Source organism: Streptomyces sp. NPDC004111, assembly GCF_042874215.1.
Classification (GTDB): domain Bacteria; phylum Actinomycetota; class Actinomycetes; order Streptomycetales; family Streptomycetaceae; genus Streptomyces.
Map to the genome: position 1 here is coordinate 1 of NZ_JBIAMU010000001.1, position 229,407 is coordinate 229,407.

At 70.1% G+C, this 229,407-nt stretch carries 189 protein-coding genes, 16 pseudogenes and 1 riboswitch (1 of these 206 only partly in view); of the genes and pseudogenes, 98 read left to right on the forward strand and 107 right to left on the reverse strand.

Annotated features, from left to right (window positions below; translation table 11 throughout):
* A pseudogene (locus ACFYVL_RS00005) lies at positions 1–101 on the reverse strand (antibiotic acetyltransferase); the annotation flags it as partial.
* Positions 102–425: 324 nt separating this feature from the next.
* Here ACFYVL_RS00005 and ACFYVL_RS00010 point away from each other — a divergent pair.
* Positions 426–1,004, forward strand: a complete 579-nt coding sequence (locus tag ACFYVL_RS00010; protein WP_389240073.1) for a TetR/AcrR family transcriptional regulator — start codon at positions 426–428, stop codon at positions 1,002–1,004.
* 1 nt (position 1,005) lies between these two features.
* Here ACFYVL_RS00010 and ACFYVL_RS00015 read toward each other — a convergent pair whose 3' ends face one another.
* From ACFYVL_RS00015 to ACFYVL_RS00025, 3 genes are all read right to left on the reverse strand, one after another.
* On the reverse strand, positions 1,006–1,236 hold the full coding sequence (locus ACFYVL_RS00015) for a hypothetical protein (protein WP_389240075.1): 231 nt from the start codon (positions 1,234–1,236) through the stop codon (positions 1,006–1,008).
* A 70-nt stretch (positions 1,237–1,306) separates the two neighbouring features.
* Positions 1,307–1,741 carry a hypothetical protein gene (locus tag ACFYVL_RS00020; protein ID WP_389240077.1) on the reverse strand — a complete coding sequence of 145 codons (435 nt, stop codon included), beginning with the start codon at positions 1,739–1,741 and terminating at the stop codon, positions 1,307–1,309.
* A 118-nt stretch (positions 1,742–1,859) separates the two neighbouring features.
* Positions 1,860–4,649 carry a BTAD domain-containing putative transcriptional regulator gene (locus ACFYVL_RS00025; RefSeq protein WP_389240079.1) on the reverse strand — a complete coding sequence of 930 codons (2,790 nt, stop codon included), beginning with the start codon at positions 4,647–4,649 and terminating at the stop codon, positions 1,860–1,862.
* 568 nt (positions 4,650–5,217) lie between these two features.
* Between ACFYVL_RS00025 and ACFYVL_RS00030 the strand changes: the two genes are divergently transcribed.
* From ACFYVL_RS00030 to ACFYVL_RS00045, 4 genes and pseudogenes are all read left to right on the forward strand, one after another.
* The gene (locus ACFYVL_RS00030) at positions 5,218–6,249 is read left to right on the forward strand and encodes a bacteriocin fulvocin C-related protein (protein WP_389240080.1); all 1,032 of its coding nucleotides are present in this window, start codon (positions 5,218–5,220) and stop codon (positions 6,247–6,249) included.
* A gap of 440 nt (positions 6,250–6,689) precedes the next feature.
* Positions 6,690–7,412 carry a hypothetical protein gene (locus ACFYVL_RS00035; protein ID WP_389240082.1) on the forward strand — a complete coding sequence of 241 codons (723 nt, stop codon included), beginning with the start codon at positions 6,690–6,692 and terminating at the stop codon, positions 7,410–7,412.
* Positions 7,413–7,456: 44 nt separating this feature from the next.
* A complete protein-coding gene (locus tag ACFYVL_RS00040) occupies positions 7,457–7,864 on the forward strand; it encodes a hypothetical protein (RefSeq protein WP_389240084.1) in 408 nt (135 codons plus the stop codon).
* Between the two features lie 108 nt (positions 7,865–7,972).
* Positions 7,973–8,311 (forward strand): annotated as a pseudogene (locus tag ACFYVL_RS00045) (transposase family protein); the annotation flags it as partial.
* Between the two features lie 101 nt (positions 8,312–8,412).
* Here ACFYVL_RS00045 and ACFYVL_RS00050 read toward each other — a convergent pair.
* Complete coding sequence (locus ACFYVL_RS00050; RefSeq protein WP_389240086.1) at positions 8,413–9,831, reverse strand: short-chain fatty acyl-CoA regulator family protein; 1,419 nt, start codon at positions 9,829–9,831, stop codon at positions 8,413–8,415.
* 372 nt (positions 9,832–10,203) lie between these two features.
* Here ACFYVL_RS00050 and aceA point away from each other — a divergent pair, with 372 nt between their 5' ends.
* The 4 genes and pseudogenes from aceA to ACFYVL_RS00070 form a co-directional block, all read left to right on the forward strand.
* Positions 10,204–11,496 (forward strand): isocitrate lyase, encoded by a 1,293-nt coding sequence (gene aceA / locus ACFYVL_RS00055; RefSeq protein WP_389240088.1) that lies wholly within the window; start codon positions 10,204–10,206, stop codon positions 11,494–11,496.
* A 164-nt stretch (positions 11,497–11,660) separates the two neighbouring features.
* On the forward strand, positions 11,661–13,259 hold the full coding sequence (aceB, locus tag ACFYVL_RS00060) for a malate synthase A (RefSeq protein ID WP_389240090.1): 1,599 nt from the start codon (positions 11,661–11,663) through the stop codon (positions 13,257–13,259).
* Entirely contained in the window at positions 13,256–14,125 is an 870-nt protein-coding gene (locus ACFYVL_RS00065) for a 3-hydroxybutyryl-CoA dehydrogenase (RefSeq protein ID WP_389240093.1), read from the forward strand. Before aceB ends, ACFYVL_RS00065 begins: the two co-directional genes overlap by 4 nt.
* Before the next feature lie 216 nt (positions 14,126–14,341).
* Positions 14,342–14,494: riboswitch (cobalamin riboswitch) on the forward strand.
* A gap of 593 nt (positions 14,495–15,087) precedes the next feature.
* Positions 15,088–15,426: pseudogene (locus tag ACFYVL_RS00070) on the forward strand (tRNA 4-thiouridine(8) synthase ThiI); the annotation flags it as partial.
* A gap of 174 nt (positions 15,427–15,600) precedes the next feature.
* On the opposite strand, the gene folP reads toward ACFYVL_RS00070, so the two are convergent.
* Positions 15,601–16,503, reverse strand: coding sequence for a dihydropteroate synthase (gene folP / locus ACFYVL_RS00075; protein WP_389240095.1), 903 nt, complete (start codon positions 16,501–16,503; stop codon positions 15,601–15,603).
* Between the two features lie 130 nt (positions 16,504–16,633).
* Between folP and metF the strand changes: the two genes are divergently transcribed.
* Entirely contained in the window at positions 16,634–17,545 is a 912-nt protein-coding gene (gene metF / locus ACFYVL_RS00080) for a methylenetetrahydrofolate reductase [NAD(P)H] (protein ID WP_389240096.1), read from the forward strand.
* A 219-nt stretch (positions 17,546–17,764) separates the two neighbouring features.
* On the opposite strand, the gene ACFYVL_RS00085 is transcribed toward metF, so the two are convergent.
* Genes ACFYVL_RS00085 through ACFYVL_RS00095 form a run of 3 tightly spaced genes read right to left on the reverse strand, consistent with a single transcriptional unit; the run spans position 17,765 to position 21,374 of the window.
* Entirely contained in the window at positions 17,765–18,910 is a 1,146-nt protein-coding gene (locus ACFYVL_RS00085; RefSeq protein ID WP_389240098.1) for a bifunctional 2-methylcitrate synthase/citrate synthase, read from the reverse strand.
* A 35-nt stretch (positions 18,911–18,945) separates the two neighbouring features.
* Positions 18,946–19,851, reverse strand: a complete 906-nt coding sequence (gene prpB / locus ACFYVL_RS00090) for a methylisocitrate lyase (protein ID WP_389240100.1) — start codon at positions 19,849–19,851, stop codon at positions 18,946–18,948.
* Positions 19,851–21,374: an MmgE/PrpD family protein gene (locus ACFYVL_RS00095; protein ID WP_389240101.1), complete on the reverse strand. Its 1,524-nt coding sequence runs from the start codon at positions 21,372–21,374 to the stop codon at positions 19,851–19,853. Before ACFYVL_RS00095 ends, prpB begins: the two co-directional genes overlap by 1 nt.
* A gap of 280 nt (positions 21,375–21,654) precedes the next feature.
* On the opposite strand from ACFYVL_RS00095, the gene ACFYVL_RS00100 reads away from it, so the two are divergent.
* On the forward strand, positions 21,655–23,094 hold the full coding sequence (locus tag ACFYVL_RS00100; RefSeq protein ID WP_389240103.1) for a short-chain fatty acyl-CoA regulator family protein: 1,440 nt from the start codon (positions 21,655–21,657) through the stop codon (positions 23,092–23,094).
* A 154-nt stretch (positions 23,095–23,248) separates the two neighbouring features.
* Here ACFYVL_RS00100 and alaS read toward each other — a convergent pair whose 3' ends face one another.
* The 4 genes from alaS to ACFYVL_RS00120 form a co-directional block, all read right to left on the reverse strand.
* On the reverse strand, positions 23,249–25,906 hold the full coding sequence (gene alaS, locus ACFYVL_RS00105) for an alanine--tRNA ligase (RefSeq protein WP_389240105.1): 2,658 nt from the start codon (positions 25,904–25,906) through the stop codon (positions 23,249–23,251).
* Positions 25,907–25,938: 32 nt separating this feature from the next.
* Complete coding sequence (locus ACFYVL_RS00110; RefSeq protein WP_389240107.1) at positions 25,939–26,511, reverse strand: GNAT family N-acetyltransferase; 573 nt, start codon at positions 26,509–26,511, stop codon at positions 25,939–25,941.
* Positions 26,508–27,566 carry a tRNA (adenosine(37)-N6)-threonylcarbamoyltransferase complex transferase subunit TsaD gene (gene tsaD / locus ACFYVL_RS00115; RefSeq protein ID WP_389241283.1) on the reverse strand — a complete coding sequence of 353 codons (1,059 nt, stop codon included), beginning with the start codon at positions 27,564–27,566 and terminating at the stop codon, positions 26,508–26,510. The genes ACFYVL_RS00110 and tsaD overlap by 4 nt, the downstream gene beginning before the upstream one ends.
* A 213-nt stretch (positions 27,567–27,779) precedes the next feature.
* The gene (locus tag ACFYVL_RS00120) at positions 27,780–27,938 is read right to left on the reverse strand and encodes a hypothetical protein (protein WP_389240108.1); all 159 of its coding nucleotides are present in this window, start codon (positions 27,936–27,938) and stop codon (positions 27,780–27,782) included.
* A gap of 360 nt (positions 27,939–28,298) precedes the next feature.
* On the opposite strand from ACFYVL_RS00120, the gene ACFYVL_RS00125 reads away from it, so the two are divergent.
* The 6 genes from ACFYVL_RS00125 to ACFYVL_RS00150 all read left to right on the forward strand — a co-directional run bounded on the left by ACFYVL_RS00125 (position 28,299) and on the right by ACFYVL_RS00150 (position 33,643).
* Positions 28,299–29,159: an alpha/beta fold hydrolase gene (locus tag ACFYVL_RS00125; protein WP_389241284.1), complete on the forward strand. Its 861-nt coding sequence runs from the start codon at positions 28,299–28,301 to the stop codon at positions 29,157–29,159.
* A gap of 44 nt (positions 29,160–29,203) precedes the next feature.
* Complete coding sequence (locus ACFYVL_RS00130; protein ID WP_389240110.1) at positions 29,204–29,362, forward strand: hypothetical protein; 159 nt, start codon at positions 29,204–29,206, stop codon at positions 29,360–29,362.
* Positions 29,363–29,409: 47 nt separating this feature from the next.
* Positions 29,410–30,051 carry a response regulator gene (locus ACFYVL_RS00135; protein WP_389240111.1) on the forward strand — a complete coding sequence of 214 codons (642 nt, stop codon included), beginning with the start codon at positions 29,410–29,412 and terminating at the stop codon, positions 30,049–30,051.
* 120 nt (positions 30,052–30,171) lie between these two features.
* Complete coding sequence (locus ACFYVL_RS00140; RefSeq protein WP_389240113.1) at positions 30,172–30,969, forward strand: ABC transporter ATP-binding protein; 798 nt, start codon at positions 30,172–30,174, stop codon at positions 30,967–30,969.
* A complete protein-coding gene (locus ACFYVL_RS00145) occupies positions 30,963–32,300 on the forward strand; it encodes an FtsX-like permease family protein (RefSeq protein ID WP_389240115.1) in 1,338 nt (445 codons plus the stop codon). The genes ACFYVL_RS00140 and ACFYVL_RS00145 overlap by 7 nt, the downstream gene beginning before the upstream one ends.
* Positions 32,297–33,643 (forward strand): sensor histidine kinase, encoded by a 1,347-nt coding sequence (locus ACFYVL_RS00150; RefSeq protein ID WP_389240117.1) that lies wholly within the window; start codon positions 32,297–32,299, stop codon positions 33,641–33,643. The genes ACFYVL_RS00145 and ACFYVL_RS00150 overlap by 4 nt, the downstream gene beginning before the upstream one ends.
* 159 nt (positions 33,644–33,802) lie before the next feature.
* Here the strand turns inward: ACFYVL_RS00150 and ACFYVL_RS00155 are convergent, their stop codons facing one another.
* Entirely contained in the window at positions 33,803–34,609 is an 807-nt protein-coding gene (locus ACFYVL_RS00155; RefSeq protein WP_389240118.1) for a DUF6415 family natural product biosynthesis protein, read from the reverse strand.
* Between the two features lie 975 nt (positions 34,610–35,584).
* Between ACFYVL_RS00155 and ACFYVL_RS00160 the strand changes: the two genes are divergently transcribed.
* Complete coding sequence (locus ACFYVL_RS00160; protein WP_389240121.1) at positions 35,585–36,082, forward strand: hypothetical protein; 498 nt, start codon at positions 35,585–35,587, stop codon at positions 36,080–36,082.
* A gap of 235 nt (positions 36,083–36,317) precedes the next feature.
* Here ACFYVL_RS00160 and ACFYVL_RS00165 read toward each other — a convergent pair.
* From ACFYVL_RS00165 to ACFYVL_RS00175, 3 genes and pseudogenes are all read right to left on the reverse strand, one after another.
* A pseudogene (locus tag ACFYVL_RS00165) lies at positions 36,318–37,541 on the reverse strand (IS1380 family transposase); the annotation flags it as partial.
* 111 nt (positions 37,542–37,652) lie between these two features.
* Positions 37,653–38,225, reverse strand: coding sequence for an NIPSNAP family protein (locus ACFYVL_RS00170; RefSeq protein ID WP_389240123.1), 573 nt, complete (start codon positions 38,223–38,225; stop codon positions 37,653–37,655).
* Positions 38,226–39,191: 966 nt separating this feature from the next.
* Positions 39,192–39,641: a DUF6415 family natural product biosynthesis protein gene (locus tag ACFYVL_RS00175; protein ID WP_389240125.1), complete on the reverse strand. Its 450-nt coding sequence runs from the start codon at positions 39,639–39,641 to the stop codon at positions 39,192–39,194.
* A gap of 949 nt (positions 39,642–40,590) precedes the next feature.
* On the opposite strand from ACFYVL_RS00175, the gene ACFYVL_RS00180 reads away from it, so the two are divergent.
* The 3 genes from ACFYVL_RS00180 (at position 40,591) to ACFYVL_RS00190 (ending at position 43,383) form a co-directional block, all read left to right on the forward strand.
* Positions 40,591–41,328, forward strand: a complete 738-nt coding sequence (locus tag ACFYVL_RS00180; RefSeq protein WP_389240126.1) for an ANTAR domain-containing protein — start codon at positions 40,591–40,593, stop codon at positions 41,326–41,328.
* 1 nt (position 41,329) lies between these two features.
* Positions 41,330–42,076 (forward strand): GAF domain-containing protein, encoded by a 747-nt coding sequence (locus ACFYVL_RS00185; protein WP_389240128.1) that lies wholly within the window; start codon positions 41,330–41,332, stop codon positions 42,074–42,076.
* A gap of 839 nt (positions 42,077–42,915) precedes the next feature.
* Positions 42,916–43,383 carry a hypothetical protein gene (locus tag ACFYVL_RS00190; RefSeq protein ID WP_389241325.1) on the forward strand — a complete coding sequence of 156 codons (468 nt, stop codon included), beginning with the start codon at positions 42,916–42,918 and terminating at the stop codon, positions 43,381–43,383.
* A 72-nt stretch (positions 43,384–43,455) separates the two neighbouring features.
* On the opposite strand, the pseudogene ACFYVL_RS00195 reads toward ACFYVL_RS00190, so the two are convergent.
* The 3 genes and pseudogenes from ACFYVL_RS00195 to ACFYVL_RS00205 all read right to left on the reverse strand — a co-directional run.
* Positions 43,456–43,651, reverse strand: a pseudogene (locus tag ACFYVL_RS00195) (IS701 family transposase); the annotation flags it as partial.
* Positions 43,652–44,078: 427 nt separating this feature from the next.
* Complete coding sequence (locus tag ACFYVL_RS00200) at positions 44,079–44,633, reverse strand: hypothetical protein (protein WP_389240131.1); 555 nt, start codon at positions 44,631–44,633, stop codon at positions 44,079–44,081.
* A gap of 395 nt (positions 44,634–45,028) precedes the next feature.
* Entirely contained in the window at positions 45,029–45,676 is a 648-nt protein-coding gene (locus tag ACFYVL_RS00205; RefSeq protein WP_389240132.1) for a DUF6518 family protein, read from the reverse strand.
* Positions 45,677–45,901: 225 nt separating this feature from the next.
* Between ACFYVL_RS00205 and ACFYVL_RS00210 the strand changes: the two genes are divergently transcribed.
* Positions 45,902–46,045, forward strand: coding sequence for a hypothetical protein (locus tag ACFYVL_RS00210; RefSeq protein ID WP_389240134.1), 144 nt, complete (start codon positions 45,902–45,904; stop codon positions 46,043–46,045).
* 659 nt (positions 46,046–46,704) lie between these two features.
* On the opposite strand, the gene ACFYVL_RS00215 is transcribed toward ACFYVL_RS00210, so the two are convergent.
* The 3 genes from ACFYVL_RS00215 to ACFYVL_RS00225 all read right to left on the reverse strand — a co-directional run bounded on the left by ACFYVL_RS00215 (position 46,705) and on the right by ACFYVL_RS00225 (position 48,329).
* Complete coding sequence (locus ACFYVL_RS00215; RefSeq protein WP_389240137.1) at positions 46,705–46,971, reverse strand: VWA domain-containing protein; 267 nt, start codon at positions 46,969–46,971, stop codon at positions 46,705–46,707.
* Entirely contained in the window at positions 46,932–47,537 is a 606-nt protein-coding gene (locus ACFYVL_RS00220; protein ID WP_389240138.1) for a dihydrofolate reductase family protein, read from the reverse strand. The genes ACFYVL_RS00215 and ACFYVL_RS00220 overlap by 40 nt, the downstream gene beginning before the upstream one ends.
* A 72-nt stretch (positions 47,538–47,609) precedes the next feature.
* A complete protein-coding gene (locus ACFYVL_RS00225; protein ID WP_389240141.1) occupies positions 47,610–48,329 on the reverse strand; it encodes a DUF998 domain-containing protein in 720 nt (239 codons plus the stop codon).
* A 168-nt stretch (positions 48,330–48,497) separates the two neighbouring features.
* Here ACFYVL_RS00225 and ACFYVL_RS00230 point away from each other — a divergent pair, with 168 nt between their 5' ends.
* From ACFYVL_RS00230 to ACFYVL_RS00250, 5 genes are all read left to right on the forward strand, one after another.
* Entirely contained in the window at positions 48,498–48,827 is a 330-nt protein-coding gene (locus ACFYVL_RS00230; protein ID WP_389240143.1) for a YciI family protein, read from the forward strand.
* Positions 48,824–50,905, forward strand: a complete 2,082-nt coding sequence (locus ACFYVL_RS00235; RefSeq protein WP_389240145.1) for a DUF6596 domain-containing protein — start codon at positions 48,824–48,826, stop codon at positions 50,903–50,905. Before ACFYVL_RS00230 ends, ACFYVL_RS00235 begins: the two co-directional genes overlap by 4 nt.
* A gap of 392 nt (positions 50,906–51,297) precedes the next feature.
* Positions 51,298–52,983, forward strand: a complete 1,686-nt coding sequence (locus ACFYVL_RS00240) for an acetolactate synthase large subunit (RefSeq protein ID WP_389240146.1) — start codon at positions 51,298–51,300, stop codon at positions 52,981–52,983.
* 154 nt (positions 52,984–53,137) lie between these two features.
* On the forward strand, positions 53,138–54,652 hold the full coding sequence (locus tag ACFYVL_RS00245) for a glutamate synthase-related protein (RefSeq protein ID WP_389240147.1): 1,515 nt from the start codon (positions 53,138–53,140) through the stop codon (positions 54,650–54,652).
* A gap of 99 nt (positions 54,653–54,751) precedes the next feature.
* Positions 54,752–55,027, forward strand: coding sequence for a hypothetical protein (locus tag ACFYVL_RS00250; RefSeq protein ID WP_389241326.1), 276 nt, complete (start codon positions 54,752–54,754; stop codon positions 55,025–55,027).
* A gap of 148 nt (positions 55,028–55,175) precedes the next feature.
* Here ACFYVL_RS00250 and ACFYVL_RS00255 read toward each other — a convergent pair whose 3' ends face one another.
* Positions 55,176–55,751 carry a CGNR zinc finger domain-containing protein gene (locus ACFYVL_RS00255; protein ID WP_389240148.1) on the reverse strand — a complete coding sequence of 192 codons (576 nt, stop codon included), beginning with the start codon at positions 55,749–55,751 and terminating at the stop codon, positions 55,176–55,178.
* Between the two features lie 1,018 nt (positions 55,752–56,769).
* Between ACFYVL_RS00255 and ACFYVL_RS00260 the strand changes: the two genes are divergently transcribed.
* Both ACFYVL_RS00260 and ACFYVL_RS00265 read left to right on the forward strand, forming a co-directional pair.
* On the forward strand, positions 56,770–58,083 hold the full coding sequence (locus ACFYVL_RS00260; RefSeq protein WP_389240150.1) for an MFS transporter: 1,314 nt from the start codon (positions 56,770–56,772) through the stop codon (positions 58,081–58,083).
* Between the two features lie 971 nt (positions 58,084–59,054).
* Positions 59,055–59,549: a hypothetical protein gene (locus ACFYVL_RS00265; RefSeq protein WP_389240152.1), complete on the forward strand. Its 495-nt coding sequence runs from the start codon at positions 59,055–59,057 to the stop codon at positions 59,547–59,549.
* Positions 59,550–61,455: 1,906 nt separating this feature from the next.
* Here the strand turns inward: ACFYVL_RS00265 and ACFYVL_RS00270 are convergent.
* Together ACFYVL_RS00270 and ACFYVL_RS00275 are read right to left on the reverse strand one after the other, a co-directional pair.
* Positions 61,456–63,015: a sensor histidine kinase gene (locus ACFYVL_RS00270; protein ID WP_389240154.1), complete on the reverse strand. Its 1,560-nt coding sequence runs from the start codon at positions 63,013–63,015 to the stop codon at positions 61,456–61,458.
* Positions 63,012–63,695, reverse strand: coding sequence for a response regulator transcription factor (locus ACFYVL_RS00275; RefSeq protein WP_389240156.1), 684 nt, complete (start codon positions 63,693–63,695; stop codon positions 63,012–63,014). The genes ACFYVL_RS00270 and ACFYVL_RS00275 overlap by 4 nt, the downstream gene beginning before the upstream one ends.
* Before the next feature lie 347 nt (positions 63,696–64,042).
* On the opposite strand from ACFYVL_RS00275, the gene ACFYVL_RS00280 reads away from it, so the two are divergent.
* Positions 64,043–64,636, forward strand: coding sequence for a PepSY domain-containing protein (locus ACFYVL_RS00280; RefSeq protein ID WP_389240158.1), 594 nt, complete (start codon positions 64,043–64,045; stop codon positions 64,634–64,636).
* Positions 64,637–65,144: 508 nt separating this feature from the next.
* Here the strand turns inward: ACFYVL_RS00280 and ACFYVL_RS00285 are convergent.
* Positions 65,145–65,543 (reverse strand): annotated as a pseudogene (locus ACFYVL_RS00285) (DUF6415 family natural product biosynthesis protein); the annotation flags it as partial.
* Between ACFYVL_RS00285 and ACFYVL_RS00290 the strand changes: the two are divergent.
* Positions 65,455–65,637 (forward strand): annotated as a pseudogene (locus tag ACFYVL_RS00290) (ANTAR domain-containing protein); the annotation flags it as partial. The pseudogenes ACFYVL_RS00285 and ACFYVL_RS00290 overlap by 89 nt on opposite strands.
* 264 nt (positions 65,638–65,901) lie before the next feature.
* Here ACFYVL_RS00290 and ACFYVL_RS00295 read toward each other — a convergent pair.
* Positions 65,902–66,468 carry a VOC family protein gene (locus ACFYVL_RS00295; protein ID WP_389240160.1) on the reverse strand — a complete coding sequence of 189 codons (567 nt, stop codon included), beginning with the start codon at positions 66,466–66,468 and terminating at the stop codon, positions 65,902–65,904.
* 307 nt (positions 66,469–66,775) lie between these two features.
* Between ACFYVL_RS00295 and ACFYVL_RS00300 the strand changes: the two genes are divergently transcribed.
* Positions 66,776–67,321, forward strand: coding sequence for a transposase (locus ACFYVL_RS00300; RefSeq protein WP_389241285.1), 546 nt, complete (start codon positions 66,776–66,778; stop codon positions 67,319–67,321).
* Here ACFYVL_RS00300 and ACFYVL_RS00305 read toward each other — a convergent pair.
* Together ACFYVL_RS00305 and ACFYVL_RS00310 are read right to left on the reverse strand one after the other, a co-directional pair.
* Positions 67,318–67,701 carry a hypothetical protein gene (locus ACFYVL_RS00305; RefSeq protein WP_389240162.1) on the reverse strand — a complete coding sequence of 128 codons (384 nt, stop codon included), beginning with the start codon at positions 67,699–67,701 and terminating at the stop codon, positions 67,318–67,320. The genes ACFYVL_RS00300 and ACFYVL_RS00305 overlap by 4 nt on opposite strands.
* Before the next feature lie 225 nt (positions 67,702–67,926).
* Positions 67,927–68,142 (reverse strand): annotated as a pseudogene (locus ACFYVL_RS00310) (transposase); the annotation flags it as partial.
* Positions 68,143–68,853: 711 nt separating this feature from the next.
* Here ACFYVL_RS00310 and ACFYVL_RS00315 point away from each other — a divergent pair.
* From ACFYVL_RS00315 to ACFYVL_RS00330, 4 genes and pseudogenes are all read left to right on the forward strand, one after another.
* Positions 68,854–69,489 carry a TetR/AcrR family transcriptional regulator gene (locus ACFYVL_RS00315; RefSeq protein ID WP_389240164.1) on the forward strand — a complete coding sequence of 212 codons (636 nt, stop codon included), beginning with the start codon at positions 68,854–68,856 and terminating at the stop codon, positions 69,487–69,489.
* 154 nt (positions 69,490–69,643) lie between these two features.
* Complete coding sequence (locus ACFYVL_RS00320; protein ID WP_389240166.1) at positions 69,644–70,126, forward strand: nitroreductase family deazaflavin-dependent oxidoreductase; 483 nt, start codon at positions 69,644–69,646, stop codon at positions 70,124–70,126.
* An 880-nt stretch (positions 70,127–71,006) separates the two neighbouring features.
* A complete protein-coding gene (locus ACFYVL_RS00325; RefSeq protein ID WP_389240168.1) occupies positions 71,007–72,017 on the forward strand; it encodes an aldo/keto reductase in 1,011 nt (336 codons plus the stop codon).
* Between the two features lie 135 nt (positions 72,018–72,152).
* Positions 72,153–72,930: pseudogene (locus ACFYVL_RS00330) on the forward strand (transposase family protein).
* 579 nt (positions 72,931–73,509) lie between these two features.
* Here the strand turns inward: ACFYVL_RS00330 and ACFYVL_RS00335 are convergent.
* Both ACFYVL_RS00335 and ACFYVL_RS00340 read right to left on the reverse strand, forming a co-directional pair.
* Complete coding sequence (locus tag ACFYVL_RS00335; RefSeq protein ID WP_389240170.1) at positions 73,510–74,667, reverse strand: serine hydrolase domain-containing protein; 1,158 nt, start codon at positions 74,665–74,667, stop codon at positions 73,510–73,512.
* Positions 74,668–75,582: 915 nt separating this feature from the next.
* Positions 75,583–77,208, reverse strand: a complete 1,626-nt coding sequence (locus ACFYVL_RS00340; protein ID WP_389240171.1) for a thiamine pyrophosphate-binding protein — start codon at positions 77,206–77,208, stop codon at positions 75,583–75,585.
* Positions 77,209–77,476: 268 nt separating this feature from the next.
* Here ACFYVL_RS00340 and ACFYVL_RS00345 point away from each other — a divergent pair.
* Positions 77,477–77,566 (forward strand): annotated as a pseudogene (locus ACFYVL_RS00345) (SGNH/GDSL hydrolase family protein); the annotation flags it as partial.
* Between the two features lie 68 nt (positions 77,567–77,634).
* Here the strand turns inward: ACFYVL_RS00345 and ACFYVL_RS00350 are convergent.
* The 10 genes and pseudogenes from ACFYVL_RS00350 to ACFYVL_RS00395 all read right to left on the reverse strand — a co-directional run.
* Positions 77,635–78,102 carry a cupin domain-containing protein gene (locus ACFYVL_RS00350; RefSeq protein ID WP_389240173.1) on the reverse strand — a complete coding sequence of 156 codons (468 nt, stop codon included), beginning with the start codon at positions 78,100–78,102 and terminating at the stop codon, positions 77,635–77,637.
* Between the two features lie 83 nt (positions 78,103–78,185).
* Positions 78,186–79,022 carry a helix-turn-helix domain-containing protein gene (locus ACFYVL_RS00355; RefSeq protein ID WP_389240175.1) on the reverse strand — a complete coding sequence of 279 codons (837 nt, stop codon included), beginning with the start codon at positions 79,020–79,022 and terminating at the stop codon, positions 78,186–78,188.
* Between the two features lie 795 nt (positions 79,023–79,817).
* Positions 79,818–80,939, reverse strand: a complete 1,122-nt coding sequence (locus tag ACFYVL_RS00360; protein WP_389240177.1) for an aKG-HExxH-type peptide beta-hydroxylase — start codon at positions 80,937–80,939, stop codon at positions 79,818–79,820.
* Entirely contained in the window at positions 80,936–82,093 is a 1,158-nt protein-coding gene (locus ACFYVL_RS00365; protein WP_389240179.1) for an aKG-HExxH-type peptide beta-hydroxylase, read from the reverse strand. The genes ACFYVL_RS00360 and ACFYVL_RS00365 overlap by 4 nt, the downstream gene beginning before the upstream one ends.
* An 87-nt stretch (positions 82,094–82,180) precedes the next feature.
* Positions 82,181–83,374: a radical SAM protein gene (locus ACFYVL_RS00370; RefSeq protein ID WP_389240181.1), complete on the reverse strand. Its 1,194-nt coding sequence runs from the start codon at positions 83,372–83,374 to the stop codon at positions 82,181–82,183.
* Between the two features lie 3 nt (positions 83,375–83,377).
* Positions 83,378–83,524, reverse strand: coding sequence for a hypothetical protein (locus tag ACFYVL_RS00375; RefSeq protein ID WP_389240183.1), 147 nt, complete (start codon positions 83,522–83,524; stop codon positions 83,378–83,380).
* Between the two features lie 965 nt (positions 83,525–84,489).
* Complete coding sequence (locus tag ACFYVL_RS00380; RefSeq protein ID WP_389240185.1) at positions 84,490–85,506, reverse strand: serine/threonine-protein kinase; 1,017 nt, start codon at positions 85,504–85,506, stop codon at positions 84,490–84,492.
* The gene (locus tag ACFYVL_RS00385; RefSeq protein WP_389240187.1) at positions 85,410–85,880 is read right to left on the reverse strand and encodes a protein kinase; all 471 of its coding nucleotides are present in this window, start codon (positions 85,878–85,880) and stop codon (positions 85,410–85,412) included. Before ACFYVL_RS00385 ends, ACFYVL_RS00380 begins: the two co-directional genes overlap by 97 nt.
* A gap of 404 nt (positions 85,881–86,284) precedes the next feature.
* Positions 86,285–87,001 (reverse strand): hypothetical protein, encoded by a 717-nt coding sequence (locus ACFYVL_RS00390; protein WP_389240189.1) that lies wholly within the window; start codon positions 86,999–87,001, stop codon positions 86,285–86,287.
* Positions 87,002–87,275: 274 nt separating this feature from the next.
* A pseudogene (locus ACFYVL_RS00395) lies at positions 87,276–87,362 on the reverse strand (GNAT family N-acetyltransferase); the annotation flags it as partial.
* On the opposite strand from ACFYVL_RS00395, the gene ACFYVL_RS00400 reads away from it, so the two are divergent.
* Positions 87,324–88,298, forward strand: coding sequence for an AraC family transcriptional regulator (locus tag ACFYVL_RS00400; protein WP_389240192.1), 975 nt, complete (start codon positions 87,324–87,326; stop codon positions 88,296–88,298). The pseudogene ACFYVL_RS00395 and the gene ACFYVL_RS00400 sit on opposite strands and share 39 nt — an antisense overlap.
* Before the next feature lie 138 nt (positions 88,299–88,436).
* Here ACFYVL_RS00400 and ACFYVL_RS00405 read toward each other — a convergent pair whose 3' ends face one another.
* Entirely contained in the window at positions 88,437–89,237 is an 801-nt protein-coding gene (locus ACFYVL_RS00405) for an NADPH-dependent F420 reductase (RefSeq protein ID WP_389240194.1), read from the reverse strand.
* Positions 89,238–89,417: 180 nt separating this feature from the next.
* On the opposite strand from ACFYVL_RS00405, the gene ACFYVL_RS00410 reads away from it, so the two are divergent.
* Together ACFYVL_RS00410 and ACFYVL_RS00415 are read left to right on the forward strand one after the other, a co-directional pair.
* Positions 89,418–90,269, forward strand: coding sequence for a helix-turn-helix transcriptional regulator (locus ACFYVL_RS00410; RefSeq protein ID WP_389240196.1), 852 nt, complete (start codon positions 89,418–89,420; stop codon positions 90,267–90,269).
* 209 nt (positions 90,270–90,478) lie between these two features.
* A pseudogene (locus tag ACFYVL_RS00415) lies at positions 90,479–91,785 on the forward strand (IS110 family transposase).
* 361 nt (positions 91,786–92,146) lie between these two features.
* Here ACFYVL_RS00415 and ACFYVL_RS00420 read toward each other — a convergent pair.
* Complete coding sequence (locus ACFYVL_RS00420; protein ID WP_389240198.1) at positions 92,147–93,490, reverse strand: right-handed parallel beta-helix repeat-containing protein; 1,344 nt, start codon at positions 93,488–93,490, stop codon at positions 92,147–92,149.
* 102 nt (positions 93,491–93,592) lie between these two features.
* A complete protein-coding gene (locus ACFYVL_RS00425) occupies positions 93,593–94,213 on the reverse strand; it encodes an RICIN domain-containing protein (RefSeq protein ID WP_389240200.1) in 621 nt (206 codons plus the stop codon).
* A 262-nt stretch (positions 94,214–94,475) separates the two neighbouring features.
* Between ACFYVL_RS00425 and ACFYVL_RS00430 the strand changes: the two genes are divergently transcribed.
* The gene (locus tag ACFYVL_RS00430; RefSeq protein ID WP_389240202.1) at positions 94,476–97,355 is read left to right on the forward strand and encodes a BTAD domain-containing putative transcriptional regulator; all 2,880 of its coding nucleotides are present in this window, start codon (positions 94,476–94,478) and stop codon (positions 97,353–97,355) included.
* Positions 97,356–97,421: 66 nt separating this feature from the next.
* Here the strand turns inward: ACFYVL_RS00430 and ACFYVL_RS00435 are convergent, their stop codons facing one another.
* Entirely contained in the window at positions 97,422–97,973 is a 552-nt protein-coding gene (locus ACFYVL_RS00435; protein WP_389240203.1) for a peptidoglycan-binding protein, read from the reverse strand.
* Positions 97,974–98,729: 756 nt separating this feature from the next.
* On the opposite strand from ACFYVL_RS00435, the gene ACFYVL_RS00440 reads away from it, so the two are divergent.
* From ACFYVL_RS00440 to ACFYVL_RS00465, 6 genes are all read left to right on the forward strand, one after another.
* Entirely contained in the window at positions 98,730–99,227 is a 498-nt protein-coding gene (locus ACFYVL_RS00440) for a MarR family winged helix-turn-helix transcriptional regulator (RefSeq protein WP_389240205.1), read from the forward strand.
* A gap of 422 nt (positions 99,228–99,649) precedes the next feature.
* Positions 99,650–100,522, forward strand: a complete 873-nt coding sequence (locus ACFYVL_RS00445; protein WP_389240207.1) for an SMI1/KNR4 family protein — start codon at positions 99,650–99,652, stop codon at positions 100,520–100,522.
* A 496-nt stretch (positions 100,523–101,018) separates the two neighbouring features.
* Positions 101,019–102,353 (forward strand): hypothetical protein, encoded by a 1,335-nt coding sequence (locus tag ACFYVL_RS00450; RefSeq protein WP_389240209.1) that lies wholly within the window; start codon positions 101,019–101,021, stop codon positions 102,351–102,353.
* A 6-nt stretch (positions 102,354–102,359) separates the two neighbouring features.
* Positions 102,360–103,514: a caspase family protein gene (locus ACFYVL_RS00455; RefSeq protein WP_389240211.1), complete on the forward strand. Its 1,155-nt coding sequence runs from the start codon at positions 102,360–102,362 to the stop codon at positions 103,512–103,514.
* A 2,552-nt stretch (positions 103,515–106,066) separates the two neighbouring features.
* Complete coding sequence (locus tag ACFYVL_RS00460; RefSeq protein WP_389241286.1) at positions 106,067–107,818, forward strand: glycosyltransferase family 2 protein; 1,752 nt, start codon at positions 106,067–106,069, stop codon at positions 107,816–107,818.
* Positions 107,819–108,292: 474 nt separating this feature from the next.
* Positions 108,293–108,808 carry a hypothetical protein gene (locus ACFYVL_RS00465; RefSeq protein ID WP_389240213.1) on the forward strand — a complete coding sequence of 172 codons (516 nt, stop codon included), beginning with the start codon at positions 108,293–108,295 and terminating at the stop codon, positions 108,806–108,808.
* Here the strand turns inward: ACFYVL_RS00465 and ACFYVL_RS00470 are convergent.
* Positions 108,802–109,250 (reverse strand): annotated as a pseudogene (locus ACFYVL_RS00470) (transposase). The gene ACFYVL_RS00465 and the pseudogene ACFYVL_RS00470 sit on opposite strands and share 7 nt — an antisense overlap.
* A 564-nt stretch (positions 109,251–109,814) precedes the next feature.
* On the opposite strand from ACFYVL_RS00470, the gene ACFYVL_RS00475 reads away from it, so the two are divergent.
* A complete protein-coding gene (locus ACFYVL_RS00475; RefSeq protein ID WP_389240215.1) occupies positions 109,815–110,210 on the forward strand; it encodes a hypothetical protein in 396 nt (131 codons plus the stop codon).
* Between the two features lie 798 nt (positions 110,211–111,008).
* Here ACFYVL_RS00475 and ACFYVL_RS00480 read toward each other — a convergent pair.
* Positions 111,009–111,812 (reverse strand): alpha/beta fold hydrolase, encoded by an 804-nt coding sequence (locus ACFYVL_RS00480; RefSeq protein WP_389240217.1) that lies wholly within the window; start codon positions 111,810–111,812, stop codon positions 111,009–111,011.
* A 124-nt stretch (positions 111,813–111,936) separates the two neighbouring features.
* On the opposite strand from ACFYVL_RS00480, the gene ACFYVL_RS00485 reads away from it, so the two are divergent.
* Positions 111,937–112,563 (forward strand): TetR/AcrR family transcriptional regulator, encoded by a 627-nt coding sequence (locus ACFYVL_RS00485; RefSeq protein ID WP_389240220.1) that lies wholly within the window; start codon positions 111,937–111,939, stop codon positions 112,561–112,563.
* 459 nt (positions 112,564–113,022) lie between these two features.
* On the opposite strand, the gene ACFYVL_RS00490 is transcribed toward ACFYVL_RS00485, so the two are convergent.
* The gene (locus ACFYVL_RS00490; protein ID WP_389240222.1) at positions 113,023–113,718 is read right to left on the reverse strand and encodes a GAF domain-containing protein; all 696 of its coding nucleotides are present in this window, start codon (positions 113,716–113,718) and stop codon (positions 113,023–113,025) included.
* A 415-nt stretch (positions 113,719–114,133) separates the two neighbouring features.
* Between ACFYVL_RS00490 and ACFYVL_RS00495 the strand changes: the two genes are divergently transcribed.
* Positions 114,134–114,526 (forward strand): STAS domain-containing protein, encoded by a 393-nt coding sequence (locus ACFYVL_RS00495; protein ID WP_389241287.1) that lies wholly within the window; start codon positions 114,134–114,136, stop codon positions 114,524–114,526.
* 295 nt (positions 114,527–114,821) lie between these two features.
* On the opposite strand, the gene ACFYVL_RS00500 is transcribed toward ACFYVL_RS00495, so the two are convergent.
* Both ACFYVL_RS00500 and ACFYVL_RS00505 read right to left on the reverse strand, forming a co-directional pair.
* Positions 114,822–114,962, reverse strand: a complete 141-nt coding sequence (locus tag ACFYVL_RS00500; RefSeq protein WP_389240224.1) for a DUF6506 family protein — start codon at positions 114,960–114,962, stop codon at positions 114,822–114,824.
* On the reverse strand, positions 114,953–115,162 hold the full coding sequence (locus tag ACFYVL_RS00505) for a hypothetical protein (protein ID WP_389240226.1): 210 nt from the start codon (positions 115,160–115,162) through the stop codon (positions 114,953–114,955). The genes ACFYVL_RS00500 and ACFYVL_RS00505 overlap by 10 nt, the downstream gene beginning before the upstream one ends.
* 1,281 nt (positions 115,163–116,443) lie before the next feature.
* Here ACFYVL_RS00505 and ACFYVL_RS00510 point away from each other — a divergent pair.
* The 5 genes from ACFYVL_RS00510 (at position 116,444) to ACFYVL_RS00530 (ending at position 120,835) form a co-directional block, all read left to right on the forward strand.
* Entirely contained in the window at positions 116,444–118,048 is a 1,605-nt protein-coding gene (locus ACFYVL_RS00510; RefSeq protein WP_389240228.1) for a molybdopterin-dependent oxidoreductase, read from the forward strand.
* Positions 118,049–118,176: 128 nt separating this feature from the next.
* Positions 118,177–118,827: a fasciclin domain-containing protein gene (locus ACFYVL_RS00515; RefSeq protein WP_389240230.1), complete on the forward strand. Its 651-nt coding sequence runs from the start codon at positions 118,177–118,179 to the stop codon at positions 118,825–118,827.
* A 643-nt stretch (positions 118,828–119,470) separates the two neighbouring features.
* The gene (locus ACFYVL_RS00520; RefSeq protein WP_389240232.1) at positions 119,471–119,668 is read left to right on the forward strand and encodes a hypothetical protein; all 198 of its coding nucleotides are present in this window, start codon (positions 119,471–119,473) and stop codon (positions 119,666–119,668) included.
* A gap of 309 nt (positions 119,669–119,977) precedes the next feature.
* Positions 119,978–120,409 (forward strand): ATP-binding protein, encoded by a 432-nt coding sequence (locus ACFYVL_RS00525; protein WP_389240234.1) that lies wholly within the window; start codon positions 119,978–119,980, stop codon positions 120,407–120,409.
* An 81-nt stretch (positions 120,410–120,490) separates the two neighbouring features.
* Complete coding sequence (locus tag ACFYVL_RS00530; RefSeq protein WP_389240236.1) at positions 120,491–120,835, forward strand: STAS domain-containing protein; 345 nt, start codon at positions 120,491–120,493, stop codon at positions 120,833–120,835.
* Positions 120,836–120,837: 2 nt separating this feature from the next.
* Here the strand turns inward: ACFYVL_RS00530 and ACFYVL_RS00535 are convergent.
* From ACFYVL_RS00535 to ACFYVL_RS00555, 5 genes and pseudogenes are all read right to left on the reverse strand, one after another.
* Positions 120,838–121,005: pseudogene (locus ACFYVL_RS00535) on the reverse strand (WhiB family transcriptional regulator); the annotation flags it as partial.
* 390 nt (positions 121,006–121,395) lie between these two features.
* On the reverse strand, positions 121,396–121,611 hold the full coding sequence (locus ACFYVL_RS00540) for a hypothetical protein (protein ID WP_389240238.1): 216 nt from the start codon (positions 121,609–121,611) through the stop codon (positions 121,396–121,398).
* A 48-nt stretch (positions 121,612–121,659) separates the two neighbouring features.
* The gene (locus tag ACFYVL_RS00545) at positions 121,660–122,226 is read right to left on the reverse strand and encodes a hypothetical protein (RefSeq protein WP_389240240.1); all 567 of its coding nucleotides are present in this window, start codon (positions 122,224–122,226) and stop codon (positions 121,660–121,662) included.
* A gap of 110 nt (positions 122,227–122,336) precedes the next feature.
* Positions 122,337–122,753, reverse strand: coding sequence for an ANTAR domain-containing protein (locus ACFYVL_RS00550; RefSeq protein WP_389240242.1), 417 nt, complete (start codon positions 122,751–122,753; stop codon positions 122,337–122,339).
* Positions 122,754–122,986: 233 nt separating this feature from the next.
* Positions 122,987–123,118 carry a hypothetical protein gene (locus ACFYVL_RS00555; protein ID WP_389240244.1) on the reverse strand — a complete coding sequence of 44 codons (132 nt, stop codon included), beginning with the start codon at positions 123,116–123,118 and terminating at the stop codon, positions 122,987–122,989.
* 490 nt (positions 123,119–123,608) lie between these two features.
* Here ACFYVL_RS00555 and ACFYVL_RS00560 point away from each other — a divergent pair, with 490 nt between their 5' ends.
* Together ACFYVL_RS00560 and ACFYVL_RS00565 are read left to right on the forward strand one after the other, a co-directional pair.
* Complete coding sequence (locus ACFYVL_RS00560; protein ID WP_389240246.1) at positions 123,609–124,031, forward strand: response regulator transcription factor; 423 nt, start codon at positions 123,609–123,611, stop codon at positions 124,029–124,031.
* A gap of 35 nt (positions 124,032–124,066) precedes the next feature.
* Positions 124,067–124,390, forward strand: a complete 324-nt coding sequence (locus ACFYVL_RS00565) for an STAS domain-containing protein (RefSeq protein WP_389240248.1) — start codon at positions 124,067–124,069, stop codon at positions 124,388–124,390.
* 988 nt (positions 124,391–125,378) lie between these two features.
* On the opposite strand, the gene ACFYVL_RS00570 is transcribed toward ACFYVL_RS00565, so the two are convergent.
* The 3 genes from ACFYVL_RS00570 to ACFYVL_RS00580 all read right to left on the reverse strand — a co-directional run bounded on the left by ACFYVL_RS00570 (position 125,379) and on the right by ACFYVL_RS00580 (position 127,053).
* Positions 125,379–125,936: a DinB family protein gene (locus ACFYVL_RS00570; protein WP_389240250.1), complete on the reverse strand. Its 558-nt coding sequence runs from the start codon at positions 125,934–125,936 to the stop codon at positions 125,379–125,381.
* A 150-nt stretch (positions 125,937–126,086) separates the two neighbouring features.
* The gene (locus ACFYVL_RS00575) at positions 126,087–126,398 is read right to left on the reverse strand and encodes a WhiB family transcriptional regulator (RefSeq protein WP_389240252.1); all 312 of its coding nucleotides are present in this window, start codon (positions 126,396–126,398) and stop codon (positions 126,087–126,089) included.
* A gap of 163 nt (positions 126,399–126,561) precedes the next feature.
* Positions 126,562–127,053 (reverse strand): dirigent protein, encoded by a 492-nt coding sequence (locus ACFYVL_RS00580; protein ID WP_389240254.1) that lies wholly within the window; start codon positions 127,051–127,053, stop codon positions 126,562–126,564.
* A 371-nt stretch (positions 127,054–127,424) separates the two neighbouring features.
* On the opposite strand from ACFYVL_RS00580, the gene ACFYVL_RS00585 reads away from it, so the two are divergent.
* The 3 genes from ACFYVL_RS00585 (at position 127,425) to ACFYVL_RS00595 (ending at position 130,846) form a co-directional block, all read left to right on the forward strand.
* Complete coding sequence (locus tag ACFYVL_RS00585; protein ID WP_389240256.1) at positions 127,425–128,207, forward strand: VOC family protein; 783 nt, start codon at positions 127,425–127,427, stop codon at positions 128,205–128,207.
* 415 nt (positions 128,208–128,622) lie between these two features.
* On the forward strand, positions 128,623–129,456 hold the full coding sequence (locus ACFYVL_RS00590; RefSeq protein WP_389240259.1) for an aldo/keto reductase: 834 nt from the start codon (positions 128,623–128,625) through the stop codon (positions 129,454–129,456).
* 811 nt (positions 129,457–130,267) lie between these two features.
* A complete protein-coding gene (locus ACFYVL_RS00595; RefSeq protein WP_389240261.1) occupies positions 130,268–130,846 on the forward strand; it encodes a hypothetical protein in 579 nt (192 codons plus the stop codon).
* Positions 130,847–130,955: 109 nt separating this feature from the next.
* Here the strand turns inward: ACFYVL_RS00595 and ACFYVL_RS00600 are convergent, their stop codons facing one another.
* The 4 genes from ACFYVL_RS00600 to ACFYVL_RS00615 all read right to left on the reverse strand — a co-directional run bounded on the left by ACFYVL_RS00600 (position 130,956) and on the right by ACFYVL_RS00615 (position 134,881).
* Positions 130,956–131,459 (reverse strand): DUF1877 domain-containing protein, encoded by a 504-nt coding sequence (locus ACFYVL_RS00600; RefSeq protein WP_389240263.1) that lies wholly within the window; start codon positions 131,457–131,459, stop codon positions 130,956–130,958.
* 263 nt (positions 131,460–131,722) lie between these two features.
* Positions 131,723–132,433, reverse strand: a complete 711-nt coding sequence (locus ACFYVL_RS00605) for a GAF and ANTAR domain-containing protein (protein ID WP_389240265.1) — start codon at positions 132,431–132,433, stop codon at positions 131,723–131,725.
* A gap of 71 nt (positions 132,434–132,504) precedes the next feature.
* The gene (locus ACFYVL_RS00610; RefSeq protein ID WP_389240267.1) at positions 132,505–133,245 is read right to left on the reverse strand and encodes an ANTAR domain-containing protein; all 741 of its coding nucleotides are present in this window, start codon (positions 133,243–133,245) and stop codon (positions 132,505–132,507) included.
* A gap of 352 nt (positions 133,246–133,597) precedes the next feature.
* Positions 133,598–134,881, reverse strand: a complete 1,284-nt coding sequence (locus ACFYVL_RS00615) for a PAS domain-containing protein (protein WP_389240268.1) — start codon at positions 134,879–134,881, stop codon at positions 133,598–133,600.
* Positions 134,882–135,780: 899 nt separating this feature from the next.
* Between ACFYVL_RS00615 and ACFYVL_RS00620 the strand changes: the two genes are divergently transcribed.
* Positions 135,781–135,906 carry a hypothetical protein gene (locus ACFYVL_RS00620; protein ID WP_389240270.1) on the forward strand — a complete coding sequence of 42 codons (126 nt, stop codon included), beginning with the start codon at positions 135,781–135,783 and terminating at the stop codon, positions 135,904–135,906.
* Positions 135,907–135,954: 48 nt separating this feature from the next.
* On the opposite strand, the gene ACFYVL_RS00625 is transcribed toward ACFYVL_RS00620, so the two are convergent.
* The 4 genes from ACFYVL_RS00625 to ACFYVL_RS00640 all read right to left on the reverse strand — a co-directional run bounded on the left by ACFYVL_RS00625 (position 135,955) and on the right by ACFYVL_RS00640 (position 141,862).
* Positions 135,955–136,203: a CstA-like transporter-associated (seleno)protein gene (locus ACFYVL_RS00625; RefSeq protein ID WP_389240272.1), complete on the reverse strand. Its 249-nt coding sequence runs from the start codon at positions 136,201–136,203 to the stop codon at positions 135,955–135,957.
* 207 nt (positions 136,204–136,410) lie between these two features.
* Positions 136,411–138,657: a carbon starvation CstA family protein gene (locus ACFYVL_RS00630; RefSeq protein ID WP_389240273.1), complete on the reverse strand. Its 2,247-nt coding sequence runs from the start codon at positions 138,655–138,657 to the stop codon at positions 136,411–136,413.
* 444 nt (positions 138,658–139,101) lie between these two features.
* The gene (locus tag ACFYVL_RS00635) at positions 139,102–140,598 is read right to left on the reverse strand and encodes an MFS transporter (protein WP_389240274.1); all 1,497 of its coding nucleotides are present in this window, start codon (positions 140,596–140,598) and stop codon (positions 139,102–139,104) included.
* Positions 140,599–140,986: 388 nt separating this feature from the next.
* The gene (locus ACFYVL_RS00640) at positions 140,987–141,862 is read right to left on the reverse strand and encodes a methyltransferase domain-containing protein (protein WP_389240275.1); all 876 of its coding nucleotides are present in this window, start codon (positions 141,860–141,862) and stop codon (positions 140,987–140,989) included.
* Here ACFYVL_RS00640 and ACFYVL_RS00645 point away from each other — a divergent pair.
* Positions 141,861–143,378: a PLP-dependent aminotransferase family protein gene (locus tag ACFYVL_RS00645; RefSeq protein ID WP_389241288.1), complete on the forward strand. Its 1,518-nt coding sequence runs from the start codon at positions 141,861–141,863 to the stop codon at positions 143,376–143,378. The two genes, ACFYVL_RS00640 and ACFYVL_RS00645, sit on opposite strands and share 2 nt — an antisense overlap.
* A gap of 207 nt (positions 143,379–143,585) precedes the next feature.
* Here the strand turns inward: ACFYVL_RS00645 and ACFYVL_RS00650 are convergent, their stop codons facing one another.
* Entirely contained in the window at positions 143,586–144,488 is a 903-nt protein-coding gene (locus ACFYVL_RS00650) for an RNA polymerase sigma-70 factor (protein ID WP_389240277.1), read from the reverse strand.
* Positions 144,489–144,663: 175 nt separating this feature from the next.
* On the opposite strand from ACFYVL_RS00650, the gene ACFYVL_RS00655 reads away from it, so the two are divergent.
* Positions 144,664–145,149 (forward strand): carboxymuconolactone decarboxylase family protein, encoded by a 486-nt coding sequence (locus tag ACFYVL_RS00655; RefSeq protein WP_389240278.1) that lies wholly within the window; start codon positions 144,664–144,666, stop codon positions 145,147–145,149.
* Between the two features lie 230 nt (positions 145,150–145,379).
* On the opposite strand, the gene ACFYVL_RS00660 is transcribed toward ACFYVL_RS00655, so the two are convergent.
* A complete protein-coding gene (locus ACFYVL_RS00660; RefSeq protein WP_389240280.1) occupies positions 145,380–146,810 on the reverse strand; it encodes a lamin tail domain-containing protein in 1,431 nt (476 codons plus the stop codon).
* A 373-nt stretch (positions 146,811–147,183) separates the two neighbouring features.
* Between ACFYVL_RS00660 and ACFYVL_RS00665 the strand changes: the two genes are divergently transcribed.
* Complete coding sequence (locus ACFYVL_RS00665) at positions 147,184–147,357, forward strand: CsbD family protein (protein WP_389240281.1); 174 nt, start codon at positions 147,184–147,186, stop codon at positions 147,355–147,357.
* 363 nt (positions 147,358–147,720) lie between these two features.
* On the opposite strand, the gene ACFYVL_RS00670 is transcribed toward ACFYVL_RS00665, so the two are convergent.
* The 5 genes from ACFYVL_RS00670 to ACFYVL_RS00690 form a co-directional block, all read right to left on the reverse strand.
* Positions 147,721–148,629 (reverse strand): sucrase ferredoxin, encoded by a 909-nt coding sequence (locus tag ACFYVL_RS00670; protein WP_389240283.1) that lies wholly within the window; start codon positions 148,627–148,629, stop codon positions 147,721–147,723.
* Between the two features lie 8 nt (positions 148,630–148,637).
* Positions 148,638–149,843 (reverse strand): cupin domain-containing protein, encoded by a 1,206-nt coding sequence (locus ACFYVL_RS00675; protein ID WP_389240284.1) that lies wholly within the window; start codon positions 149,841–149,843, stop codon positions 148,638–148,640.
* Positions 149,840–150,223: a BatC protein gene (locus tag ACFYVL_RS00680; protein ID WP_389240285.1), complete on the reverse strand. Its 384-nt coding sequence runs from the start codon at positions 150,221–150,223 to the stop codon at positions 149,840–149,842. Before ACFYVL_RS00680 ends, ACFYVL_RS00675 begins: the two co-directional genes overlap by 4 nt.
* A gap of 642 nt (positions 150,224–150,865) precedes the next feature.
* Positions 150,866–151,300, reverse strand: coding sequence for a hypothetical protein (locus ACFYVL_RS00685; RefSeq protein ID WP_389240286.1), 435 nt, complete (start codon positions 151,298–151,300; stop codon positions 150,866–150,868).
* Between the two features lie 11 nt (positions 151,301–151,311).
* On the reverse strand, positions 151,312–151,641 hold the full coding sequence (locus tag ACFYVL_RS00690; protein ID WP_389240288.1) for a hypothetical protein: 330 nt from the start codon (positions 151,639–151,641) through the stop codon (positions 151,312–151,314).
* 814 nt (positions 151,642–152,455) lie between these two features.
* On the opposite strand from ACFYVL_RS00690, the gene ACFYVL_RS00695 reads away from it, so the two are divergent.
* Positions 152,456–153,538 (forward strand): aromatic acid exporter family protein, encoded by a 1,083-nt coding sequence (locus ACFYVL_RS00695; RefSeq protein WP_389240290.1) that lies wholly within the window; start codon positions 152,456–152,458, stop codon positions 153,536–153,538.
* A 173-nt stretch (positions 153,539–153,711) separates the two neighbouring features.
* The gene (locus tag ACFYVL_RS00700; RefSeq protein ID WP_389240291.1) at positions 153,712–153,867 is read left to right on the forward strand and encodes a DUF6131 family protein; all 156 of its coding nucleotides are present in this window, start codon (positions 153,712–153,714) and stop codon (positions 153,865–153,867) included.
* A 585-nt stretch (positions 153,868–154,452) separates the two neighbouring features.
* Here the strand turns inward: ACFYVL_RS00700 and ACFYVL_RS00705 are convergent.
* Positions 154,453–155,100, reverse strand: coding sequence for a M23 family metallopeptidase (locus tag ACFYVL_RS00705; RefSeq protein ID WP_389240293.1), 648 nt, complete (start codon positions 155,098–155,100; stop codon positions 154,453–154,455).
* 319 nt (positions 155,101–155,419) lie between these two features.
* Between ACFYVL_RS00705 and ACFYVL_RS00710 the strand changes: the two genes are divergently transcribed.
* Entirely contained in the window at positions 155,420–155,917 is a 498-nt protein-coding gene (locus tag ACFYVL_RS00710) for a transposase (RefSeq protein WP_389240294.1), read from the forward strand.
* Here ACFYVL_RS00710 and ACFYVL_RS00715 read toward each other — a convergent pair.
* Both ACFYVL_RS00715 and ACFYVL_RS00720 read right to left on the reverse strand, forming a co-directional pair.
* Complete coding sequence (locus tag ACFYVL_RS00715; RefSeq protein WP_389240296.1) at positions 155,911–156,579, reverse strand: response regulator; 669 nt, start codon at positions 156,577–156,579, stop codon at positions 155,911–155,913. The genes ACFYVL_RS00710 and ACFYVL_RS00715 overlap by 7 nt on opposite strands.
* 33 nt (positions 156,580–156,612) lie before the next feature.
* Positions 156,613–157,785, reverse strand: a complete 1,173-nt coding sequence (locus ACFYVL_RS00720) for a histidine kinase (RefSeq protein ID WP_389240297.1) — start codon at positions 157,783–157,785, stop codon at positions 156,613–156,615.
* A gap of 195 nt (positions 157,786–157,980) precedes the next feature.
* Here ACFYVL_RS00720 and ACFYVL_RS00725 point away from each other — a divergent pair, with 195 nt between their 5' ends.
* Genes ACFYVL_RS00725 through ACFYVL_RS00735 form a run of 3 tightly spaced genes read left to right on the forward strand, consistent with a single transcriptional unit; the run spans position 157,981 to position 160,847 of the window.
* A complete protein-coding gene (locus ACFYVL_RS00725; protein WP_389240299.1) occupies positions 157,981–158,673 on the forward strand; it encodes an ABC transporter ATP-binding protein in 693 nt (230 codons plus the stop codon).
* Complete coding sequence (locus tag ACFYVL_RS00730) at positions 158,670–160,073, forward strand: FtsX-like permease family protein (RefSeq protein ID WP_389240301.1); 1,404 nt, start codon at positions 158,670–158,672, stop codon at positions 160,071–160,073. The genes ACFYVL_RS00725 and ACFYVL_RS00730 overlap by 4 nt, the downstream gene beginning before the upstream one ends.
* A 54-nt stretch (positions 160,074–160,127) precedes the next feature.
* The gene (locus ACFYVL_RS00735) at positions 160,128–160,847 is read left to right on the forward strand and encodes a DUF4097 family beta strand repeat-containing protein (RefSeq protein ID WP_389240303.1); all 720 of its coding nucleotides are present in this window, start codon (positions 160,128–160,130) and stop codon (positions 160,845–160,847) included.
* Between the two features lie 125 nt (positions 160,848–160,972).
* Here the strand turns inward: ACFYVL_RS00735 and ACFYVL_RS00740 are convergent, their stop codons facing one another.
* A complete protein-coding gene (locus tag ACFYVL_RS00740) occupies positions 160,973–161,455 on the reverse strand; it encodes an SRPBCC family protein (protein ID WP_389240304.1) in 483 nt (160 codons plus the stop codon).
* Between the two features lie 63 nt (positions 161,456–161,518).
* Here ACFYVL_RS00740 and ACFYVL_RS00745 point away from each other — a divergent pair, with 63 nt between their 5' ends.
* On the forward strand, positions 161,519–162,148 hold the full coding sequence (locus ACFYVL_RS00745) for a TetR/AcrR family transcriptional regulator (protein WP_389240306.1): 630 nt from the start codon (positions 161,519–161,521) through the stop codon (positions 162,146–162,148).
* A 524-nt stretch (positions 162,149–162,672) separates the two neighbouring features.
* Positions 162,673–164,031 carry a pyridoxal phosphate-dependent decarboxylase family protein gene (locus ACFYVL_RS00750; protein WP_389240308.1) on the forward strand — a complete coding sequence of 453 codons (1,359 nt, stop codon included), beginning with the start codon at positions 162,673–162,675 and terminating at the stop codon, positions 164,029–164,031.
* A gap of 201 nt (positions 164,032–164,232) precedes the next feature.
* Here ACFYVL_RS00750 and ACFYVL_RS00755 read toward each other — a convergent pair whose 3' ends face one another.
* The 6 genes from ACFYVL_RS00755 to ACFYVL_RS00780 form a co-directional block, all read right to left on the reverse strand.
* Positions 164,233–164,997 (reverse strand): maleylpyruvate isomerase family mycothiol-dependent enzyme, encoded by a 765-nt coding sequence (locus tag ACFYVL_RS00755; RefSeq protein WP_389240310.1) that lies wholly within the window; start codon positions 164,995–164,997, stop codon positions 164,233–164,235.
* 306 nt (positions 164,998–165,303) lie between these two features.
* On the reverse strand, positions 165,304–166,023 hold the full coding sequence (locus ACFYVL_RS00760; RefSeq protein WP_389240312.1) for a hypothetical protein: 720 nt from the start codon (positions 166,021–166,023) through the stop codon (positions 165,304–165,306).
* Positions 166,020–167,534 (reverse strand): ATP-binding protein, encoded by a 1,515-nt coding sequence (locus ACFYVL_RS00765; RefSeq protein WP_389240314.1) that lies wholly within the window; start codon positions 167,532–167,534, stop codon positions 166,020–166,022. Before ACFYVL_RS00765 ends, ACFYVL_RS00760 begins: the two co-directional genes overlap by 4 nt.
* Positions 167,531–168,214: a response regulator gene (locus ACFYVL_RS00770; RefSeq protein WP_389240316.1), complete on the reverse strand. Its 684-nt coding sequence runs from the start codon at positions 168,212–168,214 to the stop codon at positions 167,531–167,533. The genes ACFYVL_RS00765 and ACFYVL_RS00770 overlap by 4 nt, the downstream gene beginning before the upstream one ends.
* A gap of 39 nt (positions 168,215–168,253) precedes the next feature.
* On the reverse strand, positions 168,254–170,026 hold the full coding sequence (murJ, locus tag ACFYVL_RS00775) for a murein biosynthesis integral membrane protein MurJ (protein WP_389240318.1): 1,773 nt from the start codon (positions 170,024–170,026) through the stop codon (positions 168,254–168,256).
* A complete protein-coding gene (locus tag ACFYVL_RS00780; protein WP_389240320.1) occupies positions 169,951–171,153 on the reverse strand; it encodes a lipid II:glycine glycyltransferase FemX in 1,203 nt (400 codons plus the stop codon). Before ACFYVL_RS00780 ends, murJ begins: the two co-directional genes overlap by 76 nt.
* Positions 171,154–171,386: 233 nt before the next feature.
* Here ACFYVL_RS00780 and ACFYVL_RS00785 point away from each other — a divergent pair, with 233 nt between their 5' ends.
* Positions 171,387–172,592 carry an Ig-like domain-containing protein gene (locus ACFYVL_RS00785; RefSeq protein ID WP_389240322.1) on the forward strand — a complete coding sequence of 402 codons (1,206 nt, stop codon included), beginning with the start codon at positions 171,387–171,389 and terminating at the stop codon, positions 172,590–172,592.
* A 262-nt stretch (positions 172,593–172,854) separates the two neighbouring features.
* On the opposite strand, the gene ACFYVL_RS00790 is transcribed toward ACFYVL_RS00785, so the two are convergent.
* The 4 genes from ACFYVL_RS00790 to ACFYVL_RS00805 form a co-directional block, all read right to left on the reverse strand.
* On the reverse strand, positions 172,855–173,664 hold the full coding sequence (locus tag ACFYVL_RS00790; RefSeq protein ID WP_389240324.1) for an endonuclease I family protein: 810 nt from the start codon (positions 173,662–173,664) through the stop codon (positions 172,855–172,857).
* A gap of 395 nt (positions 173,665–174,059) precedes the next feature.
* A complete protein-coding gene (locus ACFYVL_RS00795; protein ID WP_389241289.1) occupies positions 174,060–174,362 on the reverse strand; it encodes a DUF4260 family protein in 303 nt (100 codons plus the stop codon).
* Between the two features lie 112 nt (positions 174,363–174,474).
* Positions 174,475–174,633 (reverse strand): hypothetical protein, encoded by a 159-nt coding sequence (locus ACFYVL_RS00800; RefSeq protein WP_389240326.1) that lies wholly within the window; start codon positions 174,631–174,633, stop codon positions 174,475–174,477.
* Positions 174,630–175,178, reverse strand: a complete 549-nt coding sequence (locus ACFYVL_RS00805; protein WP_389240327.1) for a TetR/AcrR family transcriptional regulator — start codon at positions 175,176–175,178, stop codon at positions 174,630–174,632. The genes ACFYVL_RS00800 and ACFYVL_RS00805 overlap by 4 nt, the downstream gene beginning before the upstream one ends.
* A 691-nt stretch (positions 175,179–175,869) precedes the next feature.
* On the opposite strand from ACFYVL_RS00805, the gene ACFYVL_RS00810 reads away from it, so the two are divergent.
* From ACFYVL_RS00810 to ACFYVL_RS00820, 3 genes are all read left to right on the forward strand, one after another.
* Positions 175,870–177,930: an ATP-binding protein gene (locus tag ACFYVL_RS00810; protein ID WP_389240329.1), complete on the forward strand. Its 2,061-nt coding sequence runs from the start codon at positions 175,870–175,872 to the stop codon at positions 177,928–177,930.
* A 591-nt stretch (positions 177,931–178,521) separates the two neighbouring features.
* Entirely contained in the window at positions 178,522–178,938 is a 417-nt protein-coding gene (locus tag ACFYVL_RS00815; protein WP_389240331.1) for a tyrosinase cofactor, read from the forward strand.
* Positions 178,939–178,954: 16 nt separating this feature from the next.
* Positions 178,955–179,779: a tyrosinase family protein gene (locus ACFYVL_RS00820; protein ID WP_389240333.1), complete on the forward strand. Its 825-nt coding sequence runs from the start codon at positions 178,955–178,957 to the stop codon at positions 179,777–179,779.
* Positions 179,780–179,789: 10 nt separating this feature from the next.
* On the opposite strand, the gene ACFYVL_RS00825 is transcribed toward ACFYVL_RS00820, so the two are convergent.
* Complete coding sequence (locus tag ACFYVL_RS00825; protein WP_389240335.1) at positions 179,790–180,614, reverse strand: alpha/beta fold hydrolase; 825 nt, start codon at positions 180,612–180,614, stop codon at positions 179,790–179,792.
* A 50-nt stretch (positions 180,615–180,664) separates the two neighbouring features.
* The gene (locus tag ACFYVL_RS00830) at positions 180,665–181,285 is read right to left on the reverse strand and encodes a TetR/AcrR family transcriptional regulator (protein ID WP_389240337.1); all 621 of its coding nucleotides are present in this window, start codon (positions 181,283–181,285) and stop codon (positions 180,665–180,667) included.
* 121 nt (positions 181,286–181,406) lie between these two features.
* On the opposite strand from ACFYVL_RS00830, the gene ACFYVL_RS00835 reads away from it, so the two are divergent.
* On the forward strand, positions 181,407–182,078 hold the full coding sequence (locus ACFYVL_RS00835; RefSeq protein WP_389240339.1) for a DUF998 domain-containing protein: 672 nt from the start codon (positions 181,407–181,409) through the stop codon (positions 182,076–182,078).
* Positions 182,079–182,157: 79 nt separating this feature from the next.
* Positions 182,158–182,370, forward strand: coding sequence for a DUF4287 domain-containing protein (locus tag ACFYVL_RS00840; protein ID WP_389240341.1), 213 nt, complete (start codon positions 182,158–182,160; stop codon positions 182,368–182,370).
* A gap of 246 nt (positions 182,371–182,616) precedes the next feature.
* Here ACFYVL_RS00840 and ACFYVL_RS00845 read toward each other — a convergent pair whose 3' ends face one another.
* On the reverse strand, positions 182,617–183,117 hold the full coding sequence (locus ACFYVL_RS00845) for a hypothetical protein (protein ID WP_389240342.1): 501 nt from the start codon (positions 183,115–183,117) through the stop codon (positions 182,617–182,619).
* 554 nt (positions 183,118–183,671) lie between these two features.
* On the opposite strand from ACFYVL_RS00845, the gene galE reads away from it, so the two are divergent.
* The 4 genes from galE (at position 183,672) to ACFYVL_RS00865 (ending at position 189,482) form a co-directional block, all read left to right on the forward strand.
* A complete protein-coding gene (galE, locus tag ACFYVL_RS00850) occupies positions 183,672–184,667 on the forward strand; it encodes a UDP-glucose 4-epimerase GalE (RefSeq protein WP_389240344.1) in 996 nt (331 codons plus the stop codon).
* A gap of 248 nt (positions 184,668–184,915) precedes the next feature.
* On the forward strand, positions 184,916–185,173 hold the full coding sequence (locus ACFYVL_RS00855; protein WP_389240346.1) for a hypothetical protein: 258 nt from the start codon (positions 184,916–184,918) through the stop codon (positions 185,171–185,173).
* Between the two features lie 211 nt (positions 185,174–185,384).
* Positions 185,385–186,680, forward strand: coding sequence for a GNAT family N-acetyltransferase (locus ACFYVL_RS00860; protein ID WP_389240348.1), 1,296 nt, complete (start codon positions 185,385–185,387; stop codon positions 186,678–186,680).
* A gap of 516 nt (positions 186,681–187,196) precedes the next feature.
* Positions 187,197–189,482, forward strand: a complete 2,286-nt coding sequence (locus ACFYVL_RS00865) for a PP2C family protein-serine/threonine phosphatase (protein WP_389240349.1) — start codon at positions 187,197–187,199, stop codon at positions 189,480–189,482.
* Positions 189,483–189,826: 344 nt separating this feature from the next.
* On the opposite strand, the gene ACFYVL_RS00870 is transcribed toward ACFYVL_RS00865, so the two are convergent.
* Positions 189,827–190,642 (reverse strand): NAD(P)H-binding protein, encoded by an 816-nt coding sequence (locus tag ACFYVL_RS00870; RefSeq protein ID WP_389240351.1) that lies wholly within the window; start codon positions 190,640–190,642, stop codon positions 189,827–189,829.
* Positions 190,643–190,729: 87 nt separating this feature from the next.
* Between ACFYVL_RS00870 and ACFYVL_RS00875 the strand changes: the two genes are divergently transcribed.
* Positions 190,730–191,152, forward strand: a complete 423-nt coding sequence (locus ACFYVL_RS00875; protein ID WP_389240353.1) for a winged helix-turn-helix transcriptional regulator — start codon at positions 190,730–190,732, stop codon at positions 191,150–191,152.
* Between the two features lie 212 nt (positions 191,153–191,364).
* Here the strand turns inward: ACFYVL_RS00875 and ACFYVL_RS00880 are convergent, their stop codons facing one another.
* On the reverse strand, positions 191,365–191,880 hold the full coding sequence (locus ACFYVL_RS00880; protein ID WP_389240355.1) for a hypothetical protein: 516 nt from the start codon (positions 191,878–191,880) through the stop codon (positions 191,365–191,367).
* A 239-nt stretch (positions 191,881–192,119) separates the two neighbouring features.
* On the opposite strand from ACFYVL_RS00880, the gene atpF reads away from it, so the two are divergent.
* A complete protein-coding gene (gene atpF / locus ACFYVL_RS00885) occupies positions 192,120–192,641 on the forward strand; it encodes a F0F1 ATP synthase subunit B (protein ID WP_389240357.1) in 522 nt (173 codons plus the stop codon).
* A gap of 273 nt (positions 192,642–192,914) precedes the next feature.
* Here the strand turns inward: atpF and ACFYVL_RS00890 are convergent.
* From ACFYVL_RS00890 to ACFYVL_RS00915, 6 genes and pseudogenes are all read right to left on the reverse strand, one after another.
* Positions 192,915–193,016: pseudogene (locus tag ACFYVL_RS00890) on the reverse strand (IS5/IS1182 family transposase); the annotation flags it as partial.
* Positions 193,017–193,030: 14 nt separating this feature from the next.
* On the reverse strand, positions 193,031–193,882 hold the full coding sequence (locus tag ACFYVL_RS00895) for a methyltransferase domain-containing protein (RefSeq protein WP_389240359.1): 852 nt from the start codon (positions 193,880–193,882) through the stop codon (positions 193,031–193,033).
* Positions 193,883–194,209: 327 nt separating this feature from the next.
* Positions 194,210–194,812 (reverse strand): annotated as a pseudogene (locus ACFYVL_RS00900) (TetR family transcriptional regulator).
* On the reverse strand, positions 194,769–196,523 hold the full coding sequence (locus ACFYVL_RS00905; RefSeq protein WP_389240360.1) for an amidase: 1,755 nt from the start codon (positions 196,521–196,523) through the stop codon (positions 194,769–194,771). The pseudogene ACFYVL_RS00900 and the gene ACFYVL_RS00905 overlap by 44 nt, the downstream one beginning before the upstream one ends.
* 484 nt (positions 196,524–197,007) lie before the next feature.
* On the reverse strand, positions 197,008–197,856 hold the full coding sequence (locus tag ACFYVL_RS00910; protein ID WP_389240362.1) for an SDR family oxidoreductase: 849 nt from the start codon (positions 197,854–197,856) through the stop codon (positions 197,008–197,010).
* A 142-nt stretch (positions 197,857–197,998) separates the two neighbouring features.
* On the reverse strand, positions 197,999–198,463 hold the full coding sequence (locus ACFYVL_RS00915; RefSeq protein ID WP_389240364.1) for a MarR family winged helix-turn-helix transcriptional regulator: 465 nt from the start codon (positions 198,461–198,463) through the stop codon (positions 197,999–198,001).
* 481 nt (positions 198,464–198,944) lie between these two features.
* On the opposite strand from ACFYVL_RS00915, the gene ACFYVL_RS00920 reads away from it, so the two are divergent.
* The 6 genes from ACFYVL_RS00920 (at position 198,945) to ACFYVL_RS00945 (ending at position 211,053) form a co-directional block, all read left to right on the forward strand.
* Positions 198,945–200,858 carry an amino acid adenylation domain-containing protein gene (locus ACFYVL_RS00920; RefSeq protein WP_389240366.1) on the forward strand — a complete coding sequence of 638 codons (1,914 nt, stop codon included), beginning with the start codon at positions 198,945–198,947 and terminating at the stop codon, positions 200,856–200,858.
* Between the two features lie 66 nt (positions 200,859–200,924).
* Positions 200,925–205,574, forward strand: coding sequence for an amino acid adenylation domain-containing protein (locus tag ACFYVL_RS00925; protein WP_389240368.1), 4,650 nt, complete (start codon positions 200,925–200,927; stop codon positions 205,572–205,574).
* Between the two features lie 86 nt (positions 205,575–205,660).
* Positions 205,661–206,878, forward strand: a complete 1,218-nt coding sequence (locus ACFYVL_RS00930; protein ID WP_389240370.1) for a 3-deoxy-7-phosphoheptulonate synthase — start codon at positions 205,661–205,663, stop codon at positions 206,876–206,878.
* Positions 206,875–208,869 (forward strand): chorismate-binding protein, encoded by a 1,995-nt coding sequence (locus tag ACFYVL_RS00935; RefSeq protein ID WP_389240372.1) that lies wholly within the window; start codon positions 206,875–206,877, stop codon positions 208,867–208,869. Before ACFYVL_RS00930 ends, ACFYVL_RS00935 begins: the two co-directional genes overlap by 4 nt.
* On the forward strand, positions 208,862–209,464 hold the full coding sequence (locus tag ACFYVL_RS00940; protein ID WP_389240374.1) for a flavin reductase family protein: 603 nt from the start codon (positions 208,862–208,864) through the stop codon (positions 209,462–209,464). Before ACFYVL_RS00935 ends, ACFYVL_RS00940 begins: the two co-directional genes overlap by 8 nt.
* 95 nt (positions 209,465–209,559) lie before the next feature.
* Positions 209,560–211,053 (forward strand): 4-hydroxyphenylacetate 3-hydroxylase family protein, encoded by a 1,494-nt coding sequence (locus ACFYVL_RS00945; RefSeq protein WP_389241290.1) that lies wholly within the window; start codon positions 209,560–209,562, stop codon positions 211,051–211,053.
* A gap of 75 nt (positions 211,054–211,128) precedes the next feature.
* On the opposite strand, the gene ACFYVL_RS00950 is transcribed toward ACFYVL_RS00945, so the two are convergent.
* Positions 211,129–211,833: an O-methyltransferase gene (locus tag ACFYVL_RS00950; protein WP_389240376.1), complete on the reverse strand. Its 705-nt coding sequence runs from the start codon at positions 211,831–211,833 to the stop codon at positions 211,129–211,131.
* Positions 211,834–212,027: 194 nt separating this feature from the next.
* Between ACFYVL_RS00950 and ACFYVL_RS00955 the strand changes: the two genes are divergently transcribed.
* The 7 genes from ACFYVL_RS00955 (at position 212,028) to ACFYVL_RS00985 (ending at position 219,928) form a co-directional block, all read left to right on the forward strand.
* On the forward strand, positions 212,028–212,531 hold the full coding sequence (locus ACFYVL_RS00955; protein WP_389240378.1) for a VOC family protein: 504 nt from the start codon (positions 212,028–212,030) through the stop codon (positions 212,529–212,531).
* The gene (locus ACFYVL_RS00960) at positions 212,528–213,484 is read left to right on the forward strand and encodes a hypothetical protein (RefSeq protein WP_389240380.1); all 957 of its coding nucleotides are present in this window, start codon (positions 212,528–212,530) and stop codon (positions 213,482–213,484) included. The genes ACFYVL_RS00955 and ACFYVL_RS00960 overlap by 4 nt, the downstream gene beginning before the upstream one ends.
* Before the next feature lie 81 nt (positions 213,485–213,565).
* Positions 213,566–214,537: an LLM class flavin-dependent oxidoreductase gene (locus ACFYVL_RS00965; protein WP_389240381.1), complete on the forward strand. Its 972-nt coding sequence runs from the start codon at positions 213,566–213,568 to the stop codon at positions 214,535–214,537.
* Complete coding sequence (locus ACFYVL_RS00970) at positions 214,534–215,397, forward strand: PhzF family phenazine biosynthesis protein (RefSeq protein ID WP_389240383.1); 864 nt, start codon at positions 214,534–214,536, stop codon at positions 215,395–215,397. Before ACFYVL_RS00965 ends, ACFYVL_RS00970 begins: the two co-directional genes overlap by 4 nt.
* Positions 215,398–215,447: 50 nt before the next feature.
* Positions 215,448–217,241 (forward strand): gamma-glutamyltransferase family protein, encoded by a 1,794-nt coding sequence (locus tag ACFYVL_RS00975; protein ID WP_389240385.1) that lies wholly within the window; start codon positions 215,448–215,450, stop codon positions 217,239–217,241.
* Positions 217,242–217,304: 63 nt separating this feature from the next.
* A complete protein-coding gene (locus ACFYVL_RS00980) occupies positions 217,305–219,608 on the forward strand; it encodes an ATP-binding cassette domain-containing protein (protein WP_389240387.1) in 2,304 nt (767 codons plus the stop codon).
* Between the two features lie 119 nt (positions 219,609–219,727).
* Complete coding sequence (locus ACFYVL_RS00985) at positions 219,728–219,928, forward strand: 2-hydroxymuconate tautomerase (protein WP_389240389.1); 201 nt, start codon at positions 219,728–219,730, stop codon at positions 219,926–219,928.
* A gap of 32 nt (positions 219,929–219,960) precedes the next feature.
* Here ACFYVL_RS00985 and ACFYVL_RS00990 read toward each other — a convergent pair whose 3' ends face one another.
* Positions 219,961–221,145: an FAD-dependent monooxygenase gene (locus ACFYVL_RS00990; RefSeq protein ID WP_389240390.1), complete on the reverse strand. Its 1,185-nt coding sequence runs from the start codon at positions 221,143–221,145 to the stop codon at positions 219,961–219,963.
* 220 nt (positions 221,146–221,365) lie between these two features.
* Here ACFYVL_RS00990 and ACFYVL_RS00995 point away from each other — a divergent pair, with 220 nt between their 5' ends.
* On the forward strand, positions 221,366–223,303 hold the full coding sequence (locus ACFYVL_RS00995; protein ID WP_389240392.1) for a chorismate-binding protein: 1,938 nt from the start codon (positions 221,366–221,368) through the stop codon (positions 223,301–223,303).
* Positions 223,304–223,392: 89 nt separating this feature from the next.
* Here ACFYVL_RS00995 and ACFYVL_RS01000 read toward each other — a convergent pair whose 3' ends face one another.
* From ACFYVL_RS01000 to ACFYVL_RS01025, 6 genes are all read right to left on the reverse strand, one after another.
* A complete protein-coding gene (locus ACFYVL_RS01000) occupies positions 223,393–224,841 on the reverse strand; it encodes a flavin monoamine oxidase family protein (RefSeq protein ID WP_389240394.1) in 1,449 nt (482 codons plus the stop codon).
* A 322-nt stretch (positions 224,842–225,163) separates the two neighbouring features.
* Positions 225,164–225,913, reverse strand: a complete 750-nt coding sequence (locus tag ACFYVL_RS01005; protein WP_389240396.1) for a maleylpyruvate isomerase family mycothiol-dependent enzyme — start codon at positions 225,911–225,913, stop codon at positions 225,164–225,166.
* A 93-nt stretch (positions 225,914–226,006) separates the two neighbouring features.
* Entirely contained in the window at positions 226,007–226,405 is a 399-nt protein-coding gene (locus tag ACFYVL_RS01010; RefSeq protein WP_389240398.1) for a helix-turn-helix domain-containing protein, read from the reverse strand.
* 525 nt (positions 226,406–226,930) lie between these two features.
* Positions 226,931–227,527 (reverse strand): NADPH-dependent F420 reductase, encoded by a 597-nt coding sequence (locus ACFYVL_RS01015; protein ID WP_389240400.1) that lies wholly within the window; start codon positions 227,525–227,527, stop codon positions 226,931–226,933.
* A gap of 41 nt (positions 227,528–227,568) precedes the next feature.
* Positions 227,569–228,402 (reverse strand): inositol monophosphatase family protein, encoded by an 834-nt coding sequence (locus ACFYVL_RS01020; RefSeq protein ID WP_389240402.1) that lies wholly within the window; start codon positions 228,400–228,402, stop codon positions 227,569–227,571.
* Positions 228,403–228,881: 479 nt separating this feature from the next.
* On the reverse strand, positions 228,882–229,407 hold the 3' portion of the coding sequence (locus ACFYVL_RS01025) for a LysR family transcriptional regulator (protein ID WP_389240404.1). Its footprint extends 395 nt past the window's final position; the window shows 526 of its 921 coding nt (coding positions 396–921); its start codon lies beyond the right edge, outside the window — the gene reads right to left on this strand; the stop codon is at positions 228,882–228,884.

Genomic DNA, 229,407 nt, shown 5'->3' on the forward strand with positions numbered 1-229,407 from the left:
CCGACCTCGATCAGCGGGGACTCCACCAGCGGCTTGAGCTGCACCACGCGCGGGTGGTCGGGCATCGGGTGCAGCACGGTCGGGTCGGCGGGAACGGGCATGGCGGATGTCCTCACGTGCGTCAGCGGTCAGTGGGCAGAAACTTCGCCCGGGTCGTTCACCTGCACTGGCTCGCGCCTCCGTTCTTGCCGCTGCGGAACAGGTGACGCGCGCCAGGGCACGCAGTTGCTTGGCCGGCATCAGGCCCGCAGGTCCCGCAGGTCCCGCAGGTCCCGCAGGTCCCGCACCCACCGTGATCAGGACGGTGTTCCCACACCGGCCATCTGAAGGCACGGCACGTGCCGTGCCGATGCCGAGTAGCGTGCCGGGGCCGCCGGTTCCTGTCAAGCACGGCACGTGCTGTGCCGTTCAGTTACCGTGGGAGCATGACCACCCCCCGGCGCAGCGGCCCCGACCTGACCCAGGCCATCATGCGAACCACGCTGGAACTGGGACAGGAACTCGGCTACGCCAGACTCAGCATCGAAGCGATCGCCGCCCGGGCCGGCGTCGGCAAGCACACCGTCTACCGGCGGTGGCCCTCCAAGGGCGCCCTGATGCTCGACTCACTGCTGTCGCTCAGTGAGTCCGCCCTGGACTACCCCGACACGGGTGATGTCATCGCGGACCTGCGCCGACAGATCTACGAAGCCGTCGACCTCCTGGCCGGAGCGCCCTTCAGCCCTCTCTTCCGAGCCCTGGTCGGGGAGGCCCAGCACGACCCCGGTGTCGCCACTGCCCTCAACGAGCGGTTCATCGCCCCCCAGGCGGCCAAGACCGCCGCCCGCCTGAAGACCGCACGCGCGCAGGGCCAGTTGTCGCCGGACTTCGACCTGGACCTGGCGATGGCGATCCTCTCCGGTCCGCTGTACTTCCGACTGCTGATCACCCAGGAACCACTGACCCGCGACTACGTCGACCGACTCCTCGACACCCTCTTCGCCGGAATGGGGCCACGCCCCTGACTCAGAGGCGCCGCAACTGCGACGTGTTGGCGGCAACGCTGTGCAGCGTCGGCCTGGAAGTGCACGTCGCGGACCCGCGAGAAGTGGCCTCCCGACCGGTACGACTGTTGCCCTCTATCACCGCCAACACCCAGTTCGTGCTTTCGGTCGCCGCCTTCGGCTTGCAGACCTGGACCGCTCCGCCGGAGGCCGAACGACTGACGGCCGGGCTGATGCCTACGGTGTCGAACACGGGCGGTGCCTCCTTCTGGGCACAGACCGCGGGCGCCAACAACAGCCCGCCCCGGGCCGCAGATCGACCATCACCACTGTCGTCTTCGTCGTCCCGCAACGGGGTTACCGGCCTCATCCCCACGTACGGACGGTCCGGGCCGGCACAAAAGCCCCGGGTTGTGCGAACAGCAGGGCCCGTCACGCGACCCGCTCTCACGGGTCCGAGCGTCGATGAGTTGCTGGTAATCCGGCGCCAGCGCCTCAGCGACGAGGCCTTCCCGCCACACCGGCACCACCGAGCCGCGCACCGCACCCACCGCCTGCGCCAGTCCCTCGCCGACCACCACGACCGGTGGCACGCCCTGGCCTCCGCACGGTTCCGCCAGGACCTCGGCCACCGTCTCGCGGGTGATCACGAACCGCTCCCACACAGCCTCTGCCTCCCGCAGCTCGGACTGAAGGGCATCCACCCGCTGCCGAGCGTCACGTTCACGCCCCTCCAACAGCCTCATCACCGATGTCATCCGGCACCTCCGCCGAAGAGACGACACGGCATCCCGTCCCTGCCACCGAAACACCGACGCCATCCCTGACTAGGACTAGCGAAAACACACCCATCACGCTCGGAAGGACAACGGCTTCTCAGTCCAGACGCCCGGTCAGGGACCCGAGCCTCTGCTGGAGGCTCGCTATGGTGGCGCGTTGCTGGGCCCGGCTCAGGTCGAGGGCTTTGGTCCAGGCGAGCCGGGCCTGCTCGTACTCGTGGAGGGCCTTGTGCACGTCACCCATGTCCCTGAGCACAGCGACTTCCTGTCGGCTGTCGCCCGCGCCCCGGAAGAGCCCGAGTGCCGCCCGGTAATGGGTCAGGGCCGCTTCGTGCCGACCGGTCCGGTGCGCGATGTAGCCGAGACTGTCCCGGACGATGGCCGCTCCGTGGTGGTCATCGTGCCGGTCGACGAGTGCCAGGGCCTGTGTGCAGTGTTCCTGCGCTCGCGCGAAGTCGCCGAGATGGGCCTGGCACCATCCCATGGCATTCAGCACGTGGCCCCGGGTCAGTGTGTCGTCGTCGATCAGAGAGAGAGCTCTCTCCAGATGTGTCAGCGCTTCCGCGTGGCATCCCTGCTGTTCCCAGGCGATCGCCAGGCTGCGGTGGGTACGCATTCGGCCGTCGACGTCCTCGAGCTGCTCGAACAGTTCGAGTGCGCGGGTGAGTTCGGTGACCGCCGCACTGTGGTCGCCGGCGTAGGCGAGGGCTTGCCCGGCGCGCTGGTGTGCCAGCCCACGGATCTCGGGAACGGCGATCCGGTCAGCGGCGGCGAGGGCGCTGCGCCAGCTGGCCACGTTTTCCCGGCTTGCCCCCTGCCGCTGGAGGAAAGGGTCGAGCGCATAGGCCAGTTGCCAGACCACGGCGTGCCGGCACTGAGTGAGGGCAGCCGCTTGCGCCGAGATGAGGCAGGCCCGTTCGGCCCGCATCCATGCCTGTGCCGCCGCAGAGTCCGTCGGCGAGTCGGGGACGCATCCCGGCGGAAGGCTCGGGAGGCTGACGGTAGCGCGGTGTGGGTGCAGGAGTGCCGCTGCGGTATGGGAGGTGTGCACGTAGAAGCCGAACAGGCGGTCCAGCGCCGCGTTCCGGGCTTCCTCGGACAGGTCCTGAGCGCCACATTCTGCGGCATAGAGATGGATCAGGTCGTGCATGCGGTAGCGGTCCTGGCGGTGACGGCTGACGAGGCTCGCGCTCTCCAGCCTCCGAAGGACCACGCGGGCGTCCGCGAGGGGCAATGCGATCAGGCTCGCGGCGGCGAGCAGGCTGATGTCAGGTCCCGGTATGAGTCCCAGCAGTGCCAAGGCGTGGGCGTTGCCGCTGTCCAGGGCGCGGTACGAGGTCTCCAGGACCGCTCTGAGGCCGATGGTCGGCTCGCCGCTCTCCAGCGCGTCGAGTCGGGACAAGGCTTCGCTCAGTTCCGCGGCCAGAGCCGCAAGCGGGCGGTCCGACTGGCCCGCAGCGCGGGCGGCAGCGATACCGAGAGCGAGGGGAAGCCCCGCGCAGTGGTCCAGCAGAGACTCCACAGCCTCTGGTTCGGCGTCCACGGCGCGGGGCCCGAGTCTGTGCGCCAGCAGCTGGCGTGCCTCCTCGCGGGAAAGCATGTCAAGCGGCAGGGCGCCGGCGCCGTTCTCGACGGTCAGCCCCGCAAGCCGGTGACGGCTGGTTACCAGCACGGTGCAGGCATGCCCACCTGGCAGAAGGGGCGTCACGTGCGCCGTGTCGCGGGCGTTGTCCAGGATGATCAGCAGCCGTCGGTCGGCCACAAGTGACCGGTACAGCCCGGCGCAGGCGTTCTCGTCGTACGGGATCTCCTGCGCGGGTACGCCGAGGGATTCGAGGAACCCGCGTAGCGCCGTTTGAGGTGCCAGCGCCAGCTCGACGGGGTCGTAGCCTCGTAGGTTGACGTAGAGCTGTCCGTCAGGGAAGCGCTCCAGATGCTGGTGGGCCCACTGCAGAGCGAGCCACGACTTGCCGACTCCGGCCATTCCAGCGATCACCCTGACATCCGGCGCCGCGCCGTCGACACGGCCTTCCCCTACATCGAGAAGCCTCAGTGCGTCGCCCCGGCCCACGAACCCCGAGGGACAGGCGGGGAGTTGGCGCGGTGTGCGGCGTTCGGGCGCAGCGGCCGGAGGTGCGGCGAGGGCGTCGTCGAAGCTGAGGATCCGCTGATGGAGCTCCTGCAGCTGGGGACCGGGGTCGACTCCCAGCCGCTCCACGAGCCGTTGCCGTAACTGCCCGTAGGCGGTGACGGCTGCGGCCGGCTGTCCGGTCCGGTACAGGGCCAGCATGTGCAGGTGGGCCACCTGTTCGTCGAGGGGCTGCTCGGCGGCGAGCGCAGTGAGGGGCTGGACGAGGTCGACGTGCCGACCCCGGTTCAGCAGCAGTTCGTAGTGATCCAGCCGAGCCCGCTGGTGTTCCTCCGCAAGCGTGAGACGGTACGCGTCGAGCCAGGGAGAGCGCAGCCCGGCGAACGGCTCGCCCTGCCAAAGCGCCAACGCCCGGCCGTACGATGCCTCGGCCTCCCGAGGGTCGTTCGCACCGCGCGCCTGCTCGACCAAGGAGCGGAAACGGAACAGATCGACGGCCGTGCTGTCGGTCCGCAGCACATACCCCGCGGGCGTCCGCACGATGTCCCACCGCTCCGCGTCGCCCGGATCCGAGCGCAAGGCGCGCAGCCGCGACAAGTAGCTGTAGAGCGAGGCCATCGCACGTGCCGGGACGTTGTCCCCCCATACCCGCGTCAGGAGCGTCTGCGCAGACACGGGCCGGTTGACGTCGATGAGAAGCAGCGCCAGGACGCAGCGCTGGCGCGGTGATCCGGGGGCGACGTCGGCCCCGCGGGAGCGGATGGTCACATCGCCGAGAAGGGTGAATCCGATACTCATGCCGGTCCTTCGTCTCGCGCGGTCTCGCCAGGCCCAGGCCGGCCGTCACGGTTGTCCGCCCGACACCGGTCTGGTTACCCCTGCAAGAAACTTTCAAGCTCCTTGCAGGGTGCGCACCGAACACTTGCGGTGACCAGCACGTGCCGCAGGTGGAAGGACCACATCGTGCCCCATCACGACGTACTGCTTCGCGGACTGCCCGGCGTCACCGCCGCCGCAGCCCTCCTGGCGGCCGGAGCAGGGGCGCCACGGCCGACACCGCACCAGCCTCCCACTCAGCCCGCACCGACGAAGGCGTTCGGCGCGCAGGCCTCGCCGGGTCGCTCCCTGGTGGACGGCGCCCGCATCCACCTCAGCCCAACACCAGTTCCACAACGGTCGGTTACGGCCAGGGAAGCCACGAAGTCACCGTCCACTGCCGCCGCGTCGAGGCGGGCCAGGAGTGGGTCCACCACACCGACGACACCTCGCACGTGACCGGCTGGGGCCGGTACGACGTCATCGTCCCGTGCTGCGCCGCCGGCGACTGCTGACCGTCCCTCACTCAGAAGTCAGAAGGAGTTCACGGATGGAAAACACCCGGGAGGACACCACTTCCCGTTGGCTGCTCGCCTTCGACGCCTCGTGCGGGGCGTGTCGGAAAGTCGCCGCGACGGTCGAACGGGCCTCGGGACAGCACCTTGAGGTCGTTCCGCTGGACCGGCCGGACGTCGCCGAGTGGCGGGCGGCGGCCCTGGGCCCGGACGCACCCTGGGTTCCTACGCTGCTGCGAGCACGGGGCACCGCGGCGCGGGCCTGGACCGGGGCCAGGATGAGCCTGCCGCTGGCCCGGCTGCTCGGACCGCGCGGCACGGTCCGTGTACTGCACGCGCTGGGCGACCTGTCGGCCAGTGGCAACCGCTCCGCCACGGCCCCTCCGTCCAGCACCGGCGACGCCGAGGGCCTCCCGCGCAAGGGGTTCCTGCGCCTGGTCACCGGCGGCGTCGTCGCCGGTACCCTGGTGCTGGCCGGCCGCACCCCGGCGCTCGCCGACTCCGGGGGCCAGGAGGTCCGCGACTGGCTGCGGCAGCACGAAGGCTCTCTGCCCACCGAGTACGCCGAGGTCGTCGCCCACCCGACGGCCTACCGCAGGGCCATCTACGGCGCCTCCGCGCCCGAGGTGAAACAGGCCCTGTGGCTGGCCCACTTCGAGGAGTACGCGCGTACCCGCGACACGCTCACCGCGGACCAGCGCGCGGTGATCACCCGGGCGAGGGCCGTGGTCCAGGAGACCCCGGATCTCTTCTCGCGCACCATCATCTCCGGTGACGGCCGCGACCAGGTCGTGGCCCCGCTGCGGGACGCCGCGATCGACGCGTTCGGCAAGGAGGAGGCACGCGCCCTCATCGCCCACCTCGGGCCGGTCTCCGACCAGGACGTTCGCATCCCGGACTGTAGCTGCGCCCTGGGCGACCCCAACTGGTGCGGCGGTACCTGCCGCTCCTGCTGTTACGTCCAGTTGGGCTGCGGCGGCACCTCCTGCCGCTGCTGCTGCACCTACCTCGACGACGGCTGCGGCTCCCTGTGGGCGCACCCCTGCGACGGGGTCTGCAACCCCTAACGCTCCGGTCGGAAGTACCTGTCTGCGCCGGCCCAGCCATCAACGAACAGCTCCACCTTCTTCGAAACACCCTACGGGCCTCAACCGCAACAAAAGCGATTCAAAAATCGTCGAATGATTGATGGATGGTCGCGACCGGGCGAATCCGAGTCTGCGACCGGGCTGCTCGGCTTGAACATCTGACGGCGGCTCCTCAACCCGGAAAGGCCAAGGGAGAAACGGTGATGGCACCACTGCAACGCCCCATGGGAAGGCGCCGTCTTGTCTTCGCTGCCGCTGCTGTGGCATGTGCCGCCCTGGCAGTACCAGCGGTGGTACACGCGGTCTCCGATTCCCCCTCGCCTGCACCCGCGGGCCCTGCGCGGCAACATTCGCGCGAACTTACCAAGCAGGAGAGCAACGTCCTGCACACGGCAGGACAGATACTGCTCCGTGACTGCATGGAAAAGCACGGGTTCGAGTACAGGCCCGTGAAGGAGAATCCGATACCTGAAGCCCGGACATTCCCATACGTCATCAATGACGTGACGTGGGCCCAGAAGCACGGCTACGGAACGGACATCGAGCGCGCACGCACCGAGCTGCGGAAAACTGATCCGAATCAACGCTACTTCCGCAGTTTGCCTGCCAAACGGAGAGAAGCCGCGCTTGAGGCAGCAAACGGCCCAATGCCGCTGAACGTGACCGCGAAGACTCCGGATGGCATGTTGTTCCAACGCAGCTCTGAGGGCTGTCAATCGGAGGCCGACCGGAAGCTCTACGGGGACCTCCAGAAATGGTTCCAGGCAAAGGTCACATTTGACACGCTAGCCGAGTTCAAACGTATGCACGTCCTCGCGGACCGCAGGTTCACCAAAGCCGTAAAACCTTGGTCTGCCTGTATGCGTGCCGCCGGCCACCTCTATGCAAGTCCCACAGAGCTGCGGGCGAAACTTCCCCCGCCGAATAATCCCCTACCTCAAAAGGAGGAAATCCGGCTCGCTGTCACTGAAGCGCACTGCGCGATGAGCTCGGGCCTGGCCAGGACGGCGAGCGAACTGGACGAGTACCACGCCAAGAAGCTCCAGAAGCAATACCGCTCCGACGTCGAATCCCGACGTCAACTGCAAGCGGCTGCTCTGCCTCGCGCTCGCTCGATCACCGAGGCTGATTCGCCAAAATGAGAAACCCGCAACGAAAGGAAAAAATGAGCAGGATACGCAAACTCATGATCGGCACAGCACTCGCCGTACTGGCTGTGGGAGCCACCCCCCTCACTGCACAGGCAGCGGACACTGATCCTTCGTCCCCGCCCAGCGCCGCCCCCACAGGATTCCTTCACGTCTACTACAACACCGACTACAGCGGTTGGTGCGACGACTGGTCAGGCGAGGCTCCGGACTGGGGCAGTTGCCGCAACGAGGTGAGCTCGCTCCACAACAACGGCTACCCCGGAGACCTTGACGACATCTGGGTCTACTGGGGGCTCAACTACACGGGCGCACGCAGAGGTGTCTATCGGGGAGCGGGTCTCACCGATCTCCGTTTCTACACCTTCGACGCCAATACAGGACCCGGCTCGGGGGAGTCCCTCAACGACAACATCTCGTCCCATAAGTGGACCAACCTCCCCTAGGTTTGTCGTGCGGCCTTGGCCGCACGACGGCCGTAGTTCTACGCAAGGGTAAAGCTCCTGGTAGACGGGTGCTCGACCAAGATCACCCATGTCCGCCAGGAGCTTCGCGTGCTTGTCCACCCGTCCTCGATTGATCTGTCCAGCCGCACCCTGCGGTTCCTGATGGGCCAACTGACCGTGCGGCGAGAGGAGATCGGGACGCGGTGGCGACGCCTGTCCGCTGCACGTCAGGCCTTGCTCGCCCTGGCGCATCTGCGGTGCGGTGACACCTACGCTCAGCTCGCCGCCGGGTTCGCGACCGTCTACCGCTGCATTCGGGAAGCCGTCGAGGTCCTGGCCGCCCTCGCCCCGTCCCCGACCGGGGCGATGAAGACCATCCGGGCGAAGGCGTTCGTCATCCTCGACGGCACCCTGCTACCCATCGACCGCGTCGCCGCCGACACTCCCAAGGAACTACACCCCGGTGGGTTCCCTCGCCCACAGGCCGGTCGTCGCCCGCCTCGGGCGAGCGGGAGGCCGAACCCGGCTGCCCGGTCCGGCTGTCCGTGTCAGCCGGCCTGGGGTTGTTCGCCCGTGACGGGGTAGGGGACGAAGGTGCTGCTGTTCTCGTCGATGGCGAGGGGGCGGTCCAGGGGTGGTACGGCGCGCTGGGGGCAGTCGGTGCGTGTGCAGAGGCGGCAGCCCATGCCGATGGGGACTGCTGCGGCGGCGTTGGTGAGGTCGAGGCCGTCGGAGTAGACGAGCCGGTGCGCGTGGCGGGTTTCGCAGCCGAGGCCGATGGCGAAGGTCTTGCCCGGCTCGCCCCAGCCGCCGCGGTGCCGGGTGACCGCGCGGGCGGTCCACAGGTAGCGCTGCCCGTCGGGCATGGCCGCGACCTGAACGTGGATGCGCCCGGGTGCGGCGAACGCCTCGTAGACGTTCCACAGGGGGCAGGTGCCGCCCGCGCGGGAGAAGTGGAACGCGGTGGCGGACTGGCGTTTTGACATGTTGCCGGCCCGGTCGACCCGGACGAACGAGAACGGCACTCCGCGCAGTCTGGGCCGTTGCAGGGTGCTGAGCCGGTGGCAGACCGTTTCGTACCCGAGGCCGAAGTGGTCCGAGAGGCGTTCGATGTCGTACCGGAATTCCTCGGCCGCCTCGTGGAAGCAGCGGTAGGGAAGGATCAGAGCCGCCGCGTAGTGGTTGGCGATGCCGATGCGGGCGACCGGCCAGGCGGCCGCCTCCTGAGCGAAGTCCTCGGATGCCAGCGCGGAGATCTGGTCCTCGTTTTCCAGCAGGGCGAGCTGGGTGGCCATCCGGAACGCCTGCTGACCGGGGCGCAGCCGTGCCGAGAGGTGGAGCACCCTGGTCTGCGGGTCGTAGCGGTGCAGATGCTGGGCGCTGTCCGTGGCGAGTCGTACGCCGTGACGCTCGGCGAGCCGGGCCGTCAGGGCATCGAGGACGTTGCCGGGGCGGATGCCGATGCGGGCGGCCAGTTCCTCGGCGGCGAGGTCGATGTGGTGCAGGTAGTTCTGCCGGCGGTAGAAGAACTCGCGGATCTCCTCGTGGGCGGAACGGGGGTGCGCGGGTGTCTCGGTCCCGCGCCCGTCCGCGGTGTCGGTGAGCCGTTCCGTCAGGCGCTGGTTCCGGCGGCCGAGGTCCACGAGGAGCGTTGCGGCTGCGGGCACGCGGGACGCAAGGTCGGCAAGGTCCGAGGCGGTGACACGGCCAGCGGCCACCTCGTCGGAGAGCGCGTCGCGCAGGTCGGCCAGCAACCGGCTGGTGTCCCGCTCGGAGAAGAAGCCGGGGTCGATGCCGAACGCCTCGGTGAGCCGCAGCAGTACCGGCACGGTGAGCGGGCGGGAGTCGTGCTCCATCTGGTTCAGGTAGCTCGGCGAGATGGCCAGGATCCTGGCCAACTCGGCCTGGCTGATTTTCCGTTCCTCGCGCAGCCGCCGCAGCCGTGCACCCGCGTACGTCTTGCTCACCGCGTTCCTTCCCGCAGATTCCTCGGCCCCCAAGGGCTTGGCACCTGCCGAGTTCCCTGCGTCAGGCGGGTTGGCAACCTTGGCAAACCGTCTCCTGAAGATGCGCAGAAGTTAGCACGCTTCCTTACTTGATGGCACTGGGTGCCAATGCCAGAGTTCGGAGCGCGGCCAGCCGGAATCCGGTGGGCGGAGGGGAAACCCCGGGCACGATTTGCGCCCTGACGTCGGCGATCCCGGCAATTCCCTCTCTGCCCGCGCGGCAACATTGCTTACTGGTGCTCGTACGGAGCCGGCTGGCCGCACCCTCCTCAAACGTAAGGGCACTCGGTGCCAGGTTTTGCAGGCTTCGCACAATGCATCCGGGAGACGGTCATGACGCAGGCAGGAACGACGACAGGCACGACGGCTGAGCAGCTGACCCAACGGTGGGCGAGCGACCCGCGCTGGAAGGGCATCGAGCGCACCTACACGGCCGAGGACGTGGTACGCCTCGCAGGCAGTGTCCGCGAGGAGCACACCCTCGCCCGGCGCGGCGCCGAACGCCTGTGGCGCCAGCTCCACGAGCAGGACTACATCCACGCGCTGGGCGCCCTGACCGGCGGCCAGGCCGTGCAGCAGGTGAAGGCCGGGCTCCAGGCGATCTACCTGTCCGGCTGGCAGGTCGCCGCCGACGCCAACCAGGCCGGCCACACCTACCCCGACCAGAGCCTGTACCCGGTCAATTCCGTTCCCCAGGTGGTACGACGGATCAACAACGCGCTCCTGCGCGCCGACCAGATCGCCACCGCCGAGGGCGGCACGGACACCACCGACTGGCTGGCCCCGATCGTCGCCGACGCGGAGGCCGGGTTCGGCGGTCCACTCAATGCCTTCGAACTGACCAAGGCCATGATCGCCGCAGGTGCGGCGGGCATCCACTACGAGGACCAGCTCGCCTCCGAGAAGAAGTGCGGCCACCTCGGCGGCAAGGTCCTGGTGCCCACCGCCCAGCACATCCGCACCCTCAACGCGGCCCGCCTCGCCGCCGACATCGCGGACGTCCCCACCCTCGTCGTCGCCCGCACCGACGCACTCGCCGCCACTCTGCTGACCAGCGACATCGACGAGCGCGACGCGCGGTTCGTCACGGGCGAGCGCACCGCCGAGGGCTTCTACCGGGTCCGCGGCGGCATGGCCCCCGTCATCGCTCGCGGCCTCGCCTACGCTCCGTACGCCGATCTCATCTGGGTGGAGACCGGCACGCCCGACCTGGCCCAGGCCCGCGAGTTCGCCGAGGCGATCCACGCCGAGCACCCCGACCAGATGCTCGCCTACAACTGCTCGCCCTCCTTCAACTGGAAGGCGGCCCTGGACGACGACCAGATCGCCAAGTTCCAGCGGGAGCTGGGCGCGATGGGCTACCGCTTCCAGTTCATCACCCTGGCGGGCTTCCACTCGCTCAACCACGGCATGTTCGACCTGGCGAGGGGTTACGCGGAGCACGGGATGACCGCGTACGTGGACCTCCAGGAGCGTGAGTTCGCCGCCCAGAAGCACGGTTTCACCGCGGTGAAGCACCAGCGCGAGGTCGGCACCGGGTACTTCGACCAGATCTCCACGGCCGTCAATCCGGCCTCCTCCACCACCGCGCTCTCCGGCTCCACGGAAGAAGAGCAGTTCCACTGAGCCCTCCGGACCCTTTCTGCCGCAGCCAGGTCCGCCGCGCCCCTCCCGGGGCGCGGCACCGGGTCCGAGGCCCTGGCTCATGTCGTTACGTATCCCGTCCGCACCCCGGTGCGCGCCGCGTCGCTGCCGGCCACACGCGCACCCCTCCCGCTGAGGAGACCCGTATGACCACCACCGCGCTGCGAGGGACCGTCGAAGTCCTCGGCGCCCCGGGCGACCGCCACGACGAGATCCTCACCGCCGAAGCGCTGGAGTTCCTCGGCCGACTCGACGCGGCCTTCGCCGGCCGCCGCCTGCGCGTGCTCACCGAACGGCGCCGCCGCGCCGAGCGGGCCGCCTCCGGCATCCCCCTCGACTTCCCGCTGACCGGCAGGGCGATCCGCGCCGACGCCACCTGGCGGGTCGCACCACCCGCCCCGGGCCTGGTCGATCGCCGAGTGGAGATCACCGGCCCGCCCGAGCGCCGGACGGCCGTGAACGCCCTCACCTCCGGCGCCCAGGTGTGGATGGCCGACTTCGAGGATGCCACCTCCCCCACCTGGAACAACATCATCGGCGGCCAGCTCACCCTGCTCGACGCCGTCGCACGCCGCATCGGCCTCACCACCCCCGAGGGCACCGAAAACCGCCTGCGCGAGAATGCCCGCCTCGCCACCATCGCCGTACGACCGCGCGGATGGCACCTGGTGGAGAAGCACCTGGTCGTGGACGAACGCCCACTGTCCGCGTCGCTGGTGGACTTCGGCCTGTACTTCTTCCACTGCGCCCAGCGGCAGATCGACGCTGGGCACGGCCCGTACTTCTCCCTCCCCAAGCTGGAGAACCGGGAGGACGCCCGCCTGTGGAACGACGTGTTCCTGCTCGCTCAGGACCTGCTGGGCATCCCCCGTGGCACGATCCGCGCCACCGTGCTGATCGAGACGGTCCCCGCCGCCTTCGAGATGGAGGAGATCCTCTACGAACTGCGCGAGCACAGTGCGGGGCTGACCGCGGGCCGCTGGGACTATCTCTTCAGCCTGATCAAGACCCTCGGGCACCGCTCCGACTTCGTCCTGGCGGACCGCTCGCAGATCACCATGACCGCCCCCTTCCTGCGGGCGTACACCGACCTCCTCGTCCGTACCTGCCACAAGCGCGGCGCGCACGCCATCGGCGGCATGGCCGCGCAGATCCCGCGCGACGACACCGCGGCCGACGAAGCGGCCTTCGCTGCCGTACGGCTCGACAAGGGGCGCGAGGCGGAGGACGGCTTCGACGGCACCTGGGTGGCACATCCCGGACTCGTGGAACTCAGCCGCACCGCCTTTGACGAGGTGCTCGACGGCCGTCCGCACCAACTCGACCGCACCCGTGGGGACGTGGACGTGGTTGCGGCCGATCTTCTGGCGGTGCCCCGCTCCGGCGGCGCCCCCTCGGCGGAGGGCCTGCGGACCAACGTGTCGATCGCGCTGCGCTACTTCGACGCCTGGCTGCGCGGCACGGGAGCCGTCGCCCTGAACGGTCTGGTGGAGGACGCCTCGACCGCCGAGATCGCCCGCGCCCAGATCTGGCAGTGGATACGGCACCAAGCCGTCAGCCGTGAGGACGTTCGGCGGGTCGTGGCGGAGGAGGCCGGCGCTCTGAGCGCCGAGTACCCCTGGGCACGTGTCGACGACGTCTGCGCCATCTTCGAACGTGCCTCCCTGACAAGGGACCTGCCCGCCTTCTTCACGACCGATGCCTACGCCCGCCACCTCGTCACCACGGCCGGGGGCCGGTCATGAGCACGCCGATCACCCGGGTGGGCATCGTCGGAGGCGGGCAGATGGGTGCCGGCATCGCCGAGGTCTGCGCCCGCGCCGGACTCGCCACCGCGGTCTGCGAGAGCGACGCGCGCGCCGCCCGTACGGCCCGCGAGCGGGTCACCGTATCCCTTGAGCGGGCAGTGCAGCGCGGCAAGCTGGACCGGATCTCCGCCGAACACACCCTGGAGCACATGGTCTTCACCCACAGCCTCGACGACCTGGCCGACCGTCAGCTCGTCATCGAGGCCATCGTGGAGAACCCGGACGCCAAGGCCGAGGTCTTCGCCGCACTCGACAAGATCGTCGATGACCCCGAAGCGATCCTGGCCACGAACACCTCCTCGATCCCCGTGATGCGGCTGGGCATGGCCACCCGTCGCGCCGACCGGGTCCTGGGCCTGCACTTCTTCAACCCGGTGCCCGTCCTGCCGCTCGTCGAGGTGGTCGCCTCGCTGCACACAGCGCCCGAGACGGTCGCGGTGGTGGAGGACTTCGCCACCGGGGTTCTCGCCAAGACCGTGGTGCGCTCCCAGGACCGGGCCGGATTCGTGGTCAACGCGCTGCTGATCCCCTACCTCCTCGCCGCGATCCGCATGGCCGAGTCCGGGTTCGCCACGGCGACGGATCTCGACACGGGCATGGAGCTGGGCTGCGCCCACCCCATGGGCCCGCTCAAGCTCGCGGACCTGATCGGCCTGGACACCGTGGCCTCCATCGCCCAATCCCTGTACGACGAGTTCAAGGAACCTCTCTACGCCCCGCCTCCGCTCCTGCAGCGGATGGTGGAGGCGGGGCTGCTCGGCCGCAAGACGGGCCGCGGGTTCCACACCTACGACCGGGGCTGAGGACCCCGGGTCCGTCGTAGCGCTGAGGGGCATGCGACGGAATAGGGCGGGCGCGGGGCGGACGGGAGGTCTGCTCCGCGCCCTGTTCGTGCTGGAGCCGCACGCGCGCGTCTCATTGCACCATCCGGAATGTGAACCGCGTTGTCCAAGAGGTTCTTTGCCGCCTAGGGTGGCCCGTGCAGCTGGTTCGCCCTGTCCGCCAGGCAGGCGCGTCGCAAGAGGGAACCCGGTGGGAATCCGGGACTGCCCCGCAGCGGTGAGCGGGAACGACCGCCGTCATACGCACTGGGTCCGGCCAGGACCTGGGAAGCGACGGCCAGTAGGAATCCGCCGGAGTTCCGGTGGGTGTGCCCGCGAGTCCGAAGACCTGCCCGTTGCCCGCACGCGACCGATCGCGTGCGGATGTCCCGGTGACCTCGTGGGCGGGTCGGCGTACACAGCAGGCGGAAGACCGCGCCCGTCGCGCGCGTCTCTTCTGCCCGAGTTCGTCCGCCCTTCGCGCCCGTGTCGTCTGCCGGGATTCCCAGGAATTTCTCGCGAAGGAGATTTCCGTGACAGCGAAGCCGGTGTCCACGACGGCAGCCACAGCGTCCGGCTGCGCCGGCCGGAGTCCGAACCGCGAGCCCAGGAAGGCCACGGCGGGCTTCTGGGAGGGCAGAGTCACCGCCGACGCCCTGCAGGAGACCGCGACGGGCCTGCGTGCCTTGTACTGGCAGCAACTGACCCACGCCGACAGGGCGAAGCGGCGCAACAAGCAATTCTCCTTCCCCATGTCCCCTCCGACCGGGATCTCGGGCAGAACCCACCTGATCACCACCTCGTGGCGTACCTCATACTCTGGTGGGGCAAGCCCGACGAGTCCTCGGATGCCACTGCGTCGAACCGGCCGTACCCGTCCCCGGCACCCTGGACGTCATCAGACAGCCGACTGTCACCACGCTACGCGCGCTGGGCACCCAGCAATGGACCGAGGCGCAGTCGCAGTAAAAGCAGTCGCAGGCGGGCACCTCCAAGTCGTCACCCCGCGGCGCCCGATGGTTACCACCTCCTGGGCGTTCGTCACCTCCGCTGGGATCCAAACCTCGGCGAGCGGTGACAGCCCGAGCCGGGTGGCAGGCGCGAACCTGGCCGTAGTGGACGAGGCTGCGGAACTGTCGGTACTGCGTCCGCTGATCGGCTGTGACCAGCAGGAGATCCTCAATGGGGCGCGCCGAGTCGGCACCGCCGATATCTCCGTCCTGCCCGACGAGGACGGCTGCCGGATGCTCACACCGCCACGGGTCAGTACACGAGCAGGAGCAGCTCTACTGTGCTCTGTGGAAGGGCAGATCGATTTCGACGGGATGGTCGAAGCACTCCCCGGCCACGTCGAAGTGGTGGAGCCAGGTGACCGACCCGACGCTGGGCGGGCCTTGCCGTGCCACCCCGGCAGGGGTGCCGGCACGAGCGCTCGCATCGCCGGTCATGGGTACGCGTCAGCGGGTCGACAACGCGGCCGGCCATGGTTGACGGTCGGTCCGCGCCTCCGACCGACGCAACGCCGACCCGACGCGCACGGCGTCCGCCGAGGCGGCCACATCGTGCACCCGCACGGCCCAGGCTCCCCGAGCAGCCGCCAGTGCGGACACGGCCGTGGTGGCTGCGTCCCGGGCCCGGGCCGCACGGGGCACCCCGGTTACCGGGTCGGCGAGCAACGCGCCAAGGAACCGCTTGCGCGAGGCTCCCACCAGGACTGGGAACCCGAGGCGGGTCAGCTCGTCGATGCCCGCGAGCAACTGCCAGTCGTCGTCGCGATCCTTGGCGAATCCGAGTCCGGGGTCGATGATGACCTGTCCGGGGTCGACGCCGGCCGACACCACCGCGTCGACTCGCCGGTGCAGCTCGTCGGCGACGTCCGCTCGCACGTCCGCGTAGTCGGCCAGGAGGTCCATGGCGTCGGAATGGCCGCGCCAGTGCATGACGACAAACGGGACACCACTGCTGGCGGCCACCTCGGCCATGTTCGGATCGGCGAGTCCTCCGCTCACATCGTTGATCATGCAGGCACCTGCCTCCAGTGCGGCCCGGGCCACCGACGAGCGCATGGTGTCGATGCTCACCTGGACACCGCCTGCGACAAGGCCGCGCACAACGGGCAGCACGCGTCGCAACTCCTCTTCGCGAGTGATCCGCTTGGCGCCGGGGCGCGTGGACTCGCCACCGACATCAATCAGGTCCGCGCCCTCGGCGACAAGTTCAAGGCCGTGCGCGACGGCGCGTCCAGGGTCGAGCCACTGTCCACCGTCAGAGAACGAGTCTGGTGTCACATTGACGATTCCCATGACACCGCAACGGTCCCAGGAGAGTGGCATGAAGGAGAGAGTGGTGTGCGCGCTCATGAGGAAATCATGACTGATCCACATTCACGATGTACAGCAGAGACAGGGGATTCTTTGCCGAACTGGCTGCTTGTGTATCAGCAAGTGGACCGGTCTCGTGCGGAGTTCATCAACTGGGTAGGATTTTTCCATGTCTCTCGGCATCTCTAGCACACGGTCGGACAGTGCGCAGTCAATTCGCGATCTCCTCTCTCAGGGAGATCGCTCCTACTCGTTCGAGTTCATGCCTCCACGCACCCCGGAGGCCGAGGCCGGCCTATGGAAAGCAATTCGTAAACTGGAGGCCCTCTCCCCCACTTTCGTTTCGGTCACCTATGGTGCTGGCAGCTCGACACGGGGGCGCACCATCAATGTCACAGGGCGTATTGCACAGGAGACGACCCTCACTCCCGTAGCTCATCTCACCGCCGTCGACCACAGTGTCGCCGAACTGCGCAACATCCTCGGACACTACGCTGACCAGGGGGTTCGCAATATCCTCGCTCTGCGAGGTGATCCACCTGGCGATCCCCTCGGCACCTGGACGCGCCACCCCGAGGGCGTGAGCCACGCGGCCGAACTCGTCAGGCTCATCAAGGATTCGGGTAACTTCTGTGTCGGGGTGGCCGCATTCCCAGAAATGCATCCACGGTCACACGACCTCTCCGTCGACATTCGGCACTTCGTCGACAAGTGCCGCGCCGGGGCCGATTATGCCATCACGCAGATGTTCTTCGACGTGGATACGTACTTGCGTTTTCGAGATCTTGTCGCGGCTGCCGGGTGTGACACACCCATCATTCCCGAGATCATGCCGGTCACTACACTTAGATCACTCCAGAGAATCCCCGATCTCTCCACAGCGGCATTCCCGAGCGAGCTCGCTGCACGTATGCTTGCCGCAGCGAGCGACCCGAAGAGCGTACGCGCACTGGGAATTGAGCATGCCACCGAAATGTGCCGACGACTCCTCGCGGAGGACGCACCGGGACTGCATTTCATGACCATGAACTTCTCCACAGTGACGACGGAGATCTACCAGAATCTGGGGCTGGCGACCTGACAGCCTCCGTCATGAACAGTCGGTCCGTTCACTGCGGTGCCCGGGTGCTGCGGGCGCAGAGGCGTCTTCGACTGCGAACGCTGTGCGGGTCGACGCTGCGATGCTGAGCACGGTGAGGCACTGCCCCATGTGCAGTGCCGACCAGGGCGGCGGCCTGAACCCGGCCGGCAGGAGTCCGAGGTCACCACAGGTGAGGCCTGCGGCCCGACACCGGAAAGTTCAGCTCGTGGTCGGGAGGGAGCGTTGTCCGGGTCCGGTGTAGGCGCCCAGCGGGCGGATCAGTGCGTTGTGGGCGAGCTGCTCCGTGATGTGGGCGGTCCAGCCGGTGATGCGGCTCATCACGAAGATCGGGGTGAAGGCGGGGATGTCGAAACCCATCAGGTGGTAGGCAAGACCTGCCGGGTAGTCGAGGTTTGGATGGATGCCCTTGCGGGTGATCATCGCGTGGCGCAGGGCCGCATGCAGCGTGGCGAGGCGGGTGACGTCGGGGTCACCCGCGCCTGCGACGAGTCGGTCGGCGGCTTCCTGCATGATCGGTACGCGGGAGTCGCCGTTCTTGTAGACGCGGTGCCCGAAGCCCATGATCTTGCGTTTCGCGGCGATGGCCCCGTCGAGCCAGCTCTCGGCATCTTGCGGGTCGCTGATTTCGTTCAGCATGTGCATCACGGCCTCATTGGCTCCCCCGTGCAGCGGTCCCTTGAGCGCGCCGATGGCGGCGGTGACGGCACTGTAGAGGTCCGAGAGGGTGGAGGTGACGACGCGGGCGGTGAACGTCGAGGCGTTGAAGCTGTGTTCGGCGTACAGCACGAGGGAGATCTCGAAGCAGCGGACCGTCTCGGGGTCGGGGATGCGCCCGAAACACATGTGGAAGAAGTTATCGGCGTACCCCAGCGAGGGATCGGGCTGGATCGGGGTCAGACCGCGCCGCCTGCGGTGGTCGGTGGCCACGACGGTGGGGAGCTTCGCGAGGAGGGCCAGCGACTTGGCCAGGTTGGCCGCCGGGCTGCCGTCGTCCTCCAGCGGGTCCTCGGCGCCGAAGAAGCTGACGGCGGTGCGCAGGACGTCCATGGGGTGGCAGGTCCCCGGAAGCCTGGCCAGGACCTCGGCAGTCGTACGGTCCAGGGGGCGCAGCGCCCGCTCGCGCTCCCGGAAGGCGTCCAACTGGGCAGGGTCGGGGAGTTCGCCGTGCCAGAGGAGGAAGGCGACTTCCTCGAAGGAGCAGCGGGCGGCGAGGTCCTGGACGGGGTAGCCGCGGTAGGTGAGGGAGTTGGTCTCCTGGATGACGGTGGAGATTCCGGTGGTGTCGGCGACGACGCCGGCGAGGCCGCGGTGGACCTCCGGCTGGGCGGGTGTGGCGGTGGTCATGGATGCTCCTCGGGGTGAGCCGCGCAGGGCGCTTCTCAGGCACCGGGCGGAAGGGTGAAGTCGTATACGGCGGAGTCGAAAGCGGCGTAGTCCTCGTAGCCGAGTACCTGGTAGAGCCGGGAGCGGGTCTGCATGCGGGGCAGAAGCGACTGCTGGGTTCCGTCGGCGGCCAGGGTGTGCAGTCCGTCCTCGACCGCGCCCATGGCGAGGCGGAAGAGAGTGACGGGGTAGAGGGCGATGTTGTAGCCGAGGTCTTCGAGGGCCTTGGCGGTCAGGAGCGGGCCCTTGCCGAATTCGGTCATGTTGGCCAGCAGGGGTACGTCGATGGCGGCCCGGAAGGCCGCGAACTCGGCCTCGCTCTGCAGTGCTTCGGGGAAGACCGCGTCGGCGCCGGCGTCGACGTACGCCTTCGCCCGGTCGATCGCTGCGTCCAGACCTTCCACTGCGCGGGCGTCGGTGCGGGCCATCAGCAGGAAGTCTTCGTCGCGGCGGGCGTCGGCCGCCGCGCGGACGCGCTGGCGCATCTCCTCGGGCGCCACGAGGGTTTTGCCGTCCAGGTGCCCGCACCGCTTGACGCCGATCTGGTCCTCCAGGTGGAGCCCGGCGAGCCCCGCGTCCTCGAAGAGCTGCACGGTGCGGGCGGCGTTGACCGGGGCGCCGAAGCCGGTGTCCGCGTCGATGAGGACGGGCAGGTCGGTGACGCGGGCGACCTGCTGGGCGCGTGCGGCGACCTCAGTGGCTGTAGTAAGGCCGATGTCGGGCAGGCACAGCTCCGCTGCCAGGACCGCGCCGGAGAGGTAAACGGCCTCGAAGCCGTGTTCCTGGATCAGCTTCGCCGAGTACGGATTGACCGCCCCCGGCATCCGCAGCAGCCGCCCCGAGGCGAGCTGGGTACGCAGGGCCCGGCGGCGTTCGACAGGAGTGGTACGGGTGTGCAGCATCAGAACAGGCCCTTCGGGAGCGTGGCGTCGAAGGCGGCGGCTGCAGTGTGGTCCACCTCGGGGAAGAGCCCTGCGAGGCCTGCCGTGTCCAGGCCGGCGAGGTGCCGTGCCGCGTCCAGGAAGGCGTTCTGCGCGGACGGGACGACGAACCCCTCGGTGAGGGTGCGGAACTTGCCCGTGTAGCCCTCGCGGCCGAAGGGCCTGGCACCGGCCGGGTGGGCGTCGGCGACAGCGAGTTCGTCCTCGATGACAGTGCCGTCGTCCAAGGTGATCGCCGCACGCCCGCCGAAGGCGCGGCGGGCCGGGTCCGGGTCGTGGTAGCGACGGGTCCACTCGGGGTCCTCCACCGTGGTGATCTTCTGCCACAGGGCGACGGTCTCGGAACGCCGGGCGCGCTCGGGCGCGTACGAACGCTCGTGGTGCCAGCCGCCGTCCTCCAGGGCGACGGCCAGGATGTACGGCACGGAGTGGTCGAGGGTCTCCCGGCTGGCGTGCGGGTCGTACTTCTGCGGGTCGTCGGCTCCTGAGCCGATGACGTGGTGGGTGTGGTGGCTGGTGTGCAGGACGACCGAGCGCACCCGCTCCAGAGGGCCGGTCTTCTCGCGGAGCCTGCGGGCCAGGTCGATGACGGCCTGCGCCTGGTACTCGGCGGAGTGCTCCTTGGTGTACGTGTCGAGGATGGCCCGGCGGGCTTCGCCGGGCTCGGGCAGCGTCACGGTGTAGGAAGCCTGCGGCCCGTCCAGCATCCAGGCGAGGAAGCCGTCCTCGCCCTCGTAGATCGGCGAGGGCGAACCTTCGCCGCGCATCGCCCGGTCCACGGCCTCGATCGCGGCCTTTCCGGCGAAGGCGGGGGCGTACGCCTTCCAGCTGGAGATCTCGCCCTTGCGGGACTGCCGGGTCGCGGTCGTGGTGTGCACCGCCTGCCCGACGGCCTGGTACACCGTCTCGGTCGGCAGCCGCAGCATCGCGCCGAGTCCGCAGACGGTGGCGGCGCTCAGGTGGGCGACGTGGTCGATGCGGTGGGCGTGCAGGCAGATGCCCTTCACCAGCGCCACGTGGATCTCGTACGCGGCGACGATGCCCCGCAGCAGGTCCGCACCCGTGCGTCCGGTGTGCTGGGCGACGGCCAGGAGCGGGGGGACGTTGTCGCCGGGGTGGGAGTAGTCGGCGGCCAAGTAGGTGTCGTGGAAGTCGAGTTCCCGGACGGCGGTGCCATTCGCCCAGGCCGCCCACTCCGGAGAGACACGCAGGGCCGGGTCCGTGCCGAAGACGTGGGAGCCTCCGCTGCGGGCAGAGTGGGTGCGGGCCTGGGCGCGGGCTACCGCGACCGGGCGGCGCAACAGGGAGGCGACGGCGACGGAGGCGTTGTCGATGACCCGGTTCACAGTCATCGTGACGGCCTGCGGGTCCAGTTCGGCAGCCTCCTGAGTGCCGGTGGCGACGGCAGCCAGTTTCCAGGCGAGCTGCTCCTTGCGGGGCAACCTGTCGGCGCTGGGGTGGACGCGTACCTGATGGTCGATCACGGATCTCCTCGCGGGTGCAGGGCTGGGCGGAGACCTCCGGGGTTTGCCGGTCTCGCCTCTTGCCCCTTGATGCTTCCCGTGGTTCCGCGCCCTGGCGAGGGGTCCACATTGCGAAATCCGTCCCTCCCAGGTCTGCAAATCTGCGGATGTTGCAAACTTTGCGGCTGGTAAGTTCACATCGTTGTGGGAGCTCAACACGAGGCCGTGTCGGCCGGTCATCCGGGCGCAGGCACGCAGGCACGCAGGCACGCAGGCACGCAGGCAGAAGGGTGCGTCATCCATGGCACGACCTCCCGTGCGGAAGATCTACGCCCACGCCAAGCTGCGGCGGCTGCGCACCGAGCGCGGCATGAACCAGGTGGAGCTCGCCCGCTCCCTCGGGATCTCCACCAGCTACCTCAACCAGATCGAGCACAGCCAACGCCCGCTGACGCTCCCCGTGCTGCTGCGGATCGCCGAGGTCCTGGGAGTCGACGCCGCCTACTTCTCCGAGGCCACCGAAGAACGCCTGGCAACCGACCTGCGTGCCGCGCTCGCCGACGAGGCCAGCGGCACCGCCGCCTCGGCCGAAACAGCCACCGAAGTTGCTCGCGACCATCCCGAGGTGGCCCGTGCCCTGGTAGCCCTGCACCACCGCTACCGGGACGCCGCCGAGCAGGTCGCCGCCCTGGCGTCCGCCGAAGCGCCCGCCGTCCCGTTCCTTCCCGCCGAGCCGCACGACGAGGTGCGCGACTTCTTCTACACACACCACAACCACTTCGAGCCACTCGACACTGCGGCGGAACGCGCGGCGGAGGAGTGGGACGGTGACTTGATCCGCCCGACCGCGGAGTCGCTGTGGCGGCGCTTGACCGACCACCACGGTGTCACCGTCGTGCAGGCCGCGCCCGATCGCTCCGCCGATGCCCGCCGCTTCGACGCACAGCGCCGCGTCCTGCTTCTCTCTCCCTGGCTCACCGAAGGACAGCGTGCCTTTCAACTCGCGACGCGACTCGCCCTGTTGGAGTACGAAACGCTGCTCGACGGCTTGGTCGACACGGCTGATTCTTCCTCCCCTCAAGCTGCCGGGCTCGTCCGGATCGGGCTCGCCAACTATTTCGCCGGTGCACTGCTGATGCCCTACACGGCATTCCAGGCCGCCGCCGAAGAACTGCACTACGACGTCGAGCTCCTCCAGGCCCGATTCGACGTCGGCTTCGAGACCGTCTGCCACCGGCTCAGCACCCTGCAACGCCCCGGAAATCGCGGCGTACCCTTCTCGTTCCTGCGTGTGGACCGCGCGGGCAACGTATCCAAACGGCAGTCCGCCACCGACTTCCACTTCTCCCGCCTCGGCGGCACCTGCCCGCTGTGGACGGTGTACTCGGCGTTCTCCTCCCCCGGCCGCATCCTCACCCAGGTTGCCGAAATGCCGGACGGCAAGCGGTACTTCTGGGTCGCGCGCACCGTCACCAGGGGCGGCGCCGGGCATCGCGCCCCGCGCGCGGAGTTCGCCGTGGCCCTCGGCTGCGAGCTGCGCCACGCCCACCGGCTCGTGTACGCGGAGGGCATCGCACTGGACAGTCGGGAAGCGGCCACCCCTATCGGACTGGGCTGTCGGCTCTGCGAACGCCGCGACTGCGCCCAGCGCGCTCGGCCCCCGGCAGGGGGCAGACTGGCGGTAGACCCCGACCGCCGCACCCACATCCCGTACCCGGTGGAGTCGACCGGCCGTACCTGACGCAAAGGGGTCTGGCCGCCTCGGGCTGTGAACCCCGGCGAGCCCGTTCTCTGCCCGGTCCTGGGATGGGTGTGGCATACGGCCACACCTTGCTCACACGTGTGCCCTTGCGCCCCACCAGGGCACAGGGGCACACGCTCTGCACGATCGCCCTCTACAGGTGCGCCGCGATCAGGTCCGGCAGCGCCGCGAGGGCCCTGGTGAGGTCGGCTGCCGGGACGCCGCCGCCTTGCGCGACCTCGGCCGAACCGCCGCCGCGCCCGCCCAACAGCGCCTTGACCAGAGGGCCCGCTTCAAAGCCTGCGTCGCGGGCGGGGCTGTTGAGGGCGAGGACCACGGCGGCCTTGTCGCCGGTGGCGGTCCCGACCGCGACGACGCCGGCTCTGTCACCGGGCAGGCGGTCGCGTACGGCGAGCGCGAGAGCACGGGCGTCGTCGGGGCCGCCGTCTGCGTCGGCGGTGACGACCAGGGTGCCGTTCACGTCGATGGCTCGGCCTGCCAGGTCGGCGGCTCGGACAGTGGTGGCCTGCTGCTTGAGACGGGTGTTCTCCCGGTCGGCGGCCTTGAGCCGGTCCAGGAGGCCGGCGACACGTTCGGTGAGTTCGGCACGCGGGGCACCGAGCTGTTCGGCGATCCGGGCGACGAGGTCGCGTTCACGGGCCAGGTAGCCGAAACCTTCGATGCCGACCGCGGCTTCCAGGCGGCGCATGCCCGCTCCGACCGATCCCTCGACGGTGAGCGCGACCGTCCCGATCTGGGAGGCGTGTTCCACGTGGGTGCCGCCGCACAGTTCGCGTGACCAGGCCCCGCCGATCTCGACGACGCGCACCTTCTCCCCGTACGTCTCGTCGAACAGGGCCAGTGCCCCGAGTTCCTTGGCCTCGGGCAAGGTCATCCACTGGACGGCGACCGGCAGGTCGCGGCGCAGCGCGCGGTTGGCGGCTTCTTCGATCTCGCTGCGGAGGGTGGTGGAGAGGCCGCCGCGCCACGGAAAGTCGAGGCGGAGGTAGCCGGGCCGGTTGTAGGAGCCGGCCTGGAGGGCGGTGGGGCCGAGCACTTCGCGCAGGGCGGCGTGCAGGACATGGGTGCCGGAGTGGGCCTGGCGGGCGCCGAGCCGCCATTCGGCGTCGACGGCCGCGTGCACGGTGTCGTCCGTCGCCAGCTCGCCGGCCGTGATGCGCACCTGGTGTGCGACGAGTCCGGGCAACGGGCGCTGCACGTCGAGGACTTCGGCCACCGCCGAAGTGCCGGACAGGAGTCCGGCGTCACTGTCCTGGCCGCCGGACTCGGCGTAGAACGGTGTCCGGTCCAGGACCACGGTGACGAGGTCCCCGGTACGGGCAACCGGGACCGGACCGGCGGGTCCGAGGAGCGCGAGGACCCGGGATTCGGTCTCCAGGGTGGCCCAGGCCCGCCAGTCGGTGGGCCCGTGCGCGTCGAGGACGGCGCGCAGGGCCGTAGTGTCGACGGTCCCGCCGGCCTTGCGGGCGCGGGCGTCGGCGCGGGCCCGCTCACGCTGGGCGTTCATCAGGGCGGTGAAGCCCTCGCGGTCGACCTCGACCCCCTGCTCGGCGGCCATCTCCAGGGTGAGGTCGATGGGGAAGCCGTAGGTGTCGTGCAGCAGGAACGCCTCCGCGCCGGGGAGCAAGCGGCCTCCGCCGGCCTTGACCTGGGTGACGGCCGTGTCGAGGACGGTGGTGCCCTGCTTCAGCGTGGACCGGAAGGCGTCCTCTTCGGCACCGGCCTGGTCGGTGATCCGTGCGAACGAGTCCGCGACCTCGGGGTAGCTCGGCGCCATGCAGTCCCGGGCCACCGGCAGGAGCTCGGCCAGCGCCAGGTCCTCGTAGCCCAGCAGCCGCATGGAGCGCACAGCGCGGCGCAGGATTCGGCGCAGCACGTAACCACGGCCCTCGTTGCCCGGGGCGGTGCCGTCGGCCAGCAGCATCATGGCGGTGCGTACGTGGTCGGCGACGACCCTCAGCCGAACGTCGGCCTCCGCGTCGGCACCGTACCGAACGCCGGCGAGGTCGGCGGCCCGCTGCAGGACCGGGCGGGTCTCGTCGATCTCGTAGAGGTTGTCGACGCCCTGGAGAAGGGTGGCCATGCGCTCCAGGCCCATGCCGGTGTCGATGTTGCGGCGCGGAAGCTCACCGAGGATGGGGTAGCCGGTCTTGCCGGTGCCCGCGCCGCGCTCGTACTGCATGAAGACGAGGTTCCAGAACTCCATGTAGCGGTCCTCGTCGACCGCCGGCCCGCCCTCACGGCCGAGAGCCGGCCCGCGGTCGTAGTACAGCTCCGAGCAGGGCCCGCAGGGGCCGGGGACGCCCATGGACCAGAAGTTGTCCTCGTCGCCGCGCTCCACGATCCGCTCCTCGGGCAGGCCCGCGACCCGTCGCCAGATGCCGCGGGCGTCCGTGTCGGAGTGGTGGACGGTCACCCAGATCCTGTCCGGGTCCAGGCCGTAGCCGCCGTCGGACTGGGCTGTGGTGGACAGGTCCCAGGCGTGGGCGATGGCCTCTTCCTTGAAGTAGTCCCCGAAGGAGAAGTTGCCGTTCATCTGGAAGAACGAACCGTGGCGGGTGGTCTTCCCGACCTCCTCGATGTCCAGGGTCCGTACGCACTTCTGCACGCTGGCCGCCCGCGCCCACGGGGCGGGCACCTCCCCGGTGAAGTACGGCTTGAACGGCACCATGCCCGCGTTGACGAACAGCAGCGTCGGGTCCGGGGTGGGCAGCGGGGCGCTGGGGACGACCGTGTGGCCGCGCTCGGCGAAGTGGTGGAGGAATCGGCTGCGGATCTCTGAGGTGCGCAAGGGCTTGATACTCCGGTCGGTCGGGTGGGAAGTCAGAGGGCAAGAGGGACAGCTGTGCGGGCCGGATGCCGGGGGCCGAGAAGGACGGTGTGGCCGGCCCCCTCGGGAGCGGGGTGGGTGGCCTGCACCCAGCCCTGGCGCCGGTAGAAGGAGAGCGCGTGGACGGCTCCTACCGGGGTCGACAGCCAGCACCGTCCGTCGGACGCGCCGTCGGTCACCGCTTCCAGCAGTGCGGACCCGGTGCCCCGGTGACGCGCCGCGGCGGTGACGGCGAGCTCGTCGACCTCCCGGGCCCCGCACAGCCACGCCTTGGTGCGCTCGGGGCCCAGAGCGGCGCCGGCCTGCGGATAGCAGCGGCCCGGTGGAAGACGTGCGGGTGTCGTCCAGGCCGTCGCGAACCCGACCACCGACCCCGCCTCGAAGGCCACGGCCGCCGTGAAGCCGGGCCTCAGGACGTCGTCCTGCAGCCGGGCAAGGAAACCGCCCGCATCACCGGCCCCCTGCCAGGGCGGCCCCGTGAACGCCTCCTCGTACACCCGGCCCACAGACGCGCGCAGCCCGAGCAGGTCCGCCCCCGAAACGCTGGTCACCGTCAGGGCGTTCATGACGCTCTCGCCGCAGTGCGGGCGACCGGGTGCAGTGCCGCGTACTCCAGCGGGGCCGACGGGTCGATGGACATGTCCAGCTGCGCCGGTGCCGAACCAGCGCGCACCAGGAGGTCTCCGACGGCGGCGATCATCGCGCCGTTGTCGGTGCACAAGGTCATCGGCGGCACCCGCAGTTCGATACCGGCCGCCGCGCAGCGTTCCTCCGCCAGGGCCCGCACCCGCGAGTTCGCGGCGACACCGCCCACCACGACCAGGGTCGTGACGTCGTACTCCCGGCAGGCGGAGAGCGCCTTGCGGGTCAGGACGTCGGCGACGGCCTCCTGGAGGGAAGCGGCGCCGTCGGCGAGAGGAATCTCCTCACCACGCAGGCCGTGCTGCTCTGCCCAGCGGGCGGCAGCTGTCTTCAGCCCGGAGAAGGAGAACGCGTAGGGAGCATCACCCGGGCGAGTGAGGGGGCGCGGGAAGGCCACCGCCCGGCCGTTCCCGCCCCGGGCGGCGCGGTCGATCGCGGGCCCGCCCGGATAGGGGAGCCCGAAGACCCGGGCGACCTTGTCGAAGCACTCACCCGCGGCGTCGTCGACGGTGTCCCCCAGGTGGAGGATCGGATCCCGAACGAGGTCCCGCACGAACAGCAGCGAGGTGTGGCCGCCCGAGACGATCAGCACCATGCACGGATTCGGCAGCGGCCCGTGCTCCAGGGTGTCCGCGGCGACGTGCCCGGCGAGGTGGTGCACCCCGTACAACGGGATACCCGCCGAATAGGCCAGCGCCTTCGCACCGGAGAGTCCCACCTGGAGCGCGCCGGACAGCCCTGGGCCCGTGGTGACGGCGACGGCATCGAGGTCCTTGAGCCGCAGCCCCGCCTGGTCCAGGGCTTCCCGTACGACGGGGTTGAAGGCGTGCAGGTGCGCGCGGGCCGCGATCTCCGGCACCACCCCGCCGAACCGGGCGTGCTCGTCCATGCTCGACGCCACCACGTGCGCCAGGAGCCGCCCGCCGGACACGATCCCGGCCCCCGTCTCGTCACAGGACGACTCGATTCCCAGCACCACGGGAGACCCCACGGCAACTCCATTCGCACATAATCAGTAGTTGCAACCTATGTGCAATAAGGTACGCCGGTGGAGTGGCGCCCCGGGTCGGCGAGGCAGTAGCGGTTCCCTTCGATGCACATCAGCACCTGCTCGCCGGTGGACCCCTGCTCGTCGAACGAGGGCGCACAGGGGAAACTGGCTGCCGGTGAGCAGCCGCCACAGGGAGGCCGACTACACCTCGCGCAGGTCTCCGTCGAAGACGAGTCGGGTGAACCGCTGCGCGCAGTAGGTCTCGGCGGGGCGGCCTACCGCCCCGCAGGCAAGCCGGGCAGTGCTTCGTCCGGGGGCGATGAACATCCACAGCGGGAAGAACCCTCGGACCCGCAGCATCCCGACAATGGCCGAACGGGTCAGGGAATCCGCGACCGGTGGATAACGTTCTGTCCCCCTGAGCATGAGGCCCTGGAGGGTGTGCGCCGCGGAACGGCGCGGCCCGACCGGCCTGTTCTGGTCCACCGCCAACGCGTCGTCGCCCACCCGTTGTAGGCAGGCCCCGGCAAGGTACGGCGCTCCAAAACCCCGAGGAGCCCCTGCTCCCGCGGAACGCCCGTCACTACGGATTAGGACCGTGGGGGCCGTACCCGACCGCCCGCATCAACCGGTTCGGCAAGTATGGGCTCTGTCCCAGACATGGGCGTTACCTTTCGGCGCCGCCTCGGTGGCACCGGTAGATTCTCCGCGGTGACCTTGATGGAGACGCAGGACCTCACGCCGATGACCGACGGGGCGCAGTTGCGTTGGACGGCGCTGGGGGACACAACTCGCCGGCCGGCCGTGGTCATGCTCCATGGCGGCCCGGGTCTGCCGGGCTATCTGGGCGATGTCGCCGCCACGGTCGCGGACCTTGCGCCTGTGTACCGGTACGACCAGCGCGGCACGGGCCAATCCCCGTGGCAGGGGCGTCATTCCGTCGCCCGGCATGTCGATGATCTCGTCGAGCTGCTCGACGCATGGGACGTGCTCCAGGCGGTGCTGATCGGGCACTCCTACGGCACCGACCTGGCGAGCCGGTTCTGCCTGGCACACCCTGGCCGGGTTGCCGCGATGCTGCTGATGTGCGGGCCGTTCGTCGGTGACTGGCGGGCCGGGGACCGGGCGGAGCGCGAGCGCCGTATGTCCGCGGCGCAGCGGGAGCGGCTGCGCGCGCTGGAGAACCTGCTGGATCGCACGGAGGAGCAGGAAGTCGAGTTGCTCACGCTGGCCTGGTTCACCGACCACGCCGATCCCGAACGCGGGTGGCACTGGGCCGCGCGGGAGGCCCGGCGGCGTCGCCCCGTCAACTGGGCCATGAACCGCGAGCTCGGTAGGGAAGGACGCGCGGACCCGCTCGATGATCATCTGGCCGAGCTGCGCGCGTGCCTGCCCGCGCGGACGGAACTCCTCGGCGCGGCCGGCGATCCCCGCCCTGTGTCGGCTCTTGAATCCCTCGCGCTCCGGCTCGATCTCCCACTGACGCGGATCGAAGGCGCTGGGCACGAGCCCTGGCTGGAGCAGCCCGGCACCGTGCGCGCGCACCTTCGACGATTCGTACAGGGCACGGTGGGCGCATAGTGCTTCGGTCCGGTTCCCCACCAGCCTCCAGGTGAGATGCTGACGTGCTCCTGCCGGACCGCGCCACGCACGACAGCACGGAGAGCACCGTCGCGCTGATGCCGGTCGAGTCGTCATACCCGAAGCTCGTCGGCGGTCTGGGAACCTGGCGCTTCCGGCAGCCGCTTCACCACCTGCGGAACGCCGTCTGGCCTGCTGGTTGAATGAAAGCTCGGTGGAGGACGGCTGAGGGGTGGAGTGGGCGTTGCGAGTGGTCATTGCCGAGGATTCGGTCATTCTCCGAGAAGGCATGGTGGAGTTGCTGACCGCGCGTGGCTGCGAGGTCGTCGCCGCCACGGGTGATGCGGACGGATTGGTGTCGGCGGTGGCCGAGCATCTTCCCGACGTCGCCGTGGTGGATATCCGAATGCCTCCTACCCACACCGATGAGGGGATCCACGCCGCAGTTCAACTCCGCGCGGACTACCCGGGATTGGGGGTGCTGGTCTTCTCCCAGCATGCCGATACGTCCTGGGCGGCCCGGCTGCTGGCGGGTGAGGCGGTGGGCGTCGGTTACCTGCTGAAGGAGCGGGTGTCCGCAACAGCCGACTTCGTCGATGCGCTGCGGCGGGTCGCGGCCGGTGGGGTGGTGCTCGATCCGATCATCGTGAGTCGGTTGCTGAACAGCGGGAAGCGGCCGCTCGACCGGTTGACCGCCCGGGAGCGGGAGGTGGTGGATCTGATGGCTCAGGGGCACTCGAACCGTTCCATCGCCGGGCTGCTCGTCATCTCCGAGCGTGCGGTGGAGAAGCACGTGGCTTCCGTGTTCGCGAAGTTCGACCTGCCCGCGACCGACGCGGACAACCGAAGGGTGAAGGCCGTGGTGGCCTACTTGCAGGAGGTCGGGCCCTAGGGTGCGGCCGGTGGCTGTTGTCCTTTGCCTTCTCCCTCGCAGGAGGGGGCGGATATCCGAACCCCCAGGACGGGCGGTACCCCCGTGGTCCACGGAGGTCGTTCAGCCAAGAATTGAGACATGTCAACGAGCACCGAAGTTCCCGCCCTCCCCCCGCACGCGCCGAGCCTGCCCTTGCAGGGGCCCCCACGATCGGGGCTGAGGCTTCGCGCCGAGGATCTGCGGCGTTCCTACGGCTGTGGCCGTGACGCCGTCCACGCGTTGCGCGGCGTCGACGTTGTCTTCGCGGAGGCCAGCTTCACCGCGGTGATGGGCCCGTCCGGGTCGGGCAAGTCGACGCTGCTGCAGTGCGTCGCGGGCATGGACCGGCCGACTTCCGGAACGGTCCACTGGGGGCCCACGGAGATAAACGGGCTGTCCGAGCGGCGGCTGGCGCAGTTGAGGCGGTCGGACGCAGGTTTCGTCTTCCAGTCGTACAACCTGATGCCCGCGATGACGGTCGAGCAGAACGTGGCGCTTCCTGCCCGGCTCGCCGGTGAGCGGGTCGACCGGACGGCAGTGGCCCAAGCACTCTCCCAGGTGGGGCTCGGCGGTCGGGGCAAGGAGCGGCCGGGGCGGCTCTCCGGTGGCCAGCAGCAGCGGGTGGCGGTGGCGCGGGCGCTGTACGCCCGGCCGCGGGTCCTGTTCGCGGACGAGCCGACCGGTGCCCTCGACCGGGAGACCGGGCTGCGAGTGCTGCGGTTGCTGCGTGCGGGTGTCGAGCAGGAGGGGCGTACGTGTGTGATGGTGACGCACGATCCCGTGGCGGCGAGTTTCGCGGACCGGGTGGTGTTCCTTTCCGACGGAGTGCTGGTCGAGGATCTGGTGCGCCCTTGTGCCGCCTCGATCGCGCGGCAGCTGGGTGGGGCGGCATGCTGAGATTCGCGCTCGGGGGGCTTCGGGCCAGGCCCGCCTCCTTCGTGGGTTTGGCCGTGGCGTTGCTGCTGGCCGTCGCCGTGATCTCCCTGTTTGGTTCGCTCGTCCTGACGGCGGTCAGCGGGGGTGGTGACGAGCGGTTGGGGATGATCGGGGGTGCGTTCGGCGAGATCGCGATACTGATGGCGTTGTTCGTAGTGGCCAACACCTTGTCGTTCTCGGTGCGGCAGCAGGCTGGGGAGATGCTGCTGCTGCGGACCAGCGGTGCGACGCCGGTACAGGTCAAACGGCTGATCCGGTACGAGGTGCTGCTGGTGACGCTTCTCGTGTCGCCGCCCGGGTGGCTGCTCGGCGGCTGGGGTGCACGGTGGTTTCTGGGCGAACTGGTCGCACGGGATCTCGCCCCGGCGGGCGCCCTGGTCTCGTGGTCGCCGTGGCCCTTGCTGGCCGGCACGGTGGTGACGTTGCTCGTCGGGGCCGGTGCGTCGAAGACCGCCGCCCGCCGGACGGTCGCCGGCAGGCCTTCCGCGGCGATGTCGCAGTCGGCCGGGGCCGACCGACTGGGCCGACTGCGAGGGCTCGCCGGCGTGCTCGTACTCGGCGGGAGCGTACCCCTCCTGGTTGCCACTGCCCGTCAGCCAGCGGACAAGGCGGCACAGCTGGCGCTGCTGGGGTCGCTGCTCTGCATGATCGCGGTGGGGCTGCTCGGTCCCGTTCTGGCGCGGCCGGCCGTGGCCCTGCTCGCTGTGCCGATGCGGCTGGGGGGTGCCCGGCACCGGGGTGACGGCGGGGGCGCCCTCGCCGCGGAGAACCTGCGGGGAAACGCCCGCCGGCTGTCGTCAGCGCTGGTCCCGATCGCACTGCTGGTCGGGCTCTCGACCACCTTCGCCGCCATCACCGGAACCCTTGAGCGCGTGGCCCCGGCCGGGACGTACGCCGAGAGCGACGTCTGGCTGCGTGGCATGGAGCTCGCCATGCTGGCCGGTTTCGGTGCGGTGGCCACGGTGAACACGCTCGCTTCACTGACCGTCGCGAGGCGGCGCGAGTACGCCCTGCTCGCCCTGACCGGGGCGACACGACGGCAGCTGATGAGGATGCTCGGCAGCGAGGCAGTGCTGACCGCCTGCGCGGGAGTACTGCTCGGGCTACTGGTCGCGGCGCCCGCGAGCATCGCCTTCGCGTGGGCCGTCACGGGCAGCGCGCTGCCCACGGTGCCGCTCCTGTCGTTCGGTCCTGTGGTCCTCGGGGCGGTGGCGCTGAGCCTGCTGACCGTCCTCGTCACCGGTGTGCGGGCCACATCCCGCATGAACGTCACTGCGGCGAACGCACAATGACGAGTTCTCGCATCGGCGGCGCGAGCGTCCCGGCACGTACGGGCGGCGCGCCCGGCAGCTCCCGCCGCCCGCTGCTGCGGGCCGCCGGGTTCGTCGTCGCCGGCCTCCCGCTCTCCCTCCTGGGAACCGCCTACGTTCTGCTCATCCTGTACATCGGCGGCCTGCTCTCACTCACACTGATCGGGCTGCCGCTGCTCGCACTGGGCCTGCAAGGAGCACGTCGCCTCACCCGGGTCCATCTGCGGCTGCTGCGGGCGCTGCTCGGTGAGGAGGTCGAAAGCCCCGCGCCCCCTGGGGCCGAAGGTGTGATCGCCTGGGTCCGCGGCAGTCTGTCCGACATCACCGCCTGGCGCAGCGTGCTCTATCTGCTGCTCCGGCTCCCGCTCGACCTGCTCGGCTTCGTGGCGGCGCTCGGCCTGCCGCTGTTCGGCGTCTGGTCGGCGGTGTGGGCGTTGGCCAGCGGCCAGCCGTGGTGGTTCGCGCTCACCACCGTCCTGGTCGCGCCGGCCACCCTGGCCCTCGCTCCGGTGGCCGTCCGGGCACTGGCGCGGCTGCACCGGTCGCTGGCTCGCGCTCTGCTCGGCCCCACCGCTTCCCAGCTGCGGGTACGGACCCTGGAATGGGCGCGCGGCGCGGCCCTGGCCGAGAGCGACCGCGGCCTGCGCCAGGTCGAACGCGACCTGCACGACGGCACCCAGGCCCAACTCGTCGCCCTCGCGATGACGTTGTCCCTGACCGCCGACGCGCTGGCCGACGGCGCACGCGAAGCCACAGGCGACGCGCCGGCCGACGGCGTACGCGAAGCCACAGGCGACGCGCCGGCCGACGGCATACGGGGAACAGCCGGTGCCGCGCTCTTCGACCGGCCACGCACTCTCGTCGCCCGAGCCCGCGCGCAGACCGACGACGCCATCGCCGAGCTCCGCCGCCTCATCGACGGGATCAGCCCCGCCGCCCTCGACCGCGGGCTCCTCGACGCGCTGCCACAGTTGACGGGCCGGGCCGGGGTGCCCACCACCCTGACGGTGGACCTGCCGCAGCAACCGGACCCGGCCATCGAGCGCGTCGCATACTTCTGCGTGGCCGAGTTGCTGACCAACGTCGCCAAACACAGCGGGGCAGACCGGGCGTCGGTGGACGTCCGCCTCGCGAGCAAGAGGCTCGGAGGGAAGAAGCTGCGGATCACGGTCCACGACAACGGCATCGGCGGCGCCGGGTTCGGCAAGGGCAGTGGCTTGTCGGGGTTGCGGGAGCGACTGGCGGCGGTCGACGGCACTGTCAGCCTGGACAGCCCGGGCACCGGGACGACCTCCGTCGTTCTGGAAATGCCCCTCCACATCTGACGGGACCACGGCCCGAACGGGGTGGCCAGGAGTCAGCGGCGCGGCTCGGGCAGGACACGCGGATCGCAGATCTCGATACCGGGGGGGCGGAGAAGACCGCCCCGCGGAGACGGCCCGTCGCGGTGCGCTGACCGGCCGGAAGAACACACTGATCAGCGATCAGCGTGGGCCGGGGCGCGGGCGGCGGCCCGGTTCGTGCGGCAGGGCAAGGTGGAGTGCGAGCAGCTGCTCGCAGGCGTGGGCCAGATCGCGCAGCCGGAGCGCGGCGGCGCCCGGACGGTCGTCGGCCGGGGTGGTGTGCAGGGTGTGGCGGGCGGCGTCGTAGTCGGCATTGTGCTGGTCCCAGCGGGTGGTGCCGCGGTCCATCGTGTTCAGGCGAGGCAGCACCTCGGCCAGGAGGAGGGCGAGGTGCCCGCGCAGCAGGTGCGCCAGCAGCAGCATCTCCTGCGCTTGGGGCGGGCGGGCAGCAAGGGCACGCTGCGCACACGTGATCGTGGTGTTCATGCCGGTGATGTCCAGGGCCAGGTGCTGGGCGGAGGGGTCGTTCGCCGCGGCGAAGTGGTGCGGGGTCATGTCCTCTGTACCTGTTCTGGCCGGGATCCGGACGCACCCGGCCCGCGCCGTGAACTCTTCGTCCTGCCTCTGCAATTGCCCGCTCTCCCAGGGGCCCTCGCCGGCGGCGCTCCGGGAGTTGCCCCGGTTCCGCTGGCGGGTGGGTCTGAGGAGACCGTGTTCAGTTGTCGTCCCAGCTTGCCGGGTTCCGGGCGAGGCGGGCGGCGAGCTGTGGGAGGGGGTGTTGGTGCTCAACGCGCGGGCCCGCATCAGCAGCAGGGCGTCGGGCACCGGCACGCCGAGGTGTTCCCCGAGCGCGCTTGCGGCCCGGTGGGCACTGCCCCAGTGCGAACCGATGACCTCCCGCGGTACCCGCAGCCGGTCCCCGTTCCCGGCGAGCAGCGTGCTGTTCATGTCTTCCAGGAGGCGGGCCGCTGCCCGGACGGCCGGCCTCGCCCCAACGCTGCTGCAGCCCACAGGCTTCATGCAGAACTTCCTGGCGTCGGAGGCGTTCATCCCGGACAGCAGCCTGATCAGCTCCCACGGTGCTACACCCGCGGGTCACATCGGCTGCCGCGACATCGCAGCCTGCGCTGCCGCCCCGCCGGCAGGGACGGCAACCGGGGCGGACCGCGTGCGCTGCGTGCCGTTGCCTGTCGCCGCTCTCGCTTCCGCGATGATCTCCCCGGGGGACGCCACGCTGAATCGCCGAGGACCTCGCCCACCTCGCCTAGGAAGTCGCCGCGGGATCCCAGGCCACCGCCACGACCACTGCCCAGGACCTCGTCGGCCGCCCGCGACGCACGTTCGACGACTTCCTCGCCAACCCGCCACCACTGCGCGGCGCCGCACCCCAGCCTGGCAAGCCTGCCTGGCGGCGCCACTTGCTCGGCAGCCGTGAGGGTGCCCGAACTGACTGGGGAGTGGCACGGAGGGAGTCCTGGGCGAAGCCGCCGCTTTCCGTCGCCCCACGCTCTGAGCGAGCAGGGAGCCAGGGGCCGGGCCGGGACCGAAACACGCGCACGCAGACCCGATCGGAAGCCAAGGACGTGGTTCTGCTCGCCGTCCGCCATCCTCGTCCTTGAGGACAAGCCGGTCGCGAGGGCGCCGGCAACGCGCGGACGAAAGGGGCTGGCCGGAAAGACCTACCGAAGCGCACGGGAATTCCGAATTCCATCCATCGCCTGTATCGGTGCACCCAATCGCCACTTCACTTCCCCTCACCCCGCCGCTCGATCCCGTTTCGCCGCACAATGCCAGCCACGAGTATCGCTGCCACTTGACGATGGACAAGCCCGGTGTAACGCTTTGGGTGAACAAAGGGCAATAGAACCGGGGTTGACCAGGAATAGCCAATGTGAAGCGTCAGTGAGAGGAAGGAGTTTCGGAATGGCCCAGAATAGGGAAACGCCCAACGTTCACCTGCCTGCTTTCGGGATCGCCCCACGGAGCGCTGACGAGGAAGCGGCAGACAGGGGTATCTCAGCTCAGGCGCTCGGAGGAGTCGGCCTCGGCGAGGGGTGGGCAGACCTACCCAACGGAACTTTCGCGACGGAAGATCCAGCGGACCTGATCGACTACCGAGTCGAAAAGAAGGCTGTCTCTGATGCTGTCGTAGAGTTCACTCTGTTCATCGGCCACACGAGTAGTGGATGGGCCAAGGCCATCATTATGCCCGATGGTCTTGGGAGCCAATGGGAGATTCGGGCTCAGGGGCGAGGAGCTTCGGCGTCAAACGGCCTTTGGGCGCATCAGGTCAAGCACGGCCAGGTCCTCACTTTCCGCAAGCCCAAAGGGTTCGGAATCTGGCATGACGTCATCCAGATCGGCTTCCTTGGCGCTTTGGATCCGGGCGATCGTGTCGTATTCACATGGCGGCACGATTAACGAGCTGGTGCGTGTTACGGGTTGCCGTCGGACAAGTGCTGATCAGATGAGAGAGAAGAGAGCTGCCAGGACGGCTCGTTGGCTTCCGACCACACTCTGGGCTCTCCCGACCACACTCTGGGCTGCTGATTTGCTCCTCTGCCGGCAACAGGGTACCCACGCGGGACACACAGGAGGGTCCCGAAGAGGCCCTGCAGGAACCTTCTCCGAACTACTGGTGAAGCGGCCATGCCCGTTAACCTCGATCTTTCGTGACGGTCCGTCGGTTTGCCCGGCGGGCCGTTTCGGCTGTTTGGGCTGGTGGTGGGCGCGTTGATGGCCCGGCTGTCGCGTCGGGTGGGCGGCGGGGCTCCCACCTGCGGGTTTCACCGGTCAGGGCGAGCATGGGCATCCATGCCAACAGGTCGAGGGCGATCTGGACGATCTCCAGCCAGATCTGGTTCTGCGCGGTGTCGTGCAGGGGCAGGTTGCGCAGGCCGGTGGCGCGGGCGGCCCGGATACGGTCCTCGGCCCGGGCCCGCCGGCGGTGCCGCAGTTCGAGTGCGGCGATGGGGACGCCGGTGGTGTTGGTGGCGAACGCGGTCAGCCGCAGGCCGTCGGCGTCGGTGATCCGCAACTGGGCGCCGGAGTGCGGCCGTTCCTTCCGTACGATCAGCCGCATCCCCCTCGGCCAGCCCTTGAGGCAGTCGCCGGCGATCTCGGCGACCCAGGCCCCGTCCCGGATCTCGCCACCGGGCTCGACCGCTGCCGTCCAGGCAGGGGCGGGGACTTTGAGTACGGCCTGGTGAATCTGATCGGTGATGGTCATGCCGACCGAGTACGACAGCCATCGTCCGCGCTGGAGGAGCCAGGCTGTGAACTCATGCGTTCCGCCCCCGGAGTCGGTACGGATCAGTGTCCGGCGTCCGCGCCGGTACTTCTTCGGCAGTTGGGCCAGGGCGAGTTGGGTGGTAGTGATGTGGTCGGCGGCGGTGTTGCTGCCCGCGTTGCCGGGCCTGAGCAGGCCGGCCACGGGTTCCCCGCTCCCGCCGCTTCCGTGGTCGACGAAGGCCGTCAAAGGGTGGTGTCCGAAGGTCTTCTTCCAGGTCGCGGCGGCGTCCTGCTTCTCGGAGTGGGCCAGCACGAGCGCCCCGTCCAGGTCCACGATCACCTGCCCTGAGACGTACGGGCCCGCGTTCTTGGCCACTTTCCAGACGCGCTCCCGCGTTTCGGCCCGAGTGGCCCGTATCGCGGACAGGGCCTTCGGCCCAGCCGCGGCAAGGGTGTCGATGAGGCGGGAGACGGTCGGGTCGGAGGCCACCGGCCCGAACACGGCCGGCTCGGCCCGCAGCATCCCGACGTCAGCCAAACAGTCCCCGCCCAGCAGGATCTTGCCCGGATCGTGCACCGCCCTCGGACGTCGCCAGGGCGTCAGCGCCTTCGATATCGCCTGGTGCACGGATAGGACCCGATACGCTTCTTCACCTCGGAAGTGCCTCCGGCTGGTGCAGGAACAAAGACCTCGACAATCCTCATTGTTGCTGGTCAGAGGCACTTTTCGCTTACCGGGCCACCCGTCGGACAGCACGTTTCACGAGCGTGCACGGTGAGGAGTTCCGAGGCTTACGGGCTCCAATCGCAGCCGTCGGGTCGGCCAGGGTGCCGACTCGGCCTGGCCGAACCAGATCCGGACGTCTTCCCCGGTCCGGACAGGCAAGCGGGGAAAGTCGTTCTCAGCGTGCTCGGTACGGTGCAGCGCGTGTCCCGGGCCCAGGTACCGGGCGGCGTACGCGTTGAAATCGGCCGCGTCGGTGGGGTGGCAGACGGTCGCGAGTACCTCGCTCGTGCCCGGCTGCGGCGTGAAGCCCGGGCCGCGCAGCAGCAGGACGTCATCGCTGTCGATCATGGTGGCGTTGGCAGTGTCGCAGTGCTCCCGCCAGACCGGGCCGGTGTAGAACGCCTCCAGCGCGCGTCGGCGGTGCGCCATGTCGGGGAACGCGCGCAGCCAGACGAAGCGGTCCGGGTCGTCCAGGTCGCGGAACCGCCCGCCGACGGTGATGCCGACCGCCTGCTGACCGGTCACGAACTCGCGCTCGAACAGCTCGATCAGCGTCTCCCGGGCGCCGGGATGCAGGGTGTACTGCCGGAGTTCGACGATGCTCATACGGTGGCCCGCCCAGTGCGTGTGAGGTCCATGGTCCAGTTGTTGTCCATGCGCCGCAGGTTAGAGCCAGTCTGCTGACACCTACTGTCAGTGGATACTGAGCGACATGCGTGCGAGCCAGCTGGTCACCCTGCTTCTGCTGCGCCAGAACCGGGGCCGGATGACGGCCCGGTAGCCGGCGGAGGCACCAGACAACCGCACGCGTACAAGGACCCGATATGCCTCTTCACCTGAGGAGTGCAGCGTTCCTGACCCAGCCAAGACTCTGAACCAGTCCCATCGCGCCAGGTCAGGAGCACTCATCATTCGGTGATCACACCTCGGACAGCCACGCTCATGAAGGCGCGAGGTTAAGGGCTGTTCCGCCAGTGCGGCCGTGCCATGAGCCGAGACCAGCTCGACAGGGTCAGTAGCACAGCCGACGGAAGAGGATCGCTCGATGGCAACGTACGGCCAGCTGACCGAATGGGCCGGCCCTGCTCACGTCCCGGGGCCCGCTCTACCGTCTCACCGAGCAGGTGGACCCCGATGATCAGGACGAGCGGTCCTCGTTCGGCGTCGAGCCGGAGACCGGGGCGGTGCACTTCGTCACGCCGGACGGGGAGGCACGGTTCGCCAACTCGGGTGTCGGCGTGTGGCTCGACGTCCTTCACTGTCACGGCAGTCGCGTCACCACCTCAGAGCTTCTCAGCGAGCCGTGGCTACGAGGGCTTTCTCTGGCCAGGGCTCCTGGACCGCTGGCTCTACTGACCTCGGCAGGCAGCAGCTTAGGGGCGCCCTGCGTGGCATTGTCGACGAGTCGAACGACCCCGCCGGATCCCGGGGTTCTTCGCCGCCCCCGCCGACGGCGGACAGCAGGCGACTTCCACGCAGCAGCCCTCTGGCGCCTGTCCCACCGCACGCCCGGCAGACGGCTGCCCGAGAACCCGCATCCTGCCCCAACAACCAGTGGCCCCTGCCCCCCCCTCACCGCCGCTTGACGTTCAGCCGCCGTTCGAGGTCTCTGCTGCTTGACGCCGATGGAGGAGAGTCGGGCCAAAGGGCCGGTCCCAGCGCCAGGAGATGTTCGACGCTGTTGGCGAGTTCCCGCAGCCGGGCCGCAGCAGCGGCCAGGCCGCATGTCGGTGCGGCTTCCAGGGCGCGGCAGGCGGTGTCGTGCACGGCTCGTCGGCGGGCCCGTTCGCGGGTGCTGTCGTCCGTCGCGGTGAGGAGGGGTTGGGTTTCATGGACGAAGAGGGCCAGGTGGGAGTGGAGGAGGCTGGCGAGTAGTTCGGTGTCGTCGGGGCGGGGCAGCGGGCGGGAGCGCAGCGCGCGGTGGGCGCGTGCGACGGTGGAGGCCATGAGGGCGGTGTCGAGGGGGCAGGCGGGGGAGCTGTCCTGGGGTCCCACGGCGCAGTGGGGGGGGTGGTCGGACATGGGGTACCTCCGGCCAGTCACGCCGGGAGTGATTCCCAGTGGCTGAGTACGCGCGAAATGGCCCAGGCCATTGGCCACTTGCAAGGGCGGCACCTGCGTGACCGACCCACCCGCCACCGCCCCGTCCGTGTACGGCCGAGTCACCCGGGTGCTGCGCGATGCAGCATCTCCCGGGCTCAAGGGCCGCGGTCCCATACGTCCGAGCGCATCCGGCCTGGCCGGTGTCCTGAGCCGAAGAAGCAGACTTCCGCACAAGCCGGCCTATGGGCGGCCCGCCGCGCCGTGGTGCCGCGAGCCGCTGGCCGCTGGCCGCGCGTGCGTATCCGTCCTGCTGGGCGGGCTCCGCACGCGGTGTCTCCCTCAGGGAGAAAGCGGGAGGTTCACCCCTGTGGAGGCGGGGTTGGGGCCCGCGGTGTCGGCACCGCGGCCCCAGCCGGTCACACCCGGGCAGGGCACGGCGGGCCGCAGCACAGTCCGGGGCTCCCGGAGCATGCCGCTGTGGCGAGGGGAGCTACGCCTCAACTCCCCTTCCACGATGTCCAGTTACCGCGTCAACGCAGGGCCCTGCCCGGACTGCCGTCGGTGACCGCGAAGGGTGGGCTGCGTGAGCTGCCCGCGTACCCGGGGTGCACCGCGGGGGGGGGTGTTGTCTGCCGGTCGGCGGGCCCGGCGAATCGGGGTGGGGTGGGTGGCTGAACCCGGGTTCCAGCGCGGTGGTTTGGGGCTACGCTGGGGTGCGTACCGTGAGTTGCCTGGGCCGGGTGGATCCGGTCGCAGGGGCGGCTCGGATGGTTGTCCAGGATTTGAGGCGAGTGCCGGAGCGTTCCGTCAGCGGGCACGACGCGGCTGCCATCAGCCGTACTCCCATACGGTGGCCTCTTCGGGTGTGTCTGTGCGCCCGGCCCTGCCGGGCGTGTATCCGGGGGGGGCGACGGATCGGACCTCTGTGATGTCTTCCCTGCCACGCGATTTCCTGGTTGCCCGGGCCGTGCTCGAACTGGGTTCCCGCCCGGACGGGTTCGATGCGCTGGAGCTGCTGCACGATCTGACGGCGTACGCGGTACGTCTGGTGCGGGTGCGCTCGGCCGGGGTCACCGTCCTGGACGAGAACGGCGACGTCGACTACGTGACCGCGTCCGACGAGGTGTGCGCCCGTCTGGAGGAGGACCAGCTCGATCTGGACGAGGGCCCCTGCCTGGACGCCACCCGCAGCGGCAGCATCCTCCCACCGGTCACGCTGCATCCGGCGGGCCCCGCCTTTGCCCGCTGGCCCCGGTTCGCGCCGCGGGCGGCGGCCGCGGGTTTCACCAGTGTCGCCGCCGTGCCGCTGCGCACTCCCCGGCAGAGTCTGGGCGCGGTGAACCTGCTGCAGACCGGGCGTGCCACGATCTCCTTCGCGGACCTGCAGGTGGCCCAGCTGCTGGCCGACGCCGCCGGGACCAGGCTGCACCACCGCCGGAGCCTGCTGGAGAGGGACGAGGTCATCGCCCAGCTGACCGGTGCCCTGCAGTCGCGGATCGTGATCGAGCAGGCGAAAGGCATCCTGGCCGCCCGGCTCGGCACCGACGTGGAGGACGCCTTCGGGCGGCTGCGCGCACACGCCCGCACCCGGCAGCAGAAACTCACCCACCTCGCCCGCCAGATCACCCAGGGGCAGATCCCTGCCGATCTGGACAGGACCGGCTGACATGCCTCGCGGCATCCGGGACACCGGCCCAGGCGGTGTCCCGCCGGACGACGCCCTGGCCCGTCTGCTGGCCCGCGCGCACCGCGCGGTCCGTGCCGGAGAGGGACCGGCCCGTGCCCTGCCGCCCGGCACGGCCGGCCTGTTCGCCCTCGACACTCTCACGCTGAACGCCCTCACTCCCGACGGCCGGCCCGAACTGCTGTGGGCGGACCCGCCCCAGGGCCTGGGCATCGCTCTCGACACCCTGCAGTACACCGTCGGCGACGGCCCCACCCTGGAGGCCGCCCGGAGCGGACGGGCGGTGACCGAGCCGGACCTGGGCATGGCCGCCCCGGACCGCTGGCCCCTGTTCCTGCCCGCCACCGCCACCACCCGGGCGCGGGCGGTCGTGGCCCTCCCCCTGCAGGTCGGGGACACCACCGTCGCCGTCCTCACCGGCTACCGCACCACCCCCGGCCCGCTCACCCCCGCCCTGCACGACGCCCTGCACCAGCTGGCCCGGATCCTGCTGCGCGCACTGATCACCCACCTCACCGTCCCGGTCAACGGCACCGCGACCGACAGCGGCCTGCGCCTCTACCACGCCGAAATCCACCAGGCCACCGGCTACCTCGCCGCCCAGCTGGACATCCCCCTGGCCCAGGCCCTGCTGCGCCTGCGCGCACACGCCGCCGCCAACGGCCCGCTCACCGACCTCGCCCGCGCCTTCCTCACCCGCCGCCTGCCCCCCGACACCCTCCAGGACTGAACCAAGAACACAACGATCTGCGCCGCACCCCGGATGCCCGCACCGTCCGTACGCAACGACTCGGCCTGCTCGCGCGGCACCGAGCACCACCGGCCGGCAGACCCATGGGTCTGCCGGCCGGTGGTGCTCGGTGCCGCTTCAGGCGGGGCCCATGCGGGGGTGGCCACCCGGCTGCCCGCCCATTGCCGCGAGGATCGCCAGGAGCCGCTCACAGCTGCGGGTGAGGTCGCGCAGACGCAGGACGGCAGCACCCGGGGGCCGGTACCGGGCCCGGCCTCCAAGGTGTGGCCGGCGGCATCGTGGTCGGCCATGTGCTGGTCCCCGCGGGTGGTACCGCAGTCCATGGTCCGCAGACGCGGCAGAGTTCCGACAGGATCGTGTCCTCGCCGGAGGGGAAAAAACGGCCGGAGCGATAGGCGTGCACCTCAGGCACACCGGGGGCTCAACACCGCGCGTCCCGAGCCCGGCCGCGACACCCGGCCCGGCTGACTCTGCTACCCGTTCGCCCTCGGCTTTCACCGGGGCTCGGCGCCGGGTTTCAGCGGCCACCCGGCGCTCCGGGTTCAGCACACCAGCAAAAGTCTCAAGCCGCCTACGCCGGGCCATCACTGAAAACAGAACACCGAACCACTGAAAAACGAACACCGGGCATCGGTACGGGCAGCACACGCTCGCGGGGCCCTACTCCTGTGATCCGCGCGAAAGGGGAACCCCATGAGGGGTTTTCGCCTCTTCGCTCATGAACCCGGACAGCGACGTCGACGACACTTTCGCTCACTCTGCGTCAGCCGTCGCGCCGACCGTCAACCTGCTGCCGGGACCCGACAGGAAGAGTCGAGATGAGACGGGACGCACTCAAGGGTTCGTCGGCCCGCCGGCCCGGTGCCGCCCTGGCCGTGGACGCCGCCGTGGTGCTGCTCGCGGGCGGCGTCAGCGCGTGGATCGCCGTGATCGGCGACGGCGACGGGCTGCAGGTCACCGGCTGGCACAGACTGGCCTCCGGATACCTCCCCTACGCGGTGATCGTCGCCGTACTGGGTGCCACCGCTCCTCGCGCGTGGAGCGCGGTAGTGCGCACGGCCGGCTCGCAGCTCCTCATGGTGTGGGGCTACTACACCTGGGGGCCCATGATCACCTTCGAGAGGACCCCCACCCAGGCCACCCACTACGCACAGCAGTGGGCCCTCCTGGCCCTCACGGCCGTCCCGCTGGCAGGCCTGGCCTCCTATGCGGCCACATGGCTCCTCCGCCGATGGACGACGACCGTACGCCCCCTCACCGGCACGGAGCCCGCGCGTACCCCGTAGACACCAGGGAGAGCAGTGCAGAACCTCGCTGGCCGGGGTCGGGCGGTGGTCGGTGAGGTGGGTGATCAGGCGTCGGCTGCCCGCGATGCGGACCAGCTTGCCCAGCGTCGTGACGGCGGGGCAACGGGCAGCGGGCGATTTAGCAGAGGGTTTCCTCGGGCCGGCCGACGCTGCGGCGGGCAAGCACCCCGTGCCGGCGGTCCTCGCGTTGCCAGGTCCTCACCTCGGCGCGGACCCGGTCGAAGACCCGCCGACCGTGAGCTCCCACGGGCGGAGGGGATCGCCTCCAGTACGGTCCCAAGGTGAACAGCGCGAAGATGCCCAGCCGGCCGCCCGTTTCGCTCCGGTGCTTGGGCACTGTGATCAGCTCCCCCGCCTGTCACTGCAGCATCTTGTGCACCAAACGAACCCGCGTGACCGTACGTTCCCGCCCCGGCGGACGGCACCCCCGGAACACGAGGTACACCCTTTCGAGCGGCTCCGTGCCCGGGGGTGCGCGGAGCCGCTCGGCTTCATTGCGCAGGCGTCCCAGGCCGGCATCGCCCCGCGCGCGGCTGGCCCTCCTGCGCGGGGCCTCCCGTGAACAAGGCAGCATGGACTCCGCTTCCTCTCGCGCGGCCTCGCCGCAGTGGCGGAGACGGTCCGTGACCGGGTGCCGGGCCGCCTCCGGCCAGTGCCGCCCCCACCGGTCTTCTCTACGACCTGTTCCTCCTCCGGGCCCCCGGCCGGCGGCGCCGGTAGTACGCATACGTGAGCACCAGGAGCAGCGGCCCCCACAGGTTCAGCAGCCCGCTCATCACCATCGCGAGAATGTCCCAGCCCTCGTCGTACGGCCAGGCCGCCGTGCCGACGGCAACAGCCTCGTACAGCCAGTGGATGCCGAGTCCGGTGAAGACGAGGCCGCCCAGGGTTGCCGGGACGATCGCGGCGGCCGGCGGGACGCGCCGCCCGCCCAGCCCCGGCACCCAGTGCGGAACGACCTCGCCCCAGCGGCGGACCAGTCCGAAGCTGAGCAGCGCGAGGATCTCGGTGAGGAGCGTCAGCCCGAAGACGTAAGGCGCGTTGTACCAGGCAGGGGACAGGGGCTCTCCGCCCATTCCGTACCCGAAGGCGAAGGGCAGCCGCCAGATACCGACGGGCAGCGCCACGAGCGGGATGGCGTGCGCGACGCGCTCCGCCCAGGCGGGCACACCGGGCCGTGCCGGGCCCGCCGTATCGGTTTCCAGGTGGACGTGCCATGTCGTCGTCATGCCTTCACCCTGCCGTGAGCGACTGCGGCACAGATCAACTGGCAGGAGGGCCTTGCCACGCCCGCCTCCACCACACGGCGGAGCAAGGTCAGCCTCCAAGACGACATGGACGCAGTGCTGCGGCGCGGCCTGAGGTTCCGGCAAACCCGCCTACCGTGCCGCCCACTGGGGTGGTCAACGAAGAGCCGATCGCCCACGGAACCGAGGTCTCTGACCGGCCTCCGATGAAAGCGCCCGGACCTCGCTGGGGCAGCCCAGAAGGGCCCCGAGGACCGGACCTCTGCTCCCACCAGGTCTCGACCGGCCTGCGGTCGACCGCTGCGGCCGTGACCCGCGCGCCGCTGGAGTCGATCACCGGGGCAATGACCCCAGAGCTCCGACTCCGTTCGGCCCTCTCAGCCGAGGAGTGGCACCAGGATCAACTGGTAGACAACGAGGTAGGCCAGGAGCGAGAAGGGGACGGCGGTCAGGAGGGTCAGCGCGCGTTCCTTGTGGGTGCGGCTCATGAGGAGCGGCACGAGCACCAGCACGGTGAAGCAGCTCCATGCCTCGGTGGGGTACTGCAGACCCCAGGCGTAGTGGATGCCTTCCATGCCGAACACCCCGGCCAGGGCGGCGAGGCCGATGACGCGGCGGCGCGGGCTGGTGCCCCGCCACCAGGCGCCTGCGACTCCGAAGAGGGGGCCTGCGACGCATGCCATGCCGACCCAGACGAGGGGGGCGAACAGCGAGCCCATGCCGTCGCGGCCGACCTCCGCGTAACCGTAGTAGCCGACGACAAGGCCGGACTCGGCGAGCAGGCCCGCAACGGCGGCCGCGGGCAGGCCGACCTTCCGGGCCAGCAGCGCGCCCGCACCAAACGCGGCGACCGACCAGACCGCACCGGAATTGGCGATCTGATTCGCCGCACCCGGAAGCCAGCCCTGGGCCAGATTCGTCAGAATGCCGAGCAGGACCCCTCCGGCCAGGGCCGACAACATCGCATAGGCCCAGGCTCTCCGGCCCGTACGGGGCACGGCAACGATGGCAGGGGACGCGCTCATGGTGGTGCTCACTTCTCGATCCGGGACTGCACGGCTCACACCTCTTGGTGCAGTTGTTAAGGATGCGCAGCAGCCACGGCCCCGTTCCACACCGCTGAGCTCAGAATCGGCACTCCTGCCCGAGAGACTGGCACGAAGCAGTCACGTGACCGGCGTCATGGGGCCGGAGCGCAGGCAGGTTGCCCGCGCTCCGCAGCTGATGGGCAGCGGCACAGCATCGCGGGCATGGGCATGCGGCAGGAGGCCGAAGAGCGGACGAAGGAAGCCGAGTGGCAGATCCGCGAGCGCACATGGGTCCCGTCGGCCAGTGACCAGTCCGTCGCGGCGAGGGTGGCCGCAGACCTGCGCGCCGTCGTGGGCGCCCCGTAGTCTCCGCAGGAACTGTTCGCGGTCACCCGGCTTGGACACCTGCGGGAAGCACTTGCTGCCGTGGTCACCGCCCTCGCCCATGTACACGGGCCCATGGCCTGGTTCCTTGGTGCAGCTGCCGCCGCTCTCACGCCCATCCTTCACTGGCGTGTCATGCCCGCCCGGCACGGTCACACGGTACGCGCTGGCGGCGCGGTGGAACGGGGAACTCCCCAACCGGTGGCGAGGCGACGTCACTGCTACATGGGGCGTTGACCGGCATCCTTTGCCGGGCATCACGGGACGGCGGGCCGCTTCTCTCCTTCGAGTGGCTGTAGCCCCCGGGAGCGCCCGGCCTGGCCGCCCCCCACCCCTCTCTCTTCCGTGGGTGGGAGGGCAGGACGGGGCGAGCTGGGGTTGTCCGGGTTTTCAGACGCGCTGACCAGGAGGACTGACCTGCGAGAACAGTGGGAGAGGCCGGGAACTTTTCGTAGGGGACCGCATAGGGGACTTGGCGCATAGGGGACTTGGCCCCTCTCCCCCGGCAGCCCCGAACGCGGGGCCGGAGCGCGGACGGGCGCCGCGGTCCTCGTCCTGGCGCTGGGTGTTCCGCCCGGCGCACCGGGGTGCTCCGGCGCCGCCGTCAGATGAGGTAGGTCGGACGCCGCGTCCGCTGCGTGTCAGAAGTTCGAGATGACGTTGGTGAGAACGTTGGGGATGGTGTTGGGGTCGCTGGCGCGGTAGGCGCGGGCGTGGGTGGCTTCGGCGATCTGCTTCAGCTCCGTGGCGCCGACGTCGGTTCCGTAGGCGATGGCGAAGACGCGGACGGGCGGTGTGTCCCGGTCGCCGATGATCCTCTTGAGCTCTTCGAGTTCGGGTCCCCCCTTGGTCTCGTTCCTTCCGTCGGTCAGGACGACGACTGCGTTGATGGCGTCCGGTAGGTGCACACGTGCACGCCCGTGCTGCTGACCACGGTCGAGATCAGCTCGAGCGTGCGCAGCGCGCCGTCGGCCGGGTAGATCGTCTTTCCGCCGCCGAGCAGCACCGGCATGATCATGAGGCGCAGTTCGTCGACCAGGCCTTCGGTCAGGAGGGTGCGGGCGAGCGAAAGGCTGCCCATCACCACCAGGTCCCGGCCCTCGGTGTCACGCAGCTTTCGGATCTGGTCGAGTGCCTGGTCGCCGGGTATGCGGGTGGTGTTGTTCCACGTCAGGTCGGCTTCACCCAGGGTGCTGGAGACGACGTACTTGGCTACCGAGTTCATGTGGTCGGCGAAGGGGTCACCGGCCCGCTCGGGCCACGCCGCGGCCATGGTCTGCCACGTGCGGCGCCCGAAGAGCAGGCCGTCGGTGTCGGCTGCCCACTCGGCGAGGGCACCGCCCATCACCTGCGGGTCGAAGAACGGGTGCGTCCAGCCGCCGTGGGCGAACCCTCCGTCAACGTCCTCGTCAGGGCCGCCCGGGGCCTGCATGACGCCGTCCAGGCTGACGAATTCACCCATCACAATGCGCATCGCGCTGTCTCTCTTCCTCGTGGGTTGCTGGTCATTCGGTTCTGGGTCGCGGGGACTTTTTGGTGATGGCCCTCAGGCAGTACGCCGGTAGTGCACGGCCACGTACGCGAGCAGCGTGAACATGACGGTCGTGCCGATGGCCATGGTCAGCGCGCCCGCCCTGCCGCCGCCCATCGACCACGCGTCGCCGGCCAGCATCACCGTGGCGGCGACGCGGGAGACCACCGCGAGCCGCCGGTTCCCCAGCCGGGAGAAGTGCCGGCCGAGCAGGTAGCCCGCGGCGATCAGCGAGGCGAAGGTGATCGACCCGGCGGCCATGTGTCCGTACGCGTGCCAGCTCATCGACTGCGGGATGCCCGCCGGCGTGCCCACCGGGAAGGCGTCCGCCGGGTCCATCGTCAGCAGCCCGGCGGCGACCATGCCGACCCCGACCACCCGGACCAGCCGCGGCACCGCGACACCACCGGCCGTCCCCCGCATGACCCGGCGCAGTCCGGCCGCACCCACCGTGGCCAGGATCCCGGCGATCACGAAGTTGGTGATCTGCAGCCAGCCGAGCGATCCGGTGGCCAGTTGGCTGAGCGCGTGCCGGGTCGGCTCGAACCCCTCACGGGTGAGTGCCTGGGCGACCGAAACGGCCACCCACAGCGGGCCGGCGACGGCAGCGCAGGCGAGCAGCCGTCGGGTGCCGACCGAGCCGCGCGGGGCAGCGGGGCGTGCCTGGCCGGCGGCGGCTGCCGGTGTGGCGGTGGTGGTGGCTGTGGCGTGCGAGAGGTGGGTGCTGGTGGTCACGACGGGCTCCTTCGAAGGGGACGGGCCTCGGACTTCTTCCGTGGGGCTCGCAGCAACGTCGATCCGCTGATACAACAGGGAACCAGCTAATTCCCTGTCACATCGTCGGTACGACGTGTCAGTACGCCCCGGCGATCCGGCCGGGCGGGACGAGACCGGAGAGACACCATGCGCTACCTGATGACGACCAAGGCCTCGGAGACGGCGAAGGTCCCCGACGAGAAGCTCTTCGCCGAGATGGGCGCCTTCATCGAGGAGCTGAGCGCCGCAGGTGCGCTGCTGGCCACCGGCGGGCTCGAACCGGGCGGTGTCCGGCTGGTCTCCGAGGGCGACGACATCACCGTCATGGACGGCCCGTTCGCCGAGGCCAAGGAGGCCGTCGTCGGCTTCGCCCTCATCGAGGTCCGCTCCAAGGAGGAGGCGGTGGAACTGGGCCGCCGGTTCCGGAAGATCGTCGGTGACGGCGAGAGCGTGATCCAGCAGGTCTTCGGTCCGTGACGGACGTCCACCGCACGGTCGACGCGATCTGGAAGATGGAGTCGGCCCCAATCGTCGCCGCGCTCACCCGCATGGTGCGCGACGTCGGCGTGGCCGAGGAGCTGGCGCAGGACGCGCTGGTCGCGGCGCTGGAGCGGTGGCCCGAGTCGGGCATCCCGGAAAATCCGGGTGCCTGGCTCACCGCCGTCGCCAAGCGCCGCGCCGTCGACCACATCCGCCGGGACCGGCGCTTGGCCGAGCACGGCGAGACGCTCGCGCACGAACTGGCCGAGCGCCAGCGGCTCGACGGTGATGGCGACGGCGGCGTCGACCACGGTCTTGTGTCCGCCGATCCCGCCTCCGAACAGGACGACGTGCTACGGCTGATGTTCGTCTCCTGCCACTCGGTCCTGTCGACCGAGGCACGCGTCGCCCTGACCCTGCGGCTGCTCGGCGGACTCACCGCGTCCGAGATCGCCCGCGCGTTCCTCACCGCCGAGCCGCTGATCGCCCGCCGCATCGCCACGGCGAAGCGCACACTCGCCGAGGAGCGGGTGCCGTTCGAACTCCCGGACACCGCCGAGCTGGCCGAACGCCTCGCCTCCGTCCTGGAGGTCGTCTACCTGATCTTCAACGAGGGCTACTCGGCGACCTCGGGCGACGACCTGATGCGGCCCGCCCTGTGCCTGGAGGCGCTGCGGCTGGGTCGCCTGCTCGCCCGGTCGGTACCCGACGAGGCGGAAGTACACGGCCTGGTGGCGCTCATGGAGGTCCAGGCCTCCCGCACGGCGGCCCGCACCGGCCCCGACGGCGAACCGGTTCCGTTGCACCTGCAGAACCGGGGACGCTGGGACCCCTTGCTCATCCGTCGCGGCTTCGCGGCGATGCTGCGGGCTCGCGCGGCCGGTACGCCCGGCCGGCCAGGCCCCTACGTACTGCAGGCCGCGATCGCCGTCTGCCACGCCCAGGCACGCACCGCCGAGGAGACCGACTGGGTACGGATCTGCGGACTGTACGCCGCCCTCGCCCGCCTCCTGCCGACCGCCGTGGTGCGGCTCAACCAGGCGGTCGCGGTGGGCATGGCGGACGGCCCCGCAGCAGGCCTCGCCCTCGTCGACGCGCTCGCCCCTGACCCCGCGCTCCGCGACTACCACCTGCTCCCCGGCGTGCGCGGCGACCTGCTGCTGCGCCTGGGGCGCGGCGAGGAAGCACGCCGCGAGTTCGAGCGCGCGGCGCTGCTGACCAGGAACGCCGCCGAACGCGTATACCTGACGCGTCGTGCCGAGGCGATCCCGGTCGGGGACGCGTCCACGCCGACGTTCGGAGAGGCCGTCGACGCGTTCCTGGCCCAGGACCGGCTCGCACCGGCGACGGCCCGCTCCTACGGACAGACCTTGTGGCGGCTGCGGCTGGCTCTGGGGGTGGGGATGCCGCTCACCTCACTGACGGCCAATCAGATCTCTGGTGCCTTCCGCCTCTCGTGGGGCGGCGTGGCAGCGTCCACCTGGAACCGGCACCGAGCCGCCGTACGGGCGTTCGGGGCATGGGCGCACACCCCGGCCCTCGACACGGCCATCCCCCAGCGGGTACCCCGGCGCCACCGCGCACCGGCGCCCGCACCCACCCCGCTCCCGCCGGGAACTGCGTGGCCGGGAGAGGTGGAAGCCCCGTTGCGCGAGCGCACCTTGTGGACGCTGCTGCACGAGTCCGGTTCCACCGTGACGGCCCTGCTGGCCCTGAACGTCCAGGACCTCGACCTGCCGGAGCGACGAGCCTGCCGCACGGACCGGCGGTCGGACCGGCGTGACGCGTGGATCACCTGGCGATCGAAAACGGCCGCGCTGCTGTCCGAACTCCTCGACGGCCGGACCCAGGGCCCGGTATTCCTCACCGACCGACGCCCGGGTCCGGCGCGTGCGGGCATTCTGGGCGCGTCCGACATCTGCCCGCAGACCGGCCGAGGGCGCCTGTCCTACGAGCGCGCCGAGTTCCTGTGCAAATCGGCGACCGGCCTCGCGCTGCGCCAACTGCGGGACTGGGACGGGGCAAGGGACCAGGACGGGGACAGAAACGGGGAAGGCACCGAACCCTCGTCTTGATCTTCATCTCGGACGACGGCCTCCCGACATCGGCCATCACATCGGCCACCGTCTCCCGGGCGATCCTCAACCGCTCTGGCAACTCCCGTGGGTGCCGCTGGCCGTCTCCCACTCGACGCGTCCAGGTCGAGGCCGCCGTGCCCTTGTACGGCTGGCCGAGCGGGCGCGCCAGCCGTGCGTAGCGGTGTCCCCGGTCTGGGGACGCTGTTTGCCGTAGGGCGCGCTGTACGGGATGCCGGGGCAGGTGGCGCCGAAGGCCCGGACGGCGCACTCCCGGTCCAACTGAGCTTCTCGTAGCCCCGGTCCGCAGGCGTCCGGGCGGCCGGCCGGGGTAGACGGCTGACCGGCCCGCCCATCGGCGCGGCCAAAACCCAGGAGAGGACACGATCAGCGTGAGCGACGCCGAGCACCGGAAGCAGACCCCCGACGGAGCGGCCGAACTCCTGGTTCGCTGCCTGGAGAACGAGGGCGTCGAGGTGGTGTTCGGCGTACCCGGCGAGGAGAACATCCGTTTCACCAACGCCCTCGCCCGCTCGGAGAAGATCCGCTACATCCTCACCCGGCACGAGCAGGCCGCGTCCTTCATGGCGGAGATGCACGGCCGGCTCACCGGCTCGGCGGGTGTGATGTCCGCGACGCTGGGGCCCGGCGCGATCAACCTGATGCTGGGCGTCGCCGACGCCATGACGAACAGCACGCCCGTCGTCGCGATCACCGCGCAGGTCGGCAAGGAGCGCAACTACAAGGAGTCCCACCAGTTCGTGGACCTGGTGAGCATGTTCGCCCCGGTCACGAAGTGGTCGGCGGAGGTCCCGGCCACCCGGGCCATCCCCGAGATGGTGCGGCGCGCGTTCAAGACCGCGCAGTCCGAGCGGCCCGGCGCCGTCTACCTCGCCGTGCCCGAGGACGTCGACGCGGCGACGGACGGCTCTGACCTGCGCCCGCTGCGCAGGAACGTCGTACAGCCCGAAGCCCCGTCCCCGAAGCAGATCAAGCGGGCGGCGGAGCTGCTGCGTGAGGCCCGCCGACCGGTGATCCTCGCCGGACACGGCGCGGCGCGCGGCGGCGCCGAGGAGTCGCTGGCGGCGTTCGCCACCGCACTCGACGTGTCGGCGGCGACCACCTTCCACGGCAAGGGCGTCCTGTCCGACGACCACCCGTGCGCGACCGGCACGTTCGGCTTCATGCGGCGCGACTACACCAACTTCGGGTTCGAGGAGGCCGACGTCGTCATCGCAGTCGGCTACGAGCTGCAGGAGTTCGACCCGTCCCGGATCAACCCGGACGGTGACAAGAAGATCGTCCACATCCACCGTTTCCCGGCTGAGGTGGACGACAGCTACTCGGTCGACGTCGGCATCATCGGCGACATCTCCGCCTCCCTCGACGCCCTCGCCACCGAACTCGACGGCCTGCGCTGGAGCATCGACGACGAGGACACCGCGGCCACCCGCGCGCTGCTGGCCAAGGAACTCAAGCAGGGCGCCGCGGACGAGCGCTACCCGCTCGCCCCGCAGCGCGTCATCGCCGACACCCGCGCCGCGCTCGGTCGCGACGACATCGTGCTGGTCGACACCGGCGCGCTGAAGATGTGGATGGCCCGGCTCTACCCGACGTACGCGCCGAACACCTGCCTCATCTCCAACGGCTTGTCCACCATGGGCTTCTCGCTGCCCGGCGCGCTCGCGGTCCAGCTCGCCAGGCCGCAGACGAAGGTACTGGCGGCGGTCGGCGACGGCTCGTTCCTCATGCACTCCCAGGAGATCGAGACGGCGGTCCGCGAGAACATTCCGCTGACCGTTCTGATCTGGGAGGACAACGGCTACGGGCTCATCAAGTGGAAGATGGAACTGGAGGTCGGGGAAAACTCCAACACCGACTTCGGCAACCCGGACATCGTCCAGTACGCCCGCAGTTTTGGCGCGAAGGGCTACCACATCGAGTCTGCCGGGGACCTGCTGCCGACGCTCCGTGAGGCACTGGCGGACCCGGGCGTGTCGATCATCAACTGCCCGGTGGACTACGCCGAGAACATGAACCTCATCAAGCACCTCGGGCACCTCGACTCGGCGCTCTGACCCGCCCGCGGCGCGGCCCGACCCCCGTACGGGCCGCCCGACGTCCCTCCCGCAGGGACGGTGCCCTCGGGTCTGAGGCATCGCGTGGCATTTCCGCGGCGCGGGGTAGACGGTCACCGTGAGGTTCGGCCAGTCGAGGAGAGGAACGTCTGCGATGCGTGCTCGGAGCATAGGTGCGGCAGCCGCCACGGGGTTGGCGCTGGTGGCCGCCCGCGACCTCGTGCAGAAGAAGCACGCGCTGCTGAGGAACTTCCCCCTGGTGGGACACGCCAGGTATGTACTGGAGGCGATCGGCCCCGAGCTGCGGCAGTACATCGTGACATCCAACGACGAGGAGCGTCCCTTCAGCCGTGACCAGCGCAGCTGGATCTACGCGTCGGCGAAGGGGGAGAACAACTACTTCGGGTTCGGCACCGACAACGACATCGAGCACGAGCAGGGTCATGCATACGTGAAGCAGCGTACGTTCGCCGGTGCGCTGCCCGATCTGAGCGACCCGCAGGCGGCGTTGCCCTCTGCCAAGGTGCTCGGCGGGCCTCGCGGCCGCGCGAAGGCGTTCCGCCCGGCGAGCGTCATCAACCTTTCGGCGATGAGCTTCGGCTCGCTGTCCGGAGCGGCCGTCACGGCGCTCAACAAGGGCGCGGCGCTGGCCGGGACGATGCAGAACACCGGCGAGGGCGGCCTGTCGCCCTACCACCTCAACGGCGCGGACCTCGTTCTGCAGCTCGGTACGTCGTACTTCGGCTGCCGCAACGAGGACGGGACGTTCAACCTCGACAAGCTCAAGTCCACGGTCGCGGGCGCGCCCGTCAAGGCGATCGAGATCAAGCTCTCGCAGGGCGCGAAGCCGGGGCTCGGCGGCATGCTGCCGGGCGCGAAGGTCACAGACGAGATTGCCGGGATCCGCGACATTCCTGCGGGCGAGGACTGCGCTTCACCGTCGCGGCACACCGCGTTCCACGACGTGAACTCGATGCTCGACTTCGTGGAACTGTTGGCCACGGAGACCGGATTGCCGGTCGGGATCAAGAGCGCCATCGGGGAGATGGACTTCTGGGAAGAACTCGCCACGCTGATGGAGCGGGGTGAGCGAGGGGTCGACTTCGTGACCGTCGACGGTGGCGAGGGCGGCACCGGGGCGGCTCCCCTGATCTTCGCCGACTCGGTGTCCCTGCCGTTCCGCGTGGGCTTCTCCCGCGTCTACGGCGTGTTCGCCGAGCGGGGCCTGACCGACGACATCACCTTCATCGGCTCCGGCAAGCTCGGCCTGCCCGAGAACGCCGTCGTCGCGTTCGCCCTCGGCGTCGACATGATCAACGTGGGCCGTGAGGCGATGCTGTCCATCGGCTGCATCCAGGCCCAGAAGTGCCACACCGACAAGTGCCCCACCGGCATCGCCACCCAGAACCCGTGGCTGGCGCGCGGCATCGACGCGCCCTCGAAGAGCATCCGGGCCGCGACGTATCTGCGCACCCTGCGCAGGGATTTGCTGAAGGTCTCGGGCGCCGTCGGTGTCCCCCACCCGTCGCTCATCACCCCCACCGACATAGACATCCTGAACGGCGACTACGACGCCCGCACCCTGGGGAGTGTGTACGGCTACAAGGACGGCTGGGGCTCGCTCGGGCCGGAGCTGGCCCATGAGATCGCCGAACTGCTCACCACCTGAGCTAGTAGCGTCGCACGCTGTCGCCACTGGCTGGAAGCGAGCCGTGCGCCAAACGTGGGTTGTGCCGCTCGCGGAGGCACGGGACAGCGATGCCTCTGAGTGGACTACACCCCGACCAACAGCTCCTGGCTCAACCGGATCGAGGCGCAGTTCACCGCCTTGCGCTACTTCGCCCTCGACGGCACCGACTGCCCCGCCCGCAAGACCCAGGACTGCATGATCCGCCGCTATCGGGCGCGTGGTGGGTATGACGCCCTGCCTTCGTCGTCAGCAGCGCTTGGGCTCGGCGGTCGCCGAGCAGCGTCGTTCCGACCTCGCGAGAAGCGCTTCGCCATGCGGTCCATGCTCAACGCGCCTGGCTGGATCTGGCGTTGAACCCAGCTGCGGTGAGTGGCGTCGGCGCGTGTACGCACTTGTACAGCCCGTGCACGAGGTGTGCCGTATCGCGGCCTGGGGCTCGGACGGCCTGGGCGAAACCTTCGCCTGTGGCCCGGTGGTGTTGAGCAGCCGGGAGAGTGAGTTCTCAGCTGGCCAGGCTGGGCTTGTCTCGCTTGTTGGCGAGGAATCTCGCCTTCTTCTCGCGGTTTCCGCAGGTGTTCATCTCACACCATCGGCGAGTGGCACCGCGGCTGGTGTCGAAGAACGCCGCGCGGCAGGTCGGCGAGGCGCACAGGGACATCTTCCCTTCGCGTTCACCGGAGATGATGTTGACCGCGTCGGCGGCGATCACGCTCAGTGCGTCTTCGACGGAAGCGGAGCCCAGGCACCATTCCAGGCTTCCTTCGGGAGACAGAGTCGCTGAGGCCAGGCCGCCGGTGCTGCAGTCATTGATGACCTGGACGGCCGAGGCCGGAGGAGACGTCTGCAGAGCGACGGCAGTCGCGGCTTGATGGATTGCCTCTCGCAATTCCCTGGCGCTCTCAAGTTGGGAGTCGTCGCAGGAGTCGACCACGATCCCGTAGACGGCCAGCCAGTCGACCAGGCGTTCAGGGACAGGAATGCGCTCGATCGGTTCACCGCAGCGTTCCGTCAGAGTCGCCGTGAAGCTGGTCGCCAGCACCTTGCCCAGACGGAATTCGGGAAAATCCTTGACGAACATGGAACCACCTTAGGTGGTTTCCGTACGCAGGACAAGAAGTGGCACCATTATGGGCAGTTATGCGCTACTGAAGGGTTCCTGCCTCACGCTCGGCACGATGGCTCCATGCCCCATCTGTCAGGAGCAAAGGCCCGTGGAGCGTGCCCGTCGAAACCGCTCACGCAGTTCTTTGGGAGCCCCCCGGACCGGCCTCTCTCAACTTGCGCAACGACAGCTGCGACCGGCCGGAATTCTGCCTCCTGCGGACCGGTGGTAAGTGCCGGCCGACATGCCTGTGACTCGTACGGCAGTGCTCTTTGAAGCCCGGCCGCAGCGTGCTCGCCACCGGGACGGATGGCCGCGCGCACACTGCTGCGCCGAGCGTCCGCCGTGATACCCGCGTCCTCCCGTTCTGGTGCGCAGCACCGGGGCGTCGTGGGCGAGGACGCTCCTGCCAACCGGGGCCGGCGATGCTGCCCGTGCTCCAGTTGCTTGGCCGCTCGCCATCCCCGGCGGTCCGGCGCTGGCTCAAAGCTCTTGGACGGCCGGCTCGGGCGAAGTACCAGATCGCTGCGCACTGTTGGCCTCGCCGGGGTGGCCCAGGCCTGGCACCGTGCCGCCCCGGAGCAGTGCACCCTCACCGGAGCCGCCGGGAGGTTCGTCATCAAGGGCTCTCACCACGGGTAGCCCACGCGGCCCTCGCACGGCCGTCCGGGCACGTGACGGCGGCGCCGCCAGCTTGGGCAAGAAGCCGGAACCGGCTTGGCTAGTTGCCTGGAAGAGTACAGACTGATAGAACCACCTAGGGTGGTTCCGTATTGAATCGGAGACTCAATGACGCCCTCCGAAACCGCTGCTGAGTTCCGCGCCAACACCTACAGCCGCGCGGCACATCACGACCACCAACGACCAAGGCCGCACACACCGCACAGGCTCGGAGGTAGAGGACGACGGTGAAGTTGACAGTCCTGCCGGGCGGCCTCGCGGTGTTCCCCCCTCCTGCAAGCGCCGAAGAAGGCCAACTGAGACGAGGTCTGCCATGACCGGAACTGTCCTTGTTCCAGCGCGGTCCACCGCCGTATCGAAGAAGGTCCTTTTCCCGCTGCTCCTGGTCCCCATGTTCCTGGGCGGTGTGGACTCCACCCTGTTCAACTCCATCGCCTACGACCTGCCGGTCCTGACCGACTCATGGCGCCTGTGGTTCATCGACGGATACACGGTCGCCCTCGCCTCCAGCGTGGTCCTCGGCTCACGTCTGGGCGCACGACTGGGCCCCGGCGTGACCCTGGCGACCGGCCTGTTCGTCTTCGCGATCGCGGGAGCCAGCCCCGCGCTCCTGGACTCAGCCGGGACATGGACAGCAAGCCGGTTCATCCAGGGCTTCGGCTACGCCCTGATCGTCTCCAGCGTCGCCTCGGTCATCGGCGGACTGCCCAAGACCTCGGAGCGCACCCTGGGCTACTCCCTGTGGATCACCACGTACAGCATCGGAGCCGGTATCGGACCTCTGATCGGCCGTGCGTTCGTCGACATGGGTGCCTTCACGATGCTGTTCTGGCTTCCGGCCGCCGTCGCCCTGGTGTGCGGAGTGCTCGCCACCATGATGCTGCGCGACGTCACTCTGGGGCAGGCGTCGTCGACCAAGGTCGATGTCGCGTCCTCGGCCCTCGCCTTCGTCGGCTTCGGACTGTTCGTGGCCGGCCTGCAGAGTCACGGCGCGGCGTTCGGGCGCTTGCTCGCCACGGTTGCCGGCTGCGCCGTCCTGGCGTTCTTCTGCATGCGCCAGCTCCGCTCCCAGGACCCGCTGATCGACGTACGCATGCTGAGCTTCTCCCGGCTGGGTGCCCCCTCGCTCGTGCTTGTGGTCAGCTCGGCGAGCTACACAGGCGCCGTCTTCCTCTTCAGCGCGGAAGCCGATTCGCTCCTGTCCATCCTGCCGGTATCGGTCCTGGCCCTATGGGTTTCCCTGGGAGGGTTCGCCTTCCACAAGCTGCAGGCCCGCTTCACTCCGGTACACATGCTGCAACTCAGCCTGGGAACCTGCGCTCTCGGCCTCGTCGTTGCCGCCGTTGTCGGACTGTGGCCGGCCAGCTTCCTGATCGGCCTGGGCGTAGGCGTCTCCATGGCTTCGGGCGACGCCTACCTGCTGGGGAGCGTCTCGTCCAAGGACGTGGCGCGCGCCGCGGCCCTCCAGGAGACCGCCCTCGCGGTGGGCGCGGCGCTGGGTGTGGCCGGAGTCGGTGGCATCTTCGCCGCGACCAGCTCGGTCGTCGGGACGGCCGTCACCACCGCGGTCATCGTCGCCGTCGTCGTCGGGATGCTTCGCCTCAACCGCGGCGTGTTCAAGGCATAGCGCCACCACCTCATGTGTCTTTGGGCGGCCACCGCTTGCTGGCCGCCCAAAGACACATGAACGCCGGAGACCGTGCCTGGCCGGCAACGTGAGCCTCGCTACGGCAAGGGCGGGGGCGAAGGGGGTGAACTGACAGCGTGGAGAGAGCTTCTTCGGGACCTTCAGGGCGGCGGGAGCCTCGGTACGGGCTCGGTGAACTTGTTGTGCGGGGTGAGGATCTGGGGAAGTGGGTGCAGTCCTGCCGTCCGGGCATGTGAAGGCCGGCGGGACCCTGCCCAGTAGACCGGGGCGCTGCTGGTACAGGGCGAGGAGCTCGCCTGGTGGGGCCAGAGCTGCAGATACGGGTGGGACACGCTGCAGCCTGCGCAGCAGTGGCTGTTGAAGCATTCGCTTCGGATCAGGCCGACTGAGGAGTCAGAACGGCCGGTGAAGCGGACGCAGGGCGACAAGCGGGCCACCAGCCTCGCGGCAGCGCGGGCGTTCCATGCCCGGGAGAGGCATCTTGAGGTGCTGAAGAAGCATGGGAGCACTTGGGCAGTAGCGAGCTGACAGGCTCTCAACGCGGCGCACAGGGCAATGTGGTGGTCATGCCTCGACATCGTGCGGAAGCGGGAGGGCGAACTCAGCCAGAAGGGGCGGGCGCAGTCAGTACCGGGGCGAGGCCCCACCGCCACGAAGACCTGGTCCAGGCGGCGAAAGTCATCGCCGATGCCGTCATCACCGCCTACGCGAGCGTGCGCCAGAAAGAAGACCGCCAAGAGATCGCAGCACGAACAGAAGAGGACTCCCGACGGCCTCCACCCTTATTGCGCCGGACACCCGGTCGATCCACACCGCCGCCGAACAACTCGTACAGGCCGTGCGGGTACGCCGCGACCGACAACGACTCCGTCAGCAAAGCGCGAAAAGGACAGCTCCGGGACATCGCCGTCGCCGCGCTGGTCCGCCTGGAGACCGCCACCCTCGACAACGTGACAGGGCCCGTTGCCCTGTCTGCCGCACGCTTCCCCAACACCGCTGCCACGGACTTCCTGCTGGAGGTCGGCGAGCCGGTGAGCACGGACGGCAAGAACATCCGCGCTGCGGCCCTCGCCTACGGCACACCACTGGAGGAGTACCCCGGCCAGAAACTCGGCTCGGTGGCCTACGGATACCCGCCGTTCATCAACTGGATCTGCCTCCAGGGCAGCGCCGCGGCGATCGCGCTCGTCGCCTACGTGAACATCAGCCTCTGGCACGAGGCATGCGCCATCCTCACCCCGGCCCTCAGGAAGCACCCCGGAGTACCGGAAGAGGTTATGGCGTACTTCGCCGCGTACGAGGAGCGCCCGACCGACATCCTCGACAAGGCCCTGGCTATCGTCGCCGACGAGACGAAGGCGGGCCACTCAGTGCAACAGGCCTCGGACACCGGGCGACTGATGGAGAAGCACCTCGCAGCCTTCTGGCAGCCCGCCGCCCAGTAACCACACACCCCACACCACCCGCCCGGCGGCACACCCGCCCGGCGGGCGCAGTCGCGTACGGACCACGCCCGCCGACCTGCCTCCGGGCAACGAACCATGAGCCGACCGATCAGCACGGGCAGGAGGCGCCCTGGCCGTAAGCCGATTTCTCTGAAACCAGCCCCACAGAGCGAGGCACTGTCTGCACTCCGCCCCTCTCCCCCACCCCGGTTCCGGCGCACCAACCTTGTGACCCTGGTGATTCCTCGGCACGAACCGGTCCCTGCACAGTGCGGGCATGCCATAGCGCGGACATCCGACGCCAAGCAGAGGACAGGCCACCGGTCAGGAGTGCACCGTACCTGTGAATCCGCAGGTCACCTTCTTTTCCGGCTCTTGGCGGTGCTGCGGCTGACACGGCGGGCGAGTTGGATGCGTTGGGGATGCGGCGGGCAGGCGGGGAAGAGCGCGTCGTGACGGGCACGGGTGCGGGCCCTCTCGCCGACTGCGCCCGCCCTGGCCGATTCCGACCGCCGCCCTCGCCGTAGGACGCGTGCCCGTTCAGGGCAGCGGGGCATCCATGGAGTTCGAAGTGCACGGACACGGATAGGGCCACTTGCTGTCGACCGCATCAGGGCATCCGCTTCCCGGGCCCCTCCCGCACAGGCCGTCGATGCAGCACACGCAGTCGGGACACACCTTGACCGGTGACTGCACGCGGAACACCCGCGCAGAAGCGCCCGCACTCGTACTCGTGCTCGTACTCGTGCTCGTGCTCGTGCTCGTTCCACTGATTTCAGGCATGGCTGTCCAGCTCCTCAATCCTCGACAAAGTTGGTGACGGCTCCGGCTCTCCGGCAGCACAACCGCTTCGCGCTGAGGCCGTCTTCTCGGCAATTGCGCGTTCATGACCTTCCCGCGCACGGCGTGCCCCGCGACGAGCAAACCCGTCACAGTGCGTGCACCTACCTCAACACAACTCTTCCCACCGAGAGAAAGAAATAGAACAAAAGTTGCAGATCGCGACATTCCCGAAGATCTGAAGGTGCGCATTCGGAACGGAAGGCTCGCCGGATTGGTACCCACTCCGTACTTCACCCGTATCCCTGCACACCCTCTCTTTGCGCCCCGGATGCGCTCCCCGTGTACCCACGGCCCCCAGCAGGCCACCTCCGTCCGAAAAGAGCTGCTCTACCCGAGTGAGGCACCTTCGGACACACCGGAGAAGGCAGCGCCGGAACCCCACCCGGGTTTCCCGGTACCAAGAGGCCGCCGCTCCGACTTGTCCTGAACCAGACGCTGCGAGGTTTCACCGGCCGGCCGGAACAGCTCGGTAAGCGCAGGAATGCCTGTACGACGCCCTTTTAGTCCTGCGCCAAGCTCCCGGCTACGGTCTGTAGTTGTTCACCGCCGCTGAAGAACAACCGGCCTTGCCTCGTATGCGCACCACGCACGGTCGGTGTCCCCGGCACAAAGCCGCCAGCAGCGACGCGCCCTCCCCGTGCGGGAGATAGCGCGCCGCCTGGCACCCCTGGGGGCGGCAGACCACCGGGCGAGCCGGGTGGCCGGCCTCGGTGGTGGTGCAGGGAGCCTCGATGTGCAGTGCGTCATGGGCTGTGGCGGTGAACTTGACCGAAGTGTTCGCGGCTCACGAGGGCTCCAGCTTCTGCGTGGTGCTGCGGCCGTGGGGCTCGCGGGACCAAGTCCCTCCGCGTGGTTGGCCGGTGCATGCGCACACCTTGTGTGTCCGTCGTGTTGTGTGTCCGTCGTGATGACTTCTGCGTGGCTGTCGGTCGGCGTCAGCCTCTCGCGCGGCCGGCCGTGCTCAAGTCACGGAGTGGGGATTCGCGCCCGGCGTCATCGGGCGTGTGCGGTTTCCGTCGCCGGGCGGCCGGGGGCGGGCCGTCGGTGGCGTTTGGCCGTGGCCTCAACTTTCCCGCGTTGCAGGGTGGTTCCCCTCCTGCCTGCGCGAGGTCGTGTCGGCGTGAGCGCTCCGGCTCTCGGGCAGGCGCAGCACGAGGTGGGCTCCTGCGCCGCCCTGGGCGGGAGATGTGACGGTGAGAGTGCCGTGGTGGCCGGTGGCCACGGAGCGGGCGATGGCCAGTCCGAGTCCGGCGCCGCCCTGGTCGCGGCTGCGGGCCTCGTCAAGACGGGTGAAGCGGGTGAAAACACGGGCGCGGTCCTGTTCCGGAATGCCGCTGCCGTCGTCGGCGACGGTCAGCACGGCGACGTGGCCGGCCCTCGGGGCGGGGTTGGTGGTTTCACGGCACAGAGTGACGGTGACCGAGGTGCTGGCGTGGCGTTGTGCGTTGTCGAGGAGGTTGTCCAGCAGGCGCCTGAGTTGCGTGCGGTTGCCCGTGCACTGGATGTCCGGGGTCAGTACCAGGTGCACCGGGACGCGTTCCTGTCCGCGGCGGCCGACGGTGTCGGTGACGAGGGCGTGCAGGTCGACGGACTGGTGCGCGGGGGCCTCGCCCGCGTCGAGGCGGGCGAGGAGCAGGAGGTCGGTGGCGAGGTTCTGCAGGCGCATGACGTCCTGCTGGAGGTCGGTCAGGCGCAGCAGGTCCGGGCGGGCCTGAGCCATCTCGATGTGGGCGCGCAGGGTGGCGAGTGGGTTGCGTAGTTCGTGGGAGGCGTCGGCGACGAAATCACGCTGGCGGTCCACGGAGTCCTGAAGCCGGTCCAGGGTGTGGTTCATGGTGCGGGCGAGGCGGGCGACTTCGTCGCGGGAACTGGGGACGGGCACGCGGCGGCCGAGTTCGCGGTCGGTGATCTCTGCGACTTCTGCCCGGATGGCGTCGACCGGGCGCAGTGCCCTGCCGGTGCTGTGCCAGGTGACGGCGGCTGCCAGGAGAACGAGCAGCGGGATGCCGGGGAGCATGCCGAGCAGGATCAGCTGTTGGGCGTCGTCGGAGGTGGCGAGTGAGGTTCCCGCGTAGACAGTGACGGGGGTGCTGCCGTCGTACGCGGGGACGGCGACGGTACGGAAGTGGGCGGGGGCATCGGGAGGCGGTGTGCCGTCGTTGGTGTCGAGGTGCAGGGAACGGGCCGCGTGGCCGTGGCCGGGGGCTGGGGCGAAGGAGGCGATGGGTGGCAGGCCCAGCAGGTTCTCGCTGGCAGCCCGTACGTGGCCGTCGGCGGTGACCACTTGGAGGATGCCGTCCTGCCCGTCGGGTACCGGCAGGCTTTCCAGCAGTCGGCCTCTGTCGGTCATGTCGGCGACCGCCCGAGCTCGGGTGAGTGCGGTCTCCTCTGCGGATTCGACGAGTCCGTGGTGTACCAGCACGAGGAGCCCTCCTCCGGCGGCGGCAAGTACGGCCGCGACGACCAGGGAGGCCGTGGCCGCGGTGCGAACACGTACGGAGGCGCGGGCGCAGTCGATGCGCCGACGGAGCCGGGCACGGGGCGTGGTGTTCATCGGCCGGTCCTGGAGGGTGCGGTTCCCGGCGGTCTCCGGTGCCGGCTGCGCGTGTGCGGGCAGGCTCATGGTGCGCCGTCGGTCAGGATGCGGTAGCCCAGGCCGCGCGCCGTGTGCAGGAGCTTGTGCGGGAAGGGGCGGTCGATCTTGCGGCGCAGCGCGCTGACGTGGACCTCGACCACGTTCGGGTCGCTCTCCCCGGGCAGGTCCCAGACCTCTTCCAGCAGCGCCGACTTGGAGACCACGGTCCCGGGTCTGCGTGCCAGCACGGCGAGCAGGTCGAACTCCCGCGAGGTGAGCGCGATGTCACGGCCGGCCCGGATGCATCGGCGGGCGGAGGTTTCCAGCACCAGGTCGCCGGCAATGATGCGCTGCGGCCGGCCGCGGGCGGTGCGCCGCAGCAGGGCCCGTATGCGGGACTGGAGCACGAGGTAGGAGAAGGGCTTGGTGAGGTAGTCGTCGGCGCCGGTGTCCAGGCCCTGTGCTTCGTCGTACTCGCTGTCCTTCGCGGTCAGCATGAGGATCGGTGTCCACAGGCCGGCCGCCCTGATCGCGGTGCAGACGCGGTGGCCGTCGAGGCCGGGCAGCATGAGGTCGAGGATGATCGCGTCGTACTCCCCCTCCAGCGCCAGGCGCAGCCCGGTGTCGCCCTGGTGTGCCAGGTCGACGTGCATGCCTTCGGCTTCGAAGCCGCGTTGGAGGACGGAGGCGAGCGATGTCTCGTCCTCGACTATGAGAAGCCGGTTCATTTGCCCGATATTATCGCCTTGTAGGCCTTTAGCTTACTTTCGATGCTTAAGAGGCCTTCAGGGAACTTCAGGGTGTGTTCAGGAAGGTGCGGGACGGTCCTGCTGTCAGCATCTCCACCGCACCCCTCCGAGGAACTCCCGTGAAGTTCTCCCGGCATTCCGCCGCAGCAACACCCGTTCTTGTCGCCGTTCTGACTCTCGGCGCCACCGCCTGCAACGGGGTTCAGGGGGTTGAGCAGAAACAGTCGGCGGCCCCCTCCACGCCGGAGACAACGGCACCGGCCAGCTCCTCCCCCGCCTCGGCCACCCCGGAGGCAACAGGGGCACAAGAAACCGGTGGCCCTGCCGTGGCCCAGTCGCAGGCAGCCCGCAGCGCCCAGAACTCGGTCGACGGTGGCCGGGTGACATCCGTCGAGCTCAAGTCCGACAGAAAAGCCTGGAAGGTCGACGTGATGACTGGTGAGCCCCGTGTTCACCACATCACGGTGGACGCCGCGACCGGCGCTCTCCTCGGCAGCACCGCGGACCGCATGCCCGACCACGCCCGCAAGCGCCTGAACATCCCGCTCGGGCTGCTCGACGAGGCCACCATTGACCGCGACCAAGCGGCGTCAAAGGCACTGGAGAAGGTGGGGAAGGGCTTCGTCGACGCTCTCTCCATCCAGGGGCGGCCCGACTCCCCCCGTTGGGAGGTCGGCGTACGGGACAGCCGCACACTCCACGAAATCGGCATCGACGCCAGGAGCGGGCGCGTAGTGGAATCCCGGACCCATGAGGCACCCGCCGTCGATCCCTCCTCCGCGCCACGGGAATCTGCAACGCAGAGCTCGGGGACCCCGGAGCGCACGGAACAGACCCAGGACGGCAGGGACCGGGTGCGCGAACGCTCGCACGACTACGGCCGCGACCACTACGACTGGGGTCAGCACGTCCCCCGCTGATCACCCCGCACCCTCGCAAGGTGTCCGCCATTCCTCCAGGCCAGGCGGCAGTCCCGCCGAGGCGGTGCAACTCCTCAGCGCCGCCCAGAACGTACAGGGATACTTGCGTCGTTGGCCTACCGTCTGTTCGCGGTTCGGAGCGTCTCGACCTGCGCGTCGGCCGGCTTGGGGTGGGCGTCCGGTGGCCGCACATCGTCGCAGGGCCGAAGAAGTACCCCAGGCCTCCCATGCCCGCCGCCCACGTCGCACACTCTCGGAACGCCCCCCCACCCCCTGGGCAATCTCCGCGTTCGCGACACCTTCCCCGAACAGCTCGACAGCCCCCACACGACGCGTCTCCACCAACTGCGTTCGCGACAGCGGCGGGAGAGAAGAATCGGAAGTCGACGACGAAGCCTGATACGGCACCTCGCAGACTCCCGCTCACAAGCCCACCCCGCCCGCCACGCCCACCGGAGAGAAACCCTCGCGGGCTACCCGGTCGGCCGGCCCGCACACAGCTGCGGGTGAGGTCGCGCAGATGAATGCCTGCGCCACCCTGGCCGGAGCCGGGCCCGGCTTCCAGGGTGTGGCGGGCGGCGTCGTGATCGGCCTTGTGCTGGGCCCAACGGGTGGTGCCGCAGTCCATGGTGCGCAGGCGCGGCAGGAGTTCCGCCAGGAGGAGGCCGAGGTGCCCGCTCAGCAGGTGCGCCAGCCACAGCATCTCCTGCGCTTGGGGCGGACGGGCAGCAAGGGCACGGTGCGCACACGTGAGGGTGGTGTTTATGCCGGTGGTGTCCAGGGCCAGGTACTGGGCGGAGAGGTCGTTCGCGGCGGCGATGCAATGCTGGGTCACGTCCTCTGTACCTGTTCCCGCCGGGATTCGGGCGCGCCCGGCCCGTGCGCGCCGGGTCGTCGGCCAGGCCATCGATGTGCTCGTCGCCACCGGGCGGATACCGCCCGACGAAGCATGGGGCCTGCTGCGGCAGATATCGATGCGCACGAACACCAAACTCCGCACCGTCGCCCAGCAGGCCGTCTTCGTGGGCCACACCCGCCGCATCGGCCCCGCCCTGCGCCAGGAACTGCGTACCCAGTTCACCCGCCGTACCCCGGCCCCCCCCTGCCCCGGGCACAATCCCGCGTCCCGACGCCGGGCCGGGGAGCGGCTGTCTCCCACAGCACGCGGCGGCGGGGTCCGGGAACTTCTGCAAACGTCTCTCGGTCGAGCAGGACGTGTTCGACTCGTGGAGTCCGGTTCCGCGCACCAGAGGCAGAGGCAGGGGTCAGCGCCATCGGTTGTTGCTGGTGTGGTCGCCGGCGAGCCAACGGGCGAGGTCGGCGTGTGCGGTGGTGCGCTGCGCAGCGTCGATCTTCTCCACGTCGGGGTGGTCGACGGCGAACTCCAGGATCAGACCGTTGGGGTCCGTGAGGTAAAGCGAAACGACGAACCCATGGTCGAGCACGTGGGGGTTCGCGTCCGCGTAGTCGGCCGCGGCGATGCGTTCGCGGATGGCATCCTGCGTCTCAGCCTCCACCTTGAAGGCTATGTGACGCAGAGGGGTGGAGTTGATGCCGGTCCGGAACTCCTCCTGGTCCTTCGGGTCGGCGAACTGGAAGAAGGCGAGCGCGCTGCCGTCGGCAAGGCCGTAGAGGGCGTGGCTGTAGGAACGCACGGTGCCGGCCATGACCTCCTGCTCGGTCCAGGTCGCGACCAGCGGCAGGCCGATCACGTCCTCGTAGAAACGCCGGTTCGCCTCCTGATCGTCCGTGATCCAGGCGTGGTGGTGCAGGCGGAGAGGCAGGGACTGAGCCTGCGTCCGCGACTGGGGCTTCGTCTGGGTCTGCGTCATGCCGAGACATCTCCCTCACGATTCTGGGCCATTGGTACGACGCCGCGTCTGTTCGGCGCCGACACGAACAGCATGCAATAGACACAAGTTGAACGCTAAATCAAATCGAGCCAACTTCGCGAGAGCGCCTGCCCCCTGATGCTCTGCCGCCCGCCCACGAGCGACTCCTCACATGGACCCCAACCCGGCCCCACCGGCCGTGAACAGACCACCCACTCCCGAGCCACACCGCCCGTAGGCTCGGTGTGCACCAGGCTGCAAAGGCCAAGCGCGGAAGAATGCTCCTCATCGTTGACGAGCCAGCCCCATCGGCGCACTCCCGCCGGCCGTCGCCCGCGTACAGAACTGCAACGCCGCCCGTCTGCCGGAGCACACGGTGCGACGAATCGCCGATCCGCATCACGGCGAGTCCAGAGCCGACGCCTACGACGCGTTCATCATCGCCGCCGCGACCCACTCCAGGCCTCACACCCTCCGCGCGATCGACGCCGACGACACGACAATCGCCAAGCGGAGCATGCTCGTCGGCGCCGACGACGACTTGGTCACCGAGGCGAACACCGGCAGCCTGTCATCGAGGGCCCATGTCCAGTCACTCCATAGCGGTTTGACTGCCCCAGATACCGAAAACACAGTCAGCGCCAGCGATCACCCAGCGCGGGCAGGCTGGGAACTTCGAAAGTCGCCCCGGGCCGCATCACTGTGCGGTGAGCAGCTCCTTGGTGGATTGTCCGGGGAAGGCCGACGCGCCCATGCCACGCACCCTCGGCCGGAACGGGCGTCGGCAGCTTTCGCTGCGTCCCGTCAAAACCTCAAGGGCGAAGGCGCGTACGGCCCAAGGGCCTGCGTTTAGTCCTCCTCGCGCGGCTCGGTGCGGTGGTCGAAGTACGCCCATGCGAAGATCCCGAGCAATGCGACCACACCCACAGCCGTCCACTGCAGTCCCGAGGGCGCGTTCCTGGTCAGGAACGCGGTGAGTCCGGCAGCCAGCGCGCCCCCGAGCATCACCATGCGGCTGACGAACCGCTGCCCGGGGTCGATGCCCTGACGTTCGGAGAAGAGACCTTGCACCGCGCCCTTCGCGGGGCTCCTGACACCCTTGCGTCTCTTGGACCGGTACTCCAGTGCGTACCCGATGAGCAGGTAGAGCACGAGGATCGCGGCGACCCACGCCCAATCGGACGGGTCATCCGCATCACCCCGCGCCAGTGCAACTTCCAGACCCAGGTCCATCGAAGCCCCCTCCTCTTCCTCGTGCACAGCCGGATGCCCCGTCCCCGTGGGCGCATGCAGGAAGCCGCCCGGGTCATGAACAACCCCCGCGCTCGGAAACCCGAACGAGCCGAAGAGCCGGGGAGTTTGGCGCATCTGATGCAAGTGGGGCGGGCGGCAGCTCAACCTGCCTGACTGCCATGACAGGTCGCCTGTGCCCCGTAGTGCGGCGCGAACAGGGCGAGCTCACGCGGTCAACGCATCACCACTGTTCAGGAGGCCCGCGTAAACCTCTGCCGGAGTGCGGTAGCCGTGGGTCTTACGTGGACGGTGGTTGAGCTCGTGGGCCATGGCGTCCGTGTCGGCCTGGCTGAACGGGCGGAGGTCAGTTCCCTTGGGGAGGCACAGCCGTAGCAGTCGGTTGGTGTTCTCGTTGGTGCCGCGCTGCCACGGGCTCCGTGGCTTGTAGAGGCAGATCGGCATCCGGGTCTCGGCGGTGATGGCCTGGTGCTTTTGCCGTCACCCGGCCGGGGACCCAAGTGAGTGTTCGACGCAGTTGGGGCGGGATGACGAGGAGGCTCCTGGTGAGGTGCGGTGTGACCTGCTCGGCCTTGATGCCGTCCGGCAGCGCGACGATGGTCGTGCAGCGGGTGGTGTGTTCGACCAGCGTGGCGCCTGCCGAAGGCCGGGGGCCCACCACGAGTCGGGCAGCGGGGGCGCATTGCTGCGGCCCCGCCCCCTCAGAAACGTGCGAGCAAGCTTTCAGCGCACACAGCTCAAGCAAGCCCCGGGGCTCGCGGGCAGGAGAAGGTGCAGGATTTGTCAGCCCGGCGGCTCCAATCCGTCGTCGACGAAGGGTGTGAGAAGACGGAGCCGTTGATCGTCCGTTGAGCCACCGTCGGGGACCACACGCCCGCCGCCGCAGCCCGCCGCCACAGCGCACGCCTCCTCCTGCACAGCGTGCGCCTCAAGCGCCGGAGGCCGGGACCGGGACGGTGAAGCTGTAGCAGCCGAGCAGGTTCAGGTTGCGGTGCTTGAGCGGGGACAGCCGGACGAAGTACTCCTCCCGGATCTCGTGGCCCAAGGGACTGCGCGGGAGCCCTGAGAAGCGGGCGCACGGGTGCACTGCACCCTCGTTGCCAACCGATTGAACGGATGTTTAACATATTGAACATGCGTTCAGCCTCCGAGGACCGGACCACCCGCGCAGTCCTGCGCGATGAATCACTCCGTCTCTTCTCCGAGAAGGGCCCGGACAGCGTCTCCGTGCGGCAGATCGCCGCAGCCGCCGGGGTCTCCCCCGGCCTGGTGCTGCACCACTTCGGTTCGAAGGACGGGCTCCGCGAAGAGGTCGACCGATACGTCCTCGACGCGTTCGACCAGATACTGGGGTCGATCACCGCCGACGGCGCGCCGGACCTCGCCGATCCCGCGGCGCACGGGTCGCTGGCCGCAGCAACACTCAAGCACCTGCCGGCAGACTCCCCCATCCCCTCCTACCTCTCCCGGCTCCTGCTCTCCGGCAGCAGCTCCGGGCGGCAGCTCTTCGCCCGGCTCTACGACCTGAGCCGGGCGGCCCTCGACGCGATGACCCGGGCCGGGCTCGCCGCACCGGGCCGGGACCCGGCGGTGCGCGCGGCGATCCTGATGACCAACGACCTGGCCGTACTGCTCTTGCGCGACCATCTGGCCGCCGTCCTGGACACCGACCCGCTGTCCACCGAGGGCATGGCCCGCTGGGGACCCGAGGTGCTCGCGATCTACTCCGGCGGACTGACCGCCTCACCCAGCGCGGACGGTGCGCCATGACCCCACCGGCAAACGCCGCACCGGGCGCGACGGCCGTACTCGAACCGCAGGACGGAACTGTGCTCGAACTGCGGGACATGCACCAGGCCTGCGGACCTCCTCGCGGCTACGGTGCCCCGCCACCGTCCTCACCCGCATCTGAAGGACACCCGCCATGGAAATCACCAAACGCCCCGCCCCGCCCACCGGCATCCGCCGCCTGCTGTTGCGGGCACCCATCCACCTCTACCGACTGCACCTGGGCTGGCTCTTCGGCGGCCGACTGCTCCTGCTGAACCACACCGGCCGCGCCTCGGGCAAACACCGCCGCGTCGTCATCGAAGTCGTCGAACACGACCGGACCGACGGCAGCTACGTGGTCTGCTCCGGCTTCGGCCCCAAAGCAGCCTGGTACCGGAACCTCCTTGCCACACCCCGGGCCAGCATCCAGGTCGGCCTGCGCACCATCCCCGTCACCGCACACCCACTCGGCACGGACGAAGGCGGCGACTTCATGGCCCGCTACGCACCCCGCCACCCGAAAGCCGCACGCAAACTCGTCCGCTTCATGGGCTTCTCCGTCGACGGCACACCGGACGACTACCACGCGGTCGGACGCCAGCTGCCCTTCGTACGCCTCAGCCCACAGCAGCAGTGAAGGACCCACCAGTCCCGACAGCCACTCGGCACTGGCCCTGGCGCCAGTGCCCTCCGCGCCGTTCGGATCAGCGGGAGTTGCCCGCGCACCCCCGTCCTCCGTGGGTGCGGCTCCAGTTGGTCCTCACGCATCTTGAGGCCTCGATCCGAAGCCGCCCACCGTCCCCGCCCGCTCAACAGCCGTAACGAACTCGCTTACGTCCTTCACCGGCTCGACCACCGCCAGCAGGCAGCCGATCTGTGCCGCAATGTGCTGGCCGACCGCGACCTACCCTCGGTCTCGACCATCCCGACAGCCGCAACAATCTTGCCGATGCCCTCAGCGACCTCGGCCACCACGAGGAAGCGCTCGATCTCTGCCAAAGCGTGTGGGTCCCCAGGAACGCACCCTGGGCCCGGCCACCCCCGCACCCTCGCCTTCCGGTGGCAACCTCGCCGTGGCCGAGGCACAGTTGCGACAGAGACGCCGCAGGTCGCGCCGACCCCGATAGAGGATCCGCGCCTGTCTGAAAACTCCACGAGAAGAATGCCAAGGCGGCAGGGCATCCCGCCCGAAGCAACCTCTCCCACCGCCTCAGCGACTTCAGTGGTCACCACGCCCCCCCCCCGAAACGGTCCCTGATTTTGACCGGGAGCGCCGGCGTGAGACGTGACTGGTGGACTTGGTGGAGTGTGCCCGCAGCTCCGCTTCTGCCTCCCCTCAGACGCACAACCCCCTGCGGATTCCGATCAGCGTAGTGCCGATACTCGCTACCACGGGATGCCCTGGCACTACAGCCGAAACGGTCGAAACCTGACAGGGCATACATGCCCCACGCCTCCGAAGCCCGGACCGAGAGGTATTTGTGTTGGAGCGCACTCCAAGTCCTAGGTTCCGAAGCATGCGATACATCAAACTCGGGAAGTCCGGACTGGAAGTCTCCGCCATAGCTCTCGGCTGTATGAGCTTCGGCGAGCCGGAGCGGGGCGGCGAGCCCTGGTCGCTGGGCGCGGACGCCAGCCGGGACATCATCAAGCAGGCCCTTGAGAGCGGTATCAACTTCCTCGATACGGCCAACGGGTACAGCGCCGGAAGCAGCGAGGAGATCGTCGGCCGGGCGGTCAAGGACTTCACCCGGCGCGAGGAGGTTGTTCTCTCCACCAAGGTCTGGATGCGGATGCGCCCCGGTCCGAACGGTGCCGGGCTGTCCCGCAAGGCGATCTTCGCCGAGCTCGACGCCTCTCTGAAGCGGCTGGGGACCGACTACATCGACCTGTACCAGATCCACCGCTGGGACTACGACACTCCGATCGAGGAAACCCTCGAGGCGCTGCACGACGCGGTCAAGTCCGGGAAGGTCCGCTACATCGGAGCCTCTTCCATGTACGCCTGGCAGTTCACCAAGGCCCTGTACCTGGCCGACCTGAACGGCTGGACCCGGTTCGTGTCGATGCAGGACCACTACAACCTCATCCACCGGGAGGCAGAGCGGGAGATGCTCCCGCTCTGCACCGACCAGGGCATCGGCGTAATCCCGTGGAGCCCGCTGGCCCGGGGCAGGCTGACGCGGGCCCGGGACACTGCCACGGCGCGCGCCGAGACCGACGAGGGCGGCAAGATCCTCTACCGCGACGGGGACCAGGCGGTGGCCGAGCGTGTCCAGGAGATCGCGGGCAAGCGGGGTCTGTCGCCGGCCCAGGTCGCCCTGGCCTGGGTGATGCGCCATCCGGCGGTGACCTCGCCCATCGTCGGAGTCACCAAGCCGTCCCAGCTGGCCGACGCGGTCGCCGCGGTAGACGTCGACCTCGACGACGGCGAGGCCGCCTACCTGGAGGAGCCCTACCAGCCGCACGAGGCCGCCTACTTGAAGGAGTCCTTCTACAAGCAGCGGCCTGTGGCGGGCTCCCGGTAGTCCGCGCTGCGGCCGGGCCCTTCTACGAGTCCTTGGCCTCGGCCTTCACCACCCCGCGGCCAACCCGGGCAACGCTTGCGGGCGCCCGCACACCACTGCATGATCCTCGCGCTGCCCTCAAGCGCGGAGAGCAGGGTGCCGCGCCCTCTCTCAGCCAGACCGCTGCGACCGGAACGGGGCTACGTCCCGCACGAACTCGCCGAGCATGTCGCCCGGCTGCCGCACGAGAACCGCCAAGCCCGCAACACACGGCGGCGCAAGCCTAGTTACTTCCAGCAGGCCCTGCTCGCCCTCGTCCATCTGCGGAAGAACGAGACGTTCCCGCAGCCTGGAGCGGGTTTCGGGACATCCCAGGCCACCGCCCGGCGATACGCCGACGAGACCTTGGACGTCTTGGCCTGCAGGGCACCCGGCCTCCGCGAAGCCATCACCGGCCTCGGTGAGGGCGACCACATCATCGTTGACGGCACCCTGATCCCCATCGACCGGATCCGCGCGGACGAACCGTACTACTCGACGAAACACCGCAAACACGGCACGAACCCGCAGGTCATCACCCGCCCCACCACCGTGGTTCTCCCGCGCGACACCGGGCCGCACCCACGACCTGACCGCGGCCCGGACCCACGGCATCGTCCAAGCCTGCCCGACCCGGCAGATCCCCGTTCTCGCCGACCGCGCCCACCAGGGCACCGGCGCCACCTTCCGCACCCCCGACAACCACCAACGCGAACAGCCCGAGCACCACCAGCAGTTCAACCGCGACCACGCCCCGCTTCGAGCACCCGGCGAACGCGCCTTCACCCAACTGAAGCCCTGACGGGCCTTCCGCCGCGCCCGATGCTCCACCCGCCGCATCGGCACCCTCGTCCAAGCGGTCCACACCCTGCCGACCAGCAACTATTCAGGATGAAAGCGGTTCAGTGAGCGCAGCGGTGATTCCGGAGTCACGAGAATGCGCGACTCACCACATGACGGGGGATGAAGGAAAAGAGAAAACCAGAAAACCCACGAGGATTAGCGCAACAAGAGCGATACCGGCGATGCCCAACAGTCCCAGCATTCCTATTCTCAGTACCTCACGGGCATGTAGCGTACTGTGCATCGCAGCGCTGCCCAAACTGCCCCTGCCACCGTGCGCATAGCCGTCGTTCACATCATTCTCCTACCGTTGCTCTCTTCTTCTTTCACGCTGTCGCCAGCCGTGAAACCGCACAGTTCTCCGGCCTGAGCAGTCAATTGCACGAGCAGAGCCTTGCAGACAAGGGCGTAGCGACTGCTCAGTTCTACTGGCTGACGACACCGACGGCCTCCCCCGATCAGGGGAGAATGTTGCTCTAGCTGGCCGCCACTAGGCTGCGGCCTGCGGCGCGACGGCTCCTGAGTCTCGAAGTCCGCAGCGAACTGAGCTTCTCTCAAGCGCAGTTGGTCTCAGAGACAGCACGGGGGAGAATCCGAAGCGAGCGATATGGCGACGCCGTGTGCCCGCAGTTCACTGACCGCAGAACTCGGCGTCGACGACCCGCTGCTCGTGCACGTTCCAGTCGCCATTGAAGTGGAGCGCCAGCGCGTAGGTGCCGTCCGCGGTGGTCAGGGCCTGTGAGATGGAGCCCTGGATACCACCGCTGTGCCCCCACACCTCGGTACCGCAGGCCAGCTTGAGTTTCATCAGGCCAAGACCGTAGGAGGCACCCGGCGCCTGCGGGATTTCCACGGTAGTGGTCATCTCCCGCATCTGACGTTCCTTGAGAAGCCTTCCCGAGAACAAAGCCCGGTAGAAATGGTTGAGGTCAGGTGCGGTGGAGACGATTTCACCGGCTGCTCCGGCCAGGGACGGATTGATCTCGGTGACGTCATAGGTCCGGCTTCCCGGTGTGGTCGGCCCGGCGAGTTCGCCCGTGAGTTTCGAGTAGGCGCGTCCACTGGGCCCCGGTATGCGGGCCCTGGTGCCCGGCAGCATGGTGGCTTCCAGGCGCAGGGGGCGCAGGATCCGCTGCTCGATCTCACGGGCGTAGGAGTGGCCGGTGGCCTCCTTGATCACCATTCCGGCGAGGACGTAGTTGGTGTCGGAGTATGCCCACTGGTTGCTGCCGGGAGCGAATGTCGGCGGGTGAGTCATGGCCAGGCGCACGATCTGCTCCTGTGTCCAGGTGTCGTAGCGGTGCTTCAGGAATGCGGTGCCGAACTCCGTTCGTTTGAAGTAGGCATCCTCGGTGTAGCTGTAGATGCCGCTGGTGTGGTTGAGGAGTTGACGGACCTTGATGTTCCGGCCGTCGTGGCCGCTTCCTTGGACCAGGCCCGGCAGCCATTTGTCCACGGTGTCGTTCAGGCTCAGTTTCCCCTCGGCCTCCAGTTGGAGGATCACGGTGGCCACGAACGTCTTGGTGATCGAGCCTGCCCGGAAGCGGTCATCGGCCCGTGGGGCCCGGCCGGTGGAAAGGTCGGCCCTGCCCGCGCGGCCTGCCCAGGTGCCGTGTTGCTGCGCAACAACCGCGATGCCGCCGGGCGGCCCGTCCTTGACGACCCCCTCAAGGGCCGCCTGGGTGGCACGGTGGCCGTCGTGTGCCGCCGGCGCTGCCACGGTGGGGTGCGCGGAGGCGGCGGTCGTGAGGCCGGCTGCCATCACCACCGTCGCCAGCGCCCCGAGCATGCCGAGCCGCGCGCCACGTGCCCCCGGACGCCTGCGCCGGAGGGGTAACTGGGCGGCAGGATCTGTCGGTATCACCGTATGCCGAGCGGACGTGTCCCGGTCCAAGGGATGCAGGTCGTACGAGGCACGCACATGATTCGGCACCGAAGGGATCCTTCGCAGTAGGCGGGTAGCGACTGGCTGGTGCATCCCAGTATTCGCAAGCAAGATCCGCTCCCGGGAGCCTGCTGTCCACCGGCTTTGAGGTGGGGCTTTCCCCCCAAGGTCCCGGTGCTCGACAAGAACGGCACGGAATGGAGGGGGAGGTGGGCCGCCGGGAGAGCACGATGTGACCGTGCACGGGAACGGTTGAGTTTGAAGACGAGTTCCGGCTCTGGTCCTCACGGGTGCACTGCTACTACCAGCGGTCTCTCACCGACCGCCCTGTCGCCGGCCGAAGAGTGTTACTCGATATGCGGGCACGTCGTCTCGTATGCGACAACGACCGTTGCGCCCGCGGGACGTTCGCCGAGCAGGTTCCGGGGCTCACCCACCGGTTCGGCCGGCGGACGGAACGGTTGCGATCGCCCCTCGTCTCGGTCGGCCTCGCGCTGGCAGGTCGGGCTGGGGCCCGTTCGGCGGACCCCTCCGATCAGAAGCGCCGGTCAGCCGACCCTGCTGAGACTGGGCATTTCGCTCTCGGAGTCGCCCGTCGCCGCGCCCCGCGTGGGCGGCGCGGATGAGTACGCGGGGCGCAAAGACCGTCTCTACGGAACCGTACTCGTCGACGTCGGCACGCGTCGCCCCATCGACCTCCCGCCGGGCCGGGAGGCAGACGCTTGCGCGGCCTGGCTCGCCGAGCGGCCCGGCATCGAGATCATTTGCCGCGATCGTGCACCTGGGATGCGATCCCTGCCGGTGGTGTACGGCAGTGGGTCAGCTCCCGGGCGGGAGGGTGACGTCAATGAGCCGCGGGCCGGTGGACGGTGCGCGCAGAACGTCGCGAAGTTCGTCGAGGGTTTCCGCGCGATGGGAGGCGACGCCCATCGAGGTGGCCAGGGCGCTGAAGTCGAGCGCGGGCTTCCGCAGGTCGAGTCCGACGAACGCGGTGGATTCCGGTTTGCGGTGCCGCCAGTTGGCCTTGAGGACGTTGTACTCCTGATTGTTGGCGACGACGTAGGTGATGGGCAGGTGAAGCCGGGCCGCAGTCCACAGGGCCTGGGGGGAGTACATGGCGGCCCCGTCGCCCAAGGTGCACAGGACGTGGCCCCGGTTGCGCGCCAGGCTGGCTCCGACGGCGGCCGGCATGGCCCAGCCGAGGCCTCCGGCCACCCACTGGTACTGGTTGGGCGCGAGCTGCAGGGCAGCACGGAGGTGGCGGGCCGCTTGGGGTGCTTCGTCCACGACGACGGTGTCCGGGCCGAGCCAGTCGTCCAGTACGTCCGCCAGGGTGGTGCAGTCGAGGGCGCTCCGACCGTCGCTTCCTCCGGCCTCTCCGCGTGGCGCGGCATTTTCGGCTGCTGTCGAATCGGGTGTCCTGGAGGCGCCCAGGGCGGTGATCAGTGCGGTGAGGGTGGGCTTGAGGTCTCCGTGCAGCGCCAGGTCCAGGGGCGCACTCTGGCCCAGCGCGGTCGCATCCGCGGTGATCTGGATGCTGGTGATGCCCTCGGACAGCACGGGGCCCGCTTCGTAGGGGTAGTAGCGGTCGAAGACGTGCGTTCCGATGATGAGGACGGTGCGGTAGGAGGCCAGGGCGTCACGGATGCCGGTGACGTGGGTGGGGAGGAATCCCCGCCAGCGCCCGTGGCCGGTCGGGAACGGGTTGGTGGCAGGCCAGCCGGGCCCCCAGACGTCAGCTCCGAGGGTTTCGGCGAGCGCAACGCCCTCGCCGGGGGCGGTGCGGGCGAGTTCGTCCCCGTAGACGAGGGCGACGCTCCCCGCCCTGTCGCGGTTCAGCAGGTTCACCAACTGCTCGACGGGCGCGGGGGAGGGCGGGCTTGTGGGGATACGCGGAGGAGCCGGAGTTCCCCGCTCGTCCAGCAGGTTCATCGGCAGGGCGAGGAAGACCGGCCCGGTCGGTGGCGTCAGCGCGATGTGGAACGCCTGCCGCAGCGCCTCGCCGACGTCGTCCCGAGTGGTCGCCTGGTGGGACCACTTGACCGTGGGGCGGGCGAGGCCTGTCAGGTCCCCGGCCAGGACGGGGTTGTGGAACAGATGCCGCAGGTCCTGCTGCCCGGCGGTGACCACCAGCGGAACACGGGCGGCCGCGGCGTTGGTCAGCGCGCCGATCGCATGACCCAGACCCGCGGCGGCATGCAGGTTGACCACGGCCGGGCGCCCTGAGATCCGGGCGAATCCGTCGGCCATGCCGACTGCTGACGCCTCCTGCAGTGCCAGAACGTACGTGAGGTCCGGCTGGTTTTCGAGGGCTTGGAGCAGAGGGAGTTCGGTCGTTCCCGGGTTGCCGAAAATGTACTGGACGCCCTCGTCGCGCAGGACGTCCAGGACGGTGTCGGCACCACGGGAACGTTCAGGGAAGGGGCGGGCTGCGGTGTCGTGCATGGGGGTGCTCCCGGCGTCGAGCGATGACGGCGCGCACAGGAGAGCCCGTGAGCACCTTGAGGTGCAGGTTCCCTCCTTGAGGCCACAGATGAGCAGAGTCACCCGCATGGGCTACCTGCCCCATGGCGTTCTCGCGAGGGCGAACCCACTGGGAGCGGGTGGCTTCTGCACCGCCTCCACCCGGATCTCGGCATGCGCGATCACCGCGGGTGCTCCAACTCCAGCTAGTCGACGCTGAGTTGCACGCGGGTGAGGCTGTCGCCGAGGCCTTCTCGAACGACGCCGCCCTCCCGGTGACGTAGGGCTCGCCTGCTTCGGCGTCATCGGCGACTTCGCCCACAACCTCTCACGGCGCCTGCTCGGTCGGCAGGCGCGGTCGGCAGGCGCGGTCGGCGCACCGTCCCGGTAGGCGCGCGACCCGGGCCGTCACGGTGTTCGCGGGCCGGATGTGTTGGCGTGCTCGGTCGGGCGGGCTTCGGTCCGGGGACGGTGGTCGGTGCCGAGGCCAGCGGTGATGGTCAGGATGGACGCCGGGCCCGCCATGTCGACCGCGTGCCATGTTCCGGCCGGGTTGACGGTGGCCTCGCCCGGCCCGAGCACAACCCGGTCGGGCATTCCGTCCGGATCGCGGGTGACCGTCACCGACCCGCTGAGGCAGACCACCAGTTCGTCGCCGGCGGGGTGGCGCTCCCAATGGTCGCCGGGGCCGTCGCCGTCGAAGATCGTCACCATCCGGCCCTCGGCGCCGTCCGCCGCGACCGCGGCGCTGTAGGCGTGGAGCACTTCCGGGTCCCAGGCGAAGCCCTCGACGGGTTTCGCTCTCGACCCCAATCCGAGGTGCACGGGCGTGGTCCGCAGGTCGATGGCGTCGGGTGCGTGATTGAGGAGTCTCATGCCGACGATCGTCACAGGACGGCACTGGGGTGGTCTTGAAGGAAAGGGAACGGAAGCCGACGTGGTGGTCGGCCGGTCGGCGACTACCCGGGCCCGAGCAGGACTTCGCCGCGACGCCATGTTGTCGGCGATCGGCCCGTGAACTCGTTCCATTCCCGGACGAGATGGGCCTGGTCGGCGTAGCCGGAGACGGTCGCCACATCGGCCCACGGAAGCGGGTCGTGCGTGGTGGCAAGTTCGTGCGCGTGCTCGAAGCGCAGGACCCGGGCGAAGGTCTTCGGCGACAGGCCCACCTCCCCGCGAAACCGCTCGGTGAGGTACCGGCGGCTCCAGCCCAGTTCTGCGGCGACGTCCCTAACGATGACGCGGCCCCGCGCGGCCAAGAGGCGGCGCCAGGCCTCGGCCACCTCGGGGCGCACCCGGGACACGGGGTCGCCGCCGGCGCCGCGGCCGACGGCTCGCAGGAGCAACTCGTCCAGCGCGGCGAAACGCGCGGCCCATGTCGTGGCCGCGCGGAGCCGGTCGACCAGCTCGGCGCCGAGCGCTCCGAGCAGCTCGTCGAGTGGGACCAGTCGGTGGGCGAGCTCGGCGGCGGGCATGCCGTAGACGGCCCGTGCCCCGAGCGGTGTCAGCGACACCTGCACGCCTTCCTGGCGTCCGTCGTGGTGGATCGCGACGGACCGGCGCATCAGACCGCTGGCCACGCTGCCGAATCGGGTGACCGGTGACCCGTCGTCGACGCCCGCCGCCACCTTCAAGGGGCCAGACAGACTGATCACCGCGGTGAGTACGCGGCCGGGCGGACCGCAGTGCACCCCCGCCGGGAACCCACGAAGATCGAAGCCGACATACGAGCCGACGTACCGCCTTAGAGCGGGCGCCGGACGTGCACAGATCCTGGTGGCCGAGTGGTCTTCCACCCTCGCAGTGTACGAACCGGCGGTCTACTGGTGGGCTCGCGCATTCAACTGTCGCCGGTTCTCCGAGGGGCCCAGCCCGCTGGTGACCGCCAGTGATCTCCCGAGGCGTACCGGCTCCAGGTTCCCCCCGCATCGGAGGCCAGCTTGGCCGTGGTGACCCGGTGATAGCTCAGAGCTTCCGCAACGACCGGGGCGGGCATCTCCGGCACGTGCTGCTGGATCGCGGCGGTGCGACCGGCGGTGGTGGGGATGCTGATGTCTTCGAGGAGCGCTGCCAGAACCTCGGGGTGGATCGGTTGCCCAGCCCAGCTGCCCGGTAACCGCCACCGGCAGGAGTGGTTGGTCGCGGTGTTCGTGGTGTCCCGGCTGTCGGTCCAGCGGAGCAGGGGTTCCGCGAGCGGTTCGGGAACGGGGGACGGCGGCTCGCCGAGCCGGAGGAGGCTCTGGTGGTCGGTGCGGATGACGTCGTCCAGAGCGAGGCTGACGACGATGCTGCCAGGCGGTCCACCCGAGCAGGCGCACCGGGCGCCGCACCCCCGGGCCCGCTGCGGCCCGGCGACGACACCCGCATCGTTCGCCGGCTTCAGCTACCCGGCGAACCCATGCGACGTGCGCCGGACCCGATTCCACTGTCGGCTCGACCAACTCGACAGCACCAACGCAGACGGTTCGCAGGCAGGCGGGGGAAGGCGGCGTTCCCCGCATGGCGAGGGTCGGGCACTCCCGGCCGAGGTCCGCGCCAGAGAGGCGGACGCAACGTGAGACGTTCTCCGCCCCGGGCGCTCCCACGGCAGGCTACGAGGAGCGCGAGCCGCCCGCCCGGGTAAACTCCGAGGTCGCGCCGTCCAGTTGCTCCAGCAGATCCCGCGCGCTCCCCGTCAGGACCGCGGAGTGCTCGCGCAGGGCCCTGGCTGCGGGCGCCGCACGGAAGCCGCGGCGTGCGAGGGCGGTTCGTTCCTCGGCCTGGGCCGGGTCGCAGAGTCCGGCGGCACGGGCCCGTTCCCAGTACCAGTGGACCGCGTACCAGACGGCGCACGCGTGGAGGAACGACTGGAGTCTGATGGTGGCCCCCGTCCACGGGGACGTGACGCTGCGGTCGTTGGCGTCGGGCCGCCGCAGGAATGGCTCCCGCACCTCCTCGTAGAGGTAGAGCATGGCGTGCGTCGACTCGTGCACGAGGGATTCGGCGAGCAGCCCGGGGGTGACGGAGTCGAGGTGGGCGTTGGTCAGCCGGCAGAGGCCGACCAGGCCGGAGAAGGAGCTGGAGTGGAAGACGCTCGCCGGACCGTGTTCCTCCCGCAGGGCAACGACCTCGCTGAAGGTGTCGACGAAGCGGGCTGCACCGTCCATCGCGGTGAGGATGTCCGCTGCGGCGGACACCCTTTGCATGACCGTGCCCAGCTGCTCGGCGGAGTACCGGACGGTGCCGGCAGCAAGGCCGAAGTCCCCGTCGGGGAAGCGGATCGGGCTCGCGGTGTCCAGAGCGACGTCCAGTCCCGGCAGTTCCTCGCCGCTCTCCCTCTCTCCTGACGCCGATCGCCGTGCGTTGCCGCGCAGGTTCCAGACCTCCCGGTCCGGTCGGGCGGGGAGCAGCCCTTCGACGGTGAGTTCCTGTACCAGTGCCTGTTCGAGGAGCGCGGCGTCCAGCTCGGCGTCCTCGGTGCCCTCGGTGTCGTGCAGCAGGAGAGAGGAGACCTGCGGCGCCCGCAGGAAGCTCCTTCTGTGCGCCGGCGGAAGTGTGTCGAGGGCGCGGACCACCGGCCCGTACGCGTCGGGGTGTGCGGTGTCGCGCGCGGTGAGCCGCTCGTCGAGGGCCTGCTCGTACGCCGCCCGCCACCGCGGCAGATCCGGGTCCGTGCCGCCCCAGCGGAGCATCTCGGCGGTGCCGTCGAGAGTGAGATCGAGGGGGAGCGTCATGACAGTCGCTCCATCAGGGGTTGGACGAGGGCCCGCCCCACCGGAGTGAGGGAGCTGTTGTCCCGCAGTGGCGCCCCGAGCTGTTCGGTGTCGCGCCGCATCCGGTCGAGGATGCCGGGGGTGCCCAGCGCCTCGTGCAGCAGCAGGACGTTGGCGAAGGCGTGGTACGCCAACAGCACCCGGTCCAGCGGGCGTTCACGGTCCACGGCGGGCGAGTAGTACAACCGCGTGTCCGCGGGGTCCACGACATCGCCGAGGCGTTTGGCGAGGTAGTAGTACTGGTGGCAGGACTCGTGAACCAGCATTTCGGCAACGGCGGCGGGCTGCGGTGACACCGAGACCAGGACCACTCCGGGGGCGTCACGCCAACTGCTGCTCCGGGTACGGGACGCACCGCTGTCGCAGGGCACCACCGCGTGGACGACGCGCACCACCCACTGCTCGTAGTGCGGCGCGCGGTCGCGCATCAGGTCCATGGCGTCGGCGAACGACCGGCCCAGTTCCTTGGTGGGTTCGGGGAACGTCACGATGGTGTGGAAGTCGTCCTCGATGGCCATTTGTTCCCGGACGCACGCCTCGGGGAGCAGGCGCAGGGACGTTCCGTTCACCGGTACGAGCTCTTTGGCGCCCGGCAGTGAAGCGTCCGCGGCTCCGGCGCCGGCGCCGGCCCCCGGTCCGACACCTGGTCCGGCCCATACGGTGTGCGCCGTACCGTCCGCGCGCCGCTGCGTCTCGATGCGCAGGCCTGTGCCGGCGTGCAGCGTGACCCTGTCGAAAGCAGGCAGCAGCACGTCGTTCCAGCGTGGCCGCAGCTCGCGGGCCGTCTCCGCCGACCAGCCGCGCGGCCTGTGCCCCGCACGGGCGAGGCACAGCCCCAGCTCGACCGCGGCGCTCGTGGGGTCGCCGCTCCCCGATTCCAGCAGTCGCTCCACCGTGCCGATTGCCGGGTCCCACAGGTCCCGCAACGGCCGCTCCAGTTTCCAGGGCGGGGTGATCGCCTCGGTCAGGTCCTCACTGTGAGCGGCGATCTCCTCGCCGTGGCGGGTGAGAAGCGCCGCGGCGAGACCTTCGGCGTGGGCCGCAACCACGGCGTCCATGAACGCGATATCCGGCTCGGCCCCCGGCAGGGCCAGGCACCGGAGACGATCGGCCATCGGGTTCCCCCGTCCTCGTTACGGTCTGCTCATCGGGGTGTGCTCGGTGCGGCCCGGCGTGCCCGGCACGACAGCCGGAGCGGTTCGTCACGCGGAAGGCACGGGCTGCCAGGCGGCGGCGGGCAGGTCGGCCGCGAGCACAGCGGTCATGCGGTCGGACAGCGCGTAGAGCGCCTCGCAGTAGATCGAGGGGTTCGCGAAGGAGGCCCCGTCGAAGCGGTGCGGCAGATAGCCGCCCTGGCAGCTGGTGAAGTGCGGGCACCGCACACAGGTGTCGCAGGGCTGCTGGAGTGCGTCGATCCGGTAATGGTCCGCGGGGGCGTCGAGCGGGTGCTCGAAGACGTTCAGGGTGTCGGTGGCGTACGGGCCGAGGCAGATCCGCAGGACGTCGCTGATGCCGATCGAGCCGTCGGACTCGACGACACACAGTCCCTTGAGGTCGCCGCCCAGCGCGTCGAGCGTGTTCGTCCTGCCGAGCAGCGCGAGCATCATCAGCTCGAAGAGGCGGATGCGCGGCGCGTCAGGACCGCCGTGGTACCACTCCTCGAACGCCTCCAGGAGGAACCTGCGGTAGGGCCCCGGCCCCGTCCAGCCCTGCGGCAGATTGACGTACGTGCCGTCGGGGAGCAGCAGGTCGAAGTCGCGGAAACCCTGGTCCACGAACCAGCGGACGAGCGTACCGCCGTGGATCGACGGATCGACGACGCACAGCACTCCGCCGAGCAGTTCGTCGAACAGCGGCCCCTGCGCGCGCAGCGAGGAGACGATGTCGAGGAGCCGCTGAGTGGTCCCGGCCCCGCTGCCGCGCAGCACCCGGTGGCGGTCGGCGAGTTCGGGCGGTCCGTCGAGGCTGAGGCCGAAGCCCACGCTGTTGCGCGCGAAGAACTCCAGCCACTCGGTGTCCAGCAGCAGCCCGTTCGTCTGGAGCATCACCTGCACCTGTACGGGGGCGCACGTCTCGCGCACCACGTCGATCAGCGACTGCATCCTGCGCCGCCCCAGCAACAGGGGCTCACCACCGTGCAGTTCCAGGACGAACGTCGTCAGGCCGTGCCGCGTGCATTGCTCAGCGATCCGTTCGGCCAGGCCATGGACGACGGTTTGCGAAATGTAGGTGGGCCGCGTGAGCCAGGAGGTGTCACCGCGGTTGTAGACGTAGCAGTAGTCGCAGTCGAGGTTGCAGCGCTGGGCGACCTTGAGCACGATCCAGTCCAGTACGGCAGGCCGCACCTGCTCGGCCGACGGGGTATCGGTGTCCGCGCGGGACGGCCTGCTGGGCATGTGTCACGACTCGGGTCGCTGATCGGAGTTCCTGGAGTGGCCGCTGCGGTGCCTGTCGTACCGCAGCGCGGGTTCGTCACCTGCGGCCGCCCGCTCGGCGAGCGCGCGCAGCACGTCGTTGCGGATCTGGTTGAGCTCAGCCTCGGACAACTTTGACAGATCAATCCTGCCTTGGCTCTCGGACATCGTGACCCTTTCCCCGGCTTCCCGCCCTTGCCGGACGGCTGCCCCGGAACATCGGCCGGCCGATCCGGCTGCTGGGGGCGAAGCCTGCTCCCGGGCCGTCGAGGCGTCAATCGCCCACCGGAGGCCAGGCCCGTGCCGAGGGGCGGCGGCCGACACAACGGACGGAACCGTTCCCCTCCGCCACCGTCGTCATGCGACCCACCCTGCTCAGCGGTGTGTGAGGGCAGCGGGAGAGATGTAGGGGGAAGCGGCCGGTCGGCACGCCGGAACGCCTGCCACCGGAAGACGACGGCCCTACGCTGCCCGTCCCGGCTCCGCTACAGGATCCGGCGCCGGGGCCATCACGCAGGCGCGGAACCCGCTGGACACCGCCAGAGGTGCTTGCCCCGCGAACGGCCGGGCCGCCGCACGTCCAGCAGGTCCACCTCCCGTAAGACGTTTGGTCCATGGGTCAAGAACCGGCAGAAGTAGGAAAAGCTCGGCGCCCGGAATCCGCGCTCACCGCCCACCCTCCGCCTTATGCTCGCGCAGTACGCCCCGTACGCAATCCAGGTCCTCCAGCGGTGCCCTGGCTGCCGGCGTTCACGTGAAGGTGGCCCCTGGATGCCGAGTAGCGGCGGGTGGTCCTTGTCTGCCGAGGGGAGCACCCTTCTCAGGACTGGTCGTCGCTGCTGATGGGCCCGGACAACACCGGGAGCCGGCCCCTGTACAAACGGCTCGGCCATCGGTGCGCGGGCCCCTACCGACACACCCGCCGGTCAAGACGGCGGACAGGTCGGCCGGGCCGACCGGGTACACCCGCGGGCCGGTGCCTCCGCCCGCAGCATGACACCTGTCCGCTGCGAACCCTCCGCGCTCTCAAGGTGCGTTCGGTGAGCGTCGGCACTGCACGTCGGTGAGACAGACAGTCCGGAACCGGGGGAATACACCTACGCCGCGAGCAGTAGATTTCGACACCCCCACCCCAGAGAGCTGACTGCGGCAGTCTCCTGGAACGGCCACCAGCCGGTTTTGGTGACGTGCATGCGGATGTCGCTGATGCGCCCGATGCGCAAGTGCCAGAGCAGCATGATGATGTTGCCGAGGGCCGCGAGGACCGGGAGCACCGTGAAGTACGGGCCCGGACGGGCGTGCGCGCGGTGGGCCACGGGCAGTGCCAGGGCCACCCCGAGAACCGTCACGGCGACCGCGTGAGGCCGGATGTTGTCGGTCCACGCGATGCCGAACGCCTCCTCCAGTGCCGGATCGGCGAGCAGCAGAGCCGTCACGGCCGTCAGGAGCGACAGGACGACGCGCAGGATGCGCCAGGGCGGGATGTGCGTGCCCCGCACCGGTGCGGGCGCGGTGGGAGCGTGGGTCGGTTTCGGAGGTGGGGTGGTCTGCGTCGGGGCGGCATGGCCGCCCGCGGAGGCGTGGCCTCGGTCGAGTGCGGTCGGGCTCCACGAGGGGGCCATTACATGGCCAGGGCGAACGGCCTCTGCAGCAGATGGAGTTGATGGGTCCACGGCGACCTGGTCCAGCTCGGCAAGTACCTGGCCGACCGTCGAACGCGCGGTGGGGTCCTTGCGCAGCAGTCCCTGGATCGCGGTGCCGAGCGCGTCGGCCCGTACGGTCGGGGCCGGTTCTTCCGTGGCGACGGCGACCAGCACCGCGCTCGGGGCCGTGCCCGCGAAGGGCGCATGCCCCTCCACTGCGGCGTACAGCGTCGCGCCCAGGGACCACAGGTCTGGCTCGGCCGTCGCGGGGAGGCCCCTGACCTGCTCGGGGGCCATGAAGGCTGGAGTTCCCATGATCATGCCGGTGGCGGTGAGGGTGGCGTCCCCCTCCAGTGCGGAGATCCCGAAGTCGGTCAGGACGACGCGGTCCTCTTCGAGGAGGATGTTGGCGGGCTTGATGTCCCGGTGGGTGATGCCGTTGCGGTGCGCGGCGTCGAGCGCAGCGCACACCCGCCGCCCCGCGACGGCAACCCGCTCGGGGGGGGGAGCGGTCCGTGTGCCTCGACAAGGTCGGCCAGCGAGCCGCCGTGGACGAGCTCCATGACGATCCACGGTCGCCCGTCGGGCACTGATATCCGGTCGTGGACGGTGATGATTCCGGGATGCTTGAGCCTTGCCGCGGCGCGCGCCTCCCGGTCGAAACGCGCGATCCAGTTCTGCCGTTCGCTCTCGCCGAGATGCTCAGGCAGTCGCAACTCCTTGACGGCGACGTCCCGTCCTAGGTGTTCGTCGTGGGCCTGCCAGACCGCACCCATTCCACCCTGGCCCAGCACTCGGCTCAACCGGTAGCGGTTCGCGAGGAGTTGCTCCTGATCATTGCCCACCGCTGGAATATGTCCGGGGCCCCTTCTTGGCATGCGCTGTGTTGAGGCGCTCGCCTCGCGGTGGCTCAGCACGGCCGTACCCGGATGCTGCCCCGACTTCGGTCCAAGCACCCTCGACGGCCCCCGCTGCGGATCTCCGCGACGACTCCCGTGGGGGTGCAGGTTCCGGCACGGTGGCCTTCAGTCACCGACCGGCCTGCAGTCACCGACCGGCCTGCCACGCTCGGGCCTCCCCATCCACACACGGCTGCTCGCCCGGACTTCATCCACCTGGCCACCTCACGGGCGAGCCGCAGCACGCATCGCCACCCCGAGTCAATCGCGCGGTCGAGTCCTGCGCCTCGCTGCTTCCCTGGTTTCGGACGGCGAGTGGCCGGTGCCGACCGCGCCCCGGGCCGCTGGCTTCAGGTCTCGTTCCAGCTTGCCGGGTCGCAAGCCAGGCGAGCGGCGAGGACCGGCAGAGGAGTGCCGGTGCGCAACGCTCTTGCCCGCATCAGGACCATGGTCTCGCTCACCGGCAGGCCGAGGTGTTCCGCGAGCACCCCCGCAGCACGATGGGCGCTCAACCAGTGCGCCTCGATCATGTCCCGCGGCTCCCAGTCACAGCCGTCCTCCGCCAGCAGCACGCTCTCCATGTCCTCCAGGAGCCGAGCAACCGCCCGGGCGGCCAACATTCCCTGCTCGACCGCCTTGCGGTGCGGATACCAGAGGGTCGTGCGATACAGCAGGACCGAACCCAGCACCTCGTATCCGCTCATCACCGGGAAGGCCCACAAGGCCCGCACCTGCGGCAACTGCTCCCCCACGACCGTACTGAAGACCGGCCACAGCGGATGGACCTCCCGAAAGTCACCGACCAGCACCGGACTTGCGCCGACAGCACACGCGATTCCCGGGCCACGCCCCACCTCGAACTGCAACTCCTCCAGACGCAAAGCCACCCGGCCGGAGGCGCACACAAGCTGAGCCTCCGAGGTCTGGGGCATCAGCGTGACGGAGACGCCGTCGGCACCCATCCCCACCCGCAGAGCACGAGCCATCCGCAGAGGAAGACGGCGAGGGTCGGGCTCGCTGAAGGCTTCCGTCAGGACGTACGCGGCCACATGCAGTCGTTCACTCACTCATGGCACCCCCGAACGGGTTCCAGCATCGGTACACGCTCCGGCGGAGTCCGGGCCGAACGCACAAGTCCACCTAGTGTGCGTCGAATTGAGGTGCGGGATACACGCTTTTGGCGATTCCGATTCCCGGAACGATTCTTCGCCGATTCCCGCCTGCCCCACCCCCGCTGGTGGGCCGCTGTGCCGTTCCAGGGCGACCACGGTTCCAGCCCCTACGGGTCTGCTGCAGCTTCAGGTGACAACATGCCACCCGATCGTGCAGCGAACCCACCAGAGGGCATGAGGGGGACCGCATGCCGAGCCATTGCTCGGCATCCCAGGCATGGAACCGCTCCATCTCCGTGAATCCCAGCTTCATCGCGTCGGATCAGGCGACCCGATCGTCGACGTGCTGCGCCTGCTGCGCACGCAGGCGGTCGTCCCCGCACGGGTGCACGCCGCCTCCCCCTGGGCCGTGCGCTTCGATCCCTGTACGCACATGAAGCTGGGCGTCGTCCTTGAGGGCGAGTGCTGGATGGCCCTCAACGGCTGCGAGCCGGTACTGCTGCGCGAGGGCGACTTCTTCCTGCTCAACAACCCGCCCTCCTACACGCTGGCCAGCACCTTCGATCCTGCGCCAGGCCAGGCCATTGCTTTTCACGAGAGCGAGAACGACGGCGAGGTGCGCATCGGCGCCAAGGCCGATGAGAACACCTATATCTGCTGCATCGATTTCGTCTTCGAGCAGGCCAACGCCTCGGTGCTCTTCGACGTGCTGCCGCCCGTCGTCCTCGTCCGGGCCGGCGACCCGCGCGGGGCCCTCCTGACGAACCTGTCCGCCCTCACGGTCGCGGAGATGGAATCCGCCGGCGTCGGACGGCCCCTGGTCCTGGAGCACCTCGCCCAGCTCATCCTCGTCCACATGCTGCGCGTCCACGCCGACCAGACCGACCGGCCCGTCGGCTGGCTCGGCGCCCTGGTCGAGGACGGGATCGGCGCGGCCCTGCGCGCGATGCACGCAGAGGTGAGCCGTCGCTGGACGCTCGACGACCTCGCCGCGATCAGCCACATGTCCCGGTCCGCGTTCGCCGCGGCGTTCAAGGCCAAGGTCGGCACCGCCCCGCTGACCTACCTCATCGAATGGCGGATGAGCCTGGCCCGTGACGCCCTGCGCACTGACACCCGATCCATCTCCGAACTGGCCGCCGCCACGGGCTACGAGTCCGAGAGCGCCTTCAGTACGGCATTCCGGCGCGTGGTCGGGGCTTCTCCTCGACACTTCCGCGACGCGGCACGCCAACAGGCAGGGGCGGGATAGCCGGCACCCTGGTCACACCCCATCCCGGTACATCGAGGGTGGTCGCGTGCGGTCGGCGAACACCGGATCGGCATGCGGTGACGGACTGGGGGATCGACGCGCCGAGTGCCGCAGGACGGCACTCGGCGCGCCCAATTGTTACTTGTTCACGGTGTTGGCGCTTGCCTGGTCCATAAAGATGGCGACGTGGGCGGGAGGCATCCCGGCCAGCGTGCCACCGACGGGCGACGGCCGCTCCGCGCTGTCGATCATCGTGCGGGCGGCTTCGAGTGAGACGGGCGCAACCTGGTGTTCGAGATAGAAGCGCTTCTCCTCATCGCCGGTGATCCCGTCGGGAATGGCAGGGGCGTACGGCCAGAAGTAGAGGGGCGTCTCGGGCTCGATCCGCCAGCTCTCCGCGAGCGGGCCTGCATCGACCACGTCGTAGCCGACCGCTTCCAGGAATAGCGTCACCGCCTTCTTGGCAGCGGGATCGTTGCCCGCGACCGGCAAAGTCGTCCGCCCGGTGTCGCCCTTCGGGCGGGCGTTGGAGTACATGTGGTTCCAGTCCAGATTGTGCAGGCCCTTCACAACCAGGGAGTCCTTGAGGTGCCGCTGTACGAGTTCACTCGAGGTGAGCTTTGCGGCATCGAGGTCGGCGTTCCGCCAGAACTCCGGGTAGTAGTTCGTCTGGTCCAGGACGACCTTCCCGGCCAGCTTGTCGGCCGGCAGGGCCTCGACACTCGCGAGCGGGACCGGAAGGGCAATGATGTCGCCGGCCTCGATCGCCTCATCGACCGTTGCGGCGCGCGCCAGCGAACCGAGCTCGGATACGAGTTCCGCGATCGACTCCGGGCCCCGTGAATTGCAGAGCACAACGCTGTAGCCGGCGGCAACAGCCAGCCGGGCGACGGAGCCGCCGACCAGACCAGAGCCGATGATTCCGATGGTGGGTGCCATCTTGGGTATCTCCTTGTGCAAGAAGGGCGCCGCAAGCGGGCGGCTGGTTCCGCCGCACCGCTGACGCGCTGGGGACTGACACGTCGATGCTCGGCCTGGCCACAGAGGTGCACCAGGCGCTGTCGTCCCTGGTAACGCCAGTACCACCCAGCCCCTCACCAGCAGGCTCATACTGGATTCATGACCACCCACACCGAGCTCGGCCCAGCACTGCGTGCGTGGCGAGAGCGCATCGGCCCGGCCGCGGTCGGCCTGCCGACCGCAGGCAACCGACGAGTTCCGGGCCTGCGCCGTGAGGAACTGGCCGTCCTGGCCGGCATCTCCGTCGACTACCTCGTACAGCTCGAACAGGGCCGCGCGAAGAATCCCTCCCCCCAGGTCCTGGCGGCCTTCGCCCAGACCCTGCGGCTCAACGCCGTGGAGCGCGAACTGCTCTACCGGCTGGCCGGCGCGCTCGTCCCGCCGTCCGGGACAGTGCCCCGCGAGGTACCACCCGGTGTGCAGCGCATGATCGACCGGATGAGCGACACCCCGCTGGCAGTCTTCACCGCCTCCTGGGACATCGTGCAGAGCAACCCGCTCTGGGGCGAGCTGTTCGGCAGCCCGGCCGCGGCCGATGCCCGGTCGAGCAATCTGATCTGGGGGCACTTCGCCGCCCCGCCCGCACCTGGTGCTTCCCGCATCGAGCGCGGCCCAGCACACGCCGACGCCTTCGAACGCATGATGGTGTCCGACCTGCGCCGGGCCGCCGACCGGTACCCCGACGACCGCGCCGTCACCGAACTGATCAACGGACTCCGCGAGACCGACCCGCACTTCGCCGATCTCTGGACACGCTACGAAACCCTGCCGATCGGGCGCTCACACAAGACGGTTGTCCACCCCGACCTCGGCGACATCGTCCTCGACTGCGACATCATGACCATCGAACGCGCCGACCTGCACATCGTGCTGAACTGGGCCGCTCCCGACACCGGAGCGGCCGAGAAGCTCGCCCTGCTCCGCGAGCGCGTAGCCACAGCAGCACACTGAACACCGCGGTGGAGCATCCCGGCCGCAGCGCTGGTGAAACCCGGGCAGTAGCCAGGCACCACCTACTGCCGTGAACCTTCCCCTTGTTGTTCATGATCCGGGGGTGGTGTCACCGGTTCCGGAGGCGTCGACGGACCGCTGATGAGGGCCTGGAGCACCGGCTTCACCCGAGCCGGGAGAGCTCTCCGTAACGTGGATGTGGCAGCTCGATGCCGAGTCAAGGCCGGACGAAAGCGTGCTGGAGGGGCCTGCACGTGATCGGCACCGGCGACAGCGACGTCTTCCTCGGCCTGGACTTCGGCAAGGGCGAACACCGCGCCACCGCCGTCACACCAGCGGGCAAGAAGGTCTTCGACAAGCGCCTGGCCAACACCGAACCCAAGCTCCGCGAACTCTTTGCCAAACTCCAGACAAAGCACGAAACCGTACTGGTCGTGGTCGACCAGCCGGCCTCGATCGGCGCCCTGCCACTGACGTCCGCCCAGGGCTTGGGCTGCCCGGTCGCCTGCCTGCCCGAGCTGACGATATGGCGGATCGCCGACCTCTCCGAGGTGAAGCCAAGACCGACGCGTAGGACGCGTTCATCATCGCGGACGCGGCCCGCGCGATGCCGCACATGCTGCGGGCCATCGACTGGGAGTACGAGACGATCGCCGAGCTGGAGATCATCGTCGGCTTCGACGACGACCTGGCCAGCAAGGCGACCCGGGTCGCGAACCGCCTGCACGGCCCGCTGACCCATATCCATCCGTCTCTGGAACGGGTGCTGGCGCCGCGGTTGCAGCACCCGGCCGTCCGCACGCTGCTGGAACAGTTCGGGTCACCAGCACAGATACGCAAGGCGGGCCGACGGCGGCGGGGTCAACCTGCTTCGGCCGAAGGCACCGCGGATGGCCGAGCGTCTGGTCGAGGACATCTTCGCCGCGCTGGACAAGCAGACCGTGACCGTGCCGGGGACCGAGGCTGCTGCACTGATCGTCCCAGGCCTGGCCGGATCCCTGACCCCGTCCTTGACCAGCGCAGACTCCTGGCCGGGTGGATAGAAGAACTCCTGGACGCCCACCCTCTTTCGAAGGTCCTGACGTAGATGCCGGGAGTCGGTGTCAGGACCGGAGCTCGCATCCTGACCGAGGTCGGCGACGGCACCACCTTCCCGACCGCCAGTCACCTCGCCGCCTATGCCAGTCTCGCCCCTGCCGCCCGGAGTTCGGGCTCGTCGATCCGCGGCGAACAGCTCTCCAGACCGGGAAACAAGCAGCTCCAGCCGGCCTTCTTCCTCTCCACGTTCGCTGCCTCGGGCGACCCGGCATCCCGGGCCCACTACGACAAGAAGATCGCCCAGGGCAAGCACCACACACAGGCCCTGCTCTGCCTCGCCAGCCGACCGGCCGACGTCCTCTTCGCCATGCTCCGCGACGGAACTCTCTACGAACCCCGGCCAGCCACGGCCATCAGCCATTCATCGAGCCAGCGCCGGCATGCCTCCATGAGGACTGTTCACGACCATGGCCAATGACCCAGCGGCAAGGTAGTAGTGATCCGGGAAGTACTCGATGTGCTGATGGCCGCCGTCATCCATCTCCGCAATCGACCGAAGTTCGTCAGCGAGAGCGTTCAAGCCCGGCTGGTCACCCTCGATGAGTAGAACGCGGCGCCGCGAGTCAACTCGGACAAGCACACCCGGACCGCTCGTGCCTACCACCTCGACCGAAACGAGTTCAGTAGGGCCCCCGCGGAGAGCAGGCGGGAGGTTCGCCTGTGAAGTCGAACCTCCCTTCCAGCTCTGCCTCCACGGCCCGTACCCGATCGACCTCGGGCGCCCGGCTTGCACCTTGGGCGAAATGGTGGAGTTGGCCGAGCAACTCCACTGCACTGTCTCAGTACTGCGGCGTGGTGCCAGGCCTAAACGTCACATTCGCACTGTAGGAGAATCCCGCACCGCTGACGGTGTTGCCGGTAACAGCGACGTCGCTGACCGGTGAGACGAACCCGGTCGTGTCCGCGTTCACGCGTACCGCGTTGCGCAGGGCCCCCGATGCCCCTGCCACCACGGTCACCCGGTTGTCGACGATATCGACCCCGGATATGGGGTTCGGACCGACCGGGACCGGCGGCTGAGTCGGGGTCCTCGCGCTCAGGGAACTGACGTAGATGCCGCCGCAGCTGTTGCTGATCGTATTGCCGCGTATGGTGATGGCGGTGGTGTTCATCGCGCCGATCGCGTCCCATTTGGCGCCGTCCACGGTGTTTCCCTCGACCAGCACGCGCGCGTGTACATGTCCGACCTTTTCGCCGCCGGTGTGCGAGCCGATCAGCTTGGCCCAGGAAGGCTGGGATCCTGACGCGCCCGCGTAGTTGCGCAGCACCTGTACGTCTACCGTCGGGGTGCCGTCTGCGGCACCAGCCCAGGTGTTGCCCGGCAGGGGCAGATCCAGTTGGACGGCCTCGCCGTGCCACAGACCCTGCGTCGGATTCTCGACCCAGCCCTTGAAGAACGAGTCTCGGACCACGCCGCGGCGCACGGCGTTGAGCTCGACCCCGTGCCACCATTTGACGTTCCATACCGTGACCCCTTCGACTTCCACGTCCTGCGTGTGGATGAAGGTCAGTACGTTCATCGGCGGGGCCTTGTCGGCACGGGCTCTGGCCGGGCCGGAGTCCTCCCACACCCAGGCCGACACGGGGTCCCACTCGCCGCCCTTGACCATGATGTTGCCCGGTGCCGAGTAGCCCTGGGTCGTGGAGCTCGGGACATGGTTGATCAGCATCGTGGCGGCCTTGGCACCGCTGACGGCTGGCGCGGTGAACGTGCCCTGGTCATCGGTTGGGTATGCGGGGCTGGGCGAGTGCTGATTCTTCGTGTCCAGGGTGTACTTGCGCATGGTGGTGTCGAATTTGGCGACGAACCGGGCGCCGGTCGCGTCCAGGAGCGTATTGCCACCGATCACCAAGGTGTTGAGCAGTGTGTAGGTGGGAACGCCCGCATAGCCGGCCTTCACGATGATCCGCCCCTTGGCATCGCGGCCGTGCGGGCCGACGATGCCCGCCGCTGCGTCGTCCAGCGCCTTACGGAGGTTGCGGACATGAGCCGCCTCCCCCGCAACGGGCGGATTGACGCCGACGGCGGCGGCCCGAGCGGCTGATGCCGTACCTCCCATGACCGCGACGGCGCCCACCGCCGCTCCCACGCGCAGCAGTCCCCTACGACTCATGCCTGCCATACCTGTTCCGCCTTTCGATCCTCGGCCGAGCACTGACCTTGACGTTGCGACGCACCAGAGCGGTGCGGACCATGCTGCATGGCCCGCACCGCCGGACCGGTGTCAGAGCTGGGACCACCGTTGTCCGTTGCTGCCCGTGTAGGACCACTGAATTGCATGGGCGCCGTTGGCGGTGCTGCTTTCGCCGATCGCGAGGACCAGTCCGCTGTTGTCGTTCCAGATGAACCCGCCGCTCCGCGTCCACTTCTGGCCCTGGCTACCCGTGTTCTCCCACTGGATCGCGTGGGCGCCCTTGGTCTTGCTGCTCTCACCGATGGCCAAGAACTTCCCGCTCGCCGCGTTCTGGATGTGGTCGGCCGTGACCCACCAGAGCTGTGCGTCGCTGCCTGTGCAGTCCCACTGGATCGCATGGGCGCTGTTGGCCTGGCTTCCGTTGCCGATCGCCAGGCACTTGTCGCTGGCCGCATTGACGATTCTGAAGTACTCCCCCTGAATGGCCGCTCCGCCATTGCTTCGGGCGGAGTTCGCTTTGAGGCGCGCTGCCTTCTCTGGACTCCGCTGCTCGAATGCCTGCACCTCGGCTGCGGAGACCTTCTGCATGCCGCCGAGCCCGGAAGGGTCAACAGGCGCGGCCGCGTTCCCTGGGACGGCCGTCGCGGGGCTCGTCAACCCGCACAAGGCTGCGACAGCGACACCGAGGAAGATCTTACTGGTTCGGGACACGTACGTTCCTTCCTGTCAGATCGGCCCCTGTTCGCTCCCCTGCGGAGGTTACGGAGCTCGTGAAAGCACTCGGAGCTCTGTTCAGGGGTGCGGAGGGGCTCTACGAAGGCGGGATGCCACCCGTCGGAGGACGGCTTCCCAGACGGCCATCACTGTGTCTGCACGGTTCTCGGAGATCCTTGAGAGAATCTTGAATTCCCTGGTGAGGAGCTCGGGTTGACGTGCGTTGAGGAACGGGCCGTGGGGCCCGCAGGAGGGCAAGATGGTGACGGCGTTCAGCGTGTTCGGCTCCGTGGAGGCACGGATCGCCGGTGAGCCCGTGCCTCTCGGGCATGCCAGGCAACAGTCCGTACTGGTGGCCCTGCTGGTCGACGTCAACAAGCTCGTACCGGTGGACCGGCTCGTGGACCGGGTGTGGGCAGAGGACCTGCCACAACGCGCACGAAGCACTCTGCAGAGCTACCTGTCACGACTGCGGAAGTCGCTGTCCGGCGCGGACGACACAGCCATCCAACGCCGCGCAGGAGGATACGTCCTGACGGCGGACCCCGCCGCGTTCGACCTCCACCGGTTCAAGCAGCTGATCGATCAGGCGCGGACGCTCGACGACGACGAGCGGGCACGGGACTTGTTCGACCGAGCACTCAGGCTGTGGCAAGGCCAGCCGTTCGGGGCGCTGGATACTCCCTGGCTCGCCGCGCTGCGCGAACGGCTCGTGCGGGAACACCTGGCCGCCGAGCTGGACCGCAACGACGTCGTTCTGCGCCTGGGCGGGCACCCCGGGCTCCTCGCTCCTTTGGCCGGCCTCACCGAACAGCACCCCTTGGACGAGCGTCTCGCCGCGCAGATGATGGTGGCTCTGTACCGCTGCGGACGCCCTGCAGACGCCCTTCACCACTACCGGAACACTCGGATACGTCTGTCCGAGGAGCTCGGTATAGATCCCAGCGTCACGTTACAGCGCCTGCACCAGCAGATCCTGGTCGCCGATCCCACGCTCACGCTCACGCCGAGCCCGGCCACCATCACGTCCATGCCGCCTGCCGTACCGAACCCGGCCACCGCCGGTCCCGTGACGCCCGCCGCACCACGCCCCTCCACCGCAGGTCCCGTAACGCCCGCCGTGGTGCCCAATCAGCTTCCCCTGGCACGCCGCATCGTCGGCCGAAGCCGGGAACTGGACCAGCTCACGAGGCATTTGGACACTGTCAACGAAGGCACCGGGACCGTGGTCATCACGGCCATCGGCGGAACGGCCGGAGTGGGAAAGACCACCCTGGCGCTCTCCTGGGCCCAACAGGTGCGCCACCGCTTTCCGGACGGGCAGATCTATGTGAACCTCCGCGGTTTCGATCCGACGGGTACACCGATGGACCCCGCTGCAGCGGTACGAGGATTCCTGGACGCACTGGCGTATCCCGCGGAGAGGATTCCCGTCGGCGCGGATGCCCAGGCCGGGCTGTACAGAAGCCTCGTCTCGGGGAAGCGGATGCTGATCGTGCTGGACAACGCCCGGGACACCGACCAAGTGCGGCCCCTGCTACCGGGAAGTCCCACGTGCGCGGTCGTCGTCACCAGCCGCCGGCAGCTGGCCGGTCTGATCGCAGCCGGACAAGCCCGGTGCATCTCCCTCGATGTCCTGAGCCGTGACGAGGCGCGTGCCTTGTTGCACGACGCCCTCGGCCGTGATCGGCGCGCTGAGGAGGACGCGGCGATCGATGAGCTCATCCACCTGTGTTCACGCCTGCCGCTGGCACTGACCATCGCGGGCGCCCGTGCCCATGCCCTGCCCCATCTCCCGCTGAGCGCCCTCGTCGAGGAGCTGCGGGTCGAACATCGCCGCATCGGAGCGCTCTCCACCGGAGACAGCGTCTCCACCGACCTGTCCACGGTGTTCTCCTGGTCCTATCAGGCACTGTCTCCCGAGGCCGCCCGTCTCTTCCGGCTCCTCGGCCTGCACCCCGGGCCCGACACGGACGCTTCGGCCGCAGCCGCGCTCACGGGTCGCGAAGAGATTCATGTCCGCTCCCTCCTCGGGGAGCTCACCGCGGCCCATCTCCTCCATCAACACCACCCGGGCCGCTACCAGTTCCACGACCTCCTGCGCGCCTACGCCGCGGAGTGCGCCGTGGCCGATGAGCCCGACCGGGAACAGGCCGCGGCCACCCGACGCCTCTTCGACCACTACCTCTGCACCGCTCACCGAGCAGACCACCTCCTGGACCAGCACCGGGACCCGATCACACTTCCCCCCGCCACCACGCGGCCCCTTGGCCTGCTCGACCACCAGCAGGCGTTGGACTGGTTCACAGCGGAACTGCCGGTACTCCTTGCCGGCATCCGCCAGGCCGCCAATACCGGCCTGTACGCCCACGCCTGGCGGCTCCCGTGGACCCTCCACACGTTCCTGCAGCGGCGCGGACACTGGCAGGAATGGACCGCAACCCAACGCATCGCCCTGGATTCCGCACAACACGACAATGACCCTGAGGGCCTGGCCCACTGCCACTACGGGCTCGGGGTCGCGCACTCCTGGAACGGGCAATACAACGACGCATACACCCACCTGTCCCAAGCCCTGGATCTCTACGTAACACTCCGCCTCGACACAGGCCGAGCCCATACACACCGAGCCTTCGCCTGGGCGTTGCAGCACCAGGGCCGCCATCGCGAAGCACTCGTCCACGCCGAGCACACCCTGACGTTCTACCAGGCCGCGAACTTCCTGCCCGGGCAGGCCAGCGCTCTCAATGCCATTGGCTGGTACCACGCGCAACTCGGGCACCTAGACGTGGCATTGGCCAACTGCAATCGTGCACTGGTCTACTTCCAGAAAGTCGGCAACCGAACCGGCGAGGCACACACCTGGGACAGCCTCGGGTTCATCCACCACTCCGCAAAACATCACGCCGAGGCGATCAATTGCTATGAACAGGCCCTGTCCCTGTTCGTCGACCTGGAAGACCAATTCCTGCAGGCCGAAACACTCCGAGGGCTGGGCCTCACCCAACAATCCCTGGGTCACACGTCCGAGGCCCGGGACAGCTACACCCGAGCGCTTCGCACACTGGATGCACTCGGTCATCCCGACGCCGAAAAGCTGCGCAAGCATCTGGAAAACCTCCCCGCCCCCGGCCGTTAAGAGGGCGTTTAACATAAGCAGCAATCCGCTTACTAAACGCCCTCTTGACGCCAGAAAGCGCCTACGTCAGAAGCTGCAAGTCCGGTAGTTATAGCCGGCATACCACCAGTTGCCGGTGCCGTCTCCGAAGCGGTACTTCCCGTCTTCTCCGCGCCCCAGGGTGAAGTCGTGGGACCTACCGTTGTAGGCCACGACCAAGAGGCCGGAAGTCTCGCTGCCCGAAATGTAGTACAGCCGGTTGTCTGCATTGCCCCAGGTGTTCTTGCCAGCGCTTCCATCCGCTGAAGCGGCCCCCATGAAGTGGCGCTGCCAGTTCGCGGTCGCAGTCGCAGTCGCGGTCCCGAAGACGCCGTCGATCTGTGCGATGGACGGCAGGTAACCGTCCGCCCACAGGATCTGCTGCCACACGCAGGTGGCGTTGGAGTTGATGTTGTGGGTGGTGTCCGTGATCCCTTCGTCACCCCAGTCGTCGGTGTAAGTACCGGCACCCGCAATGTAGGCAAGGCCGCTGTAGGTCCCGGATGCAGATGCGGGCGTGGTGCTCAGTGCGAGGACGGCTGCGGTCACCATGGCGACCGCGGATGCGGCGAGGTTGATCCGCCTAGCGTGTGAACTCATGATTCCCCCAGACTCCGGCTCTTCTGGGAAGCCGGGTAGGTGAGTAGAAAGCCTGCGGTGCCCGGCGGGATCGGGAGAGGGAGTTGTCAGCGGCCTGCACAGTGGCCCTGGCTGTTCTCTGTGAGCCAGGCTCCTGGGTTTCAGCACCGGTTGACGTTGCCCGCCCAATACCCCCGGAGGCAGGTCGGTGCCGCGACTGGTCTCGCGGTCGACCGCACCCTGTCAAACCAGACTGTCCATGTCGTCAACCGAGCGCTGTAGGCGAGATAAACCGGTGCTGTACTCCGCCGGTTGGAGGCAGGGCCCGGACGGTTCTCTCAGTGGCGCCGAAGAGGGTGCGAAACCTCACGACATCGCTCCGGCGGGTTTTGCACCAGGTGGCGGGCACTGACCTGGTTGTTCTGCAGGGCACCCCGGGGGCAGGCACCGGTGCTCCGGGCGTCCGTACAGCGGCCCGCCGTCGTCGGGACGGTGGCCGGTGCGGCGGAGGCTGCCCGGAGGGCGATGCTCGAATGATTCGTCGATGCATGGACCACCGCCGTCTGCTGATGTGCGACCTGCGGGCCTTGCAGGGCCCGCACGTCTCAGCCTGGTGGGCAGCGTGGGCGGAGCCGGAGAGCATCGGCTTTCTGAGGTCGGGCGGCTGCTTCGACGTCCAGGTGTCGTCGTCCCGCCAGTTCTCCATAACCAGGGGTGCTGGTCGCGAGAAGAGTTCGCTCTTGGACTTCCCGCCGACGCTCCGAGAGGCTGGCGATCATGGGGTTCACCCACCACGTTGCCGAGGAGGCTGACGTCATGGAGTACTCGCACAGCGACGAGCAATTGGTCAACCAGCCCATTGGGTACTGGACCTGGGCCGCGAACAAGACGCTTACGGCGTACGTCCGAGGACGTCTCGCGGCGATCGGGATCACCCAGCCCCAGTGGTGGGTGCTCCACCAGGTGCTGCACAGCGAAACCGGCGCAACCCGCGACGAGGTGATCACCGCCCAGCAGGCCAATCTGGACGTCGGGGCCGGCCTGGCCCCGGACATCGACCTGCTGGTGGAGCGGAGGCTGCTCGTGGCAGACGAGGCCAACCGGCTCCGTATCACCGACGAGGGCCGGGCGCTGCACCAGCACGCAGCGCAGACCCAGCGGGCCAGCCGGGCACAGGTCCACCGGGATGTCCCGGACGAGGAATACCTGATCACCCTGAAGGTGCTGCAACGCATGATGCACAACGCGGGAGGACCAATGCCACCACCGGCCTGAGTGCAAGGCTGACCGTCGACCCTTCACAAGCCGACGGGGAAGCCCCGCCCATCCCCTCGTGGGCGACGAATGGCGGCCCCCGTTCGTGCTGGCCGAGGTCAGGGTTGAAGACCGGCTCGTCGGGGTGCGAGATGCGCACGTTGTCGGTCAGGAACTTCCGCTTGATCAAGTCGACGACTGCGCCCGGAGTCCGCCCCTCGCTCGGGTGCTCATGATCGGAGCCTGGCCCGAAGTACTGGCAACATCTCTTGAGGTCAGCTCTGTTGAGCAGTCTTGCGGGATGCGGATCCCATGGGCGGGGTGATCAATAGGCCTTTTCCGACCTCAGCTTGAGCAGGTCATGTGGCCGGGGCCGCTGGCGGCAGAGTACGAGCCAGCCTTGCTGGACTCTGTTGTCGGCGGCGAATGCTTGACTCGCGAGCATGGACGACGAACAGCTTCTGACCGCCGTGGCCGAGACCCTGTGGCCCGATCTCCAGGATCTGGACTGCCGTCGGCACCCGCATTCGCCGGGTCATGTCTGCCTGCCCGTCTCCGCTCGTGCTGACCTCGGCACCCTTGTCGAGACGCTTTCCGACCGGTACGGCGAGCCATTCGGCGGCGCCGACCGGCTGCCCGATCTACCTTTGTCGGGGGAGGTCGAATGGCGGTACGCCTGGCCGTTCAGTAACCGGTGGGTCGCCTACGGGCAGTCCGGCCGGGGCGAGGATGCCGGGCCCGCCCTGATGATTGCCCTGCGCAGTACGCCGGCCGCGGAGCAGTTGCCTGCGGAGGCCTCCTGGCTGGAGCGGCTCGTCGCTGTGACGGGCTGGGTGCCGAGGGCTGCGGTCCAGGTCGACTGGGCGGCAGTCGAGTCCTGTCTGGGTACACCCCTGCCGAGCGACTACAAGGCGCTCGTCGAGGCGTACGGCAACGGCTTGTTCGACGGCTTCCACAGCGTGTTCAGGCCGGATGAACTGGTCAAGAGCGCAGAATTGGCGGCGCGGCTGGGGCAGGCGCCCTGGGAGCCGTATCCGCCGTTCCCGGCCCCGGGCGGGCTGGTGCCCTGGATGAGCAACGAGCACGAGCAGTCGTTCCACTGGATCATGGAGGGCCCCGACCCCGACCGGTGGCCCGTCTATCTCGTCGGAGACGGACCGGAGGCAGGGCGTCGGTTCGACTGCACGGCCACGGAGTACCTCTTCCGTCACCTCACCGACCCGCAGCACCCGATCCCGATGCCGGTGGACTTCCGCGCGCACTGGTTCATGGACTGCTCCTGGAACGGGGAGTTGGCCGCGGCGGCGATGGAATAGTCCACGCCGCACCTTGCCCTTCGCGAGGGCCCGAGCAGCGAAGGAATGTGCAGCCAGATACGACTCCGCTCGAAAGCCGACTGACCTGGGAAATGGGAAGGGTGGCAGATCCTTTGAAGGGAATTGTCTGTCCGCTCCCACCAGTCAAGACAACTCGGTCGCCGGTGCAGGTGACGACAATGGCGGGATGTCGCTGCCCAAGCTTACTGAGCAGGGGAAGGGACCTGGACGCGCAGGGCCATCGGCACCGGGAGGGGGCACGCAGGGCGCAAGGCATCCGTGGGTACCGGGACGGAGGCCCGCCTCGTGTTCGTCCGCTCGTACCCGGCCCGGCGGTGGCCGCCCGGTGAAGCGAGCGGCCACCTCTCCTCGCCGGGAGGCCACCGCCGGCCCGCTCCTCGCGAAAGCTCCCCCGTCAAGAGCGTCTTGCTGCTTCACTTGTCAGGTCGTGCCTGCTCAGGCCCGAATCCGGCAACGTCCGCGGGGGAGACAACGGATGCCGCTTGTTCACGTGCACGGAGTGGCGACACGCCTGAGTGACAAGGAGGAACGCACACAGGCACATCGCACGGCCCTCTACCGCGCGGTCCTGGGCCCCGTGCTGACGGCTTCCCCCTCCGCGCTCACCGTCCTCAACCCCTATTGGGGCGACTCCGCTGCCGCCTTCGCCTGGAACCACGCGTCGCTGCCCGTGGGCCGGTCCGTCGAGAAGTTCGGCGGGGAGGGCGGGGACGGAGGAAGCGAGCCGGACGCCGACGCGGAGGTCGCCGCGTGGCTCTCCGTGCTCACCGAACTCTCCGAGGACGCGGGCAGGGCCCCACTGGTGGCCCTGGCGCGCCAGAGCCCGGAGGACGCGGTGGACCTGCTGTGGGCGGTCGTCGCCGAGCGGGCACTGCCCGAGGAGGCCGACGCGCTCGCCGCACTCGGCGCTCGCGCCTCGTCGGCCGCCCGGCTGGCCTCGCCCGAGCAGTGGCTCTCCGCGCAGATGACGGACGGTCAGTTACTGGACAGGCTGATCGCCGAAGCCGAAACGGAACCGGATGCGGGCAACGGCCCGGTGCAGAGCCCCGCCCCGGTCGAGAGCTTCGGGCGGTCCCGCTCCACAGGTCATGGCAGAGCCGATCACCGCAAAGCGGTCTGGCGCCTGCGCGAGGCGGTGACGCGGGTCGGCTCCGCCGCGCCCAGGGGCGTCAGCTCGGGAGCAATGGTGCTGCGCGGCTGGATGCACCGCCAGACCTCGGTCTTCCTGGGCGACGTACTGACGTACCTGCGCCAGCGCGAGACGGACGGAGCGCGGGGCGCCATCGCCCGCACCGTCGGCGACGCCCTGGCGGAAGGCGCGAAGGCGCGCACGGCGGACGACCCCCTCCTGGTGGTCGTCGCCCACAGCATGGGCGGCAACATCGTGTACGACCTGCTCTCCCACCTGCGCCCGGAGCTGGAGTGCGACGTACTGGTCACCGTCGGCTCGCAGGTGGGGCTCTTCGCGGAACTCGGTCTGCTGCCCGCCGTTCCCCCGCCGCTCGACCCCGCCACGGACCGGGCCCCCGTACCGGCGAACGTCGGACACTGGATCAACGTCTACGACACGACGGACGTCCTGGGCTTCGCCACCGGCCGCATCTTCGAACGGGGCGAGGACTTCCGGTACTCGACGGGCCGCGGCCTGCTGCACGCGCACTCCGGCTACTTCCTGCGCCCGAGCTTCCACCACCGGCTCGCGGAACGCCTCCGGGCCCGCCCCGGCGCATCACCGGACCAGGCCCCGGACACCGCCGGCGCCACGCCGACGCCCGCACCCGCACCCGCGCCCGCGCCCGCCGCCGAGTGACGCGCGATGTTCTTCGATGAGCCCGGCACCGGACCCGGCCTGCACGCCCTGGTCATCGGCGTGGGCGGCTACCCCTACCTCGGGGGCGGGGCCGAAGCCCGCCCCCGCCAGACCCTGGCACTCGACGGCATCGGTCCCCTGACCTCGCCGCCGCGCTCGGCGCTGGCCTTCGCCAGACACCTCGCCGAAGGCCCCCGAGGTGCCTGGCACCTGCCCGTACGCACGGTGGACGTCCTGTTGAGCTGGGCACCGGGAGACGAGCCGGACGACTCTCCGGCCGAGGTGGTCACCCCCACCATCGACGCCATACGTGAAGCCTTCGAGAAGTGGCTGAAGCGCTGCACGGCCAATCCCGACAACATGGCCCTCCTCTACTTCTGCGGGCACGGCCTCCAGGGCGACGGACAGGTGCTGCTCGCCGACGACGTCAACCGCTTCCCCGGCTCCCCGTTCGGCCAGGCGTTCGACTTCGACCGCACCCGGCTCGCGCTCCAGCAGCGCGGGCCGAGAACCCAGCTCTTCGTCGTCGACGCCTGCCGGATCGCCGACTCCGGCGAGATCCCGCTGTTCGCCCACCCACTGGCCGACCGCAGCATTTTCGGCGCCAGCGCGTGCGAGAACGAACTGACGCTGCGCATGCCCCCGTACGAGGAAGCGAGCGGACGCCCCGCCCAGATCTCCCACCTCACCAGCGCACTGCTTCGCGCACTGGAAGGCCAGGCCGCCGGGACGGACGAGTCCGGCCGCTGGGTGGTGCGCATGGAGGGCGTAGCGGCGGCCATCGACACGCTGCTCCTGCGCGAACTGTCCGTCACCACCACGCACTGCGGCGTGGAGACCACCAGCGTCGGCGACGCCGTCCTCTACCGGCTGCACGAGGCCCCGCACACCCGGCTCACCGTGCGCTGCCTGCCACCCGAGGCCGCCGCACGCACCAAACTGACCTGCGTACCGCACGAACCCCCAGACAGTCCGCACATCCACGGCGGCGATCCGTGCGATTTCCCGCCGGACGCCGAGGGCCGCACTGTACGCCAGTGGGAACTGGACGTGCGGGCCGGCATCTACACGGTGCGGGCCGCGTACGACGGCAGCACCACGAGCCGCCCCCAGCAGGTGTGGCCCCCGCAGTCCCGGATGAGCCTGCGGGTGACGTCATGACACGAGGCATCCGGCTGACCGTGCATGTCCCCCAGGACCCGGCGAACGGGCTGCCCCTCTACTACGAGGTCGTCGACAGCTCGCTGCGCACGGTGGCGGACGGCGTGCTGACGATCGGCGACCCGGCACTGGTGGGCCCCACGGACGAACACGACGCGGACGCGTACGTGGTGCGCCTGCTGCTGCCGTCCGGAAGGCGGGTGGAGGGCGAGGTCGTGCACGTCCCCCCGGGTGTCCCGCACACCGGCCCGGTGGAGCACCGGATCGACGTGGACGACCTCTTCCCCCTCCTTCCGTACGGGCAGGAGGACGCCGCCGCCCTCGTGGTCCCGCAACGGGTACTGGAGTTCACCGACTTCCGCGATCCCCTGTACGCCACGACGTGGGCCAGGCTCTGGGAGCACCGCGAAGGCGCCTGGCGCGTCTCCGACAAGGCCCCCGAGTCGCTCACCAGCGCCGCGAGCGCCGTGCGCCTCACCTTCGCGGGCCTCCCGCCCCTGGTCCACCTGCTCCAGGTGGGCAGCGACCGCACGCCGTGGCAGTTCCACAGCATGCCGGACGCCGCCCGCGTCGCCGTCACGGTCCGCCCTGCCGGGACCTCCGCCGGTACCGGCCTGCCCCGGCTGTCGGTGACCGCCGTCGGCCAGGACTTGGGCGCGCACGCACTCCTCGGCTATCTGGCCCGCAACGCCAACCGGCCCTCGGCGCTGGTGGCCCGGCACCTGTGGGACCAGAAGTCCGGCACCCCCTCAGCACTGCGGCGCGCGGCACTGGGCTTCCAACTCCTGCGGGAACCGCACCCGGCCGCACAAGGCCCCCAGTTCGCCCGCCTCCTGCCGCCGGACGGCGAAACGGCGGGCGCCGATCTCGGGGTCGTGGCCGCCTGGTACCTGCTGGAACGGATGCGCGCCGGGCTGGTGGAGCCCTCCACCGAAGCAGTGGCCAAGGCGTTCCTGGACGCGAGCGGAACCCTTCCCGCCTGCACCGAGGGCCTGCGCCTGCTCGTCGAAGGGCTGCGCAGCATCGACGGTCTGGGCCCGCGGGCCGCCCGCGTGCGCGCGGAACTCGGCACGTACAACCGTGTCCTGGGCGCCTCCGACACCACCGCCCCGCTGCTCACCTTCCACGGTGCGCACCCCGGGGCGCCGCGGCCCGCCAGGAACGCGACACGGGGATGCCCCGAAGGGGCCCTGCTGCTCGTGCACTCCGTCCACGCTGCGGCGCCGTCGGCCACCACGCCGTCGGCCACCGCACCCTCGAACGCCCCGGACCCCGCCGGTCCTTCGTCCGTGTACGAGCCACCGGCCGACACGCTGCGCGAGATCGAGGACCTGCTCGCGCGTATCGAGTCGCGGTTGCTGCCGACGCAGGAGTGGCAGGAGGTCGCTGTGGCCGTGGCGGCCTGCACCGCCGCACTGGAGACGGCGACGACGCGCCGCACACAGCGAACCAAGTCCTGGCACGCCCACCCGGGAAACACTGGTCCTGGCCCGGCCTCGGGTTCCGCCTCGGACTCAGGTGCAGGTCCGGCCTCGGGCTCCGCCTCGGACTCGGGTTCAGGTCCTGCCTCCGGTTCCGGCCCGGACCCAGGTCCGGTCTCAAGCTCCGCCTCGGCGCCCGGTTCCGGCCCCGCCCCGGAATCCGAGGACCTCCCGACCCCTCCCTCCCCCTCGACACCACCCATCCCACCGGCCCCTTCATCTCCTCCCGCCCCCACACACCCCCCGATTCCCCCGCACCCGCCCCTCCCCGCGACTCCCCCCTTCCCGGCGGCATCTTGGGAAGAGGCCCTCGTGCGTGCGGTCGACGCGCTGCGCCTCTGCACCGTCGACCGCGCACAACCACCGGAGCGCGCCGTCGCCGCCCCCGACCCCGTGCACGCCCACATGGCGGGCCTGCAACGGCACGTACTCCTCCTGCTGGCACGCGCCGGACTCGAACCGGCCTCCTCCCTCCCCGGCGACCCCACGGAGCGCCCGGCCGGCCCCCGCCACGACCCGGCGCGCCTCAACGCGGAGATCGCCGCCCGGGTGAACAGCGCCCATGACGTGGGCGACCCGGAACTGCTCCACGAGTCGATCGCCAACGCACGGCTCCTGCGCGAGGACGTCCCCGCCGACGACCCGATCCGGCCCGCCGTCCTGGTCAACCTCGGACACGCGCTGAAGGAGCTTTACCGCTGGACCCAGGACCCCGAGGTGATCGTCGAAGCCGTCCAGTGCCTGACCGAAGCCGTCGCCCTCACCCCGCCGGAGGACCCCGCCCTGGAGCGGCGCGTCGCCGACCTGGCCGAGATCCAGGCCTTCCACCGGCTCGGCGGGCGTCCGGGCGGCGCGCTGCTCACCCCGCCGCACCCCACCAGCACCACCGCGCACGGCACCCTGGAACTCACCTTCCAGGCCTCGCCCGACACCCGGACGGGCCCGGTGCCCAGGCGCAGCCGGGGCCGCAGGCCCGAGCCGGTCCGCCCGTCCGGCCCCCTGCCGCCCGACCCCGACACCCCGCGCCGGACCGGAAAGGGCCCGAACGGAGACGGGGGAGACACCGCCTCGGTGCGGAAGCGCGTCCGGCAACTGCTGGCCCCGCTGCGCCCGCTGCCCGGTTACGACTACGAGCACTACAGCAGGCTGGCCGGACCACTGACCACGACACGGGGCTCCGGTCCCACCCGGGTCCGGTACCGGTCCCTGCTCAGCATGGAACCGCACCGCTTCCGTGCCGCACTGCTCCTGATCGCCGCACCCGTGCTCTCGCTTGCCCTCCTGGTCTGGCTGCTCCAGCCCGCGCACTGGCTCCACAGCCCCGGCACCTGGCCGGTGATGGTGGCGCTGCTGGGAGGCATCGAGGCGGCCCGTCTGGTGATGATCACCTCCAACGCCCATGCCGCGCTGTTCGCACGCGATCCTGTACCCCTCGTGCCGGAGACCGGTACCAGAGTCGCTTTCCTGACCGCGTTCGTACCGGGCAAGGAACCGCTGGAGATGCTGCGGAACACGCTGACGGCCGCCGTGCGCGTGCGCCACCGGGGCCTGGTGCACGTGTGGCTGCTCGACGAGGGTGACGACCCCGAGGCACGGGCGATGTGCGAGGACCTCGGCGTGCACCACTTCTCCCGCAAGGGGGTGCCGCGGTGGAATCAGCGCAAGGGCAACCTCAGGGCGAAGACCAAGCACGGCAACTACAACGCGTGGCTGGACGCGCACGGGGCCGACTACGAGTTCATCGCGGCCGTGGACACCGACCACGTGCCGCTGCCCAACTTCCTTGAGCGCATGCTCGGTTACTTCCGCGACAAGGACGTCGCGTTCGTCGTCGGACCCCAGGTCTACGGCAATTACGACAACGCCGTGACCCGCGGCGCGGAGAGCCAGCAGTACCTCTTCCACGCCCTGATCCAGCGCGCGGGCAACCGCTACGGCTCGCCCATGCTGGTCGGCACCAATCTCACCGTCCGACGCAGCGTGCTGCAGCAGATCGGCGGGTTCCAGGACAGCATCACCGAGGACTTCCTCACCGGACTGCGCATCCACCAGGGGCGCAACCCCGACACCGGACAGCGATGGCGCTCGGTGTACACCCCCGACGTGCTCGCGGTCGGCGAGGGCCCCTCCAGCTGGACCGACTTCTTCACGCAGCAGATGCGCTGGAGCCGGGGCACTTACGAAACCCTCCTCACGGCCTTCTGGAAGGCCCCGTTCACCCTGTCTCGCGGCACGCTGCTGAACTACCTCTTCCTGCTCTCCTGGTACCCGCTGGTCTCACTGACCTGGATACTCGCGGGCGTCTCCCTCGGCCTCTACTACATGCAGGGCGCCGGAAGCGTGACGGTGGACCCCGTCCTGTGGCTGCTGCTGTTCGGCAACGCGACCGCGCTCCAGATCGGCCTGTACGTGTGGAACCGCCGTCACAACGTCAGTCCGCACGAACCGGCGGGCTCCTCGGGTGTCGCAGGCATGGCCATGAGCGCGATCCTGGCTCCGATTTACGCGTGGACCCTGCTCAACGCGCTGCTCCGGCGCAGGAGCAGGTTCGTGGTGACGCCCAAGGGCGACTCCGCGTCCCCGGACGTGCTGGGGTCCACGTTCCGGGTCCACCTGTTCTGGGCGACCTGTCTGACCGGACTGGCGGTCTACGGCGCCTTCGCCGGACGCACGCATCCCGCGATGCTCGTCTGGACGACGCTGACGGTCCTGGTCTGCCTCGCTCCCGTACTTGTCTACGTGGTCCAGAGCCGCAGGCTGCGGCGCGAGTGGCAGGACCGCCGCGAGGCGTCCCGCACCGGAACGGATGAGACGCGCCGCTGAGAAGCGAGGGGTATGGGTGCAAGCAAGAGACAAGGCCGCCCGGCATTCGCCCGATCCGGGTTCGGGACCGGTGCTACGGCAGCCGGTGGTCCGCGTTCAGTGCCGCTCCCTTCTGCGGGTGCGTCTCGTCGTAGCCGCGGGCGTCGCACTGGAGGCTGCCCACGACGCAGAACCGAAGGGGGTTGCTCACGTCTCACAGGCTTCACCCCTTCCCATGGAGAGATCGTCCTGTCCAGCGACTGGCCCCAGCGGAACAAGGTCCGGTGCCGCAGGAGCAACCCGATGCCCTCGACCGGATCAGGATCCGGGGCGCAGGCGGGAAGCTGGTGAAAGTCGGCCACTCACAGGTGGTGAGGCCCCGCTCTGCCCGAAGGCCGTGCTGGAGGAGTTCCAGCAGCCCAGCCGGGTCGGCAGCGGCCGGGGGCCGACGTGTTACAGGGGCGGGCTCATGCTGGAGCATTACATTCGAGGCCTATGACACTTATCGAGGATCTGTTCATCGGTACCGACACCCGCTCTTCGGCCGTCCCTGTCGACTGGGATCCTCTGGTCGAGTCCGATGCGCTGCAAGAGGTGGGACTGCTCGACTGCCGGGTGTGCCCCCTCACCGGACGAGCCGGTCTGCTCCTGGACATGCGTTCCGCACTGCAGTACCGGACGGGAAACGCCGGGCTGCTCGTCGTGCGAGGGCTTCAGTCGTTCCAGTGGAGCGAAGAACCACTGGAACGGGATCTGCTGAACTTCGCGATCATGTCAAGCACACCGTCCAGGACCAAAAGGATCTGGCGACTGGAGTGCTCCCTCTTCCCCGATGGTGAACTGGCCATCGAAGGCAAGGCCGCCGACTTCCACCTTCTGGACGCTCCAGGAGTGCCCGACGCCCCTCCGAATTACACGGATCGCCGCCTTGCCCAGGTACGCGAGGGCCTTCCCTGGTGGAGCAGCGCATGCACGGTGCTCCAGGAGTCCACCACCAGCGGGAACTACTGACCTTGCAGTCGTGGTGTCGTGAGGGTGAGGCCGGTTGCTGCGAGGCATCCGTCGATCACTTCGCTCCGGCTACTGCACTTCGCGGAGGCCGCGCCGCAGTGCACGGATGAGGTGTTCGGGTTGGGTGAATGCGGTGTCGGCCCGGCATCTGCGCCGCAGCAGGGACCAGATGCCCTCGACCGGAACGAGGTCAGGCGCATAGGTCGGCAGGTGATGTGCGGTGATCCAGTCGTGGCCGTCAACGAAGGCCCGCATGTGGGCGTCCTTGTGGACGTTCAGGTTGTCCCAGATCAGTACGAAGGGGCCGCCGAGCTGGTGGTGGGCTGCGATCAACAGATCGCGGTAGTCGGTCCAGGCAGGGCTGGTCGCCATGCCGGTGGGGCCGGTGGATCAGCCGGGAACGTTCGCCTGGTTTGCAGCAGGCCAGGGCTGCGACAGACATGCGGCGCTGGAACCGGCCACGCACCCTGATCGCCGGTGTGCGCCGGCGCCGGGTCCACGTGCGGGAAGTGGGCGGCGTCGTCAAGAATCCGGCCTCCTCCTCAAGGGCGACCCAAGCCCTCCGCTCCGCCGCCGTGCTTCCGCCTGCGGCCACGTGTCCTTCACCCAACCGGTGACAGGATCCTCATCGCCCTCCATCGCCCGCCAGGCCGACACCTGGTGTGCTGTGCCCGTGACGCCTCAGCATCTGCGCACGGGCGGACAGGGTGAGAGTCCAGTGGACCGGCGCCCGACAAGCGTCTCGCTCCGAGCCAGAGTCCAGGTCTGGTCCCGCTCGCTCAGCTTGGACCGGGCGGCGGGACTTCGGGGCCTCTCGTCCCGCGTCCGTGCGCACTGCGGGCCCATGATGACCGCGAGTTGCTGCAGCGGGTCCGGGGACAGGCCGAGAGCGGTGAGCACTCGCCTCCGTGTCACCGGTGACACGAATTCAGTGACAGCCCTGATGCCACCCGCCGCTCCAACTCCTAGCTTTTCACTGTCCGTTCACTCAGACGTGGGGGTTCACATGAAGTCGAGGAGCACCAGGCGCCGGGCCTTACTCGCGGTCGGGGCCGTCGTTTCAGCAGCCGGCCTGCTGCTGACCACCGCACCGCAGGCAGCGGCCGCCGTGCCGTACCGCAACTGGACGCAGACGCCGGGCAACACCGCCGGCGTGCGGTTCTCTCCGTGTGGTGACTGGTGGGAGGTGTGGGACAACGTCAAGAACGACCTGCGAGGGCCCCTCGTCGAGTACAACTACAAGGGCGTCAATGACAAATGGAAGATGGTCCCCGTGTGGGCCGATGACAACTACGTCAAGGGCCAGCACAACGTGAGCGAGAGCTACCACATCTACTTCCGGATCACGTACGGCGATCACACCTCGACCATCGTCGAGTACAAGACCAACGGCGGCTGCTAGCTGCCCGCGCTGAGGGGCCGTCGCGCCAGGTGGCTCACCAACTGGCCTGCCCGGTAGAGGTTCTGGCCCTCGCCCTCACCGAGGAACGCCGGTAGCTCAGCCATTTGCCGCGCCTCGTCCAGGGTGACCAGCGGCAAGCGGGGGCCGGGCTCGGGAACATCCCCGCAGTCGTGGGCGGGAGCGTCGGAGAGGGATCATCCAGAGCGGAACAACGCACAGCATGGGTGCGGCGTTTCGAATCCCGCCTATGATCCGCAGGTCAGCCTTTCCGGCTGGTGGGTCCGGCAGGCTTTTGCGACCACCCCTCGGGGCGGTGAGCTCCGGCTCGGGCCTGCCGGACATTGTCGTTCCCCTGGCCGCTTACCTCGGCCAGGGGGATCTTGCATCGCGTCAAGGCATGTTGGTCGACGGGTCCGTTGCAATGGTGGTGAATCTCCAGCTCCGGCTGGCTGCTTCAGTAGCTTCGCAACGGCCAGCACCGGCGCGGCCAGCACCGCCAGCGCCGGCCCCGCTCCTTTCACCTGTGCCCCGGAGGTCGCAGTGGGCGGGAAGGCTGAGAGCTGGTCAAGGACCAGCCACGGGGCCAACGCATCGTTAGATCTGTGGTGGCTGCACGGCTGGTGGCTGGGTGGCGGCATTGAGTGATGCAATGCCAGCCCGTGCATCGGTGGGGTCACTCCGTTTCAGTACGAACATCTTGATCACGGCGAGCAGCGATGGGCCAAGCATGCCGTACGGTGTCCGCCCCGCCGGAGATCTGGGTGTCCATGGGCATGCCCGGACCGGCGAAGGCCTTGCTCACGCCTGCTCCCCGCTGGCGAGGAAGCCGGTCAGGACGGGGGCGAGGAGCTCGGGGGCGATGTCGTGCTCCTGGCCGGGGAAGACGTGCAAGGTGAAGTTGTCCGCCAAGGCGGCGAGTTCGCGCGCGCCGGTGAGCATGTGCGGGGCGCCGGCGTCTCCGCTGCCGACGAGGACGGGGACGGTCACGGACTGCCAGCGGTCGGCGGGCAGCGGCCGGCCGGACATGGTGTCGCCCATGACCTGCCCGTCGTAGGGCAGGGTGCGGGCGGTGGCCTCCATACCCGTCCAGAAGGGCGCCTGCCGCATCCCGGCGACGGCCTCGGCGGGCATGCCTACGGCCTCGGTCATGAAGTAGGCGACCGCCTCGCCGTACGCGCCCTGCTCCACCAGTGCCGTCAGGTGGGCGACGTAGTCGGCGGGCAGCGACGGCCGGCTGGAGTCGGTGATGAAGGGCGGCTCGTACAGGGCCAGCCGGGAGACGGCGCTGCCCCGGGCTACGGCCTCCAGCGCCAGTGCGGCGCCGGACGACATGCCGAAGACCATCGCCGCCCCACCCGCGCACTCGATCAGGGCGTCCAGGTCCTCGACCTCACGCTGTACGTCGTAGGCCGGGCTGTCGGTGCTGTCGCCTCGGCCCCGGCGGTCGTAGGTGATGACGGTGAAGTGCTCGGACAGCAGGCCGGCCAGTGCGGCGGAGTCACCGCGCGTCATGAAGGCGCCGCCGACGAGCACCACTGCGGGGCCCGAGCCGAGGCGCTCGTAGGCGATGGCCGTGCCGTCGGCGGAGAACACCTTGTCCATGGGGAACCACTCCATAGGTCTGCGGGGTGCGCGGGGCCGGAACGCCCCGCACTTTGGGAACTGGACGGTACAGTACCCAAATGAGTACTGGTCAGTCCAGTACTCTTGTGCAGGGGGCAGTCGCATGGAGAAGGAGCCGATGGTGGACACCCGTTCAGCGCGTAAGCACGAGGCGATTCTGGAGGCCGCGACCAGCGTCTTCCTGGACAAGGGATACGCCGGAACGAGCATGGACGACATCGCGAAGCTGGCCGCGGTGTCCAAGCAGACCGTCTACAAGCACTTCTCCGACAAGGAGAAGCTCTTCGCCGACATCGTCCTGGCCACCACCGACCGGCTCGACACCACAATCGACCTGCTGGCCGACCTCCCCACCGACGACGCCAACCTGGAAGAGAACCTGACCCGGCTCGCCCGCCAGTTCCTGACCACCCTCACCGACCCCCGGGTGATCCAGCTGCGGCGCCTGATCATCGCCAACGCCGACGCCTTCCCGGAGCTGGGAACCCAGTGGTACGAGCAAGGCTTCCAACGAGGGCTCACCACGCTGGCGGCGACCTTCCAGCGCCTGACCGACCAAGGGCTCCTGCGCATCGACGACACCCTCCTGGCCGCGAACCACTTCTCCGGCCTGCTGCTGTGGATCCCCGTGAACAGAGCCATGTTCACCGGCAGCACCCAGCACACCGAGGCCGACCTCGACCGCTACGCCACCGCCGGCGCCCGCGCCTTCCTCGCCGCCTACCGCTGACCGTCGCCCCCAGCCCCAGTCGGACCCTGCCGCGGTCAAACGATCGTTTTGCGCCAAGGAGCCGGCGCAGGGCAGGTTGGGTCGGCGCGGGGTAAGCGCGCGAAGACTTCGCGCTGCTCCTGGGCGCCGGAGACCCGGCCGTCCTCCAGGTGCAGTCGGCGGGCGACCCGTACGGCTGCGACGAGGTGACGGGTCGTGGGAGACGAGCAACAGAGTGCCGTCGTAGGAGTCGAGGGCGGATGGCCGGTATGGCCGAGGGGCGGACGGCTGTGCACGGCGGGGGTGCGGCGCATGAACGTTTCGGGCGCGTACGCGGCGGAAGGAAGCACTCTCCTGCCGCCGCGCGGGCCGGTGGGCTGGGATACGGACTGGGCCGAGACCGTGGACCGGCCGCCCCGGCCGTGCCCCCGCCCCCGCCCCTTCCCTGATAGCGGTCCCCCCGAGACATCTTGTGCCGTCTCAGTCGCTGGTCCAGGACGCCGGACCGCGTGCGATGCCGGCGGCGAGCTGCGGGAGGGGTATGCCGGTGCGCAGGGACCTCGCCCGCATCAGCAGCAGGGCCTCGGGGGCCGTCACTCCGAGGTGTTCGGCGAGTGCCCCTGCGGCGCGGTGGGCACTGAGCCAATGCGCGTCGATCACCTCCCTGGGCTCCCAGAGGGGGCCGGCTTCGTCGTCGAGGAGCGTGTCCTGAAAGTGCTTCAGGAGCCCGGCCACCACCTGGGCGGCGAACATGCCCTGCTGCAGGGCCCCTCGGTGCGCGGGCCACGGGCGGGTCCGGTACAGGAGGACGGTGGCCACCACCTCGCCGCCACCCAGGACGGGAAACGCCCACAGTCCCTGCACCTGCGGCAGCTGCTCGCCGACAGCGCTACTGAAAAGGGGCCACAACAGATGGAAGTGCTGGCACTCCTCGACCACCACTGGCTCCCCGCTGACGGCGCAGGCGATGCCGGGCCCGTGGCCCACTTCGAACTGCAGCTCCGCCAGCCGCAGCGCCACCGCGTCGGACGCGCAGAGCAGCTGTGCCCCGACGGTGTGCGGGACAAGGGTCACGGCAGCACCCTGCGCGCCCATCCCCGCGCACAGGGCCTTCGCCATCCGCAGCGGAAGACGGAGCGGATCCGGCTCCCGGGCCGCTTCGGTCAGGAGAAGCACCGCAACACGCAACCGTTCCGGCACGACCACACACCCCCGACGAAGTCCGTCATCAAGGACAGCTCCAGCAGGGGCCAGGCCGGGCGCACACTCAAGCAGTCTGCACCCGTTGAGAGTTCAACAGCACCCTCTTGCGGGCTTCTTCACCTACCGGACAAGGCTGTGCCCGGCCCGCGTCGTCCGCGATGAGGTCCATGGCACCGGTCCTGGCGGGCTCGCCGATTCCGCTGCAACCCTGCCTGCCCCTGAGGTTCCACACACGGGGCGAAGGGGTGGACACGTCTCGCCGGGGTTTGTGACGCTCCACAAGCACGGTTCCCTCTTGGGGTCCGCATCCCGGTCACCGAGCGGGTGAAGCAGACGGTGTCACCGTTTCCCCGACCCGGATCGGGGGTGTTGTGCGTGTGTGAGCATCATGATCAGTTCCCCGATAGTCACCCGGCCCGACGCAGACGAGGCGGACACTCCCGTCGACCAGGGCGAGGCGGACACCCCGCTCATAGACCTCCGCTGCGTCTCGCACGACGACACCCTGCTGGTACGGCTCGTCGGCGAGGTCGACCACTTCGCCGCGGCACCGCTGCGGGTCGTGCTGGCCGCTGCCGCGGTCTACGGATACCGGCATCTCGCCCTCGACACCCGCGCCGTCACCTTCTGCGACTCCGCCCTGGCCCGTGCGCTCGCCGGCTGGTGCCGCCGCGGCCGCCGGGGGACCCACACGGCCATGTCCAGGGCGGTCGGCCTGGCGCTGGAACGGGGCCCAGGCCGCCGGAAGGCGCCGGGTGCGTGGCGGGTGACCGGCCGATGATCTTCAGTGTGATGACGGCCGTACCACTCCTCCTGGCCCTGCTGCTGGCGTACAGCCCGCCCAAACAGCCCGCCCGCCGCCACCGCAGGAGCGGCAGAACACGCTGACCGGCCCACGAACGGGTGGCCCGAAACCGCAGTCGGCGGGTGCGGGCCACCCGGACCCGCCCGTACGCAGATCTCCGAAGTCGAGCGCCCCCTCGATACGCTCCACAACTCCCGGGCCGTCGCGAGGGGATGCGGCACGAGGGCCGGCCTCTTCCACGGCGCCGTCAAGTGAAAGGAGCCGTCTCTCGTCAGGAGAAGATCGCGTGCACCTGATCGACGGCTTCGGGTCCGTAGCCCACCGTGCCCACGGGGACCGCACCGTCGATCGCCTCGATCACACGCCCGGCCCACACCGGCCCGAACCCCTCGCACAATTCGATCAGTTGCACGCCCTCACCGACCAGGCGGCGCGCGGCCTCGATTCCCAGCGGGTGGTACCGCAGTCCGTGCTGCGCAGGCGCGGCAGAAGTTCCGCCAGCAGGAGGCCGAGGTGCCCGCGCCGCAGGTGCACCAGCAGGGCGGGCTCGTCGGAATGGGACAACGGGCGCATCGACAGCGCCCGGTGGGCACGGTTCACGGTGTCGGTCATGACGGCGGTGTCCAGGGCCAGGTGCTGGGGTGGTGGGGTCGTTCGGTGCGGCAAAGTGATGCTGGGTCATCTCCCCCGCCCCCATTCCGCCGGCTCCAGGCGCGGCCTGCACTTGCAGAAGGGCGCCTCGCCCGGTCCTGAATCCATCCGTTCCCGGGGTACCGGGCGCCCGTGGCCGGCCGACGGCGGGCGCCTCCCCGTTTCCGATGATCATCTGTGTCATGGTGCCGGGGTGCCGCATGGGGGCCCGGCGCCTTCCCGGCGCCGGAACCCGCTCGCACCGGTGCGGGACCAGCACGGCTCCGGGCGGGTGATCGCGCCTTCCTCGGCCTGCTCCGGTGGTCCGAGCGGCCGGGTGTGCCTGATTGAGCGGTCGACCGTCGGCCTCTGGTCAGTTCCGGTGATGCGATGGCAGCGACGGGCTCACCCGGCGACTGCGCGGTTGTCCGCTCCCGACGGCCACCGATCACTGACAACGACCGGGAAGGCCCCTGTCACCTCCCCTTGGTCGGCCCCGTCCAGGAACATCCCCTCAGCTGAGTGGCAGGGTGCCTGACCCACCGTCCGGGCATACCTGCCACACGAAAGCAGCGTCGGCCCGGCGTCCCCGGCGCAGGCCCCCTGGCCCCCCGCGTGGAGATCTCGTGGTCCGGGCGAGGGCACGCCAGGGGCAGGCGGCACGTGGCACTTCGCTGAACGTTATGGCTGGCGGGCGTCTGGGGTCGGCCGCTGTCGTCGCTCCGTGGTCTCTGGGTCGGGGGTGCTGTCGCTCGCAGTCGCCGGAGGGCTGGTCCGGTCCGGGGCCGAAGGCGCCGGCGGGACCTGGGTGATGTGGGCGATCCGTCTCAGTACCGCGCTCTTCAGCTCCGGTGGAACGAGCAAGCTGTGGGGCGCGGGACGGGAAAGCTGGTGCAGTTCCCCGCGGCACGTGGGGCAGTGGCGGCTGTGTTCGGCCAGTGCTTCCCGGTCGGCGCGGGGCAGGGCGCGCAGGGCATGGGCGCCGATGAAGGGGCGCGGGGCGTCGTGGGACATGGGTCTCCGATCTCGGCAGGCGGACGGAGGAAGAACGTCACGCGCTGGGGCGTGGTTCTTGGAATGTCCTGCTCGCAGGGACGATTCGGTGCGGGTGCCGAGCCGGATTGCGCTTTCCCCCTTGGTCCACACGGACGGCGCAACCGGCCGCCCCGGTGGCCGGTTCGCCCATGGATGCGTCCGGTCCCTCGTGGGGGTGAGTTCCAGGAATAGACCCATCCGGGGAGCGGTCCGCTCCGAAGTACCGCCGTGACCAAGATCTTGAGCAGGGGCGTGCGGGTGCCGCTGGCCGCGCTGTCCGGGCTGCTGGCCGGTTTCGCCGCACTGGCGGTGGCCGAGCTGGTGGCCGCGGCGGTGCGCCCCGAGGCGGGTCCGGTGATCGCGGTCGGGGGCGCGGCGATCGACCGGACACCGGTTGCGGTGAAGGACTGGGCGATCCGTCAGTTCGGCACGCACGACAAGCTGGTGCTCCAACTGGGCATCCTGGTGGTCCTGGCCGTGCTGGCCATGGCGGTCGGGGTGCTGGCGCTGCGCTACCGGCGGGCCGGCACGGCCGGGGTGGTGCTGTTCGGGGTGGTGGGCGCGCTCGCCGCGACGGGCCGCCCGGACTCCACCGGCCCGGTCGATGCCCTGCCCTCCCTGATCGGTGCCCTGTGCGCGGCCGCCCTGCTGTACTACCTGGCCGGACGTCTCACCCGCTCGCCCCGCGTCCTGGTTCCTGCCGAGGGCGACACCCGCGGCGACACGGCCGCAGAGCAGGACGGCTTCGACCGGCGCGGGTTCGTGATCGCGGCCGGTGCCGCAGCCGTCGCCTCGGCGGGAGCCGGGTTTCTCGGACGGTCCCTCACCGCCTCCCGCGGAGCCGGAGCCACGACTTCGCGAGGCGAGGTGGTCCTGCCCCGCCCTGTCTCGCCGGCCCGTCCGACCCCCGCGGGCGCGATCCTGCACACCCCGGGGATCAGCCCGTTCGTCACCGCGAACAAGGACTTCTACCGGGTCGACACCGCGCTGGTGGTGCCGAAGGTCGACGCCACCGCATGGAAGCTGACCATCCGCGGCAAGGGCGTCACCCGGCCCCTCACCCTGACCTTCCAGGACCTGCTGAACCGGCCGCTGATCGAGCGTCACATCACGCTGACCTGTGTGTCCAACGAGGTCGGCGGCCCGTACGCGGGCAACGCCCGCTGGATCGGCGTCCCGCTGGCGGCACTGCTGAAGGAGGCCGGCGTCAGGCCGCCCTCCCGCGGCGGTCCCGCCGACCAGCTGGTCGCACGCTCCGTGGACGGCATGACGATCGGCAGTCCCGTCGAGGACCTCATGGACGGCCGCGACGCCCTCCTGGCCGTCGGCATGAACGGTGAACCTCTGCCGTTCGACCACGGGTTCCCGGCCCGGATGGTGGTGCCCGGCCTCTACGGGTACGTCTCGGCCTGCAAATGGATCGAGGACATCGAGCTCACCACCTTCGCCGCCTACGACCCGTACTGGGTGAAGCGTTCCTGGTCGCAGCGCGCACCGATCAAGACGCAGTCCCGCATCGACACCCCCAAACCCTTCGCCACGCCCAAGGCGGGCACGGTGATGGTCGCCGGCGTTGCCTGGGCGCAGCACCGCGGGATCGACCGGGTCGAGGTACGCGTCGACGACGGGCCCTGGCAGCGCGCTGACCTGGCAGCCGAGGACACCACGGACACCTGGCGGCAGTGGTCACTGCCCTGGAAGGCCACCCCCGGCAGCCACACCCTCACCGTCCGCGCCACCGACCGCACCGGCACCACCCAGACCGAAGAACGCGTCGGGACCGTCCCCAACGGCGCGACCGGCTGGCACTCCGTAGTGCTGACCGTCGAATGAACCGAGCCCCCATGAAGCCCACCCCGGGCCATCGGCTCCCGCCGATCAGACCACCCCCGGCACCAGCCCCCAACCAGCCTCTTTCCCCAGCAAGTACACCGAGCCCACCACCATCAGGAGCAGTCACCATGAACCCCCGCATCTTCCGCCGTGCCGCCCTCGCCGTGTCCGCCGTCGCGATCCTGCCCCTCACGCTGACCGCCTGCGGCGACATGGACAAGGACAAGAAGGACAACGCCTCCTCGTCCGCCGCGTCCGAGCCCGCAGCCCCCTCCTCCGACGCAGCCGCCGACTCCTCGATGACGGACAAGCCGTTCGGCCCCGCCTGCGCGGGCGTCCCCAAGGAGGGCGCAGGCAGCTTCGACGGCATGGCCAAGGACCCGGTCGCCACCGCCGCCTCCCACAACCCCGCCCTGTCCACCCTGGTCACCGCCGTGAAGAAGGCAGGCCTGGTCGACACCCTGAACAACGCCAAGGACATCACGGTGTTCGCCCCGACCAACGAGGCCTTCGCCAAGATCCCGAAGGCCGACCTCGACAAGGTCCTCGCCGACAAGGCCACCCTCACCAAGATCCTCACCTACCACGTGGTCGGCCAGAAGCTGACCCCCAAGCAGCTGGAGAGCGGCACCTACCCCACTCTGCAGAAGTCCACCCTCACCACCGCGGGCGGCGGCGAGTCCTACAAGGTCAACAGCACATCGAACGTGGTCTGCGGCAACGTCCCCACCGCCAATGCCACCGTCTACATCGTCGACACCGTCCTCATGCCCAAGTAGCCACCACAGCGACAGCAGCAGCCCGCCCGTCGGGCCCCGGCACCGGGGCCCGACGGGGAGCCTTCGGGGGCAGGTGGGGAGCCCCCGGGAACGGCCGCCACCGATCGCTGCGGGCCATGGGCGCGGCCCGGGTCCCTTCCCTCCGGGGTGGTCACCTCGCACGCGCCCTCACATACCGGCCTGGGCAGCGGGGGATGCAACGGCCCACAGGCAAAGGCAAAGAGTTGCAGGCGTGATCTCTGTGCGGGTGCGGCTCCAGCAGGCCCACGAACGGACGTGCAGGCTCGGGCCTCCCGTGCCACCCACTCCGGCGGCACTGACGAGGCGATCGCCCGCAAAGGCGCCGCAGCCCTGGGCGGCAAACCGTCCGCTACGGATGGGGAGCTATTCGTACGAGGACGCTGAGCATCGCGATCCCCGAAGCATCACAGGCTGCGTGCCCCTCCCCGCTTCCCGCGATCATCTGAGGCATGGCGCCGAAGTGCCACACCAGGGCCCTCACGCTCCTCCCGGCGCCGGGGACCCGTCACTCACACCCCGGGGTACTTGTACGTCACTGCCGCCATGGGAAACCCGCGAATACGCAGGCACGGGGGGCCTGCGCGCCGTGATGCCCGCCCCCCACCGGGGAACACGACAAGGCATGGAGCCGCCCGAGCCCGTACTGCTGGACATCACATGCTCGACCTGCCCGCGCTGCCACGCCGACGTCGACGGCATCAACGGCCGGTACGCCTGCGGCCTGTGCAACTGGGTCAACCACTGGTCGGAGGGCCACGCCGCCCTCCCCACCGCCGACGGCAACCTCCCCGACACCCCGCCGCCCTCAGCGGAGGTGTGAAGGTGACCTGGCCGGTCATCGCCCTGCCTGCGGACCGGTACAGCCACTGTCGGTGCCGAGCAGGAAGCTCCCGATGGTCATGAGCACAAGGGCCACACGCGAAGGGGCGAAAAGGTGCCGCACGCCATGCACGGCTCCGGCCCAGTAGGCGGAGCGGCCGGTTCGGGTGGGGAGGGGCGTGCCTGCGAGAGGGACGGTACACAATTCCGGCACGCGCAGTGGTGTGGTCCTGCGGTGCCGAGGTATTCGGGACGGGTTCAGGAAGCGGTCAGCTGGTCGGGGCACTTGTGGAAGTACTGGTGTGGGTCGGTGGGTGAGGACGATGTGCCGCGTCCCGGGCTGGCTGCGGGGGCGTCGTGGTCGTACGTGCTGGAGGCGAACGCACCCGTCGGTGTGGCCCGGGACGCCGCCCACACCTTCCTGACCGAGCTACAGGACACCCACCGAGTCGACACGGCGGAGGAGGTACGGGGGCTGGTCGCGCTGGCGGTCAGTGACCTGGTAACCAACGCCTACAAGTACGCCCCAGGCCCCGCCCGTCTCACCCTCGAAGCCGACCCCCCTGTCGCACAGATCAGCGTTTCCGACACCGGCAGCCTCCTGCCCGCGCCCAGGGCGTCGGATCCGGAGCGGGTGGGCCAGCACGGGAAGGGTAGTCGGCGATCACGCGGAGGCGCCCGGTGTGAGGGTTGGGCGCAGAGGACGGCCGCGGGCCGGGGCGACGCGGGGGCGGGCGCGTAGGGTGAAAGGGCCTGGCAGGGGTACCGGGCCGCAGCACGGTGACCACCGTGTGCCCGCACCCCGCCCGTCCTGGAGGCACTCGTGCCCGACAGCCGCAGCCGCCCCAGCCCGCTCGCCGGCCAGTACACCCGCGACGGCTGGCACGTCATCGTCGCCCGCGGGGAACTCGACCTCGACTCCCTGCCGCCCCTGCGGACCGCCCTGGAAACCGCCGCCGCGACCGGCAGCCCGATCGTGGTGGACCTGGGCGCCGTGACGTACGTCGACTCCATGGCCCTCAACCTGTTCCTGCAGATCCACCACGCCACCACGCTGCGCCTGGCCGCCCCCGGACCGCAGGTATGCCGTCTGTTCGACATCACCGGCGCCGATCAGGTCCTCGACCTGCGCCCCACCCTCACCGACGCCCCGCCCACCGCCGCCTGAGGTCACACCGCACGCCGCCCGGTGGCCAGTCCGCCCTGAAACCGGTGTTCGTGGCGGGCCGTCTCCAGCAGCACCCGCCAGGAGGACACCGTCGAGCGGCGGCGCAGCAGGGCTCGGAGCTCGCGCTCCGCCGTGCCGCCCCAGATCCCGTACTCGATCCGCTGATCCAAAAACGTGAGGGGCGCGCTTTCGGGTTCCCCTGCCCGCGGGACGGGAACTCGAAGTCGCTCGGCGCCTCGGGCGGGCAACCCGGGTGACCGGCATCATCGCGCCCAGGCCGGGCAGGCGTTCCCCATGACAACGGTCACCGAGACCGGACACGCGCGGCTGATCCTCCTGTGCGAGACCTCCCGTGAACAGTGCAGGAGAGCACGCGAGTTGGTCGGCAGGAGCCGTCAACTCCGTCACGCCGTCTCCCTGCACCGCCACCCCGCCGCATCCACGTCGCGACAGCCCCCGCACTGAGACGCGAGACAACGGAACCCGCAGACTTGCCGCAGATTCCCACCCCAGCGCTGCCGTGCCTCTCACCGTCCAGGACTCCTCCTGAGGAGCGGAGTTCAGTCCTGGTCGTCGGGCAGGTGGAAGTAGACCGTCCCCGACCGCCAAGGGCCGTGCTCCGTCATCTCCGACTCCAGCACCACATGCTGAACCTCAACGGGGCCCAGCGCCTCGATGGAGTCCGCCAGCCGCCGCAGGAGCGCCGGAACGCTGTCACAGCCAGGGCCGACGGGGTTGGCCTGCGAGAAGTGACGCACGGTCCAGGTATCTGTCACAGTCCGATCGTAAGGCGCATCAGCATGGGGGCCCACACACGAGGGCAGTCACTGGCCGTCAGGCGCTGTTCCCGCCCCCGCCGGACCGGCATCAAGGCCGATTGCCGCGCGCCGGGCCTGCAGGGCGCGGCGCTGGTACTCGGCCGACCGGGCCGGCTGCTCGGCGGCCAGCCGCTCGTACTCACCCGCCAGTTCCCGCTGCGCCGCCCCCAGCGCGGACGCCGCCGCCTCCAAGTCCTCCCGCAGGCGGCGCACCCGGTTCTCCAGGACCTGCCGCCGGGCGGTGCCGTTGCTGTCCTGCTGTGCCTCGGAGTTGGCCATCTCACTCTCCACGATCCGCTGTTCCCACGCCCTGCGGGCCCTGGCACACCGCAGCGCGATCTCACCGCGCTCCAGCCACACCTGACTGGCCTCCACCAGCCCCCGGGCCCGCATCAGCGCCGCATAGGAACGCTGCTGATAGCCGGCGGTCTCCCGCTCCGCCCTCCACACCTGCCCGTCCAGTCGGCGCTGCCACACGCCCGGCCGGGCGCCCGGCGCATCGGCCGCCAACTCCCGCCTGCCCATTGCAGCGTCGGCAGTTGCACGGCCGGCATCCAGTCGGTCCGTCACCATAGCGCCAGTATGCGCAACCAGCCGAACCGGCGGGAGTGCCGTCCGGCCCCATCACGGCCACCCCGCTGCCTCCCGCCCTCACCGCTTCCTCAACAAGAAACGGGCGCGGCTTAGGCGGCCAGGCCCCGGTGCTCCACGACCTCACGGGCGAGAACCGCACAGGGCTGGTTCGTCCGGCGGCTGTGCTCCTCCAGAAGGAACAGGGCCTGAGCAGGGGTACAGCGGAAACGGACGGCAAGGATGCCCTTGGCCTGTTCGGTCACCCGGGCCACGTCCACCCATTCCCCATCCGGCAGATCCGCGCGCTCCAGAGAAGCCAGAGTGAGTGGGACGGCGGGCGGATCCGTGCGCAGGGTCTGCGAGGACACGCGCATGGAGATCGCCCGCAGCCGCATCTCGACCGCCCGCCGCCGCTTGCGGACAACCCAGGCCCTCACCACAACGGCTCTGGCACGCTGCTCCATGTGCTGCTGGGTGCGCTCGTCCCACACCACGGCCAAGCCCGGAATTGCCCCAGAAGCCGTCACCCCGCCCTCCTCTCCTATCAGCACTGTGGAAGGAGACAAGTCTTCCCCCACCCCAGTCCCGGTGAAAGACCCCTTTCCGGAAGCTCCGCACTCGCTGCGGTCCCGTAACGACGCGGCAGCCGGGCCCGGCCGCCGAAGGTGTCAGTCACGGCGAACGGGGGGGCGTCCTCCCCACGAGCACCTCGATCCCACCCCTTGCCGTCCGTGCGCGATCCCCCGGCCAGCGCCCGAGGTCACTCCGCACGCCGCACGGCAACCAGCCCACCCGGAGGCCGGTGCTCCTTGCGGGCGGTCTCCAGCAGCACCCGCCAGGAGGACACCGTCGAGCGCCGGCACAGCAGGGCGCGGCGCCCGCGCTCCGTCATGCCGCCCCAGATCCCGTACGCCGCCCGGCAGGAGCACGTTCTGGGGGGGGCACTCGCAGGAGAAGCGCATACCTGACGTGCCGTAGAACGGTCCGCCACTTCCCTTGCCGGGCCGTGAGGCGGTGACTTGTGCGGGCAGACTGGGATCCGGCCGCCTCCCGGACCCGGGGCCCCGCATGAGGCCGCACGCCCTTGCCGGCACGGCACATGAGCGCCCCTTGTTCGGAACGGAGCAGGGGGAAGCGGGCCCCACCTCCCTCCTCCCGCCAGGACCCTGCGGGGAAGCCCTCGTGGGCGCCCGCTGCAGGGGCCCGGTATCACCGGGTCCCTGCCCACCGCGCATCCCTGGTGCAGGGCTCGTGAAGCGACGCGTCAGAGCCGCCGCGTCCGGACATGCACAGAGGATGGACTGAACATGCCGGTAGCACCGCAAGCCGCCCGGCCGGGAGCCATGCCCCCTGCGCTCCGACCGCGCAGGCACCCGGCACCGGTGAGCAGCCAGAGCGGGACCGTGGACAGGGAGGCAGCCGTCGAAGCATGCCTGCTCCGGGTGGCCGGCACCCTGCTGGAGGTTGCCGGGCGCACCACGGATCCGCGCACGGCCGGGATGCTGGTGCGCGAGGCGGCCGCCGTGCTCGCTTCGGTACCGGACACGGTCCGGCCCGGTGGAAGGCCCAGCCTGTTGAGCAGCGCGCCTGCGCCCGGGGCCCTGACGCCCCGCCAGCATGCGGTACTACGCGGCATCCAGAACGGCAGGACGCTGCGGCAGACGGCCGACGACCTCTACCTCTCCCGCAACACGGTCAAGACCCACACCCGCGCCCTCTACCGCAAACTGGGGGTGACGTCCCGGACCGAAGCCGTCCAGCACGCCCAGGCGCTGGGCCTGATCAGCCCCGTACGACAGTGGTAGCCGACCGCCCCTGGCTGAGCAGAACCATGGGAGACATGGACCGCCTCACCATCCGTCAGACCAGGTACGAGAACTCCGTGTTCCCCACCCTCGTCCTCACCGGGGAACTGGAAGTGAGCAACATCGACAGACTCAGCGACGCCGTCATCGTCCTGGAAGGCCGGGAACACCACCTGCGGCTCGACCTCGCAGAAGTCACGTGGTGCGACAGCGGCAGCCTCTTCACCCTCCTCGGCATCCGGCACGCCGCCGGCCACCTCGGCGGCAGCCTCGCCCTCCCCGCCGCCAGCCCCGCCGTCCACACCGCACTCCAGGTGGCGGGCCTGCACGAACTCCGGCCCGTCACACCGCCCCGCTAAGCCACACCGAAACGACCGGAACGGACCGCCCGGAAGCGGGCATTCCCCTACCGGAACGGATTACCAGGGGGCGAGAATCGCGGTCGTCCGCAAGAGCCGCACGCCTTCTGTGTGCCCCCAGACCCCGGGGTGGTGATCTCGCACGGCCCTGGCTGCCCGTGCTGAAGAGGCCGCCCCAACGGTCAACGTTGTCCCTCAGAGGGCGGCCGCCGCCGTGTTCGATGCAGCGGCGGCGGCCGGAGCGCGAGTCCCTCCCCCAGGAGATCACCTCGCGCACACCCTCAACCACCGGCACCGTGGCAGCGGGAGATGCACCGGCCCGTGTGTGAGGGCGGAGGCCGGAGCCGCGTTCTCTGTGTGGGTACGGCTCCAGCAGTCCTTCGGAAAGGGTGGTGAAGGCTCGGGGCTGGGAGCCGGTACACGGGGCAAGCGCCCGGCGTGTGCAGCCCAGCGTAGAAGACAGCGGGCCACGACGGAAGAAGGCCTGCGGGAGACGGCCCGGTCTGGCTAGCGCACGGGCGCGGTGCGTGGTTGTTCACCCGGTCGTCGGCGCCGACGCCGCAAGCGGCGGCTCTCCCCCACCAGCCGGCGACTCTCCTCGACCGCCGCACGAGCGGCACGCGTCAACTCCGCCGCACAGTCCGCGGAAGCAGCAACCCGCTCCTCCAGCCTCCTCCAGTCCTCCACTCCATAAGAGACCGGGTGCCCAAGACAGCCAGGCGCCACGCACCGGAACGGGCAGGCGCCGGGGATCCGCGTGGCTCACCACCAAGGCAAGCAGGTCGACGGACATGGCCGGCCGAGGCGGTCCGGACGCACCTGAAACGGTCCTTGGCGAAGCTCGCCGAGCACGGCATCGATCAGCTGACCGCATGGTCCAGACCCGCCGCCTCGCACGGACGCGACACCACACCGATCTCATCGAGGGCTTCGTCGCCAGGACCGGCCTGGACCTCGCGCCGCCGCAACCCGCTGCCATTGAAGATCTCTAGACGGTGAAGCTCTTGGGCGCGTTCTCGCCCACGCGGCCGTCGACCGCTTCGCGGAGCATGTCGGCGTGGCCTGTGTGTCGGGCGTATTCCTCGATCATGTCGAGGAGCATCGCGCGGACGGTGGGTATGCGACCGTCCGGCCAGGTGAACGACGCCGGTCCATCGAGCCCACGTTCCTTGATGACCTCGGCAACAAGTTCCCGCGATCGCCCGACCGCTGCGTGCCACACCGCGTAGACGTCTTCCGCGGAGTCCAGCGCCCCGGTCCGCCAGTCCCAGTCAGGATCAGCGTCGAAGTCCACCGCGTCCCAGGGTGCCCCGTACTCGCGGCCGGCCAGCTTCACCGCCAGCCAGTCCGCTTCGACCAGGGCCATGTGCTTGACGAGGCCACCGAGCGTCATCGAACTGGCGGCCGTGGTCGCCCGTAGTCCGGCCTCATCGAGCCCGGACGTCTTCCAGGCAAAGGTCCGTCGATTGCGCTCCAGAACCGAACGCAGGGACTCCGCCTCAGAAGTGGTCGCAGACGGGGGTGACTGGGGAGTTGCATCGCTCATGATCGGGAGCATAGCCAGCCACTCTGACACCCCTCCAGGTTCAGGATCAGTTCGCCCTCCCCGGGGGGGGGCTCTCCAGGACGCGTTCCGGAACAAATCCTTGATCTGCGCCCCACGCCCGCCGACGCCCTGCCCACCGCGGCCTGACCGTCACACCGCACGCCGACCGGCGGCCGGCACATCCTCCAGCCGGTGCTCCTGCCGGGCGGCCTCCAGCAACACCCGCCAGGAAGACACGGCCGGGCGGCGCCGCAGCAGGGCCCGGCGCTCCCGCTCCGTCATGCCACCCCAGACCCCGAACTCGATCCGCCCGTCCAGGGCGTGGGCCAGACACTCCGTGCGCACCGGACAAGCAGTACACACCGCTGTGCCCGCGTTCTGCGCGGCACCCTCGGCGAACAACGCATCCGCGTCCCCCGTCCGGCACTTCGCCCGCACCGCCCATTTCTCATTGTTCTGCACTGTTGCCAGCTCCCCCGCCTATAACTGCAGCATCTCGCGTACCGAACGAACCTGCGTGCCCGTACGTTCCCCACCCCCACAGCCGGGACTCCCAGAGCACGAGGAGCACCCCTTCCAGTGACCCTGTGCCCGGCGAACCTGAGCACGGTGGTTTCGTTCTCCGTCAGTGCAGGATCTCGGCGCGCAGCCTTTCCTTCGGCGTGTTAATGTCCCAGTAGCGAACATTGCCCCGGGCGTCCCTGAAATCGCCCGTGCCACCGGTGATGGCCATGTCGAGCGAACTCGCATCGTCCGACCGCAGCGACTGCATCGTCAGGGTGCCGCGCTTGAGCTCGACCGTGATCACGACCTGCGACGTGACCTTCCCGCCGCTGACCGACAGGACCTGGGACGTCCCGCCGCCCCGCCCGACGACGCGGCCTTTTTCCACCGCGGTGGCGCAGTAGACGCTCATGTCACCCAGGCTCGGCCCCGCCTTGCCGAGATCGAGGGTCTCGTATTCAAGGTCCTTGAGCTGGAGTTCGATGACCTCGGCCCGGCCCTGCCTGGAGGTGTCGGCGTTGGCGCCTCCCGTGGCGAAGGCTCCGACCGCCACGGTGGCCAGCGCCAGGGCGGCAAACCTCGTGAATCGGGACCGGTTGCTGTTGATACCCATGATGGAAACTCCTCACAGTGCTCCGCGTGCGCTGACAACTTGACGCTATGGCGGGCGAGTTGAGGCGTCCAAGACCAACATCACCATGACGTCATAGCGTTGACGGCATCACGTGCTGAGGCACCGGGCGCCGCACGAGAAACTGAAGTTCCAGGAGTGCCGGTCGGTCTCGGGTGCGGTCGGATGCTGAGGCTCTGCCGTTCTCCCCTACGGCAGACACGGCTGGAGCGGTCGGCAGGACGTGGTGAGCCTCGTCGAGGGTCAGGGTGACCGCAGCTGAGCCGCGATACCAGGACGGTTCCCTCCGGGTGCCGGTCTCCGTCCCCTCTCATGACCACACCGCGTCGGCGGCAAGGCACACTGTCCGTGGAGTGATCCCCATCCGCGGAACCTTCCAGGAGCATGAATTGCATTCCGAGTCGCCGGAGTTCGACCACCTTCTGCACTGCGTTCCCGATGTCGAGTCGGCCACCGAGGCGTACTCGGCGGCCGGCCTTCCGGCGCACGCCAACCCGCCGTATCTGGGTTTCCGCAACGGCGCCTGGCGGCTCGACGCCCGCTATGTCGAGATCCTCAGCGTGGTTGACCGCACCGAGTTCAACGACTCGCCCTTCGGGCAGGCCATGACCGCCTGGATGCCTCACGTCGACGCCCTGCTCGCCGCAGGCGGAGGTGCGCTCAATTTCGCCGTCCACGTGACGGACGTCAACACCACCGCGGACCGGCTCCGCCAAGCTGGACACACAGTGGACCTGCATGTCTTCGCCCGTGAAGGCTCACCCGTGTCGTTCACCGAAGCCGTGCTGCAGGACGCCCCCGCATGGGCCCCGTTCTTCATCACCTACACCCCGGACCGCCAGGTCATACTCGACCGGTACAGCGCGGGGCGGGTAGCGCGCGGACCGCACGACCTGGCCGGCTTCGTCATCGAAACGCCCGACCCCGCGGCAGCGTCCGTGTGGTTGGGCGAGCTCCTCGGCATCCCGGCCGACCGGGCGAGAAACGTGGTGCCGTTGCCCGACGCAGAAGTGCACTTCACACCAGGCCCAGCCGACGCGATCACCACGCTGCTACTGGCCGAGGGCACCCCGCCCTCGACATCCATCGCGGGCTTGGACCTCCGCCCACTGGACACTGTTCCGCCCCAGGACTGAGGGTCACAGGCTGGGGCGGGATACTTCGAGCCGGGCCAGGACTGCGTGCGCGGCGTCCTGAATCCGGGCGACACACGCCGCGGGCGTTGGCGGTAGTCGTGCCGATCCCGCCCCAAAGTGATCGCGGTGAAAGTGCCGGCCGTTGCCACCAGAGCGCAGACGCCTGTCAGGTGCGAGTTGCCCTGAACGCGCACGAGAAGCCAGTGCCCCCGCGCCACCAGAGCGAACACCAACAGCCCGGGACGGCGACCACGAGCCGGGTCGCGGGGCTCGCCGAGATGGTGCCCGACCACCGGAGCAGGGCAAGGCCCGGCTCGTAGCCCCACCCCCGGTTGTCACAGCGCGGCACGAGCGTGATGGGGTGCGGGGCGGGCGCGACGGACGAGAACGGCTGAACGAGCAGAAGGGACCCGCGATGACAGCGGCAAGGAACGTAGCGCTCGCCTCCGGTACCAGCGTGCCCGCCCTGGGGCAGGGCACGTGGTGCATGGGAGAGGAGCCCGTACGGCGCTCCGAGGAACTGGCCGCGCTGCGCAGGGGAATCGACCTGGGCATGAGCCTGATCGACACGGCGGAGATGTACGGCAGCGGCGCGTCCGAGGAACTGGTCGGCGAGGCGATCCGCGGACGCCGCGACGAGGTGTTCCTCGTCAGCAAGGTACTGCCGTCGAACGCGGGCGCCCGCGGCACCGTCGACGCCTGCCATGCGAGCCTGCGACGCCTGGGTACGGACAGGATCGACCTGTATCTGCTGCACTGGCGCGGCGGTGTACCGCTCGCCGAGACCGTCGAGGCCTTCGAAGGGCTGGTACGCGACGGCCGCATCGGCGCCTGGGGCGTGAGCAACCTGGATGTCGACGACCTCGCCGAACTCCCGCCCGGCGCCGTCCCGGAGACGAACCAGGTCCTCTACAACCTGACCCGGCGAGGCCCTGAGTACGATCTGCTTCCCTGGTGCCGCGGTCGGTCGGTACCCGTCATGGCGTACTCCCCGCTCGAACAGGGACGGCTGCTGGGCCACTCCGTTCTGGAGTCCGTGGCCGAGGCGCACGCGGCCACCCCGCTACAGGTGGCGCTCGCCTGGGTACTGAGGCACGACGACGTCATCGCCATCCCGAAGGCCTCCACGGTGGCGCACGTCGAGGACAACCATGCCGCCCTCGGCCTCCACCTCACCGACGAGGACCTCCAGGCTCTGGATGCCGCGTTCCCCGCACCGACGCGCAAACTGCCTCTCGAAATGCTGTAGGCGCGCGACGGTCACGCGGGGCGACAGACCGCCCCACGCGCGGAAAGCCGCGATACGGGGTTGGTCAAAGCGAAGGCGAGTCGTGCTTCGACGAGCCGGGCACGGCTGCCGGTGCGGGACGGTACGGGTTGGCTGCCCTGTCGTGGTGGCGGTGCCCCAACGCCTCGGTGTGGGTGCACCGGGACGTCGTCGACGCACACCGGCAGAATGCACACAGCACCTGTGTCCCCCGGAGGGCAGGCCCAGAGCGCCTCAGGCGGCTGGTCATGTCGTACGGCATCGCGGACAGCCCCCGACCGTGGAGTCATCGGACCGGTCGGGCCCGCATGGGCGAGGGAGGTGCGACCAGACGAGCAGTGACACGGACGTGACCCGCCGCCGCGTAGGGCAGCCGCCCCGGGTTCGATGACAGCACCGCCGGCGGCATGTCGCACAGTGGCTGGGGCCCGAGTCCCGAGACCGCGCGTTCAGGAACGGGCCCCGCCACTCCGTCACGGATCCGTGTGTGGTGGCCTTGGGAGGCGCCCCCCGAGTAGGCGTGCGCCGCGCGACATCGAAGCCGAACAGTGAACGTCTCCGCCTGCGCGAGTAGCGAAGAGCTCCCTCAAGTGCGAGCACCGTTCGAGACAGTACTGCTGGCACATCACCGTGGCCGCGCACTTCGGTCGACAAGGTACGAAGCCATGCAGGCAGGCAAGCAAGTGGGCAACAACAGTCCGCTGGCGTGCTGCGTCATGGCAGGGTGTGACCTGCGACGGAGGAGTATCAGTATGAACGTCTGCCGGCTGGATGACGTCAGAGGAGGCTTGCGTTGACTCAGACCGAAATACCCGGGCCCGAGTCCCACTGGCAGCCAGCCACGATCCCTCCCTACTACACCGGCAAAAATCCGGCCCACCAGTGGAGCGTTTGGGAGCACTGTTCCCCGCTCTTCCAGGTGATCGGAGGGCTCGAACTTCCGGTACAGCCCGTGGCGAACCGCCTGCGACTCATTGTGGAACGGTCGTGGGACGGGCTGGACGATCTCGACGTCGTGCTGTTTCAGCTACGGGGCTTCAGCTTCGCCGTCAGCAAGCACGACGGCAATCCCGCCGGAGTCTCCCTCGTCTGGCTCACTCAGCCGCACGAGGATGCGGACAAGGCCTTGGACGCCCTCCTGGAGGTGATCGGAGCTGGCGAAGAGATCGTGGCATTCCGCGGCGACTTTCGGGACACCTCATCAGAACTGTCAACGACGACAGCAAGTGAAGGCACCGCTGACAATATTGCTACGTCCCGACGGACCTCAGGGTGGGCAAGGATCCGGCGCGCAGCCCGCACGACAACGACCCCGGAATCGCACGCAGCCGACGTTCCACTCCAACAGCTGTCTGAAGACCAGCGCTCATAGCCCTGCGTCACGCCCGTAGACAGAGCACAAGTTCAGAGGCTGCGCTAAATACTGCAACGGGTCCGTGACATGGTGTCGGCATGTTCCATCTCGCCGTGGTCACTGGCACTCAGTCGACCCAGGTCACCACGGCCATACCTCGCTTGCCGGCCGACCTGTAGAAGTTCTGCAGGAGAGTGAAGTGCTCGACGAGGTACCCGCGCGGATCTCCGGTGAACGCTGAGAAGCCTCCCACCGCGCGGTATGCGGGGAGATCCGCGAGCAGTGGACCGATGTCCATGACGGCGAGTCCGTCGGCCACCTCGGTCACCACCTCGGGCGCAAGGAGGGCGGGAGGGGCATCGAAGCCGTCATGCACCTCGGGGTGATCGAGAAAGGAAATGCTGCTGCCGGGATCACCATCGATGGCACGCTGCAGGAGGCGGATGTGCTGTTCGTCGGGCCGCATGCGCCGGTAGAACCGGAGGAGTTCCCAGATCGCCCAGTCCAGGTCCAGGGTGTCGCCATGGGGCGGATCCCAGTGCGGATCTCCGTCCGGAGAGACTGCGGCCGCTTGACGGCACTGTTCGAGATAGTGCGGGGCCACTCGTGCGAGCTGCTGGGTCAACGCCATATGAGGGAGTATCACGGGCGAGGTTCAGAGAGGGGCAGCGAATTTGCTGTGCACTTGCTGCCTGCCGCGGGAGGAGCACCAGAGCGGCCCCGCGCACGACGGACTGCGGGTGCGCCGCCCCGGCGCGCCGCTCTTCTGTGTGCCTCTTTCGGGTCCGGTCCCGCGGATACCCCGATCCGCCTGCGCGTCGCGCATACGCTGCGCCGCACGACGACCGAACCTCTGGTGCTGGGTGCGGTGACAGGGCCGGTCCGGCGCCACGGTCAGGTGTCGGGGTCGAGGCGGAGGCGGCCGGTGATGACGGCGCGGGCGACGTCGGGCAGGGCCTGGTTGTGGCGCCAGGCGTGGGCGCGCAGGCGCAGCAGGGCGTCGTCGATGCTGATGTCCAGGTAGACGGTGAGTTTTCCGGCGGCCTGGTGGACCTCGGCGCGTTGCAGGTCGGGGCCGTCCGGGCCGCCGCTTCCGGTGGTCAGGGCGTGGGGTGGAGTGTGCAGCAGTAGGTCAAGGGCGATGCGGGCGAAGCGCGCGATGTCCTGGCGCTGGCTGGGGAGCAGCGGACCGGGGGTGGTGCGATAGCCGGTCAGGACGCCGGCGGTGACGACGCCAAGGAGCAGGGGGTGGGCGATGACGGCGCGGGCCGGGGTGTCGCAGGCGGCGGGGGTGAACAGGGGCCAGCGGTCGGCGGGCGCGGCGGCGAGGTCCGTTTCCGTCACGGGTTCGCCGGTGCGGGCGGCGTCGAAGGTGGGGCCTTCGGCGAGGGTGTACTGCATGTCCTCCAAGGCGCGGCCGAGAGTGTCGGCGGGATCGGACCACAGTAATTCCGGGGACCCGCGGGTGGGCAGCAAGCTCAAGGTGACGGCGTCCAGGCGCAACAGGCGGGACACCTCGGCAGGTTGGGCGGCGGACAGGTCTGCGCCGGCGCGGGCGGCCTGGCGCAGGCGCTGCAGGAGGCCGGTGAGGTCATCGCGGGCCATTCCTCATCCTCCCCCCGGATCGGTTCGGGCAGGAGGCTGTTGGGGGGTGCCCGGCGGTTACGGGCACCGGGTCACCGGATGGGGTCGAGTAGCTCGGCGGGCACGTCACCCCGGGCGATCCGGGCTGCCAGCTCGGTGAGTTTCTCCTGCCGGGAGCGGGCATGGGCGCGCAGCCGCTGAAAGGCGTCGTCCACGCCCAGGTTGAGGCGGGCGGAGAGCACGCCCTTGGCTTGTTCGATGACCAGACGGCTGTCCAGGGCCCGCTGCAGTTGGTCCAGGACCGTTTCCTTGTCGATCAGTTCCTGACGGTGGGCCAGGGCCACGGCGGTGACATCGGCCATTGTCCTGGCCAGCCTCAGGTCCTGATCGCCGATGTCGGCCGGGTGCGTCATCATCAGGTTCATGCCGCCCAGGGCCATCTGGGGCAGACGCAGGCTCACCGCGGCGACCGCTGTGATCCCCGCCCGGCGGGCGTGGGGCGCGAAGCGCGGCCAGCGGAGGGTGCCGGGCGGGCCGGTCAGCGCGGTCACCGGCAGTGGCCGCCGGGCGCGGGCGCTGTCGATGCAAGGGCCCTCCCCCAGGATGGTCTGCTCCTCTTCCAGGGCCAGGCACAGTTGGTCGGAGGCGGTGACGTGGACGGGCTCGTGGGTGTCCCGGTCCAGAACGGTGACTCCGGCGCAGCGCACCGGAAGCAGCGCGACCACCTGGCCGGTCAGGTCGTGCAGCAGTTCCAGGGGATCGAAGTCCGCCGGGCGGTGGATGAGGTCGAGGACGGCGTCGGCGATGCGGGCCTCGCGGTCGGTGGTGAGCATATGGCGCCTGCTGGTCGGCTGGCTTCCGCCCTCCGGTGCCGACGAGGTCCGGGCCTGCGTGGCGGTGGCGAAAAGGGGGGTCGGCCTCATCGAGGGGCCCGGTCGTGCCCGCTGACAGGCGGTGCTCCAGCTCGCCTCGCTCCTTGGGTGCGCCCGTCCGGGGCCGCCGCAGCGCCGGTTCCGCCCGGCCTTGAGACAGCCTCACGGTACGGACGGTAGTTTACCCGCGCAGCGCAGCTCGGAACAGGAGAGCGGCCCGTTTCGCGGGATCGCCTGCGCCGGCTCTCAGGTCCCTTGCCGCTGTGCGACCTCGTCAATCGGTGACTGCGCCGCCTCGACGGCCGGTAGGCCTTCACAGACGGCCGCCGGGGTCCTGCGGGGGCCGGGCGAGCAGGGAGCGGGCGAGGTCGACGACGGGCACGCGCTGCGCCCGCGCCTGGGCGCGCAGCCACTGAAGGGCCGCGCCCGTGCCGATGCCGCGGGTCGCGGCGACGATTCCGACGGCGACATCGAGGTCGTCCTGGTCGGCGGTGGCCCTGACCTGCTCCATGATCTCGCCGTCCATGTCGGTCAGCAGCACCGATGTCGCGATCTGGGCGAACGTCTCCGCCTCAGCAGGCGGCACGACGCCAGAAGCCCCCCGGCGCTCTTGGTACAAGGTGAGGGTACCGAGGGTGGCTGTGGCGGTACGCAGGGGATAGGCGAAGACGGCGCCGACGCCCAAACCGCCCGCGGCCTCGGCGAACAGCGGCCACGCAGCATCCGACCGGGCCAGGTCGCGCACCAGCACGCATTCCCCTGTCGCGAACGCCGACACCGACGGGCCCTCCCCGGTGACGTACTGCATCTCCTCCACGCGCCGGGCCCACGGGGAGCTCACGGCCAGCTGGTTGGGCACACGCCCGCCGCCGTGCAGCGTGAGCACGGCGGCGTCGGTGCCGGGCAACTCCCGCACCGCGGCAGCGCACAACGCGGCAGCGCAGTTGCCGGAGGGGGCCCGGCGGGCGGCGTGCACCACGGCGTGCCACAACGCATCGCGCAGAACGATGCCCGTGTACGGCACGGAGCCGGCCCGTGCCAGGTCACCCGGGGTCGCCTGCCCGGCGGCCACCGCCCGGACGGCACGCTCGTAACGGGCAACAGCCAGCATCGCGCGGCGCACCAGCGCGGCCGGCTGCCGCACCTCAGCCCCGGTCGCGCCGTCACATGCGTCCCGCAGCACCTCGTGCACCGCGGTCACGTCCTCGACATGGTGCAGGGCGCCCACCACGCGGCCGTCGGCGTCGGCCAGAGGAGAGTTGACCGGGCTCCAGACCTTGCGGCGAAAGGCACCGGAAGCACGCGGGACGGGAATGTTGTAGGGCTGGATCCCCATGTCATCGGGTACCCCACGGCTCAGCACCCGCTCCAGGGACGCGGACAGATCACGCACACCGGTCGCGGTGGCGTCCCCGGGATCGTCCGGGAACGCGTCGAACATGAACGCACCCATCAGTTCGTCCCGCGACCGCCCGGTGGCCCGCAGATAAGCCGCGTTGACCCCCCGGATGTACCACCCCGTGTCGAGCACCACAAACGGAGCCGTGGCCACCTCGAACAAACGGCTCCCGGACGTCGCCCTCAGCACTTCGTGCACCGACAGTCACCCCCAGCCGGGCCAGGGCCCTGGACGGGGCCCTACCCGCAGAATAACTTCCCTCACCACGGCCGCTCCAAGGCGAGTTCGAGGTACTCGGAGACGCGTCCATAGCAGCCGAGACCGCCACCTCGGTGGCGGCGACGGTGGTGAGATTGCCGGAACGGGCCACCCTCACGTCGTGCACGAGACGCGGGACGCGAACGTCGGCGGAGACCATGTCGAGGGCGCAGCGGCGGGTCTCCTCGCCACTGCTCATACCCTCGCGGAGCCAGACCTTCGCCTCGTAGCGCCGGCTCATCTGCGTGGCGACCGGGAGGAATTGGAATCCGCCAGCGCCTTGTTGACCCCTGCCATCGCCCGCTCGGCACCGCCTTGACGGTACGTGCCCAGCGTCAGGCCCACGGGCCGGGTGCCGCCGTCGCAGTGCGCCCCCTCGGGGACGGGCGTGCTGTACGTGCGCAACAAGGTCCTCGACGAGCACAACCCCAACCCGCTGCCGCGTTTCTGGACCCCCGTCTCCATGAACTACTCCGTGACGGGCGGGCTCCCGCCGCGCGCCACCGGGCGGCAGGCGACGGTCGACATCGGCGGGTTCTCTCGGCCGTCGGCAACCGCCAGCTGGCCAACTTCGAGGCCTACCGGACGGTCTGCGACGCCTAGGACCGTATTGGCCGCAAGCGGATCGAGGAGCACGTCCTGCGGCTGAGTGCCCGCCTCAAGGAGCGGATCGCCGAACGGTGGGGCGCCGCCGCACTGTTCTCGCCGAAGGACGATCCGCGACTGGTCTCCGCGCTGTCCCGTTTCAACCCGTTCATCGAGGCCGCCGACGTCGAGAAGTCGAAGAAGTTCGTGGCCCGCCTGAAGGACGAGTACCGGGTCGTGGTGCGCAACACCTCGTGCAACGGGCCCGGATCGGCGAAGCAGCACCCCCGATTCGCGTCTCGACGCACCTCTTCCACAACGACGAGGCCGTGGACACGGCCGTCGAGGCCATGTGGCGGCTCGCGCGCGACATGCGCTGACCACGCCGGCCGCCGGCGGCCAAGTCTTCGCCGCAACCGTACGGAGGGTCAGCAGCAACGGCCCTCCGTACGGCGTTCCATGCGCTGCCGCTCGAACTCGCGGTGGCTCAACATCTGTTGGCCGGGGCAGTGGGTGCGGGCGTGGCGGGCATAGTGCGTGTATGCGTTCTCCCCGGTGACCTCGCGCAGATACCACCGGCACCATCCGACGGCCCTGCCGAAGCGGCGCAGAAGCCTCCGGGCCCGGCCGCTGAGGGCCGGGCTGCCCGGTTGGCGGGGTGGGGTGTTCTGGGGCATGGCAACGCTCTGTCTGGTACGTGGCTTCCCGTGCGGGGCGCGCGTTCGGCACTCGGAGGGATGTGGGGGGACTCGTACGTCGTACGAGGTGGAACCAGGGTCCGGAGCTCTGGCCGACACCCGCTGGAAGGGTCGGCCGGGGCCCCTTGGTGCCGTACTGCTGCGCTGCCACGTGCGAAGCGGACAGCGCGCCCATGCCGGGCAGTGTCAGTGGTGGACGTGTGCCCCGGTGGCTTTCGCCAGCTCAGGTTCGGCCTCGGCCCACTCCTCCACGGCCTTCTTCTCCTCGGCCGTGGCGAACAGCCCGGACGGAGCGACCACCCGGGACTCCACGTACTCCGCCTCCTTCATCGGCAGCGAGCCGCCGTTGCGCAGCGCCTTCACGCAGACGAGAGCGCAGCTGACGACGACCGTCAGGGTCAGCGCCGCGAAGACGATGGAGAGAATCCCTGTGACCGTCGAATTGGTGACGACCGCGGACATGTCGTCCAGCGATTTGGCGGGCGCCAGGACCTTCCCCTGCGCAAGGGCGTCCTGGTACTGGCCGCGCTGGGTAAAGAAGCCGACCTTCGGGTCCGAGGAGAAGATCTTCTGCCAGCTCGCGGTCATGGTGACGGCCAGCGTGAAGAACAGCGGAACGGCCGTGGTCCAGGCCCACTTGTAGCGCCCGTGCTTGACCAGCAGCGTGGTGCAGATCGCCAGGGCGATGCAGGCGAGCAGCTGATTGGCGATGCCGAACAGCGGGAAGAGCTGGTTGATGCCGCCCAGCGGGTTGGTGACGCCGGACCACAGGAAGTACCCCCAGGCTCCGACGACGATCACGGATGCGATCAGCATGCCCGGGAACCACGACTTGTCGCGGAAGCGCGGGAGAAAGTTGCCGAGCATGTCCTGGGCCATGAAGCGGCCCACGCGGGTGGCGGCGTCCACGGCTGTCAGGATGAAAAGCGCCTCAAACATGATGGCGAAGTGGTACCAGAAGGAGGTCATCGACCCGCTGCCGCCGAATGCCTCGGAGAGGATCTGCGACATGCCCACCGCGAGGGTCGGCGCGCCGCCGGTCCGTGCCACGAGCGTGGACTCGCCGACCGCCTTGGCCGCCGCGGCCAGGTCTTCCGGACTGATGGTGAAGCCGAAACCGGCGACGGCCTGCGAGGCCGACTGCAAGGAGTCGCCGAGCACGCCGGCCGGCGCGTTCATGGCGTAGTACAGACCCGGGTCGACCACGCAGGCAGTGATCAGGGCCATGATGGCGACGAAGGACTCCATCAGCATGGCGCCGTAGCCGATCAGCGCCACCTGCGACTCCTTCTCGATCATCTTCGGCGTGGTGCCCGACGAGATGAGCGAGTGGAAGCCGGACAGCGCACCGCACGCGATCGTGATGAAGGCGAACGGCCACAGTGAGCCCGCGAAGACCGGCCCGCCGCCACCGGTCGCGAAGTCGGTGAGGCCCGGCACCTTCAGGGTCGGCATCGCGACCAGCGCACCGACGGCCAGCAGCAGGATGGTGCCGACCTTCATGAAGGTGGCCAGGTAGTCACGCGGGGCAAGCAGCACCCACACCGGGAGCAGTGAGGCTATGAAGCCGTAGACGACCAGGCAGATCACCACGGTCTTCGGGGAGAGCGTGAAGAAGTCGGCGAAGGAGGAGTGCGATACCCAGTTGCCGCCCAATATCGCGGCCAGCAGCAGGACGATGCCGATGACGGAGACCTCGTTGACCTTGCCCGGCCGGATCCAGCGCAGGTACGCCCCCATGAACAGGGCGATGGGAATGGTCGCGGCGATGGAGAAGGCGCCCCAGGCCGAATGGGCCAGCGCCTGCACCATGATCAGCGCGAGCACGGCGATGATGATGATCATGATGGCGAACACGGCGATCAGCGCGGCGAGGCCACCGACCTTGCCGATCTCGTCGCGCGCCATCTGCCCCAGGCTCTTGCCGTTGCGCCGCATGGAGAAGAACAGGACGACCATGTCCTGCACGGCTCCCGCGAAGATCACGCCCACGACGATCCAGATGGTGCCGGGAAGGTAGCCCATCTGCGCGGCGAGCACCGGACCGACCAGGGGACCCGCTCCGGCGATCGCGGCGAAGTGATGGCCGAACAGCACGCGCCGGTCGGTGCGGACGTAGTCCACCCCGTCCCCCATCCGCTCGGCGGGAGTCGCCCGCCCGTCATCCACGCGGAGCACCCTGCGCGCCAGGTAACGCGCGTAGAAACGCTGGGCGATCAGGTACGAACCGACGGCGGCGGCCAGAATCCACACCGCCGACACTTTCTCGCCCCGGGCGGCGGCCACGGCCACCCACCCCACGGCGCCGACCAGTCCCACCCCCACCCACACGGCAGTTCGGGCCAGGGAGTTCCCTCGCACGACATCTTCCCTTCCGCACGTGGCACCCGGCACGGGATCCTGAGCGGCGCTCACGATCGCGGACGTCTCCATTGACGCCGACGGCGAGGCGCCCCAGCCGGAACACCGCGCTGCCTGGGGCGACACCCCGCATGACAATTTGGACGGACACCAAGAGGCTAGAAGCCCCCCGTCCTCCTGCCATGTGTCAAAAGGCCCCGTACGCAGGGACCTTGTCCCGCAATCCTCCCTGCCGAGGGTCGGCACCCTCTCCGGTGACGTGCGGTCAGGGCGGGCTGCCAAGCAGTACTTGCCGGCGGCGGGCACCCGGATGATCAGGACCGACCAGGAGTCGGGGAAGGGGCCGAAGAGCCCCCGCCAGGTGTGGATTCCTTCGAGTCTGGGCGGGGCGGCGCGGCGCCGAACCCGGCTGCCCGTTCGGGAGACCTGCTTTTCGGGGCCGCTGGCCTGTGACCCGGCGCCGTTCCGCCGCGATGGGCCCAGGCCCGGCCGGCGTCGTGGCCGGGCCTGGGAGGCTCAGTCAGCCTGGTTGCCGGCCTGCTTGGGCAGGCAGAACATCAGGGCCCACATCAGGGCCAGGAGGCCGGTGACCCACCACAGCACGGTGAGGAACGCGGCGCGGTTGAGCCCGGCATCCGGCGAGCCGTTGGTGGCGGCGAAGAACACCAGGGCGGTCAGCGCGGTACCGAGGGCGATGCCCAGGTGCATGGCGGTATTGAACAGACCCGAAGCGGCCCCGGCGTCCTCGTCCGGGACCTTGGCGAGGGTCATGTCGGCGAGCGGGCCGCTGACCATGCCGAGACCGAACCCGATCAGGATCACCGGAGCGGTCATCCGAAGCAGGGTCAGGTCCGTCTGGCCTGCGGAGATCTGAAGTCCGTAGGCGCACATCGCGGCGGCGGCAACGAGGGTTCCGGTCCGGGGCAGGCGGCGGGCGAAGCGCCCGGCACTCTTCGCGGCGATCGTCGCGCCGGCCAGCTCGCCGACGGACAGCAGTACGAACGCGATGGCCGCCTGGACGGGGCTCATGCCCAGACCGCGCTGGAGGTAGAGGGTCCAGGTCATGAAGAACAGCCCGCACAGCAGACCGTGCACGAGCTGCGCGGCCGTACCGCCGGAGAACTGGCGGCCCCGGAGGAGCGGCAGGGGCAGCAGGGGGGCGTTGCCCTGCTTGCGCTGCTGGTGGCGCAGGAACACACCCAGCACCAGGACGCCGGCGGCGAGCAGGGCGGAGCACCACAGCGGCCAGTGGTGCACATGCCCCTCGGAGAGCGGGACGACGATCAGGATGATGGCCAGTGCGGACAGCAGCACGCCGGTCAGGTCGAGACGGTCGCCCTTCTTCGCGGTCGACTCGGGGATGAAGCGGCGGCCCAGAAGGACGACGGCAAGGCCAACGGGCACGTTGATCAGGAAGATCGGCCGCCAGGACAGTCCGAAGAAGTCGGCCTCGGTGAGCAGGCCGCCCAGGACCGGCCCCAGGACGTTGGCGACCGACAGGACGGCCCCGTAGAGGCCGAAGGCCCAGCTGCGGTTCTTCCCTTCGAGGGTGACGTGGAGGGTGGCCAGGATCTGAGGGATCATCAGCGCGACGCCGGCTCCCTGGAGTGCGCGGGCGCCGATCAGGACGCCCGGCCCGGCCGCGAGGCCGCACAGCAGTGAGGCCGTGGTGAACACGACGGCGCCCGTCAGGAGGAGCCTGCGCCGCCCGTAGAGGTCGCCGAGCCGTCCGCCGGTGATCAGCCCGATGGCGACGGGCAGCGAATAGCCGGTGGTCAACCACTGCAAGGCGTCCGGTCCGGCACCGGTCGTCTCCTGGATGGCGGGCAGCGCGGTCAGCACGACCGACTGGTCGAGGATGTCCATGAGCTCAGCGGTCAGCAGCACCAGGAGAGCGACCCGGGCCGCGAAGCCCGTCTTCGACGATCCAGGTGCCGGGTGGGCCGGGCGTGGGGCTGAGGCCGGGGTGGGGGTGGTGTGCTGCGGCTCGTTGCCGAGCGCGGAGGAAGACACGAGAGGGACTCCTGATCCGAAAGGAATCGGGGAGCCCTGCCGACAGCCTCACCGGGGCCGAACAGCCCGAAACCCGGGGCAGACGGCAGAGCTGCACCCGGGAAAGTCAGAAACTGCGGGGGTGGGTGACGCAACTCAGGCCAGCGCGACGTCCGCCCCCGAACACGTGCGACACATCAGCACGCGGGGAACGCGGACGACTACATGGCCTGGTTAATAAGAAGTCACCTCAAGATCGACACACAGAAGGAAGCGGGCCGCTGCACCGACACCTCGGCACAGGGACCCGCCCACGATACGACGCCCCGGCGCTCCGCCGCACACCAGACAGCAGAACCGGTCCGGCCGGGCGACGGAACGTCACGCCGCCGCTGTCATGAACGACCGTTTATGAGGGTCGAGAGTGGAGCCTTGAGGGAGCTGTCGTCCGGTTCACCGCGACGGCTTTGAAGAACGTGTAGTGGAAGGTTCCGTCGTCGGTGGTCCGATGCAGGTCTGCGATCCCCTGGTCCCAGTCGGCCGGAGTGATCAGGGCGGCGGCCAGCGCGTCGTCCCGAACGGATTCGACCATCGCGATGAAGGTGTTGCGGGTGAAGCCGTCGACCCACCCGGGCCGCGTCCGGTCGGCGTAGACGGTACGCGGACCGACTTCCACGTCGTCGTATCCGGCGCTAACAAGCAGCGGCTGTAGTTGCCTGCCGAGCAGCGCATTGCCTCCGCCTGCTGCCTGGAGGCGGATCTGGCAGTCGATCACCGCCTGGGCATGCGCGCTGTCAGGGTGGAAGACCACCGATCCGTGGTCCCCCTCGATCAGGGTGATGGTGCCGCCGGGCCGCAGCACGCGGCGCAGTCCGGCCAATGCTCGCCGGGGATCCGTGAGGTGTTCCAGGACGAAGCACACGAAGACATGGTCGAACTCCGCGTCAGCGAAGGGCAGATCGAACACGTCCGCGCGGTGCCACTCCACGTGCGCCTCGGGCGCGATGCCTGCGACGTGGGTACGGGCCTGTGCAAGCGACTCCTCGGACTGGTCGACCGCGACAATGTGGGCTCCCGGGCTGGAACGGAGCAGATGCACCGTCTGGGCGCCCACCCCGCAGCCGAGCTCCAGTACTCGGCTGCCTGCGGGGTAGGTGGTTCCGGCGTGCAGCAGTTGTGCCAGTGTGTCCGCCTGGTCGCCCAGTCGGCGGCCCTCGCGCTGTGAGTATCCGTGTACGTAGTGGGCCGCTGGGGCAGGGGCGAAAGGTGCCGTATTCGTGTCCATGGGCTCACCCTGCTGCCACTATGGACCGGTGAACAGATCCAATGGGGGTGACCCTGACCAGTCCAAAGTGTCTGGGACCGACTTCCTTCATCTGGCCATCGACCAGGCGCCGAGCGGCGGGAAGTCCGAGTGGCTGGCCCAGCAGATCCGGCTCGCGCTGGCGGACAGGCGCCTGCCGGTGGGAAGCAGGCTGCCCGCCACACGGATCCTGGCCGGCGAACTGGGCGTATCGCGCGGCGTCATCACTGAGGCATACCAGCGCCTGGTCGAGGACGGATACCTCGCAGGACAGGGACGCAACGGGACGGTCGTTGTCGGCGCACCCGCGACGACGACAGCCAGACCTCCGGCGCCCGCGAGTACGCCTTCACCCCGCTCGGTCTTCACCACCGCGCCCGATGCGGACATCTTCGACACGATGCGCACGGCTCGGGCCCGGATCGACTTCTCCCCAGGACTTCCCGATCTCGCCGCGTTCCCACGGGCGGCGTGGCTGCGCGAAGAACGCCGGGTCCTGGACCGCCTCGCGGCATCCGACCTCGGGTACGGAGATCCACGCGGTACGCCGGCGCTCCGCGTGGCCGTCGCGAACTGGATCGCCCGCAATCGCGGTATCCGGGCGGACCCCGGCGACGTACTCATCGTCGCCGGTACCGCCCAGACGCTCACCCTCGTAGGGCAGGTCCTGCGCAGTGACGGCATCTCCGCGGTAGCCATGGAGGACCCCGGCTCCCTGGGTGCCCGTCAGCACTTGCGCAACTGCCGGTTGGACACCCCGCCCGTCACGGTCGACTCGGAAGGGGTGCGTGTCGATGAACTGCGTGCCACGGGCGCAGCGGCCGTTCTCCTGACACCCGCTCACCAGTTCCCCACCGGTGTCGTTCTTCGCGGCAGCCGTCGCAGCGAACTGACGCGCTGGGCAAGCGAAAGCGGCGGACTGATCATCGAGGACGACTACGACGCCGAGCACCGCTACGACCGGACGCCCGTGCCGGCCCTGCGGTCCGTGCTCGCAGACAACGTCTTCTACGCCGGGAGCGTGTCAAAGCTCCTCGCACCGGCCCTGCGCATCGGGTGGGTTCTCGCCCCGCCGAAGTACCGCGACGCGCTCGTGGACGCCAAGCGGTTCGCCGACCTCGGTAACGCCGCCCTGCCACAATTCGTCCTTGCCCAGTTCATGGAATCCGGCGCGCTGGAACGCCAGCTGCGCCACTTGCGCAGGCACCACCGGCGCCGCCGGGACGCCATGGTCAAGGCCGTCGCCGCACATCTGCCGGGCGCGGTCGTGCACGGTGCCGCAGCGGGCCTGCACCTGACGATCACCTTCGAGGCCGGGTTCGCCGACACCGACGTCGCCGCCGCGGCACTCGCGCGCGACGTGAAAGTGCACCCCTTGTCCTGGCACTGCCAGCGCCCACGGCAGCCGGGGTTGGTCCTGGGCTACGCCGCGAGCTCGCCGACCGACATCAGCGAAGGAGTGGCGACACTCGGCGAAGTACTGAGACGGATGTCGTGACGAGCTGATCAACGGGCGGCTGGTAGCTGCGGGACCGCACCGCCGCGAATCGACGGGATTCGGTTCGGGCGCAGGCGGGTGTGCCGTGGCGGGACTGCACCCAAGCGGTACGGCCCGTGGCCCCGGGTGTACGACCTGTTCCGTCGCTGGCAGCGGGACCGCACGTGGAAGCGGATCCTGGCCGTGCCGCAGGCCGATGCGGACGGGTCAACGGCCCATCGCCGTCTCGCGGTTCAGGCGTGACAGCTTCTCGGGGTTGCGGACGGCGTAGAGGCCGGTGATGAGGCCTTCGTCCAGTCGGAGGGCCACGATCGTGTCGATCCGGCCGTCGCGGCGGATGATCAGAGCCGGGTGGCCGTTGACCAGGGTCGGTTGCAGGAGGGCGCCGCTGAGCCTGGCCAGGACCTCGGTCACGTCGGCCACGCCCACCACCGGTTCCACGGCGGCCCGGACGACTCCGCCGCCATCCGTCAGGAGGACGACGTCCGGGGCGATGATGTTGAGGAGCCCCGTCAAGTCGCCTGATTCCAGAGCCTGTTGGAAAGCGGCGAGCGCGTCTCGGGTCTGGGACGGGGAGACCGTCTCGCGAGGGCGGCGCGCGGCGACGTGGGCGCGGGCACGGTGCGCGATCTGACGGACGGCGGGCGAGGTCTTGTCGACGGCCTGCGCGATCTCGTCGTAGTCCAGGGCGAAGACGTCCCGCAGCACGAACACGGCACGCTCGGTCGGCGCGAGGGTCTCCAGTACGAGGAGCATCGCCATGGAGACGCTGTCCGCGAGCTCGATGTCCTCGGCCACGTCCGGGGCTACGAGCAGCGGCTCGGGCAGCCACGGGCCGACGTAGGACTCCTTGCGGCGGCGGAGTGTGCGAAGGCGGGTCAGGGACTGGCGGGTGGTGATGCGGACCAGGAAGGCACGCGGGTCGCGGACCGTGGCGTGCTCGACGCCCGACCAGCGCAGCCACGTCTCCTGGAGGACGTCCTCGGCGTCGGCCGCCGAGCCCAGCATCTCGTAGGCCACCGTGAACAGCAGATTGCGGTGCGAAATGAAGCTGTCCGTGGCCGCGGCCGCCCCCGCGTCGATACCGGCGTTCCTGTCCACCATCGTCATTTCCCGACTTCCGTCTCGCTACGTGTGATGCGTGTCGTACACGGGACGCCGCCGGCCCCGGTTCCGTGACAGCCGCGCCCCGTGACCCACATCACACCTGCCCCCTGTCACAGGAGCGCGGCGACCGGCGCCTCATGGGCATCAGCCACACGATTCCACGAGTGAGGAAGCCCCGATGGAAACCCGTATGAACCTGTTCGACACCGAGCTGGGCACGAAGGTCGGCAAGCGGATCTACGCCGTCAGCCAGGTCATCCAGAGCTCGCCACTGCCCCAGTCCACCCAGGAGTTGGTGCAGCTGCGAGCCAGCCAGATCAACGGCTGCGGCTTCTGCCTCGACATCCACAGCAAGGACGCCGCCGCGGCCGGCGAGGACGCGGCCCGGCTCGGCCTCGTCGCCGCCTGGCGGCATTCCACCGTGTTCACCGACGCCGAGCGAGCCGCGCTGGCCCTCACCGAGGAAGGCACCCGCATCATCGACGGACATCCAGGAGTCACCGACGAGACCTGGGCCCAGGTGCGCAAGCACTACGACGAGGAGCGGGCAATCGCGCTCGTCGCCCTCGTCGCCATGATCAACGCGACCAACCGGCTCGGCGTGATCCTCAACAACCAGGGCGGATCCTACGTACCCGGCAACCTGACCACCGTCGCCGGTTGACGCACCGGGACCGGCCCCGACCGTAGGACCGGGGCCGGTCCCGGCCGTGTGGGGACGCGCGCCTCGTCCTGCGCCGCGTTCGGGCCGAGCGGCTGTCGCCCGAGCAGCAGTGCCTCCCGAGCAGAAGTGCCTTGTGTGCGGGAGCGTCGCACGGAAGGCGCGGAGCCCCGGACCGTACGGTCCGGGGCTCCGCCTTCGTTCCACTCCACAGGCAACGATCGGTCAGGGGGTCAGCAGGTGATGGTGCCCTTGCGCAGGGCGTGGCCGCCGTCGTTGGCGTCGTCGGCCCAGTAGACGGGCTTGGAGCCGGCCACGCATTCGCTGGAGCCGGCCAGGGAGAAGCCCTCGTTGTTGTAGTTGGGCATGCCGGTGGGGCGGTTGTAGACAGCGCTGGTGGTGAAGGCGCCGGTGGCGTCGAGCTTCAGGGTGCGGTGCTGGCCGTCGCAGGTGTCATCGCAGACCGCCCACAGGCGCGTGGCCTGGGGTTCCCACTGCAGTTCCATCACGCCGGCCATGCCGCTGCTGAAGGAGGCGACGCGGGTGTGGCTGCCGGAGTCGGCCAGTACATAGCCGTGGATCATGCCGGTGCCCTCGACGCCGACGAAGAACACGCCGCCGCTGTGGGCGCCGTAGCGGGAGGGGTCATAGGCCGCCCCGGTCGAAGCGTCCTTGAAGGCGGCGCCGGTGAGGTAGGTGTCGGGGATCCAGGTGATGCCCTCCAGGCCCAGGTTGGATCCTGCCGCGGGCAGATCGGAGGTGAGGTTCCACTCCTTGGACGCAGTCAGCGACGAACCGGACGCGGTGACGTCGTACTTGAGCACCGACAGGCGGCTGGTGCCGGAGGCATCGCCGTTGCGTTCACTGGCGACGAACGCCCCGCCGGCCGCCCCCGAGCCGGTCAGGGTGACGCCCTCGCTGTCGGGGCGACCGGAGCCGCCGGTGAAGCGCAGGGTCTTTCCGGAGGACCATCCGCTGCTCGTGTCCGGCTTCCAGCCGGCGGAGCCGTCACGCACCAGGCGCCACAGCTTTCCGCTGTTCTGCGCGCCCCACAGTACGTCGCCCTCCTGGTAGAGGCCGCTCAGATCCTCTCCGAACACGTTGGAGGCGTCCGCGGTCGCCACGCTGCTGCGGCCCGGCCACGCAACCGGATCGGTCGGACCCCCGCCGCCGGAGGTACCGCAGCTGTTCGGGCCGCCCAGGGTCACGGTCACCGCCTGCTTGAAGGCGCCGGTGCCGTCCGGGCAGCGCGCCCAGGACGGATCGGAGTGCTTGCTCCAGGAGAAGCTGTCGACCAGGGTCTTGCCGTCGGCGAGGTAGAGGCGTGCCTTGTCGGCGGAGCCCAGGCCGAACTTGTCGTGAACGTCCAACGCCCGGTATCCGCCCGCTGCCAGAGTGGTCCCGGAGGCGATCTTGTACGTGTGGCTGTTGTCGTCGTCCCTGAGGATCCAGCCCGAGACGTCGATCGCGGCGGTGCCCTTGTTGAACAGCTCGATCGAGTCGTTGACGTCGCCGGTGGTCACCACCTCGTTGATCCGGATTTCATCGGCGATGGCGGCGTGCGCCGCCGGCACACCGCTCAGCGCACCCGCGGCCAGCAGCGGGCCGGCGACGAGGAAACGGACAAGAGCACGACGCCCACGGCGGGCGGTCGATCGATTCACGGAAACTCCGTCCTGACAGGGTCATGGAAAGGCGGCCCTATCGTCCCGGCCCAGCCCCAACAGCGCCTCTCCGTCAGGAGGACAACCCGTAAACGGCAGGCGCACGACCCAGGCGCAGGTGTCTGCAAAGTCACTACTCCTCGTCATGGAGAACGAGTTCGGCGGCGTCCGTTCGCGCAGCAGGCTCAGGGCCCTGGTGGCCGGGGGTGCCCCCATGACTTTGAGGGCCCCCGGTACGGGCTTGCACCTGGGCCTGACGTGGTCCGAGCGCTCCAAGTACGGGGATACCCGTTTCGACCCGCCCAGCCGGGACACCCGACCGAACAGCAGGACGGCACGCAGCCGACCACCTCACCCAAGGGAGCTGATGATCATGGCAGCAGACGAGAAGGCCAAGGCCAAGACCGAGCAGGCCAAGGGTGCGGTCAAGAAGACCGCCGGCCGCGCGGTCGGCAACCAGCGCCTGGAGAACGAAGGCCGCGCCGAACAGGCCAAGGGCGACGCACGCCAGGCAAAGGAAAAGGGCAAGGACGCGCTGAAGGGCTGATTCGCGCCCCTCAGCGCGATGCAGCAGCAGGGCCGGCCCGACAGAACTCAGGCCGTGCCACCCCGACCGGACCACGTCTCTCGGTTGCCACCGAGGGCATTCCGATCCCGGTGGCACGGCCTGAGTCTCTTTCATGTGAGGTTCGTGTGGGGCCGCCCGGCAGAATCGGACCGCAGGCCGAGCTGTCGAAGTCGGAGTCCGGACCGCCTCTCCCCCTCGCATCGAACGCCACTGCCTTCACCCGGCCCGCGAGTTCGACACAGCCGTGAGCGCGAGGGTGCTGAACTGGGCAAAGGCTGCCGCGCGCCGTGAACCCCACGGCCCGACCGGGACTGCGCCGAACGGATGAACGTAGAAAAGGTTCTACACCGAGTGCACCGCGGTGACCTCGTACGTGAGGGTGGTGCTGCGGGAGCGGCCGTTACAGGTGAGCTGGAGCGGCGGGGAGCGGTGGGAACGTACTTCCACGTCGTACACGCCCAGGCCCGGCGCGAGACCGGTGACGCGGACGAACCACCGGTCGTTCTCGCGGTCGCGGACGGTCTTCGTCACCGCGTAGGCGTACCGTCCGGCGGGCCCGGCACGGTGCAGGACCGCCGATACGGCGGACTGCTGGGCCGGGGCGAGATCGGTGTATCCGCGCAGGTGCGCGGGGTGTACGCGGTCGGCGAGGTGGGCTTCCACGGTGGCCGGGGCGGTGTCGGCGTCGAGGTTGCCGTAATAGGTGCCGTCGGGTGCTACCAGCACGTTGGCGGCGAACCGGTCGCCACCCACGTGCGTGCACTCCCACACAAGGTCCGGCCAGCGTTCGCTGAGCGCCCGCCCCACCGGGCGACCGCGCACCGCGCAGCAGGTGTCGTGCACCCCGTGGGCGCAGACGAGAAGGACGGGCGGAAGGCCGGTCTCCCCGCAGGCGTCGGTGTGGAGGGCGTCGGCGACCGCAGTGAGGTCCTCGTCGCGCGTCCAGCTGCCCCAGTGCTGCCGGTGTGAGCCGTCCCGTTCGCCGTGCAGGACCGCCCAGCGGCGCGGGGCGTCGGTCCGGCGGCGGCCGTGGCGGCGGATCAGCAGGATGCGGGCCCGCAGAGCCACCGCCGCGGTGTAGACCCGGGCCTTGGTGACGGGCTCCAGGTCGAGCCCGTCGAAGCCGTTGGCCGGCCAGCTGCCGCGGTGCTCGATGAGCACCCAGATCGAGCCGTACGGTGCCGTGCCCGCCAGTACGTCGCCACGTGCGCGGGCGGCGTCGGCGCAGAAGAAGCGGCCCGGTGTCGCCATCGGCCGCCTCAGCCCGCGGCCGGCACCGCGACGCCCGCCCGCAGCAGTCGCACGGCCAGTTCCTGCCCCAGCTCGCCCGCGGTGTGCTCCCCGCCGGCGAGAAGCCGCCGTACCCGCACCAGGTCCGCCTCGGAGAAGTCCAGCCAGCCGGCGCGGGTGCTGAGGCGGCTGCCCTCCAGCCGTGCCTCCAGCGCGTCCCGGAGGCGTACGGGGGTGTCGGCCGTGACGCCTTCGACGGCTGCGAGCTGGGCCAGCGGCCCCATGGGTTCGGGGCGGCCCTGGGCACGGCGGGCGCGGTGGTAACGCGGGGCGGGATCGCTCAGGGTGAGCGCTGCGGCAAGCCGTTCCCGTACGAAAGCGAGTTCGTAGTCCGGAACGTCCACTCTCAGCGGCAGCGAGGCGCGCATCTGCGGGTCGTCGCGCAGCAGCGTCAGCGCGGACTGGACGAGCTGTTCGGCCAGGGCGTGGCGGGTCCAGTTGTGCACGCCGAGGGTGAGGTGGACGGAGACCTCGCCCTGGGCCTCGGCCGCGTGCAGCCAGCCGCGGGGCAGGTAGAGGACGTCGCCGGGCTCCAGCAGGGTGTCGATGACCGGATCGGTCTTCGTGGCCTCGGCGACGGCGGCCCGGTGGTCGGTCCAGGGCTGGTCGCGCAGGGGGTCCGGGTGGACGGGCTCGTGGATCACCCAGCGCTTGGTGCCGGAGATCTGGAGTACGAAGACGTCGTGCACGTCGTAGTGGGCGTCGAAGCCGCGGTTCTGGGGCGGGGTGACGTAGGCGTTGGCCTGGACCGGGTGGCCGAGTTCGGTGCTGAGCCGGGAGGTGAAGTCGGTGAGGGGCTGCCAGGTGCGTTGCAGGGCCTGGAGGACGAGGGTGGCGCCGTCCGCGAAGGCACGCCACAGGGCCGTGTCGTCGAGCTGGTCGGTGATGGTGGCGCCGACTCCACCGGAGCTCGTGTACGACGAGTCGGGAAGGGTGGCGCCGTTTTTGGCGACGCGCAGAAAGGGCGTGCGCAGGCCGCGCCGGGCGATCAGCTCGTCCACGGCTGCAGGGGAGAACAGGTCGGAGAAGTCGTCGGCCGCACGGGTGAGGAGCGGGGTGCGGGCCCAGACGTCACGGGCGAAGGCGGCGCGGTCGAGGCGGGTCAGACGCGACTCCAGGACACCGCGGCCTTGGCCGGCCGCGGTGTCCTGGAGGTCGAGGGAACCGATGCTCAACGTGCGCCGCCGTCCGCACCGCCGTCATGGACGCCCGGGGTACCCGCCGCACCACCGTCGGCCGGACCCTCGGCACCGCCGTCCGCACCACCGTCGTGCACGCCCGGGGTACCCGCGGCACCACCGTCCGCGGGACCTTCCGCGCCGCCGTCCGCACCACCGTCGTGGACTCCCGGAGTACCTGCGGCACCACCGTCCGCCGGACCCTCGGCACCGCCGTCCGCACCACCGTCGTGCACGCCCGGGGTACCCGCCGCACCACCATCGGCCGGACCCTCGGCACCGCCGTCCGCACCACCGTCATGGACTCCCGGGCTACCCGCCGCACCACCGTCCGCGGGGCCTTCGGTCCGGGTCGGGTCCTGCTCGGGGTCAGTCATGCTTCCTCCTGCGAGTCGGGTGTGGCCGCTGGGGCTGGTGAATGCTCTTGTGCGGCTCCTAGTACCCCTCAAAAGGTCACCCACTCGGGCTTTCCCGGCAACCGGGGCCCAGGGCCCCCGGGGGGGGCCGGCGGAACACGAACCCCGGCGGTGGACGGCCCCTGCCCGCTGAGCCGTCCTCAGCCCTTGACGGCCTCGACCTTCTTGTCCCGGCGGACGCCTGGGCGCAGGCGAGACCGACGGCTGCCAAGGCGGCGAGGAAGGTGGCGGCGATGATCATGAGGTTGCTGCCAGAGGTGGTGACGCGCCGAAGGTGGTGACGCGTGGGTGGGGTAGGTCCGGTACATCCATCGCGCAACCTCCCTTCGGGTAAGGGGTGTTGGATCATTAGCAGCAGCGGCCCCGGGGCGGCCTGAGGGCGGCTCGGATGTAGGCGGCTGGCGGGCGCTTCGGTACCGGCGACGGGCCGCGTACGCGCGCGGAGTTGACGGCGAACGCCGAGGGCCGTCTCCGGGTCGATGCCCCCTCGCATTCGGGGGTGGTGGGCATCCGGCCGCGGTGAAGCCCACTCCTTGCGTACGGTCGCCTTTTCCAATTGGCCCCGGTCACCCTCATTGCGCTGGGCAAGAGGAACCTGCTGGGTCACCGTGCGACATCGTCACCGGCGTCGCGGTCCCGGCCCGGCTCACCTTCGCCAGGGGGGCATCGGCCTCCGGCTCGCGAGGCTGAGTACGTCGGCACCCGAACTGGGGGGCACGGCGGCGGCCCAGCTCGCGGTCCGCAGACCTGCGAGGAGCTTGGGCAGTATCCTCGACGCTCCCCCGGGCGCCGGGCGTCCTGTGGCCGCGGCCTCACCAAGGTGCCGAGCGCCGGGACGTGGCCGCCCGGTGACGGGCAGATCGACACCTCCCGCCGGGCGGGCGGGATTGCCAGGACCCGGATCCGTTCCTTCTGGACGGGATCGGCGAGGGGGTTTGCCTTCGGTGTCGAGATGGCGGTAGCCCCGAACGCGGCGTGCGTACGCAGCGCCGGCCGGGGCTGTGGGGGTCGGAGGTACGCAGGCGTATGGCGGGGCATCTGCCTTGCGGTCAGTCGTCCGGATCGGAGTCCAGTTCCGCGAGCCCCGACTCCCAGCGGGACCGGCGTTCCTCGCCGGTCTGGTCCCACCAGGGTGTGCCTCGCTCCCCCAGCGCCACTTTGGCCGTCTGGACTCGGGCACGGGCGGCGCGTTCGGCAGTCGCGTCCCCGGCGCGCAACGCGGCTCCGACGGCACGGCGGGCGGCCATGAGATGGCGGCGGAGGCGCTCGGCAACGTCGTCGGGGAGGTCGGGGTCGGTGGCGCGCCAGCGGCGGCGCTTGATGAGCACGTAGTGCCCGTCGGGAGTGCGCTGCGGCGGGTCGGCGTCCTTGGTGCTCACGGGACACCGGTTCCCGCTCGCGGCAGTGGCCAACCAGGGACCGGCCGCGCCCTTGCCCCACAGTGGCGAGTCACCGGGGAACCGAGGGGCGTGGAGTCCGACGCCGGTCACTTGGTACGGGTGGTCAGGGTCACCCCGCTGAACGAAGAACGCGCCATGTATCCGCGCCCATGTGCGCCTCAAGGACAACACAGGAGCGGGTGGAGAACTGGGCCGGGACGACGCCGCCCAACCTGCCCAGGAATCGGCCCCATCGACCCGCGTAGGCGTAGCGGGACTCTTCGGAGCCGGCCTGCACACCACCACCGACGACGGGTCCCCCCCCCTGGAGGTCGTCAGCCCGGAGTGGCCGCACGGGCGCTTCCTGCTGTCCGCAGACGGAGGCATCACCCACAACGAACCGGACGGCGGACCTGCACTCGCCGTGTTCGGGTTCGATGTCCACGCCATGCACCGCAGGCTCAACGCTCGCTGAGAGAGGTCCGTCGCGGGCGGAGCGCGGCGGACGGCCAGGCTCACCGGTGTCGTGGGGCTTTGCACTGCGTGGCTGCCCTTATATCGGACCCGTACAGCGGGGTACCGGGCGAAGGACTCCTTCTCGCTTCAGTCATCGCCGTGAAACCGCATGTAGCGCCGGAGTGAGGCACCTCTCGATTCATCGGCCACGGCGCGGACACCCGAAACCTCCGGTCCGCGAAATCCGGGGCCCAGGAGCGAAAGGCACCACGGACAGGTGAGGAACTCGGTACGAGACTGCGGGGCATGGACAGCTCGGGCTTGGCGATCTCCGGGTCATGAGCGCAATACCGTTCTGATGCTCGGCAAAAGCACGTTGGCAGCCACGCTGGCCTGGTGGGTGGCCCATGATCTGATCGGAGCGACCTCTCCGGCGTTCGCCCCGTTCTCCGCCGTCTTGATCATGAACGCGACAGTGTATCGGTCCGTGTGGCAGGCCCTGCGGTACACCGTCGCCGTCGCCACCGGCGTAGCCGTCCAGGCCACGCTCGGGTTCCTCATCGGCCCCGAGATGTTCGTCTTTCCTCTGGTCGCCGTGATCGCGCTGGCGATCGGGCAGTGGCCTGCGCTGGGCGAGCAGCGCGCCCAGGTGGCCACCGCCGCGTTCTTCGCCTTCTCCACCTACTCCGCCGCCTCCGCCACCGGAGACCAGGCGGCCCAGCTGGCCCAGATCGTCCTGCTCGTCCTCATCGGCTGCGGTCTCGGTCTGGCCGTCAACCTGTGCATCGCGCCGCCATTGCGCTACCGGGGTGCGGAGCAGGGAATCCAGGTGCTCGGCGGCGAAGTGGAAGCGCTGCTGGACGACATGGCCAAAGGGCTGCGCGAACAGGATGTGACCGCCGATCGCACCCAGGTATGGATCACGGCGGGCGAGCGGGCGCAGCGTTCGGTGAGCCAGGCCCGGGTAGGGCTCACCACAGCCGAGGACAGCCTGCCCTTCAACCCTCGCCGCCTGCTGCCCGCCCACCGGGGCTACCTCACGTTCACCCGCTACCGGCAGGTGATCGTCTCCATGGAACGCGCCGTCTACCAGCTGGCTTCCCTCAACCGGAGCCTGAACCAGTGGCAGGAAACGGAGAACAACTACTCCTACGCCCCCTTCCTCACCGCCTATGCCGACTTCCTCGCCTCCTTGCGCGACGCCGCACATGTCCTGTCCGTACTGAACACCGACACCCTCTCCGAGGGGGCAGAGGAGGCATGCCGGCTGGCGAAGGCAGCCCAGGACAAGCTTCAGGACGTGCTGACAGCCGCCCACGAAGGCGGTCTGCCACTGGCGGACAGGACCCGCCCGTACGGAGTCCTCGTGGTGGAGGCAACGCGGCTGATGGAGGAGTTCCAGCACACCTGCGACGCCCTGCAGACCACCGCCGACAACTGACCGGACAACGGCGTAAGGAAAAGCTAAAAGCCACACGCATTCATTGCCGGATGCCGGGCACTCGAACAACCGAACGCAACGAACGGTCCTGGCCACGGAAACGCAGGTCACAGTAAACGTTCGCTGCACAGGTCAACGGTGCAAGCACCGCCTTCGGAAAGATCGGATACCCCATGCTCATTCTCGGCCTCATCCTGCTCCTCGTCGGCCTGCTGGTGCCGGTCCCCCTGCTGACGACCATCGGTGGCGTCCTTCTCGTGGTCGGCGCCATCCTGTGGATCCTGGGAGCGACGGGCCGCGCGGTAGGCGGACGAAAGCACTACTTCTAGAACTGCACTATTTCGAGAACTGCCGGACTCCGGACGGGTGGGTCACGAGGCGTCGGCTGCCGGTCGGCGATTCTTGGAGTTCGGTCCGGGCCGACGACCGAGTCGGCCCCACTTCACTTACCCACTTCACGCTTCACGACGTGCCCCTGCGCATCGCATGCGCGCAGGGGCGGCTCGCATTTGTCACCGGCGCGACCTCCGGCATCGCGACGTGCGCGGCCTGGAACTCGGCGAACCCGCCAGCGGCCCCGGCGGTGACGACTCCAGCCCTTCCAGGACGTGTTCACCGCCGGCCTCGCCGCGCTCATTGTTTCCGTCCCAGGTCTGGCGGTAACGCGAACAGCTGGCTCTCCGCCACTCGGCCCACCTCTTCGGCGGCCTTCTCACCCTCTCTACGGCAAGTGCCACCGTCCGCAACGGTGCCGCAAGACCGTCGTGGCACATATCCGTCAAGGTGGCCACCTCCGGGCACTCACACCAAGGCGGCACCATGACGCGCCGACGCCCGTGGAATTGAGCCGCAGCAAATCCTTCGGGCCCCTCCCCAGGCATACAGCCGTCCCTGCCGCCGGTTTTCCCGGTGTCTCAGGCGACCAGCCGAACGCCCCGGCGGGCGAGGTAGGAGATCGGGTTCACATCACTCCCGTACTGTCGCCGTGCCCTGATCTCCAGATGCAGGTGCGGGCCGCTGGCACGCCCAGTGCTGCCGCTCCTGCCGAGCCGCTGGCCCACCCCCACCCGGGCTCCCTGGCGGACATCAATCGTGGACAAGTGGCCGTACACGGCGAAGTGGCCGTCCGTCATCCGTACGGTCACGGCCTTGCCGTAGGAGCCGGACCACTTGGCCAGGACCACGACGCCTGCACCCACCGCATGCACCGGCGTCCCCGTGGGCACCGCAAGGTCGATGCCGGTGTGGTACCCAGCCAGCCAGTCGCCCCGAACCCGGTAGCGGGTGCTCACCCAGTACCGACGGCGCAGCGGCTTTGCCCCGCGAGGAACGGGGCCGTGCCGTTGCCCGCGATCAGCGGCAACGGCGGGGAGAGCTTCAACTGCCTGCACGAGGTCGTCCTCGAACACCGGGTCGTATCCCAGTGGGCAGTCGTCGTCCCCGGCCAAGGAGGCTGCGGCGGAGGCAGAGCTGAGTGGCGGACACAGCGCCATGGTCAGAGCGACCATCGCGGACCGCCGGGTCACGGGCACCGCATAGGAGCCCTTCAGAAATCGCTTCATGACACTGACCTCAAGCGCACCGGCCCGAGAACGCACGCCCAGCCGTGCGTCCGGGGGACGGCCATGAGCGCCGGCCTACCCCTACGCCGACGTCATCGACTGCTGGGGCACCGGGGTGGGCGGCATTCACCGCAACTGGTCCGATGCGACGAACGCCGTATCGATGCAGACGGCAGAACGATTGGTGAGCGAAGGCTGAGGTGGACCACTCAGGTCAAGCACACCCGGCGGCTGACCGCCGAGCACCGCAGCTCACACCGATCCCGGTCATCGAAAGTCACCACGCGGAGGAAGCACGTAAGGCGTCCGAGAGCGCAAGATGGCCGCCTACGGCCATAGGTGGTGTGGCCGCGCTGGGACTGGCCGCACCTCCTGGACGGCGGCGCTGGACGCGACCCTTCTTGAGCCAGGCGACGACGTCGCCGCTGTGACCACGGTGCAGAGTCGTGAGGTCGTCGAGCGTCTTGTCGCCGCAGGCCAGTGGAAACCGGGTGACCCGGAGATGCCGGTCGTGCTGGACGCCGGATATGACGCCTCGCGCATCGCCCACGTGCTGCCGGGACTGCCTGTCGACATCCTCAGTCGGCTTCGTCAGGGCCGTGTGATGCGCAGGCCGACACCCCCGTGGGTCTACGACACCAGGGGCGGTCGGCCGCCCAAGCACGGCGGCGGGTTCATTTTCGGCGACCCGGGAACCCGGGGTGCCGAGCAGGCCACGGACGACCGCCGCTACGGGAATGCGACCGCGCAGGCCAACCTCGGCATCAACCCACGTGGCAACAACGGCAGTGCGCACGTTCAACGACAAGCTCAGTAGTTGTACTCGAACCAGGTCAGAATGGCCTTGACGCGGCGGTTGTCTTCGTTCGGCGGCATTCCGAGCTTCACGAACACATTGGCCACGTGCTTGCTCACGGACGCTCCGGAAAGAAACAGCGCCGATGCGATTTCCGTGTTGGAGCGCCCTTCCGCCATGAGGGCGAGCACCTCTCGTTCGCGGTCGGTGAGCCGGGCGAGCGGGCCCTGGGGCGTGTCCGCGTGGGTGACGTAGCGGACGACTTCCGGGTCGATCACGACGCCGCCGCCGGAAACCGTATCGAGTACGCGTAGGAAGTCGACGACTCTGCCGACTTTTTCCTTGAGCAGGTACCCGACGGCCCCGTCCGCGCCCGGACCGTTCAACAGCTCCTGTACGTACGGTCCGGTGACGTAGGCGGAGAGGACGAGGACCGGCAGATCCCGGTGGCGTGATCGCAGGTCGATGGCGGCGCGGAGTCCGTCGTCGGTGTTTCCGGGGGGCATGCGGACATCGGTGATCACCAGGTCCGGTGCGGCCCCGGAACCAGCGAGCTCGTCGACGGCGGCGACCAGTTCGGTAGCGTCCTCGCATTCACGGATCACCTCGTGAGAATTGGAGGTCAGGATTTCCCGGATTCCGGCACGAATCAGCATGCTGTCATCTGCCAGGACAATTCTCATGGCCTCTGCCTCACCTGTTCGCCTTCATCTACTTCATTCCCATGTGGGTTGGCCGGGAGCGGATGCTACGACTTCGGTTCCGCCATCCTCCGCAGGGCTTCGGATCTCAAGCTCCCCACCGATGCTTCGCATCCGCTCGCGCAGTCCGGCAAGGCCCGAACCCGCGTCGATTTCCGCGCCGCCCGCTCCGTCGTCACGCACGCAGACACGTACGCCACTTGAATCGCACCGCAGATCGATCCGAGCGCTGCCCACGCCCGCATGCTTCGCAATGTTCGTAAGCGCCTCGGAGACCGTGAAATAGACCGCGGTCGCAGTCGGCGACGACAACTGGGCATCATCTCCAGTGCTGTTCAGCTCGACCCGCAGCGGAGATCGTGCGGCCAGCTCGCGGACGGCGGCGACGAGGCCGAGGTCGCTCAATTCGCGAGGGTGGATCTCGCGCACTGTTTTCCGGAGCCGTTCCAGCGCATGCTCGGCCTGTTCCTGTGCCTGACGTGCCAGTTCCACGATGCGTTCCTCGCCGCTCGCCGAGGCGGCGGCCTCCAGCATCCCGAGGCGCATCACGACGGCGACCAGCTCCTGTTGAGCGCCGTCGTGCAGGTCACGTTCAATGCGCCGGCGCTCGAATTCGAAGGCCGTTGTCAACGAGGCCCGGCTGGTGCGGAGTTCCTCCAGCTTCGCGAGCAGATCCGGGTCCCGGCTTCGCGAAAAAGTGCGCAGGACGAGATCCCGGAGAAGGGAAATTCCGGTCAGAAGAACTGTGGTGACCGCACCAAGAAGTACCCCTGCGGGCATCGCCAGAAAGGATTCCGTAAGCGATGCCGGAGTGAAAGGGCCGACCTGTGCCGCGATACCGAACGACCAGAAAACAGGAGAGAAAACCAGCACGGCGGAACCGATGAACCCGAAGAATGCCACCACCAGTGACAGCGCGGAAAGGAGCGTGGCGGCGACGAGGACCGGAAGGTAGGTACGCCACATCGACCGCGATCGCAGCTGGCGTGCCACCCACTGCGCCCAGCTCTGGTCCGCGGGCCGCAGCGGCATCGTACCGACGCCGCACCACCGCGCTCTTGAGCGGTCCACCTCCGTCAGCACGGCCGCCGACGCCGGTGCGGCAAGAAGGGAGAGCAGCAGAATCGGGAAGGCCACTGCTGCGATGATTTCCGTCAGCACCCTTCGGGCGACACGAATCTGCGACATGGCGAGAATTATGACATACGGCGGATCTCGAAATGGTAGACCCAGGTCTACCATGCGGTAGTGCTGACACTGATGCGGAGCGCGTTCAGCGCTGCCTAGCATTATCAAATGCCTATCGCAGCCCACATTTCCGCACCGTGTATCCGCATGCGCGGCCTCCGTATGGACTTCCCCATTCCCGGCCGCAAAAGAGAAATGACACGTGTACTGCACGATATCGATCTGGACATTCCCGAGGGCCGGCTGACCGCGATCGTCGGACCCTCCGGATCGGGAAAGTCGACGCTCCTGCTCTGCATGGCCGGCCTGGAGCGAGTGACCGCGGGTTCCATCGAGATCCTCGGAACGGATGTCCTGTCGCTCGGCCCACGCAAGCAGGCCGCGTTCCGCAGCGAGAACATCGGTTTCGTCTTCCAGGAGTACAACCTCGTCAGCTCGCTCACGGTCGAGGACAACATCTGTCTGCCGTCGCGACTCGCCGGCCACCGGGTGCCCAAGTCACGGGTCCGCGAGGCCATGTCGCGGCTCGGCATCGCCCAGCACGCCAGGCGGCGCCCCGACCGGCTCTCCGGAGGCGAACGCCAGCGCGTGGCCGTGGCCAGGGTCCTCGCGAACCAGCCGCGGATCGTCTTCGCCGACGAGCCGACCGGCGCGCTCGACCTCAAGTCCGGTCACGTCGTACTCGATTGGCTGCAAGCGCTGCCCGCACAAGGATCGACAGTGGTCATGGTCACGCACGACCCGCATGCGGCTGCGCGTGCCGACCAGGTCGTGGTGATGGGGTCCGGGCGGGTGCACACCGTCATCTCCGGCGGCGACCCGCACACGGTGAGCGATGCCGTCCTCGCGGCGCAGTCGAAGGACGACGCGAACGAGGCGGCGGCGTGAGCGGCGTCAGCGGTACGAGCCGTACAAGCCGTACGAGCCGCATCGGCGGTACGAGCGGCATGCTGCGGCTCGTCCTGTCGGACGTCCGCATGCAGGCGTCGATGTGGGTGTGGACGCTCGCGTGTGCGGTCGTCGGCGCGGCCTGCTCGGCGGGCTCGGTCATCGCCATGTTCTCCGCCGTCTCGGCGGCGCGGACGGCGGGCGACGCCCGGATGGTCTCCGCGTCGATCGCGCTCGGCGGCAACATCGTCTTCTTCACCGTGCTGGCCGCCGTGGGGGTCGTCGCCTCGACCGTCGGTCTGACCTTGACGACCCAGCGACGCGAACACGCCCTGTGGGTGATCCTCGGGATCCCGCGCCGCCGTGTCAGGTCCGTTCTCCGCGCCGAGCTGGTGGTACTCGGCACGGTGGCCGGCGCGCTGGCCGTACCGTTGGCCCCTTTCGTCGCGGACATCGCCCTCTCGCAGTGGACGGCGACGGGACTCGACCTGCACGGAGCCACCGCCGGACTCCAGCTCTGGCACGTCGGCGCGAGCCTGCTGGCCGGAGTGGTTCCGTGCCTGCTCGGTGGCTGGGGCGTCACACGCCGAGCCGCGAAGACACCGGAGATGCGCGCCTTCCGGGACCACTCCGATCCGCCGGCCCGGCCCGGCGCCGCACGGAGCCTGCTCGCCCTCTGTCTTCTCGCCGGTGTGCTCGGGATGTGGATTCCCGGCCTCGGCCTCGAACTTGAAGGGGGCACCGAACAGCGGACCGCCTTCGCCTTCGCCGGAAACCTCTTCCTCGTCTGCCTGTTGCTGCTGATGGGTCCGTGGGTGCTCACACCTCTGATGAAGCTCTGGACCGCTCTCGTCCCGTCGCGTGGCGTCGCCTGGCACCTCGCCGTGCAGTCGTGCCGAACGCGCGCGGCCCGAAGCGTCACCACGGTGCTGCCCTTCGCGCTCTCCCTGTCGTTCGTCGCGCTGTTCATGACGATGGGCACCGTCATGCCCGGAAGCAGTGCAGGGCTGGGCGATGTCATGACCGTTCTGGGCTGGGTCTTCGTCGTGTCCTGGTCCGGTGGCCTGGCGGTGATCGCCCTGGTCGGGCGGGAGCGCACACGCGATTCCGCGGTGGTTGCCGTCGCCGGCGCACGGCCGGGCGTCACCACGCGGTCCACGGTCTACGAGGGCGTGATCTACGCAGGCACGGCGATCGTCTTCGGCACGGTCTTCCTCGCGGTGGCGAGCACCACCATCGCCGTGGGGGCCAGGGCCGGCGTGGGCCAGGTGCTCGGCGGCCTCCCGTGGGCAACGCTCGGCGCACTTGCTGCCGTGACGCTCGTGACGACCTGCCTCGCTCTGGCACTCCAGGCCGCCCGCGTCTCCCGCACCGTCCCGGCCCGCGCTCTGCGCTCCTGAACCGAACCGAACCAACGACCGAACATGCAGCTGAATCACCAGGGAACGGAAACAATGAACGACAGCCGGACACGCACGATCCTCGTCGCCCTCGGCGCAGCCGCCTTCCTCGCTCTCGCAACAACCGGCTGCGACCCGGACGTCAACCAGGCGAATACCACGCCTGAATCGAAGTCCTTCGGCTTCAGCGGCGACAGCCTGACCGTGAAGTCGAACTCCGCCGACCTCCACCTCATCGCCTCCGACGTCGACGACCTCGAAGTGGAACGCCGGGTCAGCGGCACGAAGATCGGCGGTGAGATAGACGCCGGATGGCAGTTCGAGGGCGGGGTCCTCACACTCTCGGTGAATTGTGACGGTGTTTCCGTCAACTGCAAGGCGACGTACACCGTGAAGGTGCCGCGCAAGGTCGCGGTCACGGCGGAGTACGGCAACAGCGACGTGCGGTTGTCGAACCTCGGCGGCACTGCCCTCCACCTGGAGGGACGCGACGGAACCGTGCAGGGCGACGGGATCTCCGCGACGTCCGTGAGCGCCGTCACGCGAAACGGCGACATCGACCTCGACCTCACCTCCGTACCCGCTCGTGTCGATGTGCAGAGCCAGGACGGCAACGTACGACTCGGCCTGCCCGCATCGGCATACGCGGTCCGCACGGCGGCGAAGAAGGGGGACGTCACCGTGGATGTCGCGAACGACAGCAAGAGCAGCCACAGCGTGAACGTGCGGACGCGTCATGGCGACATCGCCATCGGCGAGGGGGTGTCGTCCTAGAACCCGCGCACTGCCTACGGCCTTCTCTACAGAGGTCCGTGGAACTGCTCGCGACCTCTTGAAGCACGCTCACGCCCGTGTCGGACCGCTGCTGCGCGGTCCGGACATGAGGGCGGGTGTGGTGGTCAGCGCATGAGGCCGCGCAGCAGTTGTACGTAGCGACTCCAGTTGGCCGGGCTGGTCACCGTGCCCGTACAGGCCAGTTCGGCGCGGTCCAGGCTGTCTTCCAGTAGGGCGTCATGCATGGGGCGGAAGGCGAGCGGCCAGGTGAGGCGCGCCGGGCCGCGGACGGCCATGGCAAGGGTGTGGCGCAGCAGCGTGTGCTCCTCGTCGACGACCAGGGCGGCGTACTCGTGGAACCCGTGGAAGCCGCGCGGCCCGCTGAAGGTGAAGCGCACCCATTGCGAGGGGACGTGTGCGGCGACGGTGTAGCGGACCGGGCCGTGCCCGCCGGCCGCCCCGACCGCCAGGGGGCGGTCGAATGCCATCGGCGGCCAGTTGTCCTGCGGCCATAGCTTGTCGTCGCTGGTCGCCAGGGTGTCCATGAGCGCTCCCACCTCGCTTTGCTTCGCAGCCAGCAGGCGTTCGTGCACGTTGTAGACGCCCATGCGTCCTCCTGGGATTCTTTTTAGAGAGGAGTCTCTAATATTGTGGAGAGTACTCTCCAGTTCATGGCGAGACCACCCCGCTTCGACATGAAGCAACTCCTCGACGCCGCTGTGCGACTGGCTTCCGCAGGGGGACCGGCCGCGGTGACGATGTCCGCGGTCGCCACGGAGGTTGGCGCCCCGAGCGGGTCGGTGTACCACCGGCTGGCCGGACGGCCCGCGCTGCTCGCCGAGGTGTGGCTGCGGACGGTGGAGAGCTTCCAGGAGGGTTACTTCAAGGCCCTCGAAGCAGGCGTCGACGCGCGGCAGGCGGGGTGTGCGGCGGCACGCCATGTCGTCGCCTGGAGCCGGGTCCACCCGGAGGAGGCCGCTCTCCTTCTCTACGGCGCCGGGGACTTCGGACGCGCCGACTGGCCCGAAAAGCACCTCCAGCGTGCGGAGCGCGGCCACCAGCGTGTGCGTACCTCCCTCGCCGCCCTCGCCACAGCCCTGGGAGCCGAAGGCCCGCAGGGCACCGAGCAAGTCGCACTCGCCGTGGTCGACCTGCCCCTCTCACTGGTCCGCCGCCACCTCCGGGCCGGCGACCCGCTCCCCGCCCACGCCGAGGACCTCGCCGAGAAGTGCACCGCCGCGCTCCTCGACTCGCTCCCCACGACCTCGGCGTCTGCACCACCGGTTCCAGCGACAGACTGAGGGACTTCTCCCCTGGACCTCGAACGGGGCAGCAGAGTCGCCTGACGGCTGACGGTGTTCATCGGGCCATGAGGGGTTCCGTGGGGCAATTCCACGGAGATGCTGAGCGTGGGCTTTCGCAGGGATGCAGGGGTGGCTTTGTCCGTACGTGTCGACAGCCGATTCGCCGGACCCAACAGCACCGCCAGGTAGGGCTGTTCGTTTTCGGGGGGCGTCCGAGCAGCAGCAATCCCGGCGGGTGATTGACGCTCGGGAGGGAGTCTTCGCACGCGGACGTGACGGCGGGCCGTGGCGCTCGTTACGATCACGGCCCCGGTGCGCCGACCTGGGCCTTGTACCGATGAAAGGCTCCACGCGCCACCATGAACCGCCTCTCGCACAACCACGCCACGGCCCGTTCCGGCGAACGTCCACGGTCATCGGGCGAGGGGCCTCCGGCAACCCATCCGAAGGTGCTGCGGGACGAACTCATGGCGGCTGCGGAGTGGGTCTGCCAGTACCTGACCCGGCTTCCGGAAGATCCCGTGAGCCGTCCGATGCCCGCGCGCCGACGCGCCCGTCTGCGTGCTGCCCCGCTCGACTCCACCGGTGGTGACCTGGCCCAGATCCTGGACTTCGTGCGCGAGGAGATCGCACCCTTCCCCACCGGGAACGGGCACCCGGCCTTCTTCGCCTGGATCAACTCCCCGCCCGCCCCCGCCGGTCTGATCGCCGAACTCCTCGCGTCCGCCGTCAACGCGACCTGCGGCATGGGCGAGAACGCCCTCATGGACCTGGAACGCGGCACCGTGCGCATGCTCGCCGACCTGGCCGGACTCCCCGCCACCACTGGAGGGGTCCTGACCAGCGGCGGCTCCATGGCCAACCTGCTCGCCCTGGCCACCGCCCGCACCTGGTTCCTCACTGAGCGAGGCTCCGGTGACGGTCCCGCCTACGACCGCGACCACGCCCGCCTGACCCTCTACTACAACGCCCAAGCGCACATGTCCGTCGCCAAGGCCGCGGCCTGCATCGGCATCCCCGCCCACCGCATGCGCCCCATCCCCAGCGACGCACAACACCGCTTGGACGCCGCCGCACTCCAAGCGGCCGTGACGGCGGACCAGGACGCCGGTCTCCTGCCGTTCTGCACCGTCACCACCCTGGGCACCACCGCCACCGGAGCCGTCGACCCCGTCGAGCCGGTCACCGCCTTGTGCCGGAGCGCCGGGATGTGGCACCACGCGGACGGAGCCTGGGGCGGACTGGGCGCCATGGCGCCCGCTCTGGCACACCTCTACCAAGGCGTCGCCGACGTCGACTCGATGACCGTGGACCCGCACAAGACCCTCAGCGTGCCGGTCGGCTGCGGTGCGCTCCTGGTCACCGACCCCGAGCACCTGCACACCGCCTTCGCCCATCGCGCTTCGTACCTCACTCCGGGCGAACCCGACGCACTCCCCTGGCTCTCCCACGCCACCATCGAACTCACCCGGCCCGGCACCCGCGCCCTCGCCCTGTGGGCCACCCTGCACCACCTCGGACGCGACGGTGTCACGGCCCTGTTCCAGCACTACCTGACCCTCGCCGACCGCCTGCGCGAGAAGATCACCGCCAGCCCCCACCTGGAGGTCGTGGCCGGCGGTCCCTGGCCGGTCGCCTGCTTCCGCCTCACCGACACCGCGGCATCCGACCGCGACGCCTTCCACAGCCGCGTCGCCCACCGCGTCCAGAGCGCCGGGCGCGCCTACCTCGCCACCGTCACGGTTCACGACCGTACGGTCCTGCGCGCCTGCCTGTGCAACTACCGCACCAGCGAGAGCGACCTCGACCTGCTCCTTCGCGAAGTCCTCCACGCCGCCGACTCCGAGCGCGCAGCACCCATCCGACGCACCGACGAGTGATCGCCCGGAGGGCTCGTGCCTGTGGTACCAGCAGACCCTTCGGAATCCCTGTGGGACCACTTCGCCGCTCTGCTGACGTGCGGAAGGGGTACGCCGAGAGTCATCCGCCGGGTGGGCCCAGGCAGCGGATTCCATCGCGGACCGTCGTCGCGTACACCGTGCTCGCGCCGGTCCACGGCCCCGGCTACGCGCCGGTCGGCCTCAGCCCCAGTCCTGCAGCTGCTGGAGCAGGTCGGCGTTGCCCTCGATCCGCACCGAGTCGGCCGGGATGCGCATGTACATGAGCAGGGCCACCTCGCTCGCCGTGCCGTAGATGGCGGCGGTGGGCTTGGTCTCGGCGGCCTCCGCCGCGGTGAGGCGGATGAAGCGGGACCCGGCGGCGTCCACCGTCTGGCGCCAGGAACCGGCCTCGGCTGCGTGGTAGTCCATGGTGGCGGGCTCGCCCGGCCACGGAACCGTGCCGGTGCAGACGGTGGCGAGGAACTCCTCGATGGCGTCGGCGGCCTCGGTCGTCGGCAGCTCCTGCGGGGAACCGGCGGCCAGCTGGGCGTCGTAGGTGTGGATCATCGACTCCGGGACGCGGCGGCGGGCCACCGCGGCCACCGTGTGCGGCGAGGCCAGCGGCTCCCACCAGGCCCAGCAGCCCCGTTCCGGGCCGGCCTCGCGCAGAGCGGTGAGCAGCTGCTCCGTCGAGTCGGCCAGCCAGGTTATGAGCTCCTCGCGCTCCCTGGGTGCCGCCAGCCCGTCCTTGCTCGGCCGTTCGTCGCCCGGTGCGGTGTTCAGCACGATGTGGGCCCAGAAGCGGTCCCCCTCGCTGAGGTGGTTCGCCAGGTCGTACAGCGTCCAGCCGGGGCAGGACGGGACGTCGGCGTCGAGGCTGGGGGCCGCGGCGACGGTGGCGCGGAACGCGGCGGAACGCTCGTCAATCATCCGCAGCAGGGAGGGGAAGTAAAGATCATCAGTCACGCGAACCTTGTATCACCCGGGCTGGAACTGTCGCACTCGATTAAAACCACGCCCTTGCGGCCGACCTCACCGGCGGAACCCAACTCTCCCAATAGACAGGGGACTTGATGCTGCCGTCGCCCCCGTCGAGGTTGACGTTCACGTCCCCGGGCAGCGACAAGGCCGGTCATGCGGTCGTACGCCTGGACCGCGATGGTGCGCGCCGACGGCCTCGGAATTCCTTTGCGCGGACCGCTCTTTGATCGCGTGGGCCCGTGCCCGTTCTGCCGCCCGCGCCCCCTCGCCCGCACCTGTTGCCGGTCGCGGTCAGGAAACGATCTCCGACCGGCCTACTGGCCCGGCCGGCTCGGGCCGCTCCGTCCCGTCGACTGTTCCGGCGGCCTTGGGCGCGGAGCCGGTGTTGTGGGCCAGCTCGCAGGTGCCGGACGTCGTCCCGCCGTCGGTGCCCTTCAACCGCACCGTGGCCCGGCCGTCGCGGTTCTTGCTGTAGGCGGTGGTGCAGATCAGCTGACGTACGGCCGTCGCGTCCAGCCGCGAGAACTCGAAGGGCAGCCCCACCGTGACTTCTCCGGACTCGTCGCCGGAGCCGGTCCCGGAGCCGGAGCCGGAGCCGGAGAGACCTCCTGAACCGGTCCCGGCCCAGGCCCCCGGGTTGCCCCCCGCGACCCGGAGGCGGTCCATGCGGGCCACGACCAGGGGCAGGGAACTGCTGATCCCCGCGGCTTTCTCGGCCTCCTTCGGGCCGCTGAGCAGCGCGGCGAGCACCTTCTCGGTCGACGCCGGCCGGGCGCGGAAGTTGTTGACGCCGTCCCCGAACGTTCCCAGGGGCCGCACCACGGGGACCAGTTCCCCGTGCGGCAGCCGGAAGAACAGCAACGCGTCGACGCCGGGGTTGGGGACGTATCCCACGGTCGCCGGACCTCCCGCCTCGATCACGTCGGTCTCCCGGATACCGCACCCGGCGAGCAGGAGGGCGGTCACCGTCCCTGCCGCGAGCGACCAGCGGCGTGCACGCCCTCGTCTCACGCGCTGTCCCCTTCCCTGAGCAGCGGAATCTCCACGGTGAAGACGGCGCCCCCGTCCGGGCGGTTGCCCGCGCGGATCCGGCCTCCGTGCAGTCGGACGTTCTCCGCGGCTATCGCCAGTCCCAGCCCGCTGCCCGCCGAGCGGGCGCGGGCCGCGTCGGCCTTGTAGAAGCGGTCGAAGATGTGCGGGAGCACCTCGGGCCGGATACCGGGGCCGCGGTCGGCGACCTCGGTGACCAGCACGGGCTGCCCGTCGGAGCCCGTTTCGCTGCGCAGCCGTACGGTGACGGGCGCCTCGCCGTGCCGCAGGGCGTTGCCGACGAGGTTGGCGACGACGACGTCGAAGCGGCGCGGGTCGAGCCGTACCCGGATTCCGGCGGGAAGTTCGGTGCTGATCCGCTCGTCCGTCCAGTGCCGGTTGGCCAGGGTCTTGCGGACGGCCTCGGCCGCGTCGACCTCGTCGGTGTTCAGCTCGGCCGCGCGGGCGTCGAAGCGGGAGATCTCGATCAGGTCCTCGACGAGGACGGCGAGCTTTCCGGTCTCCGCGCTGATCAGCCGCACCGCGCGGGCGGTGTCGCTGTCCAGTCCGGCCGCGTCCTCGTCGAGGACCTCGGTGACCGCGAGCATCCCGGCGAGCGGGGTGCGCAGTTCGTGCGAGACGTCGGACGCGAAGCGGCGGGCCCGTGCCTCGGCCTGGCGCAGTTCCCGTACGGAGTGCTCCAGATTTCCGGCGGACTCGTTGAAGGTGTGCGCGAGGTCGGCCAGTTCGTCGCTTCCCCGCACCTGGATGCGGGTGTCGAGCTTGCCGTTGCCCATGCTCCGGGCGGCCTGGCGCAGTTCCCGTACCGGCCGCAGCACACTGCGGGCGGCGAGCAGGCCGGGCAGCAGGGCGACGGCCAGTCCGGGCAGGGCTCCGTCGCGGGCCGCGGTCAGCAGCGCGTCGACGTTGACCTGCTCGTCACTCATCCGCATGACGGCGTACAGGATCAGCCCGGTGGGCAGTACCGCCTCCTGCGGGCCGGTCCTGAAGACGGTGGGCATCGCGATGGTCAGGTAGGGGACGCCGTCCTTGACGACCCGCTCGAAGCTGCCCCGGGGATCGGCCAGCGCGGCCCGCCGCAGCTGCGGGGTGATGACGGTGGAGACCGGGCCGGTGCCTGAGGAGACGCGGATCGTTCCGTACTCGGCGAAGACGATCCAGGGGCGCGGCTTGCCCTTGCGGGCGATGTCCCGCAGGTTCGCTTCCAGGTTCTCGGTGTCCGTGGGTGTGGAGAAGACGTTCAGCTGGACCTGGTCGCGGAACGACGAGACCGCCGTGTCCTGCGCCGTCTTCAGCAGGGCGGTGCGCGCCTCCCGGTAGGTCAGGGCGGCAGTGGTTCCCGCGCTGACGGCCGCGACCAGCAGGAACGCCAGCACGAGCCGGGTGCGCAGTCCGAACGCGCGCGCCCGGCGCCCCGGCCGGTTCCCGTCCGCCTTCTTCCCGTGGCGGCGTACCCGGAGTCCGACGGTCACAGCGGTCCGAAGCGGTAGCCGAAGCCGCGCAGGGTCTGGACGTACCGGGGGGCGCCGCAGTCGTCCTCGATCTTGTTCCGCAGGCGGCGGACGCATGCGTCGACCAGACGGGCGTCGGCGTGGTAGCTGTGCTCCCACACGTGTTCCAGCAGTTGCTGGCGGCTGAAGACGCGTTCCGGGGCGGCGCACAGGTGGAGCAGGAGTTTCAGTTCGGAGGGTGCCAGCGCCAGGCGCTGCCCGGCCTTGGTGACGGTCAGCCCGGCCCGGTCGACGGTGAGGTCGCCGTGGGCCTCGACGACCGGCCGGTCCGTGCCGGGCACCTCGATGCGGCGCAGCACGGCACGGATGCGCGCCTCGATGACGTCGGGGCGGGCGGGCTTGACGATGTAGTCGTCGGCCCCTGCCTCCAGGCCGACGATCATGTCGAAGTCGTCACCGCGCGCGGTGAGCATGATGATGGGGAGCTGGCTGTCCTCGCGTACGCGTCGGCAGACCTGGACGCCGTTCATCCCGGGCAGCATCAGGTCCAGCAGCAGCAGATCGGGGCGGAAGTCGGCCAGCGCGGCGAGCCCCGCCTCGCCGGTGGCGGCCGACCGTACGTCGTGGCCGCGGCGGCGCAGGCCGAGTTCGACGCCCTCCCGCACGGCGGGGTCGTCCTCGATGAGCAGTACACGGGGCATCAGCAGTCTCCTCGGTGGTCTTTCAGCGCCGGCGTTCCTTCAGCGGCGGCGCAGTCGCCGACGTGCGCCGGAGATCAGGGAGTCGAGTTCGGTCAGCCGCAACGGCCGCGCGAGCAGCGCGAAGGTGAGCACGATGACGACCGCTCCGGCCGCCGCCGCGGCCGGGGCTCCCGCGCGCGAGGCCCCGGACACCGCGAGGTGGGCCAGCACGGTGGCGGGGACGGCGGCGACCAGCAGCCGGGCCTGCGCCGCGACGGCGGAGGAACGCCACGGCCGGGCCACCTCCAGCCGGCGGCCGAGCACCAGGCCCGTCAGCACCCAGCCCGCGAAGAGCGCCAGCGAGTAGGCCGCCGCCATCCCGGTGACCGCCCAGCGGGCGGGCAGGAGCTGGGCCGCGGCCAGGGACAGGCCCGCGTTGAGCGCGACGATCACCAGGTTGAGCAGGAAGGGCGTACGGGTGTCGCCGAGCGCGTACAGGGTGCGCGAGAGCACGTACTGGCCGGACATGGCGAGGAGTCCGGGGGCGAACGCCATCAGGATTCCGGCCATGGCGGCGGTGTCGCTCGCGCTCGTCCTGCCGTGGCCGAAGACGACTGCCATCACCGGGTGGGCCAGGGCGAACAGCGCGCAGGCGGCCGGCACCATCGCGGCGGCCGAGGAGCGCAGCGCGGACGAGACGTCCCGCCGCAGGGCCGCGGTATCGGCGTCGGCCGCCGCCGCGCTCATCCGGGGCATCAGCGCGGTCAGCAGCGAGACCGTGACGATTCCGTGCGGAACGACCCACAGGGCATAGGCGTTGTTGTACGCGCCGTAGCCGGGGCCGCCGTCGAGGCCCGCGGTGGTGGCCAGCCGGGTCGTGACCCAGTACGCGGCCTGGTTGGCCAGGACGAGGAGCACCAGCCATCCGGCCGCCCGCAGGGGGCGGGTCAGTCCGCTGCCCCGCCAGTCGAAGCGGGGGCGCCAGCGGAAGCGGGCCGCGCGCAGCACGGGCAGGAGCGTGAGGGTCTGCACGATGATGCCGGCGGTGGTGCCCCAGCCGAGCAGGGCGGTCCCGGACGCGGTGAGGGTGTCCCCGCCGCTTGTGAACAGGGCCAGGTACAGGCCGAACACGGCGATGACGACCACGTTGTTGAGCACCGGGGCCCACATCATGGCGCCGAACCGGCCGCGCGCGTTGAGCACCTGTCCCAGCAGGGTGAACACGCCGAGGAAGAAGATCTGCGGCAGGCAGTAGCGGGCGAGGGCGATGGTCATCGCTGCCTGCTCGCCGGTGTAGTCGGTGTAGGCGCCGATGATCGCGGGCGCGGCCCACACCGCGACCGCGGTGATCGTCAGCAGGGCCAGGACGCAGAGCGTGACGAGCCGGTCGGTGTAGGCGGCGCCGCCGTCGGCGTGCTCCTTCGCCGCCCTGACGAGTTCGGGCACGAAGACGGCGTTCAGCGCGCCGCCGAGGAGCAGCATGTAGACGATAGTGGGCAGCACGTTGCCGACCGCGTATCCGTCGGGGACGGTTCCGATCGTGCCGATCGCCGCGGCGACGACGGCGGACCGTACGAAGCCGGTGCCCCGGGACACCAGGGAGCCCGCGGCCATGACGACGCTGCTGCGCGCCGCCGAGGGTGCCGCGGGCGCCCCGGCGGGAACGACCGCGGGGCGGCTCTCCCCACCGGCTTCCGGGTGGTCCCCCGGACCGGGGTTTTCGTGGGGCGTGCGGGACGTCTCCTTCGCCGACGGCCTCACCGGCGGTTCAGGTACGCCTGGAAGGCGCGGTAAAGCGTCCGGTTGGCCGTGCCGTCCAAAGGTCTCTCCCATTCCCCCAATGTCTCGACGACCTGTCCGCCGGTGCCGAGCTTCCACCTCAGCAGTCCGTACGCACGTTCGTCGGGATCAAGGGTGGAGGGTACCCCGCGCATGTCGTAGACGTCAGCGCCCCTGGAGTGGGCGTCCAGCAGCATCTGCCACTGGAGGGCGTTGGAGGGGCGCACCTCGCGGCGGTGGTCGGCGGAGGCACCGGTCTGGTACCAGGCCCTGCGGCCCACCGTGATCATGGTGTGGGCGGCGAGGACCTCCCCGCCGTGACGGGCCAGGTAGAGCTTCATCCGGCCCGGCTCCTCGGCGTTGAGCGCCGCGTACTGGCGTTCGTAGTACGTGAGCGAGCGGCCGAGCCGGAACCCGTCGCGCTCCTCGGTGATCCGCAGCAGCCGGTAGAACTCGGGCAGGTCGGCCGCGCTGCCCACGACCACTTCCACCCCTTCCTTGCGCGCACGCCGGACGTTTCGCCGCCACTCCTGGTTGAGCCCGGACCACAGGTCCTCGGCGCTGCGCCCGGCCAGCGGTACGCGGAAGACGTGGCGCGGCTGGGCGTCACCGTCGCCGCCCGAGGAGTCGTCGCCGCAGCGCTGCCAGCCCCGGGCGCGCAGCCGCTCGCCCACGGCGGCGCCCAGCGGGTCGACCTCGCTGGCCAGGACGTCGCCGAGGCGTCTGCCCGGGTGGCTGAACGACTTCAGCAGGGCCGCGTCCCAGCGCCGGTACGCCGGGGAGGGGCCGATGCGTACGGCGAAGGCGCCCGCGGCGCGCAGGTGTTCCAGGAGCGGGCCGAGCCAGCTGTCGATGTCCGGGGCGGCCCAGTCGGCGACGGGACCCTCGGGGAGGTACGCGAAGTACTTGCGCGTGCCGGGGAGTTGCCGCAGCAGCACCAGCGCCACCCCGCTCAGCCGGCCTGCCCGCGGATCGGGCCCCCAGCCGAGCAGCAGGGAGTGCCATCCCTCCTTGACGTCGGCCCAGGACGGGCACTGGAGGAAGGCGGCGCCGAGGTTCGTCCCGTGGTGGGAGGCGAGGAAGGCGCGGTAGGTCCCGGCGGTGATCGGGGCCAGTCCGAGAGCCCCTCCACCCTCCTCGTGGGGGGACGCGGGCGAGGGCGGAACGAGCAGTGCGGTCACGGTCGGGGCCTCTCCATCTCCCCGGACTTCTCCGGGGTCGCCGCAGATGCTCACAGCCGCCCATGACCGGCCCGTACGACGAATGTGACCGGACCATGACCGTTGCTCACCAGTCGCCGTCACATTGCCGCGAAGGCCCTGACCTGCCCCTGTCCGGTTCTACAGTCGCCAATCGGGCCGTCGGCAGCGACCTTGCCGCCCCTCTCCCCGCCCGTCCCGCCACGGAGGTCCCGTTGCCCCGCACACCTGTCCTCGCCCACCACCCGATACGTACCGTCGTCGCCGCGCTCCTGCTCGCACCGCTCGTGGCCGCCTGCTCAGCCGGACCCGCTCCGGCCGGGGCGGACGCGGCCACGGGCACCCGGACGAAGAGCGCCGACCGGCCCGTCACCGTGCAGGTCGTCCCCAACGGGCAGCGGGCCCGAGCGGGACAGCCGGTGAGCGTCACCGCGACGGACGGACGCCTCACCTCGGTGACCGTCACCGACGAGAAGGGAGGAAGACTCGCCGGGCAGCTCGCCCCCGACGGCCGCACCTGGACCTCCCGGCGCAAGGCCGCGCCCGGGACGGCCTACACGGTCGCGGCGGCGACCCAAAGCCCCGGCGGCACCGCCGGCACCAGCCGGTCCTCCTTCACCACCGCTCCGGCGACCCTGGTGAACAAGGTCGACTGGCGGCCGGGCACCGGCACCACCGTCGGTGTGGCCCAGCCGGTCTCGCTCGTCTTCGACCGTCCCGTGAAGAACCGCGCCGAGGTGGAGAAGCAGTTGAAGATCACCACGTCGAACCCCACCGAGGGCTCCTGGGGCTGGATGCGCGACTGGTCGGGCAGGGACCGGGTGGACTGGCGGCCCAAGGACTACTGGCGGCCCGGCACCAGGGTCACCGTGAACGCCGAACTGAACGGGACCGATTCCGGCAGCGGATCGTTCGTCCGCGACTACACCACCACCTTCACCATCGGCGCCCGCCAGGTGGTCGAGGTGGACCTCGACAGCCATCGCCTCACCCTTGTGCGCGACGGTCGGACGGTGCGGCGTATTCCGGTCTCCGGCGGCACACCCGGCGGCGAGAAGCGTTCCTGGCGCGGGACCGCCGTCCTGATGGCGAAGGAGGGCACCATCAACATGAACTCCGAGACGGTGGGCCTGCGCGACGCGTACGACAAGATGGTCGACTACTCGATGCGGCTCACCTGGTCGGGCATGTACGCCCATGCCGCCCCCTGGAACTCCCCGTACTTCGGCCGGGCCAACCGCAGTTCCGGCTGCATAGGGATGAGCGACGCGGACGCGGCCTGGTTCTACGGGCAGGTGCGGGCGGGCGACCCGTTCGAGATCAGCGGCAAGGACACCAAGGGGGTCGTCGCACCCGGCAACGGCTTCGGCCAGTGGAACCTCGCGTGGACCGACTGGCAGCGCCTGAGCGCGCTCCGCTGAAGCTGAAGGGGACACGTACGGCCCGGGTTCCGGCGAAGCCGACGGCCGCTCCCGCCCGGCAGCCCGGACCGGCACCCGGCCTCAGGTGTCGCACCGTACGGCGCGGCCGACCGCACCGTTCACCCCGCCCGCGCCGTGCTGCGGCGAACAGGCGGCGGGCAGGGTGAATCGCGGATCGGCGGGGTGAGGCACCGGGGCGGGGTGAGGCACGGGTTGGCGGGACTCCGCTCCCGGCCGACCTCTCACCTGCCCCTGGGCCCGTTCACCAGATGTTCTCGACCCACTCCGGGTGGTCGACAAACGGGTTCCGGTTGTGCTGGTAGGTGCTGTAGATGACTTCGTTGCGGCGCTGCTCGAAGGCGCTGGGCGGGTCCTGGAGCGACCACTGCTTCAGTACGGACAGCCGGCCGATCGCGGGCAGGGACCCGTTGCCCACGCGGTCGTTGGGCTCCAGGTCCGCGAACCCGTCGCCGCCGTCGTAGCGGACCGCCATGTACAGGATCATCCGCGCCACGTCTCCCTTCACGGCGTCGCGCGGCTCGAAGCTGTCGCTGTCGGTGTAGTTGCCGCTCGCCCCGGGCACGGCGCCGCCGCCGTTGTCGAAGTCCTTGTTGCCGCGGATGCTGTTGACCGTGACGTCCTCGGGCCGCAGGTGGTGCAGGTCCGTGCCGGGCCCGGTCGAGGTGCCGAAGTCGCCGTGGGACTTGGCCCAGACGTGCTCGCGGTTCCAGTCGCCGCTGTTGCCCCCGTTGCGCGTCTTGGCGAGGGACTTCCCCGTGTACAGCTCGATCACGTTGGCGCTGTTCGCGGGGTCCTGGTCGGTGTTCTTCAGTGCTTCCCACACCTGGTCGTAGCTGACCTTGGTCTGGGTGCTGATGATCGAGTGGAGCGCGGCCTTCAGGGCTGCGCCGTTCTTCCCCTCCGCCGCCGCGTAGTACCCGTCCAGGGAGTCGGCCACCGGTATTCGGGCGGAGTCGGCGGGACGGGCGGAGGAAGGAGCGGCGGCGATCAGGAGGGCGAGGGCCGCGACCGCGGGCACCGCGGTGCTGAGTCGGATACTGCGACGGGACATGTGGGTGGGGTCCTCTCACGATGCCCGGCACAGGGCCGGGTCCGGTCGGCACGAACGCTGACCGGACCCTGGCACACCACGGACAACACAGGATGACGTGCACGCAACAACTACACGCCTCCCCCACCACCTTCCCGCCGCACACCACTGTTGGCGTACTCGCGTATGTGAGGACGGGAGTACGGATGAACGTGCGGAGCAAGTGGCAATCGGTTGGTACGCGTTGACATACGAGACGACGCGACGGTGGATCCTCGCCACGTCGATCAGACCGGGTGAAGGTCCGGCCGCGAGCCCACCGGCAGGGCAAGCGAAATCCATGGTCGAGAGCCTTGGTCGAGGTCGTGGCGGCCTTCGGGTACCACGGCCGGAGGTGCGGGCCGCTCGGCCGTCGCTCAGCGCTGCCAGCCGTCGGCAGTACGAAGTCCATAGCCGAGCGCGCGGTCGAGGGAGATGTGCAGCAGCCAGGCGAGTCCGAAGGTGAACAGCGCCGTGCCAGGCGCATCGGGCAGCAGAACGCAGACCACGAGCCACAGAAGAGGCGCGATCGGCCGGTGGACCAGGTTGTAGCCGGGCACCCGGCCGCGGGTGAGCTGCCCCGGCTCGTGCGTCCCCGACGGTCCGATGAGGAGCGTCAGGTCAGGAGCGAAGACGCCCACGATCCCCAGCGGAATCGTCCCGCCACCGTGGTTGACCATCTCCAACACGACCCAGAACAGCAGAAACGCGCCGAGCAGCGCCCAGGCACCGCGGGCTAAACCCGAGGCCGAACTCCGGGTGGCTCCCTGGACCGTAGGGGATGTCACAAGATCACTCCTGCTCTCTCTTGGCGAGACGACTGATGACGGGATTCCTGTCCGTGCCCTGCTGACGTTCCGGCGGCGATTGCGAGGAGTTGTACTGCAGCGTGTACGCGGCCGGCGGTGCGGGCGGCGGAATCGGGAGCGGCCCCTCGGCACGGGCGGTCATGCGGTGTCTCCCCGGGGCTTGTTCCGGACTGCCTGGGCGAACGCCTCGCAGCCGGTGCGCCAGGCCGCGTCCAGGTCCGCGCCGGGCGGGAAGCGGCCGTCGAGTTCGAGCACGACCATGCCGTGGGCGAACGCCCAGAACGAGCGCGCCGTGTCGATGTCGCCGTGCACCGCACGGGCCAGCGGCAGCGCCGACCGGTCTTCGAGTCCTTCGGGGAGCGCGGTGCGGGCGAGCGGCCGACTGTGGGTGATGCGGTAGAGGTGCGGACCGGCGAGCGCGTGACGCCGGTAGGCGCGAGCGAGCACAAGCAGGGGCGGGTCGGCGCCGATCTCGGCTTCGGCGGCCTCCATCACCTCTGCCAGGCGGGTCATCCCCTGCACTTGGAGCCCGGCCTCGACAGCGGCCTTGTCCGGGAAGTGCTTGTACAAGGAAGGCGCCCGGATGCCGACACGCTCGGCGATGCGCCGCATCGACAACGCGTCCGGCCCTTCCGCGTCGAGCAACTCCCGGGCTGCGGACATGATCTGCTGCGCGCGATCAGCCATGGCGCGCCGTTCGCGCGATTGCCCCGCGGGTGCGGGGTCCGGCGTCGGAAGTCGGTGTACGTACGGGTGTCGGGACCGGGGAGCCGAGCCCTCGGCAGCGCATGCCCGCGGTGCGCTTCACGCGGCACGCCGCCGGCGTCAACAAGGGGAGCAGTGGTTCCTCCCACGCTTTCGGAGGGCCCGGGACAGGAGTTCGCCGTGCAAGGGGCTGGCTGTGGTGGTGCTCACTGCGGTGCTTTCCCATGACAACCAATCAACATGGCTAACGCTGTTAGCCGCTTGCCGCCAAGCTATGGCTAACGGTGTTAGCCGTCAAGGGGGACAGCGAACTTCGGTCCGCCGGGTCCATACGGCGGCGAGTTCTGTCCAACATGGCTGTGGTGGGAGCCAGTTGGAGAGTTCAGCCACGGGCGCGAGCAGGCCGCCCGTACAGAGTGGTCGCGAATCGTCGTGCGGAATGTGCCTCGGGCCGTACTTCCGACGTCCGCACTCGAAACCCCGTACGTCCACAGCTCAGCTCGGTCGGCAACGGCACGCCTGAGACGCGGAGGACCTGCCCCTCCACCGGAACGACGACCGGTGCCCCGGCAGACTCGATACCCAGTCAGTGGCCGGCCCTGCGGCTGGACGAGCGCCACCCGGTACGTCCGTGCCGTACTACAGCGGCGGTTCGTACCGTCAGACTGTCGGAGTGCTCAAGAACATTCCCGCCGAGCTGTCCGTGCTCGTCGGTCGCAGCGAAGAACTCGCCTCGCTCGCGGACTTGCTGAGCCGTCACCGGCTCGTCACGCTCACCGGCTGGGGCGGCGTCGGCAAGTCCCGCCTGGCCCTGCGTCATGCGACCGGCGCGGCTGCGAAAGGGCTCAGCACGGCGTGGGTGCCGCTGTGGACGATCCGCAACGGCAGGCGCCTGACGGATCTCGTCGCGGATGCCGTGGGGTTCGCCAACCACGCGGCCCGGCCCCCGCTCGCGGCTCTGTGCGACCGATTGGCGCACGCGTCCCTGCTGCTCGTACTGGACTCCTGCGAGCACCTGCTGCTGGAGTGCCGGCAGCTGGCCGCGCAGTTGCTCACGAGGTGCCCGGGTGTCTCGGTGCTGGTGACGAGCCGTGAGCCTCTGGGGCTGCTCGGCGAGGAGTTGGTCCGCCTGTCCTCGCTTCCCTACGACGGGGCAGCGCTCGACCTCTTCTCGCAGCGCGCAGCCGCGGCGGGCCGGCCCCTGACAGGCCCACGGGAGAAGGACGCCGCGGTCGCGCTGTGCAGGCGCCTGGAAGGCATTCCGCTCGCACTCGAACTGGCGGCGTCGCAGTTGCCCCACGCGCCGGTGACGGAACTGGCCGGGCGCGCGCTCCTCACGCTGCCCTCTCCGGGCACCGAAGCGCGGCTTCCCTCCGCCTCACCCGACATGGGCCCACCCCGGCACGTCGGCCTGCATACCGCTATCGGGTGGAGTCATGAGCTGTGCACCCCGCAGGAGCGCCTCGTCTGGGCGCGTGCGTCGGTCCTGCGCGGTCCGATCGAGGTGACGGCCGCACGAGCCGTGTGCTCCGGCGGGCCGCTGAACGGCGACGACGTATCGGTGGCGCTGGCGGGCCTGGCCCGCAAATCCGTGCTTCTGGCCGAGCCCGACGGCCGCTACCGGATGCTGGACACCATTCGGGAGTACGGGGGCATGTGGCTGGCCGAGCTGGGAATGAAGGGCGAGCTACGGGCGCGCCACGCCGCGTACTTCGCGGACTTCGCCCGCCGGGCCCACGAACGGTGGCCCGGCGGGGCGCAGAGCGAGGCGTACCGAGCGGTCGAGCGGGCCTATCCGGATCTCTGCGCCGCACTCGACCACCTGCTGGACCACGATCCGCAGGCAGCTCTGGGGATGGCCGGGCGGCTCGCCCTCTTCTGGAACTGCACCGGGCACCTGCACGAGACCCGGTCGTATCTGGAACGCGCCCTGGAACTCTCCGAGAAGCAGGGCCCGGAGGACGCCCTCGCCCTGTGGGCGCTCGGGTTCGCCCACACGTTGCAGGAGGACCACACGACGGGCCTGCTCCTTGCGCAGGAGAGCCTGGAGGCCGCGCAGGTCCACGGGGACACGGCGGGGAAGCTCCGGGCCGCCTACCTGAAGGGTCTGACCCACCTCCTGCGGGGCCGGCCGCTCGCAGCCTGGGCCGCGGCCGAGGACGGTCTGGCCGACGAACCGGACGAGACCGAGGACCCCGGTACGAGGGAGGCGGGGACGCTGTGCCGACTGCTGGCGATCTTCGCCATGACAGGTGTCGGGGACCTGCGCGCGGCGCGCACCGATGCCGAGGAATTACGCGATTGGTGTCTCGGCGCGGGGGAACACTGGACGCGCTCGTACTGCGAGTACCAACTCGCGGTGATCGCCCTGTTCGAGGACCGGCCCGCGGACGGAGTCGCCCACGCCAGGCACATGCTGCGCGCGAAGGCTTCGATCGGCGACCGCTACGGCATCGCACTCGGCCTGGACATGCTGGCGGCAGCCACCGCCGAGCTGGGGGACACCGCTCTGTCCGCTCGCGCGAGCGGAGCCGGTTCCCGCTTCTGGGAGTCGGTCGGGCACCCCCAGAAGGGCACTCCGGAGGTGTGGTCGCTGCGTGAGCGGACCGAACAGAGTGCCAGGACCGCGCTGGGAGACACCCTCTACGACGAAATCAGGGACAGTGTCTCCTCGCGCACTCCGGAGGCGCTGCTCGAAGAGTTCCTCAAGGGGCCGTCGCAGCAGGGCGGCTGAGGATCGGCCCTGGCTGCTCCACGTTCCGATCGTGAGGCGGCCCGGTACCCCTGCCCGCCTCCGTCGGCACGCAGCGGCTGTCGAGGAAACCAACTCGCGCCGACCAAGGCCCGCCCCGCCCTTCAGCGCGTACTCCAGCAGCAGCTTCGGCGCACTCGACCACGGTCACGTTGCCCCTGTTCCAGGGTGTGACTTTCTAGACCGGCAGAGGCACCAACTGCCCGTGGTCCCGCACCTGCGCCCACTACCAGCCAGCCAGAAGCGATGAATCGGGCGTACCGGGCAAGTGGGCACTTCCGTTTTCGGCCACAGTTCCACCCCGCGCATTCCCTGCGGGAGTGGGTGAATTCCTGAAAGATCTTCACTGGACACCCACACTCACAAGGGAATCCCCTCTTCTGTGCGCGGCGAGTGTTCGGTGATGGCTGGATCGAAGTCGGTGACCACGGTCCGGCACGGCGATACCTGTCCGTATCGCAGCCAACCGAACAAGTCCCCCTACTGCGGATGATCATCCTCCGTGTAGGTATGACCACGGCGCTTCCGCCACATCCAACGCCTTCGCAGTCGTGCTCCTAGGGGTTTCCTGTCATGTCCAGAATTACCCGTCGTCAGGCCATGAAAGCCGTCGTCGGCACCGGCGCCGGGACCGGCATCGTACTCACCGGCATGGCCACGGTCTGGGCGGCCACCGCGCCGGCCGAGAGCAACAGCAAGCCCGCCCCGCCCGGCGAGAACGGCGATCCCACGTCGTTCGACGAGGTCTTCCAGGGCCGCCGCATCCAAGGCCAGCCGGTCGCCCACGCACACGGGTCCGGGCACGGCGCGCACGGCGGCTACCGGGTCCAGATCGACGGCCGGGATCTCCATGTGATGCATCACGAGAACAGTGGCTGGAGCAGCGCGATCAACCACTACGAACGGTTCTCGACCCCGCTCGACGCCGCACGCACCGCGGTCATCTCCCTCAAGGGCGCCTCCGTCGTCCCCTTCACCCCCACCGCCTGAACCGGGAGCAGCCGCAATGACCGTACGCAAGAACCAGGCAGACCTCACGAGCGCCGAGAAGAAGGCGTTCGTCGACGCCGTACTGGAGGTCAAACGCATAGGCAAGTACGACGAGTTCGTCGCCGCTCACCGTCTCCGCTTCGCCCTGGACATGAACACCGGGGTCTACGTGGGCCACTTCGGACCGTCGTTCCTGCCGTGGCACCGCAAGTTCCTCATCGACTTCGAGAGCGAACTCCAGAAGATCGACCCGTCGGTGTCGATCCCCTACTGGGACTGGACCGCCGACAACACCGTCGCCTCCTCGGTCTGGGGCCCCGACCTCCTCGGCGGCACCGGACGGGCTCTGGACGACCAGGTGATGGACGGGCCCTTCGCCTACTCCGCCGGCAAGTGGCCGATCACGATCCAGGTCGACAGCCGCCCCTTCCTCGCCCGCAACCTGGGCTACCGCATCCCCACGCTCCCGACCCGGGCCGAAGTCGACGCCGCTCTCGCCATTCCCACCTACGACTCCGCGCCGTGGCGCGACGGCTCGGCGGGCTTCCGTGCCACGCTCGAAGGCTCATCGGGATACATGAGCATGCACAACCGCGTACACACGTGGGTCTGGGGCCAGATGGAGTCGAGCGTCTCCCCGAACGACCCCGTGTTCTGGCTGCACCACGCGTTCGTCGACAAACTCTGGGCGGACTGGCACGCGTTGCACCCCACCAGTGACAAGTACCTCCCGGCCGGAGGGACGGCCGATGTGATCGATCTGAACGACCCCATGCCTCCGTGGACCGGCACCACCCCGCAGAGCATGTTGGACCACACTCCCTTCTACACCTATGCATGAGCCTTCGTGGTTACACCTGACCGACGCCAGGTGGCTCGGTGGTTTCCCGGAGGAACCGATCTAGCGCGGCTTGCAGGAGGCCGGGGCGTTCCAGGTGGAGGTCGTGTCCCGCCCCGGGAACGCTGATGGCCACCGTCTGGGGCCGCCGGTGGAGCATTCCGGCGGATTCCTCCGGGGCGATGATGCCGGACTGGCCGAGGACGGCCAGCGTCGGGCAGGTGATGCTTGCCCACTCGTCCCAGTAGGAACGCCGGGCGTTCTCGGCCAGGGAGTCGACCATCACCTGGCGGTCGAACCGCGGCCACCATGCGCCGTTACGGTCCTCCAGTCCGGCGGCCCAGCCCTCGCCGACCGGGCCGCCGCCGAGGAATTCGGCGGCGGCCTCTCGCGATGGGAACGGGGCCGGCCACGAGTCGAGCCAACTGCCGATCTCGGCGGGCACGTCCGGGCTCGGCCCGCCGGGTCCGGCCTCGATGAGTACGAGCGCGTGGACGAGGTCGGGATGCGCGGCGGCGGTGAGCATGGCGGTGTGGCCGCCGAGCGACTGGCCGATCAGGACAGGCTGCTGGAGGCCCAGCTGGTCGAGGACCGCGACGACGTCGGCGACGTACGCGGCGCGGGAGCGGTCGTGGGGGTGCCGCTCACTGGCGCCATGGCCGCGCTGGTCGACTGCGACGACACGGTGCCGGGAGCTCAGGTGTCGCGCGATCACGTCCCATTCGCCCGCGTGGCCGGCCAGTCCGTGCAGCAGGACGACGGGTGGCTGCGACCCGCCCCAGTCGCGGCAGGAGATGCGTACGCCGTCGCGCACAACGGTGCGCTCGGACCAGGTCATTTGGCCTCTTCACGAGTGTGTCGGGTGCGGTGTGCCGGTGGCGGTGGCGGTCAGCGGTAGGCGGCGAGGAAGGCCCGGACGCCGGCGGTGGCGTAGTGGTCGAGTTCGGCCTCGGTGTGCTGGGGGCTGCCGTGGAACATTGCCTTGTTCACGGGGATCCACAGCAGCAGGCCGGAGAAGTGATTGGCGGCGAGCAGCGGTTCGTCGCAGCGGAGCAGTTTGTGGTCGGCAAGGCGCTGGAAGGTGTCCGCCAGAGTGACCAGGACCCGTTCGAAGCCCTGCTCGTACCAGTTGGCGCCCAGTTCGGGGAAGGCGTCCGCGTTGGCGATGACCAGGCGCCGCAGTTGCAGGACCTGGGGCTGGGTGAGTGCGGCCAGGAACTGGCGGGCCAGGCTCGCCAGGTTCTCCTCCAGCGTGTCGGCGTCCGCCGGGATGTCGGCGACCAGGTCGACCATGCCGTCGATGCGGTCGGTGGTGGCCAGGACGATCTCGGCGAACAGCTTCTCCTTGTCGGAGAAGTGCTTGTAGACGGTCTGCTTGGACACCGCGGCCAACTTGGCGATGTCGTCCATGCTCGTACCCGAGTAGCCCTTGCTCATGAACGCGCTGGTCGCGGCCTCCATGATCGCCTGGCGCTTGAGCGCCGACCGGCCGTGCTCGCTCGCTTCCATGCCGCCTCCCGAATCAGTACTGGACAGTCCAGTTTTTATGTGAGTACTGTACCGTCCAGTTCCAGGCAGTACCACACCGTCTAGTTCCGGCATTGGCTCTCTCCGTCGAGGAAGACATCACATGACCCAGACCCTCAGTGCCCCGATCACCGTGTCCGCCCCGGCCCTGCCGACGCCGCAGGCCCTGCTGGCAGGCGCCGCCGTGGCAGGCCCGCTGTTCCTGGGCGCGGGCCTGCTGCAGGGCCTCACCCGCGACGGCTTCGACTTCACCCGCAACGCCCTCAGCCAGCTGAGCCTCGGCGGCCTCGGATGGATCCAGGTCACCGCCTTCGTACTCACGGGCGTCCTGGTCATCGCCGGCGCGGTCGGGATGCGCCAGGCGCTGCGCGACGCGCCCGGCGGCACCTGGGCGCCGCGGCTGATCGGCGTGTTCGGTGCCTCGTTCCTGCTCGCCGGCGCCTTCGCGGCCGATCCGGGTGCCGGGTTTCCCGTCGGCGCCCCCGAGGCAAGCACCGCGTCCATGAGTACGCACGGCGCCCTCCACATGCTCAGCGGCATGGTGGGCTACCTGGCACTCTGCGCAGCGTTCCTCGTACTGGCCCGCCACTTCGCCGCCCAGAACCGCCGCGGGTGGGCCATCGCCACCCGCATCGCACCGGCGGGAATCCTCGCGGGATTCGCCGGCTCGTCCGCCACCGTCCTGGCCTTCACCGCCGGAGCCGGACTCGGCCTTCTCTGCCTCACCGCGGTCACCGCCCGGCTGATGGCCACGGCAAACCCCGCAGGGCGGTAGCCGCCGCCTCCCCTGCCCGCCACTCCCGGCAACACGCCAATCCACGATCACCCAGCGCGAACAGACAGGATCCAGCAGCATGACCGAACCAGTGAAGGGCCCCGCCAGCTACTTCCCCTCCATCGAGAAGAAGTACGGCCGACCGATCGACGAGTGGAAGGACCTGATCCGCTCCTCACCCCTGACCAAGCACATGGAACTCGTCACCTGGCTCAAGACCGAGCACGGCATGGGCCACGGCCACGCCAACGCGCTCGTCGCGCACACCCTCGCCGAACACAGCGGAAAGTAAACAGCGCCTGACGCCCCATAGGAGAGACCCCGGCCTCCCGCGTGATCAACCGCGGGAGGCCGCGATTCTTGCCCCGACCGCCCCGGGGCAGGACATCGCCTGGTGGTCGTAACCAGGGCGTCTCCCGACGTTCCCGAGCCGGGGGGCGGATGTCTGCGCAGCCCGCCGAAGGTGCGCATGACGCTGCGCCGAAGATCAGCCGGATTGCGGTCGAATGCTCCGGCCCGCCCGGCGACAGGGGTCGGTTCAAGCGTCCGGCGCGTCCCGGGTGAGGCTGCGCACCCACTCGACATCCGGCATGTGCGAGGCGTGTCCGCCTCGGACCGGTGACGGTTCGACGGCGGCGCCCGCCGGGTCGAGCAGACGGCGCAGTCCCGTGCGCATCAGCGCGCCGTCCACAGCGGCGATGCCACTGAGCCGCAGTACGGAGACACCCTGGTCGAGCGCGGTCATGAGCTGTGCGATGTCGTCGACGGGCACATGCTCGCCTTCCGGCCGCCCGGCGGCTGCGGCCCGCCCGTAAGCCTGCAGCAGGACCTCGACGCGCGCCCGCAGCAGGCCGATGAGCTTCTCGTCGCGGGCCGCGGTCGCGACGAACTCCAGCATCGCCAGGCCGAAGCCCCGCACCATCGCCTCCGCTTCCTCCCCGGGTTCCACGTCCGGTTCCGGCAGGGGCGTGCCGGACGATTCGGGAGCCGCGAAGGGTTCCCAGTCGGCGCCGCGCAGGGCCTGCAGGTCGTGGTCCATCACCGCGAGCGCAGCAGCGCGTGGGACCCGTACCGGTGCCGCATCGCCGTAGGTCGCGGGCAGGGCAAGGTCCAAGGCAAAGTACCCGGTGCGGAGGTGGCCCTACGCCCGCGCCCACCTCCGCTGCCCACGGCTACTTCCGTCGGCAATCCCTGCGGCGCCTCCCTCGCGGGGGCGCATGCCCTGACAGGCGGCGTACAGGAGTGGACCGCCAGCGCGTGCCGGCCCTACGCCCCGGCCGCGCGACCACGTTCCCCGTGAAGACCCTGTCAAGGCCCAGCTACCGGGCCGTTTCCCGTTGCTGCACTACGGCGACCGGCAGCCCTTCCGCTGGCAGGGCTGCTGCTCTGAGCACTTCGGCCGCCGCCCCGGATCTCGTTGTCCTCACCGCCGGTTTCCGGGTGGCCGCCGAGGCCCACGGCCACGCATGCGCAACCCGGCGACGTACCGCCTCCCGCTACAGTGCGCGCCGTGCCCGGCGTCCGTTCGACGTCCGTACGGCAGAAGCCGGGCCGCCACTGCACATTGCTCCCCGAGCGGAAGACACCACCACCATGAAGATCCTTATCGCGGGCGGGGCCGGGTTCATCGGCTCCACCATCGCGTCCGCCGCCACCGACGCCGGCATGGACGTCGTCCTCCTGGACGATCTGAGTGCCGGCCGCCGCGAGTTCGCCCGCGACCTGCCCTTCTACGAGGGCGACATCGCGGACGGTGACCTCCTCGACCGCATCTTCATCGAGCATCCCGACATCGACGCCGCCGTCGACTGCGCCGCGCTGATCGTGGTCCCCGACTCCGTTTCCGACCCGCTCGGCTACTACGCCACCAACGTCGGCAAAGGGGTGGCGTTCCTCCAGCACCTGGCCCGCAACGGGTGCGAGCGGCTGCTGTTCTCCTCCTCGGCCTCCATCTACGAGGCCCCCGACGGCCACCCGGCAGTGGACGAGACCTCGCCGATCCGCCCGCTGAGTCCGTACGCGACGACCAAGGCCATGTTCGAGACGATCCTTGCCGACACAGCCGCCGCCGGGATCCTGAGCGTCATCTCCCTGCGCTACTTCAACCCGATCGGCGCGGACCCGCAGCTGCGCACCGGGCTCCAGATCCGCACACCCACCCACGCCCTCGGCGCCATGATCACCGCCCACCACAGCGGCGGCACCTTCTCCATCACCGGCACCGACTGGCCCACCCGGGACGGATCCGGCATCCGCGACTACGTCCACGTCTGGGACCTCGCCCTGGCCCACGTCGCCGCCCTCCAGCAGTTCGACAAGGTCACCGCCAACGAGTACGCCCAGGTCATCAACCTGGGAACCGGCGACGGCACCACCGTCCTCGAACTGATCGCCGCGTTCGAAGAGGTCACCGGCAAGACGCTCCCCACGCGGACCACCGCGGCCCGGCCTGGAGACTCCGCCGGCGCCTACACCAGCAGCACCCGCGCCCACGACCTCCTCGGCTGGCGAGCCCAGCGCACCCTGCACGACGGCATCCGCGACTCACTGGCCTGGTACGACAAGCGCGACACCGTCCTCACCGACTGACCCCTTCCCCCGCACACCAGCGTGGCCCGGACGCCCGCTCCGGGCCACGCCGACCAGCAGACCCCACACCGCAGCACCGATCACGTATCCACCGACAGCGTCGGCCGGCACAAGTCCTGACTCGCCCTGACCAAGCCCGCCGAGTTCTCCACCCCGAAGAGGATCTGGCTCGGATCGTGGTGGTGCACGGTATCGGCGAGCAGGTGCTGCCAGCAGGTGCTGGGCGAAGAGGCGCTGCTGAAGGACTGGTGGCCGCCACTGCGGGACGGGCCGTGGCGATCCGGCGGCCCGCACGTCGCGCCGGATGGGGTGTGCTCTTCTCGGAGTTGGTGGCGTTCACCGCTGTCCGGTTGATCGCCGCCTGGGGCGAGGTGTTCCCGCGCTGGATCCCCGTGCTGCGCGGACGCAGGGTGCCGCCGCTCGCCGCGGTCGTCCCCGCCGCGATCGGTACGGTGCTGCTGAGGGTCATCTGGACAGCCGCCTTCGCCGCGGACTTCGCCGGATGACGCTCCAGTGGAGACCGCGGTTCGATGAGGGCCGCACCCGGTTTCGACGCTGCGATCCGATCGGTTCAGCTGTCCAGCTGAACCAGTCCTCGAGCGATGACCTGCTGTGACGTGGCTGGTGCCTCAGCAGAAGCGGTCGTCGCAGGCACCATCCACAGGTACTCAAGTATTTGGTTGTCTGCCGACGATGGTTGTGGATCTACTGTCCGTCATGGCTATTCAGGTGCGTCCACCACAGCGGGACGAAATGCACGCGTACTACCGGGCCTTGCCCTTCGCGAACGGGTTGCCGCAGTGGGAGCCGGCTGCTGCCGCGTGGCACGGTGGTCCGGAGCCGTGGCCTCCGCAGCGCACCCCGGCGACCGCCGAGCAGCTGGAGGAGTGGGCGGAAGCCGACGTCAAGGACGAGACCTTCCACCCGATCGCGACGTTCGCAGACGGCGCGTGCGTCGGCGCGTCCGCCGCCATCTCCTTCGACGTGACGGTTCCCGGTGGCGGGACGGTCAAGGTCGCCGGTGTCACTTCCACCGGGGTGATAGCAACCCATCGGCGACACGGCTACCTGCGGCGCATGATGCAGGCCATGTTCGATGCCGCCCTGGACCGGGGCGAGCCGTTGGCGATGCTCAGCGCCAGCGAGGGCAGCATCTACGGCCGGTTCGGATTCTCGCCGGCTACCTTCCGCGCGCGGTGGGAGCTGGACCGTAACGACGCTGCCCTTCTTCCGGCAGCGCCCGACCCGGGTTCGCTGGAACTGGTCGACGCCGCGCAGGCGTCGCAGTCCTGGCCCGTGGTGCACGCACAGGTGCGTGTGCAACGTCCCGGTGAGCTCACCCCCCTGCCAGGGCGCTGGGACAGCCTGTCCGACAACGCGGACGGCACGAAGGGCCCCCTGCGGTATCTCGCCCACCGCGACGAGCACGGTGAAGTAGACGGCATCGCCAACTTCCGCCTGCCGTGGTCCTCGACAGCCGCAAACGCGGGAACGCTCGTTGTCGAGGCGCTGGAGGCGACGAATCCGACCGCATATCGCGCGTTGTGGAGTCTGCTGGTCGACTTCGACCTCACCAGAACCATCGTGGCGCCCGGCCGCCCGCGCGACGAACCGCTGCGGTGGATGCTCGCGAACCCGCGGGCGATGCGCATCACCCGGCAGTCCGACAACATGTGGGCTCGCCTTCTCGACATCCCCCGCGCCCTGACGCAACGCTCGTACGACACCGTCGGTGAGGTGGTGTTCACGATCGATGACGACCACATGTGCCCGGCAAACAACGGGACGTGGCTTCTTCGCGCAGGCGATACATCGGTGACATGCGTGGCCACCGACCAGCAGGCAGATGCGACCATCACCATCTCGGCACTCAGTTCGCTGTACCTCGGCGGCATGTCGGCGCAGAACCTGGCGTACGCGGGTCGCATCACGGCGCACGCCGACGATGTGGTCGCCCGGCTGAACCGGCTCTTCCGCGTCGACCCCGAACCGCACAACTCCTTCGGTTTCTGAGCCGGCTGTCGGCCGCCGGGTCTTGTCGGGCTCGTATGTCGCTGCACGGTCGTCCGGGGCGTGGTCGTTCGCGTTGGTTCGTCCCCTCGACCGCGTCCAGGTCCTCCGCGTCCTGGACGCCGTCCTCGCCGACGCACGTCGTGTCACCGCCTCGACTCCCACCCGCCACCCGCAGCCACTACGGCTGACGGCCTACGGCCCGGCGCACCCATATCCCCACAGGAGTGCGGACCCTGCTCGTTCAGTTCTTGGGGGGAGCCAGGTCGCGGAGCGCCGAACCGCGCCCCGGTCCCGCCACCCGGGCCCGGTGGGAGGCCGAGGCTCATAGTCAGGTCGATACGTCATCAGAACGCGAGCCCTCAAGCGCGAGGTATCGCCAACGTTTCAATACCCATGGGAGCATTTGAATAGATTTACCCTCTCTTGCTGGAGTCCTGGAACGGACCATCGAGAGAGAGGGCCGCGGTGGCCACAGGTGCGGGCGGGGCGTCCGAAGTCAGTCCGGTAGTCGGTCCGGTGCACGACAAGCCACAGCGGTACGAACCGGTCCGGCTGGTGCTGGGGGCCGGGTCGGCCCTCGGCGTACTGGTGCCGGTCGTGCACAACTCCATGGTGAGCCAGGCCGGAGCCGAACTCGGCATGACGCACCACGAGCTGAACATCGCCCAGGTGCTGGGCGTCGTCGCCGCGCTGACCGGCCTGTTCGCGGCGGGCCGCGCCGTGGATGTGCACGGAGTACGCCGGGTCGTGCTCGGCGCCCTGGCCGGAACGACTGCGGGAGGTCTGCTCCTGCTGGGCGCGGCGGGCCCCTGGACGTACTGGGCCGGGCGCGCCGTGGAAGTCGGTTCCGTCATGGGGCTGGTCGTCGCCCAGTTGGCCTCGGTACGAAGGCTTCATCTCTCGGGAAGGATCGGCCGGGCGATCGGCAGTGCCTTCGCGGTGACCGCGGCGGTACTGCTGCTGGGCCTGCTGCTGCGTGCCACGGTGGACGGCGGCCGGACGGTGCAGGCCGTACCCCTGGTGGGGGCCGTGGGCCTGTGGTGGGCCGCGCACCGGTTCCTCCCCCGGGACCGCCCCGACCGCCCGGTGGCGCGGTCCCTGCCGTTCTACCCGGTCGCGTCCATTGCTCTGATCGTGGTCGCGGGCGGCCTCCAGGCCACCCCGCTGCGGGGCTGGTCGGACTTTCAGGTGGCGCTACTGCTCGGTGCGGCCCTGACGCTGCTGGCGCTCTGCTGTACCCCGGAGAAGGCGGAGGTCCTGCGGCTTCCGCGCCATGTCGCGGGCCGATGGCGGAAACCCGTTACGGCGGACTCCCACGGTCCGCGGGTGTTCCCGGTGGCGGTCGCCGGGGCGGTTCTGGGGTTCCTCCTGGTCACGCTGGTGACCGTCGTGCCCGTACTGCTCACCGCGCGCGGCGCGGGGCAGGTGCACAGTGCCGTGGCACTGGGCGGCTTCTGCGTCGGCTTCGCCGCTGCGGGACTGTGCGCACGCGAGCGGGTGGTCACCGCGACCACGGGCGCCTCGCTGGGGCTTACGTTCGCCGCGGTGTCACTGGCCTTCCTGACAGCTCTCCCCACGGGTCCCCTCGCCGCGACCGCGGTGGCGACCGCCCTCACCGCGCTGATGGCCTTCGGCACCGTCCTCGCGCAGGTCCCGTGCCTGGCCGGATTCCTGATCCGGGCACCGGCACGGGCGGCCGGCAGCAGCGCCGTCGCATATCCCGCGGCGATCGTGCTGGGAGGCTCCGCGGTCACGGCCCTGCCCTACGAGACCGCGCTCTCCGCGCCGCAGTGGGCGGCGGCCGTGTACGAGGTGCTGTGGATCGCCGTGACCACCACCGCCCTGGCCGCCGTGGTCCTGGGACGCTCCGCGGTCGCGATCTCGGTCGCCTCCGCCGCCGCTGCCCAGTACCTGCTGGTGACCGTGATCGCCGACGAGCAGCACGCCCGTCGTCCCCTGTCCATCACCGCCTTCCTCACCGTCGGCGTCATCGTCGGCATGGCCGTCTGGGCGCGGGGCAGACAGGCGGAGCGGTACGCCCGCACCCGAGCCGCCGCCGAAGCCCTCCAAGAGGCGGTCCTACGGCCCTTGCCCCCTCACCTGGGCACCCTCGGCATCGCCGGGCTCTACCGTCCCGCCACCGCCGACACCGGCGTCGGCGGCGACTTCTTCGAGGCACTCCACACCCCCTACGGCACCCGGTTCCTCATCGGGGACGTCCGGGGCAAGGGACTGCAGGCCGTACAGACCGTGACGGACGTACTCGGCTGCTTCCGCAGCCAGGCGTACGAGACGCCCGACCTGACCGAGCTCGCCGCCCGCCTCGACCGCCAGCTCCAGCGCGCCGCGACCGCCCGCGGGGACACCGAGCTCTTCGCCACCGCGCTCCTGCTGGAACACCCGGACCACGGCGACCACACCCTCGCCCTCAACCACGGGCACCTCGCCCCGCTGGCCCTGACCCCCGGGCACACCCGCGAAGTCGAACTCCCCGCCCTGCTCCCCCTGGGATTCGGCATGCTGGACGGTGAACACGGCCCCGCACCCGCGGCCGTCCCCCTGCCGCCGGGCACCGCGCTCCTCCTGTACACGGACGGCCTGACCGAGGCCCGCGACGCCGACGGCAGGTTCTACCCGCTGGCCCAACGCGTGGCGAACGTCCCCGTCACCAGCCCCGAAGCCCTGGTCCACCACCTGGTGGCAGACGTCACGGCCTGGACTCCCCAGCTCACCGACGACATCGCCGTCATCGTCCTCACCCCCGCCACGGGGCACAACGCCCCCCGCAACCCGGCCCGCTGACAGGCTGGCGCCCGCGGGTAGCCGCCGCCCCCGCTTCCAGCAATGGGAGCAGGTCGGCCGGGTACGGCCGGGCGCAGCGTGGTGGCCATGGGCTCGGGGACGCGCCGGGCCCGCCCCTGTCCAACACAACCGGCACCACGCAGTGCCTCGGCTCCACCTCGCCCTCCCCGGAGGTCGCGGTCGCGGTCAGGACGGCAGCCGTTCTGCTGGTCGCGTCGGCGACGGCACCCTTCACGAATTGCACCGCTCTACGCCAATGCGCGCGGCCGACCGGGTGCGGCAGCGTCCGATCTGGCGACAGCTACCTTCGACGTACGGTTGCGCATCGCGGTGAACCACCCGTGTCAGCCGATGTCGGGGCGCATCGCCGCCGCCGTGTCCGTGGCGACGGTGAACGGGTCAGTGAGCGGACGGCCGATGAGTTGGGCGAGGTCGGGGCTCGTGGTGCTGAGGAACCCGTGGCGAACGCTGGTCGCTATCGAGGCGAGCATCGACGGCTGGAACGGCAGTAGCGAGTCGTCGGCGCGCAGTCGGGCCCGGTACTCCCCGAGCCCCATGGTCCGATGCGCGACTCCGAGGGATTCAGCGACGCGGGCGGCGGTGACCGGTTCGCCGACCAGCTCATAGGTCCTGCCGGCGTGCGCGGTCGGGTTGCCGGCCGCGACGGCTGCTGCCTCTGCCAGGTCCGCCCGCGCCACCGCGGCGAGCGCTCCGTCACCGAACGCCGATTCCACGCCGTCAGCGGTCCAGGTCAGCAGTGCCCCGAAGAGCTCGGCGTAGAGCCCGTTGCGCAGAACCGTCCACCCAAGTCCACTGGCCTTGATCAGTTGCTCGGTGGCGCGATGGGCGAGGGCGAAGCCGAGGTGGTCACCGTCGCCGGTCAGGCTGGTGTACACCACGTGGCTCACTCCGTCGCGCACCGCGGCGTCCACAACTGCCTGGTGCCGGGTGATGACCCGGTCGTCCTCGGCGTACCCCGCCGAGACGAGGACCAGCGTGGAAACGCCGGTGAGGTCGAGGCTCGTGGGGTCGTCGAAGTCGAGCCGCCGCTGGCCTTCTGCGGGCGATCGAGTGCCGCCCACGGCGGGCACGTGGCGCTCGGTCAACTTCTGGAGCACGAGAGAGGCGAGCTGTCCGTTCGCGCCGGTGACCATGATCATTACGGTTCTGTCTCCTACCGTGGTTCTGTTCAGTAACTACGGTGAGATCCTCAGCCGGTCCGGGTCGACCCACAAGGAGGCAGTTTCGTGTCAGTAACGCACACCGAGGTAACCGCCGAACCCGCCGAACTCGAACCCTGCGGACAGCAGGACCACCCCGACTGCGGGATACGCGACGTCCTCGACCGGGTCGGTGACAAGTGGTCGGTCCTCGTCGTCGTCGAACTCGCGGGCGGTCCACGGCGTTTCCGGCAACTTCAGCGCGCCATCGACGGGATCTCCCAGCGAATGCTGACCCTGACGGTGCGCCGGCTGGAGCGGGACGGCCTGGTCCTCCGGACCGTGTACCCGACCGTGCCCGCCCAGGTCGACTACCGGCTCACCGAGACGGGAACGAGCCTGACCCACCTCGTCAGGGCGCTCGCCGACTGGTCACTCGCACACCAGGACCACATCGCGCGTGCCCGCGAGACGTACGACAGTGAGCACCCCGGCAACGAGATCCGCTGACCGGCGAAAGAGCTTCGGTGTCAGACGGAGGCGCCATCGCGCCGATGCGTACCAGCGCGCCTGGGCCTAAGGGGCGCCGACCAGGTCCTCGAACTCCGCCCCGCCCTCAGCAAGGCGTGCGAAGCGGCTGCTGTACGGCGCCGGTAGCGCACGGCTGCTCCCCGGGCTGCGTGGGTGGCCGCTCCGGCGGGGCGTGCCTGCCGAGTGCTGGGTCAACGGTGGGTGAGTGCCGGGCCTGCCGCCCGCGAGGGTGTCTGGTGACCATGGGGGTGCGAGCAGGGTGTGGGTGACAGGACGGTGGGGATGCGCATCCGGCGCAGGAGGTCACGGGTGGTGCGTCGGCGCATGGTGCTGAACCAGGCGAGTTCCGGATGGCGGGAGCGCAGGTGGGACAGCGCGCGGGTGCTCAGTCCCGTGCTGTGGAAGGGCTCGTCGATGACGACGGCGGTGATGACGCCCTGGGTGCACTCCGTGCAGATCCGGTACTGGACCTGGCCGACGACCTTGCGGATGTGCACCAGGAGCAGACACTCCTCACCGCGCTCTGGATCGCCCGAAAGGTGCACGGGCTGGAAATCGATCGCCCGGTAGGCGAGAAGGCGGCGGCGCAGCCGCAGGGTCAGCCGGCCGCGCCGGCGCGAGTGCTTGGCGCCGGGGCCGGGTGGTGTCCCCGCCGCAGGCGCATGGTCGAACAGGGTGCTGGTGGGACGCGCATGTTGTCCGTGCATGCCACCCCGAGTGCCCCTCCAGCCCCAAGCTACCCACCCGGGATTGCCAGCGTTTGCCGTGCCCGCCCTGCTCCCCGGAATCCGGCGCCGCAGCGGGCGAGTTTCCCGCCACTCAGACTTTGCTGTGCGTCGTCGACACGACGAAGGGGCCCGTCCTTCAGTGAAGGTGGGGGATGCTGCGTGCTTGCTCGGGAGCGAACGCTCTTGGCAGTGCCTGGGCCAACTCCTAGGGTCTTGGCATGGACGTTCTGATACCTGAGCTCGCGCCGATGCTTGTGTGCTTGGTGGCCTTCACCGCGGTCTTCGTACCTCTGGCGACGGTTCTTCTCCCGCGCATCAACAAGGTTCTCGCGGATCGGCACGACGCTCTCGACGGTGACATCGCCAGGGCCGAGCGGATGAAGATCGAGGCCTACCAAGTCCTTGCCATGTACCGCGCCGCCCTGGCCAAGGCCCGACACGAAGCGGCCCAGGTGCGTCAACAGGCGTTGGAAGAGGGCGCACAGCTGCTTGCTGAAATCCGCGCCGAAGGCCTGCGGGAACGCGAGTTGATGATCGCTGAAGCACAGGCACAGCTCGCTGCCGCTCGCATCATCGCGGAGACCGAACTCCGTGGAGATGTGGTGTCCTTGGCCACCGAACTGGCCGGCCGGGTAGTAGGCGAGCCCGTCCATGAAATTGCTGAGAACAGCGATGTGGTGGACCGCTTCTTCTCCAGCCTTGATCCCCTCAAGAGTGGACTGGCGAGGGGGTCGTCGTAACGCTCGGATGAGCCGACGTGGCACACCCCGCCGAGGATCACGCAGAGCGGGAACGCCACCTGGGGGCCGACCTGGACGGAATCGCCAGGTGCGACAGTGGCAGCTTCTTCGCTCTCCCGGGAATCCGGCACGCGGCCGGCCACGTCGGTGGCAGCCGCGCCTGCGATGATCACCGCCGACACGGCTGCGGAGCGGTAGACGCTGGGCCAGGATCGTGTCCCGGGGGCCTTCGGCCGATAGCCCCGTCTTGGCGCTTGCACACCGTCTGTCGGGGACGATGCGACGGTGGTCGGCGAAGGGACGCCCTGCCTTCCCCTCAGCGCGGGGAAGGCAGGGCGCCACGCGTGCCCGCTGCTCGTCGGTCAGCAGGCGCATTCACCCGCTCGCGGTCACCGAATCCGGTAGGCGGTGGCCAGCACGGAGACGGTGACCTGATCGGGCAGCGTGCCGCCGCCGTTCAGGTCTGCACGACTCACGTGGCGTGCACTCGGCGTCATCGCCACCAGGTCCAGCACATCCGGCCTGGACAGGGTCGCGGAGTACTCCACCTGTTCGGTGACGACGGCCTCGAAAAAGGGGGTGAGCGCGCGGTGCAGGCGCTGTTCCTTGGCCGGGTCGATCGTGACCATCGCAGCCACTCGGCCCCGCAGTTCGGCCAAATGCCTGCCGGTGGGTCGGACCACGATCAGCCGGCCGGTCGGGCGCAGTACGCGGTGGAACTCGGCCGGGTTGCGTGGCGCGAACACGTCCAGCACGACATCGGCCGCCCCGTCGGCCAGTGGGAAGGGGCGGAAGACGTCCCAGGCGACCGCGGCGGCCCGGTGGTGGGCACGGGCTGCCAGGCGCAGTGCGCGCACCGATGTGTCCAGCCCCAGACCACGGGCGCCGGGCAGCTGGTCGAGTACGCCGGCCAGGTAGTAGCCCGTGCCACACCCCACATCCACCACCGTGGCGTGCCCGGACACGGCGTCGGCCGCCAGGCGGGCCCCGACTTCGCGGAGGGGCGCGTAGGAGCCGGTGGACAGGAACCGGTCCCGGGCCTGGACCATGGCTGCGTCGTCCCCGCTGGTGGCGCGGGTTCCGGTCAGCAAGCCGGCATAGCCGTGCCGGGCAATGTCGAAGCTGTGACCCATCGGGCAACGGAGTGCAGCTCGGTCGGGGTGCAGGCGGCGCGTACGGCACGCAGGGCAACGCAGCAGGTCGAGGGACAGATCGAGGGCAGGGGGAAACGGCACGGGCACGAGGCACTCCTGGCAAAGGACGAAGGGAAGGGATCGTGCCTGCGCTCTCAGCGCCTCACTGCCTCAGGAAGTAATGGGCAGAGGGGACTTGGTTCATGCAGCAGGCACAGCAAGGAGGGCGACGCCGTCCGGCATCGCCCTCAGCGCCTTCCGATCACAGGAAGCAGCAGTGCGGGGTGCTCATGAATGCCATGCCGTAAGTCTACGAGTACGGCGTAGGCCTCTCATGCCTCAACAGCGGCTCGCGTCCGTCAGCGCCGCGTCCTCCTCCTCACCGGCCCGGTGGGGGGGGGAAGGCGGTCGGGGTCGCGCGTTCGCCTCGCCGTTTCACCGTGGTGCGGCGGCAGCGGCCATGAGGGCTTGCGCCTGAGTGCGGGCGTGGTCGATGGCGTCCGGGAAGATGCCCAGGCCGTGGGCGACGAGTGCACCTTCGTGAAGGAGCATCAGGGTTCGGCCCAGTTCCTTGGCTCTGTCCAGGGCGATGCCGGCGGCGAGGTCCGTGAAGAGGGCGAGCATTCAGGCCTTCTGCCGGGTGATCGTGGCGTGGGCCGGGTGGGAGGGGCTGCTGATCTCGGCGTGGGCGTTGACCATGCCGCACCCCTTGTGACTGCTTTGTTCCGACCACGTGCGTGAGGCATCGAAGACCGCCAGGACTGGATCCGCCGGCGCCGCCTCCGCCTCCGCTGCCGCCAAGCGCTCGGCGAGGAAGGCACGCCAGCGCTCGTCGCGATCCGCGAGGTAGTCCACGACGAGCTGTTCCTTCTCTCCGGGGCCGCGCGCGGTGCGAACCTCAACGCCTGCTCGCAGAAGGGGAGTTACGTGCAGACTCACACCTGCGCCCCACCTCGGCCAGGCAGGGCGCTCCCGGTGTGCTTCGGCCGCGGGATCAGTGCTTGTTGTCTCCCCGGTCGTTCGGGGTGCCCGTCGCAGGGAGCGTCGGAAGGTAGCGCGGGGTGCGCCAGGCCTGGAGGCGGTGCTCGATCGCCGCGCCGAGGGACAGCAGCGCCCCGTCCTTGTGCGCGCCGGACATCAGCAGCAGCCCGACCGGCAGTTCGCCCACGGAGCCCGCGGGAACGGAGAGGGACGGGTATCCGGCGACGGCGGCGGGGGTGGAGGAGGGGATGACGTCGTTGTCGCCGCGGGCACAATCAGTGGTCCAGGCGGGCGGATTCGTCGGCGCCGCGATGGCGTCCAGCCGGTGGGCGGCCAGCGTGTCGTCGATGGACGCGCGAGAGAGCTTCTTCAACTCCGCGCGCGCGGCACGGTACTTGGGGTCGGTCGTCGGCGGCGCCGCGAGTGCCTGCTCGAACAGTTCCTGGCCCGCGAAGCAGGTGCGTTCCGCCTCGTGAGCGCGGTTGAACGCGATGAGGCCCGCGAGATCGCGCGGCCCCTGCCTGCCCGAGAGATACGCGTCGATGTCGCGGTGGAACTCGGTCAGCAGCGCGGGGAACTCCAGCTCTGCCAGGCGCTCCTGGTAGGGAGGCGTGACCTCGACGACCTCGGCACCGGCACTGCGCAGGCGCTGTGCGGTACGGGTCATGAGCGCGTCCACCTCCTTGCCGAGCGAGGGCAGCCGCCACAGCCCGATCCGCTTGCCGCGCAGACGGTCGGCAGCGTCCGGGGCCGACTGCTCTCCGTACGCACCCGTCTGCCGTGCGGCCGAGGCCGGCTCCTCTTCGGCCGCGTTGGGCACGTCGCGGTCCTTCTGCGGTCCGGCGGAACCGTGCGTGTCGCCCCGGAGCGCGGCGAGTGTCAACGCCACGTCCACCACGTTGCGGGCCATGGGACCCGCCGTGTCCTGCTCGGCGGAGATCGGCACGACTCCCCTGCCGCTCACCACGCCGAGGGTGGGCTTGAGTCCGACGACCCCGTTCATTCCGGCGGGGCACACGATGGAGCCGTCCGTCTCGGTGCCGATCGCGACCTGGGTGAGCGACGCCGCGAGCGCGGCTCCCGAACCGGCGGAGGAACCGCACGGGTTGCGGTCGAGCACGTACGGGTTGCGGGTCTGCCCGCCGACCGCGGACCAGCCGGAAGTCGGCTTCGCCGCACGGAAGTTGGCCCACTCCGACAGGTTCGTCTTCCCGAGGATCACCGCCCCTGCCTTGCGCAGGCGGGTGACCAGCTCGGCATCCGCGCGCGGCGGCGCACCGGCCAGCGCGAGTGAACCTGCCGTCGAGAGCAGTCCCTTGGTGTCCACGTTGTCCTTGATCAGCACAGGAATGCCGTCGAGCGGGCCGCGAACGGTGCCGCGCCGGTGCCGGACATCGCTCGCCGCCGCCTGGGCGAGGGCGGTGGGGTCGGTACGCAGAACGGCATGGATCTTCGGGTCGACCGTCTTGATGCGCTCCAGGTAGGCACGGGTGAGAGCGACGGCGGTGAGCGATCCGCGCTCCATGCGTGCCTGCAACTGGGGGATCGTCACCGTGTCGAGGTCGAGGCCGGAGGCGCCTGCCGCCGGTGCGTCCGGCCGGGGGGATCCGGCGGTGGAACCTGCCGCGGACGCCTCGGCCGGCCCGACCGGCGAAGCCCAGGCGGCGGTCGTCAGGAGTAGGCCCGCGACCAGCGTCGCAGCGGCTTTCCTGCCGATGGGAGAGATCAGAGGGGAAATGCTGGACCTGTGTGCGGTTGTGGGTCGCATGAGGCAAGCCGACTACAACCGCCCGCCCCACGCAAGGGGGTCCTCCGGCCGTTCCCTCGCGGGGGTTGCCACCAGCGGCAGAGGTCCCTCCAGGTCTGTGCGGCTGCTTCGGCGGGGCGCGGACGAGGTCCGGGCGTACGCGGGGGCCGGGCGTGTACGGGGGCCGGGCGTACACGGGGGGCCGGGTCGGTGATGGGGTCCGAGTGAGCCGCTGTCGGTGCTCACGGCAGGGTGCGCCTCCGGAGCGCCGCCTTCGGGCTTCGGGCCTTGGGCCTCGGCAACTGTCTTCGCAGTCAGGCGACTTGTTCGTCGCCCGCTGCCGCGAATCCCCCGCGCGGGCCGCCGCCAGCGGCGGCAGACCCAGCGTCCCCGGGGGGACAGGCCGCCCCCCTCGCGCCAAAGCCCAACCCCTGCTCCACCTCAAGACAGGCGGCCGGTACCTGCCGCTGGGGGGCGATCACATCTCGCAGGACGTGAAGCGCGGTTACTCGCCGCCTGCCCAGGCGCCCGTCGCCGCTGCCTCCTTCGCGTAGGTGGCGAAGCGCTTCGGAGGGTGGCCGGTGAGGCGCAGGACGGTGTCCGTGGGGTGGGCGTCGCCGAGGTCGGTGAGGGCCGTGAAGGCGGTGATCTCGCGTTCGACGTCCTCGGCTGGGCGGCCCTCGGCCCGGCCGGTGGCGCGGTAGGCGTCCCCGTCGCCGTGGAAGTCGACGGAGAGATCGGCGGCGCGGCCGATCTCTCCCAGCGCGTCCGCGAAGGAGAGGGCCTCGGGGCCGGTCACCTCGTAGGTGCGGCCGTCGTGGCCGTCCTCGGTGAGGGCGGCGACGGCCACCGCCGCGATGTCGTCCGCGTCGACGAACGTCTGGCGGCACTCGCCCAGCGGCAACGCCAGCGAGCCGTCGAGTACGGCCTCCCGGAAGATGCCTTCGTCGAAGTTCTGGTTGAACCAGTCGGCCCGTACGACTGTCCATTCCGTCCCGGATTCACGGACGAGTCGCTCGGCGGCCATCAGCCGCTCATCACCCATCTCCTCGATGGCACGGCTGGACAGCAGGACCAGGCGGCGTACGCCGGCCGCGACCGCGCGGTGGACGAAGTCCGCCGGCAGCGTCAGCTCGTGGGGAAGCATCAGGTAGACGCGTTCGGCGCCGGTCAGCGCCGGTTCCCAGGTGGCGTCGTCGCGCCAGTCGAAGGGGACGTCGGAGTGCCGGGAGGCGGCACGTACCGGGTGGTGGGCGTCGCGCAGGCGGGCGGCGACCCGGCGGCCGGTGGTGCCGCGCGCCCCGAGGACGAGAACCGGCGCGTGGGGCGTGGTGGTGGAAGGTGCATCGTTCATGCCTGGTGCAACGACCGAGGCCCCGGTGAATCACCGGGGCCGTCACCATGCCTGGCCTGACGGCCCGTCACCGTACCCGGTCGGACGACCCACCACCGCGCCTTGTCGGACGACCCACCACCCTGCCCGGTCGGACGTCCCTTCACCGCCCCTGGTCGGACTCCATGGCCGCGGACACCTTCTCGCAGAGTTCCGCGAACAGGGCGCTCTCGCCCTCGGTGAGGACCGAGGCGGCGAGCCGTCCGACGTCGTGGTGGCCGCGTGCGATCCGGGCCAGGAAGAGGTGCCCCGCGGGGGTGAGGGAGGTGCTCAGTTCGCGCCGGTCCTCTCCGGCCGTCACCTGCTTCACCAGGTTCAGGTCCTTCAGTACGCGCAGCGCCTTCGAGGTGGTCTGCCGGGAGACCTCCAGCACATCGCTCAGTTCGGAGGGCCGCATGGAGCCGCGCGCCCGCAGAAGTTCGAGGACGTCGTACTGGTGCCAGTTGACGCCCTCGGGGTTGACGCGGGACCGGCGCGCGACGAGCAGGCACTGAAGGTGGGTCAGGGCCGCTTGCAGAACGGTCGGTTCCGGCTGGTGGGCGGGGGTCGAGCCGTCTCGTGGAGTCATGAGTGCTTCCGGTACGGAGGTCACCGGTGGGAGGCCCCAAGGTACCAAGGGGCCGCGCCGGGATCCTCGCGGGTGCGGGAAAAGTGTTTTCCCTGAGGACACCATCTGGGTGCGTGAGCGCGCGAACCGGGGGTATCGGAGTGCGAGAACCAGTCACGGACACGTACCGGCCGCCCCCCTCCGAACGGGCACACAGGACAGTTCGGACGACACGGAAACAGGCGACGCTCCAAGCCTCTTTCCGCTGGCCGGTGTGCACGCGTTATGCACGGAGAATTCGATCAACTCACGGATCAGCGCGGCCATTTGACATCGATGCGAAACCGTGATTAGCATCGATTTCCAGACGGAAACCATATTTCCGCCTTCTCCGCTGACAATGCACCACCCCGAATCCGGTACCCCACGAAATGCGCGGCGCGCGTCCGTGGAACCGCGGGGATCCGTTCCTCCGGCCCCACACCCGAGGAGATCAGCGATCATGGAAAAGAAAGCGAAAGAAGTCCCGTCCTTATCGATCGCGGAATCGATCGCGGAAAGGACCGGGGCGGACTTACCGGCGGAGGATCCGCCGACCTCGGACCCTCCTCTCGTCCTGACGTCCCTCTTCGCACGGGTCGTCCGCGAACACGGCGCTTCCGTCGCCCTGGCGGACGGCGCCGAGCACATCACGTACGACAGCCTCAACCGGCGGGCCAACCGGATGGCCCGGCACCTCCAAGACCGCGGCGTCACCCGGGGTGACCGCGTCGGAGTGCACATGCGCCGGTCCCCCGACCTCTACGCGGTCCTCCTGGCCGTCCTCAAGGCCGGCGGCTGCGTGGTCCCGCTCGACCCCGCCTACCCCACGGAGTACCTGGCCCGCATCCTCGGCGAGGCCCGCCCTTCGCCGGTGATCTGCGACGACCCCGGCCTCCTGCCCCCGGACGTCCGCGACCGCGCGCTCGCCCGGGACGACCTGGTCAGGGCGAGCGAGGGCCTCCCCGACGGCGAAACCGAACCCGGCACCGGCCCTGAGGACACCGCGTTCCTCATGTACACCTCGGGCTCCACCGGACGGCCCAAGGGCGTACGGATCGCGCACCGCGGACTGGCGCGGCTGGGCCCGCACAGCGGCCCCCTCGACATCACCCCCCGGGACCGCCTGACCCAGTCGGCCGCGTTCTCGTTCGCCGCCTCGACCATCGAGATCTGGCTCGCCTTCCTGCACGGCGCCACCCTGCTGCCGATGCCCCCGGGGCTGCCCTCGCTGCCGGTGCTGCGCGAGGCCGTCGAGGAGCGCGGCGCGACCGTGCTCAGCCTGCCCTGCGGTCTGTTCAACGCGCTGGTCGACCAGGAACCGAAGTGCCTGCGTACGGTCCGGATCGTGCTGCTCAGCGGCGACTTCCCCTCCCCCGGCCACCTGCGCCGGGCCCTGGCGCACACCGACGCCGTCCTCTACAACGGCTACGGTTGCACCGAGAACTCCTCCATCACCGCCCTGCACCCGCTGACCTCGCCGGACGACGTCGACGGCGCGGGCGTCGTCCCGATCGGACGGCCGCTGCCGACGGTCACGCTGGACGTGTACGACCCGCTGATGCACCCCTGCGCCACCGACGAGGTGGGCGAGCTGTGCGTGGGCGGCACCGGTGTGGCCCTCGGGTACGCCGACCAGCCGGAGCTGACGGCGGAGAAGTTCACCCGGGACCCGGACGGTGACGGGCTGCTCTACCGCACCGGAGACCTCGCACGACGGAACGGCAACGGCGACATCGTGCTGGTCGGGCGGTCCGACAGCATGGTGAAGATCCGCGGGTTCCGGGTGGAGACCAGCGCCGTGACGCTGGCGGTGCGCGCCCTCGACGGGATCGCGGACGCCGCCGTGAAGGCGTTCGAGGACGACGGCACCCGCGAGAAGCGGCTCGTCGCCTTCTACACCACCCCCGACGGCCGCCCCGTCACCCCCGACGACCTGGTCCGGCGGCTCGCCGCCGACCTGCCCTCCCACATGGTCCCCTCCGCGTTCCGGCACCTGGAGAAAATGCCGACGAACGTGAACGGGAAGATCGACCGCACCGCGCTCACCGTGGAATCCCCGAACAACAAGAAGAACCGGAACGAGAATTCAGAGAAAGGCGAGATGAACATGCAGAATCCCCTCGAAGGCGTCGTCCTCCAGGCCTGGATCGAGATCTCCGGAATGGACGACTTCTCGACCACCGACTCATTCCTGGGACACGGCGGGAATTCCCTGCACTTCGTACAACTGGCCTCCCGCCTCCAGAAGATATTCGGGATCGAGATCACCACCGAGTCGGTCTTCCGGCACGGCACGGTCGAGCAGCTCGCGCGCTTCATCGAGGAGTCCCGCGACGGGGCCGCCACCACCTCTTCTCCGTCTTCGCACGGCTGACGGAGTGTCCGACAGCGGCCGGCAGGACGCGCCGGTCGCCCGACGCCCGCGGAGGGTGGCAAACCCGTGGACAACCCCTTGGTCACGGCAATTCTGGACCTGGCACGGAGAACGCTCGGGTCTCCCGGCCTGGGGCCGGAAGAGCCGTTCTCCGACCACTGCGACGATCCCGCGCTGCTGGCCGAACTGGGCACGGTGCTGCGGGCGGTGTTCGCCCTCGGCCCGCCGTCCGACGGCGGGCCGGGCGAGCAGAGCGCCGTGACGGTGGCCGACCGGCTCGCGCGGAGCCGGTCCGGCTCCGCCGGACAGCACGGGCAGGAGCTGGTGGCCGGATCCGCGCCGCGCAGCGGCGGCACGGCGGAGGCCTCCTTCGGCCAGAGCGGCATCTGGCTCATCGACCAGTACCTGCCGACCCCGCAGGCGTACAACGGGCCGTTCCTGACCCGGCTGCCGTTCCGGCTCGACCCGGAACGGCTCCGCCGGGCCGTGGCCGGGGTGCTGCGCCGCCAGGAAGTCCTGCGCACCACCTACGCGTTGCGTGACGCCCGGCTCCTCCAGGTCGTCTGTGACGACGACACGGCCTTCCACTACGGCGTCGAGCACTACGGCGACGACAAGGAACTCGACGCGCTCGCCCAGCGGGTGGCGAACACCCGCCTCGACCTGGCGCACGGGCCGGTGCTCGCCGTGACCTGCGCGCTCGGGCCGGACGGGGAGAGCGCGATCGTCTGCAACATCCACCACATCGCCTCCGACGCCGCCTCGGCCGGTGTCTTCCTGCGCGAACTCCTCGACGCCTACGACCGCACCGGGCGGGACCTGCCGGTGGAGGCGGTGCCGGGACGACCGAGTTACGCCGACTTCGCGCACTGGCACCGCACGCACCTCACGCCCGAACGCACCAGGCGGCTGCTCGACGAGTGGGCCGGCCGGCTCGCCGGGGACCTGCCCGTACTCGCCCTGCCCGCCGACCGGCCCCGGCCCGCCACGCAGGAACACCGCGGCGGCACGGTCCCGTTGCACGTCCCGGCCGCGGTGACGGAGAAGCTGGAGGGGCTCGCCGAGCGCGAGGGCGTCACGCTGTTCATGGCGCTGCTCGCGGTGTACGGCACGTTCCTCGCCAAGCTGACCCGTCAGGAACGGGTCCTGGTCGGCTCGCCCGTCTCCCTGCGGGACGATCCGCAGACCCAGGACCTCGTGGGCTACTTCGTCAACATGGTCGTGCTGCGCCAGGACGTGACGGGCGCGTCGACCGTGCGCGAGGTGCTGCGGCGGGCGCGCGAGGAGGTGACCGACGCGCTGCGGCTGAAGTGGGCCCCCTTCGACAAGGTCGTCGAACGGCTGCGGCCCGACCGCGGCGGCGGTCACACACCGGTCGTCCAGACGATGCTCGTCCTCACCGACCCCGGCTCCGCCCGCGTCACCCACGACGGGAGTCCGCTGACCGTGCGGCGGGACATGGCGCACGGCGCCAAGTACGACCTTTCGGTGGTGTTCGCCCGGGAGGCGGACGGGCTGCACGCCACGCTGGAGTACGACGCACACCTCTTCGACGAGGCGACGGCGCGGGGCATGGGCGAGCGGCTGGGCAGGCTGCTGTCCCGGTTCGCCGAGGCCGCGCCCGGCACTCCGGTGCGCGAACTGGGGCTGCTGGCCGCCGACGAGGAGCGGGAGGTGCTGGCCCACGACGACCGCGTGGACCGCTCCGCGCCCCCGGTGCCGGTGTCCGAGCTCTTCGCGCGGCAGGCGGCGGCCTCCCCGGACGCCGTGGCCCTCACCGACGGCGGTCTCCGGTGGACGTACCGGGAACTCGACGAGCGGGCCTGTCGGCTCGCCCGGGTCCTGCGGGAGGAGGGGGCTGCGGCGGGCCGCCGGGTCGCCCTCGCGCTGCCCCGCTCGTTCGACATGGTCGCGGGACTGCTCGCGGTCGTGAAGACCGGGGCGTCCTACGTCCCGCTGGACCCGACCCACCCGCCGGAGCGGGTGGCGTACGTCCTCGACGACACCGAGGCGCTCCTCGTCCTCACCGACAGCACCACAGGGGGTCAACTCCCGCCCGGTACAAGGCTGCTGGAGACCGACCGGCAGGCGGAGCGGATCGCGGCGGCCGACCCCGCGCCGCTCGGCCCGGCCCGGACGCCCGACGACGAGATCTACGTGATCCACACCTCCGGGTCGACCGGCACCCCCAAGGGCGTCGTCATCAAGGACCGCACGGTCGCCAACCTGGTCGCCGCCCAGCACCGGATCTCCCCGTGCGGGGCGAGGGGCACCACCCTCCAGTACATGACGCTCTCCTTCGACGTCTCCGTGATGGAGATCCTGGGGACGCTCTGCGTCGGCGGAACGCTCGCCCTGATCCCCGGCGAACTCCAGAAGGACCTGCACCGGCTGGCCGCCTTCGTCGCCGAGCACGCCGTCACCCGCCTGTACCTGCCGTACATCGCGCTCCAGCGGTTCGCGGCCCTCGCCGTCGCGGAGGACCTGCACTGCGACGCGCTGCGCGAGGTGACCTCGGTGGGCGAGGCGCTGGTCGTCTCCCCGCAGATCCGGGAGTTCTTCACCCGGCACCCCCGGGCCCGGCTGCTCAACATGTACGGACCCTCCGAGACCCACCTCGCCACCTGGCACGAGCTGACGGGCCGGCCCGCCGACTGGCCCGAGGCCCCGCCCATCGGGCGCGCGGTCGACGGGATGCGGCTGTACGTCCTCGGCCCGGACCGCGAACTCCTCCCGCCGGGCGTCACGGGCGAGCTGTACATCGGCGGCCCCCACCTCTCGCCGGGATACCGGGGCCGCCCCGAGGAGACGGCGCGCCGCTTCCTGCCCGACCCCCACGGCGGCCGGGGCGAGCTGATCTACCGCACGGGCGACCTCGTACGGCGGAACTCCCGCGGCGACCTGGAGTACCTGGGCCGCGCCGACGACCAGATCAAGATCCGCGGCTACCGCGTGGAGCCCAGCGAGGTGGAGGCCGCCCTCGACGCGCTCTCCGGGGTGCGCGACTCGGCGGTGGTCGCGGTGGAGTTCGGCCCCGGCGACCGGCGGCTGGTGGCCGCCGTCACGGGCGACGGCGCCGACGACGGCGTACGGCTGCGGGCCGCGCTGGCCGAGCGGCTGCCGGAGTACCTGGTGCCCGCGCACCTCGTCCCGCTGGAGCGGCTGCCGACCACGCCGAGCGGGAAGATCGACCGGGCCGGGCTGGCCGGGCGACTGGCCCGGGAGGTGCGCGACCGGCACGCCGACGAAGCCCCGGACACAGCCCTGCCACCCAGGACCGGAACCGAACGCACGATCGCCGAGGCCTGGGCGGACGTCCTGGGCGGCAACGCCCCCGGGCGCGACGGCGACTTCTTCGCCCTGGGCGGCAACAGCATCATCGCCACCGAACTCGTCTACCGGCTGCGGACGTTGTGCGAGGTCGACATCCCGCTGCGCGCCCTGTTCGACAACCCCACGGTCGCCGGAATGGCCGCGCGGATCGACGAGCGCCGGGCGGGCGGCACCCGCGCGTTCACGGAGCCCGCCGCCGACCTGCGCGCCGACGTGACCCTGCCGGACACCGTGCGGCCCGGCGACCGCGCACCGGTCCCCCCGCACGCCGCACGGCGGTTCCTGCTCACCGGTGCGACCGGCTTCCTCGGCAGCTGGCTGCTGCGCGAACTGGCGGCCGTCCCCGGGCACACCGTCACCTGCCTGGTGCGCGCCGAGGACGCGGACGCCGCCCTGGCCCGGCTGCACACCACGGCCGACCGGTACGGCATCGCCGGCACCATCGCCTGGGACCGGGTGCGCGCCGTCGCCGGCGACCTCGCCCGGGACCGGATGGGACTGTCCGAGGCGGACCACGCCGACCTGGCCGAGTCCGTCGAGGCGGTCCACCACGCGGCGGCGCACATCAACTTCGTGCTGCCGTACGCCTCGGTGAGGCCGGCCAACGTCGACGGGCTGCGCGCCGTCCTGGAGTTCGCCGCCGCGGGACGGCTCAAGCACGTGCACCACATGTCGACCGTCGCCGTGTTCGCGCCCGGCCGCGAGGGCGGGCCGATCACCGAGGAGGCGGTGCCCGACACGTGTGAGGGGCTGGGCATCGGCTACACGCAGAGCAAGTGGGTCGCGGAGGGCATCGCCCGTCTGGCCCGGGAGCGCGGGATGCCGGTGACCGTCTACCGCATCGGCCGGATCTCCGGCGACAGCGTCACCGGCGCCTGCCAGGCCGACGACTTCCTGTGGCGGCAGATCAAGAGCTTCATCGAACTGGGTTCGGCCCCGCCCGCCGCGGAGCTGACCACCGACCTGCTGCCGGTGGACTTCGTCGGCCGGGCCGTGCACGCCCTGTCCCGCGAGCCGTCCGCCGACGGCGCCACCTTCCACCTGTTCCACCCGCGCGGCTCCGACTTCACACCCGTGCACGCCGCCGTCCGGGACTGCGGCCACCCGCTGGAGACGGTTCCGGCCGAGGAGTGGCTGACCCGCCTGGAGGAGTCCGCCCGCCGCCCCGGGGGCAACGCCCTCGCCGCGGCCGTGCCGCTGTTCCGGGAGGGTGCGCTGGAGCTCGGCGACAACGCCTACGCCAACGACCGCACGAGCGGGCTCCTCGACGGGCTCGGGCTGCCCTGGCCCGACATCGACCGCCGCTCCCTGACCCGCATGATCCGCTGGTTCGAAGCGACCGGCGAACTGGACCGCGCCCCCACCGGGGACCACAGCGCCTAGACCCCGGTCCTTCCCGCGGCTCCCCCCACCCAGACATCCGCAGGCGGCCACCCCCCACGGGCCGCCTCCGAACGAAGGCCGACAGCATGCCTCGACATCCCCTCCCCGGCGCCGGGCACGACCCGTTGATCGCCTCGATGGTGGCCGGGCTCCCCGCCCGCCAGCAGCCCCGGTGGCCCGACCGTTCCCTCCTGCCCCCGGTGCACGAACGGCTGGCCCGCGAGTCCCCGCTGGTGACCCACGCGAGCGTCCGCGAGCTGCATACGCTCCTCGCGCGGGCCGCCGAGGGCGAGTTCTGCCTCATCCAGGCCGGTGACTGCGTGGAGCTGACCACCGAGTGCGAACCCCGCGACGTGGCGCGCAAGGTGGAGATGCTCGACGTCCTGGGCGACGTCATGCGCACCGGCTCCGGGCTGCCCGTCGTACGCGTCGGGCGGATGGCCGGGCAGTTCGCCAAGCCCCGCTCCGACGACTGGGAGGCCGTGCCCGGCGGGCGGCTCCCGGTGTTCCGGGGGCCGGTCGTCAACGCGCCGGACGCCTGCGAGCAGGACCGCACCCCCGACCCGTCCCGCGTCGTCACCGGGCTGGAGGCCGCCCGCCGGGCGCACACCGCCCTCGACCGGCTCGGCCGCGGCGAGGGCGCCGCACCCGAGGACCGGGTGTGGACCAGCCACGAGGCGCTGCTGCTCGACTACGAACTCCCCCAGGTGCGGCGGCACGCGGACAACGGCAGCTATCTGGCGTCCACGCACTGGCCCTGGATCGGCGAGCGCACCCGGCAGGCCGACTTCGCGCACGTACGGCTGATGGCCGAGCTGGACAACCCGGTGGCCTGCAAGATCGGGCCGACGGCCACGGTCGACGAGGTGCTGGACCTGTGCGCGGTGCTCGACCCGCACCGCACCCCGGGGCGGCTGACCCTGATCGCCCGGTTCGGGGCGGGCCGGGTCGCCGGGCTGGCCCCGCTGGTGCGGGCGGTCCGGCAGGCCGGGCATCCGGTGCTGTGGATGTGCGACCCGATGCACGGCAACACCGTGAAGACGCCCGACGGGCTCAAGACGCGCCGCCTCGACGCGATCATGTCCGAGATCCGGCAGTGCGTGGACGTCCTGGCGCAGAACGCGCAGCGGTGCGCGGGCCTCCATCTGGAGGCCTCCCCCGACGACATCTCCGAGTGCGAGGGCGCGGGCCGCAGCCCGGCCCGCGGTACCGGCTACCGCAGTCTGTGCGACCCCCGGCTCAGTCTCGTCCAGGCCGTCGCCGCCGCCGCGCACTGGCGGCTGCCCGTGGGGGCGGTGGCATGACCGCGTCCCCCACCACCGCTCCGGCCGTGGCCCACGGCCTGCCGCTGCCGCCGCCGGGCCGGCCCTTCGCGGTGCTGCACCGCCCCGGCGCCGACCGTGCGGCCCCGGTGGAGATCCTCAGCGGCCCGGTACGGCGCGCGGAGAACCTGGACGCGCTCGGACTGGACCCGGACGGCACCGAGACCCTCGTCCTGGCCCCCTACCGGCAGATCCGGGAGCGCGGCTTCGCGCACCCCGACGACGGCGAGCCGCTGCTCGCCATGGAGGTGCGCGAGCACCGGCGCGTCCCCCTCGACCGGCTCCTGGCATGCCTGCCGGACCGGGCGCCGCAGGTGGAGGAGACCTGCTTCGACATCGACGACGACGGCTACGCGGCGGCGGTGGAGGGCATCGTCCACCGCGAGATCCACCGAGGCGAGGGCTCCAACTTCGTACTGGCCCGCAGTCTGCGCGGCAGGATCCGCGCCTTCGACCGCACCGCCGCCCTCGCGGTGCTGCGCGGGCTGATGACGGCGGAGACCGGCGCGTACTGGACGTTCCTGATCTTCACCGGGGACCGGTACCTCATCGGCTCCACCCCCGAGCAGCAGGTGCGGGTGCGGGGCGACCGGGTGGAGATGAACCCGATCAGCGGCACCTACCGGTACCCGCGGACCGGCGCCGACCTGCCGGGGCTGCTGCGCTTCCTGCGCGACCCCAAGGAGACCGACGAGCTGTACATGGTCGTCGACGAGGAACTCAAGATGATGGCGGCGCTGTGCCGCGACGGCGTACGGGTCAGCGGGCCGTCCCTGAAGTGGATGTCCCGCCTCGCGCACACCGAGTACTACCTCTCCGGGCGCTCGGACCGTCCGCTCACCGAGATCCTGCGCACCACGATGCCCGCGCCGACCGTGACGGGCAGCCCGGTGGAGAACGCCTGCCGGGTGGTCGAACGCTACGAGCCGCACGGCCGGGGCTACTACAGCGGGGTCGTCGCCCTGCTGGGGTGCGCGGGCGGGCGGCGGCGGATGGACGCGGCGCTGATGCTGCGCACCGCGGACCTCGGGGCGGACGGCACCGTACGGCTGACCGCGGGCGCCAGTGTCGTACGGGAGTCGGTGCCGGCGCACGAGACGGCGGAGACCACCGCCAAGCTGTCGGGCCTGCTGGACGCCCTGTCGGGGCGGCGGTCGGCGAAGGCCCCCGTCCCGGCGTCCGCCGCGGCTCTGGCCGAGGCGGGTCCGGTGCGCGGCGCGCTGGTCGCCCGCAACGAGGGCCTGGCGGAGTTCTGGCTGCACGGGACCCACGACACCTGCGCCGCCCGGTCCGTCGCGGGCACCGAGGTCTGTGTCGTCGAGGCCGAGGACGGCTTCACCGCGATGCTCGCCCACCAACTGCGGTCGCTGGGCTGCGCGGTGCGGCTGGTTCCCTGGCGCCGGGCGGCGCGCGCGGGTGTCGCCGGAGCGCCGGGCGTGGTGCTGCTCGGTCCGGGGCCGGGCGATCCGCGGGACACGGGCAACCCCCGGGTGCGCGCCCTGCGGGCAACGGCCGCCGAACGGCTCGCGGCCGGTCTGCCGCTGGCGGCGGTCTGCCTGGGGCACCAGGCGGTGTGCGCCCTGCTGGGGCTGAGGATGACCCGGCTGCCCGACCCGGCGCAGGGCAGACGGCTGCGGGTCCCGCTGTGGGGCAGGCAGCGCACGGCCGGTTTCTACAACAGCTACGTCGCACGGGCCGACGAGGACTGGCTGCGCCCGCGGGCGGGCGGCGGGCCGGTGCAGGTGCAGCGCGTCGGCGACGAGGTGGTCGCGCTGCGCGGGCCCGCCCTGGCCACGATCCAGTTCCACGCGGAGTCGTTCCTGACCGAGGACGGCCCCGGCATCCTGGCCGACCTGCTGACCGGCGCCCTGGCACCGGCCGCGGCGCGGCGGCCGGACGTCCACGACGGCAACGGGGCCGGTGTGCACGGCACCGGCCCCCGGGAGTCCAGGGGGACCCATGAGCATGCCTGAGCGAGGGGGCGTGGACACCGCGCCCCGCCCCATCGACCCACGTGCCCTGCGCAGTTGCATGGGCCAGTTCGCGACCGGGGTCACGGTGATCACCTGCCGTCGCGGCGACCTCGTGCACGGTACGACGGTCAACGCCTTCACCTCGGTGTCGCTGGACCCGCCGCTGGCGCTGGTGGCGCTGGACCGGCGCAGCCGGGCGGGCAGTCTGCTGCGGGAGAGCGGCGACTACGTCGTCAACATCCTCGACGCTTCGCAGCGCGACCTGGCGATGCACTTCGCCGGACGGCCCATGGCGGAGCCGGTGCCGTGGGTGGACGAGCAGGGCCCGCGCCCGCGGCTGGCGGGCACGGTGGCCCATCTGGTCTGCCGGCCCTGGCAGATCCACGACGGCGGCGACCACACGCTGCACATCGGAAGCGTCGAGGAGTTCGAGAGCCGCCCGGGTCGGCCGCTGCTGTTCCACGGCGGCGCCTTCCCGGAGCTGGTGCCGAACGCATCGCCCGTCGCCTGGTCGCTGTGCCTGGACGGCATGGACCCGGTGGCGCACCTCCCGGTACACGACGAGCCCAGCAGGGCGGACAGGACAGGGGACTGACGCACATGACGGACACGACGCACAGCACGGGCACGGCGGGCACCCCGGGTCCCGGCACCACCGGGGACACCGGACCGCGCCGCACGACGCGCCCGATGACCGGCGACGAGTACCTGGAGAGCATCCGCGACGGCCGGGAGATATGGGCGTACGGGGAGCGGGTCGACGACGTCACCAAGCACCCGGCGTTCCGCAACACGGCCCGGATGACCGCGCGGCTGTACGACGCTCTGCACGACCCGGAGCACCACGACACGCTGACCGCGCCGACGGACACCGGCAGCGACGGCTGGACGCACAAGTTCTTCCGGGTGCCGCGCAGTGTGGAGGACATGGTCGGCGACCGGGACGCGATCGCCCGGTGGGCCCGGATGACGTACGGCTGGATGGGCCGCAGCCCGGACTACAAGGCGAGCTTCCTGGTCACGCTGGGCGCGAACCCGGACTACTACGGGGAGTTCGCGGACAACGCCCGCCGCTGGTACGCGGAGGCCCAGGAGCGGGTGCTGTTCTGGAACCACGCGGTGATCAACCCGCCGGTGGACCGCAACCGGGCGCCGGACGAGGTCGGCGACGTGTTCGTGCACGTCGAGAAGGAGTGCGACGACGGCCTGGTGGTCAGCGGCGCGAAGGTGGTGGCCACGGGGTCGGCGCTGACCCACTTCAACTTCGTGGCGCACTACGGACTGCCGGTGAAGAAGAAGGAGTTCGCGCTCGTCGCCACCCTGCCGATGGACGCGCCGGGGGTGAAGCTGATCTGCCGTCAGTCGTACGAGCTGGCCGCGAACCGGATGGGCAGCCCGTTCGACTACCCGCTGTCGAGCCGCCTCGACGAGAACGACACCGTCTTCATCCTCGACAAGGTGAAGATCCCCTGGGAGAACGTCTTCATCTACGGCGACACCGCCAAGGCCGGCACCTTCCTGAACACGTCCGGGTTCACGCACCGGCTCACCTTCCACGGGGTGACCCGGCTCGCGGTGAAACTCGACTTCCTGGCCGGTCTGCTCCTGAAGGGGCTGGACGTGACCGGGACGAAGGATTTCCGGGGAATTCAGACCCGGGTGGGCGAGGTGCTCGCCTGGCGGAACATGTTCTGGGGTCTCAGCGACGCGATGGCGCACAATCCGAACGGCTGGCACGACGGCGGACTGCTGCCGAACCTGGATTACGGAATGGCGTACCGCTGGTTCATGACGATCGGATATCCGCGGGTCCGCGAGATCATTCTCCAGGACCTCAGCAGCGGTCTCATCTACTTGAATTCGCACGCCAAGGACTTCAGGAACCCCGAACTGCGGCCGCATCTGGACCGGTACATGCGGGGGTCCGGCGGCTACGACTCGGTGGAGCGGGTCAAGCTGATGAAGCTGATCTGGGACTCGGTGGGCACCGAGTTCGCGGGCCGCCACGAGCTGTACGAGCGCAACTACTCGGGCAACCACGAGAACGTGCGGATCGAGCTCCTGATGGCGCAGACGGCGTCCGGCCTGGTCGACGGCTACCGGGGCTTCGCCGAGGAGTGCATGGCGGAGTACGACCTGGACGGCTGGACGGCGCCGGACCTGATCGGGCCCGACCAGGCATGAGCGGCGGACGGCCCGGCGACGGGGGCGGCGGGTGTCCGTGCCGCCGCCCCCGGAGGGCCGGCCTCCTGCCGGGCGTCAGGGCAGGTCGGGCATCTGGGACCGGGTGTCGGGGGCGGGCAGGACCACGGCCAGGGTGAAGCCGTCGTAGCCCTTGGCGCCCACGGTCTGGATCGTGGTGGCGCTCACCCGGGGCTCCGCGGCCACCTTCTCGTGGAAGCGCCGCATTCCGCGGACGCCGCCGTCCGGGTTGTCGGCGTCGGCGACCGCACCGCCGAGCACCACGTTGTCGACGACGATCACGCTGCCGGGCCGGGAGAGTGCGAGTGCCCAGTCGAAGTACTCGGGGGTGTCGGGCTTGTTGGCGTCGATGAAGACCAGGTCGAAGGGCTGCTCCGCGGTCTTCGCGAGGTCGGGCAGGATGTCCAGCGCCCGTCCCACCTTCTGCTCGACACGGTCGGCGACGCCGGCCCGCGCCAGGTGCCCGGCGGCGGTCTCGGCGAACGAGCGCTCCCACTCGACGGTGACCAGCCGTCCGCCGGGCGGCAGCGCGCGGGCGAGCCAGATGGAGCTGTACCCGCCGAAGGTGCCTATCTCCAGAATGCGCTCGGCACGCTGGACGAGGGCCAGCAGATGCAGCAGCTTTCCCTGCGAACGGGAGACCCCGATATCGGGGAGGTCGAATCCGATGTGAGCCTGGGCGGCGGCGGCCAGTGCGGGGTCCTCGTCACCGAGAACCGCGTCCAAGTAGCCGTCCACCGCGCTCCATTGATTTTGTGTCATGACTCCAGTGTTCCCCGTGAGGAGGAAATTCGGTACCCGGACGGAAAAAATTCCGGAAAATCCACGGATTCACTTCTTCCACTTATTTCCGCCGGTTAGTGGACGAGATTTACGGGAAATCGCCTGCCTGAAAGAGAAAAGAACGCACCGCGCGACCCCTTCCGCCGTGACCGCACCGAGAGGAGCGCAGTACCTTGCCGCACACCGGGACCACGAAGGAGCGACCGACGAACCTCGACCTCGTGCCGGAACTGCACCATGTGGGAGTGCAGACGGACGACCTCGACAACTGCACAGCCTGGTACGAGGAGTTCTTCGGCTGCCGGAGCAACTGGACGCTGGACACCTTCTGCGACCTGACGCTGAGCCGCCTGCCCGGCATCACCCGGCTGACCGAGGTGACGGTGGCCGGTCTGCGCTTCCACCTCTTCGAACGCACCGGGCACGACGACGCCGTCCCCGGCGCCAACACCCGCCAGTTCCAGCACATCTGCCTGGCCACCGGCTCCCCCCAGGAACTGCGGGCCTGGCGCGAGCGCTGGCTGCGGCTGTACGAGTCCGGCCGCTTCGCCTTCGCCGGCGACGAGACGCCCACCGACATCGTCGTCGACGCGGACGGCGTCCAGAGCTGCTACGTCCTGGACGTCAACGGCCTGGAGTTCGAGTTCACCTACGCACCACCAGGAGGAGACCGATGAGCACGCGCGTCCACCGCACCGTCACCGAACTGCCGGTGCCCGACGACTGGGACTTCGGGGACTTCCCGTACGGCCTGGAGCCGCTGACCCTGCCCGAGCCGCCGACGCCGGGGACCGAGACCGCGATATCCGACGTGCGGCCCGCCGACCCCTGCCCCCCGGACCTCGGCGTTCGGGGCCCGCGGACCGGACCGGCCCTCGCCGCCGAGGAGATCTCCCACCAGCTGTTCTGGTTCCGCTGGATCACCGGCCACCAGGCGACCTTCGCCATCTGGCAGTTGACGGCGCACGCCCTGCACCAGGCCCGCTCCCGCACCGATCCCGCGCCCTCCCTGCGGGCGATGACGGACCTCACCGACGCCTACACCGCGATGCTGCTGTACACCAGCTCCTGCCCCGCCGACGTCTACACCGCCGTCATCCGGCCGAGCATGTACCTCCAGCACCGCGGCTTCAGCGGCACCTGGGCACCCGACTTCGTACCCGTTCGCTCGCTGCTGCGGGGGAAGAAGACCGAGTGGGAGGGGACACCGGAGGCCGAACGGCTGAAGAAGGCGGTGCGGATGTACCACACCGTGCACGCGGGGGTGGCGGCCAAGCTGGTGCCGGGCGGCCGGTCGCTGCTCCAGGAGTCGGCCGCGGAGATCACACCGACCCGCCCCGAGACCCAGGCGCTCATCTACGACCACTACTTCCTGACCCTGCGGGCGCCGGTCGACGCGACGGAACTGGTCGGCCAGTTGCGGTCCCGGCTGCGCGCGATCACCCAGGACGTGGCGGCCAACGGCCTCTATCCCGGCCTCACTCCGCAGGAGGACGCCGCCTTCCCCGAGGAACTGCGCGGCGAGGAGGTGCGCCGGGGCTACGAGGAGGGCTTCGCGACCGTCCTGGGCCGGATCGACACCGCCGCCGGGCAGCTCAGGCCGCGGGTGCTGCACCACAGCACGCCCTGACCGGACGGCGCCGGCCACGACGCAGCACGGCACGACGCAGCACGGCACGACGGAGGAACGACGAGCGAAGGAGGAGTACGCGTGCGGCACGGAGTGGTGATCCTGCCCGAGCGGCGCTGGTCGCGGGCGCGCGAACAGTGGGTCCTGGCCGAGCGCCTGGGCTTCGACCACGCCTGGACCTACGACCAGTTGATGTGGCGGTGGCTGCGGGACGAACCCTGGTTCTCCTGCGTCCCCACCCTGGCCGCCGCGGCGGCCGTCACCTCGCGGATCACGCTGGGCACGATGGTCGCCACACCCACCTACCGCCACCCGGTGGCGCTGGCCAAGGAGGTGATGTCGCTGGAGGACGTCGCCGGGGGCCGCTTCGTCTGCGGCCTGGGCGCCGGGGCGGGCGGCCTGGACGACCGGGTGGTGGACCCCACCGAGCGGACCCCGCACCAACGCGCCGACCGGTTCGCCGAGTTCGTCGAGGCGCTGGACCGGCTGCTGAGCCAACGGAGCACCTCGTACGCGGGTGAGTACTACGCCTTCGACGACGTGCCGGTGAACCCCGGATGCCTGACGCGGCCCCGGGTGCCGTTCGCCGTCGCCGCGACCGGCCCGCGCGGTATGCGGCTCGCGGCCCGGCGGGCGGACACCTGGGTCACCGCCGGTCCCCCGGGCCGCTTCGACGCCCTGCCCTACGAGAAGGCGCTGCCCGACATCGCCCGGCAGCTGGACCGGCTGGACACGGCGTGCGGGGCGACGGGCCGGGACCCGGCCACGCTGAACCGGCTGCTGCTGACCGGTGCCCTGGTCGGCGGGGTGCTCGACTCCGTCGAGTCCTACCGGGACGCGGTGGGCCGCTTCGGCGAACTGGGCATCACCGACCTGGTGGTGCACTGGCCGCGGGCCTCCTTCCCGTACCAGGGGGATGTGCGCGTGCTGGAGGCGGTGGCGGAGGAAGTGCTCGCCCCCGCGCGAAAGGCGTCGCCACCGGCCGGACCCGTGACGGCACCGCCGGGCGGCGGAGCGGGCACGGGCCCCCACGGACAAGGAGAGGAACGTTGATCGCGTACGAGATCGTCGACATGTTCACCGACACCCCCTACCACGGCTGTGCCCTCGGGGTGGTCCCCGACGCGGCCGGGCTCTCGACGGCGGACATGCTCGCCGTCGCCCGGGAGACCGCCCTGACCGAGACGGCCTTCGTGGTGCCGCCCGGCCTGCCGGGATCGACGTACGGAGTACGGGTGATGACACCGGCCGGCGAGTCGCCCTACGGCGGCCACAGCGCGGTCGGCACGGCCAGCACGCTGGTGCGCGCCGGACGGCTGGCCGCCGGAGAGGCCGTGCAGGAGTGCGGCGGACGGCAGCTCACCGTGATCGCGGGGGCCGACGGCTCCACCGCGTCCGTCGCGGGCGAGCCGCTCCTGCACCCGGAATGGGACCCCGCCCCGCTGCTGGCGGCCTGCGGTCTGACGGACACCGACCTGACCGGCACCCCGCACCTGACGGGCTTCGGACCGGCGTTCCACATCCTGCCGGTGAGCGCCGGGGCCCTGGCCCGCGCGGCGGCCGACCTGACGGACCCGGTCTGGGCGGACTGCGCGGACGCGGTGCTCCTCGCCTGGGACCCCGCGAGCCGCACCGCCGACGTCCGGGTGTTCGCCCCCGGCTACGGCATGCCCGAGGATCCCGCCTGCGCCTCCGCCGCGCTGGGGCTGGGCGTCTGGCTCGGCCGGGAGAAGGCGCTGCCCGGCACCGGAGGCCGACACCGCTACCAGGTCCGCCAGGGCACGGGCCTGGGCCGCCCCGCCACCCTCTCCTGCACCGTCGACCTCGCCGGGGGCCGGGCCCACGCCGCCACCGTCCACGGCCGGGTCACCGCCACCGCGTCCGGCCGGATGACACCCCCCGGACGCCCCTGAGCCGCCGTACCCCCGCGCGGCACGACCGCAGACCAGAAAGGATCTCCCCGGTGCTCTTCCGACCAGAACTGCACGGCACCCGCGGCGCCGTCGCCTCCACCCACTGGCTGGCCTCCACGGCGGGCATGTCCATGCTGAACCGCGGCGGCAACGCCTTCGACGCGGCGACCGCCGCCGCCTTCGTCATCCAGGTGGTGGAACCGCATCTCAACGGGCCGGGCGGCGACGTGCCGATCCTCGCCCACCGCTCCGGGAGCGGCTCGGTCGACGTCGTCTGCGGGCAGGGCCCGATGCCCGCGGCGGCGACCGTGGAGGCCTTCACCGAACGGGGGCTGGCCGTCGTCCCCGGTTCCGGACTGCTGCCCGCCGTCGTCCCCGGCGCCGTCGGCGCCTGGCTCCGGCTGCTGCAGGAGTACGGCACCCTGCCGCTGGAGGACGTGCTGGAGCCGGCCATCGGCTACGCGGAGGGCGGCTACCCGGTGCTGCCCAAGTGCGCCGCCATGATCGGCGCGCTCACGGAGCTGTTCCGCGACACCTGGCCGGAGTCGGGCCGCACCTATCTGCGCAACGGGGCGGCCCCGCGTGCCGGGGAGCGGGTCACCAACCCGGCGCTGGCGCGCACCTTCCGGCGGCTGGTCGCCGAGGCCAAGGCGGCAGGCAGGGACCGGGAGTCCCAGATCGACGCCGCGACGGAGGCGTTCTACGGCGGGTTCGTGGCGGAGGCGATCGACACCTATCTCGCGAAGGCCGAGGAGATGGACTCCACCGGCCGCCGCAACAGCGGCCTGCTCACCGGCGCGGACCTCGCGGCGTGGCGGCCGTCCGTGGAGCGGACCCTGAGCCTGGACCACCGGTCCCTCACCGTGCACAAGGCGGGTCCCTGGTCGCAGGGACCGGTCTTCCTCCAGCAGCTCGCCCTGCTGGCCGACGCCGACCTCTCCGCCGCGCCCGCGCACAGCGCGGAGTACGTCCACACGCTGGTCGAGGCCGCCAAGCTCGCCTTCGCCGACCGTGAGGCCTGGTACGGCGACCCGGAGCACGCGGATGTGCCGGTCGACGCCCTGCTGGACCCGGCGTACACCGCCGCGCGGCGGGCGCTGCTCGGCGCGCGGGCCTCGCGGGAGCTGCGCCCGGGGCGGCCCGGCGGGCGCGAGCCGCTGCTGCCGCCGCTGCACGACGAGAGCGTCGCGCCGGCGGACCCGGCCTGGCTGGGCGAGCTGGAACAGGGCATCCCGGCGATCATGAAGCTGACCGCGGCGACCGGCGACACGTGCTGCGTCAGCGCCACCGACACGGCGGGCAACATGGTGGTCGCCACGCCCAGCGGCGGCTGGCTGAAGAGCTCCCCGGTGGTGCCGGGGCTCGGCTTCCCGCTGGGCACCCGGGGGCAGATGGCCACCCTCACCCCCGGCCACCCGAACACGGTGGCGCCGGGCAAGCGCCCGCGGACCACGCTCAGTCCGACCCTGGTCCTGCGGGACGGCCGCCCGTACCTGGCGTTCGGGACCCCGGGCGGCGACCAGCAGGACCAGTGGACGCTGAGCTTCTTCCTGCACCACACGGAGCACGGGATGGGCCCGCAGGCGGCGATCGAGGCGCGCACCTTCCACACCGACCACGTGCCCACCTCCTTCGCCCCGCGCAGGTTCCGCCCGGGGACGGTGGTCCTGGAGGGCGGCTGGCCCGCGGCGGAGGTCGAGGCGCTGCGGCAGCGGGGACACAAGGTGGACCTGGTGGCCGACTACTCGCTCAGCAAGGTGTGCGCCACCGGTCTCACCGGGGACGGACTGGTGCTCGGCGCGGCCAGTCCGCGCGGTGCGCAGGCGTACGCGGTCACGGGGTAGCAGAGGAGGACATGGAATGGTTTCCCCTGGGAAACCACCCGTCCACATGCGGAAGGTGCTGACATGGCGGCTCACCGGAAGAACCACGACGAGGACTTCATCGTGCTGGGCGAGGCCCGGCAGAACAATCTCAAGGGCATCGACCTGCGCATCCCCAAGGGGAAGCTGACCGTCTTCACCGGGGTCTCCGGGTCGGGAAAGTCCTCGGTGGTCTTCGACACGCTGGCGATCGAGTCGCAGCGGCAGCTCAACGAGACCCTGCCGGCCTTCGTCCGCAACCGGATGCCCAAGCACGAGAGGCCGGACGCGGAGGTGATGGAGAACCTCTCCACGGCGATCGTCGTCGACCAGCGGCCGGTCGGCGGCAACGCCCGCTCCACGGTCGGCACGATGACCGAGATCCTGCCCGCACTGCGGGTGCTGTTCTCCCGCGCGGGCACGCCCAGCGCGGGCCCCTCCCACATGTACTCGCCCAACGACCCGCGCGGCATGTGCGAGGAGTGCCAGGGCCTCGGTACGACGGTCCGCCTGGAACTGAGCAAGCTGCTCGACGAGGACAAGAGCCTCAACGAAGGCGCCATCCGCTTCCCGTCGTTCGCGGTCGGCACCTTCCAGTGGCAGCTGTACGGCGAGTCCGGGCTCTTCGACCCCGACAGGCCGGTGCGCGAATTCTCCGCGAAGGACCGCGAACTGCTGCTGCACGGCAAGGGGTTCACCGTCGACCGGGCAGGCCGCAACGGCGTCTACAAGAACGAGTACGAGGGCATCGTCGAGCGCTTCACCCGCCGCTACATCACCCCCGGCCTCGACAACGCGAAGAGCAAGGAGCGCGCGGAGATCGAGCGGGTGGTGACCCAGGGCCCCTGCGACGTCTGCCACGGCGGCCGGCTGAACGAGGCCGCCCTCGCCTCGCGCATCGACGGCGACAACATCGCGGACTTCTCGGCCATGGAGATCACCGACCTGATCGAACGGCTCGCCCGGATCGACGCACCCTCCGTCAAGCCGGCCGTGACGGCCGCGCGGGCCGCACTGGAGCGCGTCCGGTCGGTCGGGCTCGGCTATCTGAGCCTCGGACGGCAGACCAGGACCCTGTCCGGCGGCGAGGCCCAACGGCTCAAAATGGTGCGCCACCTGGGCAGCAGCCTGACCGGGCTGACGTACATCTTCGACGAGCCCAGCGTCGGCCTGCACCCCCGCGACGTACAACGGCTGAACGACATCCTGCTCGCCCTGCGCGACAAGGGGAACACCGTGCTGGTCGTGGAGCACGACCGGGACGTCATCGCGATCGCCGACCACGTCGTCGACATGGGCCCCGGCGCCGGACGCGACGGCGGCGAGGTCACGTTCGAGGGCACCCCGGCGGGGCTGCGCCGCTCCCGCACCGTCACCGGGAAGCAGCTGCGGAGCGTCACCGGGCTGAAGGAGACGGTCCGCTCCCCCACCGGCGAGCTGACCGTCCGGGCGGCGAAGCTGCACAATCTGCGGGACGTCACGGTCGGCTTCCCCACCGGGGTGCTCACCGCGGTGACCGGCGTGGCGGGTTCCGGCAAGAGCACTCTCGTATCGCAGGCGTTCGTCGCACAGCACCCCGAGGCGGTGGTCATCGACCAGTCGTCGGTGGGCATCTCCTCGCGGTCCAACCCGGCGACGTACACCGACATCATGGACCGGCTGCGGCAGCGGTTCGCGAGTGCCTCGGGCGAGAAGCCGGGGCTGTTCAGCTTCAACTCCGAGGGCGCCTGTCCGGAGTGCGGCGGCAAGGGCGTCATCGAGACCGACCTCGCCTTCATGGACCCGGTGACCACGGTGTGCGAACGCTGCGACGGGCACCGGTTCAACGACGAGGCGCTGCGCCACACCGTGCGCGGCCGGACGGTCGTCGACGTCCTCGCCATGACCGCCGAGGAGGCTTCGGACTTCTTCGACGACGCGCCCGTACGGAGCAGGCTGGCCCTCCTCACCGAGGTCGGACTCGGCTACCTCACCCTGGGCCAGCCGTTGTCCACGCTCTCCGGCGGCGAGCGGCAGCGGCTCAAGCTGGCGCACCGTCTGAAGGAGACCGGCACCGTCTACGTCTTCGACGAGCCGACCACGGGGCTGCACATGAGCGACACGCGCCGGCTGCTGGGCCTGTTCGACCGGCTGGTGGACGGCGGCAACACGGTGCTGGTGATCGAGCACGACCTCGATGTCGTCAAGCACGCCGACTGGGTGGTGGACCTGGGCCCGGAGGCGGGCAGCCAGGGCGGCCGGGTGGTGTTCGAGGGCACGCCCGCCGAACTGGCCGGGGCGAAGGACTCGCACACGGGCCGCAGCCTCGCCGCCGACCTGCGGACCGCCCGCGGGCAGACGTCGTCCTGACACCACGCTCCGCACCGCGACGCGAGGTCGTCCCGGGACCGCTCCGGAAATCCGCCCGCGGACCGCAGCGGAACTCAGCCCCAGAACCGCGACAAGAGCGCAGACGGAAGGAGTCGGAGATGCCCCTCATCCGCGTCACCGTGCTGGAGGGCAGGTCCCCGCAGGAGGTGGCCGCGCTCGCCGAGGCGCTCACGGCCGCCGCGCACGAGACGCTCGGCACACCGGCCGAGGCAGTCCGGGTGATCGTGGAGGAGACGCCGCCGGACCATTGGTTCGTGGGTGGCCGGTCCATGGCCGAACGCCGCGCCTCCCCCTCATGACGCTCCCCGCCGGGGCGGGCGGGGCCGCCGGTTCAGCGGACGGCGGCCCCGCGCGGGCTGCGGTCGGCGCGTGCGAAGCGGTCCCGTACCCGCTCGACGCGCTCCGGGGACCAGGACGCCAGGTCGTCGCGGGTGAGCCGGCCGCTGCGGGTGATCAGGTGGGCGTTGAACTCCTCCGGTGCGAGATCCCCGTACCGCTCCAGTTCCTCGAACCACTCCTGGCTCGTGCGCGCGGTGCGCTGCATGGCCTCGACCTCCGGCAGGCGCGCGGCCTCGTAGGCGGCGAGCGCTTCGGGAACCGTCCCGTGGTCGTCCAGGGCCAGGGCGAGCGCCAGCCCGTCCTCCATGGCGAGCCGGGTGCCCGAGCCGACGGAGAAGTGGGTGGTGTGCGCGCTGTCGCCGAGGAGGGCGATACGGCCATGGCTCCAGCGCCGGTTGCGGACGGAGACGAAGCGGCCCCAGCGCGACCGGTTGGTGCGCAGCCCGTGCCCCTCCAGGACGTCGGCGAAATGGTCGGCGAGCCGGTCGGTGTCGCTCCTCCCCGAGGCGTCCGGCGCGTCGGCGTCGCCCTCGGTGAACCCGGCCGCCTCCCACACCCGGTCGTCGACCTCGGCGATGAAGGTGCTGAGACCGGGTGCGTAGGGATAGGCGTGGGCGTGCAGCGTGCCGTGCTCCGTCTCGGCGACGGCGAAGGTCAGGGCGGTGAAGACCCGTTCGGTGCCGAGCCACAGGTAACGGGAACCGCGTCGGGTGCTCTGCGTGCCGAACTCCTCCCGACGGGCCTCGCGGGTCGCGGAGTTGACGCCGTCGGCCGCCACCACCAGGTCGTACGTCCGGGCCAGCTCGTCCGCCTCGGGCGCACGGGTGCCGTGGCGGACGGTGACGCCGAGGTCGGCGCAGCGCTCGCGCAGCAGGGCGAGCAGGGCGCGGCGGCCGATCGCCGAGAAGCGGTAGCCGCCGTTGCGCGAGGTGTGGCCCCGGTGGTGGACGTCGATCCTCGACCAGTGGGCGCATTGGGCGCCGAGCGCTGCGAACAGCGCGGGGTCGGCCGCCTCGATGCCGCCGAGCGCCCCCTCCGAGAAGACGACGCCGAAACCGAAGGTCTCGTCGGGGGCGTTCACCTCCCACACGTCGATCTCGCTTCCCGGCTTCAGCCGTTTGACGAGGGCGGCCGTGTAAAGGCCGCCGGGTCCGGCTCCGCTGATCGCGATTCGCATGACACCTCACGGGTACTCGGTCGGCTGGCGGGGGTGCGCGCGGGAGGCGGCGAGCGGCCTCCCGACGGGGCTACGTGTTGCCCGTGGGGGCGAAGTCATGAGCCGCCCCGTCCGGCCGAAGTCATAAGGCCTCCCGTCGGACCGAAGTCACGAGCCGTACGCAAACCCATTGCCCCGGGCGGGCCCCCGCCGCGCGGCCGACCGGAAGGGAGTGCGGTCGATGAGGGCGACGACGGACGCGGACGTGCTGGAGCGGCTGTACGGGGCTGATGTGCCGCCCTTCGCGCTGCTGCACAGGCAGCGCCCCGGCCCCGGCCCGCGTGAACGGGCCCCGGTGGAGCTCCTGTTCGGGGAGCTGGAGACCGTTGGGTCGCTGGACGAAGCGGCTTCGCCGGACCGCGCGCCGGGGCCGGGGCTGCTGGCCCTGCTGCCCTTCCGGCACCTGGCCGAACAGGGGCTGCCGTGCCACGACGACGGGACTCCGGTGCGGGTGCTGCGGGTGCGCGAGCACCATGTCCTGGCCGAGGACGTCTTCACCGGACCGCCCCCCGCCGGGGCGCCGCCGGTGCGGTGGCGCGACGCGGGCTTCACGACGAGCGACGCCCAGTACGAGGACCTGGTACGGCGGTTCGTCGCGTCGGACGCGGCCCGGGGCGGACTGAACGTCCTGCTGCGCCGGGACTGGTCCGCGCGGCTGCCGGGATTCCGGCCTGCGGTGGCCGTGGAACTGTTCCGGCGACTGCTGAGCGCGGAGTCGGGCGCGTACTGGACCTTCGTCGTGCACACGGGGGGCCCACGGCCGCTCACCCTGGTGGGCGCGACCCCGCAGGGGCATGTGGGCGTCGAGGGCGGCCGGGTGGTGATGAATCCGCTGTGCGGCACGTACCGGCGGCCGGCGGAAGGGCCGCAGACCGAGGGCCTGCTCACCTTCCTCGCCGACCGCAAGGAGACGGAGGAGCTGGCGACCACGGTGGACGCGGAGCTGGCGGTGCTGTGCGGGCTGGCCGGGCCCGGGGTGCGGGTCGAGGGGCCGTTCCTGCGCGGGATGGCCCATCTGCTGCACACACAGTGCCGGATCAGCGGACCCGCGGCGGCCGGAGCACGGGAGACCCTCGCACGGGGCCTGCTGGCGTCGACGGTGGTGGGCAGCCCGTTCGCGGAGGCGTGCGGGGCCATCCACGGATACGAGTCGACCGGACGCGGCTACTACGGCGGTCTCCTCGCGCTGATCGGCCGCGACGGAACGGGAGCGGAGGAGCTGGACTCGGCGGCGGTGATCCGGACCCTGGTCGTGGACCACCGGGGCGAGGCGCGGCTGTCGGTGGGGGCGACCGTGGGCGGCCGGTCGTCGCCGCAGGCCGAGGCGGCCGAGACGAGGACCAAGGCACAGGCCGTGCTGACCGCCCTCACGGCGCCACCGCCGACCGCCGGGCAGGCGCGCACACCGCCCCTCCCCGTTCCCCCGGACCCCGACCTCGACAGCGCCGTACGGGAGGCGCTGGCCCGGCGGCACGCGGCGCTGTCGTCGTTCTGGACCGAGGGCACCCCCGGGCAGTCCGCGGGCGGCCCCACCGTGCTGGTGGTCGACCCGGGCGACGGCGTCCGGGACGGACCGGACTCCCCGCTGGCGGTCGGCCCGGACGGCGGCGCCCCGGGCGAACTGGCCTCCCTGCTGCACCTGGTGACCGCCGTGCACGGCCCCGCCGAGGTGATCCGCCACGACGCCCCGGGCGCGCCGGGCACCCTGCTCCGGCACCCGGGGCCCGTACTGATCGCGTCCGGGCCCGGCCGCCCCGACGACCCCGGGTGCGCGCGGATGGCGGCGCTGCGTCGCACCGCGGCGCTCCTGGTCAGGGACCGGGCGCCGGGCGGGCCGCCGGTGGCCGGGGTGGGCCTCGGCTTCCAGCTGCTGGCCCTGGCCGCCGTGCCGGACATCCGGGTCGTGGCCAGGTCCGGCGGCACCGGACTGGCGCGGGAGGTGGAGTTCTTCGGACGGCCGGTCACCGCCGCCTTCCGCAACGCCCACACCATCGTCTCGGGTCCGCAGCGGCGCGAGTTGGTCGCGCTGCACGAACAGGCCGTACGGGGCGTGCAGTTCCGCCCGGAGTCGGTACTGACCACCGACGGGGCCGGGGTGCTGCGCCGACTGCTCGGCTGACTGCCCGGCCCCGGCGGCGCGGGCTCCCGGCCCCGGCGGCGCGGGCTCCCGGCCCCGGCGGCGCGGGCTCGGGCCCCGGCGGCGCGGGCTCAGGACGCGTCGGCCGCCTCGCCGAGTTCCAGCAGGGTGCGGGCCGCGGACTCCAGGGCGAACGTCATCGAGCCGCCGTTGGGCTCGAACCCGGCGTGGTCACCGGCGAAGTGGACCCGCCCCTCGGGCCTGCGGATCACCGGCATCAGGGCGCTGTGCCCGCGCTCGGGCAGGATGTACGCGCCCTCGGCGTAGGGGCGCTGGTCCCAGCAGACGGACGTACCGGTCTCGAAGTGGTCGCGGGCGCCCGGCAGCATCCGTTCGACCTCTGTCAGTACGAAGCCGAGGCGCTCCTCCTCGGTCATGACCGACACCGCTCGGGCCCGCCATCCCGTCATCAGGCACTCCAGGATCTTGCGGGGGCCCGGGAGCTGGGGGGTGGCGTCGCGTATCCACCGTATGGGCAGGTCGGTGGAGAAGCTGGCGTTGTGCTGCGGCCAGAACTGGCGGCGCATCTGGAGGTAGACACGGACGATCGAGGCGTACTTCACCCGGCGCATCACGTCGTGCTTGGCGTCGGAGAGGCCCGCGTCGGTGAAGTCGATGTGCCGTATCGCGCTGAACGGGACGGTGACGACGACGCGTTCGGCCTCCAGGGTCCGCAGGCGGCCGTGGTCGAGGAAGGTGACCCGGGCCCGCTCCGTGTCCTGTTCGACGCGCACCACCGGGCGGCGGTAGTGGATACGGCTCTTGAGCCGCTCGGCGAAGGCCTGCGGGAAGCGGTCGGTGCCGTCCTTCACCTTGGCCCAGCGGGGGTCGGCGTTGCCCAGCGAGTGCGGGCTCGCCTCGTGGCGCAGCCAGGACAGCGCGGACGCCGCCTTCAGGTCGCCGCCGCGCATTTCCAGGAAGAGCGGCTCCATGAGGTCGATTGCCGCCTGGGAGGCGCCCCGTTGGGTGAGCACCTCGTGCACGGAGAGGTGGTCGTAGGGGGCGAGACCGTGGGTGACCGCCCAGTCGGGAGCGCTCAGGTCGGGCTGGAGGCTCTCGGCGACGGCGGAGACGTAGCGCTCGATCATGCCGGTGACGCCGAGGTCCTTCTCGTGCGGGTGCAGGTCGAGCCCGGCTCCGGCGACGGCGTCCGGGTCGGGGGTGAAGAAGCGGCCCCGGGCGAAGTAGGAGAACGTGGTGCCGAAGAGGTCGGCGGTGTCCGTCTCGACACCGAGTTCGCGCAGATAGTGCATGGCGTAGTGGCAGTGCGGGGTCAGCGTCATGGCGCCGGCCTCGGCGTGCAGGCCGTCGGCGAACGGCGCCCGCAGCGTGTACGCGCGCCCGCCGGGCCGGTCGGACGCCTCCAGGACCGTCACCTCGCAGTCACGGGCGGCGAGTTCGTGGGCGACGGCCAGTCCGGCGAGGCCGGCGCCGACGACGATGACGGACCGCGGGGGCCGCAGCCCCGGCAGCCCACTGTCGAAGGCACGGCGTACTTCGGTCTGGGTGGCTTCCCGCATGGAGTGCTCCGTTTCCGTGGTTCGGCGGCTCGACGGCCCCGCGGCCGGGCGCGGCAGCGACTCCCTGGCCGAACACCCGTACCCGCGACGCTCTCCGCTCGTCTACCACCTGCCACCGGGGCCATGTACGGACCGCCCGTCTTTGCCCTTCGCCCTCGGCCTTTCGCGGGCCCGGACAGCCCTTCGCGGGCCCGGACAGCGTGCCTCCAACAGGCTGTCCGGCGCGCACGGACCGGCACCGCGGACCGGCACCGCGGACCGGCGACCGGTCTTGACGGGAAGCGGTCCGTCCGCCCCGCAGCGGCCTTCTTCGGCTGCAACGTCAGTCCAGATTGGGCCAGTTCAGCAGGTTCTCCAGGATGGCGCGGTCGCCCTCGCTCCGCAGGCCGTCCCAGGGGATACGGCCGTGCAGCGCGAGCAACAGGTCGCTCGCGGATCCGTGGAGGCCGGCGTCTGTCTCATGGTGGCCTTCGACGAGGTGCGCACCCGACTTCGTCACGTCGAGCACCCATGACTCGCCCTCGGCGGCGTGCAGGCCGATCCGGGCAGGCTCGTGCGGCCAGGGGCCGGCGGTGCCGTGACTGACACCGACGAACTCGGCGATGCCGTCGAGTGCGACAACCGCCGGTAGCTCCTGCGGAGTTCCGGCTGCCAGCTGGGCGTCGAAGGCGTGGACGGCGGCCTCCTGGACCTGATGACGCGCCACGGCACCACTGGTCATCGGAACGTCGGAGCTGCCCCACCACGTCCAGCAGTTGACCGTGGAACCCGCGGCTCGCAGGGCGGCGATCAGCTCCTGGGTGGCTGCGGTCGAACGGGCCAGCAGGTCGGCCGACAGCGTGTCATCGGCCGGTGCCACGATCGGGGGCTTCTCGCTGGGACCGGCGAGGACCGCAGCCGCCCAGAACCGTTGCACCTCGGTGAGGTGCTCGACCAGGTCGCGGAGCGACCAGTCGGGGCAGCTGGGAACGCGGACTTCCAGATCGGGAGAGCTCTCGACGCTGCTGCGCAGTGCGGCGGAGCGGTCCTGGATGAGGGCCAACAGGTCCTGGAACGAAGGTGTCTGGGTCATCCCGGCTTCCTATCACCCGGCGCTGACATCGGCAGTGGTTTCAGGTCGGGGCCACCTCGCCCGCGTCGCGTCTCCGCCGCGCCGGTGGGGCGGTCACCAGCGACGCAGGGTGTGGCTGGGAGGTTCTCCGTACGTTCTGCGGTAGTCGGCGGCGAACCGGCCCGGGTGGTGGAAGCCCCAGCGGTAGGCGATGTCGGTGACGGTGCGAGCGGCGGGTTCGGCGCGTAGCAGGTCGCGGTGGGCGCGTGCGAGGCGGACTTCGGCAGCGGTCAGGTGCAGGGTGACGTCCGGCGGCATGGTGAAGTCGACGTAGCTCAGTCCTCCCGCGCTGATCTGGGAGATCGAGACCGGTGCGGTCAGGGACCCGGTCCTGGCCCGGGGCGGGCGCCCGGCCCGGTACATCGCGGCGATGAAGTCCTGCGCCTCGTCCGGGTCGGTGGTGGCGAACGTGAAGCGCTCGGGCGGAGGACCGTCCACCGGCACGTCGGACATGAGTGCCCCTCTCCTGCTGCCCTGCCTCCTCCACGAAAGGCTACTCGGCTCCTGCCCGGCGAACGGCGGCTGCACGGATTTGCCGCAGATGCTCAACTCCCCTAACGAACAGAGGACATACGGGATCGGAGCGATGGCAGAGAGTTCCGCCGACGCAGCGCCGAAGGCCTGCGGCTGTGGACACGGCACCGCACGGGGCGGGGCGGGGCAGCGGGGTCTGGGCCGCCCCGCCCCGGCACCGGCGGCTTACGTCGCCCACACCATCCTTCCCTCCCCAGCCCCGACCGCGCAGCACCCCGAGCGAAGTCCAGAACGCGCAGCTCAGCGCGGAGGACTGTCCACACAACGAAGTACAGGGCCGCCGAGCCGCCCCGGCCCGTGACACTCTCCGGCGCCCGGAGCGACCGTTGTGCGGAACAACGGCGGTGCCTGCGCCGGGAGCCCGAGGGCCCTGATGGCTGTTGGTTCGGCGGCTGCCTCCACGCCCTGCGGTCACCCTCCGGCACAGTTGCCCCGGCCGGAATTTCAGCGGGTGATCGAGAGGGCGAAGGGCGTGAATCCGCTGGCCCGGATCACGTGCGGGACGAAGAGGATCGCGGCCTCCGTGGCGCGGGCGGTCCGGATCCCGCCGAGGTCCGTGATCCATTCCTTGCGCCAGTTGAGGTCGGCGAGCAGCTCCCGGACGGCTTCCTTGGCCTGCGGATCGTCGCCGGAGAGGAAGGCGGTCGGCGGCTGGGTGAGCGCGCCGGGGGCCGTCATCACCGGGAAGAGCATGGTGTTGAGCGTCTTGACGACGTGTGTCGCCGGGAGCGCCTCCTGGAGTTGCTCGGCCAGGCTTGAGCCGGGATAGACCAGGTCGGCGGGCAGTCCGTCCGGCCCGTCGACGGTGGCGTTGGAGACGTCGATGAGGATCCTGCCCCGCAGTTCCTCGCGCAGCCCGGTCAGGAGTTCCAGCGAGCCGGAGCCCGGGGTGGCGTTGATGACGACCTGCGCGGTCCGGGCGGCCTCGGCGGCGGCGCCCGGCGCGCGGCCCGCCACTCTCACCGCATGGCCTGCCTGGGTGAGGGCCGCGGCCAGGTTGCCGCCGACACGGCCATTTCCGAGAACTGCGATCGTGGTCATGGTGATCTGGTCCTTCCGTACGTACAGGGTGGTGGGTGCGGTCAGCGGGAGAGTGTGGCGACGGCCTCGGCGTGGACGCCGGGCGCGGCGGCCAGGAAGCTCCCGCTCTGCGGGGTCCAGGGACGGCCCCCGGCGTCGGAGATCCGTCCGCCGGCCTCGGTGACGAGCAGCGCCCCGGGAAGCAGGTCCGCGCGGGCGCCGGCGAACTGCCAGAAGGCGTCCGTCCGGCCGGCGGCCACGTTCAGCAGGTGCAGCGTGGCGGGCACGGAAGTCCGTACGACGAGCGCGTCGAAGAGCATCGCGGTGATCGAGGAACCGACGCGCCGCACCACCTCGTCGTCCTCGTCCGGGCGGGCCTGGCTCGTGGCCACGAGGCTCAGGCTGAGGTCCGTGGTCCGGGACACGTGCAGCGGGCGGCCGTCGAGGTGGGCGCCGCCGCCGGTGAGAGCGGTGTAGGTCTCGCCCGTCAGGGGCAGGTGAACCGCGGTGAGCACGGGCTGGTTGTCGCGCACGAGCGTGGCGGTCACCGCCCACTCCGGCAGGGCGTGCAGGTGGTTGACGTTGCCTTCGGCCGGGTCCACGACCCACCACTCGCCGGGCGGCAGCGCGCCGCCGTCCAGTTCGTCCTCCACCCAGCCCGCATCCGGGCGCAGGCTCGTGAGGCGGGGGCGCAGGATGTCGAGGGCCGCGTCGTCGTTGACGGCGAGCGCACGCATCAGCTCTTCGCGACTCTCGTAGCGCACCACGTCGCCGAACCTCTGCCGCAGCACCGAACCCGCCTCGCGCACGGCGTTGGCGGTCTGGTCGAGCAGTTCCGTGTCGGACAGGGAGCCGACGGTTGCAGCAGCGGCGGTGGTCTGAACCGACTTGGACATGGAGAGCTCCCAATTCTTTGGGGGGACCAGGAAGGACCGGGCGGAACCGTGTTTCGTCCGCGCCCACATCCCGAAACTAGAAGGGCCCATCATTAACTTCAAGTGCATGTAAATCACTGTTGGGATGAGCCTCATGCAATTGAAATTGAACCTTCCCGGCGCGTCCCCGCACACCTGAAGGGAAGCGGGGGTTGCGGGGCTGCGGTGCTGCGGTGATGCGGTGCTGCGGTGCTGCGGTGCTGCGGTGCTGCGGTGCTGCGGTGCTGCGGAACACTGCGCGTCACCGCCTGCGGCCCGCGCAACGTGTCGGCACCTCGGCCGGATCCGGCACCTGACGAGGGGCCGGTTCCTGGCCCGTGGTCATGGCCCTGGCCTGTCGGTCACCCGACGGTGGCCGCATCGGTGATCCCGCCACACCGCTGGCTGCCTCGGAACTCCACTGCCCTTGGAAGGCAGACCGAGCGCATACGAGCGAAACGCTACTGGTCGGGAGTGTGAGGGGTGGCGAACACGTCCTTGAGGATCTGCGTCGCCAGGTTGCGCAGCCAGGTGTGGGCGGGGTCGTCGTCGTGGCGCTGGTGCCAGAGCAGGTGCAGAGGTACGGCGGGCAGTTCGAGCGGCAGCTGGAGGGTGGTCAGGCCCAGTTGGTGACAGGAGGCACGGGTGGCCGCGTCGGGCAGGGTGACCACCAGGCCGGCGTCATGGGCGAGTTGCAGTGCGGTGGCTGTGGAGGGGGCGGAGGCGATGACGCGGCGCTCGTGGCCAAGGGCTGCCAGCGCGTCGTCGATACGGTCGCGCAGGTTTCCGCGCCGGGAAACGGTGACGTGCTCGGCCGCCGCGTACCTCGCGACAGTCACCGTCTGTTCGGTGAGCGGATGCCCCTCCCGGACGGCGAGGACCAGCCTGTCGTGGCCGATGAGACGGTGACGGATGTCGGGCTGGGACGGCGGCCCGGCGCTGGAGGCCACATCGACATCACCACGGCGCAGCTCGGGAGTGTCGTCG

What these genes read in the sequence shown, in the direction of transcription:
- ACFYVL_RS00010 (WP_389240073.1), top strand. Translation starts at nt 426, where the DNA reads ATGACCACCCCCCGGCGCAGCGGCCCCGACCTGACCCAGGCCATCATG.
- ACFYVL_RS00020 (WP_389240077.1), bottom strand. Translation starts at nt 1,741, where the DNA reads ATGACATCGGTGATGAGGCTGTTGGAGGGGCGTGAACGTGACGCTCGG.
- ACFYVL_RS00025 (WP_389240079.1), bottom strand. Translation starts at nt 4,649, where the DNA reads ATGAGTATCGGATTCACCCTTCTCGGCGATGTGACCATCCGCTCCCGC.
- ACFYVL_RS00030 (WP_389240080.1), top strand. Translation starts at nt 5,218, where the DNA reads ATGGAAAACACCCGGGAGGACACCACTTCCCGTTGGCTGCTCGCCTTC.
- ACFYVL_RS00035 (WP_389240082.1), top strand. Translation starts at nt 6,690, where the DNA reads ATGGAAAAGCACGGGTTCGAGTACAGGCCCGTGAAGGAGAATCCGATA.
- ACFYVL_RS00040 (WP_389240084.1), top strand. Translation starts at nt 7,457, where the DNA reads ATGATCGGCACAGCACTCGCCGTACTGGCTGTGGGAGCCACCCCCCTC.
- aceA (WP_389240088.1), top strand. Translation starts at nt 10,204, where the DNA reads ATGACGCAGGCAGGAACGACGACAGGCACGACGGCTGAGCAGCTGACC.
- aceB (WP_389240090.1), top strand. Translation starts at nt 11,661, where the DNA reads ATGACCACCACCGCGCTGCGAGGGACCGTCGAAGTCCTCGGCGCCCCG.
- ACFYVL_RS00065 (WP_389240093.1), top strand. Translation starts at nt 13,256, where the DNA reads ATGAGCACGCCGATCACCCGGGTGGGCATCGTCGGAGGCGGGCAGATG.
- folP (WP_389240095.1), bottom strand. Translation starts at nt 16,503, where the DNA reads ATGAGCGCGCACACCACTCTCTCCTTCATGCCACTCTCCTGGGACCGT.
- metF (WP_389240096.1), top strand. Translation starts at nt 16,634, where the DNA reads ATGTCTCTCGGCATCTCTAGCACACGGTCGGACAGTGCGCAGTCAATT.
- ACFYVL_RS00085 (WP_389240098.1), bottom strand. Translation starts at nt 18,910, where the DNA reads ATGACCACCGCCACACCCGCCCAGCCGGAGGTCCACCGCGGCCTCGCC.
- prpB (WP_389240100.1), bottom strand. Translation starts at nt 19,851, where the DNA reads ATGCTGCACACCCGTACCACTCCTGTCGAACGCCGCCGGGCCCTGCGT.
- ACFYVL_RS00100 (WP_389240103.1), top strand. Translation starts at nt 21,655, where the DNA reads ATGGCACGACCTCCCGTGCGGAAGATCTACGCCCACGCCAAGCTGCGG.
- ACFYVL_RS00110 (WP_389240107.1), bottom strand. Translation starts at nt 26,511, where the DNA reads ATGAACGCCCTGACGGTGACCAGCGTTTCGGGGGCGGACCTGCTCGGG.
- ACFYVL_RS00120 (WP_389240108.1), bottom strand. Translation starts at nt 27,938, where the DNA reads ATGCTGCGGGTCCGAGGGTTCTTCCCGCTGTGGATGTTCATCGCCCCC.
- ACFYVL_RS00125 (WP_389241284.1), top strand. Translation starts at nt 28,299, where the DNA reads ATGGAGACGCAGGACCTCACGCCGATGACCGACGGGGCGCAGTTGCGT.
- ACFYVL_RS00140 (WP_389240113.1), top strand. Translation starts at nt 30,172, where the DNA reads ATGTCAACGAGCACCGAAGTTCCCGCCCTCCCCCCGCACGCGCCGAGC.
- ACFYVL_RS00145 (WP_389240115.1), top strand. Translation starts at nt 30,963, where the DNA reads ATGCTGAGATTCGCGCTCGGGGGGCTTCGGGCCAGGCCCGCCTCCTTC.
- ACFYVL_RS00150 (WP_389240117.1), top strand. Translation starts at nt 32,297, where the DNA reads ATGACGAGTTCTCGCATCGGCGGCGCGAGCGTCCCGGCACGTACGGGC.
- ACFYVL_RS00155 (WP_389240118.1), bottom strand. Translation starts at nt 34,609, where the DNA reads ATGAACAGCACGCTGCTCGCCGGGAACGGGGACCGGCTGCGGGTACCG.
- ACFYVL_RS00160 (WP_389240121.1), top strand. Translation starts at nt 35,585, where the DNA reads ATGGCCCAGAATAGGGAAACGCCCAACGTTCACCTGCCTGCTTTCGGG.
- ACFYVL_RS00170 (WP_389240123.1), bottom strand. Translation starts at nt 38,225, where the DNA reads ATGAGCATCGTCGAACTCCGGCAGTACACCCTGCATCCCGGCGCCCGG.
- ACFYVL_RS00175 (WP_389240125.1), bottom strand. Translation starts at nt 39,641, where the DNA reads ATGTCCGACCACCCCCCCCACTGCGCCGTGGGACCCCAGGACAGCTCC.
- ACFYVL_RS00180 (WP_389240126.1), top strand. Translation starts at nt 40,591, where the DNA reads ATGTCTTCCCTGCCACGCGATTTCCTGGTTGCCCGGGCCGTGCTCGAA.
- ACFYVL_RS00185 (WP_389240128.1), top strand. Translation starts at nt 41,330, where the DNA reads ATGCCTCGCGGCATCCGGGACACCGGCCCAGGCGGTGTCCCGCCGGAC.
- ACFYVL_RS00190 (WP_389241325.1), top strand. Translation starts at nt 42,916, where the DNA reads ATGAGACGGGACGCACTCAAGGGTTCGTCGGCCCGCCGGCCCGGTGCC.
- ACFYVL_RS00200 (WP_389240131.1), bottom strand. Translation starts at nt 44,633, where the DNA reads ATGACGACGACATGGCACGTCCACCTGGAAACCGATACGGCGGGCCCG.
- ACFYVL_RS00205 (WP_389240132.1), bottom strand. Translation starts at nt 45,676, where the DNA reads ATGAGCGCGTCCCCTGCCATCGTTGCCGTGCCCCGTACGGGCCGGAGA.
- ACFYVL_RS00210 (WP_389240134.1), top strand. Translation starts at nt 45,902, where the DNA reads ATGGGCATGCGGCAGGAGGCCGAAGAGCGGACGAAGGAAGCCGAGTGG.
- ACFYVL_RS00220 (WP_389240138.1), bottom strand. Translation starts at nt 47,537, where the DNA reads ATGCGCATTGTGATGGGTGAATTCGTCAGCCTGGACGGCGTCATGCAG.
- ACFYVL_RS00230 (WP_389240143.1), top strand. Translation starts at nt 48,498, where the DNA reads ATGCGCTACCTGATGACGACCAAGGCCTCGGAGACGGCGAAGGTCCCC.
- ACFYVL_RS00245 (WP_389240147.1), top strand. Translation starts at nt 53,138, where the DNA reads ATGCGTGCTCGGAGCATAGGTGCGGCAGCCGCCACGGGGTTGGCGCTG.
- ACFYVL_RS00255 (WP_389240148.1), bottom strand. Translation starts at nt 55,751, where the DNA reads ATGTTCGTCAAGGATTTTCCCGAATTCCGTCTGGGCAAGGTGCTGGCG.
- ACFYVL_RS00260 (WP_389240150.1), top strand. Translation starts at nt 56,770, where the DNA reads ATGACCGGAACTGTCCTTGTTCCAGCGCGGTCCACCGCCGTATCGAAG.
- ACFYVL_RS00270 (WP_389240154.1), bottom strand. Translation starts at nt 63,015, where the DNA reads ATGAGCCTGCCCGCACACGCGCAGCCGGCACCGGAGACCGCCGGGAAC.
- ACFYVL_RS00275 (WP_389240156.1), bottom strand. Translation starts at nt 63,695, where the DNA reads ATGAACCGGCTTCTCATAGTCGAGGACGAGACATCGCTCGCCTCCGTC.
- ACFYVL_RS00295 (WP_389240160.1), bottom strand. Translation starts at nt 66,468, where the DNA reads ATGACGCAGACCCAGACGAAGCCCCAGTCGCGGACGCAGGCTCAGTCC.
- ACFYVL_RS00305 (WP_389240162.1), bottom strand. Translation starts at nt 67,701, where the DNA reads ATGGACCTGGGTCTGGAAGTTGCACTGGCGCGGGGTGATGCGGATGAC.
- ACFYVL_RS00315 (WP_389240164.1), top strand. Translation starts at nt 68,854, where the DNA reads ATGCGTTCAGCCTCCGAGGACCGGACCACCCGCGCAGTCCTGCGCGAT.
- ACFYVL_RS00320 (WP_389240166.1), top strand. Translation starts at nt 69,644, where the DNA reads ATGGAAATCACCAAACGCCCCGCCCCGCCCACCGGCATCCGCCGCCTG.
- ACFYVL_RS00325 (WP_389240168.1), top strand. Translation starts at nt 71,007, where the DNA reads ATGCGATACATCAAACTCGGGAAGTCCGGACTGGAAGTCTCCGCCATA.
- ACFYVL_RS00335 (WP_389240170.1), bottom strand. Translation starts at nt 74,667, where the DNA reads ATGCTCGGGGCGCTGGCGACGGTGGTGATGGCAGCCGGCCTCACGACC.
- ACFYVL_RS00340 (WP_389240171.1), bottom strand. Translation starts at nt 77,208, where the DNA reads ATGCACGACACCGCAGCCCGCCCCTTCCCTGAACGTTCCCGTGGTGCC.
- ACFYVL_RS00350 (WP_389240173.1), bottom strand. Translation starts at nt 78,102, where the DNA reads ATGAGACTCCTCAATCACGCACCCGACGCCATCGACCTGCGGACCACG.
- ACFYVL_RS00360 (WP_389240177.1), bottom strand. Translation starts at nt 80,939, where the DNA reads ATGACGCTCCCCCTCGATCTCACTCTCGACGGCACCGCCGAGATGCTC.
- ACFYVL_RS00365 (WP_389240179.1), bottom strand. Translation starts at nt 82,093, where the DNA reads ATGGCCGATCGTCTCCGGTGCCTGGCCCTGCCGGGGGCCGAGCCGGAT.
- ACFYVL_RS00370 (WP_389240181.1), bottom strand. Translation starts at nt 83,374, where the DNA reads ATGCCCAGCAGGCCGTCCCGCGCGGACACCGATACCCCGTCGGCCGAG.
- ACFYVL_RS00400 (WP_389240192.1), top strand. Translation starts at nt 87,324, where the DNA reads ATGGAACCGCTCCATCTCCGTGAATCCCAGCTTCATCGCGTCGGATCA.
- ACFYVL_RS00405 (WP_389240194.1), bottom strand. Translation starts at nt 89,237, where the DNA reads ATGGCACCCACCATCGGAATCATCGGCTCTGGTCTGGTCGGCGGCTCC.
- ACFYVL_RS00410 (WP_389240196.1), top strand. Translation starts at nt 89,418, where the DNA reads ATGACCACCCACACCGAGCTCGGCCCAGCACTGCGTGCGTGGCGAGAG.
- ACFYVL_RS00420 (WP_389240198.1), bottom strand. Translation starts at nt 93,490, where the DNA reads ATGGCAGGCATGAGTCGTAGGGGACTGCTGCGCGTGGGAGCGGCGGTG.
- ACFYVL_RS00430 (WP_389240202.1), top strand. Translation starts at nt 94,476, where the DNA reads ATGGTGACGGCGTTCAGCGTGTTCGGCTCCGTGGAGGCACGGATCGCC.
- ACFYVL_RS00435 (WP_389240203.1), bottom strand. Translation starts at nt 97,973, where the DNA reads ATGAGTTCACACGCTAGGCGGATCAACCTCGCCGCATCCGCGGTCGCC.
- ACFYVL_RS00440 (WP_389240205.1), top strand. Translation starts at nt 98,730, where the DNA reads ATGGGGTTCACCCACCACGTTGCCGAGGAGGCTGACGTCATGGAGTAC.
- ACFYVL_RS00445 (WP_389240207.1), top strand. Translation starts at nt 99,650, where the DNA reads ATGGACGACGAACAGCTTCTGACCGCCGTGGCCGAGACCCTGTGGCCC.
- ACFYVL_RS00450 (WP_389240209.1), top strand. Translation starts at nt 101,019, where the DNA reads ATGCCGCTTGTTCACGTGCACGGAGTGGCGACACGCCTGAGTGACAAG.
- ACFYVL_RS00455 (WP_389240211.1), top strand. Translation starts at nt 102,360, where the DNA reads ATGTTCTTCGATGAGCCCGGCACCGGACCCGGCCTGCACGCCCTGGTC.
- ACFYVL_RS00465 (WP_389240213.1), top strand. Translation starts at nt 108,293, where the DNA reads ATGACACTTATCGAGGATCTGTTCATCGGTACCGACACCCGCTCTTCG.
- ACFYVL_RS00475 (WP_389240215.1), top strand. Translation starts at nt 109,815, where the DNA reads ATGAAGTCGAGGAGCACCAGGCGCCGGGCCTTACTCGCGGTCGGGGCC.
- ACFYVL_RS00480 (WP_389240217.1), bottom strand. Translation starts at nt 111,812, where the DNA reads ATGGACAAGGTGTTCTCCGCCGACGGCACGGCCATCGCCTACGAGCGC.
- ACFYVL_RS00485 (WP_389240220.1), top strand. Translation starts at nt 111,937, where the DNA reads ATGGAGAAGGAGCCGATGGTGGACACCCGTTCAGCGCGTAAGCACGAG.
- ACFYVL_RS00495 (WP_389241287.1), top strand. Translation starts at nt 114,134, where the DNA reads ATGATCAGTTCCCCGATAGTCACCCGGCCCGACGCAGACGAGGCGGAC.
- ACFYVL_RS00505 (WP_389240226.1), bottom strand. Translation starts at nt 115,162, where the DNA reads ATGACCGACACCGTGAACCGTGCCCACCGGGCGCTGTCGATGCGCCCG.
- ACFYVL_RS00515 (WP_389240230.1), top strand. Translation starts at nt 118,177, where the DNA reads ATGAACCCCCGCATCTTCCGCCGTGCCGCCCTCGCCGTGTCCGCCGTC.
- ACFYVL_RS00520 (WP_389240232.1), top strand. Translation starts at nt 119,471, where the DNA reads ATGGAGCCGCCCGAGCCCGTACTGCTGGACATCACATGCTCGACCTGC.
- ACFYVL_RS00545 (WP_389240240.1), bottom strand. Translation starts at nt 122,226, where the DNA reads ATGGTGACGGACCGACTGGATGCCGGCCGTGCAACTGCCGACGCTGCA.
- ACFYVL_RS00555 (WP_389240244.1), bottom strand. Translation starts at nt 123,118, where the DNA reads ATGACGGAGCGCGGGCGCCGCGCCCTGCTGTGCCGGCGCTCGACGGTG.
- ACFYVL_RS00565 (WP_389240248.1), top strand. Translation starts at nt 124,067, where the DNA reads ATGGACCGCCTCACCATCCGTCAGACCAGGTACGAGAACTCCGTGTTC.
- ACFYVL_RS00570 (WP_389240250.1), bottom strand. Translation starts at nt 125,936, where the DNA reads ATGAGCGATGCAACTCCCCAGTCACCCCCGTCTGCGACCACTTCTGAG.
- ACFYVL_RS00580 (WP_389240254.1), bottom strand. Translation starts at nt 127,053, where the DNA reads ATGGGTATCAACAGCAACCGGTCCCGATTCACGAGGTTTGCCGCCCTG.
- ACFYVL_RS00590 (WP_389240259.1), top strand. Translation starts at nt 128,623, where the DNA reads ATGACAGCGGCAAGGAACGTAGCGCTCGCCTCCGGTACCAGCGTGCCC.
- ACFYVL_RS00600 (WP_389240263.1), bottom strand. Translation starts at nt 131,459, where the DNA reads ATGGCGTTGACCCAGCAGCTCGCACGAGTGGCCCCGCACTATCTCGAA.
- ACFYVL_RS00605 (WP_389240265.1), bottom strand. Translation starts at nt 132,433, where the DNA reads ATGGCCCGCGATGACCTCACCGGCCTCCTGCAGCGCCTGCGCCAGGCC.
- ACFYVL_RS00610 (WP_389240267.1), bottom strand. Translation starts at nt 133,245, where the DNA reads ATGCTCACCACCGACCGCGAGGCCCGCATCGCCGACGCCGTCCTCGAC.
- ACFYVL_RS00625 (WP_389240272.1), bottom strand. Translation starts at nt 136,203, where the DNA reads ATGCCCCAGAACACCCCACCCCGCCAACCGGGCAGCCCGGCCCTCAGC.
- ACFYVL_RS00630 (WP_389240273.1), bottom strand. Translation starts at nt 138,657, where the DNA reads ATGGAGACGTCCGCGATCGTGAGCGCCGCTCAGGATCCCGTGCCGGGT.
- ACFYVL_RS00645 (WP_389241288.1), top strand. Translation starts at nt 141,861, where the DNA reads ATGGGCTCACCCTGCTGCCACTATGGACCGGTGAACAGATCCAATGGG.
- ACFYVL_RS00640 (WP_389240275.1), bottom strand. Translation starts at nt 141,862, where the DNA reads ATGGACACGAATACGGCACCTTTCGCCCCTGCCCCAGCGGCCCACTAC.
- ACFYVL_RS00650 (WP_389240277.1), bottom strand. Translation starts at nt 144,488, where the DNA reads ATGACGATGGTGGACAGGAACGCCGGTATCGACGCGGGGGCGGCCGCG.
- ACFYVL_RS00655 (WP_389240278.1), top strand. Translation starts at nt 144,664, where the DNA reads ATGGAAACCCGTATGAACCTGTTCGACACCGAGCTGGGCACGAAGGTC.
- ACFYVL_RS00665 (WP_389240281.1), top strand. Translation starts at nt 147,184, where the DNA reads ATGGCAGCAGACGAGAAGGCCAAGGCCAAGACCGAGCAGGCCAAGGGT.
- ACFYVL_RS00670 (WP_389240283.1), bottom strand. Translation starts at nt 148,629, where the DNA reads ATGGCGACACCGGGCCGCTTCTTCTGCGCCGACGCCGCCCGCGCACGT.
- ACFYVL_RS00680 (WP_389240285.1), bottom strand. Translation starts at nt 150,223, where the DNA reads ATGACTGACCCCGAGCAGGACCCGACCCGGACCGAAGGCCCCGCGGAC.
- ACFYVL_RS00685 (WP_389240286.1), bottom strand. Translation starts at nt 151,300, where the DNA reads ATGCCCCGCCATACGCCTGCGTACCTCCGACCCCCACAGCCCCGGCCG.
- ACFYVL_RS00695 (WP_389240290.1), top strand. Translation starts at nt 152,456, where the DNA reads ATGCTCGGCAAAAGCACGTTGGCAGCCACGCTGGCCTGGTGGGTGGCC.
- ACFYVL_RS00700 (WP_389240291.1), top strand. Translation starts at nt 153,712, where the DNA reads ATGCTCATTCTCGGCCTCATCCTGCTCCTCGTCGGCCTGCTGGTGCCG.
- ACFYVL_RS00705 (WP_389240293.1), bottom strand. Translation starts at nt 155,100, where the DNA reads ATGAAGCGATTTCTGAAGGGCTCCTATGCGGTGCCCGTGACCCGGCGG.
- ACFYVL_RS00710 (WP_389240294.1), top strand. Translation starts at nt 155,420, where the DNA reads ATGGCCGCCTACGGCCATAGGTGGTGTGGCCGCGCTGGGACTGGCCGC.
- ACFYVL_RS00715 (WP_389240296.1), bottom strand. Translation starts at nt 156,579, where the DNA reads ATGAGAATTGTCCTGGCAGATGACAGCATGCTGATTCGTGCCGGAATC.
- ACFYVL_RS00720 (WP_389240297.1), bottom strand. Translation starts at nt 157,785, where the DNA reads ATGTCGCAGATTCGTGTCGCCCGAAGGGTGCTGACGGAAATCATCGCA.
- ACFYVL_RS00725 (WP_389240299.1), top strand. Translation starts at nt 157,981, where the DNA reads ATGACACGTGTACTGCACGATATCGATCTGGACATTCCCGAGGGCCGG.
- ACFYVL_RS00735 (WP_389240303.1), top strand. Translation starts at nt 160,128, where the DNA reads ATGAACGACAGCCGGACACGCACGATCCTCGTCGCCCTCGGCGCAGCC.
- ACFYVL_RS00740 (WP_389240304.1), bottom strand. Translation starts at nt 161,455, where the DNA reads ATGGGCGTCTACAACGTGCACGAACGCCTGCTGGCTGCGAAGCAAAGC.
- ACFYVL_RS00745 (WP_389240306.1), top strand. Translation starts at nt 161,519, where the DNA reads ATGGCGAGACCACCCCGCTTCGACATGAAGCAACTCCTCGACGCCGCT.
- ACFYVL_RS00770 (WP_389240316.1), bottom strand. Translation starts at nt 168,214, where the DNA reads ATGCCCCGTGTACTGCTCATCGAGGACGACCCCGCCGTGCGGGAGGGC.
- murJ (WP_389240318.1), bottom strand. Translation starts at nt 170,026, where the DNA reads ATGGGAGAGACCTTTGGACGGCACGGCCAACCGGACGCTTTACCGCGC.
- ACFYVL_RS00790 (WP_389240324.1), bottom strand. Translation starts at nt 173,664, where the DNA reads ATGTCCCGTCGCAGTATCCGACTCAGCACCGCGGTGCCCGCGGTCGCG.
- ACFYVL_RS00795 (WP_389241289.1), bottom strand. Translation starts at nt 174,362, where the DNA reads ATGGTCAACCACGGTGGCGGGACGATTCCGCTGGGGATCGTGGGCGTC.
- ACFYVL_RS00800 (WP_389240326.1), bottom strand. Translation starts at nt 174,633, where the DNA reads ATGACCGCCCGTGCCGAGGGGCCGCTCCCGATTCCGCCGCCCGCACCG.
- ACFYVL_RS00805 (WP_389240327.1), bottom strand. Translation starts at nt 175,178, where the DNA reads ATGGCTGATCGCGCGCAGCAGATCATGTCCGCAGCCCGGGAGTTGCTC.
- ACFYVL_RS00815 (WP_389240331.1), top strand. Translation starts at nt 178,522, where the DNA reads ATGTCCAGAATTACCCGTCGTCAGGCCATGAAAGCCGTCGTCGGCACC.
- ACFYVL_RS00820 (WP_389240333.1), top strand. Translation starts at nt 178,955, where the DNA reads ATGACCGTACGCAAGAACCAGGCAGACCTCACGAGCGCCGAGAAGAAG.
- ACFYVL_RS00825 (WP_389240335.1), bottom strand. Translation starts at nt 180,614, where the DNA reads ATGACCTGGTCCGAGCGCACCGTTGTGCGCGACGGCGTACGCATCTCC.
- ACFYVL_RS00830 (WP_389240337.1), bottom strand. Translation starts at nt 181,285, where the DNA reads ATGGAAGCGAGCGAGCACGGCCGGTCGGCGCTCAAGCGCCAGGCGATC.
- ACFYVL_RS00835 (WP_389240339.1), top strand. Translation starts at nt 181,407, where the DNA reads ATGACCCAGACCCTCAGTGCCCCGATCACCGTGTCCGCCCCGGCCCTG.
- ACFYVL_RS00840 (WP_389240341.1), top strand. Translation starts at nt 182,158, where the DNA reads ATGACCGAACCAGTGAAGGGCCCCGCCAGCTACTTCCCCTCCATCGAG.
- ACFYVL_RS00845 (WP_389240342.1), bottom strand. Translation starts at nt 183,117, where the DNA reads ATGGACCACGACCTGCAGGCCCTGCGCGGCGCCGACTGGGAACCCTTC.
- galE (WP_389240344.1), top strand. Translation starts at nt 183,672, where the DNA reads ATGAAGATCCTTATCGCGGGCGGGGCCGGGTTCATCGGCTCCACCATC.
- ACFYVL_RS00860 (WP_389240348.1), top strand. Translation starts at nt 185,385, where the DNA reads ATGGCTATTCAGGTGCGTCCACCACAGCGGGACGAAATGCACGCGTAC.
- ACFYVL_RS00870 (WP_389240351.1), bottom strand. Translation starts at nt 190,642, where the DNA reads ATGATCATGGTCACCGGCGCGAACGGACAGCTCGCCTCTCTCGTGCTC.
- ACFYVL_RS00880 (WP_389240355.1), bottom strand. Translation starts at nt 191,880, where the DNA reads ATGCACGGACAACATGCGCGTCCCACCAGCACCCTGTTCGACCATGCG.
- atpF (WP_389240357.1), top strand. Translation starts at nt 192,120, where the DNA reads ATGGACGTTCTGATACCTGAGCTCGCGCCGATGCTTGTGTGCTTGGTG.
- ACFYVL_RS00905 (WP_389240360.1), bottom strand. Translation starts at nt 196,523, where the DNA reads ATGCGACCCACAACCGCACACAGGTCCAGCATTTCCCCTCTGATCTCT.
- ACFYVL_RS00910 (WP_389240362.1), bottom strand. Translation starts at nt 197,856, where the DNA reads ATGAACGATGCACCTTCCACCACCACGCCCCACGCGCCGGTTCTCGTC.
- ACFYVL_RS00915 (WP_389240364.1), bottom strand. Translation starts at nt 198,463, where the DNA reads ATGACTCCACGAGACGGCTCGACCCCCGCCCACCAGCCGGAACCGACC.
- ACFYVL_RS00920 (WP_389240366.1), top strand. Translation starts at nt 198,945, where the DNA reads ATGGAAAAGAAAGCGAAAGAAGTCCCGTCCTTATCGATCGCGGAATCG.
- ACFYVL_RS00930 (WP_389240370.1), top strand. Translation starts at nt 205,661, where the DNA reads ATGCCTCGACATCCCCTCCCCGGCGCCGGGCACGACCCGTTGATCGCC.
- ACFYVL_RS00935 (WP_389240372.1), top strand. Translation starts at nt 206,875, where the DNA reads ATGACCGCGTCCCCCACCACCGCTCCGGCCGTGGCCCACGGCCTGCCG.
- ACFYVL_RS00940 (WP_389240374.1), top strand. Translation starts at nt 208,862, where the DNA reads ATGCCTGAGCGAGGGGGCGTGGACACCGCGCCCCGCCCCATCGACCCA.
- ACFYVL_RS00945 (WP_389241290.1), top strand. Translation starts at nt 209,560, where the DNA reads ATGACCGGCGACGAGTACCTGGAGAGCATCCGCGACGGCCGGGAGATA.
- ACFYVL_RS00950 (WP_389240376.1), bottom strand. Translation starts at nt 211,833, where the DNA reads ATGACACAAAATCAATGGAGCGCGGTGGACGGCTACTTGGACGCGGTT.
- ACFYVL_RS00960 (WP_389240380.1), top strand. Translation starts at nt 212,528, where the DNA reads ATGAGCACGCGCGTCCACCGCACCGTCACCGAACTGCCGGTGCCCGAC.
- ACFYVL_RS00980 (WP_389240387.1), top strand. Translation starts at nt 217,305, where the DNA reads ATGGCGGCTCACCGGAAGAACCACGACGAGGACTTCATCGTGCTGGGC.
- ACFYVL_RS00985 (WP_389240389.1), top strand. Translation starts at nt 219,728, where the DNA reads ATGCCCCTCATCCGCGTCACCGTGCTGGAGGGCAGGTCCCCGCAGGAG.
- ACFYVL_RS00990 (WP_389240390.1), bottom strand. Translation starts at nt 221,145, where the DNA reads ATGCGAATCGCGATCAGCGGAGCCGGACCCGGCGGCCTTTACACGGCC.
- ACFYVL_RS00995 (WP_389240392.1), top strand. Translation starts at nt 221,366, where the DNA reads ATGAGGGCGACGACGGACGCGGACGTGCTGGAGCGGCTGTACGGGGCT.
- ACFYVL_RS01000 (WP_389240394.1), bottom strand. Translation starts at nt 224,841, where the DNA reads ATGCGGGAAGCCACCCAGACCGAAGTACGCCGTGCCTTCGACAGTGGG.
- ACFYVL_RS01005 (WP_389240396.1), bottom strand. Translation starts at nt 225,913, where the DNA reads ATGACCCAGACACCTTCGTTCCAGGACCTGTTGGCCCTCATCCAGGAC.
- ACFYVL_RS01010 (WP_389240398.1), bottom strand. Translation starts at nt 226,405, where the DNA reads ATGTCCGACGTGCCGGTGGACGGTCCTCCGCCCGAGCGCTTCACGTTC.
- ACFYVL_RS01015 (WP_389240400.1), bottom strand. Translation starts at nt 227,527, where the DNA reads ATGACCACGATCGCAGTTCTCGGAAATGGCCGTGTCGGCGGCAACCTG.
- ACFYVL_RS01020 (WP_389240402.1), bottom strand. Translation starts at nt 228,402, where the DNA reads ATGTCCAAGTCGGTTCAGACCACCGCCGCTGCTGCAACCGTCGGCTCC.